Source organism: Spirosoma fluviale (genome assembly GCF_900230225.1).
In the GTDB taxonomy this organism is placed as follows: domain Bacteria; phylum Bacteroidota; class Bacteroidia; order Cytophagales; family Spirosomataceae; genus Spirosoma; species Spirosoma fluviale.
Genome location: NZ_OCNH01000001.1, coordinates 576715 through 807400, shown reverse-complemented (window position 1 = coordinate 807400; position 230686 = coordinate 576715). Strand labels below are relative to the sequence as shown.

192 protein-coding genes, 1 tRNA gene and 2 pseudogenes (2 of these 195 running past the window's edge) are annotated in these 230686 nt (G+C 49.5%); 97 read left to right on the top strand and 98 right to left on the bottom strand.

All coding sequences use genetic code 11. The annotated features are described in order from the left end of the window. Positions 1 to 89: the start of a DUF2157 domain-containing protein gene (locus CRO74_RS03410; protein ID WP_097124580.1), read on the bottom strand. Its footprint begins 913 nt before the window's first position; 89 of the gene's 1002 nt are visible here — the first part of the coding sequence; its start codon is at positions 87 to 89; its stop codon lies off the left edge, out of view. Positions 90 to 140: 51 nt separating this feature from the next. On the opposite strand from CRO74_RS03410, the gene CRO74_RS03405 reads away from it, so the two are divergent. Beyond that, on the top strand, positions 141 to 1829 hold the full coding sequence (locus tag CRO74_RS03405) for a VRR-NUC domain-containing protein (protein WP_097124579.1): 1689 nt from the start codon (positions 141 to 143) through the stop codon (positions 1827 to 1829). Here CRO74_RS03405 and CRO74_RS03400 read toward each other — a convergent pair. Further along, a complete protein-coding gene (locus CRO74_RS03400; protein ID WP_097124578.1) occupies positions 1824 to 2564 on the bottom strand; it encodes a class I SAM-dependent methyltransferase in 741 nt (246 codons plus the stop codon). The two genes, CRO74_RS03405 and CRO74_RS03400, sit on opposite strands and share 6 nt — an antisense overlap. A 174-nt stretch (positions 2565 to 2738) precedes the next feature. On the opposite strand from CRO74_RS03400, the gene CRO74_RS03395 reads away from it, so the two are divergent. After that, entirely contained in the window at positions 2739 to 3128 is a 390-nt protein-coding gene (locus CRO74_RS03395) for a c-type cytochrome (RefSeq protein WP_097124577.1), read from the top strand. 93 nt (positions 3129 to 3221) lie between these two features. Here CRO74_RS03395 and rlmB read toward each other — a convergent pair whose 3' ends face one another. Continuing rightward, on the bottom strand, positions 3222 to 4052 hold the full coding sequence (gene rlmB / locus CRO74_RS03390; RefSeq protein ID WP_179830112.1) for a 23S rRNA (guanosine(2251)-2'-O)-methyltransferase RlmB: 831 nt from the start codon (positions 4050 to 4052) through the stop codon (positions 3222 to 3224). After that, positions 4025 to 5476, bottom strand: coding sequence for a GWxTD domain-containing protein (locus CRO74_RS03385; RefSeq protein ID WP_097124575.1), 1452 nt, complete (start codon positions 5474 to 5476; stop codon positions 4025 to 4027). Before CRO74_RS03385 ends, rlmB begins: the two co-directional genes overlap by 28 nt. A 166-nt stretch (positions 5477 to 5642) precedes the next feature. Here CRO74_RS03385 and CRO74_RS03380 point away from each other — a divergent pair, with 166 nt between their 5' ends. After that, entirely contained in the window at positions 5643 to 6410 is a 768-nt protein-coding gene (locus tag CRO74_RS03380; RefSeq protein WP_097124574.1) for a class I SAM-dependent methyltransferase, read from the top strand. 369 nt (positions 6411 to 6779) lie between these two features. On the opposite strand, the gene CRO74_RS03375 is transcribed toward CRO74_RS03380, so the two are convergent. The 12 genes from CRO74_RS03375 to CRO74_RS03320 all read right to left on the bottom strand — a co-directional run bounded on the left by CRO74_RS03375 (position 6780) and on the right by CRO74_RS03320 (position 21368). Further along, a complete protein-coding gene (locus tag CRO74_RS03375; RefSeq protein WP_097124573.1) occupies positions 6780 to 7778 on the bottom strand; it encodes an NADP-dependent oxidoreductase in 999 nt (332 codons plus the stop codon). Next, positions 7775 to 8218 carry an organic hydroperoxide resistance protein gene (locus CRO74_RS03370; protein WP_218840200.1) on the bottom strand — a complete coding sequence of 148 codons (444 nt, stop codon included), beginning with the start codon at positions 8216 to 8218 and terminating at the stop codon, positions 7775 to 7777. The genes CRO74_RS03375 and CRO74_RS03370 overlap by 4 nt, the downstream gene beginning before the upstream one ends. A 10-nt stretch (positions 8219 to 8228) precedes the next feature. Further along, entirely contained in the window at positions 8229 to 8669 is a 441-nt protein-coding gene (locus CRO74_RS03365) for a MarR family winged helix-turn-helix transcriptional regulator (RefSeq protein WP_097124572.1), read from the bottom strand. A 175-nt stretch (positions 8670 to 8844) separates the two neighbouring features. Beyond that, complete coding sequence (locus tag CRO74_RS03360; protein ID WP_097124571.1) at positions 8845 to 11664, bottom strand: PAS domain S-box protein; 2820 nt, start codon at positions 11662 to 11664, stop codon at positions 8845 to 8847. Positions 11665 to 11695: 31 nt separating this feature from the next. Beyond that, on the bottom strand, positions 11696 to 13060 hold the full coding sequence (locus CRO74_RS03355; protein ID WP_097124570.1) for a sigma-54-dependent transcriptional regulator: 1365 nt from the start codon (positions 13058 to 13060) through the stop codon (positions 11696 to 11698). Between the two features lie 144 nt (positions 13061 to 13204). Then, positions 13205 to 14305, bottom strand: a complete 1101-nt coding sequence (locus CRO74_RS03350; RefSeq protein WP_097124569.1) for a glycosyltransferase family 4 protein — start codon at positions 14303 to 14305, stop codon at positions 13205 to 13207. A gap of 40 nt (positions 14306 to 14345) precedes the next feature. After that, a complete protein-coding gene (locus CRO74_RS03345) occupies positions 14346 to 15554 on the bottom strand; it encodes a DUF1972 domain-containing protein (protein WP_097124568.1) in 1209 nt (402 codons plus the stop codon). A gap of 89 nt (positions 15555 to 15643) precedes the next feature. Continuing rightward, positions 15644 to 16792, bottom strand: coding sequence for a glycosyltransferase family 4 protein (locus CRO74_RS03340; RefSeq protein WP_097124567.1), 1149 nt, complete (start codon positions 16790 to 16792; stop codon positions 15644 to 15646). 356 nt (positions 16793 to 17148) lie between these two features. Beyond that, positions 17149 to 18753 (bottom strand): hypothetical protein, encoded by a 1605-nt coding sequence (locus CRO74_RS03335; protein WP_097124566.1) that lies wholly within the window; start codon positions 18751 to 18753, stop codon positions 17149 to 17151. A gap of 98 nt (positions 18754 to 18851) precedes the next feature. After that, positions 18852 to 19304 carry a response regulator gene (locus CRO74_RS03330; protein ID WP_097124565.1) on the bottom strand — a complete coding sequence of 151 codons (453 nt, stop codon included), beginning with the start codon at positions 19302 to 19304 and terminating at the stop codon, positions 18852 to 18854. 355 nt (positions 19305 to 19659) lie between these two features. Then, positions 19660 to 20088, bottom strand: coding sequence for a response regulator (locus tag CRO74_RS03325; RefSeq protein ID WP_097124564.1), 429 nt, complete (start codon positions 20086 to 20088; stop codon positions 19660 to 19662). A gap of 320 nt (positions 20089 to 20408) precedes the next feature. Further along, positions 20409 to 21368, bottom strand: coding sequence for a 3-hydroxyacyl-CoA dehydrogenase family protein (locus CRO74_RS03320; protein ID WP_097124563.1), 960 nt, complete (start codon positions 21366 to 21368; stop codon positions 20409 to 20411). Positions 21369 to 21618: 250 nt separating this feature from the next. On the opposite strand from CRO74_RS03320, the gene CRO74_RS03315 reads away from it, so the two are divergent. Next, entirely contained in the window at positions 21619 to 22371 is a 753-nt protein-coding gene (locus CRO74_RS03315) for an SDR family NAD(P)-dependent oxidoreductase (RefSeq protein ID WP_097125996.1), read from the top strand. A 91-nt stretch (positions 22372 to 22462) separates the two neighbouring features. Here CRO74_RS03315 and CRO74_RS03310 read toward each other — a convergent pair whose 3' ends face one another. Then, positions 22463 to 24085, bottom strand: coding sequence for a hypothetical protein (locus CRO74_RS03310; protein WP_097124562.1), 1623 nt, complete (start codon positions 24083 to 24085; stop codon positions 22463 to 22465). 195 nt (positions 24086 to 24280) lie between these two features. Here CRO74_RS03310 and CRO74_RS03305 point away from each other — a divergent pair, with 195 nt between their 5' ends. Beyond that, positions 24281 to 24700, top strand: a complete 420-nt coding sequence (locus CRO74_RS03305; RefSeq protein WP_097124561.1) for a hypothetical protein — start codon at positions 24281 to 24283, stop codon at positions 24698 to 24700. Position 24701: 1 nt separating this feature from the next. On the opposite strand, the gene CRO74_RS03300 is transcribed toward CRO74_RS03305, so the two are convergent. Continuing rightward, positions 24702 to 25775, bottom strand: a complete 1074-nt coding sequence (locus CRO74_RS03300) for an App1 family protein phosphatidate phosphatase (RefSeq protein WP_097124560.1) — start codon at positions 25773 to 25775, stop codon at positions 24702 to 24704. Positions 25776 to 25824: 49 nt separating this feature from the next. On the opposite strand from CRO74_RS03300, the gene CRO74_RS03295 reads away from it, so the two are divergent. Continuing rightward, positions 25825 to 26697 carry a diacylglycerol/lipid kinase family protein gene (locus CRO74_RS03295; RefSeq protein WP_097124559.1) on the top strand — a complete coding sequence of 291 codons (873 nt, stop codon included), beginning with the start codon at positions 25825 to 25827 and terminating at the stop codon, positions 26695 to 26697. 29 nt (positions 26698 to 26726) lie between these two features. On the opposite strand, the gene fdhD is transcribed toward CRO74_RS03295, so the two are convergent. The 3 genes from fdhD to pyrR all read right to left on the bottom strand — a co-directional run bounded on the left by fdhD (position 26727) and on the right by pyrR (position 30955). Then, positions 26727 to 27572, bottom strand: a complete 846-nt coding sequence (gene fdhD, locus CRO74_RS03290; RefSeq protein ID WP_097124558.1) for a formate dehydrogenase accessory sulfurtransferase FdhD — start codon at positions 27570 to 27572, stop codon at positions 26727 to 26729. 61 nt (positions 27573 to 27633) lie between these two features. Then, positions 27634 to 30207: a DUF5686 and carboxypeptidase-like regulatory domain-containing protein gene (locus CRO74_RS03285; protein ID WP_097124557.1), complete on the bottom strand. Its 2574-nt coding sequence runs from the start codon at positions 30205 to 30207 to the stop codon at positions 27634 to 27636. 208 nt (positions 30208 to 30415) lie between these two features. After that, a complete protein-coding gene (gene pyrR / locus CRO74_RS03280; RefSeq protein ID WP_097124556.1) occupies positions 30416 to 30955 on the bottom strand; it encodes a bifunctional pyr operon transcriptional regulator/uracil phosphoribosyltransferase PyrR in 540 nt (179 codons plus the stop codon). Positions 30956 to 31073: 118 nt separating this feature from the next. Here pyrR and CRO74_RS03275 point away from each other — a divergent pair, with 118 nt between their 5' ends. The 6 genes from CRO74_RS03275 (at position 31074) to CRO74_RS03255 (ending at position 36925) form a co-directional block, all read left to right on the top strand. After that, entirely contained in the window at positions 31074 to 32933 is a 1860-nt protein-coding gene (locus tag CRO74_RS03275) for a T9SS type B sorting domain-containing protein (RefSeq protein WP_097124555.1), read from the top strand. Positions 32934 to 32939: 6 nt separating this feature from the next. Further along, the gene (gene pth / locus CRO74_RS03270; protein ID WP_097124554.1) at positions 32940 to 33500 is read left to right on the top strand and encodes an aminoacyl-tRNA hydrolase; all 561 of its coding nucleotides are present in this window, start codon (positions 32940 to 32942) and stop codon (positions 33498 to 33500) included. 240 nt (positions 33501 to 33740) lie between these two features. Then, positions 33741 to 34181: a hypothetical protein gene (locus tag CRO74_RS03265; RefSeq protein WP_097124553.1), complete on the top strand. Its 441-nt coding sequence runs from the start codon at positions 33741 to 33743 to the stop codon at positions 34179 to 34181. Between the two features lie 175 nt (positions 34182 to 34356). Next, the gene (locus CRO74_RS03260; protein WP_097124552.1) at positions 34357 to 35427 is read left to right on the top strand and encodes a nucleotidyltransferase domain-containing protein; all 1071 of its coding nucleotides are present in this window, start codon (positions 34357 to 34359) and stop codon (positions 35425 to 35427) included. A 163-nt stretch (positions 35428 to 35590) separates the two neighbouring features. Continuing rightward, positions 35591 to 35749 (top strand): chryseobasin-related MNIO class RiPP peptide, encoded by a 159-nt coding sequence (locus CRO74_RS31450; protein WP_179830111.1) that lies wholly within the window; start codon positions 35591 to 35593, stop codon positions 35747 to 35749. A 36-nt stretch (positions 35750 to 35785) separates the two neighbouring features. Then, entirely contained in the window at positions 35786 to 36925 is a 1140-nt protein-coding gene (locus CRO74_RS03255; RefSeq protein ID WP_097124551.1) for a multinuclear nonheme iron-dependent oxidase, read from the top strand. 34 nt (positions 36926 to 36959) lie between these two features. On the opposite strand, the gene CRO74_RS03250 is transcribed toward CRO74_RS03255, so the two are convergent. From CRO74_RS03250 to CRO74_RS03235, 4 genes are all read right to left on the bottom strand, one after another. After that, complete coding sequence (locus CRO74_RS03250; RefSeq protein ID WP_245877741.1) at positions 36960 to 38186, bottom strand: helix-turn-helix domain-containing protein; 1227 nt, start codon at positions 38184 to 38186, stop codon at positions 36960 to 36962. 35 nt (positions 38187 to 38221) lie between these two features. Continuing rightward, complete coding sequence (locus CRO74_RS03245) at positions 38222 to 38839, bottom strand: hypothetical protein (RefSeq protein ID WP_097124550.1); 618 nt, start codon at positions 38837 to 38839, stop codon at positions 38222 to 38224. A 220-nt stretch (positions 38840 to 39059) separates the two neighbouring features. Continuing rightward, positions 39060 to 41501, bottom strand: coding sequence for an outer membrane beta-barrel family protein (locus CRO74_RS03240; protein WP_097124549.1), 2442 nt, complete (start codon positions 41499 to 41501; stop codon positions 39060 to 39062). A gap of 281 nt (positions 41502 to 41782) precedes the next feature. Then, positions 41783 to 44266 carry an outer membrane beta-barrel family protein gene (locus tag CRO74_RS03235; RefSeq protein WP_097124548.1) on the bottom strand — a complete coding sequence of 828 codons (2484 nt, stop codon included), beginning with the start codon at positions 44264 to 44266 and terminating at the stop codon, positions 41783 to 41785. A gap of 242 nt (positions 44267 to 44508) precedes the next feature. Here CRO74_RS03235 and CRO74_RS03230 point away from each other — a divergent pair, with 242 nt between their 5' ends. After that, entirely contained in the window at positions 44509 to 45045 is a 537-nt protein-coding gene (locus CRO74_RS03230) for a hypothetical protein (RefSeq protein WP_097124547.1), read from the top strand. Positions 45046 to 45080: 35 nt separating this feature from the next. Here CRO74_RS03230 and CRO74_RS03225 read toward each other — a convergent pair whose 3' ends face one another. The 8 genes from CRO74_RS03225 to CRO74_RS03185 form a co-directional block, all read right to left on the bottom strand. Beyond that, positions 45081 to 45809, bottom strand: coding sequence for an outer membrane beta-barrel protein (locus CRO74_RS03225; protein ID WP_097124546.1), 729 nt, complete (start codon positions 45807 to 45809; stop codon positions 45081 to 45083). A 276-nt stretch (positions 45810 to 46085) separates the two neighbouring features. Further along, complete coding sequence (locus tag CRO74_RS03215) at positions 46086 to 47612, bottom strand: SusD/RagB family nutrient-binding outer membrane lipoprotein (protein ID WP_097124544.1); 1527 nt, start codon at positions 47610 to 47612, stop codon at positions 46086 to 46088. A gap of 22 nt (positions 47613 to 47634) precedes the next feature. Beyond that, positions 47635 to 50865, bottom strand: coding sequence for a SusC/RagA family TonB-linked outer membrane protein (locus tag CRO74_RS03210; RefSeq protein ID WP_097124543.1), 3231 nt, complete (start codon positions 50863 to 50865; stop codon positions 47635 to 47637). A gap of 244 nt (positions 50866 to 51109) precedes the next feature. After that, positions 51110 to 52345 carry an efflux RND transporter periplasmic adaptor subunit gene (locus CRO74_RS03205; protein ID WP_097124542.1) on the bottom strand — a complete coding sequence of 412 codons (1236 nt, stop codon included), beginning with the start codon at positions 52343 to 52345 and terminating at the stop codon, positions 51110 to 51112. Positions 52346 to 52370: 25 nt separating this feature from the next. Continuing rightward, entirely contained in the window at positions 52371 to 56774 is a 4404-nt protein-coding gene (locus tag CRO74_RS03200; RefSeq protein WP_097124541.1) for a CusA/CzcA family heavy metal efflux RND transporter, read from the bottom strand. Between the two features lie 179 nt (positions 56775 to 56953). Continuing rightward, the gene (locus CRO74_RS03195; RefSeq protein ID WP_097124540.1) at positions 56954 to 57340 is read right to left on the bottom strand and encodes a hypothetical protein; all 387 of its coding nucleotides are present in this window, start codon (positions 57338 to 57340) and stop codon (positions 56954 to 56956) included. Between the two features lie 175 nt (positions 57341 to 57515). Further along, positions 57516 to 57872 (bottom strand): VOC family protein, encoded by a 357-nt coding sequence (locus tag CRO74_RS03190; RefSeq protein ID WP_097124539.1) that lies wholly within the window; start codon positions 57870 to 57872, stop codon positions 57516 to 57518. Between the two features lie 73 nt (positions 57873 to 57945). After that, complete coding sequence (locus tag CRO74_RS03185; protein WP_097124538.1) at positions 57946 to 58983, bottom strand: aldo/keto reductase; 1038 nt, start codon at positions 58981 to 58983, stop codon at positions 57946 to 57948. A 300-nt stretch (positions 58984 to 59283) separates the two neighbouring features. On the opposite strand from CRO74_RS03185, the gene CRO74_RS03180 reads away from it, so the two are divergent. Beyond that, a complete protein-coding gene (locus CRO74_RS03180) occupies positions 59284 to 59598 on the top strand; it encodes a hypothetical protein (RefSeq protein ID WP_097124537.1) in 315 nt (104 codons plus the stop codon). A 126-nt stretch (positions 59599 to 59724) separates the two neighbouring features. On the opposite strand, the gene CRO74_RS03175 is transcribed toward CRO74_RS03180, so the two are convergent. The 3 genes from CRO74_RS03175 to CRO74_RS03165 all read right to left on the bottom strand — a co-directional run bounded on the left by CRO74_RS03175 (position 59725) and on the right by CRO74_RS03165 (position 63695). Beyond that, a complete protein-coding gene (locus tag CRO74_RS03175) occupies positions 59725 to 61245 on the bottom strand; it encodes a glycoside hydrolase family 32 protein (RefSeq protein ID WP_097124536.1) in 1521 nt (506 codons plus the stop codon). 219 nt (positions 61246 to 61464) lie between these two features. Beyond that, positions 61465 to 62358: a carbohydrate kinase family protein gene (locus CRO74_RS03170; protein ID WP_097124535.1), complete on the bottom strand. Its 894-nt coding sequence runs from the start codon at positions 62356 to 62358 to the stop codon at positions 61465 to 61467. An 11-nt stretch (positions 62359 to 62369) separates the two neighbouring features. Next, on the bottom strand, positions 62370 to 63695 hold the full coding sequence (locus CRO74_RS03165; RefSeq protein ID WP_097124534.1) for a sugar porter family MFS transporter: 1326 nt from the start codon (positions 63693 to 63695) through the stop codon (positions 62370 to 62372). A 363-nt stretch (positions 63696 to 64058) separates the two neighbouring features. Here CRO74_RS03165 and CRO74_RS03160 point away from each other — a divergent pair, with 363 nt between their 5' ends. The 8 genes from CRO74_RS03160 to CRO74_RS03125 are packed head-to-tail and all read left to right on the top strand — an operon-like array spanning position 64059 to position 70397. After that, complete coding sequence (locus CRO74_RS03160) at positions 64059 to 65201, top strand: NAD(P)/FAD-dependent oxidoreductase (RefSeq protein WP_245877740.1); 1143 nt, start codon at positions 64059 to 64061, stop codon at positions 65199 to 65201. Between the two features lie 50 nt (positions 65202 to 65251). After that, positions 65252 to 65965 carry a methyltransferase domain-containing protein gene (locus CRO74_RS03155; protein ID WP_179830110.1) on the top strand — a complete coding sequence of 238 codons (714 nt, stop codon included), beginning with the start codon at positions 65252 to 65254 and terminating at the stop codon, positions 65963 to 65965. Next, positions 65962 to 67014, top strand: coding sequence for a type III polyketide synthase (locus CRO74_RS03150; RefSeq protein ID WP_097124531.1), 1053 nt, complete (start codon positions 65962 to 65964; stop codon positions 67012 to 67014). Before CRO74_RS03155 ends, CRO74_RS03150 begins: the two co-directional genes overlap by 4 nt. Then, positions 67008 to 67805 carry an SDR family oxidoreductase gene (locus CRO74_RS03145; RefSeq protein ID WP_097124530.1) on the top strand — a complete coding sequence of 266 codons (798 nt, stop codon included), beginning with the start codon at positions 67008 to 67010 and terminating at the stop codon, positions 67803 to 67805. Before CRO74_RS03150 ends, CRO74_RS03145 begins: the two co-directional genes overlap by 7 nt. A gap of 10 nt (positions 67806 to 67815) precedes the next feature. Beyond that, positions 67816 to 68262 carry a 3-hydroxyacyl-ACP dehydratase FabZ family protein gene (locus CRO74_RS03140; protein WP_218840199.1) on the top strand — a complete coding sequence of 149 codons (447 nt, stop codon included), beginning with the start codon at positions 67816 to 67818 and terminating at the stop codon, positions 68260 to 68262. Beyond that, positions 68255 to 69526 carry a beta-ketoacyl-[acyl-carrier-protein] synthase family protein gene (locus CRO74_RS03135; RefSeq protein WP_097124528.1) on the top strand — a complete coding sequence of 424 codons (1272 nt, stop codon included), beginning with the start codon at positions 68255 to 68257 and terminating at the stop codon, positions 69524 to 69526. Before CRO74_RS03140 ends, CRO74_RS03135 begins: the two co-directional genes overlap by 8 nt. 8 nt (positions 69527 to 69534) lie before the next feature. After that, complete coding sequence (locus tag CRO74_RS03130) at positions 69535 to 69795, top strand: acyl carrier protein (RefSeq protein ID WP_097124527.1); 261 nt, start codon at positions 69535 to 69537, stop codon at positions 69793 to 69795. After that, complete coding sequence (locus CRO74_RS03125; RefSeq protein ID WP_097124526.1) at positions 69792 to 70397, top strand: 4'-phosphopantetheinyl transferase family protein; 606 nt, start codon at positions 69792 to 69794, stop codon at positions 70395 to 70397. The genes CRO74_RS03130 and CRO74_RS03125 overlap by 4 nt, the downstream gene beginning before the upstream one ends. On the opposite strand, the gene CRO74_RS03120 is transcribed toward CRO74_RS03125, so the two are convergent. The 3 genes from CRO74_RS03120 to CRO74_RS03110 all read right to left on the bottom strand — a co-directional run bounded on the left by CRO74_RS03120 (position 70343) and on the right by CRO74_RS03110 (position 71761). Further along, positions 70343 to 70684: an SDR family oxidoreductase gene (locus tag CRO74_RS03120; protein ID WP_218840198.1), complete on the bottom strand. Its 342-nt coding sequence runs from the start codon at positions 70682 to 70684 to the stop codon at positions 70343 to 70345. The genes CRO74_RS03125 and CRO74_RS03120 overlap by 55 nt on opposite strands. 169 nt (positions 70685 to 70853) lie before the next feature. After that, positions 70854 to 71069: a hypothetical protein gene (locus CRO74_RS03115; RefSeq protein WP_097124525.1), complete on the bottom strand. Its 216-nt coding sequence runs from the start codon at positions 71067 to 71069 to the stop codon at positions 70854 to 70856. A gap of 413 nt (positions 71070 to 71482) precedes the next feature. Next, positions 71483 to 71761: a hypothetical protein gene (locus CRO74_RS03110; protein ID WP_097124524.1), complete on the bottom strand. Its 279-nt coding sequence runs from the start codon at positions 71759 to 71761 to the stop codon at positions 71483 to 71485. A 535-nt stretch (positions 71762 to 72296) separates the two neighbouring features. On the opposite strand from CRO74_RS03110, the gene CRO74_RS03105 reads away from it, so the two are divergent. Next, entirely contained in the window at positions 72297 to 72734 is a 438-nt protein-coding gene (locus tag CRO74_RS03105) for a hypothetical protein (RefSeq protein WP_097124523.1), read from the top strand. Here the strand turns inward: CRO74_RS03105 and CRO74_RS31890 are convergent. Then, a complete protein-coding gene (locus CRO74_RS31890) occupies positions 72705 to 72896 on the bottom strand; it encodes a hypothetical protein (protein WP_245877818.1) in 192 nt (63 codons plus the stop codon). The genes CRO74_RS03105 and CRO74_RS31890 overlap by 30 nt on opposite strands. Between CRO74_RS31890 and CRO74_RS03100 the strand changes: the two genes are divergently transcribed. From CRO74_RS03100 to CRO74_RS32465, 4 genes and pseudogenes are all read left to right on the top strand, one after another. Next, entirely contained in the window at positions 72801 to 73247 is a 447-nt protein-coding gene (locus CRO74_RS03100; protein WP_245877811.1) for a hypothetical protein, read from the top strand. The genes CRO74_RS31890 and CRO74_RS03100 overlap by 96 nt on opposite strands. Before the next feature lie 7 nt (positions 73248 to 73254). Continuing rightward, a complete protein-coding gene (locus CRO74_RS03095) occupies positions 73255 to 73734 on the top strand; it encodes a hypothetical protein (RefSeq protein WP_097124521.1) in 480 nt (159 codons plus the stop codon). Beyond that, a complete protein-coding gene (locus CRO74_RS03090) occupies positions 73670 to 74080 on the top strand; it encodes an integrase core domain-containing protein (protein WP_097124520.1) in 411 nt (136 codons plus the stop codon). The genes CRO74_RS03095 and CRO74_RS03090 overlap by 65 nt, the downstream gene beginning before the upstream one ends. A 313-nt stretch (positions 74081 to 74393) precedes the next feature. After that, positions 74394 to 74531: pseudogene (locus tag CRO74_RS32465) on the top strand (transposase); the annotation flags it as partial. A 13-nt stretch (positions 74532 to 74544) separates the two neighbouring features. Here the strand turns inward: CRO74_RS32465 and CRO74_RS03080 are convergent. Further along, positions 74545 to 75243 carry an SGNH/GDSL hydrolase family protein gene (locus tag CRO74_RS03080; RefSeq protein ID WP_097124519.1) on the bottom strand — a complete coding sequence of 233 codons (699 nt, stop codon included), beginning with the start codon at positions 75241 to 75243 and terminating at the stop codon, positions 74545 to 74547. Positions 75244 to 75418: 175 nt separating this feature from the next. Between CRO74_RS03080 and CRO74_RS03075 the strand changes: the two genes are divergently transcribed. Both CRO74_RS03075 and CRO74_RS03070 read left to right on the top strand, forming a co-directional pair. Continuing rightward, complete coding sequence (locus CRO74_RS03075) at positions 75419 to 76021, top strand: RNA polymerase sigma factor (RefSeq protein WP_097124518.1); 603 nt, start codon at positions 75419 to 75421, stop codon at positions 76019 to 76021. Next, the gene (locus tag CRO74_RS03070) at positions 76011 to 77705 is read left to right on the top strand and encodes a hypothetical protein (protein ID WP_097124517.1); all 1695 of its coding nucleotides are present in this window, start codon (positions 76011 to 76013) and stop codon (positions 77703 to 77705) included. The genes CRO74_RS03075 and CRO74_RS03070 overlap by 11 nt, the downstream gene beginning before the upstream one ends. A gap of 68 nt (positions 77706 to 77773) precedes the next feature. Here the strand turns inward: CRO74_RS03070 and CRO74_RS03065 are convergent, their stop codons facing one another. Genes CRO74_RS03065 through CRO74_RS03050 form a run of 4 tightly spaced genes read right to left on the bottom strand, consistent with a single transcriptional unit; the run spans position 77774 to position 80914 of the window. Further along, complete coding sequence (locus CRO74_RS03065; protein WP_097124516.1) at positions 77774 to 79090, bottom strand: PQQ-dependent sugar dehydrogenase; 1317 nt, start codon at positions 79088 to 79090, stop codon at positions 77774 to 77776. A 56-nt stretch (positions 79091 to 79146) separates the two neighbouring features. Continuing rightward, the gene (locus tag CRO74_RS03060) at positions 79147 to 79509 is read right to left on the bottom strand and encodes a DUF3471 domain-containing protein (protein WP_097124515.1); all 363 of its coding nucleotides are present in this window, start codon (positions 79507 to 79509) and stop codon (positions 79147 to 79149) included. 48 nt (positions 79510 to 79557) lie between these two features. After that, complete coding sequence (locus CRO74_RS03055) at positions 79558 to 79965, bottom strand: GNAT family N-acetyltransferase (RefSeq protein ID WP_097124514.1); 408 nt, start codon at positions 79963 to 79965, stop codon at positions 79558 to 79560. A 1-nt stretch (position 79966) separates the two neighbouring features. Further along, positions 79967 to 80914: a threonine ammonia-lyase gene (locus tag CRO74_RS03050; protein ID WP_097124513.1), complete on the bottom strand. Its 948-nt coding sequence runs from the start codon at positions 80912 to 80914 to the stop codon at positions 79967 to 79969. 246 nt (positions 80915 to 81160) lie between these two features. On the opposite strand from CRO74_RS03050, the gene CRO74_RS03045 reads away from it, so the two are divergent. Both CRO74_RS03045 and CRO74_RS03040 read left to right on the top strand, forming a co-directional pair. Then, a complete protein-coding gene (locus CRO74_RS03045) occupies positions 81161 to 82087 on the top strand; it encodes a sugar phosphate isomerase/epimerase family protein (protein ID WP_097124512.1) in 927 nt (308 codons plus the stop codon). Positions 82088 to 82502: 415 nt separating this feature from the next. Further along, entirely contained in the window at positions 82503 to 84113 is a 1611-nt protein-coding gene (locus CRO74_RS03040; protein ID WP_097124511.1) for an aldehyde dehydrogenase (NADP(+)), read from the top strand. 71 nt (positions 84114 to 84184) lie between these two features. Here the strand turns inward: CRO74_RS03040 and CRO74_RS03035 are convergent, their stop codons facing one another. From CRO74_RS03035 to CRO74_RS03025, 3 genes are read right to left on the bottom strand one after another with little or no spacing between them, the layout of a single operon-like run. Continuing rightward, the gene (locus tag CRO74_RS03035) at positions 84185 to 84886 is read right to left on the bottom strand and encodes an SDR family NAD(P)-dependent oxidoreductase (RefSeq protein ID WP_097124510.1); all 702 of its coding nucleotides are present in this window, start codon (positions 84884 to 84886) and stop codon (positions 84185 to 84187) included. A 31-nt stretch (positions 84887 to 84917) separates the two neighbouring features. Further along, the gene (folE, locus tag CRO74_RS03030; RefSeq protein ID WP_097124509.1) at positions 84918 to 85691 is read right to left on the bottom strand and encodes a GTP cyclohydrolase I FolE; all 774 of its coding nucleotides are present in this window, start codon (positions 85689 to 85691) and stop codon (positions 84918 to 84920) included. Continuing rightward, on the bottom strand, positions 85654 to 86085 hold the full coding sequence (locus CRO74_RS03025; RefSeq protein WP_097124508.1) for a 6-pyruvoyl trahydropterin synthase family protein: 432 nt from the start codon (positions 86083 to 86085) through the stop codon (positions 85654 to 85656). The genes folE and CRO74_RS03025 overlap by 38 nt, the downstream gene beginning before the upstream one ends. 298 nt (positions 86086 to 86383) lie before the next feature. On the opposite strand from CRO74_RS03025, the gene CRO74_RS03020 reads away from it, so the two are divergent. The 4 genes from CRO74_RS03020 to CRO74_RS03005 all read left to right on the top strand — a co-directional run bounded on the left by CRO74_RS03020 (position 86384) and on the right by CRO74_RS03005 (position 91557). After that, positions 86384 to 87472 carry an MBL fold metallo-hydrolase gene (locus CRO74_RS03020; RefSeq protein WP_097124507.1) on the top strand — a complete coding sequence of 363 codons (1089 nt, stop codon included), beginning with the start codon at positions 86384 to 86386 and terminating at the stop codon, positions 87470 to 87472. Between the two features lie 128 nt (positions 87473 to 87600). Beyond that, complete coding sequence (locus tag CRO74_RS03015) at positions 87601 to 88977, top strand: Gfo/Idh/MocA family protein (protein ID WP_097124506.1); 1377 nt, start codon at positions 87601 to 87603, stop codon at positions 88975 to 88977. 175 nt (positions 88978 to 89152) lie between these two features. Next, positions 89153 to 90373 carry a sugar MFS transporter gene (locus tag CRO74_RS03010; RefSeq protein WP_097124505.1) on the top strand — a complete coding sequence of 407 codons (1221 nt, stop codon included), beginning with the start codon at positions 89153 to 89155 and terminating at the stop codon, positions 90371 to 90373. A 98-nt stretch (positions 90374 to 90471) separates the two neighbouring features. Further along, the gene (locus CRO74_RS03005) at positions 90472 to 91557 is read left to right on the top strand and encodes a mevalonate kinase family protein (protein ID WP_097124504.1); all 1086 of its coding nucleotides are present in this window, start codon (positions 90472 to 90474) and stop codon (positions 91555 to 91557) included. A gap of 31 nt (positions 91558 to 91588) precedes the next feature. Here the strand turns inward: CRO74_RS03005 and CRO74_RS03000 are convergent, their stop codons facing one another. Next, positions 91589 to 92797, bottom strand: a complete 1209-nt coding sequence (locus CRO74_RS03000; RefSeq protein ID WP_097124503.1) for an ABC transporter permease — start codon at positions 92795 to 92797, stop codon at positions 91589 to 91591. 106 nt (positions 92798 to 92903) lie between these two features. Further along, on the bottom strand, positions 92904 to 93287 hold the full coding sequence (gene rbfA, locus CRO74_RS02995) for a 30S ribosome-binding factor RbfA (protein ID WP_097124502.1): 384 nt from the start codon (positions 93285 to 93287) through the stop codon (positions 92904 to 92906). A gap of 217 nt (positions 93288 to 93504) precedes the next feature. Between rbfA and CRO74_RS02990 the strand changes: the two genes are divergently transcribed. Both CRO74_RS02990 and CRO74_RS02985 read left to right on the top strand, forming a co-directional pair. Beyond that, positions 93505 to 94914: a hypothetical protein gene (locus CRO74_RS02990; protein WP_097124501.1), complete on the top strand. Its 1410-nt coding sequence runs from the start codon at positions 93505 to 93507 to the stop codon at positions 94912 to 94914. A gap of 74 nt (positions 94915 to 94988) precedes the next feature. Further along, positions 94989 to 95777: a queuosine precursor transporter gene (locus CRO74_RS02985; protein ID WP_097124500.1), complete on the top strand. Its 789-nt coding sequence runs from the start codon at positions 94989 to 94991 to the stop codon at positions 95775 to 95777. 550 nt (positions 95778 to 96327) lie between these two features. On the opposite strand, the pseudogene CRO74_RS32340 reads toward CRO74_RS02985, so the two are convergent. Then, positions 96328 to 97437 (bottom strand): annotated as a pseudogene (locus CRO74_RS32340) (cytochrome-c peroxidase); the annotation flags it as partial. Between the two features lie 258 nt (positions 97438 to 97695). Then, positions 97696 to 98445, bottom strand: coding sequence for a TrmH family RNA methyltransferase (locus tag CRO74_RS02975; RefSeq protein WP_097124498.1), 750 nt, complete (start codon positions 98443 to 98445; stop codon positions 97696 to 97698). Between CRO74_RS02975 and tamL the strand changes: the two genes are divergently transcribed. The 6 genes from tamL (at position 98444) to secG (ending at position 106372) form a co-directional block, all read left to right on the top strand. Then, a complete protein-coding gene (gene tamL / locus CRO74_RS02970) occupies positions 98444 to 101098 on the top strand; it encodes a translocation and assembly module lipoprotein TamL (protein ID WP_097124497.1) in 2655 nt (884 codons plus the stop codon). The genes CRO74_RS02975 and tamL overlap by 2 nt on opposite strands. A gap of 235 nt (positions 101099 to 101333) precedes the next feature. Next, positions 101334 to 102848 (top strand): MiaB/RimO family radical SAM methylthiotransferase, encoded by a 1515-nt coding sequence (locus CRO74_RS02965; RefSeq protein WP_097124496.1) that lies wholly within the window; start codon positions 101334 to 101336, stop codon positions 102846 to 102848. A gap of 139 nt (positions 102849 to 102987) precedes the next feature. Next, the gene (locus tag CRO74_RS02960; RefSeq protein ID WP_097124495.1) at positions 102988 to 104370 is read left to right on the top strand and encodes a sigma-54 interaction domain-containing protein; all 1383 of its coding nucleotides are present in this window, start codon (positions 102988 to 102990) and stop codon (positions 104368 to 104370) included. A gap of 52 nt (positions 104371 to 104422) precedes the next feature. Then, positions 104423 to 104920, top strand: a complete 498-nt coding sequence (gene lptE, locus CRO74_RS02955) for an LPS assembly lipoprotein LptE (RefSeq protein ID WP_097124494.1) — start codon at positions 104423 to 104425, stop codon at positions 104918 to 104920. Between the two features lie 118 nt (positions 104921 to 105038). Next, positions 105039 to 105893, top strand: coding sequence for a DUF8458 domain-containing protein (locus CRO74_RS02950; RefSeq protein ID WP_097124493.1), 855 nt, complete (start codon positions 105039 to 105041; stop codon positions 105891 to 105893). 74 nt (positions 105894 to 105967) lie between these two features. Further along, positions 105968 to 106372, top strand: coding sequence for a preprotein translocase subunit SecG (gene secG / locus CRO74_RS02945; RefSeq protein WP_097124492.1), 405 nt, complete (start codon positions 105968 to 105970; stop codon positions 106370 to 106372). A 70-nt stretch (positions 106373 to 106442) separates the two neighbouring features. Here the strand turns inward: secG and CRO74_RS02940 are convergent, their stop codons facing one another. Beyond that, positions 106443 to 107150, bottom strand: a complete 708-nt coding sequence (locus tag CRO74_RS02940) for a hypothetical protein (RefSeq protein ID WP_097124491.1) — start codon at positions 107148 to 107150, stop codon at positions 106443 to 106445. 250 nt (positions 107151 to 107400) lie between these two features. Between CRO74_RS02940 and CRO74_RS02935 the strand changes: the two genes are divergently transcribed. From CRO74_RS02935 to CRO74_RS02925, 3 genes are all read left to right on the top strand, one after another. Next, positions 107401 to 107697, top strand: coding sequence for a co-chaperone GroES (locus CRO74_RS02935; RefSeq protein ID WP_097124490.1), 297 nt, complete (start codon positions 107401 to 107403; stop codon positions 107695 to 107697). A 76-nt stretch (positions 107698 to 107773) separates the two neighbouring features. Next, positions 107774 to 109411, top strand: a complete 1638-nt coding sequence (gene groL / locus CRO74_RS02930) for a chaperonin GroEL (protein WP_097124489.1) — start codon at positions 107774 to 107776, stop codon at positions 109409 to 109411. A gap of 210 nt (positions 109412 to 109621) precedes the next feature. Beyond that, on the top strand, positions 109622 to 110050 hold the full coding sequence (locus tag CRO74_RS02925; RefSeq protein WP_097125994.1) for a DoxX family protein: 429 nt from the start codon (positions 109622 to 109624) through the stop codon (positions 110048 to 110050). 291 nt (positions 110051 to 110341) lie between these two features. On the opposite strand, the gene CRO74_RS02920 is transcribed toward CRO74_RS02925, so the two are convergent. Further along, entirely contained in the window at positions 110342 to 111004 is a 663-nt protein-coding gene (locus CRO74_RS02920) for an ABC transporter ATP-binding protein (RefSeq protein WP_097124488.1), read from the bottom strand. 139 nt (positions 111005 to 111143) lie between these two features. Between CRO74_RS02920 and sucC the strand changes: the two genes are divergently transcribed. Continuing rightward, positions 111144 to 112361 (top strand): ADP-forming succinate--CoA ligase subunit beta, encoded by a 1218-nt coding sequence (gene sucC, locus CRO74_RS02915; RefSeq protein ID WP_097124487.1) that lies wholly within the window; start codon positions 111144 to 111146, stop codon positions 112359 to 112361. A gap of 121 nt (positions 112362 to 112482) precedes the next feature. On the opposite strand, the gene CRO74_RS02910 is transcribed toward sucC, so the two are convergent. Beyond that, positions 112483 to 113304 (bottom strand): M48 family metallopeptidase, encoded by an 822-nt coding sequence (locus tag CRO74_RS02910; protein ID WP_097124486.1) that lies wholly within the window; start codon positions 113302 to 113304, stop codon positions 112483 to 112485. A 231-nt stretch (positions 113305 to 113535) separates the two neighbouring features. Between CRO74_RS02910 and CRO74_RS02905 the strand changes: the two genes are divergently transcribed. The 10 genes from CRO74_RS02905 to CRO74_RS02860 all read left to right on the top strand — a co-directional run bounded on the left by CRO74_RS02905 (position 113536) and on the right by CRO74_RS02860 (position 122063). After that, positions 113536 to 114147: a fumarylacetoacetate hydrolase family protein gene (locus CRO74_RS02905; protein WP_097124485.1), complete on the top strand. Its 612-nt coding sequence runs from the start codon at positions 113536 to 113538 to the stop codon at positions 114145 to 114147. Positions 114148 to 114211: 64 nt separating this feature from the next. Continuing rightward, a complete protein-coding gene (locus CRO74_RS02900; RefSeq protein ID WP_097124484.1) occupies positions 114212 to 116272 on the top strand; it encodes a M23 family metallopeptidase in 2061 nt (686 codons plus the stop codon). Positions 116273 to 116342: 70 nt separating this feature from the next. Further along, positions 116343 to 116792, top strand: coding sequence for a thioredoxin-dependent thiol peroxidase (gene bcp, locus CRO74_RS02895; RefSeq protein WP_097124483.1), 450 nt, complete (start codon positions 116343 to 116345; stop codon positions 116790 to 116792). 58 nt (positions 116793 to 116850) lie between these two features. Then, entirely contained in the window at positions 116851 to 117708 is an 858-nt protein-coding gene (locus tag CRO74_RS02890) for a transketolase (protein ID WP_097124482.1), read from the top strand. 65 nt (positions 117709 to 117773) lie between these two features. Next, a complete protein-coding gene (locus CRO74_RS02885) occupies positions 117774 to 118847 on the top strand; it encodes an AAA family ATPase (protein ID WP_097124481.1) in 1074 nt (357 codons plus the stop codon). Then, positions 118841 to 119416, top strand: a complete 576-nt coding sequence (locus CRO74_RS02880) for a DUF4276 family protein (RefSeq protein WP_097124480.1) — start codon at positions 118841 to 118843, stop codon at positions 119414 to 119416. Before CRO74_RS02885 ends, CRO74_RS02880 begins: the two co-directional genes overlap by 7 nt. 34 nt (positions 119417 to 119450) lie before the next feature. Further along, positions 119451 to 120404, top strand: coding sequence for a transketolase family protein (locus CRO74_RS02875; protein ID WP_097124479.1), 954 nt, complete (start codon positions 119451 to 119453; stop codon positions 120402 to 120404). Between the two features lie 89 nt (positions 120405 to 120493). Continuing rightward, positions 120494 to 121066 carry an RNA polymerase sigma factor gene (locus CRO74_RS02870; protein ID WP_097124478.1) on the top strand — a complete coding sequence of 191 codons (573 nt, stop codon included), beginning with the start codon at positions 120494 to 120496 and terminating at the stop codon, positions 121064 to 121066. 69 nt (positions 121067 to 121135) lie between these two features. Beyond that, complete coding sequence (locus CRO74_RS02865; RefSeq protein ID WP_097124477.1) at positions 121136 to 121600, top strand: hypothetical protein; 465 nt, start codon at positions 121136 to 121138, stop codon at positions 121598 to 121600. Positions 121601 to 121610: 10 nt separating this feature from the next. Beyond that, the gene (locus CRO74_RS02860) at positions 121611 to 122063 is read left to right on the top strand and encodes a hypothetical protein (protein ID WP_097124476.1); all 453 of its coding nucleotides are present in this window, start codon (positions 121611 to 121613) and stop codon (positions 122061 to 122063) included. Between the two features lie 81 nt (positions 122064 to 122144). On the opposite strand, the gene CRO74_RS02855 is transcribed toward CRO74_RS02860, so the two are convergent. The 16 genes from CRO74_RS02855 to CRO74_RS02780 all read right to left on the bottom strand — a co-directional run bounded on the left by CRO74_RS02855 (position 122145) and on the right by CRO74_RS02780 (position 153932). Continuing rightward, complete coding sequence (locus tag CRO74_RS02855; protein ID WP_097124475.1) at positions 122145 to 124949, bottom strand: M14 family metallopeptidase; 2805 nt, start codon at positions 124947 to 124949, stop codon at positions 122145 to 122147. A gap of 236 nt (positions 124950 to 125185) precedes the next feature. Continuing rightward, positions 125186 to 126343 carry a Gfo/Idh/MocA family protein gene (locus CRO74_RS02850; RefSeq protein ID WP_097124474.1) on the bottom strand — a complete coding sequence of 386 codons (1158 nt, stop codon included), beginning with the start codon at positions 126341 to 126343 and terminating at the stop codon, positions 125186 to 125188. Between the two features lie 112 nt (positions 126344 to 126455). After that, positions 126456 to 127484: a sugar phosphate isomerase/epimerase family protein gene (locus tag CRO74_RS02845; protein WP_097124473.1), complete on the bottom strand. Its 1029-nt coding sequence runs from the start codon at positions 127482 to 127484 to the stop codon at positions 126456 to 126458. A gap of 104 nt (positions 127485 to 127588) precedes the next feature. Next, complete coding sequence (locus CRO74_RS02840) at positions 127589 to 128806, bottom strand: class I mannose-6-phosphate isomerase (protein ID WP_097124472.1); 1218 nt, start codon at positions 128804 to 128806, stop codon at positions 127589 to 127591. A 21-nt stretch (positions 128807 to 128827) separates the two neighbouring features. Beyond that, the gene (locus tag CRO74_RS02835; protein ID WP_097125993.1) at positions 128828 to 129889 is read right to left on the bottom strand and encodes an aldose 1-epimerase family protein; all 1062 of its coding nucleotides are present in this window, start codon (positions 129887 to 129889) and stop codon (positions 128828 to 128830) included. 93 nt (positions 129890 to 129982) lie between these two features. Continuing rightward, positions 129983 to 130708: a 3-keto-disaccharide hydrolase gene (locus CRO74_RS02830; RefSeq protein ID WP_394341884.1), complete on the bottom strand. Its 726-nt coding sequence runs from the start codon at positions 130706 to 130708 to the stop codon at positions 129983 to 129985. A gap of 120 nt (positions 130709 to 130828) precedes the next feature. After that, the gene (locus CRO74_RS02825) at positions 130829 to 133537 is read right to left on the bottom strand and encodes a c-type cytochrome (protein WP_097124470.1); all 2709 of its coding nucleotides are present in this window, start codon (positions 133535 to 133537) and stop codon (positions 130829 to 130831) included. A 262-nt stretch (positions 133538 to 133799) separates the two neighbouring features. Continuing rightward, positions 133800 to 135317 carry a RagB/SusD family nutrient uptake outer membrane protein gene (locus CRO74_RS02820; RefSeq protein WP_097124469.1) on the bottom strand — a complete coding sequence of 506 codons (1518 nt, stop codon included), beginning with the start codon at positions 135315 to 135317 and terminating at the stop codon, positions 133800 to 133802. A 99-nt stretch (positions 135318 to 135416) separates the two neighbouring features. Beyond that, the gene (locus CRO74_RS02815) at positions 135417 to 138620 is read right to left on the bottom strand and encodes a SusC/RagA family TonB-linked outer membrane protein (RefSeq protein ID WP_245877739.1); all 3204 of its coding nucleotides are present in this window, start codon (positions 138618 to 138620) and stop codon (positions 135417 to 135419) included. Positions 138621 to 138966: 346 nt separating this feature from the next. Next, positions 138967 to 141156: a c-type cytochrome domain-containing protein gene (locus CRO74_RS02810; RefSeq protein ID WP_097124467.1), complete on the bottom strand. Its 2190-nt coding sequence runs from the start codon at positions 141154 to 141156 to the stop codon at positions 138967 to 138969. A gap of 115 nt (positions 141157 to 141271) precedes the next feature. After that, the gene (locus CRO74_RS02805; RefSeq protein WP_097124466.1) at positions 141272 to 142726 is read right to left on the bottom strand and encodes a DUF1501 domain-containing protein; all 1455 of its coding nucleotides are present in this window, start codon (positions 142724 to 142726) and stop codon (positions 141272 to 141274) included. Between the two features lie 5 nt (positions 142727 to 142731). Next, complete coding sequence (locus tag CRO74_RS02800) at positions 142732 to 145062, bottom strand: PSD1 and planctomycete cytochrome C domain-containing protein (protein WP_097124465.1); 2331 nt, start codon at positions 145060 to 145062, stop codon at positions 142732 to 142734. Positions 145063 to 145243: 181 nt separating this feature from the next. After that, positions 145244 to 146680, bottom strand: a complete 1437-nt coding sequence (locus CRO74_RS02795) for a DUF1501 domain-containing protein (RefSeq protein ID WP_097124464.1) — start codon at positions 146678 to 146680, stop codon at positions 145244 to 145246. 171 nt (positions 146681 to 146851) lie between these two features. Beyond that, a complete protein-coding gene (locus tag CRO74_RS02790; protein WP_179830107.1) occupies positions 146852 to 149209 on the bottom strand; it encodes a DUF1549 domain-containing protein in 2358 nt (785 codons plus the stop codon). Between the two features lie 32 nt (positions 149210 to 149241). Further along, complete coding sequence (locus CRO74_RS02785; RefSeq protein WP_097124463.1) at positions 149242 to 150738, bottom strand: RagB/SusD family nutrient uptake outer membrane protein; 1497 nt, start codon at positions 150736 to 150738, stop codon at positions 149242 to 149244. Between the two features lie 11 nt (positions 150739 to 150749). After that, the gene (locus CRO74_RS02780) at positions 150750 to 153932 is read right to left on the bottom strand and encodes a SusC/RagA family TonB-linked outer membrane protein (RefSeq protein ID WP_097124462.1); all 3183 of its coding nucleotides are present in this window, start codon (positions 153930 to 153932) and stop codon (positions 150750 to 150752) included. Between the two features lie 430 nt (positions 153933 to 154362). Here CRO74_RS02780 and CRO74_RS02775 point away from each other — a divergent pair, with 430 nt between their 5' ends. Beyond that, positions 154363 to 155379, top strand: a complete 1017-nt coding sequence (locus CRO74_RS02775) for a GntR family transcriptional regulator (RefSeq protein WP_097124461.1) — start codon at positions 154363 to 154365, stop codon at positions 155377 to 155379. Between the two features lie 120 nt (positions 155380 to 155499). Here the strand turns inward: CRO74_RS02775 and CRO74_RS02770 are convergent, their stop codons facing one another. The 3 genes from CRO74_RS02770 to trpF all read right to left on the bottom strand — a co-directional run bounded on the left by CRO74_RS02770 (position 155500) and on the right by trpF (position 157987). Continuing rightward, positions 155500 to 156555, bottom strand: coding sequence for a toast rack family protein (locus tag CRO74_RS02770; RefSeq protein WP_097124460.1), 1056 nt, complete (start codon positions 156553 to 156555; stop codon positions 155500 to 155502). A 122-nt stretch (positions 156556 to 156677) separates the two neighbouring features. Continuing rightward, a complete protein-coding gene (locus tag CRO74_RS02765) occupies positions 156678 to 157205 on the bottom strand; it encodes a PspC domain-containing protein (protein ID WP_097124459.1) in 528 nt (175 codons plus the stop codon). A gap of 146 nt (positions 157206 to 157351) precedes the next feature. Continuing rightward, positions 157352 to 157987, bottom strand: coding sequence for a phosphoribosylanthranilate isomerase (trpF, locus tag CRO74_RS02760; protein ID WP_097124458.1), 636 nt, complete (start codon positions 157985 to 157987; stop codon positions 157352 to 157354). A gap of 225 nt (positions 157988 to 158212) precedes the next feature. Here trpF and CRO74_RS02755 point away from each other — a divergent pair, with 225 nt between their 5' ends. Together CRO74_RS02755 and CRO74_RS02750 are read left to right on the top strand one after the other, a co-directional pair. Then, positions 158213 to 158551, top strand: a complete 339-nt coding sequence (locus tag CRO74_RS02755) for a PadR family transcriptional regulator (RefSeq protein ID WP_097124457.1) — start codon at positions 158213 to 158215, stop codon at positions 158549 to 158551. Continuing rightward, positions 158548 to 161232, top strand: a complete 2685-nt coding sequence (locus tag CRO74_RS02750; protein WP_218840197.1) for an ABC transporter permease — start codon at positions 158548 to 158550, stop codon at positions 161230 to 161232. Before CRO74_RS02755 ends, CRO74_RS02750 begins: the two co-directional genes overlap by 4 nt. Positions 161233 to 161309: 77 nt before the next feature. On the opposite strand, the gene CRO74_RS02745 is transcribed toward CRO74_RS02750, so the two are convergent. Continuing rightward, on the bottom strand, positions 161310 to 162155 hold the full coding sequence (locus CRO74_RS02745) for a sugar phosphate isomerase/epimerase family protein (protein WP_097124456.1): 846 nt from the start codon (positions 162153 to 162155) through the stop codon (positions 161310 to 161312). Between the two features lie 218 nt (positions 162156 to 162373). On the opposite strand from CRO74_RS02745, the gene CRO74_RS02740 reads away from it, so the two are divergent. From CRO74_RS02740 to CRO74_RS02730, 3 genes are all read left to right on the top strand, one after another. Then, a complete protein-coding gene (locus CRO74_RS02740) occupies positions 162374 to 162712 on the top strand; it encodes a PadR family transcriptional regulator (RefSeq protein ID WP_097124455.1) in 339 nt (112 codons plus the stop codon). Continuing rightward, the gene (locus tag CRO74_RS02735) at positions 162709 to 165363 is read left to right on the top strand and encodes an ABC transporter permease (protein WP_218840196.1); all 2655 of its coding nucleotides are present in this window, start codon (positions 162709 to 162711) and stop codon (positions 165361 to 165363) included. Before CRO74_RS02740 ends, CRO74_RS02735 begins: the two co-directional genes overlap by 4 nt. A gap of 87 nt (positions 165364 to 165450) precedes the next feature. Next, on the top strand, positions 165451 to 168108 hold the full coding sequence (locus tag CRO74_RS02730) for an ABC transporter permease (protein WP_218840195.1): 2658 nt from the start codon (positions 165451 to 165453) through the stop codon (positions 168106 to 168108). A gap of 92 nt (positions 168109 to 168200) precedes the next feature. Here the strand turns inward: CRO74_RS02730 and CRO74_RS02725 are convergent, their stop codons facing one another. Continuing rightward, a complete protein-coding gene (locus CRO74_RS02725) occupies positions 168201 to 168560 on the bottom strand; it encodes a DoxX family protein (protein WP_097124454.1) in 360 nt (119 codons plus the stop codon). A 153-nt stretch (positions 168561 to 168713) separates the two neighbouring features. On the opposite strand from CRO74_RS02725, the gene CRO74_RS02720 reads away from it, so the two are divergent. The 5 genes from CRO74_RS02720 to CRO74_RS02700 all read left to right on the top strand — a co-directional run bounded on the left by CRO74_RS02720 (position 168714) and on the right by CRO74_RS02700 (position 177691). Beyond that, positions 168714 to 169115, top strand: a complete 402-nt coding sequence (locus CRO74_RS02720) for a winged helix-turn-helix transcriptional regulator (protein WP_097124453.1) — start codon at positions 168714 to 168716, stop codon at positions 169113 to 169115. A gap of 170 nt (positions 169116 to 169285) precedes the next feature. After that, positions 169286 to 171874, top strand: a complete 2589-nt coding sequence (locus CRO74_RS02715) for an ABC transporter permease (protein ID WP_097124452.1) — start codon at positions 169286 to 169288, stop codon at positions 171872 to 171874. A 138-nt stretch (positions 171875 to 172012) separates the two neighbouring features. Next, a complete protein-coding gene (locus CRO74_RS02710) occupies positions 172013 to 174385 on the top strand; it encodes an ABC transporter permease (RefSeq protein ID WP_097124451.1) in 2373 nt (790 codons plus the stop codon). 208 nt (positions 174386 to 174593) lie between these two features. Next, positions 174594 to 174932: a PadR family transcriptional regulator gene (locus tag CRO74_RS02705; RefSeq protein WP_097124450.1), complete on the top strand. Its 339-nt coding sequence runs from the start codon at positions 174594 to 174596 to the stop codon at positions 174930 to 174932. An 83-nt stretch (positions 174933 to 175015) separates the two neighbouring features. Further along, positions 175016 to 177691: an ABC transporter permease gene (locus tag CRO74_RS02700; protein WP_218840194.1), complete on the top strand. Its 2676-nt coding sequence runs from the start codon at positions 175016 to 175018 to the stop codon at positions 177689 to 177691. 56 nt (positions 177692 to 177747) lie between these two features. Here the strand turns inward: CRO74_RS02700 and CRO74_RS02695 are convergent, their stop codons facing one another. Further along, positions 177748 to 178146, bottom strand: a complete 399-nt coding sequence (locus CRO74_RS02695) for a VOC family protein (protein WP_097124449.1) — start codon at positions 178144 to 178146, stop codon at positions 177748 to 177750. 173 nt (positions 178147 to 178319) lie between these two features. Here CRO74_RS02695 and CRO74_RS02690 point away from each other — a divergent pair, with 173 nt between their 5' ends. Then, positions 178320 to 179576 (top strand): exo-beta-N-acetylmuramidase NamZ family protein, encoded by a 1257-nt coding sequence (locus tag CRO74_RS02690; protein WP_097124448.1) that lies wholly within the window; start codon positions 178320 to 178322, stop codon positions 179574 to 179576. A 394-nt stretch (positions 179577 to 179970) separates the two neighbouring features. On the opposite strand, the gene CRO74_RS02685 is transcribed toward CRO74_RS02690, so the two are convergent. After that, positions 179971 to 181155: an MFS transporter gene (locus tag CRO74_RS02685; RefSeq protein ID WP_097124447.1), complete on the bottom strand. Its 1185-nt coding sequence runs from the start codon at positions 181153 to 181155 to the stop codon at positions 179971 to 179973. Positions 181156 to 181480: 325 nt separating this feature from the next. Between CRO74_RS02685 and mnmA the strand changes: the two genes are divergently transcribed. The 10 genes from mnmA to CRO74_RS02635 all read left to right on the top strand — a co-directional run bounded on the left by mnmA (position 181481) and on the right by CRO74_RS02635 (position 192065). After that, complete coding sequence (gene mnmA / locus CRO74_RS02680; RefSeq protein ID WP_097124446.1) at positions 181481 to 182656, top strand: tRNA 2-thiouridine(34) synthase MnmA; 1176 nt, start codon at positions 181481 to 181483, stop codon at positions 182654 to 182656. A 143-nt stretch (positions 182657 to 182799) separates the two neighbouring features. Beyond that, on the top strand, positions 182800 to 183537 hold the full coding sequence (locus CRO74_RS02675; RefSeq protein WP_097124445.1) for a 3-keto-disaccharide hydrolase: 738 nt from the start codon (positions 182800 to 182802) through the stop codon (positions 183535 to 183537). A gap of 138 nt (positions 183538 to 183675) precedes the next feature. Next, on the top strand, positions 183676 to 183939 hold the full coding sequence (locus CRO74_RS02670) for a hypothetical protein (protein WP_097124444.1): 264 nt from the start codon (positions 183676 to 183678) through the stop codon (positions 183937 to 183939). Between the two features lie 107 nt (positions 183940 to 184046). Continuing rightward, positions 184047 to 184724, top strand: coding sequence for an HAD family hydrolase (locus CRO74_RS02665; protein WP_097124443.1), 678 nt, complete (start codon positions 184047 to 184049; stop codon positions 184722 to 184724). Between the two features lie 30 nt (positions 184725 to 184754). Then, positions 184755 to 185798 carry an agmatine deiminase family protein gene (locus CRO74_RS02660; protein ID WP_097124442.1) on the top strand — a complete coding sequence of 348 codons (1044 nt, stop codon included), beginning with the start codon at positions 184755 to 184757 and terminating at the stop codon, positions 185796 to 185798. Positions 185799 to 185922: 124 nt separating this feature from the next. Further along, entirely contained in the window at positions 185923 to 186261 is a 339-nt protein-coding gene (locus CRO74_RS02655) for an avidin-fold protein (protein WP_097124441.1), read from the top strand. A gap of 11 nt (positions 186262 to 186272) precedes the next feature. Further along, on the top strand, positions 186273 to 186977 hold the full coding sequence (locus CRO74_RS02650; RefSeq protein ID WP_097124440.1) for a hypothetical protein: 705 nt from the start codon (positions 186273 to 186275) through the stop codon (positions 186975 to 186977). Between the two features lie 92 nt (positions 186978 to 187069). Beyond that, the gene (locus CRO74_RS02645; RefSeq protein ID WP_097124439.1) at positions 187070 to 189466 is read left to right on the top strand and encodes a peptidylprolyl isomerase; all 2397 of its coding nucleotides are present in this window, start codon (positions 187070 to 187072) and stop codon (positions 189464 to 189466) included. A 140-nt stretch (positions 189467 to 189606) separates the two neighbouring features. Further along, entirely contained in the window at positions 189607 to 190986 is a 1380-nt protein-coding gene (locus CRO74_RS02640) for a peptidylprolyl isomerase (protein ID WP_097124438.1), read from the top strand. A gap of 116 nt (positions 190987 to 191102) precedes the next feature. After that, positions 191103 to 192065 carry an AAA family ATPase gene (locus CRO74_RS02635; protein WP_097124437.1) on the top strand — a complete coding sequence of 321 codons (963 nt, stop codon included), beginning with the start codon at positions 191103 to 191105 and terminating at the stop codon, positions 192063 to 192065. A gap of 84 nt (positions 192066 to 192149) precedes the next feature. Here the strand turns inward: CRO74_RS02635 and CRO74_RS02630 are convergent, their stop codons facing one another. The 3 genes from CRO74_RS02630 to CRO74_RS02620 form a co-directional block, all read right to left on the bottom strand. Then, positions 192150 to 192329, bottom strand: coding sequence for a hypothetical protein (locus CRO74_RS02630; protein ID WP_097124436.1), 180 nt, complete (start codon positions 192327 to 192329; stop codon positions 192150 to 192152). Positions 192330 to 192388: 59 nt separating this feature from the next. Continuing rightward, entirely contained in the window at positions 192389 to 193402 is a 1014-nt protein-coding gene (locus tag CRO74_RS02625; RefSeq protein WP_097124435.1) for an ABC transporter ATP-binding protein, read from the bottom strand. Between the two features lie 89 nt (positions 193403 to 193491). Next, a complete protein-coding gene (locus CRO74_RS02620) occupies positions 193492 to 195114 on the bottom strand; it encodes an NADP-dependent glyceraldehyde-3-phosphate dehydrogenase (RefSeq protein ID WP_097124434.1) in 1623 nt (540 codons plus the stop codon). Between the two features lie 463 nt (positions 195115 to 195577). Here CRO74_RS02620 and CRO74_RS31230 point away from each other — a divergent pair, with 463 nt between their 5' ends. Continuing rightward, the gene (locus CRO74_RS31230) at positions 195578 to 195745 is read left to right on the top strand and encodes a lmo0937 family membrane protein (RefSeq protein WP_012925412.1); all 168 of its coding nucleotides are present in this window, start codon (positions 195578 to 195580) and stop codon (positions 195743 to 195745) included. Positions 195746 to 195944: 199 nt separating this feature from the next. Here CRO74_RS31230 and CRO74_RS02610 read toward each other — a convergent pair whose 3' ends face one another. Continuing rightward, positions 195945 to 196373: a response regulator gene (locus CRO74_RS02610; RefSeq protein WP_097124432.1), complete on the bottom strand. Its 429-nt coding sequence runs from the start codon at positions 196371 to 196373 to the stop codon at positions 195945 to 195947. A 540-nt stretch (positions 196374 to 196913) separates the two neighbouring features. On the opposite strand from CRO74_RS02610, the gene CRO74_RS02605 reads away from it, so the two are divergent. The 6 genes from CRO74_RS02605 to CRO74_RS02580 all read left to right on the top strand — a co-directional run bounded on the left by CRO74_RS02605 (position 196914) and on the right by CRO74_RS02580 (position 201407). Then, complete coding sequence (locus CRO74_RS02605; RefSeq protein ID WP_097124431.1) at positions 196914 to 198149, top strand: site-specific integrase; 1236 nt, start codon at positions 196914 to 196916, stop codon at positions 198147 to 198149. 68 nt (positions 198150 to 198217) lie between these two features. Further along, positions 198218 to 199087: a hypothetical protein gene (locus CRO74_RS02600; RefSeq protein WP_097124430.1), complete on the top strand. Its 870-nt coding sequence runs from the start codon at positions 198218 to 198220 to the stop codon at positions 199085 to 199087. A gap of 118 nt (positions 199088 to 199205) precedes the next feature. After that, positions 199206 to 199511 (top strand): helix-turn-helix domain-containing protein, encoded by a 306-nt coding sequence (locus tag CRO74_RS02595; RefSeq protein WP_097124429.1) that lies wholly within the window; start codon positions 199206 to 199208, stop codon positions 199509 to 199511. A 14-nt stretch (positions 199512 to 199525) separates the two neighbouring features. Then, on the top strand, positions 199526 to 200035 hold the full coding sequence (locus tag CRO74_RS02590) for a hypothetical protein (RefSeq protein ID WP_097124428.1): 510 nt from the start codon (positions 199526 to 199528) through the stop codon (positions 200033 to 200035). 76 nt (positions 200036 to 200111) lie between these two features. Beyond that, positions 200112 to 201083, top strand: a complete 972-nt coding sequence (locus tag CRO74_RS02585) for a hypothetical protein (RefSeq protein WP_097124427.1) — start codon at positions 200112 to 200114, stop codon at positions 201081 to 201083. A 12-nt stretch (positions 201084 to 201095) separates the two neighbouring features. Further along, complete coding sequence (locus CRO74_RS02580; RefSeq protein WP_097124426.1) at positions 201096 to 201407, top strand: HNH endonuclease; 312 nt, start codon at positions 201096 to 201098, stop codon at positions 201405 to 201407. Between the two features lie 607 nt (positions 201408 to 202014). On the opposite strand, the gene CRO74_RS02575 is transcribed toward CRO74_RS02580, so the two are convergent. Then, positions 202015 to 202098 (bottom strand) — tRNA-Leu (locus tag CRO74_RS02575). Between the two features lie 151 nt (positions 202099 to 202249). Here CRO74_RS02575 and CRO74_RS02570 point away from each other — a divergent pair. Beyond that, a complete protein-coding gene (locus CRO74_RS02570; protein ID WP_097124425.1) occupies positions 202250 to 204988 on the top strand; it encodes a PAS domain-containing protein in 2739 nt (912 codons plus the stop codon). Positions 204989 to 205022: 34 nt separating this feature from the next. Here the strand turns inward: CRO74_RS02570 and CRO74_RS02565 are convergent, their stop codons facing one another. Then, positions 205023 to 206261: an ABC transporter permease gene (locus CRO74_RS02565; RefSeq protein WP_097124424.1), complete on the bottom strand. Its 1239-nt coding sequence runs from the start codon at positions 206259 to 206261 to the stop codon at positions 205023 to 205025. 165 nt (positions 206262 to 206426) lie between these two features. On the opposite strand from CRO74_RS02565, the gene CRO74_RS02560 reads away from it, so the two are divergent. Further along, positions 206427 to 207689, top strand: coding sequence for an asparagine synthetase B (locus CRO74_RS02560; RefSeq protein WP_097124423.1), 1263 nt, complete (start codon positions 206427 to 206429; stop codon positions 207687 to 207689). 77 nt (positions 207690 to 207766) lie between these two features. Here the strand turns inward: CRO74_RS02560 and CRO74_RS02555 are convergent, their stop codons facing one another. Next, positions 207767 to 208837: a DNA/RNA non-specific endonuclease gene (locus CRO74_RS02555; RefSeq protein WP_097124422.1), complete on the bottom strand. Its 1071-nt coding sequence runs from the start codon at positions 208835 to 208837 to the stop codon at positions 207767 to 207769. A gap of 75 nt (positions 208838 to 208912) precedes the next feature. On the opposite strand from CRO74_RS02555, the gene CRO74_RS02550 reads away from it, so the two are divergent. Further along, a complete protein-coding gene (locus tag CRO74_RS02550; protein ID WP_097124421.1) occupies positions 208913 to 210148 on the top strand; it encodes a BaiN/RdsA family NAD(P)/FAD-dependent oxidoreductase in 1236 nt (411 codons plus the stop codon). On the opposite strand, the gene CRO74_RS02545 is transcribed toward CRO74_RS02550, so the two are convergent. The 9 genes from CRO74_RS02545 to CRO74_RS02505 form a co-directional block, all read right to left on the bottom strand. Then, entirely contained in the window at positions 210145 to 211074 is a 930-nt protein-coding gene (locus tag CRO74_RS02545; RefSeq protein WP_097124420.1) for a bifunctional riboflavin kinase/FAD synthetase, read from the bottom strand. The genes CRO74_RS02550 and CRO74_RS02545 overlap by 4 nt on opposite strands. After that, positions 211071 to 211796: a tRNA pseudouridine(55) synthase TruB gene (gene truB / locus CRO74_RS02540; protein ID WP_097124419.1), complete on the bottom strand. Its 726-nt coding sequence runs from the start codon at positions 211794 to 211796 to the stop codon at positions 211071 to 211073. The genes CRO74_RS02545 and truB overlap by 4 nt, the downstream gene beginning before the upstream one ends. A gap of 98 nt (positions 211797 to 211894) precedes the next feature. Next, positions 211895 to 212740, bottom strand: coding sequence for an undecaprenyl-diphosphate phosphatase (locus tag CRO74_RS02535; RefSeq protein WP_097124418.1), 846 nt, complete (start codon positions 212738 to 212740; stop codon positions 211895 to 211897). A 110-nt stretch (positions 212741 to 212850) separates the two neighbouring features. Continuing rightward, on the bottom strand, positions 212851 to 213189 hold the full coding sequence (locus tag CRO74_RS02530; RefSeq protein WP_097124417.1) for a DUF3098 domain-containing protein: 339 nt from the start codon (positions 213187 to 213189) through the stop codon (positions 212851 to 212853). A gap of 85 nt (positions 213190 to 213274) precedes the next feature. Next, positions 213275 to 214156 (bottom strand): cell division protein FtsX, encoded by an 882-nt coding sequence (locus tag CRO74_RS02525; protein ID WP_097124416.1) that lies wholly within the window; start codon positions 214154 to 214156, stop codon positions 213275 to 213277. Positions 214157 to 214359: 203 nt separating this feature from the next. Beyond that, entirely contained in the window at positions 214360 to 215118 is a 759-nt protein-coding gene (truA, locus tag CRO74_RS02520; protein WP_097124415.1) for a tRNA pseudouridine(38-40) synthase TruA, read from the bottom strand. A 126-nt stretch (positions 215119 to 215244) separates the two neighbouring features. Further along, positions 215245 to 216639, bottom strand: a complete 1395-nt coding sequence (locus tag CRO74_RS02515; protein ID WP_097124414.1) for a DUF6600 domain-containing protein — start codon at positions 216637 to 216639, stop codon at positions 215245 to 215247. A 115-nt stretch (positions 216640 to 216754) separates the two neighbouring features. Next, positions 216755 to 217705, bottom strand: coding sequence for a magnesium/cobalt transporter CorA (gene corA, locus CRO74_RS02510; RefSeq protein ID WP_097125987.1), 951 nt, complete (start codon positions 217703 to 217705; stop codon positions 216755 to 216757). A gap of 103 nt (positions 217706 to 217808) precedes the next feature. Next, positions 217809 to 218498, bottom strand: a complete 690-nt coding sequence (locus tag CRO74_RS02505; RefSeq protein WP_097124413.1) for an N-acetylmuramoyl-L-alanine amidase — start codon at positions 218496 to 218498, stop codon at positions 217809 to 217811. Between the two features lie 244 nt (positions 218499 to 218742). Between CRO74_RS02505 and CRO74_RS02500 the strand changes: the two genes are divergently transcribed. Further along, positions 218743 to 220053 carry a chorismate-binding protein gene (locus tag CRO74_RS02500; RefSeq protein WP_097124412.1) on the top strand — a complete coding sequence of 437 codons (1311 nt, stop codon included), beginning with the start codon at positions 218743 to 218745 and terminating at the stop codon, positions 220051 to 220053. A 57-nt stretch (positions 220054 to 220110) separates the two neighbouring features. On the opposite strand, the gene CRO74_RS02495 is transcribed toward CRO74_RS02500, so the two are convergent. Continuing rightward, positions 220111 to 220290, bottom strand: coding sequence for a hypothetical protein (locus CRO74_RS02495; protein WP_097124411.1), 180 nt, complete (start codon positions 220288 to 220290; stop codon positions 220111 to 220113). An 87-nt stretch (positions 220291 to 220377) separates the two neighbouring features. After that, positions 220378 to 220638, bottom strand: a complete 261-nt coding sequence (locus tag CRO74_RS02490) for an adhesin (protein WP_097124410.1) — start codon at positions 220636 to 220638, stop codon at positions 220378 to 220380. Positions 220639 to 220800: 162 nt separating this feature from the next. On the opposite strand from CRO74_RS02490, the gene CRO74_RS02485 reads away from it, so the two are divergent. Further along, positions 220801 to 221874 carry a glycoside hydrolase family 130 protein gene (locus tag CRO74_RS02485; protein ID WP_097124409.1) on the top strand — a complete coding sequence of 358 codons (1074 nt, stop codon included), beginning with the start codon at positions 220801 to 220803 and terminating at the stop codon, positions 221872 to 221874. A 60-nt stretch (positions 221875 to 221934) separates the two neighbouring features. Here the strand turns inward: CRO74_RS02485 and CRO74_RS02480 are convergent, their stop codons facing one another. Continuing rightward, positions 221935 to 222612 carry a DUF6624 domain-containing protein gene (locus tag CRO74_RS02480; RefSeq protein WP_144035869.1) on the bottom strand — a complete coding sequence of 226 codons (678 nt, stop codon included), beginning with the start codon at positions 222610 to 222612 and terminating at the stop codon, positions 221935 to 221937. A gap of 83 nt (positions 222613 to 222695) precedes the next feature. Here CRO74_RS02480 and CRO74_RS02475 point away from each other — a divergent pair, with 83 nt between their 5' ends. Further along, positions 222696 to 225653: an alpha/beta hydrolase family protein gene (locus CRO74_RS02475; RefSeq protein ID WP_097124407.1), complete on the top strand. Its 2958-nt coding sequence runs from the start codon at positions 222696 to 222698 to the stop codon at positions 225651 to 225653. Positions 225654 to 225831: 178 nt separating this feature from the next. Continuing rightward, on the top strand, positions 225832 to 226968 hold the full coding sequence (locus CRO74_RS02470) for a hypothetical protein (protein WP_097124406.1): 1137 nt from the start codon (positions 225832 to 225834) through the stop codon (positions 226966 to 226968). Here the strand turns inward: CRO74_RS02470 and CRO74_RS02465 are convergent. Next, a complete protein-coding gene (locus CRO74_RS02465) occupies positions 226931 to 228130 on the bottom strand; it encodes an alpha/beta hydrolase family protein (protein WP_245877738.1) in 1200 nt (399 codons plus the stop codon). The two genes, CRO74_RS02470 and CRO74_RS02465, sit on opposite strands and share 38 nt — an antisense overlap. A gap of 440 nt (positions 228131 to 228570) precedes the next feature. Here CRO74_RS02465 and CRO74_RS02460 point away from each other — a divergent pair, with 440 nt between their 5' ends. From CRO74_RS02460 to glgX, 4 genes are all read left to right on the top strand, one after another. Further along, the gene (locus CRO74_RS02460) at positions 228571 to 229281 is read left to right on the top strand and encodes a YiaD family glycine zipper/OmpA-like lipoprotein (protein WP_097124405.1); all 711 of its coding nucleotides are present in this window, start codon (positions 228571 to 228573) and stop codon (positions 229279 to 229281) included. Positions 229282 to 229292: 11 nt separating this feature from the next. Then, positions 229293 to 229511 (top strand): hypervirulence associated TUDOR domain-containing protein, encoded by a 219-nt coding sequence (locus tag CRO74_RS02455; protein ID WP_097124404.1) that lies wholly within the window; start codon positions 229293 to 229295, stop codon positions 229509 to 229511. Positions 229512 to 229638: 127 nt separating this feature from the next. Beyond that, complete coding sequence (locus CRO74_RS02450) at positions 229639 to 230094, top strand: ferritin-like domain-containing protein (RefSeq protein WP_097124403.1); 456 nt, start codon at positions 229639 to 229641, stop codon at positions 230092 to 230094. A gap of 136 nt (positions 230095 to 230230) precedes the next feature. After that, positions 230231 to 230686: the start of a glycogen debranching protein GlgX gene (gene glgX / locus CRO74_RS02445; RefSeq protein WP_097124402.1), read on the top strand. It continues 1671 nt past the right edge of the window; the window shows 456 of its 2127 coding nt (coding positions 1-456); it begins with the start codon at positions 230231 to 230233; the stop codon falls past the right edge of the window.

The following is a 230686-nucleotide window of genomic DNA, read 5'->3' as shown; positions in this document are numbered from 1 at the left end:
TTACGCTCAATTTCAGCAATTTTCGTCTGCTGTTCAGGTGGCAAAATACCCTGCTTACCTAGTTTGTTCAGAACATCGTCCGGGGACATAAACGCGTGTTTTTTTGTTATGTAAATGTGGTTTCCCTCCCACTTTACAGCATGGTTGGACGACAAAAGACTATCCTTACCCCTCATTACTATCTCGACAATTTCCGCTATGTGCTGGACTTTGTTAAGCGACTGTACGGCAATCTGTTAAATGATGCCGAGTGGGATTTCATTCATCGATTCGAGGCTTTACCGCTCGATGCCCAATGTCTGTATGTACGGTTTAGTAACCGTAAAGGACTCTTTTTTCGAACTACCAAACTACAGTATAACGAAATTACTGACCTTCCGGCCGCTGTTGACGCGTTAATTTCTTCAGGATTTGTGGAACGACTATCCGCCCATCATGAGCTTATGGGCGAAGCTGCCCTGGGTGTTTTCACGAAACCAGAACTCCTGAACCTCCTCCCGCTCGAACCGGAAGAGAGTCGGCCGTTAGCGAAAGAGAAAAAGGAAGGTGTTGTGCGCTACGCGCTTCATGAGCTTGATTTCGCCGAAATAGTGACTAGCCTGACTACGCACGAAACGGTGGTGAAGATGAATTTCGAAGCCGAAGAGATGATGGTCAAGTACCTGTTTTTTGGTAACCGGGGCAGCAACATGACCGAATTTGTGGTGCGTGACCTTGGCATGGTCAACTTCGAACGGTACGACGAAAGCAAGCTAACGGCCCGCTTCCGCACCCGAAAAGAGGTGGAAGATAAGCTGTTGATTTCGCTCACGAACGAGGAGTTCTACGAACTTAAAGAAGCCGAAACGCCCGCCGATGATATTTACAACTGGTTCCTGAACTGGAACGAAACCCGCCCCGAACTGACTGAAATCGCCATTCCGGGCTATCAGAAACTCGTGTGCCGCGTTGGCGCTTTTCTGGAACGACAGAAACTTCCCGATCAGGCGCTGGCCGTCTATGAACTCTCCGACCGCGTTCCGGCACGGGAACGGCGCGTTCGTTTACTCTTCAAAAACGGCTCCATTGATGAAGCCCTGGCCCTGTGTGATGAAATTTCGGTTAATCCGCTGAATGCCGAAGAACGGTATTTTGCTACCGATTTTCGGGAGAAAATCTTAGGTTTGAGCGAAAAAAAACGCACCCGAAAAGCGACCACGCGCTTTTTGTCCGATGCCGACAGCGTCAATATTCCAGCCGCTTACCGCCACCATGTCGAAGCCGGGGTGATGAATTATTACCTGGAACAGGATTTCGATGCTGCGTTTACCGAGAATTACCCCTGGCGCGGCCTGTTCGGGCTGGTTTTCTGGGATATTATTTACGACGCCAATGTTTCGGCCATTCACCATCCGCTGCAACGCGCTCCGTCGGACTTTTACCTGCCCGATTTTTACCTGAAACGGGAGGAGTTATTGAAAAAGCGTCTTACTGAACTCGACACGAAAGACGCCTGGCGACGGCATGTTGGTCGGATGTTCAACGCCAAATATGGTATCACCAACGTACTGGTCGACTGGTCGGATGAGCTTTTGAGACTTGTTCAGCAGATGATCGACTTGCTGGACATCGAGCAACTACGCCTGATCCTGCTCGAAATGGCTCGCAATGTCCGCGAACATACGCGTGGTTTCCCGGATTTACTCGTCTGGAATGAACGGGGAGACTATGACTTTGTGGAAGTCAAATCCCCTACCGATCACCTCGGCCCGCAGCAACTCCACTGGCTGGAGTTTTTCCAGACCATTGGTGTGCGCGGCAAAGTGGTGCGGGTGATTTGGGAGTTATGAAACCACACCCAGCCTCAGAAAGACGGGAAACGTTACTTCGCGCTCCCCATCGCCCCAAACTGGTTTTAGCTCCTCCCCCAAGCCAATGACGGGGTCTTCTTCATTTTCGTGAATATACTGCCGCACCGCCGACCAGGTACGCAGGTAATTTAGAAATCGCTCCAGGGACCAGGTTCTCCGGGCCGTAAACGTGGCGTATTGAACGTTCGCAAAAGGGAACGCTAAGCCAGCATACCGATTGTCAATATGCGTGCGTTGTGGGTCCCAATAAGGTCCGATTCGGTTCCGATAAAAATCAAGCATAATCTCATCCAGACCGGTCCCAAGCTTTACCAATCCGTAACCCCATTCGGCGATGACAGCATTGGGCTTAGCCACTCGCCGGACTTCCTCATGAAAAGCATTTACATCGAACCAGTGAATGGCCTGCCCTACGGTAATCAGATCGAAGGAGTTGTCGGTAAAGGGCGTTTGTTCAGCGAGGCTGGTCTGATAGCGAATGTTGGGCTTTTTAACGGCCAGGATAAGTTGTGTTTCGCTGATATCGGTGGCGTCGACCTGATCAAATAGCTCGGCCAATGCTCCGGCAACCTGACCATTTCCGGTGGCACAGTCCCAGGCGTGTTGGCGATCGGGGCAGTATTTAAGAATGAACTCATACAAGTCGGCAGGGTAATCGATACGGTATTGAGCGTAGAGATCGGCATGGCCTGAGAAGCGGTCGAGGGGTTGCATAAACTTTCTTTTTAGCAATTTTAAACGTTTTTTAAGAACAACTGTCTAAACATTGGTTTAATAGGAAAAACCGTTGGCAAAATTGGGTTATGACCCCAAACCATCTATTTTTGCGCGGTTGACTTGTTGCTCTCACTCAATCTGTTTTGTTTATTTATCGTTTACCCGATTCTCATGAAAAAATTACTTGGTATTCTCATCGCTTCGGCTTCGCTGGCCGTAGCCTCTATCGACGCTAAGGCTCAGGCGCCATCCGATATTCCAGAAGAAATGAATACCCTGATGACGAAATACACCTGTATAGCCTGCCACCGTCCAAACCAGCGGTTAGTAGGTCCAGCCTATGCCGATGTGGCCAAAAAGAAATACTCGAATGAGGAGATTGTTAACCTCATCTATAATCCAATTCCATCGCACTGGCCGGGCTACCCGCCAATGGCCGCTATGAAGCAAGTGCCAAAAGCAGATGCAATGAAGCTGGCAGTATGGATTAACTCGCTTGATGAAAGCCCTGCCAAGAAAGGCGGTGCTACCAAAGCGAAACCCAAAAGCAAAAAAGCCTAAAACAAAAACACCGGATTCCAATCCGGTGTTTTTGCTTTACATCTATTCTCATTCAACGGCATCGGGCAATAAACTACCTGATGACTGTTCGATTTACTGAGCCACGTTGACAGGTAAACTCCGTTGCCGTACGGCTTCGTAAAGGATTACGCCAGTAGCTACCGATACATTCAATGAGCCAACGGCTCCTAAAAGCGGAATTTTAACGTGAGTATCTACCATGCGGAGTAGTTCGGGCGAGATCCCATCTTCTTCCGAACCCATAATAATGGCCATCGGTCCCGTCAAATCAGTGGTACGTTCGTAGAGGTCACGAGCCGATTTTTCGGTACAGGCCACCACGGTAATCCCCGATTCCTTTAAATATTTTACGGTTTCGGTTAGATCGGGCTCCCGGCAAACCGATATGTGGTTAAGTGCCCCGGATGATGTTTTCATGGCGTCGGAGTTAATAGCGGCTGCTCCCCTGCCTGGAATAACAATACACTGAATACCCGTACACTCGGCAGTACGGGCAATAGCACCGAAGTTACGAACATCGGTAATCCGGTCCAGCAACAGAAAAAACGGCGTTTCACCCCGCTCAAACACATCGGCAATAACGTTCGACAGTTTAACGTACTGCACCTGGGCAATCAGGCAAACAACCCCCTGGTGGTTCTTCCGGGTAAACCGGTCGAGCCGCTCAGAAGGAACGCGCTGGATGGTAACCCGTTTTTGAAAAGCCAGATTCTGAATATCGGGGTTGCTCAGCTCCTTTTCCATATAGAGCTTATCAATCTGCTGATCGGACTTCAACGTCTCGATAACCGATTGAATACCAAACACCATCTCGTCGGGTTGGGGACGATACGGTGGCTTTGCCCCTGCGGGACGTGGTTTATAACTGGGGCGATTTACTCGCGGATTGCGCCGGTTCTCCATGCTTCGACAATCGGGTACCAAACCGGCTGATACTCAATGAAGCGCACCAGTTCGTAATGATCCTCGACAAATTGATTCGGTTTTTTTGTAAAGGTAAAATTAACCTCCGAGACATTAGCCCGGCGATTATAAACCCACACTTCGCGCTCGCGGTTCCTTTGCACCCGATCCGGAGCACCCAGTACGATGTAAATCATACCTTTATCGGTCTTCCAGCCTTCCTTGTAGGTTGTAAATAAGCGGTTCGCTTCTTCAACCCGGTTAAAGTAAGCTTTTAACGTTTTGCGGGCAACCTCTTCATTTCCCGACATTAAGCTTAGCCAGTAACGATCGAATGCTTTTTTGGTATTCTGCGCCTGGTTCAGTTCACTGATTTCGGAACTGGTGCTCATGTACAGCACTGGCTTTATCAGTTTTTCGGGGCGGGTTAACTTCGGGAACCGCTTATCAGCCGCTACCAGCCCAATACCGGCCACATCGGCGGTATCTTCCAAAAAATAATACAGTCCTTCGCGCGGAATGATGAACGGTTTATTCGTCGTGATCGTCAGAGTCGAATCTTCAGACAGCGATTTAGCTGCGGGCCGGGCCGACGTATTCATGGGCGACGAGGCTGCTTCGAAATCATGCCGGTACCGATAGCCAAATAGTTTCTTAGTCGATCCGGTTACGTCACCAATAACAACGGTATCACCAATATTCACATAATTACGCAGTTGAGGCTGTTTGCCGGTCTTATCAAACAAGGTGTAGCGATCGCTCATCTTTGTACCCCTGAACCGTAAAGTCAGGTCATTACGAGCTTTGGTTCCCGAACTGCTTTCGGTGAATTCAGACAAAAGAACAGCGCTGGCTGCGTCTTTGGGGCGTTTTACATCGAACATCAACGTCAAATGGTCACCCTCCTGCCCTACGTTGTCGGTGGTGAGGGGTACGGTTCCATATCCCAACCGTTCCCGGTTATTGTAATCCGGATACATGACGTAGGCCATTAGAAAATGGGCAGCAAAATCGGCGGGTTTAACTACAACCTCACCCGTTGGGGATTTGGCTGTAATGTCCATGTACACCCGAACGCTGCTGCTGTCGATGGACAGAAACTTCCCTTTGATGGACGTGACTATCCACTCGCCGGTTATTTTACCGGATACCGATGGCGTGGTGCCCAGAGCAGGGCCATCCGTCATAACTTTAACGGGAGCGGGAGCCTGGGCGGTTGACGAGCGGGAGTCGGTACGTGGTGCATCCGGCCGCTGGGTATCGGCACGGGGCGCTTCGGCAGGGCGGGCGGCTGGCCGGTTCTGGTTCCGCTGTGCTTCCGTACGGGCATCATAGGCCGCATTGGCCCGGTCCTGCTGTGTTTTTTTATTGGTCGAACAGGCCGTCAGTAAACAGATGAAGAGGAAAGCAGATAGAATGCGCATAAATAACGGTGCTGGCTAATGCCCTATAACGTTAAAAAGCCGTATAGGTTGGGTTGTTTGGTACTGTTCATTAATAACGAAAAAAAGACATCTTTTGGGTTACCGGGGGCATCCATTTTTCTTTAGTTATGCAAAAGAGTAATTTTGCCAATTGAATTGCAAACGCATGTATAAGACGACCGAAATTACTTCCGCCGAAATCGCATCGGATAACCCTGTTCACCAACGACTATTGTTCCCTTATGTCGAAGCGGCTGCTATAGTAAGCGGACAGGTACTCGAAATTGGTTGCGGCTGGGGACGCGGATTGGAACTGCTCACGAAAGCCGCCGATCATTACACAGGAATTGATAAGAATGAGGAGTTGATTTCGTCGCTGAGTGCCGGGTATCCCAAGTCGACATTCATTGCTGCCAATATTCCACCTCTTAGCGGTTTACCGGATAATACGTTCGATTTTATCGTCACCTTTCAGGTGATTGAGCATATCCAGAACGACGACCTGTTTATTAAAGAAGCGCATCGTGTACTGAAACCCGGTGGTAAATTACTCCTGACAACGGTTAATAAAACGTTTTCACTGACACGCAATCCCTGGCACGTTCGAGAATATTATGCCGATGGCCTGAAATCGCTGATGGGAAAGTATTTTCCTGCCGTAGAAACACGAGGCATTCACGGTAACGAGAAGGTAATGACCTATTACGAGCAGAATAAAGAATCGGTCAAAAAACTGACCCGCTTCGATATCTTCAATCTGCAATACCGGCTCCCCCGCCGACTGCTTCAGGTGCCCTACGATCTGATGAACCGGCTAAACCGCAACCGGCTCCTGCAAGCCGACGGTATCGCTGCCGAAATAAATTATACCGACTACCTCGTCAGCAACGATCCGGCCGGTAGTCTGGATTTCTTTTATGTAGCGACGAAATAAATACAGCTAATTTAGGATTATGCCAGTTGGTGATCATGCTATTCAATACCTGTTCGGCCGCTAGTGCCAGCCCGAAGCGAGTATATACATCGTTGCCAAAGTCCAATTAGCCATCAAGGCGGCCTGTTGCTAGTTGGTATCGCTTCTGTTTTGTCTAGAGCGCCTTAGGTGCGACCCACTCTTGTTCGTGTAGGGTCGCACCTAAGGCGCTTTAAACAGAACTCACACTCCCTTTTCTATTGACAGGTCGCCCCTGACAGGGATTTTGTACAAGAAAAAATTGTATGCATTCTGGGGTTAAGCAGCCTACACCATACCTAACCCGATTATCCACGTTGAATTAGCTACTTTTTGAAGCCGGTTGACGGATTAGACTTCAACAATCATTTTGCCCGTATTCTGTCCGGAAAACAGGCCCAGCATGGCTTCGGGCAGCTTATCAAATCCTTTAATCGTCGTTTCGGTGTACTTGAGTTTGCCTTCGTTTACCCAGGCCGCCAGTTGCTTAACTCCTTCGCCAAAACGTGCCTGGTAGTTACCAACAATAAAGCCTTTCATCAATACACTCCGGGTTAGCAACATGGGCTGGATACGCGGCCCCATGGGCACTTCGGTTGTGTTGTAGAAGGCGATCTGACCGCAAAGGGGAATGCGGGCGTGGAAATTGATATTCTTGATAACCGCGTCTGAAACGTCTCCGCCAACATTATCGAAATAAACGTCTACGCCTTTGGGACAGGCTTCAGCAATGGCGTCGGTCAGGTTAGTGGCTGTTTTGTAATTGACCACTTCGTCGAATCCGAACTGCTCTTTCAGCAACGTCACTTTATCGTCCGACCCGGCGATGCCAACAACCCGGCACCCCTTAATTTTAGCAATCTGCCCGACAATGATGCCAACGGCACCAGCCGCTCCGGATACCACCACCGTTTCGCCGGGTTGGGGGTTGCCAATGTCCAGCAGACCAAAATAAGCCGTTAGACCCGGCATTCCCAAAATACCCAGGTAATAACTGGCGGGAGCCAGACTGGCATCTATTTTTTTGAGCCCCTTGGCCGGAACAACCGCCTGCGTAGCCCAGGTCAGATTACCCGTTACCAGATCACCAGCCGAAATACCATCGGCCTTACTTTCCAGCACGTTGGCCACAGCGCCACCCATTAATGGCTCCCCGACCTGAAACGGGGGCACGTACGACTTGGCATCGTTCATCCGGCCCCGCATGTACGGATCGACCGAAAAATAAGCAGGCTCAACCAATACGTCTCCGGCCTGCAACGCAGGTAAGGTAGCCTCGTCAAACCGGAACGTTTCGGCATTGGGCATCCCCTTGGGACGCGCTGCCAATACTATTTGTCGTACACTCATGCCTGAACCCCCGTTTCGTGGTTGGTTACCGTTAAGGTCACATCAATGTTACCCCGGGTTGCATTCGAGTACGGACACACCTGATGTGCCTTCCCGACGAGTTCTTCGGCAACAGCCTGATCTACGCCCGGTACATTGACGTCGAGTGTAACGGCCAGACCAAAACCACCCGCTTCCAGCTTGCCAATGCTTACATCGGCGGTTACGGTTGTTGTACCTGTTTTTACTTTACCCATCCGAATAACCAGATTCAGGGCACTATCGAAACAGGCGGCATAGCCAGCCGCAAAAAGCTGCTCGGGATTAGTGTAGGCCCCCCCGGCACCCCCCATTTCGCGGGGAACCCGCACGTCGAGGTTTAAAACATTATCGGATGAAGTCACGTGGCCGTCACGTCCGCCGGTGGCGGTGGCGTGGGCTGTATATAATGGCTGAATCATAATTGGTTAACTAAATAATGGTTTCTGTTTTTGTCAATTGATTTAATAACGTCATGAGCTGAACTCTCAAATTAACTGTCTGCTGATCGTCCAGGCTCATACTTTCCTGTAACTGAGCGGGAATATCAACGGCCTGATTCTTAAGGGTCTGACCGGCTTCGGTTAGTTGAATGGTAACCTGGCGTTCATCGGCCGGGTTGCGTGTTCGGGTAATTAGCTGTTTTTGTTCAAGTCGTTTTAACAGGGGCGTAAGCGTACCGGAATCCAGCAACAAATGCTCGCCTATTTCGCCTACGAATCGATTATCGGTCTCCCAGAGCAGGAGCATAACCAGATATTGAGGATACGTCAGTTCCAGTTTTTCGAGTAAGGGCCGGTATAGCGCCGTTACCTGACGCGAAAGTGCATACAATGGAAAGCAGAGTTGATTATCGAGAAGCAGTTTGTTCATTATGGACAATTAAATTGTGCACAATATATTAACCAGAATAATACCTATAAAGTTTAAAGGCAGCTAACTTTTTAATGATTGGTTATTGGTCAGTGGTTATTGGTTATTAGTCACTGACCAAGAGTAGACCTATAACTATCAGCAGTTTAACTCAATAACCAATAACCAATAACCACTACTTATCTTCGGTACCGTAGGTTGTTTGCATGTGTTCTGTTACCAGATGGATTGTCTTCTCGAAATCATTGACAAGTAACTCCAGCTCATTGGATGCTACTCCATTACTTGCCAGACTCTCTATCTGGCGAATAGATTCAATCTGCGATGTAATATCCATTGTCTCAACGGTGGGTTTTATCCGGTGCGCCAGGTATTTCACTTTGCTAAAATCGCCGGCTTCATAGGCTGCTTTTATCTGAGTCGCCACATCGGGTGCTTCAGTACAAAATAGCTGGATCATTTTTTGGATAAACTCCTGACTTCCCCGGCTGATCGTCTCTAATCTAGACAAGTTGTAGAGCGATTCATGTTCTTCTTTCGCTTCCGGCTCAACGACCTCAACAACACCGTGAAGCCACTTCATGAGCATACCAACCAGTTCTTTACCTTCGAATGGCTTTGCCAGAAAGTCATTCATACCAACATTAAAACACTCTTCTTTCTCGGTCCGTATGACACTGGCCGTCAATGCCACTATTGGCAGCGACTTACTGATTTCCTGCCGCGTAATACGGGTAGCTTCCAATCCATCCATAACCGGCATCTGGACATCCATCAGCACAATATCGAAGGTCTCTTTCCGGAGTCTTTCTACTGCGTTAAAGCCATTTGTTTCTTCGACAATCGTTACCCCATACGGTTTGAGTATGGTGGTAACCACCAGCCGGTTCATTGCATTATCCTCTACCAGCAAAATACGTTTCGACAGCAGGACATCTTCATTCGGAGTTGTTTGTTTCTGATTCACTTCGTTATCGTTCTTACCAATGGGCAGTGATAGCTTTACAGTTACTGTAGTTCCTTTATTTTTCTCGCTTTGAACATCAATGGTCCCCCCCATCAGTTCAACTAATTGCTTGGTAATGCTCATGCCAAGCCCCGACCCACCGTACCGACGCCCAATACTGCCATCTTCCTGCGTGAATTTTGCAAATAAATTGCGCAGAAATTCAGGAGCGATGCCAATGCCCGTATCCATTACAGACAGGGTAACCAGTTGATTTCTGGCCGCTTTTTTACAGTCGCACTGGATATGAACGCTTCCCGAGTTTGTAAACTTAACCGAATTCCCAATCAGGTTTAATAAAATCTGATTTATTCGAAAAGGATCGCCCATGAGCGCAGGAGCCAGACTGGGGTCAATTTTTTGGGTAATTACCAGTCCTTTCTTTTCAGCATCCTGTGTCATTACCTGCACAGCCTGCTCAATGAGAGCAGCCATGCTGAAATTGATATGTTCCAGCGAGAGCTCCCCGGCTTCAATTTTTGAAAAATCCAGTATATCATTAATAATGACCAACAGGTTGCTGGCAGCCGTGTTGATCATGCCGATAAAGAACTGCTGATGTTCGGTGAGACTCGTGTTTTTAATTTGTTGCCCAAGGTTTAGAATGGCATTCATGGGCGTACGAATTTCATGACTCATATTGGCCAGAAATAGCTCTTTTGCCCGCGCCGAATGTTCCGCTTCCTGTTTGGCTACCCGAAGCTCTGACTCAAGCTGCTTTTGCTTGGTAATGTCCAGATGTATGCCGGTAGAGCCAATAATCTGCCCCGACTCAGCGTACAGGGGTGCCCCACTCACCAGCCACCACATGGCCTCACCACGCTTGTTTTTAATGGATACTTCGTACGCATCGACGTCTCCTTTCAATCGACTTTCGTTCTTCTCCTTCATGAACTGAATATTCTGACCTTTCAGCAGAATATCGGTTGCGACCTGCCCGATCAACTCATCCGGCTCATAGCCACTCATGGCACAAAAACTCTGGTTCGTATACACGATACGCTCCTCCAGATCGACCTCAATGAGACCCAGGTTCATGTTCTCAATAATACGCTGGTATTTTTCATTGAGGTGAAAAGCGGCATCCTCAGCGTGCTTACGCTTTGTAATATCCGTGTATTTCCACAGATGCCCAGCATACGTACCGTCTATAAAGATGGGGATATAGTCTCGTTCAAAGGTACGCCCATCGGCCAGGGCGATCTCCTCGCCAATGACCAGCTTCTGATCTTTTAATAACTGATCAACCCGCGTAACAAACGCTTCCTGCTCCTTAAAATGACCTTTACTTTGCTCGGCCATACCCGAGCAATCGACGCCTTTCAAGGCGTCGGGCGTCAACGGTACGGAGAACATGTTGCAAAACTGCTGATTGACCAGTACAATAGCCCGATTTTCGTCTTCCAGCAAAATACCTTCCTGAAAATCAGCAATAAGATTTGATAATCGATGTGCGCTGGTTCGTAAGGCTTCCTCTATATTTTTTTGATGAGTAATATCGGTGCTGGTGCCAATCATGAGCAGGGGCCTGCCATCTTCCGAATAACTAAATATACGTCCCCGATCCAAAAAATGCCTGTAGGTACCATCTTTAGCCAGAAGGCGATATTCGGTTACGTGACTCTTCCGAACGCCGGTTTGATACAAGCTCATGTCCGGATCCGTTAACTGTTGCCGATCCTGAGGGTGCAATTTATCCATCCATATCGCCACAACATCCGGAAACTCCTCCCGTGTATAGCCCAGAATTTCACGATACCTGGCAGATCGTATGATTTCCTTCGTTTGCAGATTCAGTTCCCAGACAGCATCTCCAAAGCCTTCCAGAGCAAATTCCCACCGTTGTTCAATACGGGTTAACTCGGTCTGTTGCTGGCGTATCATATCCCTCAATTGTTCCACTTCAGCCCGGAGCTGCTCGTTTTCCAGATGCAGCAGATCGGTTGATAACGGCTCATTTGAGGGTATACTAGTTGTCTCTCTTTTCATATTGGGTCTTCTGGTTCACACAAGCGATTGCTCAGGATAAAGAAAGTTCGTCGTTCTGGATCATCTTGTAAATGGTTGATTTCCCTATATCCAGCTTATCGGCTACCAGGAGTACATTGTTGTCGTATTTTTTCAAATAAGACTTGATAATTTGAATAGTGTAACCGCGAAGTGTCATCTCTTCGGTCATTCCTCCGTTACTTCCCGAAATAGAGGCAAACAAAAGGTCGTCGGGTCTGATTTCGACACCATCACTCATGACCGCTGCCAGTTGAATGATCGACTTTAATTCACGCACATTTCCGGGAAAATTGTAACGCATCAACTTTTCGGTAGTAGCGGGCAAGATAGTCATTGTGCCCAGGCGATTATCTTTACAAAATTCATCCAGAAAGTGCCTCGCCAGGAGCATTATATCTGTTGAGCGTTCACGAAGTGGGGGTAATTCAATAGGTAGCCCCATGATCCGGTAATATAGATCCTCGCGAAAGCGGCCTTGCCTAACCTCATCGAGCAGATTTTTGTGTGAGGCAATCACCAACCGAATATCGAGCATAATTTTTTCACTACCCCCTACCCGGCTAAGCTCGCGTTCCTGCAAAACCCGCAGCAGTTTACTCTGCAACGTTAAATCCAGCTCGGCAATCTCATCCAGAAATAAGGTGCCTTTGTTGGCTTCCTCGAATCGCCCTATTTTTTTGTTCAGTGCTCCGGTAAACGCTCCTTTTTCGTGTCCAAATAATTCACTCTCAGCCAGCTCTTTAGGAATAGCGGCCATATTGACGGCAACAAAAGGCTTTTTCCGGCGGTCAGAATGGTAGTGGATGGCCTTGGCAACCAATTCTTTTCCGGTACCGGTTTCGCCGGTGATCGACACGTTGATGTTTGTTCGAACTGCCTTTTCTACGAGTGCAAATACCTTGCCTATTGCCTGACTGCTCCCTTTTATGATTGAGTTGAAGTCATATTTCTGGCCTAACTCTTCACGTAGCTGGTCAACCTCCTGTTTAAGGCTTTGATTTTCCCGGAGTTTAAGAATCGCATTCCACAGGAGATCTTTTGTTCGATCATCCTTCACAAAATAGCTGTAAACCCCCGCCTGAAGCAGCCCAACGGCGGTTTCAACGTCTTTTTGCCCGCTGATCACAATAACCGGTGTATCGGGCAATCGCTCCTGAAGACGACGAAACAACTCGGCCCCATTGGTATCGGGTAAGGAATAATCAAGTGTAATCAGGTGGGGCTGACAAACACTAAGGTACTTCATACAAGCTTCACCGGTGGTAAACCGGTGAAGTTCGTAATTCGGATTCATTGACAGGTGGTACTTTAGTACTTCACCATACCATGGATCATCTTCGACAATAAAAATACGGTAGATGCTGGACTCATTCATAGTACAAGTTGTCACGCCGTATTTGGCATGATTAAAACAATTAATTCACTAATTTATTCAAAAGTTAAATTAGCAAACAAAAGCTTCCCTTGATTAATGAATTTGATTACGCGATTTTTCTGTCGCAGACCTAAAAAAATTGAGTTATGGGACAAACTTTGTTTCAAGTGCCTTTACTAATCTAACATTTTTGAGGAATGCATGACTGAACTGAATTATCCAGGTGTAGAGAATAACGGCGAAAATCTGGAGGAAAATTATTGTGGTAACACTGAAAACAAAGGAAGCCAGGATGGACAAAACGGTCAGGGCAGCATGTGTTTTAACGATACGCAGCGTTATCTCCGAGTGAACGAAGCGATGCTTCAGGAACCAGTGGTGCATGTGGTTTTTGTCGGCAGCAAATGGAGACTTTCCCTTCCGCATCCGGTTTATAGCCACGCGGAGTGCGTCAATTAACGGGATCATGCAACTGGCGGTCGTTAAAATAATGGCATACGGCCCGTAAGCAACGGCTTGTAAGTACGATCCTTCAATAAATATAATTCCCAGAGCCGCCATAAGAAAGCCAAGCACAACAGAGCCACCGTCGCCCATGAATAATTTGGCGGGGCGCCAGTTGTACCTCAGGAAAGCAAGCAATGCACCGGCAACAGGCAACAGCAGCGCCAGCCATTCCTGCTGGCCCACAACAATGGCCAATACACTGAACACGAAACTGTTGCTAAACGCTAAGCTACCGGCAAGCCCATCAACGCCATCAATCAAGTTGAAGGCATTGGCCATAACGGTCAGGACGAACATGGTAATGGCATACTGAAAAAATACGGACAGTTCCATGATGCCAAATACGCCATGAAGCGAAGTCAGGCGAATACCGGAACTGGCGATCAGGTAGGCGCAACCCAACTGAATACCCAGGCGAAGTATGGCCGGCAGGTTCAGTCGATCATCAAGCACACCCGTTATTGTGAGGGTTGCCAGGGCAATAGTCAACGGAAGATTCTGGGTTAACAAATTACGTAAAGGCGCATACACCAGGGCTGTAAACGTTACGGCCAGGGCAATAGTCAACCCGCCAATGGCAGGAATCAGCTTTTGATGCACCTTCCGGAAGTTAGGCTTATCAACCAGCCCGATTACGGGGCTTAACTTAATGAGGAAGGGTAAAAGCACCCAGCAGCTTACCAGCGCAATCAGGAAGCCAAGAATCAGGCTGTTTGTCGTAAGAAGATCTTGTATCATGTTTTTTTAATATATACTGACGGGTATCTGTACGTATAGTTTATTCGTAAAAGTAAGAAGGCCTTTGTAAGTGAGCCAGTTCCGACTCCAGCAGCCAATCGGACGACAGGCGTGTACCTGCCAGCGAGTTAAGTTCTTTTTTGGTAGACACCTGCTGTACAAGACGAATGAGGTAGGCGTATTTCTGCGCAATGACCGTCCAGGTATACCGGCGATAGGCAATGGTCTTCATAATTTCGGCCCGCTCCTTAAGTTCACTGATCGACGTGTTCTCAATACGTTTGACCAATTCGGCCGATGTTCTGAAAAACAGCGCTTTATTTTCCGTTGTCGACCGGTTATAGGCCACATCGAACGCAATAACCGGTAAGCCAAGGTACATAGCTTCTACCAGCGATGGGTTCGTTCCGCCCGCGCTGTGACCATGCACATAAATCAGACAATTGCTGCGCAGCAGATCAAGTTGCCGCTGGTCATAAATCGGATCGAGCAGGTGAATATTCGTATTCGTCTTATGCTGTTCACGCAGGCTAGCCCCATACTCACTGTTTGTCCAGTTTCCTACCATAACCAGCGTATGCCTGGGCAATTGAGCAAAAGCCTCCAGCACGAGGTGGATGTTGTTTTCCGGTTCGATCCGGCAAACAGTAAACGCATAGGGCGCTGCCAGAAAAGGATACTTTTCCCGATCGGCTGGCGTTGGACTGACGGCAATGGTGTGGTCGGCACCGTACTCAATAATGTGGCTTAGCGTTTTGTACCGGATTGCCGTGTAGTTCTGGATCGACTCATTATCCGAAATATCCGCGTGTGAGTAGCGCACGGCCACCCATTCGGCCGCCCACAGATACCATCTGGCGGCTTTGCTCCACTTGTTCCGTTTCCACTCAATACCATCAATAGAGATGATGATTTTTTTCTTGGTGAACCACCGGACAAAAGGCAGCATAAATCCGCCACTCACGCCCAGAATGAGCATTACGTCGGCATAAAATAAGGCATGTAAAATACTGAAGCAGTCATAGATGATACTTTGAATACCGTTGGCATCGAAGGGCAGATACACCAACCTCGCCCCTTTATACGTTGCCGGTCGCTCAGACTGTCCGTACTTTTTGGTCGTACAGTAGACCGTTATATTTGTTTCGGTACCCAGGTGATCAACCAGGTGCTCGGCCAGGGTTTCGAAACCGCCGTATTTGGCCGGGATACCTACAGTTCCAATAATTGCTACGTTGGTCTTAGTCATGCTATTCTTAATTAATAATTTTCTATTATCCTATGTCGTGCCAAAGTGCTAACAATCTGGCAATGAGTTTATTTAAATGATATTATTAGTTAGTCATTCCCAATTCTGGACAATTTTTCCACCGAATACACAGACTGATCTTTACGCTGTTCCGGCACAAAAACATCGGTTATCTGCTGCCGAAACCGGCGTGCTGAGAAAAACTTAGCGCGCTGACGAGCAGCCTGAGCCATTTTCAGATAAAGGTTCATGTCTGATGACAATAGCTGGAGTCGCTCAACAACCAATGCTGGCTTGCGGGCATCGACGGTGAAGCCTTCTTTCGAATCTTCGATTAACTCACAGATCCCTCCAACCGGCGGGACAATAATTGGACGGCCGCAGGCCATAGCTTCAAGGGCCGTCATGCCGAAGGTTTCAACCCAGGCGTCGGGATTTGATAGATTCAGGACCACGTGAGCCTGTTCGTAAAAAGGAATAGTATCGGCCTGTGCGGGGTAGATCGAACAGTTGTCTGGTGGGCTTACCTGATTCCTGAACACCTCAACCTCTTCACCCTTTGCATTCAGTACGAGCATAAACCGGATATGCGGTAACTGCCGGGCGCAAGCCACAAACTCATGAATACCCTTGTAGGCTTTGTTGGAGCACAGCATGAGGGCCGTGAATGGGAAAGCGGTATTGGCTTCGGTGAGCTGACTGGCCTGTTCCGTAAATGAATCTCGCAACGCATTGTAAACTTGCCGACAAACGGGACGCGTGAGTCCGGTCTGCTGCTGGGTATATTTTGAGACGAACAATACCTCCTGAGCCGTAATATTTGCAATGGACCGCAACCATGCTTTCAGCAGCCAGGGTTTTAGGCTTACTTCATGTACATGATACACAACCCGACAACCGCGCAGCCCACCGGCCAGTGCTGCACCGAAAGGCAACAGGGTGTTGATATACACCTCATCGGTCGATCGTAGAAAAAACAGCAGTCTGAAGAACAACCGGAGCTGAATATTCAGGTAATACCAAAGAGTGACCAGCTTGGCCGGATGCCATTTATAGGCGATGGGTTGCATGGTCACGCCCGGCAGGTTACTCAAAAAACCACTCCCACTAGGCGTAGCTGTAAATAAAACAAGATCAAGGTTTGCCTCTTCAAGGGCTTCCAGTGCCTGCCGAAAAACAAGAGGGCTACCACTAAAGTCATTGAGTAAATGAACGGCAATTATTCGCTTCGATTTCATAGTTTTGTGGGTTACCCCTACACGGCCTCTTTACCTGTTTGGTAGTCTAATTCGTTGATTTGTTCCTCCAACACCAGGTCGTTGCCGGGCGAGTTGATGTCGCGCCAATTAACATTCGGCAAGCAAACCAACTCGTAAGCGACAGAAGGAATGATACGGTATTTATGGTTGGCAGAGTTAATACATCAGTAGCGGCCTGATTCATGCAATGCACATACACCGCTTACCTTTTGCTGAGTTGTAGAAACGAATGCCCCATACCGGAGCCTGCTTTCATTCCTACACAGGCACTCTGTTTAATAGCCGCAATAAATTATCAGTAAAAAGTCAATGATACCTAAACCGGCTCCAGTGCTTCAGGCGATAAAATAGGTGAACGTACGTTTGACCGATTTAGACGTTAAATATTTTAAGCCCACGAGTGTGGTGCCCAGCCTGCTTCCCGACAAGCTCCATACACTCAGTTTGCCGGGTTTAACTTGCCAGTTCAAATTGATGCGCAGGGTTGAATTATCCAGACAACGGATATAAAGCTGATTCATACCCTCCCCCGGTTTGCTGACCAGTTCGTGCGTAAGTGAATGATGCTGGAGGTAATATGCCAGCTGAAGGGCAGTTGACTGAGGTACACATAAGTCTACTGCATCGGGGACCAGGCCGGTGTAGCTTGTCGCAGTCAAGGTTCCATTAGGTTGTTGATGCAGCCAGAATGCCACATCCTGGAACAACAACTGGTGATCAGAACTAACCTCCTGCCGATTCAACCAATGTGTCAGGGCGTCGCTCCAGGTCGTTAATTGCCCGCTAACCTGCTCGGACCAATCCATCTGCTGGCTATAGTCCTGTAAGGTAGCCGTAACGGTGTAAGCCAGATATAAGATTTCGGCCAGACCCGTATCCAACTGATAGGTTTCCCGAAACAGTTTCCATTCCGGACGGTTCAGCGTAGCATCGATCAGGTGCCGGGTAGTGCTATAGTCCTGATTGTTGATGCGTGTTGCCGACTGATACAGGAAATGAAACAAATCATAAAGCCCCGGCAACTCTTCGGCGTAGCGTTCCCAATCTACAACGCTCACCTGTCTGCCACTCAACAGTATCGTCCAGGGCGTAAAGTTACCATGTGCCGCAGCTATCGGTACCGTCATCTGATCATTCAGGGACTGCATCAGCAGGTCTAGTTTGTCGAGTAGACCGGCTGGTATACGCGGATCGTTAGCCGTCCTTAGTGCTGACAGATTTTGGTGAGCCTGCCGCCAAAATCTGGTTTGATACAACGGTTGCGTATGCCAGTTTCGACTAAAAATCTCCTGTAAAATATGTTCAGGCAATTGGGCCAGCTGATTCGTTTGCGGCATACAGGTTACGCCTATGTCCTCCTGAATCAGGAAGCCGGTCGTAACAAATCGCAACGAATATGCGGTTAGCGCAGGGGTATTGACCTGTAGAAATGGTGTTTGCTGTAGCTGTCGCAGTGCCCGCGCTTCCTGTCGTAAGCCAGACAGCGCAGCGGAGCCGACGGCAATTTTCGTTAGATAGCGTTTCCCCGAACGCATACAATGCCAAATTACCAGTTTCCGATTGGGTCCGGCAACACCGGTAAACAAGGCCCATCGCTTTATTTGACTTTGCCGTACGAGTTGATTACCGCTTTCGGATGTATAGAGCGTTAGCCGATCGTGGGCTACCCAGCGACCTAATCCCAGCCGAAATAACAGTCTGACCACCCACACAAACACTTGTGCGCGTTGGCTGTCGACCTGATAAAACCGAAGAAAATCCGGTTCCTTGGCAGCTACGGGCCAGAGCCAGCGGATACTACCGTCAGGATTCCGGTATAGATAACTGTTTATAGGATAAGTGAAGTCCGCTGAGGATTCTACGGCCACAGGAATACCAATCGTATGCAGGCCCCTGCGTAATTGGTCAATATCGGTTGTATAAGTTGCGGACTTAGTCATATAAACAAGCGCGTTACAAGTACTACACCAGTCTCAGATCAACTCAATAGTATTTAGGCTAATCATTTACGCTATAAATCAAAGCACAAAGGGCTTGCTTATCGCTTTGGCTCCATGCCGAACAGGTTCCGCAATTTTTTCCATTTACCCTGCGGATGCTGCTTCAACAGCTCCATCACTTCCTGAACTTTTCTGAGAACAGTGCCAATACGCTCGAATTCATTCCTTCCTTTAATAATGTAATCGAACGCTCCGTACTTCAAGGAGTTGACCGCAACCTGTACATCTTCCTGACTGGAGACGACGACCAGATAAATATTGGGATTAAAGCGCTTTATTTTCCGCAGCACATCAAGGCCATTAAGAGGCTCCATGTGGTAATCCAGAAAAATAACGTCGGGCTGTTCGGTCAGGCTGTTCAGGCATTCCTGGCCATCCATGAAAAATTTTACGTTCGTATGGCCCAGATTGCGCACATGCTGCTCGTAAAGACTACCACAGAATGGATCGTCATCAAGAATAAAAATGGATAAGGAGTTGTTATTTTCCATGTGTATTTATTTATAATAACTAATTAATCTAATACTATGCCAACCCGTAAACTGACTAACAATCAGCTAGTTAACCTAAATAATCTACCGAATAAATCTATTATTTGGACTAGTTTTCCACATTAGGGAAAACCTCTCCTTATTGTCAATCTACAGGATATGTGCAAATATAGTTTATAATAATTGATAAAAGTAACTAATGAATAGGGGCATTTTTCATTTTTTTAAACATACAAGCGAAATATATTATCAATTTCCTACAAAAACTATATTACAAGTATACTAATAGTGTAATTTAAACAGTTATCTTCTTCACTTTTTTCTGCCGTGAAACTGTTTTAGGTATAAGTCGTCTCTATGACTTAGAAGAAGTTGAACTAGTTGGCGGCCGTAGCTCCAGAAGTGCCATAACCTGCTGAATTTTTTTCAATACATCATCAATTTTCTGTAGATCATCATTCCCTTTGACAATACAATCGAAAGCTCCGTACTTCCGCGATTGCCTGACAGTCTCTATGTTTTCCTGATCAGCCAGAACGACCAGATAGATATGGGGGTTAATACGCCCAATTTTGCGAACGGTGTCTATACAATCACAGGCTCTTACCTGGCAATCCAGGAAGATGATATCCGGTTTCTTTGTGAGTTGGCTAAGACAGACTTCTGCCTCTGTAAACAAGGTGACATTAGTATAGCCAAGGGTACGAACATACTGCTCAGTAATAGTTCCACAAAAAGGATTATCATCCAGAATAAAAATCGACAGAGACCGATTACTTTCCATAGAAAATTTGTAAGAACACACGAAACCCAAAACTATGCCAACAAATATCTAGGCTGATTATCAGGCATAAACTCACCATTTTAGCTCATTTGGTTTCCATATTACGGAACATTATTCCATTATCTGGAAACCAAGCCTCGTCATTGCTCTGTTTTTTGTAAGCGGATCCCCTACCAGCAAATACTTAATCTATCGAAATAATCAAATTTTAGAAATAAAACAACGATGTTGAGCTATTGGAGGTTAAAAGGGGGGTATTCATACACCTGATCGAACTCAATATGCAGGTCTTGACTACGGTGCCAAACTACATAGCCTTCTTATAAATCCGTCTTTTCCGGCAATTCGCCCAGCCTGCGCAACAGATGCAGAATGGTGAGGTCGCGTTGCCGAATCACGTCGGCGGCATCCCGAACGGTCCAGTCATAAAAACCCTGACCAGCTTCCATTCCTGTTTGACCCGCAGCCAGCCGATCTCGTAATGAATGGGCGGGTATGGTATTGACAGCCAGATCGGGCAATAGGTAACTCTGCACCCGATTCACTAGATCGAGGCCAACCAGATCCATGTTTTCCATCGGTCCCAGGGCTGGTAGTCGCAGGGCGAAGGTATATTTAATCATGGTATCAATATCGGCCGGAGAGCAGGCTCCGGAATCTACCAGAGCGAGGGCTTCCCGCCAAAGTGCGTGCATGAGCCGATTGCCGATAAAGCCGGGGATATCCGGGCAACGAATGGGTCGTTTGCCCAACATAGTGAGCCAGTTACAGGCTTGTTCCACTTTTTGCGGGGGCGTTTGTTCCCCGGCTATGACCTCTACAAGGGGGATCAGGTAGGGAGGATTCCAGAAGTGAGCGCCAACCAGAACCTGTTCCAATCCGCTCCGCCGGGCCATTTCTGTAATGGATAACCCGCTCGTTGCCGAAAGCACCAGTTTATTCTTTTCCCGACAAAGCGTCAGGCGACTCAATAAGTCTACCTTTTCATCCATGTCTTCAATAATGCATTCCAACAAAACATCGCTTTGGGCCTCCAACAAGTTCAGATCAGTAATAATCTGTATGAGTCCAACGGGCTGTGTGGGCTTACTCATGTGCTCCTCACAAAAAGTTGATAACTTCGTCAGTTGAGCCCGGATAGCGCTTTCTTTACGCGCAGAGCGTGTCCAGAGCAGTACCGGATGACCCGCTCTGGCCGCCAGTACGGCCGAGGCCGTTCCAATTTGTCCACTGCCCAGAATCCCGGTTGTGGGTAGCTGTACAGGTTCAGAATTTATCATAACCAGTGGAGTTTACCCAGTCGCTGTTCAAAGTCTCCTGGTAGCGACCTAAAGTATATCGTTCAGATACTTGCCAAAGTAGTCGTTACTGGTTGATTTACTGATTTCAATCAACCCCGTAGTTATTTGTAGTCATGATGCGCCCGTTTCATTTTCGCTTATTTCGAGCCGTCAACCGACCCGGCAATTTCAACAGTCCGCACATTTAGTCGGAGTGATGGGTACATTTAGTTTTCGCAATCGATCAGTTATGGATAAAGACTTACTCGGAAAAACGGCTCTGGTAACGGGAGCCGCTTCAGGTATCGGCAAGGCAGTGGCAGAACTTTATGGTCTGCGCGGGGCAAATGTGATGATCTCTGACATTGACGACGTACAGGGCCAGCAAGTAGTGGATCAACTAACTGCCGCCGGTGTACATATCCGCTTTTACAAAAGCGATGTTAGTGACCCGCTTCAGTGCCAGAAACTGGTGCAGGAAACCGTTGCAGCCTTTGGCTCGCTCGATATTGCCTGCAACAATGCCGGGATTGGGGGCGAACTGAACATGACAGCCGATTATAGCCTCGACGGATGGCACCATATCATCAACGTGAACCTCAACAGTGTTTTCTTTTGCATGAAGTACGAGCTGGAGCAAATGCTGAAACAGGGCAAAGGCACCATTGTGAACATGGCCTCTATTCTGGGACAGGTTGGCACTGCCGGATCACCGGGCTACGTAACGGCGAAGCACGGTATGGTGGGCCTCACCAAAACGGCGGCTCTCGAATACGCGTCCCAGGGCATTCGTATCAATGCCGTTGGGCCGGGCTATATTGACACGCCCCTATTATCGGCATTATCGGATGAGATCAAACAGCAGTTGATCGGGCTGCACCCCATCGGTCGTTTGGGAAAATCGGAGGAAGTGGCCGAGCTGGTTGTCTGGCTCAGTTCCGAAAAAGCATCGTTCATTACGGGTTCATATTATCCGGTCGATGGCGGTTATCTGGCTCGGTAAATAACAATAACCCTCCGCATAGCCAAAAACGGCGGGAATGCGGAGGGTTATGACTTTTAGTCAGGTGAGGGAAAGGGCTAGCAAAAGCGGCTTAACGAATGGTGCTAAACTTACGGAGATCCGTATTTAGTTCTTTCAAGCCTACCTCAACGCCACGCTTGGCTCCTTCCTGAAATACCGCCATAATCTCTTTGGCCTCAATCCGGTTGGGGTCGTCCAGGTTGGCACTTACGAACTTATCCCGCAGAGTCACCAGTCCACCACCCAGCGCCATAGCCAGCAGGGGATTAAAGTCAAACCACGGAATGGGCGGGTTGGCCTCCTGCTTTCGATTGTTCAGCCATGGGTCAATCAGTTGGACAAATTCGGGCAAAATGGGCCGAACAATGTCAATGAGCAATTGCAACCGTCTACACTGACTCGCCTTTTTCCCCAGCACATCGGTCGCATGCGTGCCAATGCTGTATAGCAGAGACGGCGTAATTCGCTCGAACCGCAGCGCCGGATTGTCCATGGTGGCTTCCAGAATTCGGTGTTCAAACACTAACTGCCAGAGTAAGCGCGACCGGAAACAGGCGTGATTGGTTGTTCGGGAAAGCCATACCGCCGTATTGATGTAGTAGTGTTTGATCTGGGCCAGATGTTGTTGCCCGGTGGGAGATGCCATAAAGCCAAGCCCCTTCACGTTCGTATCGGGTTCGGAGGCATCACCAATCAGGTTGATATTCACAAAGTGATGCCAGGTCGAATCGGTCACCACCCGCCCTACATTGGCTTTATGGCCGTCATAGGCACAGATGGCCCCGAAGGTTTGCGCTTGTGTTGCCAGCTTGGTACCGGCTGTACTCCCAGCCAATACCGTTGAATAGGCAATAATTTCGGGCGCTATCCCCATCGGAAACTCGGGGGTTCCATCTTTTTCGTAATTGCCGCCAAGGTCTGTCGGTTCTACACATTGTCCTTCGTGCGGGTGATCGGGCAACACCTTGATACGTCCCAGCGGGCTGCATAAAATGGGGTGCGGGTAGGTTTCGCGCAGAAAGCCGCCCAGCGAGCTGGAGTACAGACGGGGCTGTATCTCCTGAGGGACATCGTCGGACTGGTCGTCAAACTGCGAACCTGGGTCGTGACCAATCCGGTTCGTATCGTTACGGTTGGGGTCCTGCATGCCTACATTACCACTGGCGTTGGTCCAGAGCCGCATCTTGCGTACCCGCGAGACAGAACCGCCCAGGGCTCGTCCCAGTTCTCCGTGATCGCCGGTGGCAAATACGCCCCCGCCGTTATTCATAAACGTGCTCAGAAGCACCAGTTCGGCGTCGGAGAGGCCTACCGGCGATGCATCGAAGCCGAACAGCCAAACCTGATCGTACATCGTATCGGAGAAATGCGTGCCGTCCGTAAAGCGAAAATTTGGAATACTTCGAGAAACCGGCACGCCCGGGTTACCAACAGAAAAGCCCCGGTGGGCGATCGTGATTTCAAAGTCGACGTAGTAACGCCCGTCATTGGACAGAATAGAAACAAAAGTGGACAGGCCAAAATCGCCCAGGCCAAAGTTGAGTGTTCCATCGGTGAGCAACAGAAGTTTCACCTTACAGGGTCGACGCCACCAGGGGTAGAGTTTTTCGGGCGACAGCCTAAGAAGGTCGGTCCGTTCTTTGATCGCCTTAACTAAATGCGCATTCTCAGAAAAGAAAATTTGTGCAGACATGGGTTCTCGGTAGTTTAAATGAGGTATGCCGGTTAGTCGCAGATCAGGACGAACTCGCAAACAAACCCTATTCCATTATCCGCAGCACCACATGTACAGCTATCTCTGGGCTGAGCCCACTTCTTCAGAACTACTAACTTTTCTGCTCCATTTAAGTAGTAAGAGTATGTTCAACTACATCTCAACGTCATTGTCATGAAAACCATCGTAGCCTTCAGCCTGCTTTTCGTGAGCAGTTGTACACTTCAGGATGATACAAGCCCCTGCCGGTCTCCTCAAAAAATAAGTGTGGATCAACGTTGTTACACAGGCAATGGTCTGGCTCTGACGGCCAGTGAGTACGGCACGTCTCCCTTAAGTTTCGAATGGAGTGTCTACGTCCTGAAGGATACGGCGCAAAGCCTTGGATTCACCCCCCAGGATTTAAAAATAAAGATCAACACCGCTGATGAGCTGATCATACCCGATAGTCTGGTAACGAATAACCAGCGACTGGTTGTAACTGTCGCAGCCAACTGCCAGGGTGAGTTAAAACGGTCTATTTATTACGCATTCGTAAAAACGCAATCAACAACGGACAGCTGCACCATCTGGCAACCGCAGCGGGGGTTATAACTTACTCCGGGATAAGCCCGATGGCTATCGAATGGAGCCGGGCATCGGCACTGTGCGCGAAGTAACAACTGGCTACCCCGTTGGCTTCTATACTGGCCATCAACTGCTCCGTCCGAGCTTTATGTTCGGCATGAATTTGCCGAATGTACACGCACCGAATCTGGCGGGAATACTGCCGAACGACAGACTCGTAGATGATCGGGTCCTGTTGCGAATCGTCGCCCAATAAGATAAACTGCTGGTTTGGGTACATGTTGATGATCTGCTCAATCCGGTCAAATTTTGTATGGTGCTTGCCCTTACCGGTTTTCAACACCTGCGACAGGCGCTTGAGCTGGCTCAGACGATACACACCATCAGGCAGTTCATTTTTTGTCGAAAACTCCAGAATATAATCGTACAGATTCCATTCGCTGCTCGACACGTAGAAAAACGGATTTGTGGCATTCAGTCCGCTATTGGCTTCGGCAAGTAGTTTGTAATGGGCAACAACGCCCTCAAATGGCATCCGGCTATGCGCGTTCTCGGTCAACAAGACCAGCAATCGTTTGGCAATGGTAGCCGAGTGCGAAACCAGAAACGTATCGTCAATATCCGAAATACAAATGAACTGGGTCGGGTGCGGAATTAATACCTTTCCTTCGCCTTCCGCCAGTATCTGCTCCGGAATCATGGTTTGGGAAATAAGCTGCGCCCGAACCGGGTGCCAGCCCGGCGTCAAGGCTTTCGTTAGGGGTAATTCGACCTGAAAACAGCCATCGTCGTCCGTATTGACATTAACCACCTGTTCGTTGAACCGGATTCGCACCGTCGTTCGCGGATACGGCTTTACCAGAAATAACCGAATGACGGCCAGCAGATTAACGAAGTCAATATCGCGGTATTTCTTTCGGGGCAACGGGCTTCTTCTGAACACGTGCCCGTAAATGGTCAGTTGTTTATCATTGCCAAAACCACGGTAGATCTTCACCGTGGGCTGGTCCGTCAGCCGCAGCAGTGTTAAGAAATAGCGTTTTATCTTACCCTTCAGGGTTATTTTTTGTTTATCAGGTTGAGTGGATTGCACAGCTTCCATAACGTTCAGTCAGTACTAGCCATCTTATAACACATAATCGACACAGAAGTTGACCTTTTTATTCGCCATTAACCCCGTTTCGGGCGGGGAAGAGAAAACAGCCTGGGAAGAAGGTATCCATACTTTCTTTGCCGATAAGCCCCATACCGTTCACCTGTTTCACTTGAATGGGAAAACCGATGATGAAACAATTCGCCAGCAAATCGACCAGCACAAACCCAACCGTGTCGTTGCCGTTGGGGGCGATGGAACCATTAAGATTGTGGCCACACGTCTGCTCGGTAGCGGTATTCCCCTGGGTGTTTTGCCCGCCGGTTCGGCCAACGGAATGGCGCGCGAACTAGGCATTCCGCCCGATGTTCAGGGCAGTCTTGATGTGCTGATCAATGGAATTGAGAAAGCTACTGACATTATAGCTGTTAACGACAACGACATTTGTTTGCATTTGAGTGATATTGGCCTAAACGCCCAGTTGGTGCAACATTACGAAAAAAACAACCTGCGTGGTAAGCTTGGCTATCTTCGAAGCGTGGTCAATGTGCTTCAGAAACGGCGATTACTCCGGGTAGCCGTTACAATTGGTGATGAGTGTGTGCAGCGGGCCGCCGTCATGATTGTACTGGCCAATGCCCGCATGTACGGCACAGGAGCCGTTATCAACCCCGATGGTACGCCTTTCGATGGTAAGTTTGAAGTCGTCATCTTCCGTCGATTGTCGTTCTGGGAAATCATTAAGCTCTTCTGGCGCTATCAGCCTTTTAATCCTAAGAATATAGAAATTTACCCGGCCACATCTGTCACCATTGAAACCCACCGGAAGGCGTATTTTCAGATCGACGGTGAATATAGGGGGCGCATTACAAGTCTCAAAGCCGCCATAAAACCGGGTGCATTGACCATGTTGGTTCCGGCTCCGGCCTGATCAGGTTTATGAGCTGACCTGCAGAACCCTTAAACCAATTGGTTTATCCCTACTCGTTTCGGTTCGCTGTACAGATTGAAGCGGTTGTTGCGGACAAACCCGGCCATTGTCATTTGGGCTTCTTTCGCCATCTGAACCGCCAGGCTCGACGGGGCACCTACGGCAGCCAGCATGGGAACGCCAGCCAGCCAGCTTTTCTGTACCAGTTCAACGCCGATCCGGCCGCTCAGAAAAATACCGAATTGGTCTAGCGGAAGCCAGTTTTGCCAGAAAGCCGCCCCAATAAGTTTGTCCAGCGCATTATGACGGCCAATGTCCTCCCGAACGAGCAGGAGCTTACCATCTGCATCGAACAAGGCAGCAGCATGGATACCGCCTGTGTAAGCAAACGCCTGTTGTATCTGGCGAACCCGATCCGGTAACGCATGGAGAACGGCTGCTTCAACCGAGAAGTTGCTCGATAGCGGGCCCGGCGTAAGTGCCATAACCGCTTCGATGGTGGCTTTTCCGCAGAGGCCGCAACTGGAGGAGGTAAACGTATTTCGTTCCAGCCGCGCCCAGTCGACAACGACATCGGGGTGCAGCTCTACCCGGAGCACATTACCTTCTTTGTCGGCATCCTGAACACAATGTCGGCAAGAAACTACATCGGTCCGGCGCTGGATGATGCCTTCGGTGAACAAAAAGCCCATGGCCAGTTCTTCATCATGGCCGGGCGTCCGCATCGTAACCGACACAGAACGCTGCTCCCGACTGGTAGCCGGTCCGAATCCCAGACGGATCTCCAGCGGTTCTTCTACGGCAAGCAAATCGGGAGCTTCCGAAAGGGTTTCACCCAAAATTTTATGGACGGTAACCGGCGCAACAAGGGACATTTTCAGCCAATTTAGTTTGCTTATAGTAACCCGCTACGGCCGTAATTGATTGCGCAGCTGGTTAAAAACTAAACGAAGCGGACGCTTTTAACGCGAAGGAACCGATCGGCAGCCCATTCGGGCTATCGTTCAGGTAATTGAGCCGGTGGATAGCCTGAATGCGAACGATCTTAAAAATATTATCGATTCCATATCCCAGCTCCATATAGGGTTTATTTCCATCGAGGCTTCCGAAGTAAATAGGCCGTGTTCCTCCAGGCAACAGTTTGAACGACTCAACATCCCGATTCGCCTTCCGTTGCCCTCCCCAAAGTGCATCGATATTGGCAATTAAGCGCCAGTTTAATTTTCTGATACCGGGAATCCGATTAAAGAGTAATCCCTCGAAGCGGTGCTGGATATGCACCGCAACAAAGCGGTCACTCACAAACTCGTAAAACTGCATCCGGTTAAAGGTGTTGGTAGTCAGCAGGGGCGTTGGATTACCAATGTGCGGAAACAACAACGGAGCCGGCAGCGTTGAGGGCGTAAAACCTGCAGACAGCAGGTAGGTTGTCCGACCAAGGGGGCCTAACCGAAACGTTTGCTGCGCCCGCAGGTTAAACCGATCATAGTTGTATTGACCGCCCAGTGCCTGAGAGCCATGCGTATACCGAATAGTAAGTATAGGAGCGCGTTTTGTGCCCAGCGTGATCCGGTCATTGCCATCCATCAGGTATTTCTCTTTCCGGGCCAGCCGCGCTTCAATCGACCAGTAGGCGTCGAATATATCCGACTGCAAGGCCGACTGATCGCCCAGCTCGGGTTGAACGCGGTAGTGGAATGGGAATACGGGGTCGAAGGTCCGGGTTCCCAGCGTAGCCGTTAGCAGAATCCCTTTAACGGGCTCTGTTTTAACGTAAGCCTCTTTCTGGTAACTGTGGTAACCTCCCCGGTAGCGGCCAAATCGGCTCATGGCATAAAAAATCCGGTTACCACCAATTAATTCGGGCGTCAGTCCAAGCCGCTCCAGATCATCCGCAATCCGAACGCCCGCTATAGTCCAGTGCTGCCGGGAGAACAGGTAACTTATTTCGCCACTGTATTTAAATCGATTGTCCAGCGTTCCATAGGCCAGATACCCCCTCAAAATCCAGTTTCGGCTAAATTGATCATTAGTCCGAAACCCGATTCGTGTGCGTAGGCCTTCTACACTGTTAACGGCAAATAGATACGGGTAAGGGCCAAGATCGAAACCACCCACTTTATAGAATCCGGTAACGGCAACCTGCCCGACAGCTTCGGCCATTTTCACGGCTGGAACAGCCCGCAGTTTTTCAATTACCTGCCGGGTTTTCTGGTCTTCCTTGTTCAGTGAATCGGCACCGGCGAGCGTACTCTGAACCGTATGCCAATAGGCTTCGTTGCTTGTGGCTACGGTATCACTGGGCTCAATTGGCTGCTCATAGAACGACGTTGGATGGGGCCTGTTTACACTGATATTGCTATTTCGGAGGGTAACTTTCGCCCGTAAGCCAAGGGATTGTTTACCCACACCCGTCAGATCAGCGTTAAGGTGAATACTCACCGGCAACCAACCGGCGGTAGTTGATCCGCCAGCCGATGAATCGACTGTACTCTCCAGTTCCTGCTCAATGGTCAGGTCACGCACATAGTTCAGGTTAGCCCCTTTCCCAATTCGGGTTTCAATCTGGCACAGGGCAAATGAGGTGGTATCGATCCAGGCTTTACCCGTAAAGGCGAGATCTTCGGGCCGTTTGGGGTCGAATTGAATTTCGTAACAGATATGATCGCCAATCTGGGTGGTATCAGCCAGGAAAAACTCGTACCAGTTTTTCCAGTTATCGCCAATGGGCGAGGCAAAATCTTTTCCCAGAATAGGAATGTAGTTTTCGTAAAAGTTCTGGCTGACCAGATTCGTCCCGCCCAGCAACTGCGAGCTGAGCCCGGCATCGTCGACGGCTACCCCTTTGATGCGGGTTTTACGAATGTCTTCGCGTTTGCGCTCTGGGCTCGCTCTATAATAATAACGGGATACGGACTCCGACGCCAGCAGCGGTAACACCCGGTGGCCTTCGCTATCGACAATGGAGTCGTGCTTGCTCATCGCTTCATTGATCCGTTTGATAAGCGGATTCTTCCGCATACGATCCGTAACGTGGCTCAGCGCAATCTCGGTTTTTACATAACTATCGTATTCGTAGGCCGCCAGCCGTTTGCGGTCGTTCATGGAGCGATTTTTCCGAAGCTGGCGCAACACGCGCCAAGCCGGATTTTCGCCCGCTCGCACGGTCACTTCCTGAAGGGCATTGCCGCCCGATTCGAGCTTGAAATCAACCGCCTGCGAAACCCGTTCCGGATCAATAGCCCGGCGCAGGGGTTTGTACCCCATCGAACTCACGGCCAGCGAATCCGACAAAATTTTGACAACCAGGGAGAAGCGGCCTTTTTCGTCGGTAAGGGTTCCACTCCGGCGTCCTACCAAGGCTACACTGGCAAAAGGGATTGGGTCGCCCGTGTGGGCATCGGTAACCAAACCGGTAACTGTATATACTGTCTGGGCCTGTATTTCCGTGACAAACCCGATGAGTAATAATAACAGAAAAAATAGTAGTGGATGTAACGGTGTCTTCAAGCGTTCCGGTGTCTTTATTGTCCTATTTTTTCAGGCGAAGATAACATAAATACAAAGGTTCATAGGTATTGATGCCGACTCAACCGTTACAAAAAGGCACTAAGTTGTTGAATATCCTGTATTAACCGTTACAAAAGGCTAATTAATTTATTACTCCTTGTTTATAAGTAATTATACCTCCTAAGTAGTTGTCTACATAAAAAATAGGTTAACCTACTAACCAGATTAGGTCGGCCTCGGCACCCTGCTCCGTCCATTCGACCAAAACCTGCTGCGACTCCAGCGTATTTACGCGCTTGCCGGTGTAATCTGGCTTGATGGGCAAATCCCGGTTATAGCGACGATCGATCAGTACCAGAAGTTCGACTTTACGGGGCCGACCAAAAGCGGTCATCGCGTCCAAAGCAGCCCGCACCATCCGACCGGTTGCCAGTACATCGTCAATAAGAATAACACGTTTGTTCTCAATAATAAACGGAACGTTGGTAGTATTAGCCCGAAGGGGCGTATCGCGCCGTCGGAAATCATCCCGGTAAAACGTTGCGTCCAGATAACCCAGCGGCACGGTGTAACCCACTATACGATTCAGTTCACGGGCTACGCGCTCGGCAAAGTAAATTCCCCTCGGCTGCATACCCAGAATAACGGTATCTCCAAAATCCTGGTAGTTTTCGATGAGTTGCTGGGCCAGTCGGCTCACAACAATTTCGAGCAGTGGACTGGACAGAATTAGACGTTGTTGATTCATGGGGTAAAAATAGTAGTAAGTCGGTCATTTACCGGTCTGTACCGCTCACAAAAGTAGTATACTGTCCCTTTTTCGTTTCTTTGTACCGTTGACGTACCTTCTGTAAAACTCCCGGCGCATGGGCCTTCGGACGTTTATTGGTCTACTAGTAGTAGCTGGACTAGGGCTTTCTGTGAGCAACGCCCAGAACATGAGCGGTTTTTGGCTGGGCGTTACCTACCCGGCCAATCCCAACCAGGCTGTCTATAACTACACCATGACGCTTACCCAGATGGGCACTACGCTGAGCGGAACTGCCCAAACAGCTGACCCTCAATTGCCTTTTGGCGGATTGGCCTACATTGCGGGACAGGTTACAGGCTCATCGGTGAAGTTTAGTGAATCGGACCAGCAGGGCAATACCGCCGTTAAAAATATCTGCTTCTGGCGTGGCACGATGACTTACAACCCAACTGAGGAAAGTTTAACCGGCACCTACGAGAACATCGTGAATGGAACAACCTGCCTGGATGCCTCGAATGGGAAGGTGGAACTGTACCGGATTGTGCTAAAATCGGGTACTACCTATTGTAAAGGCAAACCCGTTAATCTGGTCATTACGGGTAAAAATATCCGCTGGTACAGCTCGGCCGCCAAAACCAGTGTCCTGGCGACGGGTAACTCATTCAGTCCTCAGATTACCCAGACAACTACGTTCTACGTCACCCAGACGTTATATAACAATGAGAGTCCGCCGGTTCCTGTGACCGTAACCCTGAGCGAACCGGCCTTCAAGACAACCATTGTCAACACAGGCTGCGACAAAACCAGCGGGTCCATTGAGGTAATTGGGGCGGGCACAACAGGCTGGCAGTACAAACTTAACCAGGGTGCCTTCCAGACCATTCCCCTTTTTACAGGCTTATCACCTGGCTCTTATACCGTAGTTGCCAAAGATACCGGCGGTTGTCAAACGGAACAATCGGTTACCGTCACCGCCGATTCGGCACCCACCGTCAGCAGTGTGCAGAGTACGCCACCACGCTGCGAAACAGCCAACGGCACCGTTATGATGGTCGCTACGGGTGGAAAGCCTCCCCTCACCTATTCCATCAATTACGGCGTTAGTTATCAGGCCAGCCCAACATTCACAAACCTGCCTGGCGGCACGTACACCGTTCGGGTACGCGACGCCAACGGCTGTGAGGTGAACAAAGCCCTTAGCCTGCCTGGCTTTACCCCGATAACGATCCTGAACACGACTATTATTCCCACCACCTGCGGACAGGCCAACGGGCAGGTGGGCGTGACAGTAACGGGCGGGCGAAACCCGGTTCAGTATTCTCTGGATGGCCGACCGTTTCAGGCCAGATCCTTTTTTATAGACCTGCCGCTAGGTTCGTATACACTTGTTGTCAAAGACAGCAGCGGCTGTACGCTTAGTCAGCCAGTGAGAATTGATGGCAGCAGCGGTCCCAGGATCGACGCTATCCAAACGACTCCCTCGGCTTGTGGCGAACAAACAGGTACTGTCCGGATTTCGACCGGCAGCACGACCTCCGCACTCAGCTATGCCATCGACGGCAAGACCTTTCAAAGCGGCCCTGATTTTTCCGGCCTCAAAGATGGCTCCTATACGCTCACGGTCCGGGATGATACCAATTGTGAACTTACCCGGACAATTTCAATCGTATCTGACTGCGCCAACCGAATCTACCTGCCAACGGCTTTCTCCCCCAACCACGACGGTTTGAATGACGCCTTAACCGTTTACTTCGCGATTAGGTCTGTGCAGGTGACCAACTTTATTGTTTATGACCGCTGGGGTGCAGTCCTGTATAATCGTGCTAATTTTGCCCTCGCAAGTGGCGAATCGCTCTGGGACGGTCAGTTGAACGATCAGCCAGTAGCCGCAGGTATGTATTCATACCGGCTCGACTGTCAGTTTCTGGATGGCACCCAGATGACCTATCGCCAATCAATTGCCCTTTTACATTGATTGTTTATGAAATTCCTACTCGTTGGTCTGGGCAATATTGGCCCGGAGTATGCACTTACCCGCCACAATGCTGGCTTTATGGTTCTCGACCGGCTGGCGGCTCAGAACGACTTCAGCTTTTCCATGACGCGCCTTGCCTATACGGCCAAATGGCAGCACAAAGGCAAACAGCTGTTTTTTGTAAAACCAACCACCTACATGAACCTGAGTGGCAAGGCGGTGTCCTATTACATGAAGCAGGAGAATATTCCCATTGAAAACATACTAATTATCACCGACGATAAAGATTTACCTTTTGGAAAGCTGCGGTTGAAGCCCAAAGGTTCGCCCGGTGGCCATAATGGGCTGAAACACATCGACGAAGTTTTAGGCACTCAGGAGTACGCCCGACTACGGGTAGGAATTGGCAATAATTTCTCGAAAGGACGTCAGGTTGATTTCGTGTTGGGGCAGTTTCCGGAAGACGAATTGATTCAATTACCGGACTATTTGGACCGAGCAGGCAATGCAGCGCTGAGTTTTTGTACTATGGGCATACAGATGGCCATGAATAATTACAACCAATGATATAACTTTTTAAAGAAAATTGCACTTTTCCGGAAAAATATAAACTCATAGGAACTAACCATAATATTAAAATAATATTTCGTCTAATTCGACTTAATTCCTTAATTTAATCTAAAGTCCATTAATTACGGCATTATATTCGGAATAAAATTTTGACATGGACATAATGTGCGCTTGGCATTTCAAACTTTCTATAGACATTTGTGTGTTATCTGATTGAAAACAAAATAGAACAAAACAATGAAATCGCGTGTTATCTTTGCATCACTCATTCTTGGATTAGGGTTAGTGACTACTCAGGCAAACGCGGCTACCACCATCAACATTGATGATAGCCCGGCAGCCTCCAAGCCGGCAAGTGCTATGCTTGTCAACGGTTCGCAAAAGCAGTTCGCTGCTTACATCGGACAAAACGTTGCCAAGTTTGCGCAGACTACCAATTGGCAAAACTTTATGAGCGTTGTCTCGTTGTACAACCAAAGCCCTTCTGCTGTGCTGAATCTCAGTCCCGCCGAACGTGCCAAGTTCAACGAATCAGCTGCTCAAGTACAGAATACGCTGGCCAAGCATAAAAATGCAAACGCCGGCCACTGGATGAATCAGGTTGACCATACTACCCGGATGATTAATTTCCTCTGGAACGTTAATCAGCCCGTTGCAGAAGCAGCTGACATTCAGTAAGCTATTACAAATCCTGAATTAATGGAGGATTTGGAACAGAAAAGAGTAAAAGTTAGTTTTTCATGTAGAAAAGGTTAAGGGTTTAGGAATAGTCAGTATAAGGTTCTCCGCTACAGATCGGGGAACCTTATCTTTTTTCAGGGCTTTCTTAAACAGAAACTTACCCCAATTCCACATGACCATTCAGGAACTGCGCAACCGTAAACTAATTTTGTTCGAGTGTATTAGTGGCAGCCGTGCGTACGGTACAGACTTACCTTCTTCCGATACCGACATCCGGGGTGTTTTTATCCTGCCGCAGGCCGACCTATATGGACTCCGCTATGTGGAGCAGGTGAACGATGCCAAAAACGATGTTATCTTTTACGAACTGCGTCGGTTCATTGAGTTACTCGCCAAAAACAACCCGAATATTCTGGAGCTTCTCTGCGCACCCGCCGACTGCATTCTTCACAAGCATCCATTATTTGATCAATTGCGGGTAAGTGACTTCCTGTCGAAACTCTGCCGGGATACTTTTGCCGGTTACGCAGCCAGCCAGATCAAAAAAGCGCGGGGACTGAACAAAAAGATTGTTAATCCGCTACCGCCGGAACGAAAATCATTACTTCACTTCTGCTACGCTGTAGTCGGGCAAAAGTCCATTCCGGTTCTGGACTGGCTGTCGGCCCACAACCGGCAAGCCGCCCAATGTGGCCTGGTCAGTATTCCGCACGCCCGCGACATGTACGCGCTGTTTTACGACGAAACGGCTTCCCTGGGCCTTCAGGGGCTGATTTTCAGCGAAGACTCAACCGCCGTTTCACTTAGCAGTGTACCTGTATATCTGGAGCCCGTCGCCCTTTTGTACGTCAATCAGGATGTGTATTCGAGTTACTGTAAAGACTACCGGGAATACTGGGATTGGGTCGAAAAACGCAATACAGCCCGTTACGAGAATACGGTTGAACACGGCAAGAATTACGACGCCAAAAACATGATGCATACGTTTCGGCTGCTCGACATGGCACTCGAAATCCTGCAAACGGGTCAGGTGATTGTCCGTCGGCCAAACCGGGAGGAGTTACTGGCCATCCGTTCCGGTGCTTTTGACTATGACGAACTACTGGCGCTGGCTGAAGAGAAATTGCACCAGATTGATGCCGCTGCCCAAACCAGCCCGCTGCCCGTTCGCCCGGACCTCCATCATATCGAGCAGATTCTGGTGAGTATGCGAACGACCTTGTATGCAACAAAGGCGTACTAATATTCGGTATAATCCGCACATTCTTTTGCGACGGATTTAGGCACCACAATGAGAATCAGGCGGGAGAGACGCGTGGGCATAAAAAAATAGTACCCGGGTTCCAACCTTCTGACTGTGGTACAGGTCTAGTCAGTCAACAAATGAATCCTATTAAAACAGCGCCATGAAACTCTCCAAATCCCTTCTTCAGGCTATTGCCGTTGCCGTAACAGTTACCACGATCAGTTCCTGCGGCAAAGGCACCGTCGTTGACCCCAAAGCACCAAATGGTGAGCAACAAAAAAAAGTACCGTATAACTGCCCCGGCTGCGGCCTGGGTTAATGCGCTGAACCAACCTCCTGTGTAACCGACCTCCGTATGTCCAGGCTGTACTCCTCCATTGCCTGTAACCTGGATACCAACAGCTTACAGGCAGCGCTTCCCCTTTTTGAATCCGAAAAGGTTCAGGCAATCGAATGGTCGTTCGATACGTTATTTGCGCTCGGCGAGATGCCCGATTGGTTTGCTGAACTGCTCCGTGCCTACAGTCAGGAAGGTCGATTAATTGGGCACGGCGTTTTCTTTTCCCTTTTTTCCGGTAAATGGACCTCGGATCAGCAGCAGTGGCTGAACCAGCTTAAAATAACGTCGGCCGATTTTACCTTCGACCATCTGACCGAACATTTCGGGTTTATGACGGGCGAAGACTTTCATAAAGGAGCACCGGTCAGTATTCCGTTTACGGCCTCAACCCTGGCAATAGGCCGCGACCGGCTGCAACGGCTACAGGATGCGGGTAGCTGCCCGGTTGGCCTGGAAAATCTGGCGGTCGCCTACTCGCTCGACGACGTAAAACGACAGGGCGATTTTCTGGCTCAGCTGCTCGAACCAATCAATGGGTTCATCATTTTAGATTTACACAACCTGTATTGCCAAAGCTATAATTTCGCCATCGAGATCACTGATTTACAGGCGCTCTACCCGCTCGACCGCGTCCGCGAAATTCACATATCGGGAGGAAGCTGGGTGCCGTCGGCCGTAAATCCGACGAAACAGATCCGACGGGACACGCACGACGATTCGGTACCGGCAGCGGTTTTCCACGCGCTGGAACGGGTCATGGGCCAATGCCCAAATCTGAAATACGTAGTGCTTGAGCAACTCGGCACCGGTCTCACTACCGAAGCGAGTCGGCGGCATTTTCAGGAAGATTTCCTACGAATGGACGCCCTCGTTCAGGCAGCCCACCGAGCGGATAGCCCGCCGATGCTAAATTCTTTTCTGCCTTTGAACCCACCAAGCATTCCCGAGATTGCGCCGGAGAATCCACTACTTTACAAACAACAGACCCAACTATCGGCCATTCTGGAAACCGCCACCGATTGCGCTCAGGCTCAACTGTTTTTGAAGGCATCGAGTTTGGCTAATTCTGATTGGGAAATTGAGAACTGGCACCCGGAAATGCTTGAAACAGCCATTGCCATTGCCCGGAAATGGAAAGATGGATTTGTGCAATAGCCCTACTGATGGTTTGGGACGAATAAACCGTCAACTACCGTTCCATCGACTCGACAAATTCCCTCGGCGATTGGCCGCTGAGCTTTTTGAAGGCCCGGTTGAACGTGGCTTTGGAATTGAACCCACAATCGAAGGCAATCCCCAATAAACTCAGATGACTATTGGCCGGATCGAGAGCCTGTCGTTTAAAGGCATCCACGCGGTACTGATTCACAAAATCATTGAAGTTCTTGCCCGTGCCCGCGTTAATGACCGGCGACAGTATCGACGCATTGGTCTTGAGTCGGCGGGCCAGGTCGATCAATGATAAGTCGGGGTCCAGATACGGGCGTTCATTCTCCATGTAAGCCAGTAGGGCATCCCGCCAGGTCACTAAATCGGCGGACAGGGCCACGGGTGCTTTAACCAGATGGTGTCCATTATCGCTCTTAGCCGACACTAACGCAGGCGCGTCAGTAAATACCATTTCTGAACCAGGCAGGTCGACATCTTCCGTTTGTACCCCTATTGGCTCTTCTGTGAACGTTAATCGCCGACCGGGTTGCGCCTGTGCATAGCCGTGAATGCTCACGTAATAAATCAGGACGACACCCGCCAGTTTATCCCACCAGTTCTCCCAAAAATTAAGGGTAAACGTCACGCTGATCAACGTCATGAACAGGCTGAGCAACATGGTGGCCGTGAGGGCGACCAGAAAATTTCGGAACCACCTGAAAGAGATGGTTTCAGTTTCTGAAAACTGCGTTTTGATCCAGGCCCGGTAGTGTCGATAGAGCTTTAGCGACAAAATAAGGTAATACATGTCCAAACCAACCCCCACATAAAACTCAATATCTTCCAGGTGATACGGGTACTGGACCGTTGTTTTCCAGCGTTCGACGAACTCATGTCCCATCGAAAAGATACTCAGGTGGTAGGTTACTTGAATTAAAAACGGAACCGCATGCCAGAGGTCTTGGCGGGAAAAGCGGAAGTCGGCGTTGACCTGGCTTTTGAGGTAGAAGTAGCACAACGCCGGAAAGAGATAGCCCAGTGTTCGGGGAAAAAACTCCAGCTCACGCCAGAGGATTTCGATCCCGCCAAAACCCAGCATGTATTCCCAAATATTGAAGCTCATTCCCACCAGCACCCAACCGAGCAATCCGTCGGACAGACGTTCTTCGCGCCGACCCCTCACCCAAAGCAAGACAGCATAAATCCAGCCCTGCACGAAGCCAAACAACAGGGGCGACGAATACGTATTGAAGTCGAACGTCATCATTAAAACCATTTACGGGAAAGATACAGCCTGTTTTATTACCGAAAAATATTGACCGTTTTTCCGTTATCTTCTTTCCGAACGGTTAAAAAGGGCTTGCCCTCGTCAATTCGTTTGCCGCTCATGACGATGTCGACCTGCTCACTATCCGCAAAATAGACTTTCGTACCAACCGGCAATGTTTGGGTCGTGTTGCTGTAGGGCAAAAGCATGATCCCCTGCGTCCCGTTACCGGCCTCATCGGGTTTATAGGTAATCAACATCACTTTGTGAGGAAGCAGGCTATTGTTCCGGAAACGAACCGTCACGGTAGCACCAGTGGCATGGGGGGTAGCTTTGGGTGAGGTCAGAAGTGTTTTACCGGCATCGTCTACCGTTACCGTAAAGATCAACCCGTCCGTCGTCTCGCCATCTTTGCTGAAATAGAGTTTGCCGCCAACAGGCCAGTTCTTGGGTGTCGATTCGTTGCGATTCATCGTAAATCCATACGCCAGACCCGGCCCCTCAGCCCGGAACATACGGTGATAGCCAAGGTTGTTTTTCAGTGTGAAGGCCACACGGGCAACGGCCTCCTTTGGTGCAGTGTCCTGGGCAAAAGTGGTCGAAATAACGCTCGAAAGGAGCAAAATAGCCATTAGAAATACGGTCGCTTTCATTGATTTGTTTGTGTAGGAAATATGAATGGGGAAATTATTGAATCAGGTTAAACGCCTTCCATAAATCGTTGAAAACCAGAATTTTATTAAAATATAATAGGAACACGGATGGAACGGATCGAACGGATTTTTACGGATAAAATGACCGATCTTGGGTTTTATCGGTACAAATCCGTTCGATCCGTTCCATCCGTGTTCCTATTTTAGCCCCTGTTTTAGTTTATAAATTCCCCTTTACTTTTATTCGACCGGCATCACTATTGGTTTCGCGTTCCCTGGCGTTTTTTATGTCTTTACTGCCAAATTGATAGCTGAACCGAATGGTGATCCGTCGGCTTTCCCATTTACGGTCAATGGTGAACTGCTGCGTCTGAAAATCAGCCGACTGTCTCCAGCGCATGGTATTAAGCACATCATCCATACCGAGCGTCAGTTTACCGCGATCCTGCATTACTTTCTTCTGCACACTGAGGTTCAACGCCCCCAGACCGCCAATTCGGTAGATGGTTTGCCGAGTGGGCGCACTCCAAAACCCCGATGCCTGTGCCGACCAGATTTTCGAGAGTGTGAATGAATGCTGCATGTAGCCTTCGAAGGCAAACGTCCGCTGGTCGAACGGCTCGGAAGGTGACAGACTCCCCCGAAACCGGTTCCAGGTGGCCCCGGCATAGGCATACGTACTCCACCATTTTGTGAACTGATAGGGAGTACTGACCGATAGGTTGAGTGCATCGACCTGCCCCACATTGGCGACCGTCTGGTAGGCCGTCAGACCCTCCTGCCGGATCACATCCGTAGCGAAATCGCTGGTTTGGCTGTAGGCTAGTTTTACCGTCGACGCCCATTTATAGATGTAGCTGGCTTCGAGGGTGTGGGTATAGGTGGGCCGCAGGTATGGATTACCCCGCTGACTGGTATACGGGTCGATCTGGTAAATGAACGGGTTCATGTCCTGGTAGCTGGGTCGCCCTATGCGCCGACCATAATTGATTCCGAACTGGCTGTTATCGGTAGCCCGGTACTGCACAAACGCCGTTGGAAACAGATTCAAATAGGCGGTGTCGGGCCGCAGAATTGTTTGTTGACGCAAGTCGGTCGATTGACCGTTCACCCGCGCGTGTTCGACCCGAAGCCCACCCTGCATCGACCATTTACCGGCTGTCCGGCTCAGCGATGCGTAGGCCGCATTGACAATTTCCCGGTAGGTGAAGCGGTTCGTCCGGCTTTCATCAGGCTGTTCGGGTTCGGCTCCAACAAACGCCAGTAAATCGTTATCGGTAGAAACATTCGTGTGCTTCAGGCCCGTTTCAAGTTTTAGATGACGCTCTTTCCATTCCTTTACAAAATCGCCTTTCAACGTGCCAATGGTAATGTTGGTGCTGGCGTCGAACCGGCGCTGCCGCCGAAAAAGAGATTGCCCGTCGGCGTTGTAGTAATCGCTTGTGATCAGGTTGGGCGATGTATTATGAAAGTACGTCAGATCGGCATCGAGGTTCAGTTCACGCCCCAGCGTATCGGCATAGCGATAGTTCAAAGCCGCATTAGTTCGGTTGTTACGGGCGGGCTGATGGCGGGTTCCGTTGGTTGCCTGGTTCACGACACTCGAATCCAATGTATTTTGTCGATTGACCAATTGGGTAGTGGTAAAAGTACCAAACCGATTCCCCGACGCATTCCCCGACACAACCAGCCCAATCGTTTGCCGGGGCACCGCCCGGTGACTGTCAATGATAAAGTCTGCTCCCGCTTTATACACAATGGCTCTCGTCCCATCGGAGTCGTAGCCCCGCTGGAGAAACTGCGAACCGTTGGTTTGTCGGTCGAGCCGTACGTTTGTCAGTTGAAAATTATCACTCACGGCGACGTTACCGAACAGACTCAGCCGCTTGGCGCGGTAGTTCAGGTCGACAGCCGCATTGGCCCGGTGGTGATCGCTCTGGCCGTAACCGGCGGAGGCATTTCCATTCAGTCCGAGGCTTTTGTCGCGCCGGAACCGGATGTTAATGATACCGGCTCCCCCCTGTGCATCGAAACGTGCCGAAGGGTTGGTAATCAGTTCTACTTGGTCAATGCCTGACGCTGGCGTGGCCCGGAGCAGATTGGCCAGGTCGGTAGCTGACAGGTTCGTGGGTTTGCCATCGATAAACACAATGACGCCCTGCTTACCGGCCATCCGTATGTTATCGTTCGGGTCGATAACAACACCCGGTGCCTGTTGCAGCAGTTCGTAAGCCGTTTTCCCCTGCGCCGTCGCATCGGCCGCTACATTGAGCACGGTCTTGTCAACCTGTTGCTCAACAAGTGCGCGTTTAGCCCGAACGACAACGCTGGTCAGCACCTGATCAACCGTTTCGAGTCGTAGTGACGACACTTTAACTGGCGGCCCTACTCTAACGGCCACTACCGAACTCAAGGTGCTTGCCACTCCCACCCCAGACGCCTGTACATAATAATATCCATCGGCTATATCCGTAAATGAATATTGCCCGATTTCGCTCGTAACCGTTCCCTTCACGAGGGTGGAATCGGTCGCCTTCAGCAATTTAACAACCGCAAAGGCGGCTGGCTGACGGGTAGCGTCAACTACCAGACCAGATAGAGATTGACCGACGAGTGTTCGGCCAGCGAGAAGTAGAAAAAGGATTGTAAAGAAGCGTGGCATTGGGTTGAGTCGTTAAGTGGTTAACGATTCAAAGGTGGCAGATTGACGACCCCACCTTCGCCCCAAAAAAGATTTGAGACGGCCCAAATGATGAATTGAGTCTTTTCGGCCTGTGAACAAGTCAAAAAGGTCAGAACACAAAAAACCCGCTCCTCAAACACGAGAGCGGGTTTCCCATTTTCTTAACCTAAACTAAGTCCGTTACTATCTATGATGTAGGATGTAGGATGTAACTGGCGCACGAACAATACATCATATATCCTACATCATATATCTCTTTTCTAGTTTCCTGCTTTGACCCGGTTTTGCTCGGCCGAGGTGGCGGAGTTTCGGTCGCGGGCACCTTTTACGTTCTGATTACCAAAGCGGTAGGTGAATGTGAGCCGGATCTGGCGACTTTCCCAGCGCGAGCCAACCCGGAAGTCGATATCCTGTACCGCAGCTCGGCCCCGGAATTGATTCAGCCAGAAAGGGTCATTTACGTTCAGCTTGATGTTGCCTTTGCCCTCCATCACTTTTTTCTGCACCCCGATGCTAAACCCGCCCATGGGTTGAGCCCGGTAGAAGCCATACTGCGACGCTGAATTAAACCAGCCCGATACTTCGCCCGATAAAGTTTTACTGAAGGTAAAGTTGTTCGATGTGTACACATTGAAGGCCACCAATTTTACCTGATACGGTGTTTCGGAATAAAAGGTCTGGTAGTTCTGATAGTACGTGTTCACGTTATTCTGCATCCGCCACCACTTTGCCACTGCTACCGGGAAGCTGATATTCAGGTTCAGATTATCCAGATGACCCAGGTTTTCGGGCGTTACATACGTGATGTTCTGGGCGGCAATCTGGCGGGGTGTTTCCTGGTTGATAAAGTCCGTGGTGCGACTGAAACCGAGTGTCGTTGAAATAGCGCCTTTATAAACGTGCGTCAGCTCAACCGAATTGGTATACTGTGGCCGCAGAAACGGATTACCCTGCTGGTAGGTGTACGGGTCCAGATAGAATACGAACGGATTCAGGTTCTGGTAGTCGGGGCGGTCAATCCGGCGGCTGTACGACATATTCAGTACGTTGTTCGTATCGAGCTGCCGAGACAGAAATACCGTTGGGAACAGGTTCAGGTAGTTGCGGTCCACCGTCTGGTTGAGCGTGACCGACGTGCCCGTCGAGTGCGTATGCTCCGCCCGAAGCCCCGTCTGCACCTTCAGTTTCCCGAACTTACCGGCGTAATTGATATAAGCCGCATTGATATTTTCATCGTACTTGAACTGATTCGAGCGGCTGGCATCGAACAGCCATTGACGGTTTTCCTGCTGCAGCGTGTCGTAAATGGTGTTGTTATCGGCATTCACAAAGCTGCTTTTCAACCCGGCCTCTACTTTGCTACCATTTTTCAGCGGATGTACGTAATCCGTCTTGAACGCCATGATGTTGATCTCGGAGGGCATGTTGTTGCGTACATCCTGATTGGGGCGGCTTACGGTATTGTCCGGGTTGTAATAAACCGTGCTCAGGTTGTTATTATTTTTTCCACCGTAATGAACGTAATCGGCATCGACGGTCCACTCGCGGCCTTTTCCGTCAAAATCGTATTTGTAATTGACGTTGCCGGTTAGATTCGACATAAACTGACGGGCGTCGGTTTTGGTCGTGGGGCGGCTGGTTAACCGGCGATTTTCGTCGCTGATGAGCGTGTTGTTCTGTCCGCCCGACCGCCAGTCGTTCGAGAAACCGTTGACCAGCACCCCAATTGTACTTTTCTGGTTGATAAAGTAATCCAGACCACCTTTGTACGAATGACCCGTAAACTGATTGGGACGAAACGAGTTCTGGTCAAAATACGTGACCTTCCCATTGTACGGTATAGCCCGGTTGATTTCGTTGGTCTGGGCACTTTCGCGGTTTACGTAGCTATAGTTGCCAAACACGTTGAGCTTACCCTCGCGGTGGTTGAGGTTCAAGGAGGTGTTGAATTTCGGCAGGTCGTCGCGGGCACCCCGCAGGTTATTCACCCAGCCGTAGCCCGAACCCACGATGAACGTACCGTTGGTACCGAAATTCTTGTTCTTCTTCATTTTGATGTTGATGATCCCCGAGTTACCCGCTGCATCGTATTTAGACCCCGGATTGGTGATAATCTCAATCGACGCAATGTTGTCGCTGGGTGTATTTTTCAGCAAATTCGATACTTCCTGTTGCGAGAGGTAGGTCTGCTTCCCATCGATATAAACGATCACACCGGCTTTCCCTTTCAACTGAATCTGATCATTCTGCCGGTCGATGGTGACACCGGGCGCTTTTTCCAGGACTTCCAGCGCCGTGTTGCCGCTGGCCACAATGCTGTTCTCGACATTCATAACCGTCCGGTCAACCTGCTGTTCAATGAATGGTTTCTGGGCAACGACGTTTACTTCGGTCAGGCTTTTGGTTTCGTCGGTCAGCGACAGTGCGGGCAGTTCGGCTGCCGGATTGGCTTCATTTATCGAAAAGGGTGCGCTGTACGTTTTTCTGTAGCCGATCTGCTGTGCGGCTACCCGGTAGTTTCCGGCACCTACATTGTCAAACGCGTATTTTCCATCGGCATCGCTGATGGCTCCTTTTACCAGCGTAGAATCTTTTGCTTTCAGGAGCATCATGGTAGTAAACTCTAATGGTTTACCCGCTACAGTACCTACTTGCCCGGTTACTGTTCCTCTGGTCAAAACCTGACCGAATGATGTAGATAGAGCAAGTAGAATTAAGACAGATAAAGATAAAATCAGTTTCATGATATTGGACTTTTATCGGGAGGTTGCTTTACGTCTCTCAGGAGTACATGGCAAAGGTAGGTAGTGGGCATCACAAAGTACCTGTTCTTACACAAGCGGTCTGAACGGCAGGATAAGCGGATTTTACCGGGGGAGTTGTGTTTTTAGAGGGGAGTCCGACGGAAAGACACGATCAAAATCGGATTGTTGCATCTGTAGTCAACTTTTTTATCTACTTTTAAATGCATCCAACCCATCCTTTCATGGCGGCTTTCACAATTGGCTGGGGGTTACTGAACCTAGGTCTGGCAATCACGATCTTTGTCATTTCCTGGCGTAACTTCCGTATCTATTCAAAACGCTACGGGAGTCTGGCAACGGGGATTCTTCTTTTATTGACGGCAAGCATGTGTCAGTCTCCGGGAAAGAAACAGCCTGCCGGAGCAAATCCGGCTGCTTTCCAAACGACCATATCCAGTTCTCTTATTCAGGAAAATGGACCGCGTTCTTACTACATTCAACTGACCGACTTTGGCTTCTCTAAACTGACCCAGAGTGTCATTCTGAACCAGACCTCTGATTCAACTACGGCTCAACTAAGCAGCTTTGTCAATCTGACCGGCTTTATGTCGGGTATTCACTGGACATCGATCTACACATCCGTAACTCTGGATGCTGACCGGCATCTTCGGTACAATTCGTCCGGCACGCTGCAATGGTCACTGCTTGGAATACCGGTTTATACACAAGTAAAGTACTTCACCGGTAACGTATCTACTGATAGCTTAAAGGCGCAGTAAGTCAGTTGTAGCCTGACTTACTGCGTTTCAGCGATTTACAATTTCAGACCTACGGCCCACACGCTGGCATCGGGTCCCTGTCCTGCCTTGAAGGGACTATTGGGTTCGTAGCGGAAGAACAGCTTGGCACTTCCCCGGAAACCCAGTTCCGAGGTGAGGCCCCAGCGAACGGTGTTCAGGTTATAGGATCCATGATCCCGAACGGTTGAGCCGCCAACGGGCTTCACTTTCGTGTAACTGTCTAACCGAATACCGGCGTAGGCCCCCAGCCCCAGCGTCAGCCCCGACCGGAACGACACATTAAACATAACAGGAAGGTTAAGTTGAGCCATCACCAGTTTGGATTTGTGCAGGTCGACATCCGACTGCTCGATGCTCAATTGGTTATTTCGCTCCACGAGTATATTTCTACCCGCATCGGCCGACCGCTCAAACATGAAGTTGTTCCAGGCTACTTCGGGACCCGTTACGAGCCGAAGTTTGGTAGCGCCTTTTACGGAAAGCGGAATCCGTTTTTGCCAGGCCAGTGCCACAAACCGCGAGCCAAGAGGCCGGAAATCATAACCTGCCGGCATCGCCCCGCCGAAGTTATTAAGCCCGATGTACATGCTGAAATCGGACGTAACGCGGTTAGTCGATTTATGGTAACGAGTCGTCGAAACGCTGGAGTCAGTCTTGATGATGACAGTCGTATTTTGCGCAAACACAGCGGTCGATGCAGCGATCAGAGTAGTTGTGAGGAGGAGGTGTTTGAACGTTTTCATGGTTGTAGTCAAGATTAAAGGTTTAGGAAAATTGAGGTATCTTTTTTTCAGGTTGTATTCTTTTTGGTATTTGACAGGTAGATGTAAAAACCCTGGATGCAGGTTGCATGAACGCGTAAAAAAATACAATCAAATTTTGACTAAGTCTATCACCCCTATTTTTTATCCTGATTTACAGCTAGTTAACGAACAAGAATTAGTTTACAGGCCTGTTAAAAATAAAAAAGGAGGTCACCTTGTGGTGACCTCCTTACAACAAAAGATACCTAAACAGGCTTAATCGACGTCCCAGAACAACCGGGTACCAAATGCATCGATCGTTCCCTGAGCACTTACGTTGGCTGCGTTTGAGCCAGCCTCTGTGTTTGGATAGAAGAAACGAACAGGTCGTTTGCTATCCGGCACCTGCATACTTTGTGGAATGGCAGGCAGATTTGTCCGACGGTACTCCGTCCAGGCTTCCAGCCCGCTAAAGTTCGTCAGGGCAATCCACTTTTGGGTAGCAATAGCGGCCAGTTTATCGGTCGATGCTTCCCAATCATAGTTATTGACCTTGCTGCCTTTAAAAGCGGTTGCACCGGCTGTACTCGCGCCCAATACGCGGAATGACTGGGTGATACCCGCTTCAAAATAAGCTTGTGCCGTGTTTGGAAGCGTTACATCGGAGTACCGCTGTTTCGCTTCTGCCAGCAGGAATTGAACTTCGGCGGCTGTCATCAGGATAAACGGCCGACTGAAGTCACCTTTTACCAGCAGGCTGGGTCCCAGCGAGCTGGTATTGGCTGGCAGGTAACCCGAGCTGGCTCCGAATGGCGTACCGTTGTAGTTAGCAACAATCTCTTTCTGAGTACTGACACCGGCTGTACCTGTGCTCTCACCACCATTGGCGTAAGCAATCCGCTTCAGCCGCAGGGTATCGCCTGAGGCTTTGAGACCGTCAAAGAGGAACTTGGTCAGGCGTGGGTAGTTGTTCAGCGCCTGCTTGGCACCGTTGGCCGAATAGCCCCAACGCTCATAAATAGGGTTCAATTTTCCGGCAGTAGCCAAATAGAAAGAAGGACCACCTACACCCACTTCTTCACCCGCGATGAAACCCGAGCCTTCGGTCACAATCTTGTTGATTTCCGTTTTGATATACGAATCACGTCCTGATATTCTAGACTGACGCATCAAAAGCCGCATCTTGAGCGAGTTGGCAAACTGAGCCCATTTGGTTGTGTTGCCTTTGAAAACAATATCCGAACCGGTGAACGCACTGGCAAATGGATTGGCTTTCAGATCAACAATAGCTTCATCCAGCAGGGTAATCAACGACTCATAAATTGCTTTCTGATCATCGAATTTAGGAGCCAGAACAGCACCACCTTTCAACGCATCCGAGTAAGGCACGTTTCCATACATATCAACCATTTGATGAAACAACATGGCCTTCATGACTTTAGCGGGTCCTTTCAGGTACTTCTGGCTATACGCATCTGCGTTATTGATCACAAACTGATAATCCTGCAGATTGTCGTAATACCCATCCCAATAGTTAAAATCACCATTGGTAAAGTTGTAGGCAAAAATGGTCGTGCTGATAATGTACCCATTACCCTGGGTCCACTGGCCCGACCAGTACGAACCCGTTTCGTTTGCATTAATAACGTTAGCCGTGGTTGTGTTTAACGCATTGGTAAAAACAAAACTCGGCGATGCCGTCGGCAACGTATTTGGGTTAGTATTGATATCCAGATAGGACTTGTTACAAGCACTACCAACCAGGGTGAGAAAAGCAACTAGTATTAATGATTTAAATTTCATGGTAAGTCAATTTCAGTGTTTACTAAAATGTAAGATTGATGTTTACACCGTACTGACGTACTGGCGGGGTTTGGCCAGTGGTATTGATACCGATACCAATTGCCGAGTTCGTTGTTGGCGTACCTGTGCTACCTGGAGCCTGGTTGCCCTGATAACTGAACTCAGGATCGGTATAGTAATTAAGCTTGTCGACGATAGTGAATAAATTACGTCCATACAGCGAAATACTGGCAGCAGACAGGAACTTCGTTTTAGCCAGTACACTTTGTGGCAGGCGATACGCCAGATTCACGTCTCTGAGTTTGATGAACCAGGCTGGTGTAACGAAATTCTCCGAGATCAGACGATAGTTATCGACCCACAGGCCATATTCTGCCTCACGAACGTTGACCGACGTGTTGGGAACAATCGTTGTTCCATCGGGAGCCAGGTAAGCCGAGTTCGGGTAGATGTGCGGAGCGCGATCTTCGGTCCATTTGCCAGTACCAGTGAAGGTCATCTGGCGACCAAGGTCACTGAACATGACGTTGCCACCACGGTATTCGAAGTTAAACGTAAAGCCAAAGTTGCCATATTCGATTTTCGAACCCAGACCGGCAATGTGCCGGGGCAATACACCACCCCGTGGCGATAAGGTCGTCTGACGCAGTGGGTAACCTGTTGTTGCATTGACCAGAACACGGCCTGAACCGTCTGCTGCATACTGATAGCCGTCCGTTTTCAGGATTGGGAAACGTTGATCCTTGATAACGTTGGTGTTAGCGTACGAGAAACCACCATACTGGAATTCGTTAATGCCCGGATACAGGTCAATAACTTTGTTATCGTTATACGAGTACCGAACGCTGGCATCCCATGAGAATTTGCCTCCCCGGGCGATCAAATACTTGAATTCTGCCTCGTAGCCCCAGTTTTTGGTTTCACCCACGTTGATCAGCAAATTGCTGAAACCCGTTGAGTTGGGTACCTTAACCGTAATTACCTGCCCTTTCGAGCTTTGCGTATAGGCCGATACATCAATATTGATACGGTTGTTCAACAACTGAAATTCACCACCAATTTCTGTCGAATAAACCGTTTCAGGCTTCAGGTTCGGATCAGGTAGTACGTTACCAACCGTCAGACCAACGGTGTTTCCATATGGGAAGTTAGCACCGTTGTTGTAGGCCAGATCCAACCCGTATAATGGGATGTTATCGTTAGCGTTTTTGTTCGCATTCACCCGAATTTTGGCGTAGTTCAGGAATTGACTACGGATATTTGGGAAAGCATCGGTAGCAATAAACGAAACAGCTGCGCCATAGTATGGATACATATACGTATTCGTTGCACGATCCTGCTTATAGAAACGGGAGGTAGCATCGTAACGGAATGTTCCGTTAAAGATCAGGAAGTTCTTGTAGTTCGAGGTAAAGTCAGCATAGTAACCAAACCGGCGCTCCTGCGTAGTCGCTTCACCACCTACTAATTCACCCTGACGGTTCGATACGTTATATACGTCAGGAACGACAATTGAGCTTGAGCCAATCGCGATGTTCTTGGTCGTACGTTGGTAAATGCTGTTGCCCAAAATCAATTTGTTCGAGAACGGACCAAAGTCTTTGGTCAAATGAACCTGAAATTCGTTGTTAACAACGTTCTCTGTGCTTGAGTAATCCAATACAGCGCCCAGGTTGTCGGTGATAGCGCGGTAGATACCCGTACCATCATCTTCGCGGAAGAAAGGGGCGGGAATAAACGATTTGCTTTTCGCCCAGTCAGAATACAGGAACTTACCGGTGGTATTTTTACCGGTCCGTGAGTTGTTCATGATACCCGCACGCTCCGTAATCATCAACCAGGACGTAGGCTTGAAATTCAAGTTTACGTTGCCGTTTAAGTTGGCATCCTTGTATTTCATCCGGTTGTTGTCGGCATTGAAATACGGGTTGTTGTAATAGTCGTTATAGAAACCGTTCGGGTTGGCAAATTTGTTGTTTTGCCAATCACGCAGGTCGCTCAACGGCAGGTTAGCGGGCTGGTTGAGTATGTCGTTGTAGAAGTCAGCCGATGTACGATCATAAGCAGCCTGAGTGTAGCCAGCGTTGAAAGCAGCTGTCAGTTTGCCATAATCACGGGTAGCCGACAAACGTGTACCGGTCCGCTCGCTCTTGTCATTCGGAACAATACCAGCAATTTTCTGATTTTCAATCGACATGTAGAACGTGCCGGTTTCATCGCCACCCTGAAAACTAGCCTGGTTGTTCATCGACACACCCGTGTCAAATGCTTTCCGGCGGGCATTAGGGATAGCCGAATATGGCAACAGATACTGACCGCCATCTTCCGTGGTACGGCCCTGCATACGAATAGATCCATCGAACTGATCGCCATACTGCTGGTTTTCATACGAGCGCCAGTTGGCCGCCATACGGGTCAGATAGTCGTTGCTGTAACCAGCCGTACCAAATGACTGGTAGTAATGCGAACCTGAACCAAACTTATCCTGCAACTGAGGCATGAAGCTAATCTGTTCAAAGTTCGTGCTGTTCGAGTAGGATACTTTCAGCTTGCCCTGCTTACCTTTCTTGGTGGTGATGATCAGCGCGCCGTTGATACCGGCCGAACCGTACAAAGTAGCCGCCTGACCACCTTTCAGGATGGACACACTTTCAATGTCGTTGGGATTGATAATAGCCAAAACGCTGGAAGTCGTTTGCATACCGTCCAGAACAACCAGTGCTTCGTTGTTACCGGTCAGTGAACGATAACCGCGCAGTACCACCTTTACGGCAGGGTCAACACTGTTGTTGACGTTATAAACGGCCAGACCCGTTACTTTACCGGATAACGCCTGCGCCAGTTGGGGCGACCGGCCAACGGTAACATCTTCGGTTTCGACCTTAGAGATGGCGTAACCAATTTCCCGCTGGCTTTTCCGAATACCCTGCGCCGTTACAACGATTTCCTGAAGTTGCGAGGCATCGGGCTTCATTGTAAGATTTACAGTCGTTTGATTCTCCAGTTTCACGCTTTGTGTAGCAAAGCCAATAAAACTAGCCTGAAGTGTAGCACCCTTGTCGGCAGTAATCTGGAAAGAGCCGTCTGCATTTGTCGTTGTCCCCTGGGTGGTTCCTTTAATTAAAATGGTAACCCCCGGTAGTACAGAGCCATCCTCTGCCGAAGTAACCTTTCCACTGATTGTCCTATTCTGGGCAAGCAATGGAATAGCGAATAAACACAATACGAGTTGCGTTAGTATACATTTGAGCATATTTAGTGATTTAAGTTAAGAAATGTTACTCCCGTTAAATAGGATTAATGCAAAAATAACATTCAAATTGGTAAAACAATATTTGTACATACTACACATATTAATACTAATCAGAATGACTACTCTCCCATATGTAAAATATTATTCCGATCAAAGCCCCTAGTAACTAAAAAAAGCTTATTTGCTAGTTTATAAACTAGCAAATAAGCTTATGGCAAAATTTGTATATCTGTACGTTATTGCACTATTCCTCTTCACTGTTGTTCAACTTTGCCAACAGGCCATATCCTCCATTGATGACGATTGGCGTTTGTTGCGGGTTGATGTCACCCGGCAGGGTAACTGCAACATAGCCATTTTCCCGTACGCCCGTTTTAATCTCCACTTGTCTGAAATGATACATAGCCGCTTTTGTGTCTTTTCGGTCAAGCACATACACGTACGACTTGCCCCCAAAACCAATGACAGCCGTTTCGGGCAAAGCCGGTAAAGGCTGGGTTTTCACGTCGACCTGCGCCGTAATGTATCCGCCCGGTATGTAGTGGCTGGCGTCGCCTTCCGGATGAGCCAGTACCGAAATGGTACGATCGGCGGCAATCGACTTACCGATCAAAAAAATCGTCCCCCGATGTTCCAGCGTAGCGTCGCCACCCATGCCAAAGCGCACCATCTGACCCGTATGAATGCGGCTGATGTCTTTTTCAAAGATGCTTAGCCGAACGTGCAGGTGATCTAAATTGGTGATCTGCACCAGTACATCGGACGGGTTTACGAACCGGCCATTGTTCGTCGGTACATCCGTAACATAACCCGACACGGGAGACGGTACGGTGATCGTTCGGGTCATTCGTTCGGGACTTAACGTAGCGGGATTTATCCGGAGGATGGTTAACCGCTGCGCCAGGCCGGCCAGTTGCGCCTGTAAACTTTGCCGATTGGCCCGCACCTGCTGGAAAATTTTCAGCGCATTCACATTATCCCGGCTTAATTCCTGCTGACGCGTGAACTCCAGATCAGCATAGTCCAGCTTGGCTTTGGTATCGAGGTAATCCTGCTGCAGCTGAACGTATTCCGGGTTTTCGAGTACCACGAGCGTCTGTCCTTTCCGGATACGCATACCCGGTTCAAGCTGAATCTGGCGAATGTAGCCCCCTACCGGCACAGATACCGAAACGAGATTTTGGGCGGGCACATCGAGCGATCCATTTACCTTCAGGGTAGTACTCAGTGGTCGAAGGGCAGGTTGTCCCAACTGGATAGCCGCCATGTCGTACTGAGCCTGGCTCAATGACACCACCACCGGTCCACCGGGCGCTTCTTTTTCGCTTGAGTCTTTTGCGGACGCCTGTGCGTTAAGGTTAGGCGTAGATTTATTTTCTTCCGACGAACCACCGGACTGGCAGGCAGCAGTCGCAATCAGAATACTGGCTGCCAAAACGGCCCCGTGGAGGAAGTAACGTATGTTTATGAACGAATGCATAGAAGTCTTGAGAAATACGGTGGGGTTATGGATTGCCCAGTATATAATTGATGTAAAGAACCGATTGATTATAATCATTGAGCAGATCGACGTAACTGGAGCGAATGGTTAGCGCCTGCTGAAGGGCCAACGAGAACTCAACATAACCAATATCGCCACTGCTAAAGGCCCGTCGGGCATTGGTCTGAATGAGTGTTGCCTGGGCCAGTCCATTTTGTTCATAATAGGCCAGCGCATCGCGATACTGCTCAAATTGCTGCACAGCCTGCGTCAGTTGCTGACTCAGGGCAAACTGCTGTTGTTGCAACTCCGTTTGTGCCAGTTGCTCACCAAGGCGGGCAGCATTGATCCGGGCTTTCTGCGCCTGCCCCAGCAACGGCACCGAGATACCGAGCTGCCCGCCATTGAAGCGGTAGCCCGGACCGAAATACAATTCCTGCCCATCAATCAACTGATTCCCGATCAGTGTCTGCGAGAACAGCCCCACCATAAAATCGGGTTTGAGCCGGGCCTGCTCCACGAGCCGGGTTTGCTGGGCCACGCGAATCTGCTGGCTCAACTGCCGAAGCAGCGGATTTCGATTCACACTGACGGTATCGGTGGGAATGAGCAGGGTAAGTTTGGTCAACGCCTGGTCGGGCGTATCGACAGGTGCCGGACTATAAAGCAGTGTTTGCAGACGCGTTCTTGCCCCTACCCGACTGGCTTCATTCCGGGCGAGCCGTACGCGCTGGTCGGCCAGTTGGCTTTCAGCGGTTGCTTTCTCCAAACTCCCTGTCTCGCCTGTTTTGAACCGAAGGTTAGCGGCCTGGACAAATTCAGTTAACAGCGTATCCTGCTGCCGGAACAGCCGACTTTTCTGCTGTAAATACACCAGGTCATAATACGCCGACTTCACCTGATACTGAACATCATTCCGGGTTACCAGCACGCCAACTTCCCGACTGGCAACGGTCTCATCGTTCAGCGCAACCAGTCGACGCATGAGCGCTGGGTTGGGGATTGTCTGCGTAATGGTCAGGTTATTGTCGAACCGGCGGCTGTTGTACTGGCCCAGCATCGCCGTTGCCGACAGCCGCCCGGCATCATACGCCGTTCGCCGGAGAGCCTGCTGCTGGCTAACGCCCAGTCCGGCAATCTGCACCTGTGCATTACGGCTACCGGCTTGCTGAAGCGCCTGTTCCAGCGTAATAACCTGCATCTGCGTACCCTGCGCCTGTGTTTTACCACCCATTGCCAGGAGTACCAGCAGGATTATGGTTGCCACCGTGGCCGACTTTCGGGCCGTATTCGCTTCTTTTTCGACCGCTTTCTTTTCCATGAGCGAATAAAGAATAGGTAAGACAATTAATGTTAACAGCGTTGCGGTGAGAAGGCCACCAATCACAACGGTAGCCAGTGGTTTCTGCACCTCCGCCCCGGCCGAATTGGAAATAGCCATCGGGATAAACCCGAACGAAGCTACCAGAGCCGTCATGATCACCGGGCGCAACCGCACTTCGGTACCCTGCCGTATTATTTCGATCATGTCCGTCAGACCCTCTTCGTGCCGGAGTCGGTTAAACTCCGCAATCAGCACGATCCCGTTCAGCACCGATACCCCGAACAAGGCAATGAAACCCACTCCGGCCGAAATACTAAAGGGCATATCGCGCAGCAGCAACGCAAAAACTCCACCAATGGCGGCCATGGGAATCGCCATAAAGATTAATAAGCTTTGCCGAACAGAATTGAACGTAAAAAAGAGCAGGGCAAAAATTAGTCCCAGCGCAATGGGAACGGCGATTGCTAATCGTTCCTTGGCCTCAACCAGGTTCTGAAACTGCCCGCCGTAGGTTATGTAATAGCCCGGCGGAAATTTGATTTTTTGCCCGATTTTTTGCTGTAATTCGGCGACAATACTTTCTACATCGCGTCCCCGTACGTTGAAACCCAGCGTAATACGCCGGTGAGTGTTATCGCGTTGAATCTGGTTGGGTGCCTGCTCCATCGTGACCGAAGCCACCTGACCGAGCGGAATCTGCCCCCCGGAACCCGATGGCCCTGCGGGTACGGAAATGTACATATTTTGAATATCCTCGATACTCTGCCGTTTCTCGGCGGCCAGTCGAACAACCAGATCGAATCGTTTTTCTCCTTCAAACACCAGCCCCGCCGACTGACCGGCAAACGCGGTATTAATGACCCGGTTCACATCCGACACGTTCAGACCAAATTTGGCAATCTGCGCCCGGTCGAGCTTAATAAGAATCTGGGAAAGCCCGCCCACCTGCTCCACATACAAATCCTCCGCTCCGTCGATGGTACGAATGATCCGGCCTACGTTATCGGCCTGTTTGGCGAGTTGAGCGAGGTCGTCGCCGTAAATTTTCAGGGCTACATCCTGCCGGGCACCGGTCATCAATTCATTGAATCGCATCTGTACCGGCTGCTGGAACCCAAACGTTACGCCGGGAATAACGGACAACGCTTCCGACATTTTGGTGGCGAGTTCATCACGCGTGGTGGCCGAAGTCCATTCGTCTTTTGGCTTTAGAATGACCATCTGATCAGCGGCTTCAATGGCCATCGGGTCGGTTGGAATTTCGCCGGACCCGATCTTGGCCACAACCTGCTCTACTTCGGGAAACTGGTTGAGCAGAATTCGTTCGGCTTTCAGGGTGGCGTCTACTGTTTCGGAGAGTGAGCTGCCCGTTAGTGTGCGCGTATCGACGGCAAAATCGCCCTCGTCCAGTTGCGGGATAAACTCCCCGCCCATTCGACCGAACAGGAACACGGTAACCACCAGCAGCGACACAGCACCGGTTAAAACAAGCAGCCGATTTTTCAGAGCCCGCAGAAGCAGCGGTTCATAGAATCGGTAAATCCGTTTCATGATCCTGTCCGACAGCGTCTCCTTGTGCACGATTTTCTTATTCAGCATTAACGCCGAAATCATGGGCACGTAGGTGATCGACAGAATAAATGCGCCCAGAATGGCGAAGGCCACCGTAAGGGCCATGGGACGGAACATCTTTCCCTCGATGCCCGACAGAGCCAGAATGGGGAGGTAAACGATCAGGATGATGATCTCGCCAAAAGCCGCCGATGAACGAATCCGGGCCGCCGACAGAAACACTTCCTCATCCATTTCATCCTGCGTCAGCGTTTTGTTCTTATTGCGTAAGGTAATATGATGAAGCGTAGCCTCAACGATAATGACGGCTCCATCTACGATGAGTCCGAAGTCAATAGCGCCCAGGCTCATCAGGTTGCCCGACACGCCAAACAAATTCATCATGGAAATGGCGAACAGCAACGCCAGTGGGATAACCGATGCCACAACAAAACCCGCCCGGAAATTACCCAGCAGCAACACCAGCACAAAAATGACAATAATGGCTCCTTCCAGCAGGTTTCGCTCAACGGTACCAATGGCGCTGTTCACCATTTTTGTACGATCCAGAAACGGCACAATCTGAACACCCTCGGGAAGTGTTTTCTCAATCTCGGCAATTTTCGCTTTTACCCGCTTAATGACCGCCGATGAGTTCTCGCCTTTGATCATCATCACAATAGCGCCCACGGCTTCGCCCTCACCATTGCGGGTTACGGCTCCGTAACGCACCGCCGAACCCATGTTCACCTGTGCCACATCGCGCACCCGTACGGGTAACCCCTGGTCATTCAGGTGAATAACAATGTCGGCAATATCATCCGTCGAGCTAATCAGGCCATCGGAGCGAATGAAGAAGGCGTTTGGTTTTTTGTCGATGTACGCCCCCCCGGTGTTTTGATTGTTCTGTTGAAGGGCGGTAAAAATTTCAGTAATGGTGATGCCCATACTGCGAAGCCGGTCGGGGTCGACGGCAATTTCGTACTGCTTCAATAGCCCCCCGAACCCACTGACATCGGCCACGCCGGGTGTTCCCAGTAACCCACGCCGGATAGTCCAGTCCTGAATAGTTCGTAAATCGGTTAGCGAATACTTCGACTCGTAACCTTTCTTCGGAACGACCGTGTACTGGAATATTTCGCCCAGTCCCGTCGTTACAGGCGCCATTACGGGCGTACCCACTCCCGGTGGAATCTGGCCAATTACGTTTTGAAGTCGCTCGGCAATTTGTTGTCTGGCCCAGTATACGTCGGTCGCATCGGTAAAGACAACCGTAACGACAGAGAGTCCAAACCGCGAAAACGAGCGAATTTCAACCAGATCAGGAATATTCGACAGGCTTACTTCAACGGGGAACGTCACTAATCGTTCGATGTCTTCGGCCGCCAGCGATGGGCTGCTGGTAATGACCTGCACCTGATTATTGGTAATATCGGGAACGGCATCAATCGGCAGCTGCGTGGCCGACCAGCCGCCCCAGAGCACTAAGGCGAAGGTGAACAAGCCAATGATCAGCTTGTTGCGGATGGAAAATTGGATGATTGCGTTTAACATGAGAGTGCGGCAGAATCAACGGGTAAGCGTACCTGTCTGCCGGACAGGTACAAATAGGCGACATACTAGCCACCAACGCCAACTGACGTTAGCTATAAGTAAAAATTATACAGAAAAGAGACTCTGACAGAAGATGTGTGCACCCAAAAGGGCACAAAGAGGCTTACAAAGACTTGAAACTACGCTCGGGGCGGATTGATCAGCGAGAAAACGGCCAGAAAGGAATAGAGATCGGCCTTGCGAAAGAAGTCAGCTTTATTGGACAGGATGGCCCCAACAACCGAAGAAAAATGCAGCCGAACGGCGTTCGAGGAAAAAGCAGGAACGGAATGCCCTACTGTGGGCAGGTTTTGATGGCTGTGGTTGGGATGTTTCTGATGTTCGGAATTGGCCCCGTAGTGCATCGCCAGAAAGTCCATAAATCCCAGGTGGGCATCCGTTTGCCGGTGCTGCTCGTAATGCTGCACCAGCTCGACCCACTTGGCCGACTGGTCAATGCTGAAGCCGGGCAGCAAACTGCTTCCCAACATCAGACCGGCCAATAGTAGCGCAACAATTGATTTCATAAGACCCTATAGCAAGCTCTTAACGCCAATTAAACACGAAAACGCTTAAAGTTAAACAAAGTGCTCTAATTTAGAACCAATCCAACGGGTATTGTAGTACCGACCGGGACGGTCGAGGGTGATGCCATATGTTTTATGCCCGACCGGGACGGTCGGTACTACAATCGTTACGTTACTACGCTGAAAACTGAAGCAGCTCGATCCGATTGTCGAACGGGTCGCGGAAGAAAAACCGCTGGCGACCGTCTATCTCGGATGAATACTCGATCCCTACACCCTGAGCGGCCAGGGCTTCCCGGGCTTCGTCCAGATTGGCTACTTCAAAGGCCGGGTGCCGTTTCGAATAACTGCTCCCGGCTTCTTCCCGAAGGTGCAACTGAATATCAGCTATCTCAAACCAGATGGCTCCGGCGGGATGGTTACCCGGTATTTCACTAAGGCCCAGAACGTTACTATAAAACTCCCGGGCGCTGGCCGTTGCTCCTTCCGGAATGCAGAGTAAAATATGATCCAGACGGTTGAAGTGTATCATGTGCAGAAGGGTGGCAGGTAAATTGTGTGTTTTATAGCCGGAGCTTTATTCCGGCTACAAAAAAACACAATTCTCAATAAAACCTGGGCAAGGGGTTCAGCGTCAGGTTTTGCCGTTGATGCCAATACGGGTAAATAGTGGGCACATCGCTGGCTTTATCCAGGCGTTTTATCTGATCCGTAGTGAGGTTCCAGCCAACAGCACCGAGATTCTGTTTTAATTGTTCTTCATTCCGTGCGCCAATAACCAGCGTCGACACGGTTGGGCGCTGCAATATCCAGTTGAGGGAAATCTGAGCTACAGTTTTACCGGTTTCTTCGGCCAGTTCGTCCAGCACATCAATGATCGAATAGAAAACCTCATCCGAGATGGCAAAAGCGGGTACGGGACTGCCTCCCTGGGCCACGCGGCTATCGGGCGGAATGGGCTGATTCCGGCGGTATTTGCCACCCAGCCGACCAGCCGCCAGCGGACTCCAAATGATGGCGCCAACGTTCTGGTCGATACCCAGCGGCATCAGTTCCCATTCGTACTCGCGGTTCACCAGCGAGTAATAGACCTGATGACCAACGTAGCGATTCCACCCATATTTTTCGGAAATAGCCAGCGACTTCATCAAATGCCATCCCGAAAAGTTGGAGCAGGCAATGTAACGTACTTTACCGCTCTGGATCAGGTCGTCGAGGGTGCGCAGAGTTTCTTCGACGGGCGTTACCCCGTCGAAACCATGCATGTGATAAATGTCGATATAATCGGTTTTCAGCCGTTTGAGGCTGCTTTCGCACTGCCGCATCAGATGAAAACGCGACGAACCCTGGTTGTTGGGACCTTCGCCAAAGGTAAAGGTGGCTTTGGTCGAAATCAGCACTTTATCCCGCAACCCCTGCAAGGCTTTACCCAGAATCTCTTCCGATAGCCCGTCCGAATAGACATCGGCGGTATCGAACAGATTGACCCCGGCATCCAGACAAAGATTAACCAGACGGGCCGCTTCGTCGGTTTGTGTACTTCCCCAGGCTTTAAAAAAATCATTTCCACCACCGAAAGTGGCCGTGCCAAAACTCAGCACCGGAACATGTAATCCCGATGCGCCTAATTGCCGATAATCCATGTTTTACGTATCTACTTTTTCCTTGAACACAAACCACAATCAGAAGTTTGCCGGTAAGCATCCTATGAAGCCACATTTATAAACCATATATAAAAATCGACTAAAGCTACAGAACTTAAAGAACGCCCAAAAAACGCCTATAAGTTTATCAATAAATTTTAATATAAATTTTATGTTTACATTAAATGAAAAACATATATTTGTTTAACTTTAAACCAGATCGACTTACTTCTACTTACCCGTTGGTAGAAGACAGGCTTTTGCGATAAAAGTACCCTCCGTAACTTAACTATAAAACGTATGAATCGGTATTCTGTAGTTTATCTGCTAAGAAAGCAGTACTACCACATTTGTTGTCGAACAAATTCAGAAGCAATCTCTGTTCTTGAGCATTTATTTTCGCTGGAAGAACATACACCCATTGGCATCTATGATGCAAAAACAGAGCTTTTTTATTGGGAGCCGCAACGACAGTACGACTACAATCGGGCTCAGATAGAAGAGCAGGGCAAACTCGCTGACCAAATCATCCGAATAGCGCAGGCGCTACGTCTGGCTAATCAAACGATAACTTACCAGATAAAAACGGATATGCATTCCAGACTTTTGGCTTAGTTTCACTAAACCAAAAATGGTATCGGGAAATCTCTCGATACCATTTTTTTAATACAATCAGCTTGTCTTTATCGACTAAAAACAGGGCTGTCAGCACACATTAATTACCATAGGTTTTGGTTTTATCTATAGACCTTTCGAACCGGCAGATGCCATCTTAGTATAGGTCAAACTGGAAATCGAAATACCGGTGGCCGACTTGATCGATAGTTTGTTCATCGGCGTATTCGGGAAAAATATATCGGTCATTACGGTAAGTCCATTATCGGCAAACAGCTCGACAGAGGCCACATCGACGAGCAAGTTGAGCGAAATCTTACCATCTACCGCCAATCGGGGAGCCGTGTGCCGCTTGCCGAACCCCTTCTCGAAGTCCACCTTACCCGAACGACTACGGTCGATGTAATACGTGTTAGCCGCTTTATCGTACCCGATCACCAACTCGTTGCCCTGCTCATTGGCCAACACGATGGAAAAATCAGTGGTGTTTTGGGTAGCTAAGTCAAGTTTAAATAGGCCTGTCTCGTTTTTCGTTTTGGCCGTCAGGTCATATTCGCCTTTTACGTTCAGGTTTTTCATCGGAACAGTTTCGCCCTTCAGCACATCCAGCTCTTTTACAGGAGCCGAGGTCAGGAATAGCTCGTTGTTTACTTCTTTCAGCCCCAGTGTACGGGGAACGGTGTTGGCGCTGCGCCAGGGATCGGTAGGTACGACGTTGGCATACTGCCAGTTGCTCATCCAGCCCATCAGGATCGTTCGTTCGCCGGTGTTGGCGAACGTCACCCCGGCGTAGTTATCGGTGCCGAAGTCCATCCACTTAGTAGCTTTGGAATTGGGTGTGAAGGTTTTTCCGTTGAAATCGCCCAGGAAATACTGCGTGGCCGATCCGCCGTTAGGACCGCCGGGATTGATACTCACCAGCAAGACCCATACTTTTTTCCCATTGTGCGTTAGCGGAAACAGATCCGGACACTCCCAAACGCCCCCGTGCGCGCCCAGATCGCGGCCAAACTCACTCTCTTTCGTCCAGTTTTTAAGATTAGGCGAGGAGTAGAAGGTGATCCGGTCTTTGGTGGCCAGCGTCATGATCCATTTTTTGTATTGATCATTCCAGCGAACTTTGGGGTCGCGAAAATCAATAATTCCGGGATTAGGCAGCACCGGATTTCCGACATACTTGGTCCAGGTTTTACCTTCATCGAGGCTATACGCCAGACTTTGGTACTGGAATTTATCCGATTTCTGCTTCTCCATTTTCGAATTATGGTGCGTAAAAATCGCAACTAAAGGCGTCTGCCCATTCTTGCCGAAACCACTGGTGTTATTCACATCGACGACCGCACTCCCCGAGAAAATCCAGCCCAGGCTATCGGGGTACAGAGCAATGGGTTGCTCCTGCCAGCGAACCATGTCTTTGCTGGTGGCGTGCCCCCAGTGCATAGGTCCCCAGGTGGTGCCATCCGGATAATACTGAAAAAACAAGTGGTACGTACCCTTCAGATAAACCATTCCATTGGGGTCGTTCATCCAGTGTGCTTTGGGCGAAAAATGGTATTGAGGGCGGTGAATCTCGGGTTTGGTTACCTGACTAAAGGCATTATAGGTCAATAAAACCAGTAAGGTAGTGTTCAGGAGTAGTTTGTACATCGGGATTGGATCAGATGAGTGAAGGTAAGAAAGATATAGAGGGGAGTCTACTCGGATAAGAGCCGCTCCCCTCAATAAACTGCATTACCAACCTAATATAATGGCTCAATAACAGCCTTTATGGATAAGATTTACTTAAAAATATCGCTCAAGCCTTTACCGAAACAGGTAGCTTCTGACACGCCGGGCAAAGTTTGGGAGCCGACGGCATACAGCCAGTCAAACGGTTGTCGAGATCAAGTACTGATTTACAATGATTTCCTCCGTAAACGAAGGCGTCGCTCCGCGCTGTCCAGCCACATAGGCACCGGTAGCGCAGGCAAACTCAAGGGTTTTTCGGGGCGTCTCGCCCTGTAACGTTTTGTGCAGGAAAGCAGCCAGAAACGCATCTCCGCTACCAATTGTATCGGCCACCTCGACCGGAAACCCGACCTGACTGTGCAGCCCGGCTCTGTCCAGCAGGACAGCCCCATGCTCGCCCAGGGTTACGATGAGTTTTTCAAGCCTGTACTGACTACGAATCTGGTACATAGCCCGGTGCAGGTCGTTTTCTTCACCGTACCAGCTCGACAGTTCGACCAGTTCGTGTTCGTTCAGTTTAACAATGTCTGCTTTGGCGAGCAGTTCTTCCACAATGGCACGGGTGTAATGAGGAGCCCGCAGATTAACGTCGAACGCTTTCCGGGGGGCCACCTCCAGCAAGGCCAGCAATGTTTGGTACGTTTGCGGACTGCGGGCGGCCAGACTACCATACACGAACAAATCACTATTCCGCACCGCGTCAACCAGATTAGGTTCCAGTTGAATATAATCCCAGGCCACCGGCTGGACAATCTTATAGGTCACCTCGTTCAGGTCCGAGATATTGGCTTTGGCTACACCCGTCAGGTGTGTTTGGCCCACCTGAACCAAATCCAGCGGAAGTCCTTTCTGGCTCAGGAAATCGAGCAGTTCACGGCCTAGCTCATCGCTTCCAACCCGACTGATCAGTTGAGAATTCACACCAAAATTTCGCAGATCAGCGGCCACATTCATGGGCGCTCCGCCGGGTTGCTTACTGGTGGGTAATACATCCCAAAGAATTTCGCCGAAACAGGTTATTGTTGGATTCATGATGAGTAGGATTAATGGACAACGAATGTTTTTTCAATTTTTTCAAGACTGGTACCCTTTGTTTCGGGCATGAGCCGCACCACGAACAGGAGCTGCAACACCATCATGATGGTAAAGAACAGAAAAGTGTTTCCACCGCCGAAATGTTCAGCCAGATACGGAAATGAGAACGTAATAATGGCGGCCATGAACCAGTGGGTGAAACTACCCAGCGCCTGTCCACCCGACCGCACTTCATTCGGGAATATCTCCGAAATGAATACCCAGATAACGGCCCCCTGCGAGAAACCAAAGAAAGCGATGTACCCGAACAGCAGCAGCGGCACGGTCATACCACTGAAATCCTCCACGTAAAAAGCGCGCGCCACCAACGCCAGCGTGACAATGAGCCCCACAGAGCCAATTTTCATGAGCGTACGTCGGCCAAAGCGGTCGATCAGGTTCATGGAGATCATGGTAAAAACGAGGTTCACCAGACCGATGCCCGCTGATGACAACAGCGCCGAACTCTTACCCAGGCCCGTCATTTCAAAGATCCGGGGGGCGTAGTAGATGATGGCGTTGATACCCGATACCTGATTGAATACGGCAAACAGCACAGCCAGCATAACGGGGGTGTTATACTGACCGGAGAATAACCGGGCATTTTTGTTCTGATGCTCAGCATTATCCTGCAGAGCCAGTAAGGTTTCGTCGGCCGTTTCGGGGTCGATCATGTTCAGCACATCGCGGGCTTCAGCTACCCGACCTTTGGCCAGTAACAGCCAGCGGGGGCTTTCCGGAATGTTAAGCACGGCAATCAGAAAGATCAGAGAAGGCAGCGCCTGTACACCCAGCATCCAGCGCCACGCATCGTTGCCGAGGTCCTGCAACAGAAAGTTGGAGAGGTAGGCGATCAGTATGCCTAACACAACATTGAACTGGAACATGCCAACCAGCTTACCACGCGATTTGGCGGGCGAAATCTCCGTGATGTACATGGGTGCCGCTACCGACGATGCACCAACGCCCAGACCGCCCAAAAATCGGAAGACGAGAAAAACAGGCCAGTTGGTAGCAAGGGCCGTACCAACGGAAGCTAATAAATACAAAACGGCAATCCAGAACAGCGTCTTTTTTCGGCCTAGTTGCTGCGTTGGAATACCTCCCAGCATGGAGCCGACAACGGTACCGATCAGGGCAATGGATACCGTAAGTCCATGCTCCCATACGTTAAGATGCCATAACGTTTGCAGTGACTGTTCAACACCAGAAATAACGGCCGTATCGAAGCCGAACAGAAAACCACCCAGGGCGGCTGTGATCGACCAGAAAAAGATGCGTTGCTTTTGACTCATACCGGATACGAAGCAGGCGATTTAGGAATTGCTTCATATCAAACTTACGGCAATACTCCCGCGCAGGCTTTCGGTAATTGTTCAAATACTTATAAATAAACAACCAACCAAGTAAAGTTTGTAAATCAGCACATTAGCTTAAAATCAAGAGAAGATAATGTTAATTTTGATACACTGAATTATGGTTTTGTTTCATGTACTTTTGACAAAAAAGTAAGTACCAACCTGTTTAAGATTATCAAGCCGTAGCCTGGACGGCCACGTCCGGATGGTATATTTCCTCTTTTCACCCGGACGTGGCCGTCCAGGCTACGGCTTGCCCTGACCTAAAACCTAATTTACAAATCACTCGTTTTATCACCCATGAAGCCAACCCGAATGACAGTTGATGCCGATGTACTTATCATTGGGGGCGGTCTGGCCGGGTTGACCGCCGGTATTCATCTGGCCCGCGCAGGAGTACACGTCTTATTGCTGGAGAAACAGGCGTATCCCCAGCATAAAGTCTGCGGAGAATATATCTCCAACGAAGTGCTCCCCTACCTGCAACACCTTGGCGTTGGCATCGACGAGTTGAACCCCTCCCGCATTAGCCGCTTTCTTCTCAGCACAGCCGCCGGAAAAACCGTCGAAAGTACGTTACCGCTGGGCGGCTTTGGCGTGAGTCGGTATACCCTCGACCAGTTTCTGGCCGATAAAGCAAAATTGGCAGGCGTCGACCTTCGGCAGGCGGACGTAACGGATATTCAGTTTGCGAACGATGGCTTTACCGTAACTACGGCGACGAAACAAACGTACATGGCGAAGATCGTTCTGGGCGCGTATGGCAAGCGATCTCAACTGGACAAGCGGCTCAATCGACCGTTTGCCAGCCGGGAGTCGGGCTGGCTGGGCGTCAAAGCGCACTATAAGGCCAACTTCCCGAACGACCTGGTGGCCCTGCATAATTTTGATGGTGGTTACTGTGGACTTTCCCAGGTCGAAAACGGGATTGTGAACGCTTGCTATCTGGTTAATTACCGGAGTTTCAAAGCGTTCAGGAACATCGATTCCTTTCAGCAGCACGTGCTGAGAAAAAACCCTTTTCTGGATGATTTTTTCGCCAAGGCCACCCCTCTTTTTACCAGGCCGCTAACGATTAGTCAGATTTCGTTCGACAAAAAAAGCCCGGTCGAAAACCATATACTGATGTGCGGAGACACGGCCGGTCTTATTCACCCCCTTTGCGGAAACGGCATGGCGATGGCTATTCACAGTGCCAAACTGGTATCGGAATTGGTCATTCAGTTTTTTAATGGTAAACTAGCGAACCGGTCTGCTTTGGAAAAACAATACACCAATGGCTGGTCGGCCGAGTTCAGAACCCGACTGCTGACCGGCCGCATTGCCCAAACGGTATTGTCTTATCCGGGTATTACGGATGTTTTATTGAAAAGCCTGCAACGTACACCCGGCGTATTGCCTATACTTATTAAGCAAACGCACGGCAAACCCTTGCTTGTCTAATTCGTTTACAGTATGTCGTACCGACAATCAATCACCCTAAAGCGAACCTGATGTTTTTAAGTACTACGCAGCGTACCACCAAAGAAGAATATCTGGATGATTTTTCGTTAGAAGGCGACGAACTGCGTGATGCCCTGGACAAAATTGCCATTATCAACCAATGGCTGGGCGGCAACCGGGTCACCATCGATGGTATCAGGGAACTACTTAAAAATCAACCGAAAGACCGGGTTTTCTCCATAATCGATATTGGTTGCGGTAACGGCGATATGTGCCGGGAAGTCGTTGACTTTGCCAAACAGGAAGGCATTCGGGTGGATGTGCTTGGCATCGACGCCAACGCCTATACCGTCAATCATGCCAAAGCCAGTTCAACGGCTTACCCAACAATCCGGTACGATACTCAAAACATATTCGACGAACCTTTTGCATCGGTCGAGTACGACATTGCGTTATGTACGCTGACGCTGCACCACTTCAGCGACCAGGAAATCTTGTATTTAATGGGTTTACTGGCGCAAAAAGCGAAGCTTGGGGTCGTTATCAACGACTTACAACGCTCGGCGCTGGCGTACCGGCTTTTCCAGCTCATTTGCTTTGTCTTCCGGCTCAACAAACTGTCGCGCGAGGATGGCCTGACGTCCATTTTACGCGGGTTTAAGAAACAGGAATTAGTCGCATTTTCGAAACAATTACGGTTAACAGCCTATCGTATCAACTGGCGTTGGGCTTTTCGCTACCAATGGATTATTGAAACCCTATGAGTGTAAAAATTGCGGCAGTTGCAAAATCCTTACCCGAAAACTGGCGGGATACGAATGACATTTTACCATTTCTGGATACCTGGCTGGAGGGTCAGGAAAGCCGTTTCCAACGAAAAGTAAAGAAGATTTTTGAGAATGCTGCCGTCGATCGGCGCTACTCCGTCATGAGTCCGGCGGAGGTGTTTTCAAGTACCTCGTTTGAAGATAAGAACGCCATTTATAGCCGGGAATGCATCAAACTGGGCGAAGATGTTCTTACCAAAGCGCTGGCAAAAGTCAACTGGCAGACAACGGATATCGACTACCTCATTACGGTAAGCTGTACCGGCATCATGATTCCATCGCTGGATGCTTACCTGATCAACAGCATGCAGATGAAGCAGGATGTGGTGCGGTTGCCGGTAACGGAAATGGGCTGCGTAGCGGGGGTTTCGGGCATTATCTACGCCAAGAATTTCCTGAAAGCGAATCCCGGCAAACGGGCGGCACTGCTGGCGGTCGAATCGCCAACGGCCACGTTTCAGTTGAACGATTTCTCGATGGCCAACATCGTGAGCGCGGCCATTTTCGGCGATGGGGCCGCCTGCGTCCTGCTCTCGTCACACGAAGACGATAAAGGTCCGGAGGTAGTGTCGGAAGAGATGTACCATTTTTACGATGCCACCCACATGATGGGCTTCAACCTGACAAACAGTGGCCTGCAAATGGTGCTCGATAAAGCCGTAACGGACAATATTGCCGAACATTTTCCGGCCATTATTCACCCATTCCTGAAAAAGAACGGGCTGGTCATCGAGGACATTTCGCACCTTATTTTTCATCCCGGCGGACGCAAGATCGTGGAAGTCGTGCAGGAATTGTTCGGGAAGCTGGGAAAGAATATTGACGACACCAAAGAAGTGCTGCGGCTGTATGGCAATATGTCGAGCGCCACGGTACTTTACGTACTGGAACGATTTATGGACAAGCCGCTCAACGAAGGTGAATATGGCCTCATGTTAAGTTTTGGTCCCGGTTTTACGGCGCAACGCGTTTTATTACAGTGGTAAACGAGTTTTCAGGCAAGCAGTATTGGGCGGTTATTCTGGGCGGGAGTTCAGGACTGGGGTTGGCCACGGCCAAAAAATTGGCGAAACACGGGTTGAACCTGTGCCTTATTCACCGCACCCGAAAAATTGACTTGCCGGACGTTGAAGCCGCATTTAATCAGATCGAGGGCGAAGGCGTTTTACTGAAACACTACAATGTCGACGCAACCAATCCCGAAAAGCGGGCCGAAGTTATTGCGACCTTAACCAACGTTTTGGGCGCTATGGGCAAAGTCCGGGCGCTCATCCACAGTATTGCCAAAGGGAATTTAAAACCGATGGTTGCCGACGGCCAGCGCCCCCTTCAGCACGACGATTTTCAGCTAACCATCGACGCCATGGCCATTAGTTTGTACGACTGGACCAGAGATCTGTTTGACGCGGGTTTATTTGCTGCTGATACCCGCGTCATTAGTTTTACCAGCGAAGGCAGTCAAAAAGCCTGGCGAAACTATGCCGCTGTTTCGGCTGCCAAAGCCGCTCTGGAAGCCATTTCCCGAAGTATTGCGCTGGAAATGGCACCGTATGGCATTCGGGCCAACTGCATTATGGCGGGGGTTACGGACACTGCCTCGTTTCGTATGATTCCGGGGGCCGACTCCCTTCGATCACACACCCTCGAACGGAACCCATTCTCGCGGCTGACAACGCCCGAGGACGTAGCCAACGTGGTCTATTTACTTTGTAAAGACGAAGCGGCCTGGATCAACGGCACCGTCATTCCGGTCAATGGTGGCGAACATCTTCAATAAACTGATACACTTGCAGAATTTTACATCCATACTCGAAAAACTTCCCTACAGCCCGCCGTTTCTGTTTGTCGATACATTGCAGCATGTCGATGAAAATGGTACTGAAGGCAGTTATACCTTTCCCGACGATTCCTTTTTTTACCTCGGCCATTTTAAACAGGCACCCGTAACGCCGGGGGTCATTCTAACGGAAGTGATGGCCCAGATTGGCGTGGTCTGCCTGGGCATTTTCCTGTTGTCCGACACCCTGACCTCCAACATTGCCATTGCCATGACCGGCACGCAGGTTGATTTTTACAAGCCCGTTTTTCCCGGCGAAACGGTAACCGTGCGGTCAACAAAAGAGTATTTTCGATTTAACAAGTTATCCTGTAAAGTCGAAATGCTGAACAGCCGGGGCGAACTCGTTTGCCGGGGCACCATTTCGGGAATGATGAAACCGACTACTCATGCGTAACCGAGTTGTTATTACGGGGCTGGGCGTTGCCGCTCCCAATGCGGTGGGCGTCCCGTCGTTTCTGGACGCTATCCGGGCGGGACAAAGCGGCATTGCCTTTCAGCCTGATCTGGCCGAATTGAAGTTCTCGTGCCAGATTGGTGGTATCCCACCCGTTACCGAAGCCATCAAGCAACAGTATTTCAGTGAGTTACAGCTCCGGCAGCTCAACAGCAGCGGCATCGTCTACGGCGTGATCGCGGGTATGGAAGCCTGGCAAAACGCCGGATTGCCTATTGCCACTAACGAACCGGATTGGGACAGCGGCATCGTTTTCGGGACGGGTATGCTGGGCGTCGATAAATTCCGAGAGTCCATTTATAAAGTTGACGAGGGGCAGGTCAGGCGGTTGGGCAGCACGGTTGTTATCCAGACGATGACCAGTGGCGTCAGTGCCTTTCTCGGCGGCATGATTGGCTGTGGTAACCAGCTTTCGGCCAATTCATCGGCCTGTGCCACGGGTACCGAAGCCCTGTTACTAGGGTACGAACGCATTGCCAACGGACAGGCGAAACGGGTGCTGGCGGGTAGTTGCAGCGACCACGGCCCGTACATCTGGGGAGGTTTCGACGCTATGCGCGTGATGCCGTACCAGTTCAACAACGACCCCGAACGGGCCTCACGGCCGCTGAGTGCCACGGCAAGCGGATTTGTGCCGGGCAGCGGGGCCGGTGCGCTGGTGCTGGAATCGCTGGAGTCGGCGCTTGAGCGAAAGGCCACCATTTACGCCGAAGTGCTGGGCGGGCATCAGAACTCGGGCGGGCAGCGGGGCGGTGGCTCCATGACAGCCCCCAACGCCCAGGCCGTAAAACGATGCATCCAGCAAGCCATTCAACAGGCCGGTATTCAGCCCGACGAAATCGACCTTATCGACGGGCATTTGACGGCCACCATCAAAGACTCGGCCGAGGTGACGGCCTGGTGCGAGGCCCTGGGTCGGCGGGGGGCCGATTTTCCGTACATTAATTCCCTGAAGTCGATGGTAGGGCATTGTCTGAGTGCGGCCGGGAGCATCGAGTGTGTGGCGGCTGTGCTGGAACTGCACCACGGGTTTATTTACCCATCCATCAATAGCGAAGACCTTCATCCGGAAATTTCGGCACTGATCGCCCCGGATCGAATACCACAGCAGGTAATTACGCAAAATAGTACCGTACTTGCGAAGGCCAACTTCGGGTTCGGCGATGTGAATGCCTGTGTTATCTTAAAGACGTTTTACCCGTAAACAACCGTATGCAAACCAAAGACGAGTTAATCACCACGCTTAAAAAAATAGTAAAGCCGTACGTTCAGGATGAACAGGCATTCGAGCACGTTACCGAGCAAACCGATTTCATCAATGACCTGAAAATCAACTCCGCCAATCTGGTCGACATTGCGCTGGATGTTGAAGAGGAATTCGACATTGTGATCGACAATGAAGCCATGGAACAAATGCTGACCGTGGGTTCATCGATGGATGTGATCAACAAAAAACTGGCCGAAAAAGCATGATCGGGAACGATATTGTCGATTTAGCCCTGGCAAAGCGCGAAAGCAACTGGCGCCGAAGGGGCTACCTCGACAAAATCTTTACCCCCCACGAACAACAACTGATTCACAGTGCCAACGACCCAGACCAACTGGTTTGGCTGTTGTGGAGTATGAAAGAAAGCGCCTACAAACTGGCCGTCCGGCGCACTGGAAACCGCATTTTCGCTCCCTCGAAAATCGGATGTCACCTCAGCGAGCCAGCGTCTGAAACCGTAACCGGCGACGTCTTCTATCACGAAGCCTACCGGACAAAATCGGTCATGACTCCGCAGTACATCAGCACCGTGGCATTTGCCGCCAATGCGATGCCCAGATACACACAGGTCATCGTTCCGTTCGGGACGACCGATTACGGGACTCATCAATACCAGATTCGGGAGCAGATCAGACAGCACGTTTCCGGGCTATTCGATACCCCAGAACAGGAGATTCTTATTTCCAAAGACAGCATTGGGGTACCCCTATTGACCGTTGGCAATTCAGTCTCGATACCGCTGTCAATAAGCCATCATGGGTTGTATGGGGCGTTTGCAATTGGGCCATCTCTTCTTTCGAAGAACTGAGTGGCCTGAACAATGGTGTAGGGAATGCCTGAGGCTTTGATCAAGTCTTCCTGCGCTTTTTTGGCCCGAAAGTACCCACTTTTCTGGAGCTGGTCGGTACCCACTACGGAGAGTATAACCAGGTGTTTACTACCTGCTTTTTTACTGGCTGCCACTATGTTTTGGGTGGACGACGTAAAGAAAGTCATCACATCCTGATCGGCAAACGAGGGTGAATTAGAGACATCGACAACCACGTCTGCGTTTGTCAGAGCTTCCTCAACCCCTTGGTTGGTAACTGTGTTCACGCCAGTTTGCGGTGAGGCAACCAGCACGTCAACGCTGTCTGACAGGTTTTTACCAGCTGACTACCAATGAGGCCGGTACCGCCAATAATCACGATTTTCATGTTGTATTATCCGTTTAACTGGATAGCACAAAGGTGAAAACGCTCATTGGAGCGAAACTTAATCTAGTTTAAGAAACACTCTTCCTGTGGATTTCGCTTAGGTATTCGGGCGTAATATTGAGGTACGAAGCGATGAGGTATTGGGGAACGCGCTGTAAAAACTCAGGCTGGCTCTTACGAAAATAATGATAGAGGTCTTCCCGGGAGAAGTCATACAAGAACTTCACCCGCATCTGGGCCGCTGAGTAGGCTTTCTGGTACACGCATCGGAAATAATTCTCCATGCCGGGATGGTGGGCTAACAGTTTTCCTGAGCAAATTCGTCTTCACTCATTAGTATGAACTTGCTTATATGGGCTTGAAATTGTTCATTCATCGTTGATGGGTTTGTCGTGAAGTTTACTTTAATGCTAGCACAGTAGCCACTAGAATTGACGTTAAGGTATAGCACGACTACTTATTGTCGTCGAAAAAACGGATGCCTGGTTTCGTATCGAAATTACTCGTTTTTTAGGATCATTGACCGAAGGCTAAGGATAGTAGTTGACCGTTCTTTTTCCAGCAGCTCGATTAGACGCCCATTTAGAGAAGCAGATAAATGAAGTTCTATCGTATCAAGCTGGGGAGGTTAATGGTAGAAAAATAAAGGATTGACTAGTCTCGCTCGACGGGGTTCAGACGCTGAAGAGTAGCGTTTTTATTTGCCTCCCGGCTTTTGCAGCTCCTCAAAATCGCCAACTACCCATTTGGGTTTGGTGGTGCCAAATGGATCGAGAATGAATCGTCCCGTTTTGGTGTCCAGAATAATCGTTTGTCGATCGCTAGCCACAACCTGAAACCGGCGTGTATCCACAACCGTCGGGTCGGGCTGGCCGTCGTGGGCGGGCTTGAAGTTGGTTAGCGTCAGTAGGCCGCCTAGAGCAAACGCACCTAGCAAAAACGAGCGGAGGTCAATAGCAACGGTAAGGGTTTTCATACTTGCTGAGCGTTGAGATTTCCTAAGAAAGTGACTGATTAGCCCCAATATACGAATTGTACCAACCGGGTTGCTAACAGGTTCACCCTATCCTGCTGGAGAGGGTCAACGGAAAGAACGTTTACGCTTGACACCCTGAGTTTTGTTCGGTTGACCGGCTTTCAATGAGCTTCAGGTCCTACTGGCCAAAACGACCATGCAGGGTGAGAACATCAACTATCCTTATCAAAAATATGAAAGTCTCTTCGTCTCACTTAGGAGCGTTTTACGAGACAGTGATTTTTTTATATCTGTCAAATCTTATCAGTCGCGTGCGCTGCCCGCCATACGGGTCTAGGTAATCAAGGAGCCTCGCTCGTTCCCTCGTTGCGGAATGAACCAGCCGTAGTGACCGAGTCAGTCGTGTTGACAATGCCACGCCAGGTAGACTCGTAAAGACTCTTATAGGTATAGACTTTCGACTAACTTCATTACTATTTTTGCGGTTGACAATAAAGCGGGAGCGGCCGGCTACTGCTCAGGCTAACCGAAATCTATGCAATCGTATTCAACCCCCAAAGACATTATTCGCCTGGAGCGAATGAATAAAACCTTTACTAAATATCACCTAGGCGATGGCCGGGTGCTACATCATTTTACGGCGGCCAATGACGAGCTGTTTCATGATCACCCATGGTCTTTTCGCACGACCATTTTGTCGGGGGGCTACATTGAGGTAGTAGCAAAGCCCAAAGACGATGGGACCTTAGCCCTGACCAGTCACAAGCGCCTACCGGGGACAACCCACCATGTGCAGGCGGGAACGATCCACAAGCTGAGTGGTCTGCTGAAAGGGGACTGCTGGACGATTATTGAACCGGGGCAGCCGGAGCGCCAGTCGGGCTTCTATAAGGCGGATGAGGCAGGCGTCTGGCACCGGTTCTGGAACCAGCGGAAATGGCGGTTACTGGTGGCTGCACCAAAGCCAGCCTAAAACACCCGCGACCTGCTCACCCGCTTTCAGTACAGTGAGCAATTGAAAGAAACAGCCGTCTTTCGTATCCTCTTTGGCGGAGAAGCACCAAGCCAGGTAATGGAAGGCCTCGACATCCACGACAGCTATACCCTGCGCAATTGGGTCAATTTGTATCAACAAAAAATACAGACCGGCTTGATAACTTTACCTGCTATGAACAAGACCCAAAAGCAGGATGTATTGGCCTTAAAGCAGCGTAATGAGGAGTTAGAGAAAGCGCTTCAACAGGCAAACTTGTTGATCCTAGCGCTTAACACGATGATTGAAGTGGCCGAAAATGACGGGGCCGCCCGTGCGGCTAAAGCTACCAATCCGAAAAAAGTCTGCGGGGCCGCCCGTGCGGTAACAAACGGTCTTAAAGCTTCGCGAAAGCGAGATAGCAAAGGTAAGTGTCGGAAGCCTTTGCCGACTGTTTGGGGTGAGCCGACAAGCCTTTTGTCGGCGGGACGAGTATGCCCAACGATCTGTTAGCCAGTCTATGTTGGTTTTAGACATGGTCATGGCCATTAGACGCGATATTCCGGGGCTGGGTACTCGCAAACTCCATCTCTTGTTAAATGAACCCTTTATCAAGAGTGGGATTAAGGTAGGGCGGGATAAATTACATACTATCCTGCAGGCTCATAATCTGATTCTGCGTCGTAAACGGCAGATTCCCAAGACTACTGATTCCAATCACAGCTTAAAAAAATACCCTAATTTGCTCATTGACAGAGTCATTGATGCACCCAGTCAAGCGTGGGTGTGTGATATCACGTATCTCTGTATTGGGCTTGGATTTGGTTATTTGTCCATCATCACCGATGCGTACTCGAAGGTAATTGTGGGTTATTGCCTGCATCCTTTTTTAACGGCTGAAGGTAGCCTTCGAGCGCTGGAGATGGCCTTAAAAAATAACTGGGAAAAGGGGAAAGAACTCATCCACCACCGCGCGGGCGGCCCCGTCAGATCGAGGTAGTCAGTATTGTAGTTTTGAGTACGTTCGAAAGTTAAAAAGTGCCGGCATATCCATCAGTATGACCCAGCATGGTGATCCTTATGAGAATTCGATAGCTGAGCGAGTCAATGGCATTTTAAAGACGGATTTTCGCTTAAACCGGGTCTTTACTAGTTTTGATGAAGCACTTAAGGCAGTTGGCAGAAGTATTCATAACTACAACCACTTGCAACCTCATATGAGTTGTGATTTCTTAACCCCGGCAGTTGCTCATCTGACCAATCAACCGCTCAAAAAGCATTGGAAACCTAAAAATTACAAGCGACATAACCGATTGCAAGACCATAGCCAACCTAGTGAAACTTGAACAAACTGTTGAACTGACAACCCCTAACAGGATTAATTTTAACCAATTATTAGTAATTCCAAAACTGACAACTTTTTTTCAGGATCAGACACCAGCCAATGTAGCCGATAGCAAAGCAGGTGTTTTGCTTTGAAAACAGGCTGAACACCTTAATCCTATGTTGGATGATTTGGTGTTGATGTATGCTGACACTACGTTTAGTGGCCATTTTAGAGAGCAATTGGAAACTATATAGGCTATGCGGGTGGTAATTCCAAAGTCTCCTATTGCGAATCAACCCACTGATAGTAAACTAGTTATTCATCACTGGCTATGGATAGTGGAGCGAACTATTTCTTGGTTGGGAAACCATCGAGGGCTGGCTAAAGACTACGAGCGCACCATCTTATCGGCCCAAATGTTTATTTGGATCGCTCCCATCAGGCGTACCATAGAACAAGTTTGGCATTAACTCAAACAGCTTCTTAGTAGTCCTTGCGAATGGACTGAATAGTAACAATGGTTGGTGCCGATTGATAGAAATCATATAACGAACGCCCCAGCAACTCGTGACTGATGTCGTTCAAGTGTACATGGTCATTTGGCAGAAAATACTCTTCTCTTGGCCGGATTATTGAATCGGTGTCAAAAACGCTTACCAAACGCTTATCTGCTTCCTTCAATACCACAGCACGACTACGTCGCTGTAGCCAACGACTGACTGTGTTCTGATTGGCAAGCGGAGTTAACAACAAAACATTATGTCGGTACGGTCTTAGCTGATTCAGCAACACCGAAATGGCCATACGCTCCCGATTAGGCCATATAAACGAACGTAACGTTATTCCTATTGATTTCAAACTAGATTTAACGGTTCTTTCACTGGCAATCATCTGTTCCGGATGCATAGCAGGCAGGTGAACAACCGTTGAGGAAGCTAATTGAGAAGCGGGAACCTGAACCAGCGTATGGTCCAGTTGAAGTATAATAAGATCATACCGGTTTAATGGCAACTGGGCCAGGGTGGCTATCGTTTGTGACATCGTAAGGTGAGCATAAACATCCACCGATACTGGCCGCCCGGTACGGCCCATCTGCCGGATAAAATGACCTATGTAACTAAGCTTTCCGACGGACAATCCATAACCATAGGTATGTTCGTCGCCAATCACTAACACGTTCATTAGCAAACACTAAATGGGGCGAGTAAACCCATTCGTTACCCATACGTTCACCTGAACACAAGCGTTGCTTTTTCTAAAAAAAAAGTTGATAACCAACCGTCTACATGCAACGTTAACGTATAACGTTGCGTAGTCTTTGTGTAGTCAGGAATGTTTACATAAATCCGACCGAATTTTGTTTTTCCGAAAATCGTCCTCGTTCGCCGATAATGACCTTCTGAGTGTCATACGGGCCTGCCGCGCCAACGACCCGCGCGCGCAACGAACGCTATTCAAACAATTCTTTGGGTATGCCAAGAGCATTTGTCTGCGCTACAGTTCGAGTGTTGAAGAAGCGGAAGACGTGCTGAACGAAGGATTTTTAAAAGCATTCCAACATTTAGACAGTTATGACGAAACGTTACCTTTTAAAGCGTGGCTGCGGACAATTTTAGTCAACACAGCCATCAGCCATTACCGAAAAAATCATCGATTTGAGCAACACGCGTCCCTGGAAACAGGCGAGCAAGTGGCCTTTGATGTAGATGTAGTCGATCAGATTGCCGCTGAGGACATTTTGGCCCTGGTGCAACAGTTGTCCCCAACGTATCGCACGGTATTCATGATGCACGTTGTAGACGGCTATAGTCTTCACGAAATAGCGGGCATACTTAGCCATAATGAAGCAACAGTACGCTCTAATTTTGCCCGTGCCCGGCAGAAACTACAAGTACTGCTCAAAGAAGCCCAGTATTTTAAATCAGGCTCTACAGCCTCAATTCCGTATCATGAAAACTGACCGATTTTCCGATATTATCCGGCGAAAACTGGAAAGTATTCGGCCGGAATTTTCCGAAAAAGACTGGACCCGGATGCAGGCTTCCCTGCAAACCGGAATGCCTCAACCGGCTGCGCCAACCCCTGTCCAGCCCTTTGGCAGTAGTATATGGACTGCCAAACCCTGGTTAATGGCGGCTGCCACTGTAAGTGCTGTAGTCATGATAAGCTTTGGCTTCTGGCAACAACGTGAGATCAATCAACTACGGGAGACGATAAGCCAGTTAAGAAAACCAGTGCCCGGCCAATCAGCAAAAAGCCAACCCGGCACCACAACTCCGGAAGCAGATAAGGTAACGCAAAGGCAACCCACCGAAAACGGGGTAAGACCAGACCTTAAAACAACCTCCCCGGCGTCGGGTGGTAACTCGAACATGGTCAATCAACCGCCACGTGATACGGTCTATATAACCCGTTACATTACTGTCCCGTCAAAATCCCATGTAGTCCCGCCCAATGAAGAACGGTACGTCGATCGTCCGGAAATACCTTCAGAACAGCGGGAACAGCGGTACGCAGCAACCAACCGGAGTCAAAAGTCAGTAGATCAACCAAAACAATCGGATAATTTAACCAATAACCCGAACACAGACGCGTATGGGGAATCGTCTACTTCTTCTATAACCAGTGAAAACCTCAATAGTACAGCGGTAAAATCGCCCCAAACAGCCGATCGTCTCACCCGTGTACGGAAACAGCGTGGCCGGTATACCAACAATCGGGAATCAGGTTTGTCTGGTGAGTTTACGGTTAGTTCAACTTATCGAAAAGGGAATAAAGTTACTGGTTTGGGTAAGGAATCGACTCCAAACCAGACAGATTATACCCAGGCACCAATGGAATCAACTCCGTCTAAGCCAGGAAACCCATTCACTTCAGCCAACATTGAGTCTATCAGCAGCTTACCTCTATCTATACCAAGTACTAACTGGACGAAGATAATGGCGCTGCGTGCAAAGCGTATGCGCCCGGCGCGAACAACGGTTGTAGATGGTGCTGAACCCACCCAGACACCCGAAACCCAGCGTGTAGCCCGCTTGCATTTCAGGGCTGGCATTGGTGGCGAAGTTGCATCCAAACTAACAAGTGCTGGTGTATTTACAGAAGTACTGCTGGGTAAACACTGGGTAGTAGGTGCCGGAGTAAGTCAGGCAACCTACTCAGGAGATAAGTTTGGTAGTGATTTTGATTTCGATATTCGTATGCGCCGGAATTTCCGGAAGGAATTCGCCCATGGAATTGATCCTCGTCGGGATATTTTTAACATAGATACCCGCACAACCCGCATGTTACTTCCAATTTCTGTAGGCTATCGGGTTGCGCTCAGCAAGACGGTGTCATTTGTACCAACAGCGGGTACCTACTTAACGATGTCAAGTACCGAAAATGCAACTTATCTCTGCCCCGTACCCATTCCTCAACGAGGCTTTGAGCAACTCAGTGTCAGCGATAAACGGACTGTGCCCTTATTCAATAACGTTGCGTTGAGTGCAGGTATCGAATGGCAAAACGGGCATTGGGTACTACAAGGGAGCCCGGTATTGACTATACCTACACAAGCGGCTTCACAACCTTTTCAGCCCGGTCAAAACTGGCAATCCTCTACCTTGATGGGCCTACGGGCACGACTACTCTATCAATTCTAACAATCTGCGTTACCAAAAGAAAAGGGCCGATGTGTGCATCGGCCCTTTTCTTTTGGTAACTTCTCAACTTATTGAGTTGCCGTTACACGCCAGATCCGGCCACTAGCATCATCCGCTACCAGCATAGACCCATCGGGCAATACGGCAACACCCACCGGTCGGCCATAGGCGTCTTTGTCCTGACCCGTCAAAAATCCAGTCAGAAAATCCTCTGGTTTACCGGGTTTACCATCCTTAAACGGCACAAAGACCACTTTATAGCCCGAAAACGACGAGCGATTCCAGGAACCGTGCTGACCGACAAAAGCCCCATTTCGGTACTTCTCCGGGAAAGCGGCTTTATCATAAAAAGCCAACCCAAGTGAAGCGGTGTGTGCACCAAGTGGCACATCGGGAACGACTGACTTTTTAACCAGATCGGGGCGTTCGCCTTTCCGGCGGGGGTCTTCATTTTGGCCGAAATAAGCGTACGGCCAGCCATAGAAGGCACCTTCTTTTACGCTGGTCAGGTAATCGGGTACGAGTTCGTCGCCCAGTTCATCGCGTTCGTTAACGGCAGTGTACAGCGTTTTAGTGGTAGGTTGCCAGCCCATGCCCACCGGATTTCGCAGGCCGCTGGCGAAAACGCGTTCGCCACTGCCATCGGGATTAATTTCGAGAATATTGGCCCGACGCACTTCGTTTTCGATGCCATGTTCGGCGACATTGCTGCCCGAACCTACCGAAACGAATATTTTCTTTCCGTCAGGCCCGGCCAGCAAGTTACGCGTCCAGTGGTTGTTATAGCCGCCCGCTGGTAAGCTCAAAATCTTTTTACCGGGGGCGGTTATCTTGGTCTGGCCGGGTTTGTAGTCATACATCATAATCCCATCGGTGTTGGCCGCATAGAAATTATCGCCAAGCACCAGCATGCCAAAAGGCTGATTCAGACCAGTCAGGAACGATTCTTTCACCTCTGGTTTGCCATCCTTATTGGTATCGCGCAGGAGGGTGATTCGGTTCGCACTGGCTTCGGTTCGCTCTGAATTGCTCTTTCCCGTTACGGCATTTACCACTTTCGTTTTGATACCCTTCCGTTCGGTATTGGATTCGGCTACAAAGACATCACCATTTGGGGCGACATAAATCCAGCGGGGACTGGCCAGATCACGAGCATATTCTGTAACGGTAAAACCGGCGGGTGCTTTAGGCGTCTTTCCTTCCGGCCAGCCAACGACATTACTGAACTTTTTGCTTGATTCGGTAGCGTAGGGGGCCGGTAACGCAATCGTTGTATCGGCAGTGGCTACCGTCTCTCCGGCTTGACTGGATTCTTTTTTCTGGTTACACGCCAGCATAGCAACGGACAGCGCAGCAGCCGACAGTAGTATTCTTGTTGTTTTCATCGTTGAGTTGAGTCAATTATAGCATTAATTACTCAACTCCCTGAGTAATCGTTTGGTTATGGATTATCCTTCTTAGCGGTTAACTCGGTGCCTTGAACAGCCATCGTCAGACTTGCCACGGCTTTGGTAGCAGTATCCCAGGCGAAGGTGATGATAGAGCCGTAGGAACTAGTCGATTGATAGGTATCGGCTTTAGCCTGCTTCACCAGTTTATTTTTTCCGAAGGTATCTGCTTCACCATACAACTCGCCTTTTTCGGCAGTAACCGTAAATTTCTGAATGGGGCTACCACTGGCAAACGTGTAAGAACCCACATAGGCTCTTAGAATAGTCGTGTCCTTTGGGGCAGTCTGCGCATTTACGTTCACAGAAATAAGTAATAGAGAAACAGCCAGCATAACATTCAGTACGTACTTCATGAGGGTATGATTTAGGGTTAGTAAACTCCGGTATGTCTGCCGGATTGCTCACAAGGTACGCGAAAATTTGGCGTAGGGAATGGGTCCTTTGTAAAATACCTCGCTAACGGCTTCCATGCCAAATCGACGGTAAAAGTCAGCCGTTTCCAGGCGGGCATCGCACCAAAGAACGGTAGCACCCAGCCGTTTCGCTTCGGCCATCACATGATTCAGCAATAACGTTCCTACGCCTTGCCGCTGACAGTCAGGCCGGGCTGCAAACTTTCGAAAGCGGCTTTCTGATCCGTTCACAAACAACGAAATAACGGCAATCAGCTCACCCTCCCGAAAGGCCCCGAAGTGGAAACCCTCGTCGTCATTATCGACTTTCACATAATCGAGGGGTTTATCAGGCCACAAAACTGAATGCCGAAGCAGGTAGGTTTTCTCAGGGGTAATGGGTTGAATACGAACCATATCAAAACGGCAGCTTTCCTAAATCGACATTTCCGCCGGTTAGAATAATACCAATTTTTTGCTCGGCAAACTGATCCTTATGTTTCAGCACAACCGCCAGTGGAACGGCGCAGGATGGCTCGATAATGATTTTCATCCGTTCCCAGACAAGCCGCATGGCCGCGATAATTTCGGGGTCAGAGACCGTAAGAATATCCGTAACGTGCGCCCGAATGATGGCTAATGTTCGTTCGCTGAGGCTGGTCATGAGCCCGTCGGCAATGGTGTTGATGTAAGGCGCTTTCTCAACATGTCCGCTCTTGAAAGACAGGATCGCATCGGCGGCCCCTTCCGGTTCGCCAGCGATAACGCGGGTTGACGGAGACAGGTAATGCGTCGCCAGAGCGGTTCCGCTCAACAGCCCTCCCCCACCCACCGGTGCCAGAATGACATCGAATGGCTGATCGCTTCCAAAGTCTTCGATAAGCTCTTTGGCGGCTGTAGCCTGTCCGGCAATAACCCGATCATCATCAAAGGGGTGAACAAGCACCGCACCGGTTTTCGCCATCACCTCCCGAACGCCAGCCTCACGAGCATCCAGCGTTGGCTTGCATTCGATCACTTCCGCACCGTAGCCCAATACTGCATCTTTCTTGACTTGAGGAGCCGTGCGGGGCATCACAATGTAAGCGGGCATACCAACCTGCCGGGCGGCAAAGGCTACAGCCTGCGCGTGGTTGCCTGACGAGTGCGTGGTAATGGCTGACCCCTCTTTATTTTGAGCGACCTGCAACACCGCGTTCAGTCCACCCCGCGCTTTAAAGGCACCGATTTTCTGAAAGTTTTCACATTTGAAAAATAACTCGGCTCCCGATCGCTCGTTGATGGTTTGATTGGTAAGCACTGCGGTCCGGTGAATAAATGGCCGGATGCGGTCGTGCGCTTCCTGAATGGTTTCGAGTGTAATCATGAAGGATGAAAGGGCTCAAACAGGCTCCGGCTGTTTGTTAATCGAAGAGTTGTACAAAATCAAACAGCCGGAGCCTGTTTGAGCCGTCTACAGTAGTAGGGCAAATTACGGAAGAAAACAATTCCGTAATCGCTAAACCTAAGCTCCACCAGTCAATCAAATGAGTAATTTAGCCTTGTTTGCTTTCTTTGTCCGGTAAGCAGTCGTTTGCTTACTCAAACCTATGTCTTGTAAACCCGTTTCGTTATGACCACCGACCGTCGTTCGTTTTTGAAACAAGCTGCTGGCTCATTAGCGGCCATGGCCATTGTGCCGACTGCTTTTGCCGAAGCCCCCGCGAAGAAGATGTTCTTCGATATTTCGCTGGCCGAGTGGTCATTGCATAAAGCACTGTTTGCCAAAAAAATCACCAATCTGGACTTCCCCGGCATTGCCCGTAAAGAGTTCGATATCAGCATTGTTGAGTATGTAAACCAATTCTTTAAAGACAAAGCACAAGACAAAACCTATCTCAACGATCTGCTGGCCCGCTGCAAGGATAACGGTATCACCAACAACCTTATCATGATCGACGGCGAAGGAAATCTGGGGGCTTCGGACGCTGCCGAACGGATGAAAGCAATCGAAAATCACCACAAATGGGTTGAATGTGCGAAATACCTGGGTTGTAAGACCATTCGGGTCAATGCCGCCGGACAGGGTACGGCCGAAGAAGTCGCCAAAGCAGCCGTTGAAGGACTGAGCAAGCTGGGTGAGTTTGCCAAAACGATGAATATCAACGTGATCGTTGAAAACCACGGTGGCTATTCGTCAAACGGCCAGTGGCTTTCGGGTGTGATGAAGCAGGTGGGCATGAAGAACGTGGGTACCCTCCCCGACTTCGGTAACTTCTGCATCAAGCGTGGCGACAACCACACCTGCGCCGAAGAATACGACCGTTACAAAGGCACCGCCGAACTGATGCCCTTTGCCAAAGGAGCGTCGGCTAAATTCTATGATTTCGATGCCAGCGGCAATTGCGTTGAAACCGATTACAATCGAATTCTCAAGATTGTGAAAGACAGTAAGTTTAAAGGCATTATTGGCATCGAATACGAAGGCGATAAACTGGACGAATACGCCGGCATTCGGCAGTCGAAAGCTGTCCTGGAACGTGTTGGGCCAATAGCTTAAAAGTCCGTAACGTCAACTTTATGGCCTGTCTATGCACGAACATGCGTACTCAGGCCACTTTTTTACCCTTCTTAGTGTTCAGCCATTGCCTGGACATGACTGAACTCACTTGTTTTAGTGTCATGCACTTATAGTTCTAATCTGTTAACAACCACACATTAGAATTCACTTGAACATGAAATTACCAAAAGAAACATTATTTGTGCTATTTCTTTGTTTGATAACCATGGTATGGTCAACTCAGCTGTCTTCTTTGATTAAAGGCGGTTTTGAGCATGCCTATATTGGTTTAGTCGCATGGATTACTGGTAGCAGCGTTGTTTCTTTTTTCATTATCAGGTCTGTTTACGGGCGATCAAAAAACAGGTGATCCTTAATACGAAAACTTAAGTCAGGTTTCGATTCATTCAAACGTATGTCAACGACGCAACAATCTGTCACCCTCAGCTTTATTGGCAATGAGCCGGTTACCGGCGACGGTAATTTTTTTAAGGCTTTCGCGCCCTCCCTTCACGAGAATCTTGCCGATGAGTTCGCGAACGTATCCGCAGAGCAGGCTAATCAGGCCATCGACAAAGCGGCCGAAGCCTTTCCGATTTATTCTAAGCTTAGTGGGTCGCAACGGGCCGATTTTCTGGATGCCATTGCGGCCGAAATAGAAGCCATTGGTGATGAACTCATTGAGCGGGCTGTTCTGGAAAGCGGACTGCCCACGGGCCGTATTTCGGGCGAGCGAGGCCGCACAACGGGTCAGCTACGCCTGTTTGCCAATGTGCTCCGTGAAGGCTCCTGGGTGGATGCCCGCGTCAACCCGGCTCTCCCCGACCGTCAGCCCCTACCCCGCCCCGATTTGCGCCGGATGCTGGTGCCGCTGGGACCAGTCGTGGTTTTTGGCGCTAGCAATTTTCCGCTGGCCTTCTCAGTAGCTGGTGGTGATACAGCATCAGCACTGGCGTCCGGTTGTCCGGTTGTGGTTAAAGCGCACCCATCGCATCCGGGCACATCCTCTCTGGTAGGGCAGGCCATTGTATTGGCTGCCCAGAAAACAGGGATGCCTGACGGTGTTTTTTCGCTATTGCATGCCGACATTGAGGTAGCTCAACAATTGGTTGCACACCCGGCCGTGAAAGCGGTTGGCTTTACCGGTTCGCGGGCCGGTGGCTTAGCGCTGCTGCGCGTAGCTCAGAGTCGCCCGGAGCCGATTCCTGTTTATGCCGAAATGAGCGCGGTCAATCCGTTTGTTGTGTTGCCGGGTGCCATTAGTCAGGAGACGGGTTCAAATTCTGCCGCTATGGTAGCCGCCGGACTAGCGGGTTCGATCACCCTGGGCGTGGGCCAGTTCTGCACTAATCCGGGTCTGGTTTTCTTACTCGATTCGCCGAAAACGCAGGTTTTTCTGGATACCGTAGCCGAGAAGATTCGAGCGTCGGCACCGGCTACGATGCTGAATGCGGGTATTTGTCAGGCATATCAGAAGGGTGTTCAGCAAAACCGGATCATTCCGGGTGTTCACGTCCTGGCCGAAGCCGATGTTGATGCCGAAAGCACCCAAACGCAGGGACGCCCAGCCGTATTGAGCACGACAGCGCCTATTTTCCTGAGCAGTCCGGCGTTGAGCGAAGAAGTTTTCGGACCAACATCGTTGATCGTCGTTTGCGAAACCGAAGCGGAGCTGGAAGAATGCCTAACAACGCTGGAAGGTCAACTCACGGCCACTATTTACGCAACACCAGCCGAACTGACCTTCTCCTCGGTGGATTGGGTTTCTCTGCTTCAGGCGAAAGCGGGCCGGGTGTTATTTGGCGGCTACCCTACGGGTGTCGAAGTATCGGAAGCGATGACGCACGGTGGGCCATTCCCCGCCACCAGCGATAGCCGTTCTACGTCGGTGGGTACAGCCGCTATTCTGCGGTTCGTCCGGCCGGTAACGTACCAGAGCTTTCCTGACGAGTTATTACCACCCGCCTTGCAGAACGCTAACCCGCTCGGTATCTGGCGGAACGTGGATGGAAAGCTAACAAAGTAAACTGTGCAAAAAACGAAGAAGCGGTGCCACGATTATTAACCGTAGCACCGCTTCTTGCTTATATTTCTCCTCTATTTCAAGCTTCCCATTCCACCATCAATGCCGATGATCTGCCCGGTTATCCAACTCGCCTGATCGGTGAGTAAGTAGGCGGCCATACCGGCAATGTCTTCAGGTGTACCGTACCGGTTGAGCGGATGCCGTTTGTTGGCGGCCTCCCGTTTGGTATCATCACCCAGCAGAAAGCCCGCCAACGGCGTGTCTGTCAGGGAAGGAGCCAACACATTTACGCGAACATTGAACGGAGCCAACTCAGCCGCCAGCGACTTACCGAGCCCCTCAACTGCCGATTTGGCTACCGATACGGACGAATGCATGCCCATTCCCAACTTGGCCGCAACCGTACTGAATAGGAGGATACTAGCCGATTTCGACTTTTTAATGACCGCGTAACTGGCGTGGATAGCACTCACCGCGCCCAGCACGTTCAACTCAAAGTCACGACGATAATCGTCGAGGGTGAGCCGTTGGAACGGTTTGAGGTTAATGGTGCCGGGGCAATAAACCAACCCATGAAGCGTGTCGGGTAGTTGGTTCAGTGCGTCAACTGCCGGGGTTTGGGTGATGTCCCATACCATGTGAGTAGACTGAATACCCTCAGGCTGCGTTCGACCGGCAGTAAAAAGCGTAGCACCCAGATCTTGCAGTTGTAACGCCAGCGCATGGCCAATTCCCGAACTCGCTCCAATAATGAGAATATTTTTGCCCTGCATAAGTTAAGTTGATGAAGTGTAATTGGGTACTTTAAATGCTTACGCTCGGCTGGGTGACGTACCGAAGCAACTCCTGTTTAGTGGCATCTTCGGAGAACTTGCCACTGTATGATGCAGTAATTGTCGAGCTATTGACATCGTGGATACCACGCGTTGAGACACATAAATGCTTGGCATCAATGATCACCGCCACATCCTCCGTTTCAAGAACGCGTTTCAACTCTTCAGCAATTTGAATCGTCAGGCGTTCCTGCACCTGCGGCCGCTTGCTGAAATATTCGACAATCCGGTTCAGTTTCGACAAGCCAATTACTTTACCGCTGGAAATGTAGGCCACGTGCGCTTTACCCATAATGGGTACAAAGTGGTGCTCGCAGTAGGTCTGGACAGTAATGTCTTTCTCGACCAGCATTTCATTGTACCGAAACTTGTTGTCGAACAAAGTCGCTTTCGGCTTATTAGCTGGATTCAATCCGCTAAACACCTCATTTATATACATTTTAGCGACCCGACGTGGCGATCCTTTCAGACTGTCATCCGTCAGGTCCAGGCCTAAAATGCTCATTATTTCCCGGAAATGTTCTTCAATAAGGTCAATTTTCAATTCATCGTCCAGCGCGAAGGCATCAGGACGCATGGGGGTATCAATAGACGACGCACCATGCGCATCACCGATTTCGTCCACCAATTCGTCAGCATAGGCACCGTCCAGCGAATACCCATTTTTATGGCTACCATGTACTGGTTGACCATTCGACGAGGTGCTATTAGACGGGGTATTCGACGAAGTTCCGTTCAGTTTCATAAAGTCTAATTTTAAGGTCTAAACCCTCGTTTAGTTGATTACGTAAGATGTTATAAATGACGATGGCAATGTTTTCGGCCGATGGGTTTAAATCCGCAAACTCTTCTGTATCGAGATTTAGATTTTTATGATCAAACCGATCCGTAACATGTTCTTTAATAAGATCACCGAGTAGTTTCATGTCGATCACATAGCCCGTTTCATCATCAACGGGGCCAATAACCTGCACGATCAACTCATAATTGTGTCCGTGGTAGTTGGGATTGTTGCATTTGCCATATACCCGCGTATTTTTCTCGTCCGACCAGTTAGGGTTATTCAGACGATGAGCCGCATTGAAGTGTTCCTTCCGAAACACCGCAACCCGTGGGGCACTGGCCCGAAAATTATCCATAAAAACGAATCGAATTAGAGTTCGATCAACCTGTCGTTACAAAGTTTGTGTACAACACAGGCAGACAGCCGAGCGGGTAGCCAGAACGCTCTTTAGTATGCGATTGATACTTTACAAACCGATGATCTTTTGATTTTGTTCAACGTTTCCTAATAAAGATTAAACAAAATTTTTCATCGGTTCAGGCTGATAACATCCGCTCATCAGGTAATGTTCCCTCTCATGTACTCAGACATTGAGTGCGGAACCAGACAGGATAAGCACCCGTTCTGAGCCCATGAAACGCTTACGAAAACCAATGATCCTAACACTATTTATCATTACCGGATTGATTGCCAGCACCTTTCTGTTCATGCAGCAAAGCACATTTGGGAGCGATCCGGCTGCTTCCCGCATGGAACGAATCAGACGCTCATCCAATTATCGCGACGGCTCTTTTCAAAATCTGGAAAAAACTGAAGTAATGCGCGAGAATGCCTCTTACGTGGGGATGATGAGTGATTTCTTTAATAAAGCACCCGATAATACTCCTCCCAAACCGTTACCCTCCGTCCGTACTGACCTTAAAGCACTTTCGGATTCCGTTCCCACCATTGTCTGGTTCGGTCACTCGTCTTATCTCATAAAATCAAAAGGTGTTACCATTCTCGTTGATCCGGTTTTTAGCGGAAATGCGTCGCCGGTTTCGTTTTTCGGGAAGGCGTTTCCGGGATCCGATGTATACAAAGTGGACGATATGCCGGAGAAAATTGACATGCTTGTACTTTCCCACGACCACTACGACCACCTTGACTATCTGACCATCAAGCAGCTCATTCCCAGAGTCAAAAAGTTCTATACAGCTCTTGGCGTAGGCGCTCACCTTGAGCGTTGGGGGGCCTCGCCCGACCAGATTGTTGAATTTGACTGGTGGGAAAGCCATCACGTCGACACCGATATTGACATGACGGCGGTACCGGCCCGCCATTTTTCGGGACGAAGCCTGGCACGGGGTAGAACCCTATGGACTGCTTTCGCGCTAAAACTACACGGCTATTCGCTGTATCTAGGTGGCGATTCGGGCTACGGCAAGCACTTCAAAGAAATCGGTGATAAATACGGTCCGTTCGATCTGGCCATTCTCGAATGTGGCCAGTACGGTAAAGACTGGCCCAATATTCACATGTTTCCCGAGGAGGTAGCCACGGTAGCACAGGAACTCCACGCCAAAACCGTGTTGCCCGTACACTGGGCTAAATTTTCACTGTCTGTTCATGGCTGGACCGAATCCGTTGATCGGTTTACCAAACGGGCCACCGAACAAAAGTTGAATGTTACGACGCCAATGATTGGTGAACCTATAGCTGTTGGGGTAAAGTATCCTAAATCGACTTGGTGGAAGTATTAAGTTTGATGGCACGAGGCAGAGCCTTGCGCCATCAAACCCACCCCGATGGGTAAAATCTGCGCGACATATGTTTTTTGATACGAAACCTCGTTATTTGGTTCGTAAAAATCTCCTACGCTCCTATCGCTATGCAGACACCCACCCGGCGCCAGTTTATTCGTACGGCTGCTCTTACCGGCGCAGCCACTTCCGTTGCCACGACCTCCGTTTTCCCCGCCATTTTAACGGGTGCCAAACCCGCCGACCCCAAAGTAAGGCTGGCATTTATTGGCGTTGGCTCACGTGGACGCAGCCATGTTGAACAGGCACTTTATCGGGATGATGTCGAAATAACCGCCATTTGTGACCCCGCCCCGGAAGCCATCAGCCGCACAACGGCCATGATCGAGAAAGCTGGCCGGAAGGCACCGGTAGCCTACAGCAAAGGCGATGAAGCGTTTAAGGATATGCTCAAACGCGACGACATCGACGGTGTAGTGATTGCAACTCCCTGGGAGTGGCACGTTCCTATGGCCGTAGCGACCATGAATGCGGGTAAGTATGCCGGTGTGGAAGTATCGGCAACCGTCACGCTCAAAGAGTCCTGGGATCTGGTCAATGCGTTTGAGAAAACAGGCTCCCCCTGCATGATTCTGGAAAACGTGTGTTACCGTCGCGATGTATTGGCGGTACTGAACATGATTCGTAAGGGCATGTTTGGTGAAATGACCTACGCGCACTGCGGCTATCAACACGACTTACGCAATATTAAATTCAATGATGGCAAATCCATCGGTGGCGTTGGTGCTGAGTTTGGCGAAAAGGGCTACTCAGAGGCCCACTGGCGCACCCAGCATTCGGTCGACAGAAACGGCGATCTGTACCCAACCCACGGCCTCGGCCCGGTAGCCCACTGGCTCGACATTAACCGGGGCAACCGCTTTACACACCTGACCAGTACCGCCACCAAAAGCCGGGGACTGCACAAGTACGTTGTTGATAAAGGGGGTGCTAATCACCCAAACGCTAAAGTCAATTTTAAGCTCGGCGATGTGGTCACCACCGTTATTCAGTGCGCTAATGGCGAAAACATCGTGATCATTCACGATACGAACTCTCCCCGCCCCTACTCGCTTGGGTTCAGAGCGCAGGGTACCAATGGCATCTGGATGGACGATAACGACATGATCTATCTGGAAGGTGTTTCGCCAAAACCCCACAGTTGGGAGCCTTTTGCAGCCTATCAGGAAAAATACGATCACCCGCTCTGGAAACGCCATGCACAAACGGCCGAAAATGCCGGTCACGGTGGCATTGATTTCTTTGTCCTTCGCGCCTTCATCGAATCGATAAAAGCGAAAGGGCCGGTCCCCATCGACGTGTACGACGCAGCCGTTTGGAGTGCTATTAGTCCACTGTCCGAGCAGAGTATTGCCGGAGGGAGCAAACCCATCGAAATACCTGATTTTACAAAAGGTAAGTGGAAAACGAATAAGCCAATTTTTGGGCTAAATGACCTTTACTAGATATTGGTAATTAGTTATGGAGTTAATGGGATTAGTTTAGTTACCAAGTTAGCTGTTAACTAATAACTCTATAACTAATAACTAAGGATTGTTGAAAATTCAATTTCTATTTTTAATTTGTAAAAAAATTTAAAATCTATTTTCCTTAACTTGCTCTTACCCTACAAATAAGCCAATGACACCCACTGCTTCGCCTAAAACCCAAAATTACACCGGCCCATTACTTATTATTGGTGCCCTTTTCTTTGTTTTTGGCTTCGTTACGTGGGTCAATAGCGTGTTGATTGCTTTTTTTAAGCAGGCATTTGATTTGAGCACAGTAGGCTCCAACCTGGTTGCTTTTGCCTTCTTCATTTCCTACACGCTGATGGCCATCCCATCGTCGGCATTGTTGAAGCGAACAGGTTTTAAGAATGGCATGTCGATGGGCTTGCTCATCATGGCTGTTGGCACCATTATTTTCGTACCGGCTGCTAAAGCCGTTTCGTATCCGCTGTTTCTGGTCGGTTTATTTCTGATCGGTATTGGTCTGACAGTATTACAGACAGCCTCGAACCCATACGCAACGATATTAGGCCCCCGCGAAAGTGCCGCCCAGCGCATCAGTTTCATGGGTGTTGCCAACAAGCTGGCGGGCATACTCAGCCAGTTTATTTTTGGCGGACTACTGCTAACGGGTGCCAACGCTGTTTCGGGTGCGTCTACGTTGGAGAAAGTAGTAACACCTTACATGATTCTCACCGGTGTACTAATCGTGCTGGCGATTCTAATCCGTTACTCGAATTTGCCCGAAGTATCGGAAGAGCAGGACGACGCTCCTGCCGAATTAACAGCGCGGACCAGCGTTGGGCAATTTCCGAACCTGGTGTTGGGCGTGGCAGCTATCTTTTGCTACGTAGGTGCGGAAGTTATTGCCGGTGATACGATCATTAACTACGGTAAGGCTATGGGCTTCACCAATGACGAAGCCAAATACTTTACCACCTATACGCTTTACGGTTTGCTGGCCGGTTATATTCTCGGCATCGTGGCGATTCCTAAATACATTTCGCAGCAAATGGCGCTGCGGGTTGGCTCTATTCTGGCTCTGATTTTAACCACGGGCGCTATCCTGACCGATGGATTCACGTCTATTTTGTGTGTAGCCCTATTGGGTTTCGCCATTTCGCCAATGTGGCCTGCCATATGGCCGCTAGCCCTGAACCGCTTGGGTAAGTTTACCAAAATTGGTTCGGCCTTGCTGATTATGGGTATTTCGGGGGGCGCTTTGTTGCCATTGCTACACGGGTATTTAACCGATACCGTTAGTGCGAAAATGGCCTACGCGTTGCTTTTACCCTTATTTGGCTATATTCTGTATTACGCTGTAATCGGCCACAAGAAGGCGAACTGGTAATTTATTTTTAAACGCAGGGAGCGCTAAGGTTTCGCAAGGAACGCCATGTACATCACTTAGCGCTCTTTGCAAAACCTTAGCGCTCTTTGCGTTTACCCATGACAGTATCTACTCCCGGCCGTATTTGCCTTTTTGGCGAACATCAGGATTATTTGGGCCTACCCGTCATTGCTGCGGCTATTTCCCGCCGTATTCAGGTGGCCGCTCGGGCAGCCGAACAGCGCGGTTTCCGGCTCAATTTGCCGGATATCAATGATACCGTCAATATACCGTTCGACGGGCAGGAACTACCTTATCCGCAGATTCGGGATTACTTCCGATCGGCAGTTAATGTGCTGCTACGAGAGGGATTCACCTTTCAGAAAGGGATTGAGGGCGAGGTACACGGCAATATTCCCATTAACTCCGGCACCTCAAGTTCATCGGCTTTACTGGTTTCCTGGCTTAATATACTAACCCAGCTAGCTGACCACCCACGACTGCTCTCGCCCGAACAAATTGCTGAACTGGCGTACGTAGCCGAAGTCCTGGAGTTTGGCGAGCCCGGCGGCATGATGGACCATTACTCGACAGCGGTCGGCAATGTTATTTATCTGGAGTCTCAACCCAGAATTCGACTGGAAAAGCTTAGCCCACCCCTGGGCACCTTTGTCCTTGGCGATTCGCAGGAGCCAAAAGACACCATCGGTATTTTGAAGCGGGTTAAGGTGGGGATGCTGGACATTATCAAGAACTTAAAAACCATCAATCCTCAATTTGCCCTCGACACATCAGACATTACCGAGGTATCAGAATTCAAGGATTTCCTGACGAAAGACGAGTATGTCCTCCTAAAAGGCAATCTCTCGAATCGGGATATTCTGCGTGATGCCCTGGCAATGTTGAGAGCGTCGGCCGATGCACAAACCCACTTCGACCATGTCCGTTTTGGTCAATTGTTAAACGACCACCAGGCCAATTTGCGGGATGCACAACGCATTTCAACACCCAAAATAAACCGTATGATCGACGCTGCCCTTGTGGCCGGTGCCCTGGGGGGCAAAATCAACGGTTCGGGCGGTGGTGGCTGCATGTTTGTGTATGCACCCGAAAAGCCGGAAGAAGTGGCCGAGGCTATTGAACGGGAAGGGGGAAAAGCCTTCATCATCAACGTTGCCGAAGGGACGACGATCCTGGCTGACTAATAGTCTGGTCTACCGCCCGAACAGTATTTACTTATCGAATAGTAGCGGCTCGCTGGGCCGGAAACCAGGATGTAAGAATCGTCATCACAATGGTTAACACGCCCGTTAGCAGAATATCGCCGGCGTCAAGGCGTACGGGATAGGAATCGATAATTGAGCTTTCGGTACCCATACGGATGAATCCATACCGCTCTTGTGCAAGGCAAATTCCAATACCCAGTATCAATCCCGCACAGGCCCCGGTCAGGGCAATGATGGCCCCTTCTGTCAGAAAAATCCGACGTACCATGGGCCTCGTAGCGCCAAGCGCATACAAAATCTGAATATCCCCTTTTTTCTCGATGACCAGCATGGAAAGCGAGAAGAATATATTGATGGATGCGACCAGAATAATAAACGAAAGCGTCAGGGCGGTGAACAACTTTTCGACGCGTATAGCTCTGTACAGGTCAACATTTAAGTCGTCCCGACTTTGTACGGTCAGCTTATCTCCAACCACGTCCTGAAGCGCTTGTTTTACCTGCACTTCGTCGGTTCCGGGTCGGAGCTGGATTTCAATGCTCGTTACTTCGTTGGGTTGATAGCCAAACAGGGTTTGTGCCGATGAAATAGGAGCCAATACGAAGTTGTCGTACTTCGACTCAATAAAAAATACGCCCGAAACCGTAAAAGCTTCGCGATTAAACGCATCGGGATTGAGTACACTAAATGTCTGTCCGCTTTGTGGATACAGAATTTCGAGGGGTGTTAGAATATCAATCGGCGAGACCGAAAGGTCACTACGAACGCCATCCGCCACAATGGCGTAGTTAACCCCCTGCCGACGAAGTAGCAATTTCCCTTCGAGCAATGCCGAATCGAGTTGCTGGCGTTGCAGATAGTTGTCATCAACGCCCTTTAACCGAACTACCGTCTGCGCGCTACCGTAGCGGGCCAATGCGTTATCCTGCGCAACGGTCGTCAGCAGATTTACCCCCGGTATCTGTTGCAGTCGATTTTTCAGGGCGGGTGTCGCCAAGAACCGCTTTCCCTGCTTGGGCGCAATGGTCATATCGGCCTCAAACGTCCTGAAGATCTGCTGATTAAGCTCCTCCATGCCGTTAAAAACGGACAATACAACCACCAGCGCCATCGTACCGACGCCCACACCGAGCATCGACAGAATAGACAGCCAGCTAATGAAACTGCGTTTTTTTCGGGAGAAGAAGTAACGACGGGCAATCCAGACGGGGAGGTTCATCTACTAATGTTGACTGAGCAAATGAGTGAATGGGTGAATAGTTGAATAGCTAACTCATGTAAAGTTTCTATTCACTCATTCGCTCACTCACTCATTCAAAATTCGTTTATTCCTCGTCTTCATCCTCCTCTGCCGGAGCGGGAGGAATGTCGAGGCCGGAGAAGAGTTTATCCATCTTATCGGCATAATCCGCCGTATCGTCCAGAAAGAAATGTAATTCGGGGACAATGCGTAACTGATGGCGAACCCGGTCGCCAAGGTGTTGCCGGAGCACTTTGCCTTTCTCCTGAATCGTCTCCAGCAGCAATTGCTTATTCTTGGTAGCCAGAAAACTAAGGTACACCCGTGCAACGCTCAAATCGGGCGATATACGCACACTGGTGACCGTAATGAAGGCCCCATTAAACAAATGCGGCACGTCGCGCTGAAAGATTTCACTCAAATCTTTCTGGAGCTGCCGGGATACTTTCTGCTGTCGTTTCGATTCCATACTATCGGTACTTGGGTACTAAACTGAACGGTCCAATGTGCTGAATGGTTTACAGTCGGCTGGACCTATATCCTGCAAATATCCGCCCATTTTTCCGTTCTGCCGAAATTGCCTGTAATTTTACCGTCGACTATTGGTAGAGCAAGCTTCTGGAAAGTTACTTTCTCTGCGACTTAGCCCCTGTATTTCCGAAAATTATTAACGGCTTCACTGCACTTTGCTACGCTTCTTCAAATCATATTTCCCGTATCAGTACGTCAGTCTGCTGGGTTTATTGTTGCTCATTCGGCTGCCTTTGCTATTACATCCCTTTCCGCTGCTGATTCCTGAACTCAACTGGATGCTCGTTGGCGAGCAAATGAGTCAGGGAAATTTATTATATCGGGACATCTGGGATAGCATAAGTCCATTATCGGCGCTAGTCTACTGGGGTATCAACAGCGTCGTTGGCCGGTCGTCGCTGGTGCTTCATGCAGCCGCAACGCTGGTATCCGTATTCCAAATTGTTTACTTTAACTACCTGACTAACAACCGGGACGTGTATCCGGACCGATCTTTTTGGCCGGGTCTGATCTACATGTTGTTCATGCATCTGTCCTTCGATTGCCTCACGCTTTCGCCGGTCCTGATGTCCACGAGTTTTTTGCTACTGGCCTTTGGTACACTCATCCGGCAAATGGAACGACGGGGTGCCACCGATGAAGTGTTCGAAGTAGGGTTCTATATTGGCATTGCGGCCCTGTTCTACCTGCCTTCGGCGCTGTTCATTTTATGGGCCATTCTCTCACTACTATTCTACACGGGTGCCACTTTTCGGCAATACTCTTTATCGTTGTTCGGCTTTCTGTTTCCTTTTGCGGCCACGGTCCTGTTTTATTACCTGAGCGATAGCCTCGATGATTTCAACCGAAATTTGCTGTCGTCCGTGTTTCGGGTCCGGCAGTATTCACTGTCTGATTTCAAGTCGCTGATCGCTTCTCTGTTCATACCGCTCGGGTTAGGAGTACTGGGTTTTCTGAGCCTCTTCAACCGGTCAGGGCGCTACGTAAATTTCCAGCAGCGGGTACAGCAAATCATGGCGATCTGGTTTCTTTTTGCTTTTCTAACCATTGGTTTGATGCCTTTTTTAGCTCCGATGGTCTTTCTAAGCTTTGTGCCGCCAATGGCCTATTTTGCCTTTTTCTACTTTGAAAATATCCGGAAAGTCTGGCTAGCCGAAATCACCTTTCTGATTGCTTTTTCGCTAATGTTGCTGCTGTTCTATCAGGGTTCGCTGGGGCTCATCCCCGGTTCTGACCTGGGTCGGCTGAGCAGTTTACAGGTCCAACCCTCCCCCTTACCCAACAATATCACCAATAAACGCGTGCTGATCATTGGTGAAGACCTGAGCGCTTATCGCCAAAACAGGCTGGCTACGCCTTATTTAAACTGGGATTTAGCGAAGTATGACCTTAAAAATCTGGACAACTATGAATCCGTCATCAACGTATTTGATCATTTCCGGCAAGACCCGCCCGATTACATTATAGATCGCGAAGATGTGGTAGAAAAGTTATTTCAGCGTGCCCCGGCCTTGTCTCTCCAGTACGAAAAAACGGCTACGCCCGGGATATACAAGCGTAAATAAGACCTGAATTACGAAGTGCGGTTGCCGACGCTCGAAAAAAATCGTAAATCGTACTTCCTAACTCGTACATATCTATGGCTGCGTCTTTTACCAATAAGCGTACAAATCTATATATCTTTTTAAGTGCGGTATTTCTGACGAATGCATTAATCGCCGAAATCATCGGCGTTAAAATTTTTTCGGCCGAGACCTTAGTTGGCACCAGGCCTGCCCAGATTCACCTCTTCGGTGATTTCATCCTGGACTTTAACCTTACCGCCGGGGCGGTCATTTGGCCGTTTGTGTTCATCACCTCCGATATTATCAACGAATATTATGGGAAAGCGGGCGTTCGACGAATTTCATTTCTGACGGCCGGTTTCGTTGCCTATAGTTTTTTGATCATCTACGCCGTTACAACGCTGCCACCAGCCCAGTTCTGGCTCGACGTGAATGCGAAAGACAGCGCCGGAAATGCAATCAACATCAACAATGCCTTCCAGATGATTTTCCGGCAGGGACTCGGGATCATTATTGGGTCGCTTACGGCTTTCCTGATCGGGCAGATTCTGGATGTGTACGTATTCCATTCGCTCCGCAAGATTACGGGCAGTCGCCAAATCTGGCTCCGCGCTACCGGTTCAACGCTCGTTTCGCAACTGGTCGACTCGTTTGTGGTGCTTGGAATCGCGTTTTACGTGTTCGGAAACTGGTCCCTCACGCAGGTTCTGGCGGTGGGCATTATCAATTACATCTACAAAGCCACAACGGCCGTTCTGCTAACACCTTTACTGTATGTAGCCCATTATTTCATTGACAAATACCTGGGTAAAGAACACGCGGAGGAACTGGCCAACGAATCGGCCATGAGTTCGTTTATGTAAGCCGTCAGTATCGACCACCGGGCTTTCGCCAGTTCAGCTTTGTTTGTTGATCCATCAGCGGCAACTCATGCGGACGTTGCGTTAGGCCCGTTGTATCGGTTAAGGCGTTCAAAAAAGCGACAACGGCTTTTTGCTCTACCGAGGTCAGGTTAAGCGGTGCGTCGGGCAATGTCTGTCCGTCGAGCGGGATACCAATGCCCCGGCCACCACCCCGGTTGTAAAAATCAACGACCTGCTCCAGTGTCTTATAAACGCCATTATGCATGTACGGTGCCGTTAAGGCTACGTTACGAACGGTGGGCGTTTTGAAGGCAAAGCGGTGAAGGTTTTTCTGATACGTACCGAACTTCCCGATATCCGCATCGAGCCGGGCGTTGCGGGTTTTAGGCGAACGGGGAACGCCAATAATTTCGCTTTCTGTTTTTTCGTAATGTGGGGGTACGAAGCCGTTAAAAATGGGAAAGAAGTGACAGGTTGCGCAGCGCGCTTTTCCCAGAAAAAGATTGAACCCCAGCATTTCCTCCGCCGACAGCGCCACCGAATCTCCCCGCAGGTAACGGTCCGGACGTGCGTTTAGTCCGGTAAGGCTGCGTATGTAAGCGGCCAGTGCATTCCGGACGGCCGGGGCGGTTAGCCCATTCGGGAAAGCTTCAGCAAACATCTTCCGATACGTTGCACTTGACGACAGCTTGGCAACTACCTCGTGGGGCGATGTTCGCATTTCATGGGCATTGCTCAGCACATCGTGCGCCTGATCTTCCAGGTAGAGCGCACGGGAATCGTAAAATTGTGCGTTTTGCAGACCGGCATTGATGAGTGTTGGGGCATTCCGGAGCACCTGTTTTCGGCCTTTGAACGAACGGCTTCGGACTCGTCCGTCCGTAAATGCCCGCTCAGGCTGGTGGCATGAGGCACAACTGCGGGCGTTGTTCCCGGATAAAATTGGGTCGAAAAACAAGAGTCTGCCCAACGCGACTTTTTGAGGAGTGCTAACAAACTCGCCAAAATTGATCAGGTAATCCGGCCGGAATACCCCGGTATCGGAAAGCGTAGCTACGGTTGATGACAAAAAGTGATTACGCCCCCCCGCAGGAATATTCAGGATTTGACGCGCCTGTTTCAACGCCCGGCAGAGCGGATACAATTGTTGCCGAATGAACGACACCCTATCGAACGTTTCAAAGTTTTTTGACCTTTCCAACACCCCAATGGCCTCCCGCCAGCGGTTGGCTAGTTGAACCGCTATTTCTGGCGGCAGTTGTGCGGCATAGGGGCGAAAGGCGTTTTGCACTGCCTGCAAGCTTGCAGCGGCTTCTGCTAAACCCGTTTTTGCTTCCGGAGCATCGTAACCACTGATACCCAGGGCAATAATTCGGAACAGTTGCTGTTGAATAGACGTCAGTATATCAGCATCACCTAGCTTGCCTTCGGGAATACCTTGTTCGAGACGGGTTGAATAGGTCAGTAAAACGGTCAATTCCCGGGTGAGTTCAGCTTTCCGGGTGGGGTTGTAATCCGGGAACAAGAACGTTTCGACAACTTGTAGTCCCGATGGCAGGATTGGCACCTGCCCCGGCTCATTTCCCTCTACTTCTACCACCGGCGGGCCGTTGATATGACTTGCCAGAAACGGCTGGTAATAGTCCAGCAACCACTCCATCTGCTTGTACGCTAACCGACTTCGCCTGAAAGCAGCCCTGAGCGAATCGTCCGGCGCATTTGTCGAAACATAGACGGTCAGCTGTTCTACCTGCTGACGGAATCGGCTATTATCGATCAAAAACTGCTGATAAACGGCTACCCCGTCGCTGTTGGGTGTGTTCTGTTTAGGCAGAAAAGCCAGCAGAATCACCACACCAATAAACAAACGAAGTAGTCGATACATAGTAACGAATTGTAGTAGAGAAATTGGAACGCGCTATGGCTTCAGCACTCTGCGCCAATTATCCAGCAGCACGGCCGTAGCAATACCAACATTAAGTGATTCGGCATCGCCAAAGCGCGGGATTGTTACACGCTGGCTAACAAACGTACCTACTTCCGGCCGAATCCCATTCGACTCATTCCCCATTACCAGATAGCCCGAAACGCTAAACCCAAGCGAATGCACGTCATCGCCGTCCAGAAAAGCCCCGTATACCGCACTAGTGGCCTGTGCGAGCACCTGAGTAATGTCGCCGTACCACCAGTTGACTCGGGTAAAGGAGCCTTTGCTGGCCGAAATAACTTTGGGGTTATAGACATCGGCCGTAGTTTCGGAACACAAAATCTTACGCACGCCGTACCAGTCGGCAATACGCAGAATGGTACCGAGGTTGCCGGGGTCACGAACATCATCTAAAATCAGGGCAATCTCGTTGGGACCAGCCAATAACGGACGGTTTTCTTTCGTTCTGACCACTGCGAGCGCGGCATTGTTACTTTCGAGAGTTCCGGCTCGTTCCAGTTCGGCCACTGACGCAATTTCGATCGGCGTTCGTTGGTGGTCTGTCAGGTGTGCGTTTTCTTTGTAGAATCCTTCGGTCGCTACAACCAGTTCCGTTTGGAAATCGGATTGCAGAACTTCCTGAACGCTTTTGGCTCCTTCAACCAGAAATGCGCCATGCTGCTGCCGGTACTTTTTCTGGTGCAGTGACTGAATATACTTAAGTTGATTTTTAGAAAGCATGAGAAAAATGTATGATGTAGGCTATAAGGTATATGACTGGTTGGCGGGCAATGCATCCTATACCTTACATCATACATCGCGGATAAGCTTACTTTTGCTGGTTATTTCTTTGTCGGGCTGCCTGAGTTCCAGCCAGCTGCGCAAAAATGGGTACATACTTACATCGCATAGTGTGCGGGGCAATAAAGCGATTCCGGATGAGGACCTGATCAGTCTGGTTCCCCAAAAACCGAATCGGCGCTTACTTGGACTACCCATCACAACCCAGTTATGGTTTTACCAACTGGGTGCCCGCCGGTATAACCGCGAAGAGGCCATCCGTGAATTGCAAGCCAAAACTAATGAATTTGAACAGCAAAGCCAGCTAATAGCCGATCAGCCGAGGGAGCTCAAAAAACTCAACCGACGGTATGGCCGTCAATTGAAGCGCCTTCGTCAGAATGCAGAAGAAGGCAACTGGGTCATGCGTAACCTTGGGGAGCCACCCTCCTATTTTACCGAAAAAGACGCGCAGGCAAACGCCGTTAAGATGCGAAAATACCTTTCTGATAAGGGTTTTTTCAATGCAAAAACGGGCTATGAACTCGATACGCTGCGCCGTAGCCAAATCAGAGTAAACTACCTCATTGATGAGAATGCGGCCTTTTACCTTCGTAACATCGTTTACGAAATTGCCGATCCGCGCGTCGATTCCATTGTTCGGCAATCGTTCGATAAATCCCGGCTCCACACCGGCGACCGGTTCGACTTCGACAACATGTCGGGGGAGAAAGTACGCATCGAGACACTGCTCCGCGATCAGGGCTATTACGCTTTTTCCCGGCAATATATCCGGGCTACGGATGTCGACACCGTCCGACGGGGCAATGACCGACGGTTCTTCAACGGCCTCGAACCCGGCGATTCCCTACGGCGTAATGTTGACGTGGTCCTCCAGATTGTGAACCCGCCGGGACAAGCGGCCCACCCTATTTACCACATTGGGGACGTTGAAGTGCGGATCAGCCCGGATGAAACACAACCAGCCGTTGCCAGCAGTGCTCTGGATACTACCAGACGGGACGGCATTACGTATTTATTAGGTGGCCGTGATATTTCGACCCGATTATTAAGCTCGAAGGTTCTCCTGCGGCCGGGTCAGCTGTATAATCAAACCAATTACCGGGATACCCAGCGGCAGTTATTTCTGCTGAATCAGTTCAAGTTTGTCAACCTCAACTTTACCGATACCACCAATCGACGGCTGCGAACGCTTATTACGGCCACTCCGCTGGACAAATACGAAGCGACGGCGGAAGGAGGTGTTACGGTTCTTTATCAGGGTCAGGGCGGCTATCCGGGTGGATTTGGCAGTCTGATTTTCCGAGTTCGAAATCTGTTTGGCGGACTGGAAACTTTTGAAACAACCGTTCGCTTTGGCATTGAAGCACAAACGGGTTTTCTGACCAGTGCCACCACTAACCAGATTGTCTATAACTCACAGGAGCTGGGTGTTATCAGCTCCGTCACCTTCCCACAGGTCCTCTTTCCGGGACGGGCGCGATTTTTTTTCAGTCGTGCCACCCCCCGTACGCAGGTCAGCTTAAGCTATAATAACACCTTACGACCAGATTTCCGGCGGTCACTGCTACGCGCCACCATGGCTTATAACTGGCAACCCAGTCCGGTTAAGCAGTTTAGTTTTTTTATTGCGGATGTTAACCTCATCAATGCCAATTTCGACACAAAGCTGGGACCTCTTTTTGAACAGCAACTAGACTCACTGGGCAAACTGGGGAATACAATCGGTCTGAGTTTCAGACGATCTTTCGCATCAGGAATCAGCTTTGCCTATACTTACAACACCAATACCGTTGGCCAGAACAAGCGGGCCAATTTCCTCCGTACAGTAGTGGAGTCAGGTGGAACGACGCTTAACTTGTTTAGAAATTACCAGTTACGCGAGTTCTTCAAAACGACGGACACCAGCGGTTTGCAGTATTATAAGTACATCCGGGTCAGCGCCGATTTCAGACACTACGTCCCACTTAATGCGCATACCACACTGGCTTTCCGGCTGAACTCTGGTCTGGTATACAGTTATGGATCTAACCGGACGGCTCCTTACGAGAAGCTATTTTTTGCGGGTGGCAGCAACAGTCTTCGCGCCTGGTTACCACGTCGCCTGGGTCCCGGTGCCGATTACCCGCAACCGTCGGCATCAGACCCCACTCAACCGGCCATCAAGTCCGGAACCGATCAATTTTTATACACCTTCGAGAAACCCGGCGATATGCTGATCGAAGGATCGGCGGAGTTACGGGGACGCCTGTTCCGGCTCGGTTTTGCGGATATAAACGGGGCGGCTTTTATTGATTTCGGCAATGTATGGCGTTTGCCGTATAGCAATGCAAATAGTAGGGGCGTCTTCAGGTTCGATTCGTTCATCCCCCAAATTGCCGTTGGTACAGGCGTGGGACTGCGTTTTGATTTCTCGTTTTTCATCATCCGCTTCGATGGGGGTATCAAAGTCTGGGACCCGGCCCGCCAATACATAGACGGCGACAAAGGCCCGGTTGACAAGCGGTTTCTGCTTCGCGAATTTTCTCTCGGCAAGCTCTCCAGCGGTCCTAACCCTCTGATTATAAATTTCGGCATCGGTTACCCCTTTTGATTGGCTATTGGTTATCCGTTATCCGTAAAAGGTGCATTTATTAATAAATAACTCAATAACCATCAACGAATAACCAATAACCAACCTTAAGGTATTTTAACGGGCAAATCCTGCCAAAATGACAGCGTTATCGGGGCTTTCTTCGTAATTTTGCAAAAAAAGTCGTCAGTCGATAGTCAATAGCCGCAATCCAGGGCTTTTTGCTAATCGACCAGCGCCTATCGATTATCTAATTATGACGCTCATACCCGAACTAACCATACTGCAACCTGACGATAAGGAGCACATCGACTTACCACGCACCCTGGAAGACGAGTTAGCGGTTGGCAAAAAACGACTGTATATTGAAAGCTACGGTTGTCAGATGAACTTTGCCGACAGCGAAATCGTCGCAGCCGTAATGCGGAATGCTGGTTATGCCACAACCTCGTCGGCCGCCGATGCGGATGTGATTTTTCTGAACACCTGTGCCATCCGCGACAATGCTGAACAGAAAGTCCGGCACCGGCTCAAGCACCTCACCGGGCTGAAACGGCAGAAGCCGGAGCTTCTGGTCGGGATGCTTGGTTGCATGGCCGAGCGGCTGAAAACAAAGCTACTGGAAGAAGAAAAAGTGGTCGACATTGTGGCAGGTCCCGATGCTTACCGCGATATCCCGAAGCTGGTTGAAGAAGCCGAATCGGGGCAGAAAGCGGTAAACGTTTTTCTGTCTCGTGAAGAAACCTACGCCGACATTTCGCCAATACGCCTGAACTCCAACGGCGTAACGGCTTTCGTATCCATCATGCGGGGCTGCGACAACATGTGTAGTTTCTGCGTGGTGCCGTTCACACGCGGTCGCGAACGCAGCCGGGACCCCTTCAGTATTGTCCGCGAAGCGCAGGATCTTTTTGACCGAGGCTACCGCGAAGTGACGCTACTGGGGCAGAATGTGGATAGTTATAAGTGGAGTTCCGAAGTACTAGGAGCGAGGAGCGAGGAGTTAGGAGAAGAGCATGCGTCAGCAACTCCTCACTCCTCACTCCCGGAACGCCGGCCGCTCGCTCCTAATACTAACATTACCACCTTCGCTCTCCTGCTCGAAATGGTGGCTCAAATCCACCCCGACCTTCGGGTTCGCTTTTCGACCTCGCACCCAAAGGACATTACCGACGATGTGCTACATACCATGGCCCGGTACGCCAACATCTGTAACTACATCCACTTGCCCGCGCAGAGCGGAAATAGCCGGGTGCTGAAGTTGATGAACCGGACTTACGACCGCCCCTGGTACATCGGCAAAATTGACCGTATTCGGGAAATTCTGGGAGAAGACTGCGGTATCTCCACCGATATGATTTCGGGGTTCTGTACCGAAACCGAAGAAGAACACCAGGATTCATTGTCGCTCATGGATTATGTGCATTACGACTATGCGTACATGTTCGCTTATTCGGAACGGCCGGGTACACTGGCGGCAAAAAAGTACGCCGACGATATTCCGGAAGATGTAAAAAAGCGTCGTCTGAACGAGATCATCGCCCGGCAACTGAGCCATTCGGCAGAACGTAACCAACGGCATATCGGCCAGGTGCAGCGGGTATTGGTTGAAGGGACATCCAAACGCTCCGACGACTTCCTTTGTGGCCGGAATGACCAGAATAAGATGGTCGTTTTTCCCAAAGGAAACCACCAAAAAGGCCAGTATGTCAACGTATTGGTTACTGAGTGTACCTCAGCAACATTACGGGGTGAGGTCGTCAATGAATAATGGATAACTGATAATGAATAATGTACAAGGGATAATGAGTAACGAGTAGTACACCCTACTGTCGTACTACCTACCCTATTACCTGGTTTACACGCTTCATTATTCTTTATTCATTGTACATTATTCATTAGAGGTAGTTATGAATCAACAGGAAATTCAAAGCGTTAAACAACGCTTCGGTATAATTGGTAGCGCATCCGGACTCAACTACGCCATCAACGTAGCAATGCAGGTGTCGGCAACTGATCTGACCGTGCTCATCACGGGCGAAAGTGGTAGTGGTAAAGAATCGTTTTCAAAGATTATTCACAGCCTAAGCGCTCGTAAGCATGGTCAGTTCATTGCCATCAACTGCGGAGCCATTCCCGAAGGCACCATCGACTCAGAGCTGTTTGGCCATGAAAAAGGCTCCTTTACGGGCGCGGTAGATTCCCGAAAAGGCTATTTCGAAACGACCAATGGGGGTACTATTTTTCTTGACGAAATCGGTGAAATGCCCCTCGGCACCCAGGCCCGGCTCCTGCGCGTACTCGAAAATGGGGAGTTTATTCGGGTCGGTTCATCCAAAACCCAGAAAACGGACGTGCGGGTTGTGGCGGCTACAAACGTCAATTTGATGGAAGCCGTTGAGAAGGGTAAATTCCGGGAAGATCTGTATTATCGGCTCAACACAGTCCCCATTTTTGTGCCGCCCCTCCGCGAACGCGGCAACGACATCGAACTGCTGTTTCGAAAGTTTACGACCGATTTTGCCGAGCGTTACCGAATCAAGCCGCTTCAGCTTACGGAAGGTGCCAAGCAGGTGCTGATCAATTACCCATTTCCGGGAAACATCCGTCAGTTAAAGAATATTGCCGAACAGGTGTCTATCCTTGAGTCGGAGCAGAACAAGCCCATTGAAGCCGAAACTCTGTCGAGATACCTGCCTCAACCGCAGCAGAGCAACCGTACCTTAGCCCTGTTTCCGCAGGCAAATGGAAGCAGTGGAGCAGATAACTTCTCGGAGAGGGACCTTCTCTATAAAGTATTGTTCGATATGCGCCGGGATGTGAACGACCTCAAAAAACTCGTTCGGGATGTCCTGATGGGCAATGAACAGGATAGCGACCACATCCTGCACACGCACAAAGACCTGTTCGATTCTATTGCCCCCGATGGTGACAATCGCCCGCTGACCGACACCAACATCACGCGTCTGCTCCCGGCCGTCAATGGCACAACGCGAACGGATAACCCACCGCCCCGCAACGTGGTACCACCCTCAGAAACCTATGGCAACCACCCGCCCGTACAGATTTTTGACGATGTTGACGGCGACATTAACGACTTGACCGAGGTTGAAGATGTAACGCATGAAACAGAGGAAGACGATTCACTCTCGCTCGAACGCCAGGAGAAAGAAATGATTTTGAAAGCCCTTCGGCGCAATAACAATAAACGAAAATATGCCGCTCAGGCACTCGGTATCTCAGAACGCACGTTATACCGAAAAATCAAACAATATGAAATTGATGAGGAATAAGTCGAGAGGGAGGATTGATAAGTTAAGAGGGAAGAATAAAGTCATCGTACCGATGTTTTTTTTATTCTTCGTTCTCAACTCTTCACTCTTTATTTCCTCGTGTGGCGTCTATTCGTTCACGGGAACAACACTTTCACCCGATATAAAGACGGTTACGGTGAATAATTTTGTACTGGCTACGGCGGGTGGCCCAGCCAACTTGCCTCTAACGTTTAATGAAAAACTGAAAGAATATTACCAGCGCTACACTAGCCTAAAGGTTGTCCCAAACAACGGCGATATGGTACTGGAGGGCAACATTACGGGGTACGACCTGCTGGCGGTTGCGCCAACAGCCCAGGACCAGGCGGGTGTTAACCGACTACAGATCACAGTTTTGGCCCGTTTTTACAATAATAAAGACGAAAGCAAGAATTTTGAACAATCCTTTTCTTTCTATCAGGATTTCCCGCAGGGGCAAACATTGAGCCAAAACGAAAGCCGTTTGGTACCGAAAATTCTGGACCAGATTGTACTGGATATTTTCAATAAGACAGCAGCCGACTGGTAAAAAGTTACCAGTCACACGAACGATTTACGTGGTAAAGAAGTACTTTCGCATGGTTGTTCTCCGGCAAAGCCTGCGAAAGCAATTCATCCAATACAAATTGTAAATCGTAACTTAATTCGTGCTGCCACTCGACAAAGAAACATTTTCGTACTGGGTCACTCATCCCGATGACCTTGCTCCTACCGACTTCACTCAACTTCAGGAAAGTCTGGCCGTATACCCTTATTGCCAAACTTTACATACGTTGACCGCTAAAGCCGCGTCGATTCATCAGCGGGGACAGGCGGTTTCTTATGTGCGATTAGCGGCCGCCCACGCCTTGAGTCGCAATGCCCTCAGAAAGTTAATCGATAACGAATTTCAGTGGTCTGAAAACCTGCTGACCAAGTTGAATGAACTATCGGCCAAGCATGTTCCAATCCCCGACGATTACCAGCAGGAAAGTTATGCGCTCTTCAAATCGAGAGCGGGCTTAAGCAATGCCTTTCCCAGGTTGGCCCTCTTACGATTGCCTGGTCAGTATGATGGATCAGCGGCTAATGAACACAATGAACTTCCTCTCATAGTACCAACACCTGAAGACCCTACACTGGTCGAAACAAATTTGAAAAATGACCTTGAACAGATTGCAGAAGCGACACCCGGTCAACCCGCTCTCTCTGCAGCTGATATTGAACGCCAACGTCAACTTGATCTGATTGACAGCTTTATTAAGAAAGAACCTCGTATATCGCCGGTACGCGGCAAACCGGGGGAAGTACTTGAACAGGAAGATTTAACGAAGCGAAACAAACCCGTTTCGGGCAGCCTGGTTACCGAAAGTTTCGCCAAAATCCTTGAAAAACAAGGCAAAATCGACAAGGCTATCGAAATCTATAAGAAGCTGATAGTGAAAAACCCAGAAAAAACCGCGTACTTTGCGGCAAAAATCAGTGAATTAAAAAAGTCAGCAGAAGGCTCAACTGAGTCATAAATTAACTGCTGTCACCTAGTTTGTATTTACTCTTAACTGTTTAACGCACCGGCGACCCGGTGACAACCGAATTCATGGTAACGGCAACTATTGTCATCATTTGTATCCTCACCGTTCTTTTGATTCTTATTGTACTTATTCAGAACTCAAAAGGCGGAGGACTGGCCGGCGAATTTGGAGGCTTAGGCTCTAACCAACTCATGGGCGTGAAGAAAACCACCGATCTGCTTGAGCAGATTACGTGGGGTCTTGGCATCGGCGTTATGGTGCTGTCAATGGCATCGTACATCATGATTGACCGCAATCAGGCAACCGGCATCAACAGTGCGAACGTAGATCGGGCACAAACGCAGACCTTACCGGGTGCCGCTGCGCCAACCCCAGCACCCAGCGCAGCCAACGGGGCAGCTCCAAGTCAGGCGGCTCCAGGCGCTGCTACGCCAGGTGCATCCACTTCGGCCTTGACACCACAGAAGTAACGTTTGCCCAAAATTACTAAAACAAAAAGAGCCATACCCTTTCGGATATGGCTCTTTTTGTTTGGCGGCACTAGGCCACAGCCTGGGCCAATAGCTGCCGGGCAATGGGCAGTAAGGTTTCCTGTACAGGGTACGTTTTTTTGCTCTCCAGCCTAAACGTTGCCGGATTTGGCATATGCCGGTGACGACGAATCAAATCGAGCTTGATGTTCTCGAAGGTATTGACCAGACTTTTCCGGACAGCCTCCACAAAGCGCAGCTGAATCAACCGTCCACCGGGCTCCTGGTCCGAGTATAACGTCATACAGAAGTAGTAGACCTGCATCTCAGTCTGGTTACTGGCATGGAGAAAGAGATAACCTTCTTCCGGCCGCAGAGGGAGTAGCCCTACCGGCGCTAATGTCAGCGATTGGGCAATATCAGTCCATCGTTGCTGTCCCTCGGTCAGCATAGCCTGAAAACGGGGCAGCGCAAAATCCATAATTGCATCCATCTCTGCCATCAACGCAGAATCCGTTACCTCAGATTTGTATTCGATTCGGGGTGGTGGGCCAGTAACTCGGCTGACACGTTTGGGGAACGCGGCATTTAGCGTACCTTTGCCCCTCGAAAAACGAATGCCAGCGTCGTAGTGGCTGCGTAATTCGGGTAGGTCCGGCCAAAGTTTGTGTTCCACGAAGTTTTGCTGAACAGCCTGTAAGTATGCCAAGACGACATACCTCTGATATTCGGCATCGAGCCAATTTTGCGTAAACCAGTCGGGTTGTAATTTTTTCATAAACTGTAAAAATTCATTCTCAGGTGTATGCTTTCGTTAAACTAGCAATCAGGCGGCAAATTGCCAAATTCTATATGTTCAAATTCCGGAGGCAACCGAAGGAAATTTAGCTAAAGATAAGAATGGCAGTATGTCAGGCATAAACCTGAAAATTTGGCAGTTTACGGCATTGGCACAGTAATTGGCGGTCGAGAATCGTCGTGTAAGTTAAAAGACACAAACAGTTTAAAACCTTAATCAACTCATTATCATGGTAGCAGAAACGGAAAGCGTTAAAGTAAACGTGAAACCGCTGGCCGACCGGGTGCTGGTAGAAGCCGCACCGGCCGAAGAAAAAACTTCGTTTGGTATTATTATTCCAGACACGGCAAAAGAGAAACCCCAGCGTGGTACGGTCGTCGCCGTTGGTGCAGGCAAGAAAGATGAGCCGCTGACGGTTCAAGTGGGCGACACAGTTCTGTATGGCAAATACGCCGGTACAGAAATCACCGTTGAGGGCAAAGAGTACCTCATCATGCGTGAATCAGACATTTTCGCAATTCTGTAAGTAGAAGGACGGGCGCAGGTAACTGCACTAACCTATTTCTATTAATCCATCACTAATAATCCATTATTAACCAATCATGGCTAAGAAAATATTCTTTGATGTCGAAGCGCGTGAGCGTATCAAAAAGGGTGTCGATACCCTTGCCGACGCAGTTAAAGTTACCCTCGGACCAAAAGGCCGGAACGTTATCCTGGACAAAAAATTCGGCTCCCCCGTTATCACCAAAGATGGTGTGACGGTAGCTAAAGAAATTGAACTGAAGGACGCCATGGAAAACATGGGTGCTCAGTTGGTAAAAGAAGTTGCATCGAAAACCGCTGATTCGGCTGGTGACGGTACGACGACAGCTACCGTATTAGCCCAGGCGATCTACTCGATTGGCGCGAAAAACGTAGCGGCTGGTGCTAACCCAATGGATTTGAAGCGTGGTATCGAGAAAGCGGTTGTAGCCGTTGTCAAAAACCTTGCTGAGCAGGCTCAGACGATTGGTGACGATTTCGGTAAAATCGAGCAGGTAGCTACTATTTCGGCTAACCACGATGAAGAAATCGGTAAGATGATTGCCGAAGCCATGAAGAAAGTTGGCAAAGAAGGCGTTATCACGGTTGAAGAAGCGCGCGGTACCGAAACGGAAGTTAAGACCGTAGAAGGTATGCAGTTTGACCGCGGTTACCTGTCTCCTTACTTCGTGACCAACACCGAGAAAATGGAAGTTGAACTGGAGCGTCCGTTCATCCTGATTTCGGAAAAGAAAGTATCGTCGATGAAAGAGTTGCTGCCCGTTCTGGAGCAGGTTGCTCAAACCGGCCGTCCTTTGTTGATCATTGCTGAAGATGTTGACGGCGAAGCGTTAGCTACGCTGGTTGTTAACAAAATCCGTGGTGCCCTGAAAGTAGCTGCCGTTAAAGCTCCTGGCTTTGGCGACCGTCGGAAAGCTATGCTGGAAGACATCGCTATCCTAACGGGTGGTCAGGTTATCAGCGAAGAGCGTGGTTTCAAACTGGAGAACGCATCGATCGAATACCTGGGTCAGGCTGAAAAAATCCTGATCGACAAAGACAATACAACTATTGTCAATGGTGTTGGTGAGAAAGAAAATATCACGGGTCGGGTAAACCAGATCAAAGCTCAGATCGAGAACACGACATCGGACTACGACCGCGAGAAATTGCAGGAGCGTCTGGCCAAACTGTCGGGTGGTGTGGCTATCCTCTACATCGGTGCTGCTACCGAAGTAGAAATGAAAGAAAAGAAAGATCGCGTTGACGACGCCCTGCACGCAACCCGTGCCGCCGTTGAAGAAGGTATCGTAACTGGTGGCGGTATTGCGCTGATCCGCGCTATCTCCGCGCTGGACGGTATCACCACGATCAACGAAGACGAGAAAACCGGTGTTAACATCATCCGGGTAGCCCTCGAATCACCCCTGCGTACAATCGTTGCCAACGCCGGTGGCGAAGGTTCGGTTATCGTAAACAAAGTGAAAGATGGCCAAGGTGGCTTCGGTTACAACGCCAAGAACGATACATTCGAAGATCTGTTCGCAGCTGGTGTGATCGATCCGAAGAAAGTAACCCGTCTGGCTCTGGAAAACGCAGCGTCTATCGCCGGTCTGTTACTGACAACCGAGTGTGTGATTGCCGACGAGCCAGAAGAAGCTCCAGCTGGCGGTGGCCATGGTCATCCAGGCGGTGGCATGGGCGGCATGATGTAATCGTCTGAACCGCGATTTTCTTGATTTAAAAGATTTTCCTGATTATTACAGAAAAGGCCCCTGATCGAGAGATTGGGGGCTTTTTTGTATAATGGTACTGCACCGTAGAAATGTCATTACCCTTGTTCAGGCAGTTTAACATTCTGCTTATTGTAGCTTTGTTAATTGAAAATAGTACTATTGAATTTTACAGACAATAGCCCAGCATTCATGAAAAAACTCTTTTCAACAGAAGCTATTTTACAAGACGCAGGTCTGGCGTTTGTTCGGATCATCGTAGGGCTATTCCTACTATATCATGGGTGGGAAGTATTTGATGCTGCCAAGATGAAAGAGTATGCAGCTTGGGATGTTTTTAAGCAAGACTTATCTCCCTTGTTTATGGTCTATCTTGGAAAAGGGTCTGAGTTTGTGGCGGGGGTACTTCTGACAATCGGCCTGCTTACAAGGCTGGGATGCCTGATTGTTATTGGCACGATGCTTTACATCTCCCTTTTCGTAGGTCATGGAAGAATCTGGTATGAAGATCAGCATCCTTTTTTATTCGTGTTGCTGGCCTTGGTTTTCTTTTTTACAGGATCGGGTAAATGGAGTGTAGATGCTCTTGTTAATCGATTACATCAGCAGCGGAAGGCATGAGTGCTGTGTAAGATAAGGCCTAAAATCAGAGAAATTTTTTGGAACTATAGGCAAACAAAAAAGCCAAGCGAGACACTCTCTTGGCTTTCTGATTTACTCAACGTTATGAAAAACTTTTCTTTTCGACACAATAATAAAACAAAATTATCGAAAATTGATTCTTTTCCTTAAATATTTTTTAAGCAAAAATTAAACATGTTGAAAGTCAGACGATTACAAACGGATAAATACTTAATTATCCTAGACGAGATAAGTACATATACTCAAATCGCACTTTCTTCCTTCCACTAATTAAGTGAATAAAAGTCCATCACGAATCGTCACGGTTCGGTCGGCGAGGGCCGCCAGTGTTTCATTATGTGTTACAATTATGAATGTTTGGCCGAGCTCATCCCGTAGCCGGAAAAACAGCTGATGCAACTCTTCGGCATTGCGCGAGTCGAGATTACCACTCGGTTCGTCGGCAAATACAATGGCGGGTTCGTTTATCAAGGCGCGCGCTACGGCAGCCCGTTGCTGCTCCCCGCCCGATAGTTGTGATGGTAGATTTGTCAGACGACGTTCTAACCCGAGCGTTGTCAGCAGGGCTGTGGCTCGCTGCCGAACAGCCTGTTCGTCTTTACCGGCAATAAACCCTGGCAGGCATACATTTTCCAGCGCCGTAAATTCGGGCAGCAGGTTATTGAATTGAAAGACGAAGCCAATGCGCTCGTTTCTGAATTGAGCCAGCTGCCGGTCGTTCAGGGTGAATACATTTTGTCCGGCAATGTGCAATGTACCGGAATCGGGTCGATCGAGCGTACCAAGAATTTGCAGTAAAGTCGTTTTACCGGCCCCGGATGCCCCCACAATGGAAACCACCTCGCCCGGCTCGATGGTTAAATTAATCCCTTTGAGAACAGGAAGATCGCCGTAGTTTCGGCGTATATCGGTCGTTTGAAGAAGTGATTGCATTAAGAACGAAGAATGTAAATGAAGCCTACAGAATGACTGGTGAAAGGTAATTATTCTTCACTATTCACTCTTCATTCTTCATTTCATGTTAACTTGCCGCACAAAAATACGATTTCCAATCCTCCTTGTTGCAGTTGTCATGAATATACACGAGTATCAGGGCAAAGAAATTCTCAAAAAGTACGGTGTCCGCATTCAAGAGGGTATCGTTGCTGAGTCGCCCGAGAAAGCCGTTGAAGCCGCTAAACTCCTGATTGCCCAGTCTGGTCAGAAGTTTGTTGTGGTCAAATCTCAAATTCACGCTGGTGGGCGCGGAAAAGGCCAAATCGTTGGTTCAGAACAGCGTGGCGTGGCGTTAGCCAAATCGGTCGATGCCGTTCGCGACATAACGAAAAACCTCATTGGCAACATACTGGTTACCCACCAGACGGGTCCGGAAGGCAAGCGGGTCAATAAAGTTCTGATCGCCGAGGATGTCTATTATCCAGGTCCTTCGGAGCCGAAGGAAATGTATATCGGTATCCTCCTCGACCGTACAAAAGCCTGCAACGTCATTATGGCCAGCACCGAAGGTGGTATGGACATCGAAGAAGTAGCCGAACATTCACCCGAGAAAATTGTCAAAGAGTGGATTGATCCGGCCGTTGGTCTACAACCTTTCCAGGCACGTAAAGTAGCGTTTGGACTTGGTCTGGAAGGCGAAGCGTTTAAAGAGATGGTAAAATTTGTCACCGCTCTTTATAAAGCGTATGTCGATACAGATGCGTCGATGTTTGAGATTAACCCCGTGCTGAAAACGTCAGACAACAAAATTCTGGCCGTTGACGCAAAAGTGAACCTTGACGATAACGCCCTTTACCGTCACCTCGACCTGAAAGCCATGCGCGATCTGGCCGAAGAAGACCCTCTCGAAGTCGAAGCCTCAGCAAACGACCTGAACTATGTAAAACTCGACGGTAACGTGGGTTGCATGGTAAACGGTGCCGGTCTGGCCATGGCTACGATGGATATCATCAAACTGTCGGGTGGTGAACCCGCCAACTTCCTCGACGTTGGGGGTGGAGCAAATGCTAAAACGGTTGAAGCCGGTTTCCGGATCATTCTGAAAGACCCCAATGTGAAGGCCATCCTGATCAATATCTTTGGCGGTATTGTTCGTTGCGACCGCGTAGCTACGGGTGTTGTAGAAGCCTACAAAGCCATTGGTGATATTCCGGTCCCGATCATCGTTCGTCTGCAAGGTACAAACGCAGAAGAAGGTGCCAGAATCATTGATGAATCAGGTCTGAAAGTACAGTCGGCTGTGTTGCTGAAAGAAGCGGCTGAGAAAGTACGTCAGGTAATAGCTGCGTTGTAATTAATGTCTGGGCCAAGCTCCAGCTTGGCCTATTCCTGTCATCTTGAAGGCCAAGCCGGCTAATTGCCCAGACATAAAAAAAGCCGAAACTCACGTTTCGGCTTTTTTTATGTCTGGGCAATTAGCCCTTCTTATAGTACTTCATAGCCTCGGGCAACAATTTCTGTAGATCGGCAATACGACGCTCATCGGAGGGGTGCGTTGAGAGAAACTCGGGTGGTTTATTACCGCCACCTGCTTTTGCCATACGCCCCCAGAAATTGATGGCCTCCTGAGGGTTATAACCGGCCATAGCCATAAATATCAGACCTAATTGGTCAGCTTCTGACTCTTGCTTACGGCTATGTGGTAGTTCGCGCAAGACCTGATAGCCTGCAGGCAGGGCTGCGCCAACGGCCTGAAGCAAAATAGAATTAATCTGATTGCTGCTACCCTGAGCAGCAGTACCGGTTACAAGTTGACCTCCCTGAATTAGTCCACTAGCCAGCAACCCTTCACTCATGCGTTCGTTACCATGCTCGGCAATAGCGTGCGAAATCTCATGCCCCATAACAGCGGCAGCACCGGCTTCGTTTTGCGTATAGGGAAGGATACCTGTATAAAAAGCGACCTTGCCCCCGGGCATACACCAGGCGTTGACCTGTGGACTTTGAATGAGGTTGAACTCCCACTGGAACCCTTGCAGTCGATTTCCGTAATTGTTGGCGTTTAAATATTGCTCCATAGCCTGGCGCAACCGATTGCCAACCCGCTTGATCATCTCTGCATCGTTTGTCCCCTGAACAACCCGACTAGTATCTAAAACGCCCTTGTAGTTTGTAAAACTAAGTGGCAGCAACTGATCATTTGGCACTAATTTCAACTGGCTCCGGCCTGTTATCGGTACTTTCTGACAGCCAGCGACCAGCGCGATTGATAACAGGGCAATTACTACTTTCTTCATCTGTGTGTGTTTTTAATTGGTAGGGTATTCTGACGTAATATGACGATCAAAGTACCAGAAATGTTCAAAATTTTCAGCACCCGTGCGATTACGCTCTCTTTAGTCCTTAGATTTGTAGCATTTGTATAAGTTTAATAGAGGTATATCAATCCACCGCTATACCATAGACTGTCTGTACCCTGGATAGTCATAAGTTGATCACAAATTCGGGTTGCCGCCCGCCCTACTTCTATGAAAATTATTTGCGTTGGCCGTAATTACGCTGAACACATCAAGGAACTCAACAACGAACAGCCCGAAGATCCCGTCATTTTCATGAAGCCCGAAACGGCTATTCCCTTAAAACACGAGCCCTTCTTTTATCCGGACTTTTCCAGCGATGTTCATTACGAAGTTGAAATTCTGGTAAAAATCAATCGGGTAGGTAAGAACATCGATCAGAAGTTCGCCCATAAATATTACGATGAAATTGGTATTGGGGTGGACTTTACCGCTCGTGACCTACAGAGTAAGCTGAAAGCGAAAGGCCTGCCCTGGGAACTGGCAAAGGGTTTTAACGGCTCCGCTCCCATTTCAGGCTTTATCCCCAAATCTGACTTCCCGGATTTACAGAACCTAAATTTTCGTCTGGATGTCAACGGAGAGACCCGGCAGCAGGGCAATACCAGCCTGATGCTGTTCAACATCGATTACCTGATCTCCTTTGTATCCCGGTACTTCCTGTTACAACAGGGCGATATATTATTTACGGGAACCCCCAAAGGCGTTGGCCCCGTAAACGTTGGCGACCAATTGACCGCCTTCATCGAAGACAAGCCAATGCTGACATTTGACGTAAAATGAGTGTTATAAAGAGGTCGCCTTAGGTGTAGACCCAATAACGCTTACGTTTTCAATTACCTAGCTTTTGAGAAAATTACTAATCTATCCGTTGGCCCTAGCCAGCTTGTTGTGTTCCGGTATAACTCTTGGACAGACAAGCCCAAAACCAACGCCAGTAAATCAGACAGGCTACATCCAACCCGGTACGATTGAGGCTGGTTATTTTCTTTTCCCTATTCAGCCAGGTGGAGCTAATTCGCTGTCGGGTGGTATGGGCGATTTGCGGCCTAACCACTTTCATGCCGGTCTGGATATACGTACCGGCGGGCGGGAGGGCCTGGATGTCCATGCAGCAGCAGACGGGTACGTATCCCGCATCGCCGTTTTTACGGGTGGTTATGGAAACGTTGTTTTTATCAAACACCCCAACGGCTTAACCACTGTTTACGGGCATCTAAAAACCCTGAAAGATACGTTGGGCACGTACCTTCGGGAACAGCAATACCAGAAAAAAACTTTTGAGATCGACCTTCGGTTTCAACCGAGCCAGTTTCCGGTTAAAAAAGGAGATGTCATTGCCGCATCGGGTAATACAGGAGGTTCGGGCGGGCCGCACCTCCACTTTGAGATTCGCGACGCCAAAGACAATCTCATCAATCCGCTTCTTTACGATTTTTCTGAGATTCAGGACAACGTACCACCGTATTTTGAACGGGTAGCGCTGAAAACCATGACGGCTAGCTCTCGTATAAACGGCGAATATCAACGAGTTAGTTATGCCCCTACCCGCCTGTCTGATGGCTCCTACACCATTACCAAGCCGATAACAGCCTCCGGATTGATTGGCATGGAAGTTCTGGCCTACGATAAAACCAGTGGTTCACCGTATCGGAATGGCATCAGCTGCCTGGAAATTCGGCTCGATGGGCGGGAGGTATTTGCGTATAACATGAACAGTTTCCCGAATGAGCAAACAAGGTTCATGAATATACATGAAAACTACGAGGTAGAACAAACGACCGGGCAACGGTATCACCGGGCGTATGTTGCGGATGGCAACAGTCTGAATCTATACAAACTGCAAAGCAACGCAGCTTACCGTGGGCGATTGCCTTTACTGGATGGGCAGCCTCATGAAGTAACCCTGATTCTTTACGACGCCTACGACCACTCGGCAAAACTAACGTTTACCCTGTTACCCGAAGTAGCGTCAACCCCTACCCGACTGGACTCTATTGCTCTTCAACCGGCGAGCTACTCGTCAGAATCAACGGATGAAGAAACGGCCGCTACCGTTACAACCGATGAAAACGTACTTAAAATAACGGTTAAGAATACTCCCCTCAGCAATGCGCCGATAGCTAAACTTATTACGGGTCGTACTGTAACGGAGCAACCAGTTAGTTACGTGCGTAACAACCAAGCCGTTTATCTTATAGATTTGCGCTACAATCTACCTGATTCCGTTCAGTTTGGCAGGGGTGTAATTCGAACAAACTTCAAAAAACGCGTTATACCCGGCCGTTCGGAGGTGGTTACAGATGGGAACACCCGACTTGAATTTAAGCCAGCCACGTTATTCGATACCTTACACTTGGCCATACGTCAATTGCCGTGGGGGGGTATCGAAATCAACCAGTCGACTATTCCACTTAATGAGTACCTGACGGTTCAGTATACACCCAATTACCCGATTGCCATCGACACCATGCGTACTAAAGCCTACTGGGTGAGTGGTGGCCGGGAAAGCTTCCTGGGCGGGAACTGGACAAAAGGGAAGATTGAATTTAAAACTCGTACACTGGGGCGGTTTCAGCTGATGACCGATGCGACTCCTCCAACGGTCGAGATTCTGTCGGCAACACCGAAGGGCATTACGGCCAAAATCAGAGATGACCTGTCGGGTGTTGCGGAGTTTAGAGCGTTGGTTAATGGAGAATGGGTGTTGATGCAGTACGATTACAAACGCGCGCTGCTATGGTCGGACAAGCTGGACCCTAATGAACCGTTTGAGGACGGTGCCGAAGTATTGGTACAGGTTAAAGATCGCTCCGGCAACATTGGCTCCGATAGCACAACGATTGAGGTTCCTCGGCCCGTAGTTCGCAAAAAAGCGATTCCGAAAAAAGGGCGTAAGAAACGATAAACTCTAAACCTGTAAGCCAGGTCACCAAAGCGGCTTCTAAAACCTTATAGATTTGCAATCGAAAACCACCATGAGCTTAACCATTGGCGACCCTGCCCCCGATTTTACGAGTACAGATCAGAACGGACAGCCCGTGAACCTCTCTGATTATCGGGGTAAGAAGGTAATTCTGTACTTTTATCCGAAAGACAATACACCGGGCTGTACGGCTCAGGCATGTAGCCTCCGCGACAACTATGCCGATTTACGGGCTGCTGGCTACGAGATACTGGGGGTAAGTGTTGATGACCAGAAATCGCATCAGAAATTTATCAATAAATTCGAGTTGCCTTTTACGCTCATTGCCGATACAGACACGAAAGTGGCTGAAGCCTACGACGTTTGGAAAGAAAAATCTATGTACGGCCGAACCTACATGGGAATAGTCCGAACGACATTTTTAATTGACGAGAAGGGTATTATCACGAATATTCTTCATAAGATAGATACCAAAAACCACGCAGATCAAATTTTAAAGTAACGCGGACAAAAGTCCGTCATTGTTGATTAAAAAAGCGGGAACCCACCCGCATTATTCCATGGAAATCGAACAACTCAAAAGCACGGCGGTAGCCGTCCGACGCGACATCCTCCGCATGGTTGCGGCTGTAAACTCTGGCCACCCCGGCGGCTCATTAGGCTGCACTGATTTTTTGGTTGCCTTATATTTTGATGTAATGAACCTGAAGCGTGATGCCGATGGTACCCCTGTTTTCGATATGGATGGTCGGGATGAAGATCTTTTCTTCCTTTCTAACGGTCACATTTCGCCGGTTTTTTACTCAGTTCTGGCGCGGGCGGGTTATTTCCCGGTTAGCGAACTGGCTACGTTCCGTAAGCTCGACAGCCGGTTGCAGGGTCACCCTACCACAGCTGAGCATCTACCCGGCATTCGTATTGCCTCAGGTTCGTTAGGACAAGGTTTATCGGTAGCCAGTGGGGCCGCTTATTCCAAGAAGCTCAACGGCGACAAAAGCCAAGTTTATGTTCTGATGGGCGATGGCGAGCAGCAGGAAGGCCAAATTTGGGAAGCGGCTCAGTTTGCACCCAACAAAAAACTGGGCAACCTGACGGCCATCATCGACCTTAACCATGCTCAAATTGACGGTACTACCGACAATGTGAACAGCAACCGCGATCTGGCCGCCAAATACCGTGCTTTCGGCTGGTTTGTCGACGAGATGGAAGGCAACGATATCGAAGATGTTATCCGGACGCTGAAAAAAGCACAGGAAAATCCTGAAGTCCCAACCATGATCCTGATGCACACCGAAATGGGCTTTGGCGTAGAGTACATGGTAGGTAACTACAAATGGCACGGCACCGCCCCCAATTCAGAACAATTAACCCAAGCCCTGAACGGACTACCGCTGTCAATTGGTGTAACGGATTATTAAAAGGCGAAAACAGGCTCCGGCTGTTTTACTAAAATAAACAGCCGGAGCCTGTTTTCGCCCTCGCTATGAAAATCAAACGCCTGATCATCGAAAATTTCAAGTCCATTGAACAGATCGAGCTCATTGAGCCGAATCCGTTCACGGTCTTTGTTGGCCCTAACGGGTCGGGCAAATCGAATATTTTCGAGGCTTTGGAGTTTATAAATTATTCCAGAACAGTAGATGATGGTTTACTGCTTAATGACATATTCGGGGGAATAGATAATTTCATTAATAGAAAAGCTACCACTGATAGGTTGTATTTTTCCTTCGAATGCAAGTTCGAAACATTTGATAGCAGCTACAAAAGGTTTTTCAATGCAGAAACAAACCGCAATCCGGATGTAGGAGGACAAGGTTTCGGTGCTAAAATTTATAATGATGGCCAACTTGTTGGAGAAAAGCACGCAGATTCTTCCTCACATAACTATCATTCTTTTTCGTCTGATAATCCTTTAGCGCTTGCAGATTTTAATTTATTCTTTAAAAAATTCTCCAGACTATTCGTCGGGAAGAATCAGTACCAAAAAATAAACGGCACCAGTGATGCCCGCCTTTCACTGTCGGCCTTAAATCTTGAAAAGGTACTGGGTAGACTGTTAAACGATTCGGCTATAACCAGTGAATTCAATGAATGGCTTAGCTTATTTATTCCAAGCTTTGACAAAGTAGAAATTGTAAGGAATAAATTAACGGGTGAAGATACTTTGTTGTACTATGACCAATTTTACGACCGTCCTTTTTCCCGTGAGCTAATCTCCGATGGCACGTTCAACATTCTCGCTCTTTTGACCGCAGTTTATCAAAGTGAGGAGCCCCAATTCTTATGCATTGAGGAGCCTGAGAACGGTTTGCATCCCCAAGTATTAATGACCTTAGTTGACTTTTTCCGTAAACAGTGTGAAGAAAAGGGGCATTATATTTGGCTTAATACGCATTCGGAATCACTGGTTCGTTGTCTGACAACCGAAGAAATCGTTTTGGTGAATAAGCGAGAAGGAGCCACTCAAATCAGGCAAATTAAGGATCGAAACCTGTACGACATGCCAACCGATGAAGCTTGGCTTACCGGAGCTTTAGGAGGTGGCTTACCGTGGTAAAGGTTGGGTTTATTGTGGAAGGTGCCTGTGAAAAGATTATTCTGAAAGCAACTGAGTTCAAAGCGTATCTACAGTCGAAAGGAATTGAACAAGTAGGCGATGTCATTGATATGGATGGCAAAGGCAATTTGAAATCCAGCAGCCAACGTATGATTACGCAGGTGCAATTATTGCGTGACTCAGGTGCAGTCTATGTTGTTATTTTACGTGATATGGACAATGCCAAATCGTTTTCGGCCGTAAAAAACGAAGTTTATCAGGCTGAGGATACAGAAGTTTGTATCGCTGTTCAAGAATTGGAAGCCTGGTTTCTAGCCGATTCTAATACGCTGTCAACTTTATTTCAAACAAGTTTTACCTGTGATTTACCAGAGACAATTATTAACCCATTTGAACTATTAGTTGCCCTGCGCAAACAGTATACAGGCAGGGGAATAGGTGATAAAAAGGTATTTGCCAGAACAATGCTAGTCAATGGCTTCACTATCGAAAATGCCGCCAAGCACCCAAATTGCCCCAGTGCCAGTTATTTTTTAACCAAATTGCAAACTCTCGCTTCGGCGAACTAACACAGACGCAAAGTATTGCGTCTCTACATAGACCATGAAAAAATACGAATACACAGAGAAAAAAGATACGCGTTCGGGATTCGGCGCGGGTATTGCTGAGTTGGGCCGCTCAAACCCCAACGTTATTGCGCTAACAGCCGACCTGGCCGGTTCACTGAAACTAGATACGTTCATTAAAGAAAACCCCGAACGCTTCGTTCAGTGCGGTATTGCCGAAGCCAACATGATTGGTGTATCGGCAGGCCTTACCATTGGTGGCCACATCCCCTTCGCTACTACCTTCGCCAATTTCGCTACCGGTCGGGTGTATGACCAGATCCGGCAGTCTGTGGCGTATTCGAACAAGAACGTTAAAATATGCGCATCCCACGCAGGCTTGACTCTGGGCGAAGACGGAGCGACACACCAGATTCTGGAGGATTTGGGCATGATGAAGATGCTTCCCAACATGACCGTTATCAATCCCTGCGATTATAACCAGACTAAAGCGGCTACCCTTGCCATTGCTGAATACGTTGGCCCGGTTTATCTGCGCTTCGGGCGGCCAGTGATTCCGGTCTTTACCCCAGCCGATCAAAAGTTCGAAATTGGCAAAGCCTGGACTGTAAATGAAGGCAAAGATGTCTCTATCTTCTGCACGGGTCACCTCGTTTGGGAAGCCATCAAAGCTGGTGAAATCCTGGCCGAAGAAGGGATTGAAGCTGACATTATCAACATTCACACGATTAAACCGTTAGATGAAGAGGCTATTTTGGCTTCGGTCAAGAAAACGGGTTGTGCGGTATCAGCCGAAGAGCACATGATAAATGGTGGATTAGGAGACAGTGTAGCGCAGGTTCTGGCCCGCTACTACCCCGCTCCACTGGAGTACGTTGGCGTCCACGACACCTTCGGCGAAAGCGCAACACCCGACCAATTGATGCAAAAATATGGACTCACCGCCGACAAAATTGTTGAGCAGGTGAAGAAAGTAATAGCAAGAAAATAGTAGAGACGCAATACCTTGCGTCTTCTTCGCGTCAGCAAAGACCATCCGGTCAGCAGAGACGCAAGGTATTGCGTCTCTACATAGAACGAATGACTGACGAAGAGATCCTCGTTAAATACCGCGACCCGTCGAGCCGGAACTACGCCTTTAATCTGCTGGTACGCAAGTATCAGCAGAAAATCTATTGGCACATCCGCAAAATGGTTATCGACCACGACGATGCCGATGATTTGGTGCAGGAAACGTTTATAAAAGTCTGGAACAGCCTGGAACAGTTTCGGGGTGATAGTCAGTTATATACCTGGGTATACCGTATTGCGACCAACGAATGCCTTAACTTCCTCAACAAAAAACGCCGACGGTTTTTCCTACCCATTGGTGACGTAGAGGGCGAGTTGATGGAAAAACTGGAAAGCAACTCCGCCTATGTTACATCGGGCAGCGAGCCAAGCGGTGAGGAGGTCCAAATGAAGCTTCAGAAGGCCCTACTAAAACTTCCCGATAAACAGCGGCTCGTATTTAACATGAAGTACTTTGATGACATGAAGTACGAGGAGATTGCGGAAATCACGGGAACATCCGTTGGAGCGCTAAAAGCATCGTACCACCTGGCCGTTAAAAAAATTGAGGATTTTATAACGAAAACGGATACCGTTGATTAAACCACCGCCGTTGGGCAGTGTCCAATACCTGAACTGAGAAAGAATTGTGTAATACACACACCACTTACCATGAACGAGGATAGAAACTTTAGGCTCGACGAACTACCACCTGAACACCCGATGCGGCAACTTCCGTTTGCGGCACCGGATGGTTATTTCGATACGCTGCCCGCTCGGGTACAGGCGCGTGTCCAACATAAAGCTAAACCAGCCTTCAGCATTAGCTGGTCCTGGCAACGCACAACAGCATCGCTGGTGGGTGCCAGTCTGATTGCGCTGCTCGTTTGGCAAACAATACCACAGCGGCAGGAGTCTTTACCTAATGAAGCACTGGCCGGCGTGAGTGATGAAGTCATTAGTGCTTACCTTGATGAGCAGGGCATCAATGCAGATGAACTGGCCGATAGCCAGCAACTTCACTCATCGCTCGGAACCGACACCACGGCGATTCAGTATCTGAACGTACTACCCACCGACATTCAGCAGCATATTAAGGACGAGTATTTGTCAGACAATCCGACTATTGGCTCCTGATTTATTTAGCATGGTTAACTTTACCGCGATGAAACACGCATGGATTGGCTGGATGATTGCCCTGACGCTAACGACTCAACTTGTCTACGCGCAAAACGATCTCAACGGACGCCAGAAAATTGAATCGGCAAAGATTGGATTAATTACCAATCGCCTTAACCTGACTACTGATCAGGCTCCCCAGTTTTGGGCTGTTTATAATGAATACAACGCTAAAAAGCAGGAATTAAACCGGCGAATTCGGCAGTTAAACAACGAACCGTCGCGCAGTAACGTGAATGATAACCAATTGGTCGACGGGCTGCGGGAAGTTAACGCTACTAAACAAAAACTGGCCGACCTTGATCAGGAATACATGAGTCGTTTTCTGAAAGTAATTAGCCCGGCTCAGCTAAAAGAATTATATAATACAGAACAAATGTTCAATAAAATGCTTTTGAACAAGCTTAATAACTCAAATTAAGCTTTAACACCAGCCGCCCAAAAGGAAAGCCTGACCGATACTTGGTCAGGCTTTCCTTTTATGTCACAAATTCAAACATATTTAAGGCATCTTCACTGCATAAAGCTGATTGAAGAGCAACTTAAACGTTCCCTGCGCCTGTGCGCGGAAGGTAATTTCCGGCCCGAAGGCAAGCAGTTTCCCAGAACCGACAGGTGCCATAAACGCGGCAACGCCATCCTGTAAATACGATTGCCCCCACGCCCAGCCGCTACGTAAAGGCTTTGCAGTCGAGAACCAGGCCAGTGGTTTTACTTCGCCTTTAGCGATGGCATCGGGCGCTATTTTAAATACCGGACTGGCATCGAAATAAACATCCGTTTTTGAGGGCATACCCCACGTAGCCTGCTGCGTAGAATCCAGATCGATTTGCAGAATGCTGCCTGGAATATAGTATTTCTCAGCCGCAAGGGGTCGCTCCTGTCCGCTGGTGGTCATCTCGACCAGCGCATTTTTCACGGGTAACCCAAGGTGATAAGCCAGGTTCGTACTGGAGCCAATAGTGATCACGTTGCCGCCTGCTTCCATAAACTTCTTTAGCTGCGGGATCGACTTATCGGGGGTGATTTTTCCTAACCAGGGGCGGTATTCACTTGGCAGCTCTTCCGCTTTGGGCTCTCTGCCACCGCCATACTCGCCTTCGCCCCGACCACCTGCGGCATTTCCCATTGCAGGAATGGCGCGAGTAACGAAGACAATCACATCATATTTTTTCTTCAGATCACCGGCATCGATGTCCTGGGCATAAATCAACTGCATCGGGAAGTGATACTGTTCCATCAACCAGCGTACCCAACCAGAGGGCATTGACCCACCGTAGGTATCCCACAAAGCAATACGCATCGGCGCAACCTTAATCATCGACGCCGTTGGTTTTTTGGCCAGGCCCATTACGTCAAGTCCCAGATCATTGACTGACTTATCCAGAAGCGACTTCGCTTTGGCAGAGGCTGGCACAAAGAACGACCCGGCTTCAACACCCGATTTATCACCGGTTCCATTTGGTAGCCGGTAGACCTCAACACCCGATTTAAGCAGGTCATTGACAGCGATAAACGAATTATTGGCCCGCGCTCCCAGCACGTAGCCTGCCACGGCAGAACCATCGACATGACCTTTGGGCGATTGAAGTTCGCCATAGGGTAGTTTTTTGAATGGTCCATCAAAGCCATTCAGCACCCGGTCAAACTGAACACCCATCTGGAAAGCCAGTGTCCAGCCAGCCGCATCGTAAGGACGCACCGGCGGACCGCCCGGATACTGAAAATCGTTGGGGTGATCCTGTGGTTCAAACATATCAATTACGTGCGGCCGGAACGCCTGATCGGTCTTAACGATGTAGGAGCCCGCCGGATACTTTTTGCCTGCCACCGAAAAATCAGCCGTAGCTACCTGGATTTGAATGCCCGTTTTAATCAGAGCATTCACAAATTTCACCGCCGTTGGAAAATCAGGCTGGTTGGCCGTGATAATAAATCCACGCGGGTCACGCAGCACCGGAGCTTTCATGATTGTATCGTAGTATTTAATAGGCATACCGGAAGCGCCACGGGGTAACAAACCATATTGATCCGTTGCGGCAGCACCGCTACCAGGAGCTTTCTTCTGATCGGCCTGATAAGCCTGTGTGATGGCATCAATCCGCTTGGGCGACAAGGTCCAGTAATCTTTACTGCCCCGCTCGATGGAGTTCATGCCCATACGGTAGATGTTATACAGCAACTCGTCGGCATGGCGGGCAGCATAGTTCAGCGTCGCGTAGTTCAGCGATACGGAATAATCAATCGACTGCTTGAAGTGCCATTTCTGCGGAGTAACCGGGAACGGCGTATTCCCATTCGGAATCAGGCGACTAGGTACGAGTGGAACATCTTCGGGGGTTGGGTTACCAATAATTTCGGTTAGCAAGCCAATCATATTGTGAAAGTGCGTGGTTGTACGCAGGCCACCATTGTACCAGGTCGAGAAAACAGAACCGCCAAGACGGGTAAAACCTGGCTTGTTCTCAGCATTCAGCCGGTTAATCATGGCCGCACCCAACGCATCGATACCGGTGATCATTAATGGATCGAACACGTAGTTGAACGGATCACGATAAGGAGGTCCGGCCAAAACCGAACCAGCCGGGCCGCGCTGGTGGTGGTTGTACATGATCTGCGGCATCCATTCCACGAATAACTGACGACCGATATTCTGGGATTCCTTCATGTTCATGATGAAGAAATCGCGGTTGTTATCGTGCCCCACGTATTTCTGATATAGGCGGGGTAAATTGTCCAGCGTCCGCTTTTCGGGCGTTGGGTTGCGCATGTACCAGTTCGATACGATCTCCTGGCCGTCCGGATTGGCGTGGGTCATCAGAATCACGACATTATCAAGAATTTTGAGCGTTTCAGGATCTTTACGACTCACCAGTTGATAAGCCGTTTCGATCAGTTGGTGCGTACCTACCGTCTCAGTAGCGTGCAACCCGCCGTCAATCCAGACGATAGCTTTCCCTTCGGCAGAAAGCGCACGAGCCTGTTCTTCGCTAATACCCTCGGCGCGGGCAAGCCTTTGCGAAATGCTCTTGTAGGTATCAAGTTTCTTCAGGTTTTCGGGCGAAGAAACAATCATCATAAACTGATGGCGTCCTTCTTCCGTCAGGCCGATGTCTGTCAGTTTGGTTCGATCCGATGCTGCCAGCTTTTTAAAATAGGCTTCGGTTTGCGTGTAAGTGGCCAGATGATAGTCATCACCAATGTTAAAGCCAAAATGTTCTTTGGGAGTTGGAATTGTCTGCGCCTGAACCGCTAAAACGCCCAGCGACAGGACAAGCATAAACGAAAGAAGAATTTTTTGAATCATAGGGATAACGAGTCAGGTTGTCAATGGAACAAGCTACAAATTAGGGACTTTTCAGCACAGGTAATCATCTCCGCTGCCAAATCATTGATAATTTTTTCATATATGCACCTTCATTTATATTGACTTTCCAGAGAGATGCAAAAGTTAATTGGGAGAAAGACAGTAACTTCATTACTGGCCGGACACAAAAAAGTGGACACCTGAGGCATCCACTTTTTATTCGAGGTCAACAAACACTAAATGTTTTTAGCCCCCGTTTCTTTCCAGCTTCTCGACGTTGCCGATTCAATAACGGCTTCGCATACTTTCTGTGTCTCCAGCGCATCCTGAAACGTTGGTGCACAGGACTCCCCCGTTTCGAGACTCAGGAAGAAATCAGCCGCCTGATGCACAAAGGTATGTTCGTAGCCGATAATCGTTCCGGGAATCCACCATCGTTTCATATACGGCTGATCGCTGTCCGTTACCAGAATGGAACGCCAGCCCCGAACAATCGAATCATCCGCATGATCGAAGTATTCCAGGCGGTTCATATCGTGTAAGTCCCAGCGGATAGATGCGTGCTCACCATTGATTTCCAGCGTATACAACGCTTTATGACCACGGGCATAACGAGTCGCTTCAAATAGGCCCAGCGAGCCGTTTTCGAAGTGGCAATGGAAAATACAGGCATCGTCGATGCCCACTTTTTGCACTTGCCCGGTCAATTGATGAACGCGCTCTTTAATAAATGTCTCCGTTACGGCCGATACATCGGTAATGGCTCCGTTGATCCACATAGCGGTATCGATGCAGTGAGCCAGCAAGTCACCCGTTACGCCAGACCCGGCCGCATCCGAATCCAGCCGCCATAGCGCCGTACCACCCTGCGGAAGGTCGGCGCTGATGGTCCAGTCCTGCAGGAAGTTAGCCCGATAATGGAAAATCTTGCCCAACTTACCCGAATCAACGATCTGCTTGGCCAGCGTGACGGCCGGAACTCGGCGGTAGTTGTACCAAACGGTATTCTGTACACCAGCTTTTTCGACAGCATCCACCATTTTCTGAGCTTCGGCAACGGTTCGGGCGAGAGGTTTTTCACACAGAATCATTTTACCGGCTTCGGCAGCGGCAATGGCAATTTCAGCGTGTGAATCATTGGGCGTACAAATGTCGATGGCGTCGACATCATCCCGGGCAATTACGGCACGCCAATCGGTTTCTACCGATTCATAACCCCACTGATCCGCAAACTTCTGTACGTTTTCAGCATTACGCGAACAAACTACCTTCAGCACCGGACGGTATTCCAGTTCGGGAAAGAAATCGCCAATGCGTTTATATCCATTTGAGTGGGTACGGCCCATTAAGCCGGTACCAATTAATCCAATTCGTATCTCTTTCTTGGGTGTCATGTTTTAGGTGGTTATTTATGTAGAGACGCAATACTTTGCGTCCCCTGTGCGTCAGCAATCATTTGCGTCAGCCTATTACCATCCGGTTCAGGAGACGCAAAGTGTTGCGTCTCTACTCGTACCAGCCGTGTTCTTTACGTACCTTGATCATGGTGGCCAGAATGTCGTTCCAGGTTTGCTGATTGGTCATGACCGCATTGGGGAACATGCAACCATCCCAGCAAATGTGTTTAAATGCTTTGGTGAGCACTCCATTTTCATCGCGCAGCCAATAGCCCGCGTCATGAACGACGTCCAGCTTTCCATTGGGGTCCAGCGCCTGGCAGTGCCGACCGGTTTTGTCATGCGAACCTGACCCGAATACAGTTCCGTCGTTTTGGGCAACGTGGAAGTCGATCGTCCAGGGACGTAAGGCTTTGGTCAATGTTTTAAGCGCTTCATCTAGGGCAGCCCGGTCGCTCCAGTCGAAGTCGGGAGGTAGGATACGGTCCTGTTCGCGGTTGTAGCCCATCGTGTACAGAAGCGTGTGTGCCATATCTGCCTGGAAACCCATGTTTGGCCGATCGACGGCTTCCAGCGTTTCGAGCATGGTTTTCCAGCTGTGCATACCGCCCCAGCAGATTTCACCCTCAGCCGCCAGTTTTTCACCGTATTCAGCGGCTACATCGCAGGCTTCGCGGAAGGTCTGGGCAATTAGTTTAGAGTTTCCGGCGGGGTCGGCATCCCAGTCATGCGGAGAGCTGGCCGAGTCGATCCGAACTACTCCGCTTGGCCGAATACCGAGTTCGGTTAGTTTCTGACCGATGTGGCAGGATTTGCGCACCATCTCCACAAAGTTGGCCCGATCTTCCTTACTACCCATTGCCGGGCCACCCCATATGGGCGCGACCAGAGAGCCAATTTTCAGATTATATGCTCCTACTTTGTCAGCCAGCTTTTTAATCTCGTCATCCGAAATATTCACATCGATGTGTTCGAAAAGTGCCAGATCGACGCCATCGAATTTCACACCATCGACTTCAGCCGCAGCTGTTAGTTCCAGCATGGTATCGAAGCCAATAACGGGTTCGGAGTCGGGGCCTTTTCCAACAACACCGGGCCACATGGCGTTGTGGAGTTTGGGATAGTTATTTTCGTTCATTGGGGTTGGTTATATGGTTTATGAAAGGTTATGACACAGAGATAAATCTATATAAACTACAGAGGTTCAAACAATAAGCTTAAAAAACCTCTGTGTCATAATTTTTAAATTACTAAATCAGGATTAGCCGGGCCGAAGTGCTTCAGCATCACAATAGGATCTGTAGACGATGCATTGACGATGGTCACGCCTTCGAGCGCAGCTTTCTCGCTTACAAAGAATTCATCATTCGTCAGTTGTCCATACCGGATCATTGTTGGTGTTTCAATGTCCCAATCGTTCAGTTTGCCATGACCCTGCATCATGATCAGGCCATAGGCTGCGCTGTCTTTGATGGTTACGGTCTGGCCGGGCAATACGGTAAGTTCCTTGGCACTGAAGGCATCGGATTTGTAGCAAACCCAGGTTTCAACGTAGCCTTCCATTTCTTCGAGGGGCCGAACCGGTTTGGGCTTCATAAACCGATTGGCCATCATTTGTGGATCGACGTTCAGATCCCAGTCGATGGCTTCCATCAATTGGTCATAATCGCCCATGCGGTCTTTTGGCGTACCATTCCACAACAACTCCTCCGGAATGATCGCTTCGTTCACCAGCGACTGGTACATGGCGAACACGTCCGACGCTTTCTGCGGCTCATAAGTACACATACTGCCGGGGGCATGAAGCAGTCCCGGTGGCACATCCCAACCCGTTCCCGGCTCCAGCCGGTAGGCCGACGAGTAGTTGGTAATTTTGTTATCGCCTTTGGTAAAGTTCTGAAGGCACTCTTTTATCTGTTCTTTGGACGTGCCCGGCGCGATACCAAAGAAGGTATAGGGGAAATCGCCACCGTGGTTATTGACCTGCGGGGGAAAATAATAGGCTTCGGGTTTGCCCAATTGACCAATCAACGCTGCCTGCTCATCGTTATGGTGCAGGTGATGCGGCAACGGACCCATATTGTCGAAAAACTTGGAATACATCGGCCAGGCACCGTATTCATTCCACAAACGATCACCAATGAGTTCTCCTTTCAGTTCACTAACGGCATCTTTCAGCAAAAACTGAACTTCCTGCCCGTTATCGTTGAAAACGACATGGCTTAAGCCTTCGTTTTCGCCGGTTAGCGGGCCATTTTTGGCGGGTGTGGTTGACGAGAACCAACGCTCATCGATACCGCCCCGCTCACCACCCAGTACATAATAGTCGTCCGGGTGCAATTTGATTCGACGGCCCGGAACGCAAAATGATCGAGGTACCCAGGTTGGGGTCAGCCGCAAAACCCCTTTCCCTTGTTCTAATGCTTTTTCAATGACACTGAGTGTTGACGTTGTTTCCATACAGGGTTTATTGGTTGTCAGCTATTGCTGTTTTGTGAGAAAGTCATTGAGTGTAGCTTTCTCATGTAAAATTTCAAGTTCAAGGTCGTAATACCGGGTTTCTCCCGGTGCCAGGAATAGGAGTTCGTTCATTTCGCGGGCTTTTGCCTGACCCACAAGGGGATTCGTTGTGGGTTCCAGACCCGTGACATACTCACCTTTTCCCCAGTGTTGCCAGTTGATGAGCCAGGGCAGTTGATCCTTCCGGAATCGTAAGGCTACAGCCATACCCAGTTGTGCGTTATGCAAACCAGCCGTACACTGGCCGGAACTGTCGGGATCAGCATCAATGGACGCTACGGCTTCGCCAGTGCCGCTATGAGAATCCAGCGGGGCCGGACACTTACGGAAATCATTGCCTTCGTGGAAAATATCCGAGTTGATACCTCCTTCCCTCGCCTGCCAGTCTCCCTTCCAGATAATATCTGTTCCTTCGTCGACTAATGGCCAACCGAAATTAAAGTGGTAAAGCAACATGTGCGGAGCCGGTGTATTGGCTCGGTTGATGACTTCGTCGTGAATCCGAATAAAAGGCTGTCCGAGTGTCCCGGAAATAGTCCGGCGCAACTCCAGGCTGGGGCCAAAGATTTTTGTTTCCTTTATTCGGCCGGTAATGCTCATCTCCAGTTGACCCCTAAGCGGGTCGGGCTGGATAATGGATTCAATTTCGGCGGGGCTGTTGCTTATTTGTCCGTGAAGGCCACGCTCACCGAAAGCATCCTGCTCGGGCCCACCCACGTGCGAAAGACCGCAGGTTGTAAGCAAACCACCACCAAACGTGCGGAGCCAATCGGCTCCTTTATCGGAGAATGGCTGGGGTGGCGTAATGCCGGTATGGCTGAGCCAGGCCAGGCTGTGTTGGTTGAAAAAGGCGTCGGCAATATCCATTGCCCGATCAATTACGACTTTATAGCGTAAACCAGTGCCGGTGTTTATCCACGCAATACGGGTTCCCCGGCCGGTTCCGTTGTCGAGAATGGATGTTTCAATTCCGCCGATTTGGGCCGGGTTGGATACTTTGTCTAGCCAGGATTGTTGAGCCAAGGTAGTAAGTAAATGAATAATGTAAAATGGATAATGAAATGGCGGATATTCCGTAAGGCACGTTATCCATTTTACATTATCCATTAAATAATTTTACAACTGCTTCAGCATCAAATTCCGATACTGGACTTTCATGGGCGGGCCAACGTGTACCTGAACGCCCAGCAGACCTTTTGCTTTGCCGTTGACGGTATCTTCATCCGTGACATCACTCATCAAAATGTCATTGATATAATGTTGCAGCCGATTGCCTTTTATAACGAGCCGAAAGGTATTCCAATCCTCGCTTTTAATGAATGTCTTCAGCGAATCGGAACTACCCAACGAACCAGTCACGGTCAATCCACCCCAGGCATTGTTTTTTACATTTGCCCGAACGGCTTCGGGCGTAGCAGCACCGGTATAGGCCGGTATGGTGGTTTTTTGGCCCCTATAGGCCAGCGTTGTCCGCTTCCGCTCTTCGTAATTCTGGCCGGTATACCGATTTCTGCCGTCAATATCGGCCTGGTAACCGCGTAAGGCAAAGGGCACATCGGTCAATTGTTCGCTACGGTAGTTGATCCCGGAGTTTCCTGCTTCGGTAATGTTGAACTCGCCAGTGAACTCAAAATCGCCGGGTTCGCCCCCGCGCCAGATGATAAAGTTATTCGTTTTGAGGAGGGTTGACGGGGTGATCTCCCCAACCAGATTTCCATTTTCTACACGCCAATAGGTAGGATCACCTTCCCACCCTTTCAGCGATTTACCATCAAATATTTTAACAAAACCATTTTTCTTTTTCTGCGCCACACAGGACACATTAATACTGGCAATCGCCATAACGGCAAGCACCAACCCAAGCTGGATAAAGTTGAGCCCTACTTTTTTAAGCATATGAGTTTATTTTTTTAAGTGTAGCGCGGGCTTCTACGCCAACAGCCGACCGCCCGCGCTACACGTTTATTTACCTTTTGTTCCGACGGCTGCTGCTTTGTACACTTCGTTGTTCTGATTGCCACCTGATTTCAGATAAGCAACCAAATCTTTAAGTTCACTTGAGTTCAGGCTGTTAATAAGCCCCGGTAGCATGATGGAAACGGTCGAGTATTTCTTCGATACCACATCTTTCTTCGCCACCTTCCGGAGTTCGTCGGGCGCGAAAGGATTTTGTGAAATCGAGTAGCTTGTCTTGTCTTCATTGACCAGACGCCCCAGTACAGACTGCCCGTTTTTCAGCGTGAAAATGGTGGACACATACTGATCGGAAATGGCTTTGTCCGGGTGAATGATGGACTCCAGAATATCCTTGTTTGAGAAACGGGTACCAAGCTGGGTCAGGTCAGGTCCAATGTCGCCACCTTGCCCGCCCATTGAATGGCAGCGGCTGCATAGAATGGCAGAATATATTTTCTTGCCCGTATCAAAGCTACGCCCGGCCAATCCACTATCAATAACCGCTACCGCCTTGTCTAAATCCCACCGCCGACCTGGGCCTTTTGGCGCATAGTCAGTGACAAAGTCATTGCCATTTGCCGTTAACAGATCGGCACCCGACAGCTTGTTGAATTTCTCAAACTCCTCTTTCGGCACGTGATTCAAAGCCAGTTTGCGAGCCCTGTCAATAAACCCTACATAGCTGCGGCCACCCTGATATTTGAATGCATTTCCAAACCAGGTGAAATATTTATTCCGCAGTTCCGGTGTCCAGCCCGCATCGGCCCGACTTAACATGACAGCATAAAACGTTTGCTGTAAGGGCGGTACTTTTTCCAGCATCTTGGCAATATCAAGACCATACTGTGGATTGCGAAGAATAAGATCAGACGAAGCGGTGGCCGTTTCGAGACCCAGATCTTTGCTACCTGGCTCGTCTTTCACATCCATTAGTGCCAGGGTTTTATTAACCACGCCCGGTGCTTCGAGGGAAATCAGCACGCGACTGAGTCCACGGTTCATCAAGGCGGTTTTGGCCGGATAGTGCGGGTTAAGGTAGGCAATCACTTTATCACGGTCGGCTCCTTCCGGCATACCCATCCGTAACATAATCAGTTCGAAAGCACGGCTCAAATCAAATTGCTGTGACTCCGGCAATTGGTTGTAATTGATTTTAACCAATGCATTGTACAATTTACTCTTTTGCGTAGCATCGCCCTGCCGGGCCAGGGCTATAGCCGCCTGCGTTAAACGTTGCGGATCGGTTTCGGTAAACACACGCTCCTGCCATTGGGCAACGGGCTGATGCTCAACGGCAATCCGGGCAGCGTAACGCACAAATCGATCGGGGTGGCTCAGGTTAGGCCAGGCAGCCGCAATAGCTGCCGGATTCGCTCCCTTATGATACTGTTCCAACTGCGTTCTGAGCTGGTGTTCTTTGGTAAGAACAGGTGCTTTGGCAACCGGCGTTACCGACTCCGTGCCGGTATACGTAACCCGGTATAAATCCGACTCCAGCCGACGACCTCCCGTCAGAAAATACATAGCTCCATCGGGGCCAAACATACCATCGGTCAATGGCAGTGGTGAGCCCGATATAAATTCTTCCCGTTCCCCTTCGTAGGTTGAACCTTTAGGCTTCAGGCGAATGGAGTAGATAATACCAAAGCTCCAGTCAAAAGCAAATAACGACTGGCGATAGCGCTCCGGGAAACGTGCCTTATCACCATACATCAGGTTTGTTGGCGATCCCTGTCCGATATTCAGGAGAGGTGGCAAATTATCCGGGTTACCGGGCAACCACTTGCTATTACCCGTGCGCCAGCCAAACTCAGACCCGCTGGTAATATGGCAAATCCGGGTTGGGCGGTACCAGGGCAGACCAAAGTCCCATTCCATGTCGGAGTCGTAGCCAAACATATCGCCGGCTTCGTTGAAGGCAATATCAAATGTATTCCGGAAACCGGCTCCTATTAGTTCCCACCGCTTTCCTTCGGGGTCAATATTGGCCACCCAGCCGCCAGGGGCCATACGGTCGTTAGCGTGACCACGCGGGTCTTTTATCAGCGGGAACAGGTTATCTTCTTTCCAGTTCGATGGCAAGCGATAGGCATCCATTTGCGGCACATCGACGTGGTTTCCGGCTACGAGGTAAATGGACTTCCCATCGGGCGAAAGCTTCATACTGTGCGGGCCGTGTTCTCCCTCCTGCCCTTTCAGCTCTTTCAGCAAGGTGATCGTCTCAAATTGATCGTCGCCGTTGGTATCCTGAAGGCGGTATAATCCGGTTGGTTTGTTAAAATTTTTGTTCACCCGGTTATTCACCATTACGTAGAGGCTATTGAAGGCATATAATAAGCCTTGTGCATAACCCATGCCTACCGTTGTGTCGCCGGGCTGAACAATGCCCACTTTCAGCTTCTCAACTTTAGGTTGCTGGTTGCCTGAACCAACGGGTGGGATTTCCAATCGGTAGAGGAACCCATATTGATCGGAGGTGATCATCCGGCCTTTATCGTCGAAGGTCATAGCCACCCACGAACCTTGCTTGTTGTCGGAGGGGCTATACAAATGCTCCGCTTTAAAACCGGGCAGTAGCTTCAGCTTGTCGAGTTTAGGGTTGTCTGCTTTGGTTGTTTCGGAGGTTACTCCGCTCATGTTGACCCAGGATGTTCCAACCAGCGCAATGGCCGAAACAAATAGCAGCAACCTGGATGATTTGTACGTGAAAAACATATTTCTAATTGAGTAAGTTGACATCGATGCCTTTGCAGGCTTACTATTCAGCTTTGGTCCGGTGTTGATAACCAACCTGATTATTGTTTATAAAGCATGGGTTTGTGGTGATTTACCGCCTTTGCCAGACAGAGAGAAAGAAAAGAAGCAGAGCCGAAATCGATTCTGCTTCTAGGTAATCAGAATCACCAACCTAGGTATTCAATGCACAAAGACATGTAATCAACTGGCATTTATAAACGCCAGTTGATTACATAGACTATTAGAAATTTGGGGTTAAGGCCGCTTCTACAGCAGGCAGGCCATAATAATCATCCAGGACAGTGAACGCGTTAGGTGGAGGAACCGCTCCAGCCGGGAAATAATACGCGGCAGGATTGGCTTTCACCTTTGCGCCATAGGCACCGATAATCTCTTTTACACGGCCGGTTCTGGTTAAGTCAAACCAACGTTTGTTTTCAAAGGCCAGCTCAACGCGCCGTTCTCTAAAGATAGCTTCCCGCATATCGGTCTGAGACGATGCCGTGGTAGCTGCCAAACCCGCACGGGCGCGTACCTGATTGATGTAGGGAGCAGCCTCACCTGTTTTGCCCTGCTCATTTAACGATTCCGCTAAAAATAGCAGCACTTCGGCATAGCGATACACAGGCCAGTTCTGACCGGTATTGTTATGCTGCGAATGGGGGCGAGCATATTTCTTGATATACGGATACGTTTTATCGGCGCGCAGACTTCCGCTTAACGTAACATATCCAATGGATATATCCTTCCGTTTATCGCCAGTCTCATAGGCCGCGATAAGATCCGGCGTTGGGATGTTGTTACTCTCCTGAGACGTAGGCTGAGCATTCGCTGTGCCCGTAAGGGGGAGAATTTCGGCGGCTGTTATGGGCGAAGGTATAAAGCGATAAATCTGGTTACCGTTATACCCGGCCGAACCTTCCATATACTGAATCTCAAACACAGACTCCTTATTGTTCTTATTCGCGGTGGTAAACGAAAACGCATCGTTGTAATCAGGCATCAATACATAGCCATCATTGGCTACTACTGCTTTCAACAGTGTTTCAGCCTGCGCCCATTTCTTCTGGGTAATGTATAGGTTTGCCAACAGGACTTTAGCCGCTCCTGATGTAGCCCGACCCTCAGTCTGGGTGGCTTTATTGGGCAAAGCTGTACTGGCCGCTAACGCATCTTTTTCGATCTGAGCATAAATGGCATCTGTTGTTGACAGCGGTAATGCTGCGTCTTCGCGACCGGCAACCGGTACCAAGTGCAACGGAACCTTACCAAACAAACGAACCAGATCAAAGTAGGCGAAAGCTCTCAGAAACAAGGCCTGCCCTTTCAGATTGTTTTTTAATGCCTCTGAACTGAACGTTACACTATTACCGTCGATAAGTGACAGAATCTGATTAGCGCGGGCAATGATCACATAATTTAACCGATACTGTACCAGTACGTTATCGTTAGCCGTAACCCCATTGGCCGTTGGAACGGCAAAATCAGCCACGTTTTCAGTTGGATCAACCGCGCCATAGAGCGTGTTACGGGCATAATACGTATTGTCGGAGTGCATTTCCTCCAAAACCCAGGCCCGCTCGTTGAACATCTGCCGAAGGGGTACATAAGCCCCATTGACAGCCTGCTGAAAGTCAGCTTCGGTCTTGAAAAATGTTGCCGAACTCAGCGCCGTTTCGGGCGTTACCGTTAGAAAATCTTTTGTGCAACCGGTCAGAGCAATGCCCAAAAGCCAGGTCGCTATGTATTTACGTGTCATATAGTTCGAAATGAGTTTATAGGTTATCGAATGGTTGCGGAGGTGCCATCCACATTCATAAAGATTGACTGACACAACTAACGATTCAATGACGATGGATTAAAAGTTCAGGTTAACGCCGAGTGTATAGGTACGAGGAACCGGGTAGTTCGAAAAATCGACTCCCTGGCTCAGGTTACCGCCGTCACCGTCACCAGCTCCGTTTCCACTGGTTTCCGGATTTGGACCACCCCAGTATTTCGTGAATATATAGACCTGTTGGGCCGACGCATAGACTCGCGCCGACTTGAAGAGCTTATTGACCGCCCCTATGTTGTAGCCCAGCGTGATGTTTTTGATGGTAAAAAACGACGCATCGGCCAGGAATTGCGTACTGTTCCAGTCGCGTTCAATACCGGTAAAGTTCCCACCATTGTTGGTTGCGCCAAACTGACCGGCTCCGGGTGTGATAACCTTAGTAGCCACACCAACACCATTCGTCAGGACATTCTGAACGCGGAAACGGTCTTTTACGCCTTCAACCATGTTGAATACAGCATCCAGGTTGGCCGTGCTATACAAGTGGCGAACCCATAACTGATTGCCATACGAGCCGGAACCTGTAATCGAGAAATCAAAATTACCGTACTTCAGATCGTTCGTAATCCCGTAGGTGAATTTCGGAAATGGGTTGCCAATAATGGTACGGTCATCGGCATCACCACCGTAGGTAATCACACCATCTCCGTTGACGTCTTTCATCTTGATGGTTCCAACCGCCGAACGGCCCGGAATAATGGGTGATGTTCGGAGTTCTTCGGCGCTTTGATAGTAGCCTTCTTTAATCAGGCCATAGAACTGCCCGAAGGGCTTACCAACCTGCGTAATGTGGAACGAACCATACACCCGGTCGATACCCGGAGCCAGTGCAACAACCTGATTGCGGTTAAACGAGATGTTCGCATTGGTCGTCCATCTGAGTCGGCCCGTCGTATTTTTGGAAGTCAGCGAGAACTCATGGCCCCAGAACTTGATTTCACCAATGTTGTCATTAAAATTGGCGAAGCCCGACTCCTGTGGAATTTGTACGGCGTAAAGCAGATTCGTCGTCCGTTTCGTATAAAAATCGTAAATGAACTGGATACGGTCGTTAAGCAAACCCAGGTCAAGCCCTATATCAAACTGCTTGGTCGTTTCCCAGCCTAAATTAGGATTAGCCAGCGACGTTACGACAGCACCCGTAGCGACTGTGCTACCAAATACGGCATTTGTTGTATTGTTAACTAAGGCGTACGACGTGTAGTTACCAATGTTATTATTACCGATTACGCCGTAACTAGCTCGTACTTTGGCAAACGAAACGGGCATGACCGTTTTCATGAAGTTTTCATCCGACAGTACCCAGCCTACCGAAGCCGATGGGAACGTACCAAACTGATTGTTCGCACCAAATCGGGATGAACCATCTGTCCGGACAGCTGCGGTAAACAGGTATTTTCCCTTGTAGTTATAGGTCAAACGAGACAGATAAGACGTTAATGCCCATTGGTTTACACCATTTTGTGTACCACCCCGGTTTATATTGAGTGCCCCCTGAATCGTAGGAAGCCGATCATCGGCATAGGTATCGGCCTGGATACGGCTGAATTCCTGTCGATACCACTGGTTAGTAAAACCAGCCAGCAACTCAAAGTTGTGGTCATTGAAGCTGCGGGTATAGGTAGCCAGGTTTTCGTTCAGCCAGGATGTGTTCTCCAGTCCCTGCCGAATCGAAACAGCCGTAGTGGGTATGGGCACGTTGATAGCACTCGTTGCCGTTGACGGGTTAAAGAAGAAGAACTTAGCGTTTTGGTACTCGATGTTCATCGTCGACCGGAGGGTTAACCCGGTGATCGGCCGGTATTGCACATACGCATTCGCCAGCAGGTTGGTATTCTTGGTTTCATTGACCAGTTCATTAGCAGCCCGCACCCAGTTGGGATACTGGAAAATGTTACCCGTACTGCCGGGGAAGGTATTGAACTTGGTCAGTTCACCATTTGCTGCATAAATGGGCATAACCGGCCAGGTGTGCAGGGCGTTGAATAAAATCCCGGTTCCCCGGTCGCCATCTGTTCGGGGCGTATTATCGAACACGTATGAAGGAGCTACGTTAAAGCCAATCGTTACCCGATCCGACAAATTGTAGTTTGAGTTAAGGCGCAGCGAATACCGTTTGTATTTGTTATTCAGTACTACCCCATCCTGATTGAAGATACCGGCAACCAACGACGTGTTAGCCTTGCCTGTATTATTAGAAATACTCAGGTTATAGCTCTGCAACGGTGCCTGCCGTATTAAAGCGTCATACCAGTCGTTGTTTTTACCTTCGTACTGAGACGGGTTTTGAAATTCAACCGGCACGGGCTGCAACTGGTCTTCGTAATATTCTTTTTTGAATTGCGCAAACTGAACCGCATCCAGCATTTTTACACGACCGCGCATGGGTACCTGTTGGATACCCGCAAACGTGCTGAAACTAACGTTTGTTTGACCTGGCTTGCCTTTTTTAGTGGTAATCAGCACAACCCCGTTGGCGGCCCGCGACCCGTACAGCGAGGTCGAAGCGGCATCTTTCAACACCGAAAGATCTTCAATCTCATCGGGGTTAAGCTGGGCAATGTTGCCCGTTATCGGGAAGCCATCAACTACATAAAGCGGGTCACTACCCGCCGAAACCGATACCTGACCGCGAATACGGATACTGATACCCTGACCCGGTTTACCGGTAGCCTGGTTAATTTGCACACCCGCCAGTCGGCCCTGCAATTTCTGGCCAATCTGAGACACGGGTAAATCTTTGATTTCTGCGGCACTTACAGTCTGCACAGCACCCGTTATTTCCTTTTTCAACTGACTACCGTAGCCAACGACCACAACCTCATTTAATGTTTGGTCATCCGGCGATAATGTTACGGTAAGTGTCGTTTGGCCACCCACAACGGCTTCTTTTCGTGCATACCCAACAAAGCTGAAAACCAGCGTCGAATTGGCGTTAGGGACGGAGATTTTAAAACTACCCGTTCCATCGGTGGTTGTCCCTTGTGTTGATCCTTTTACCACAACACTTACGCCGGGTAATGCATCTCCCTTCTCATCTCTTACTTTACCTGACACGGTAATATCCGTCGCGGCTTCTGCCAGGCGATCCGGAGCGTTAAGGGCTACCAGGGCATTAACGGACGTCCGGTTTTTAGACAGGCCGCCGTTAAGCTGTTTTGCAGAACTTGCAAAGGACTCTGCAACCACCATGGCCATTGCCATAGATAAATAGAATCTCTTCATGGTTTTTGGAGTAAGGAATAGGATTTTTAAGGTGACTCTGTTTCGAAAAAAGTCAATCGAATAGTCAAATATTGATATTTAACTCTCTCATACTTTCCTATACCTACCCATAGAGGAGCGGAATCTTAATAAATTATAGTTTTGTAAACGAATGGATCGAATGTATCTAACTGATAATCAACAACACGCTATAAAGTTAATTTTCATATATATCAATAAATTCTTATATAGTTTATTCGGCATTAAGGTAACCACCGGCAAACCCATCTGAAACTTCACTAACCTATTGGTTATAAATGAAGATTCAGTGCGTTCGCCGAATAACTAAAAGGCATTCAAAAAGAAATCAGTTGATGAAGACTTCATCTACCAGCAACAGGGCGGTGTTTCCCTTATTCGGATGCCAGGCAGGGATTTGCTTGAGCGGATACGCTACAATTTTGAGGTACGAAATGGTTTGTGGAGGAAATGTACAGGTAATGGCTTTCAGCTCGTGGGGGCTTTTTTGAGCAGGAAGCTCAGGTCTGAGCGTTCCTAGTCGTTTCATCTGTGTTCGGCTGGGGCCACCCCACACTTCAACCAGGCCGGGCGGAAAAATACTGGTTTCCTCCTCGATCATAATCCGCAGGGCAACCGAACTCACACTGACCGGCTTCTTAAATTCGGATACCAGTGCCATTTCATTCTTTCTGAACCCTGCCCAGTTGTTGGCCCAGGCCGGACTGTTCGCGTTGAACGTACCCAGCTTGCTATCGAAAAAGGTATGTGCCCCCTCGGCCTGATGAACCGGGTTGAGCGGTAGCAATAAGTTCACGCTATCCGGTAAGTAGGAGCCCTTGTAAAAACTAAACGTAGCCACATCGCTGCTAAACCAACCCTGCTTATAAGCTTTTGCCTTGATAATGGCCGGTTTATCCAAAACCGTCTTACCAGTAAACAGGGGTGAATGAATGCTATCGGGCTCGCTGCCGTCGGTAGTAAACCGGAGTTGAACGTCCCGAATCGGGTGTTTCAGTTGCAGGGCCAGCGTCTTGTTAAAGATGGTGGAGTTATTTTTGATCTGTGGCGGATTAAGTTTGATTGGCTCACTGGCGGCACCGTCGAACCCGCCGATAAACTGGATGTTTTTATGCTCTTTCTGCAATTGTGTGATCTGAGCGGTTGTGAGTGTCGTATTCCAGACAGCCAGGGATTTAAGGGATTTAAACGAACCGATCTGCTTTTGCAGGTCAGCAAACGTAACCTTCGTTCCGGCTAGTGACAGTGTCTTTAAGTGGTTCAGTGACGCTAGCTCAGCCAGTCCTTTTCCCGTGATGTCCGTAAAATTCAAGTCCAGTTTCTGAAGGTTTTCAAACTGCCGAATTTGCTTTAGGGTCGCATCAGTAACGGGCATTTTATTCAGGTTCAGGTAAACGATCTGCTCTTTTACCGCACTCAGTTCGTCGATTTTTTCCGGTTTGTAAGCGGCCCGATTGTATAGATTAACAGCCAGCGCGGGCGACTCTTTTGCCAGCGGGGCAACGGTTCGGTAATCGTCGTTCAGCTTCTTGACGGTCTCGGCATCGGCAGCGTCAAACTCAAACGTTTCAACCGCCTGAACCGGTTTGAACAACGCCGATGCGATGAAGCGCAGCGAGTCGGTGGGGGGCAAATCGACAACCCTCTTCTGAAAGTCGGCGCGGCCTTTTACCCACAACGCCAGCAGGGTCATTTCCTGGGGTGTAAGCTGGCTCTTTCCCAGCGGGGGCATATGTTTCTTTTCGTCGGAGGGCAAATGAATTCGCTGTAACAGCAAACTAACGGCTGGCTGACCGGCTACCAATAACTTACCGCTTTTTCCACCCTTCTGAATCGTCTCTATGCTAGTCAGGTTCAGTTCCCCTTTTAATTTGTCGGGGTTATGGCAGCTAACGCATTTTTGCTCGAAAATGGGTTGTATCACATCATTGAACACCAGGGCCTGATCGAGCGAAACGGGGGTTGGTTTCAGTTCGTTACTTATGGGTGCAAAGAGGAAATTATCACCATGGGTTAACGTAGCCCCATAATGCCCCGCCCCAATTAAACATACAATTGTGGTCAGTGCCCCAACTCTGGCGATTCGGGCAGTATACCAGGCTTTATTTCGAATCGTATAAACAAGTGCCGATGCGAAGAAAATCCCCACGCCCGACCATTTATGCCAGAACAACACCTGACCGGAATACCCATCTTCCTGCGCTAAAAACAAGCCCATGATAACCGTAAGGCCAGCCAGCAAGGTGCCAACGAGCAGTAAATTAGCCAGAAAGTCTCGGTAAAAGGCTGAAGCGTCAGCTTGATTTTCAGCGGATTTAGTTCGAAAACGAAACGCTTCCATGAGCATCGCCAGCAACAGAATGACGATGGGAAAATGAAGAAACAGCGGGTGCATACGCCCAACGGGCTGCAACCAGAGAGGCACAACAATACGATCGCTAAAAAGCAGGATGAACAGAATGAAGATGGCCAGAACAAATACCCCTTGTTCTGCGAACTTGACCAGCCGTTTATTCATATTTAATAGGATTGTATACCAGACAGCTTCTGGCTGTTTGGTATAAAAATTCAAGTGAATGGTGTAAGTCTATTAGCGGTCAATAAACAGCTGGAAGCTGTTTGGTACAACAAGCTTACGCGAGAATATCGTGGATCACTTTCCCGGATACATCCGTTAGCCGGTACCGCCGACCCTGGTGTTTGAAGATCAGTTTCTCGTGATTGAGTCCCAGTTGATTTAGTATCGTGGCCTGAAAATCATGCACGTGAACGGGGTCTTTGATGATGTTGTAGCCCACATCATCCGTTTCACCATACACCATTCCCGGCTTAATGCCTCCACCCGCCATCCAGATGGTGAAGCAGCGCGGATGGTGGTCGCGACCGTAGTTTTCCTTGGTAAGTTTACCCTGGGTGTAACTCGTCCGCCCAAATTCACCGCCCCAGATCACCAGCGTTTCATCCAGCAAACCCCGCTGTTTGAGGTCGGTGACCAGAGCCGCCGACGCCTGATCGACATCCTTTGCCTGTTTGGCTATTTCGAACGGTAAGTTGCCATGCTGATCCCACCCCTGGTGGTACAACTGAACGAAGCGCACACCATTTTCGGATAGTTTTCGCGCTAGCAGGCAGTTGGCGGCAAACGTACCAGGCACCAGACAGTCAGGGCCGTAGAGCTTGATGATATCATCCGGCTCTTTCGACAAATCCATAACCTCCGGCACGGCGGTCTGCATCCGATACGCCATTTCATACTGTTTTACTTTGGCGGCTATCTCCGGATCGCCAAACTCCTGGTACGACAGGTCGTTGAGTTGGGCGAGATTATCGAGCATGTCACGCCGGTCCTGTCGGCTCATGCCTTCGGGATCGCGCAGGTACAGCACCGGGTCTTCGCCCTTGCTGAACTGAACCCCCTGATGCACGGAATCCAGAAATCCGTTCGACCATAATTTCGAGTAAACGCCCTGCCCGTTGCCTATACCACGCGAGAGCAGCACCGTGAAATTGGGCAGGTTTTTATTTTCATTTCCCAGGCCGTAGCTCAGCCAGGAGCCCATACTTGGCCGGTTGCCCTGCTGCGACCCCGTCTGCAAAAACGTCAGGGCCGGGTCGTGGTTGATGGCCTCCGTGAACATCGACTTCACGATACACAGGTCGTCCACAATTTTGGCGGTGTACGGAAACAGGTCACTAACCCAGGCCCGCGACTGACCATATTGCTTGAAATCGACGAATGAACCCACCATCGGGAACTCCTTCTGGTTGGCCGTCATGCCCGTCAGCCGTTGCGTACCCCGAACGGAAGGCGGCAACTCCTGCCCCATCATTTCCCGCAGCTTTGGTTTGTAGTCAAACAATTCCTGCTGGGAAGGCGCTCCGTTCTGAAACAGATAGATGACCCGTTTGGCTTTTGGGGCGAAATGCGGGATGCCCACCGTCAGGCCGTCTTCATCCATACCATTTCCACTGAAGAGGTCAGGAATCAACAACGAACCCAACGCAGCACTGCCCAGCCCTAAGCTAAGTCTGGACAGAAAGCGACGCCGGTTAAAATGCAGGCCGTGTTCGAGAATTTCTTTTTCCATGACGATCAGGACTTTGTGATGGTTTCTTCGAGATTATAAATGGTTGTGACGACCCGCATCAGGGCGGCAAGTTTTAGCTTGTCGATCGTGGCCGGAATGGGGTACTCGCCCACGGCCAGCGACTTCTCAGCGCTTGCTCTGGTCGACTTTTTCAGTTCTTTATCGTAGTAGGCACTCAGGATAGATACTTCCTTTTCGCTCGGTTTCCGGCCAACGATCAAGCGAAACGCTTTTTCGATCCGGGCATTCATATCGGCACGCTCCTGCAACAACCGGGCGGCCAGCACCCGCGACGCTTCCAGCACGGTTGGGTCGTTCATCATGACCAGCGCCTGGAGGGGCGTGTTGGTTTTCAATCGTTTTACCTCGCAGAGGTCGCGGTTGCTGGCGTCGAAAATAGCCATCGACGGGGGCGGAACCGTGCGCTTGATCAGCGTATACATACCCCGTCGGTACAGGTTTGGCCCATGGTCCTGGGTGTACATCGACAGCAGACCCCGCCCCGATGTTGCTCCTTCCCACAAACCGGCAGGTTGATAGGGTTTCACGCTGGGCCCACCAATGGTGGGATTCAATAACCCGCTGCTGCTCAGCACCAGGTCTTTTACAAATTCAGCCTGAATACGGTAACGCGGCCCTCTGGCCATTAACCGATTGTCCGGGTCGGCAGCCAGTTTTTCGGGCGTAATCACCGCAGATTGGCGATAGGTAGCCGAGGTCACCATCTGTTTCACCAGTCGTTTAATGTCCCAGTTATGCTCCATAAAATCGACCGCCAGCCAGTCGAGTAGTTCGGGATGGGAAGGCAGTTCGCCCTGCATCCCGAAATCACCGGATGTGCGGACGATACCTTTTCCGAAGAACTCCTGCCACAGCAGGTTGACATACACGCGGGCCGTCAGAGGGTTTTTCTTATCGAAGAGCCATTTGGCCAGCCCGAGCCGGTTTTTTGGATAGCTGGGATTAAAAGGCAGAATAGCGTTGGGCGTTCCGGGCTGTACTTCGTCGCCGGGGGCGTCGTACACGCCCCGCTTGAGAATGAATGTTTTCCGGGTCGTGTCCAGATCGCCCATCACCGACACGATCAGGCGGTTGGTATCCCGTTTATTGACGAAGGATAGGATACTTTTTACGTCCTCATTACTGATTTCCATCAGTGGTTTCTTGGCGTAGGTATCCGGGCCGCCAATAACGGATTCGATACCAACCTCTTTTACGTTATTGAAAAACGCGAAAAGCTGGTAGTATTCTTTGTGCGAGAATGGGTCGTATTTATGGTCGTGGCAATGGGCGCATTCGATGGTTACGCCCAGTAAACCCTTGCCAAACAAATCATTCCGGTCAGTGACGTACATGGTTCGATACTCTTCAGGAATAACGCCCCCTTCCTCAGTAATTTTGTGATTTCGGTTGAAGGCCGTTGCCAGAAGCTGCTCTTTGGTCGAGTTGGGCATCAGATCGCCCGCCAGTTGCCAGCTCACGAAATCGTTGTAATGCATGTTTTTGTTAAAGGCGTGGATGACCCAGTCCCGCCAGGGCCACTGCGTCCGGTAACCGTCGTCCTGGTACCCATGCGAATCGGCATAACGGGCCAGATCGAGCCAGTGCAGCGCCATTTTCTCCCCGTAAGCGGGGTTCTTCAATAGCTGGTCGACGGCCTTTTCGTACGCATTGGCGCTCTTGTCGGCCAGGAAACTATCCATCAACGCGAGTGTAGGCGGTAAGCCCACTAAATCCAGGCTCAGCCGTTTAAGCAGCCGCTCTTTGTCGGCTTCTTCGTTTGGCGTTACACCCTGCTGTTCCTGTTTTTGCAGAATGAAGTAATCAATCTCATTCTTCGGCCAGTCGGCCAGTTTCACGGTGGGCACTACCGGTTTTTTCGGCGAAACGAACGACCAGTGTTTTTCATAAGCCGCCCCCTGCTGAATCCATTTCTCGATCAGCTTTATTTCGCGGGCCGTCAGCTTCAGGTTCGACGAAGGTGGGGGCATCATGATCGACGTGTCGGCCGAGGTAATTCGCCGAACCACTTCCGACACCTCCGGCTTCCCCGGCACCAACGCATGCGCCGACGGATGCTCTTTCAAGGCAGCATACGCACTTTCGGCCATATCGAGCCGCAGACCAGCCTCCCGCTTGTTGGCATCCGGCCCGTGGCAGGCCAGACACTTATCGGAAAGGATAGGCCTGATATCGAAGTTATAGCTGATCGTTTCCGGCAAATTATCCGACCTGCCCTGGTCGATTACCCGACTGGAGGAGCTGGTCGAACAGGATTGCAGATACACCACAATGCCGGCAATCAGACCAATGATATAGAAAGCACTTTTATGCATACCGCACCTTTGTTTAATTCAGGATAGTCCAGGATAGCGCGAACGTCAACGTTCGTGCTGATTATTCTCCGGCCTCTAGCCGAAATAAAATACTCGCTAACCGGCCAGAGGCCGGGGAATAGTAAGCACGAACGTTAACGTTCGCACTATCCGTGACATTCATGCTGTCAGGCGAAAATCGTCATGCTAGCAAGTCCATAACGGCCTTGCCCTTCCCATCGGGCGTTGAGTAAAAAGGTCGTTTTTCCACTTCATAATGCGTATCCGGAGCAATACCCAGCGCATGGTAAATGGTCTGGTGAATGCCTTCGATATGGATCGGATTCTCAATGGTTTTGCACGGGCGTTCGTCGGCGGTTTTGCCGTACACGAACCCTTTTTTGATCCCTCCGCCAAACATCAGAATGGAACAACCATCGGTAAAGTGACGGTGCATACCGTAGAACTTAAGGTCGGACAGGATTTCCGGCTGTCGAACCTGTTCCTGTACTTTAGCATCCGGCCGCCCTTCTACCATCATATCCCGGCTGAACTCGCTGGCCAGAATAATCATCGTGCGGTCGAGTTGACCGGTTTTGTCCAAATCTTTGATAAGCTGTGCAATCGGCCCGTCGATCTGCTTTTTCATATCTTCCAGGCGGGTATGTCCATTTTCGTGGGTATCCCATCCCTTAAACGGCTCGTACTCGGTCGTGACGCTGATAAAGCGGGCACCTTGCTCGGTAAGCCGACGGGCCAGCAAACAACCCAGCCCGAACTTGCCGGTATTGTAAATGTCGTAACTCGCTTTGGGTTCTTTGCTCAGATCGAACGCTTTGGCTTCGGGTGAGTTCAGCAGCATATACGCCTGTTCCATCGAGCGTTTGAGGGACTCTTTCTGGTAATCACTCCCAAACTCGCCCATCGGCCCGCCACTAATCAGATCGTTATACAATTGGTTCCGGCGTTCAAATCGTTTGGCGTCCATGCCCACCGGCGGCCGAACACTCTCCAGCCCCTGACTTGGGTCCGGAATAAAGAACGGGCCGAATTCATTTCCCAGAAAACCAGCGGTATGAAACGCCTTAAGCTCTTCGGCCTCACCCACAGTGAACCGCTGACCAATATCGACAAAGGCAGGAATGACCGGGTTTTTCGGGCCCAGTTCCTTGGCAATCCAGGAGCCAAGATGCGGAGCCGCAACGGTTTGGGGCGGCTCGTAAGAGGTATGCCAATGGTACTGGTGGCGGGAATGCAGGATATGCCCCATATCCGCAGCCACGTACGACCGAATCAAGGTTCCCTTGTCCATCACCTTCCCAATGGACTGTAGCCCATCGGAAAAATGGATGCCATCCAGCACAGTTGGTACTGATTTGAACGTACTCAACACCCGGTTGCCTTCCATCCCTTTCTCGAAAGGGGTGTACCGCTTGGGATCGAACGTTTCTGTATGCGCCATGCCGCCCGCCATCCAGAGCAGGATGACCGTATCGGCGGTGCCGGTTGTTTCACCCGGCTTGCGCGTCCGACTGCAACCCGATAACAGGCTCGACATGGGCGCTCCCGCTGCCAGAGCGGCCATGGTTGCGGCACTGGTTTTTTGTAGAAATTCCCGTCTATTCCAGCTAGTATTCATGTCCTTGTATTCGTCAAAGAACCTGATGTGCTAGTTGTACATCAGATAGTTATAAGACACTTTACGTTATTTTTTACTATAACATCGGTGGTTTTCAGACGCTCATTGGTGGTGCCAGGTCCTTACACTTGACACCACCAATGAGAGTCTGAAAACCCTGTAAAAAACTCGTCAATAAATCAACTGAAATTCAGGATGCAGGCTGATGGCCCATACCAAATCCTGAATCCCTTCTGTGCTGGGGCTTTTGCCCACGATCTTTTGCGCAACCGCCATTTCATTGGGTTTGGGCTCCCGACCCAGCGCTTTCCAGTACAGGTTTCGCACTAGTACATCAGACGTTGGGTACGTGGCTTTCCATTGCTGGGCTCCCCGCTTCAGGGCATCGTTAAACTTCTCCCCGTTCGTCAGCTCCAGGGCCTGCAACAGATTCGCCTGCGACGACCGGCTGGTGCTGACCGTTTCGCGATTGGGCCGTCCAAGGGCCGTCAGGAAGGGGTCATTTTTAACCAGAGACGCCCTCGGAAACGGCATTTCTTTCTTGAGTTGCTGCGGAAACTGCTTCTCCACAATAGACGTATCGGCATAAACCGGGCTAAACGCCAGGCTGACGGCATCGGCAAACTGTTCGGCGGTTAGTCGACGGCGTACCATACCCTGGAAAACAAAAGTCGGCGCGGTAATCATGTCCGCTTCTTTAAGCCCAACCGAAGGGAGCTGGTACGTTTTCGAGGTCAGAATGGTGTACATCAGTTTCTTGATGTCATAGCCATTCGTAACAAAATCCGACGCCAGCCAGTCCAGCAAATCCTGGCTCCAGGGGTCGTTGTCCATCACATCGACCGGCTCGATAATTCCCCGGCCCATCACCTGCGCCCAAATCCGGTTGACCACCGTACGATATAGTCGCCCATCTTTAGGCTGCACCAGAAAATCGGCCAGTTCCTTAAGCCGTTGGTCGGTGGTGGCTCTGCCATTGATGGTACCTAATTTTTCGAAGATGATGCGCGTATCGGCTTTTTTGCCCGTCGGCTTGTCACAGCGGTTGATCTCCAGCGTTGTATCGGCAAACACGTTGGCGAAGGCGTAGGCATCGGCCAGTTTCCAGTCGCTGATGAAGCTGTCGTGACACGACGCACACTTGAGATTAAGCCCAAGCAGCACCTGCGACACGTTTTGGGCGGCCTGCATTTCGGTGCGCTGGCTCGAATTGATGGTCCCTCGCCACTTGATGCCCTTGATAAACCCGGCCGATTCTTTGGTGGGACTTACCAACTCCCGCACAAACTGGTTGTACGGCTTATTGGTCTTCAGGGAGTTATAAAGCCAGCTGGTAATATCAAATCGACCGCCGGTAATATAACCCGTACCGGTATAGTCGTTTCGAAGGGCATCGTTCCAGAAGGTTAGCCAATGCTGCGCGTAGTCGGTATTTCGGTTCAGCAGTTCTTTGACGAGAAGATCCCGTTTATCGGGTCGTTGATCCGTAACGAACGTCTTGATCTGTTCGGGCGAAGGCAGCAAACCTACCACATCCAGGTAAACCCGGCGAATGTAAGTTCGGTCGTCCACGCTGTTCTTCCAGGTCAGTTTGTGCTGCTGAAAATAGACGTTCACAAACTTGTCGATGGGGTTGGTAATACCGGCTGGCGCATCGGGCAGTTCGGGTAGGCGAGGTTCCAGAGCCGCCACCCGGTAAATGCTTTTCTCGGGGCCGCTAGGCCAGGGCGCACCTTGCTTAATCCAGTATTCGAGAAGTGCAACGTCGTGTTCAGACAGTCGCTTGCCCTTGGTTGGCATAGCCTCCTTATGCCCGGCGGGAAGTTTGATGCGCCGGATAATTTCGCTATCCTCAGGATGGCCAGCCACCAGAATTACGCCATCCTCGCCCCCCTTCATGACCAGATCTTTCTTATCCAGCCGCAGACCGCCTTTGGTTTTGGTAGCACTGTGACAACTATAGCAGTTGTGGGCCAGAATAGAGCGAACCTCCAGATTTAACTCGCCAATCTGCTTGTCGTTCAGGGGTTGATTGACCGTAGCGAAGGCAAACTGCGTTTGACTTTCCGCGGGTGAACTTCCTCCTTTATCGAACGGCAACACACTACTCAGGTAGTCATCACCGTGGGTCACCATGGCCCCGTAATGGCCTGCCAGACTGACGCCCAGCACGGTGGTAGCCAACAACCCCCGGTACAGACTGGTCCGGCCCGAGCGCAGAGCGAACACAGTCAACAGGGCGAGGGTCATCGTTGCCAGACCCGACCATTGGTGAATGGTTACCGTGTCACCGCCGTAGTCGTCCTGATTGACCAAAAGCAGTCCCAGCCCGGCGGCAACCACCGAGCTGATCGTGCCGATCCAGACCATTGCGCGAATACCCGCCTGCAACTCGGTCGATTTTCGAAACCAGCCAACGGCTTCGAGTACGAGCGCAATGCACAATAAACTCACTGGAAAATGGACCATCAGCGGGTGCAGACGGCCCAAAAACTGCCAAAGCCAAAATGTTTCAGTTAATACAGACATTACGTTGCAGTAATGGGTTAAGAAAAAATAGTTTACTGATAACCCGCATTTTGGGTCAGCTTACTGTTAATCAGAATTTGAGGTGCGGGAACGGGGAAGAAATATTCAAAGTCACTATAGACATAGTCCAATGCATTAAACGCAATACCGGCCCGATCTACTGTTGGCTTTGCTTTCTCTCTGGCCCCGTGGGCATTCATAAAGCTGGCCAGCTCGGCGGGTGTCATGGTCCGTTTCAGATCAAACCAGCGGTGGTTCTCAAAAGCCAGCTCCACGCGTCTTTCTTTCAGCACGGCCGCTTTAAAGGCCGCTTTATCGAGACCTTCCAACGGCTTGAGGCCGGCCCGCGTACGAACCTGATTGACATATCCGAATGCTTCGGCCGTTGGTCCCGACTGCTCGTTGATCGCTTCGGCCAGCATGAGCAACACATCGGCGTACCGAAGTACCGGCCAGTTGTTATCCGTCCGCCCGGTGATGGTGTGCGGGTACGTGAATTTTGTTACATACGGGATAGGAACGACCGTACCGTTCAGCGTATAGCTGGTTTTCAGCGAAGCATCCTTCCGCAGATCGCCGGGTTCGTAGGCAGCTATCATATCGCTGGTCGGAATATTCCGTCCACCCGGCGTGGTATTGGCAAAGCCGGTCACAGCCCCTGCCGACAGCCGGGGAGCGAACACGTAAGCAAACGTACTCCATTCGCCAAGGTCATTCCCCCCCTGATACTGAATTTCGAACAACGATTCGGGACCGTTTTTTCTGGCCGGGTTGAAATTATCCGAGTACACGGCATTCAGCGTATAACCTGTTACCTGTTTCAGCGTCGTTACCGCATCGCCGTATTTCTTTTGCGTCAGATACACTTTACCCAGCAAGCCCAAAGCAGCCCCTTTGGTAACCCGACCCAGTTGAGATGCGGGAAAGGTGGCTGGCAGTAAAGGAACAGCCTCTTTCAGGTCCTTCTCGATCTGCGCCCACACATCGGCCTGTGGCGATCGAACCAGTTCAAAGGCTTTGTCGGGCTTATCCAGCGTCGACGTAACCAGTACGACATCTCCGAAATACTGGACCAGATGAAAGTAGAAATAGGCTCTCAGGAATTTCAACTGCCCTTCAATGGGCGCTTTGACGGCGGCATCGAGCGAGCTGGCAGCTAGCTTTTCCAGAGTATAATTGGTGTTATACAGCGCGGAGTAATACAAGTTCCAGACGTTGGCGATTTCGCCATTCCCCTGGTTAACGGTCGAGAATTCAAAAGCTTCCCAGCCAGCTGCTCCTCCACGATCAAGCGGGTTAAAATCGAGGGTAGTATTGTCGGACGGAAATTCCTGAAAGATGTAGGCCGCATTGGTAATACCCTGTAACTGGCCATATACGCCGTTTAGGGCCTGTAAAAACTGCGTTTCATTTTTATAGAATAAGTCGGTACCAATACGGGTCGGGTCGGTAGTGACCAGCAAATCATCACTGCACGAAAACTGGCCCAGGCAAAGAAGAAGGGTTCCGATAAGAAGTTTATTTTTCATGTTCGTGGCGATTAGAAGTTCAGTTTGATACCAGCAGCATAAGTTCTGGGAACCGGATAAGACTCGTCGTCATTATTCGGCTCGGTCGTGCTTCGTACACCTGCATCCGGGTTATTGCCAGGGTATTTTGTGAAGATCAACAAGTTGTTACCCGTCACGAAAACCCGCGCATTGCTCAGGATTGATTTGAACTTGGGAAAGTTGTAGCCAATGGTAACGGTTTTGAGCCAAACGTAGCTGCCGTCATATACATACCGGTCGCTGCTCTCGCGTGACCATTTAAAGTAGCTGGTGCCACCCTGCGCGTGTACATCCGTTGGATTGGTGCCAGGGTTGGTTGCCGACCGCCAGCGATCTTTGGCCTTGTCGAGTACGTTGAACACGCCGTCCATGTTCATGGTCGAAGCCTCAATGTTGCGGTAGATATCGAAGTCCTGCGCACCAAGGAACATGAGGTTGATATCGAACTTCTTATAGTCGGCGGCAAATGTCCAGGCCCAGGTAAAAGCCGGATTTGGGTTGCCAATTTCAACCATATCCTGGGTATCGTACGAAATAACGCCATCGCCGTTGGTATCCGCGAACTTCATCCCGCCCGGAATAACGCCGTCCTGCTTGGGTGCAGCATCTATTTCGGCCTGTGTGTTGAAAATACCCAGCTTTTTATAGCCGTAGATCATGCCCACTGGGCGACCCACTTTCTGAACGTTGTAGCCCCCATAGAAACTGCCGTAATACAGCGCGTCATTGGCCCCTTTAATGGCCAGAATCTTGTTGCGGTTGAAGCTGATGTTGGCGTTGGTGCGGAAGTTGACCTGACCAATGTTGGTTCGAAATTCGGCCCCCAGCTCAAACCCGTGGTTCTCCACTTTACCGATGTTATCCAGACTGGTTGTAAAGCCTGATACCGATGGAATGGAAACCGGCAGCAGCATGTCGTTGGTGATTTTCCGATAGTATTCAGCGTTCAGAATCAGCTTGCTGTTGAACAGGGCCAGATCCATACCGATATCCAGTTGATCGGATTTTTCCCATTTCAACTCCGAGTTGGCAAATGCGCTGACGACTTTACCGGCGGCAAATGAATTACCCAAAATGTAGTTATTGGCCCCTACAAACGCCAGACTCGGGTAGTTACCAATTTCGTTGTTACCTGTTACGCCCCAACTGGCCCGCAGTTTAAGGTCGCTAAGCCAGGCTGTCTTTGGCATAAACGATTCTTCCGTGATACGCCAGCCAACGGAAGCGGCCGGAAAATCGCCGTACTTGTTCTTCGCCCCGAATCTCGAACTCCCCTCCCGCCGGAAAGACGCGGAGAATAAGTATTTGTCTTTGTACGAATAGTTGACGCGGCTTAAATAAGCCAGCATACTCCATCCAAACTCCGTAGAACTAGCCGACCGGATGGATGCCGCTCCCAGAAACGGAACCAGGTCATCAGGAAACGTATTGCCGGTACCGGTAAAGCCGCGTACTTTTTCCTGCTGAGCGGTGTAGCCCACTAGCACATCCAGACTATGATTGGCCGAGAGTTGCGGCTTGTACGTAAGTAATTGATCCAGCGAGTAGTTGGTCAACTCTTCCGTATTATCCGTTTGGGTAGCGATTCGTGGGGGCGCACCCGCCGTACCGGACGCTACAGACAAGCCAATGGTCGATGGCACATATTCCTTGTAGGTGTTATTGGTCAGTTTTACGTTGGCAGAAGTTCTGAACTTGAAATTCCGCAGAAAGGAAATCTCAACAAATCCGTTGGTCAGGAGATCAGCGATGTTCCGCTTCCGGTACACGTTTTCCAGCACGAACAGCGGGTTTGGGAAACCAAATACGCCATCTACCCCGTTGATGTACGGAATCAGCGACCCATCCGGATTATAGGGAGTAGCCCGTGGGTCCATCAGTAAGGAACCACCTACCAGCGCACTTCGCCCGTCGGTATTAGCCAGATTTTGCCGGGTATAGGTGCCGTTGATATTCAGCCCAACATTGATAAATTTATTGACTTGTCCCCCCAGATTGGAGCGAACGGAAATACGGTCATAATTCGTCTTTTTAATAGTCCCCTCCTCTTTATAATACCCCACCGAAATCAACGATTTTATGGGGCCGGAGCCGGACGAAACGGTCATATTCAGATCCGAATACGGGGCATTGTCGTTCATGATGAGGTCAAACCAGTTGGTCGAGTACTTGGTCTGCTCCGGGAACCGGTAACCAATAGGTACTTCGCTTTCGGCGGGTTCCCGATTCTGGAGAATGCGAATCTGGTCCATGAAAACGTCCTTCTTGAACTGAGCAAATTCAGGACCGGTCAGCATCGTTACCCGTCTGGATCTTGGCACCGCCTGAATCCCGTAATCGAGCGACAGATTCACGTTGACCTTCCCTTCTTTAGCCTGTTTGGTCGTAATGAGTACTACCCCGTTAGATCCTCTGGCGCCATAAATGGCTGTGGACGCTGCATCTTTCAGGACAGTGACGCTCTCAATATCATTTGGATTCAGGTTTTGCCCAACCGTCGTACCAACTGCAAAACCGTCGATCACGTATAGCGGGTTACTACCGGCCCCCAGCGAGCCAATACCCCGAACCCGAACTTCAAAGACACCGCCGGGTGTACCGCTTTTTTGTTTAACAACAACGCCCGGTGCACGTCCCTGTAGAATTTGGTTGGGGTTGTTGGCGGGTTGTTCGCCAATGTCCCGCATGTTAATAACCGAAACGGCCGAGGTTAAATCCTGCCGACGCTGCGAACCGTAACCCACGACAACTACTTCGCTGAGCGTTTGATCGTCCGGAATCAGGGAAACGGTTATTGATGTTTGATTCCCAATTTGAACCTCTTTTTTCTGGTAGCCCACAAAACTAAAAACGAGCGTTGCGGCCGAGTTGGGTGCCGAAATCCGATAGGCCCCCGATCCATCCGTTGTGGCTCCCTGTGTTGAGCCTTTCAGAACGACGCTTACCCCCGGCAGTCCACTTCCTTTCTCATCAATTACCCTCCCCGTAACAATAACATCGACCAGTTTCGTATCGCTGCTCACTGTTTGTCGTACAGAATTAGCCAGCGCCACCTGCTCTCGAACATTGGGCGGTGGACTACCTTTCTCTACACGTACTCCCTGTCCATGCGCATGGCTTATACAACAGCCAGCTACTATACTAAAGGCAACTAATTGATAGAGCTTTTTCATAGTGTTACTGTTTAAGGGTTTGATTAGACTTGCCTACTTGGAAATAGACAACTATCTGGCCAAATATTACAATAAGACTACGCCTAACTTTCCTATACCTACCTATTTTTTAATAGATTTTTAACAGTTTTTATTCTTAAAGTTTAAAAACACACCTTGTGAACTCAAGTATTAACTTAACCCGGGTGTGTAATGATTTTACTTATCGACCAGCTTGTTCAACCTCTTGGCTGTTAAGGTGGCGACAAACTACTCTCTTTAAGATTGCATGGCTTTCTTCGGTGGCAATAGGTCGCCAGAAGACCAGAGATTGCCCTATCCCTGGCTTAATTTATTGTTTTTGTATCGTCTAATTAATAGTAGCTAAACCTACTCTCTTCACTTTCTTATAGGTGCCCTGTAGCTATTACGTATACGCAATAAAGAGACTATGCTGTATCACATTAAAATCAATGATTACTCAAATACGCCGAAGTATCAGCAGATTTACAACTCGATTGTTGAAGGCATTGAGAATCAAGACATTTTACCCGGCGATAAGCTACCGTCTATTCATGAGGTATGTGCCGAGTTTGATGTGGCGAAAGGAACGGTAGAACGAGCGTACGAACTGCTGAAAGAAAAGGAGATAATTGGTGCCGTAAAGGGCAAGGGATTCTACATCAACTACACCAAAACAGGTAAAAACTTAAAGATATTTCTATTATTTAATAAGTTGAGTGCCCACAAGAAAATCATTTACGACTCCTTTGTTGAGTTGCTTGGACCGGGCGTGGCCATTGATTTCTTTATCTACAACAATGACTTCCGGTTGTTTCGGGATTTAATTCAGCGGCAGGCCCGTAACCACACGCATTACGTGATTATCGGCCATTTTTTCGAGGGGGGTGACAAAGCCGATGAGTTGATCAACAGCTTGCCCAAGCACAAACTGGTTATTTTGGATAAGCTAATGGAGGGGGTTTCGGGGCAGTATGCCGCTGTATTCCAAAACTTTGAGAAAGATGTTTATCAGGCACTTACCGAAGCACTTCCGCTACTGAGGAAATACACGACCCTTAACATTCTCTTTCCGCATTATACTTACCATCCAAAAGCCATCCTGAACGGCTTTTATAAATTCTGCTTCGAACACGGTTTCGAAACACGCGTGATCAACGACATCAACCACGAAGTGATTCGTCCGCAGAATGCCTATATTAATCTAATGGAAGAGGACCTGGTCGAGCTGATCAAGCGAATAAAAACTACGCCTTATATTGTTGGTCAGGAAGTCGGTATACTGTCTTACAATGACACGCCCCTGAAAGAATTTTTGCTGGATGGTATCACGGTTATCTCAACAGACTTCGCCCAAATGGGCCGAACGGCCGCTCAACTGGTACTGAATGCCAGTGTAGAACACGTGGAGAATCCATTTCATCTGGTCATTAGGAAATCCCTGTAATCCGAACCGCACGGGCGGCCTCTCGGGATTTAGTTAATTTTTCTGACAGACTATGATTTTACGATTCAGAGTCATCAGAAAAATCAACTAAATCCCGCAGGGCCGCCCGTGCGGTTCGGATTAGTAGCGCACCACTTTGAACTTTGAGATACCGCCATCGAAGCGAATGAGCATTTTCTTTTTGGCGGCATCGTAGCCGGGGCTTACAAACTCCCCGCCACCCACGCTGGTAAAATCGTCTAGTTGCTCAATGTTTAACGCACCGTCTTTCTTGATCCGGCAGCCTACTTCTTTTGGAACCCGAACCGTAACCGAAGCCGCACCAACGTCGAGCTTTACATCGGTCTGATCGGCTTTGGCTCCTAGCTTCAAGTCGAGTTCGGCAGCGCCAACAGCCAACTTCAGACTTCTAACGACATATGCACTCAAATCGAGATCGCCCTGGCCAGCGCCCAGTGCCACGTCCATAGTCCAGACGGGTGTCGTATTCAGGTGTACATCCACCCGGTTTTCGTAGTCACCGTCTTTCAGGTCGATGTTTTGTTTTTCTTCCGTGGGTTTCAACTCAATGGTTGGAATATGCGTCGTTTCATCGCGATCTACCGACATGGAGTAGCTGCCAACCGTTTGTTTTGTATCGGCTTTAATGAGTTCGGTGGTTGGGTCGCTGATGATAAACCGACCGGCACCACCCGATAGCTTCAATACAGCCTCCCGGGTGTCGGCACTCATCGGCTCGGCGAACGTGTTCGAGTGGGTTTCAGTCCGGCCAGCATCCCGACGATCGCGCTCCGAACGATAGTCGTCTTCGTTGTCGCTATCGTCATTTCCGTTATCCTCATCCGAATTATCGTCATCGCCATCCGAATAACTACGGTCGTTGTCATCATCGTCATGGTTCCAGCGCATATGGAAACCATCGCGGTCACGGTCATGGGAGAAAAAGCCAAACAGCGTTGTGGGTACGGCTACGGCCAGCATGACCGTCGTGATGAAGGCGGCCGGGTTGCCCCGCCGTTCCAGAATCAGGTTGACCCCGGCGAGAATCAATAGAACAGGCCACAAATTCACCAGTGAATGCCAGTCAACATCGAGCCAGCCTGCCCGCCGGGCCAGAAAAAGCACACCCAGTGTGAGCAGGAAAATGCCCCAGAATAATCCGTTAGTACGTTTCATAAGAGTAGTTTTGATGTATGATGTAGGATCGGGGCCGCCCGTGCGGTAGGATGGATGTATACGCTTAGCAGTTTAAGTACATCCTACCGCACGGGCGGCCCCGATCCTACATCATACATCATTTATAGGGTTCCGTTATTGGGGTCGTTTGGGGTTGGGTCACTCTTGTAAGGATCACTTTTATAGGGATCACTCTTGTAAGGATCGTTTTGATTCTGATCGAACGGGGTTTTGATCCGGTCCCGGAAAATCAGCCACAAGCCGATAGCGATCAGAATGAACGGCCACAAATCGCCGAAACTGATGTCGAAATAGCGATCAATCAGGAACAGAATACCGAGTAAAATCAGGACAGCTCCACCAACCAGACTACGGTCGGGCGATGCGGGTTTATTGGGATTGTAAGGATTCATGGAGAAAACAGGGTTTGCGTAAATAGTTGATTGAGCTGCAGAACCCGCAAAACGGCGTTCGGGTAATGCGATCCACAAGATAACATAAATGATGAAGGCCGGGAAATGGGGCAGAAAAATCCCAACCACAAAAAGTACCCGCACCAAGGTGCGATCAATTCCGAAATAATCAGCAAGGCCAGCACATACGCCCCCAATCTGGGCCTGGTCTGCTATACGTTCTAATCGTTTGTTCATGGCTTCTAGTGCCGGATCGCCGGACCGTTAAAACTGATGTAAACCTAGCCGATGAACGTGTTCTGTGGAAGGGGAATAGGAAGAATGGACGCGCCTATGGATGGATGTATGTTTTCAATGATAGTAGGTTATACATAGTACTAAAGTCACTCCTCCTCTATCGCTTCCAGAATATCCATTAACTCGCCAAACTCCTTATTGCCGGGTTGCTCTTCGGCACCTCCGCTTAGAGCAATGCCTGTTACGGATAGATCAGCGAGTAATTCATGCACGTTGTCGACGGAGACGCCCGTACCTAACAGGATTGGGTAGCGAGACGCCTGCCGCTTTAAGAGTTCTTTTACATCGTCATCCAGATGCATAGGGCCGTTGCTTTCGAGCAGGACATAATCGGCATTGGACGCCCCTGTTTGCAGGATTGTATCGAGCTGGTCGAAGGTGACTTGCGCGACATCCACCCGTAAGATGAACCGGAGGTCGTTCTCCGTTTTAGTTAATGTGCTCAAGTACGGAAGCAGAGCAGCCTCATCGACCTGTAATAAATCGGGCTGGTAGGTTTCCAGCAGTTGCTCTATAACCTCCAGGTCTGTCGATCTGGTTTCACCGACAATCTGAACACCCGCTACCCAGCCCCGTATCTCGCCAAATTTTTTCGGTTCAACATAATCCAGCGAATCAGCGTCCATTGAAAAGCCAAGCATATCGACCCCCATACCCGCACAATAGCGGGCATCGCTCAGGTTCGTAACGTTCGAGATTTTGACCAGCGTTTTAAGGGCCATAGTAGTAGGTAGTCGTGAAATTTTGATTGATTATTCGTAATCGCAAAGGTACAGACAGACCCGCATTGTATTACCTGAACACTGTCTGTATTGTTCATCACCGGACAGCGGTGTACGAAATCGGACAAACCCTATTTCACTAAATCCACGTCTGTAAGCTGAATAGGCCGTTTTTCGAACTTGGCAAAGCATTTGTTCTACAAAAGTTGATCTTATGTTTTCGGCATGAAACGAACGTACCTGGGTGAGTTTGAAGAACTGGTTTTATTAACGGTTGCCGTCCTGCATGAAGGGGCTTACGGGGTCGCCATTACCGATGAGCTGGACCGGCAAACGGGGCGATCCGTGAGCATCAGTGCCGTTCATGCCGCCCTCCACCGGCTGGAAGAGAAAGGCATGCTTAAGTCGCAGATGGGCGAAGCCACCGCCGAACGGGGCGGCCGGCGGAAACGACTGTTTTCGGTTACAGCCTTGGGTAGCCGTGCGCTACACGACATACGGGCCATGCGCGACCAGTTGTGGGATTCGATTTCGCCAAGTGCCTTACCAGTCATCAGCTTATGAACACCCGGCCTCCCTCCCAACCCGTCGAACCACCCCGTTGGGGCGACCGGCTGCTCGAATGGTTCTGTAACGCCCACCTGCTGGAAGAGATACAGGGCGACTTGTACGAACGATTCACCCACGATGTGCAACAAGTTGGCCTACCGAAAGCGAACCGGCGCTACTGGCTCAATGTAGTCCAATTCATACGCCCCTTTACCCTGAAACGGCAACCTGAACATTATTCTTCCCCCGGTTTATTCTCGTCAATTATGCTACGCAACTACCTCAAAACCTCGCTCCGAAACCTGACCCGGCATAAGGTCAGTACGCTGATTAACCTGTTCGGACTTACGCTGGGGATAACGGCCTGTCTGGTTATTTACCTCATCACCAATTACGAACTCAGCTACGACACCTTCCATCCCGACAGCGAACGGATCTATCGGCTGATAGGCGAATCCCAATATGGCAAGTCGGGCGAAAAACACCCGGTGGGTTTTGTCCCCAATGCAGTTCCGAAAGCCATTCGGGAGGAGATTACGGGACTGGAAACGGTGGCGGCTTTTCATAATATCTCGTCAGATGTACTCATCCCAACGGGGCAGGAAAAACCGAAGCGATTTGAGAGTAGCCGACACGATGAACTGGTCGTCGTAGACCCGCAGTTTTTCGACATTTTCAGGTATGAATGGCTGGCGGGCAATCCCCAAACAGCGCTGAATGAGCCGTTCAAAGTTGTCTTGTCCGAACAAAAAGCGCGCACGTATTTCGGCAGCATTCCCCTCGATCACATACTGGGTAAAGAGGTCATCTATGAAGATTCGGTGCGGGTGAGTGTGGCTGGTATTGTAAAAGAATGGGTGCAGCCATCCGATTTCAACTTCACTGACTTTATCTCATTCGCCACCATCCGGGCCAGTAAGCTCAAACAGAGCATCAACCTCGACCAGTGGACAGACATCTGGTCTGCCTCGCAGGCGTTTGTTAAACTACCTCAGGGTGCCACACCCGAGCAGTTCACTGCTCAACTTCAGCGGTTCGGCAAAACGCACTTTACCAAGAACATGGAGCTGCAATTTACTCCTGCTCTGCAACCCCTGTCCGACCTTCACTTCAACGATGAGTATGACGACAATTATTCCCGGAAAGCGCATTTGCCCACGCTCTACGGCCTCATGGCCATTGCCGCGTTTATTCTGCTCATTGCCGCTATCAACTTTATCAATCTGGCCACAGCCCAATCGGTGCAACGGGCCAAAGAAACCGGCATTCGGAAAGTGATGGGGAGTAGCCGGGCCAATTTAATTTTTCAGTTTCTGAGCGAAACGGCTTTACTAACGCTCATTGCCGTACTCATTTCGCTACTGCTTGTTCACCCAATTCTCAGCCTATTCCAAACGCTAACGCCCGAAGGACTTACGGTCGATTTGTTCAGTTGGCAAACGTTGATCTTTCTATTTCTCGTCACGATAACCACCTCGCTGCTATCCGGCTTCTATCCATCCTGGATGCTGTCGTCGTTTGTGCCCGCCTTAACATTGAAAGGGCAGACGACCAGCAAAGGCGGTGAGAACGGGAATCTCAGAAAAGGGCTGATCGTCTTTCAGTTCACGGTGTCGCTGGTGTTTATCATTGGCACGCTTATGGTGAGCCGACAGCTTAACTTCATGCGAAACAAAGACCTTGGTTTTTCTACGAATGCCATTGTGTCGATCCGCCCCGGTTGGGGTGATAAGGGACCTGTACTGGCGCAAAAGATAAAGCAGTTAGCGGGTGTTGAGCGGGTTACAATGGAGTGGTTCCCACCCATGGGGCAGGCCTTTATGGTGACCAAACTGACATACAGGGATAAGAAAAAAGACGTCGAAATGGACGTTTCAGCCAAGATAGGCGACGAGAATTTTATTCCGCTTTATCAACTTCGACTTCTGGCTGGCCGGAATTACCTCAAAAGCGACTCCCTCCGCGAACTGGTCATCAACGAAACCTATGCGAAGGCGTTAGGCTTCAAAAAACCAGCCGATGTCCTTAACAAGCTCATCCGATTTCAGGACAAAGCCTTTCCGGTTGTGGGTGTGGTAGCCGATTTTCATGAGCAGTCGTTTCACGAAAAAATTGGCCCGGTGTTTATCGCCAACATGCCACAGGCCCGCAATATTAGCGTTAAACTCGCTACCCAGGGCAAACAGGTTGGTGATTTGAAAACGACCCTGGCCAGTCTTGAACAAGCCTGGAAATCCGTCTATCCCGACAAAAAATTCGAGTACACCTTTCTGGACGATTCCATTGCCAAACTCTATGAGAAAGAGCAAAAAACCGGACAGCTTGTCAATATGGCAACGGCCATCGCCATTCTGATTTCGTGCATGGGCTTATTCGGTCTGGCGACGTTCACGGCGCAGCAGCGAACAAAAGAGATTGGTGTCCGAAAGGTATTAGGCGCATCGGTCGCCAGTATAGTAGCCCTGCTCACCAAAGACTTCCTGAAGCTGGTCTTTATTGCCCTGATCCTTGCCTCCCCTATTGCCTGGTGGGCCATGCACCAGTGGCTCAAGGATTTCGTCTACAAAGTCGACCTCAACTGGTGGGTATTTGCCCTGGCGGGTGTTCTGGCAATCAGCATTGCATTAGTGACTGTCAGTTTCCAGAGTATAAAAGCTGCCTTGACGAACCCGGTGAAATCGTTGCGGTCCGAATAATGTAGAGACGCAATACGTTGCGTCTCCTATGCGTCAGCCAAAACCATCCGGTCAGGGAGACGCAACGTATTGCGTCTCTACATTTTATTATACATCTTCCGAAAATTCTTAACGCTTTCGGCGATTTCGGGGCCGTTGTTTTCCCAGTGGTACTCATATTCTACAGAGATCGGGCCTTTGAAGCGCTGGCGTTTCATTTCGGTAATGACCTGCTCTACTTTGCTATCGCCCGTTCCCCAAACCACATCGTGGTACTTCCCATCTGGCGTGTCACTTTTTACATCTTTGAAGTGCATACCCAGCACATGGCCGTTCAGTTTTTTCAGGCACTCGACCGGATCAAGGCCCGAGCGTACCCAGTGGCCAATATCGGAGCAGGAGCCCACGTATTTACTGCCACCAATTGCTGCCAACACGGTATCCGGGTGCCAGTAGCGTGATGGCTTCGGGTGGTTGTGCAAGGCAACGTTGATCTTATACTGCCCGGCCAGTTTCCGGACTAACGGCATCTGTTCGGGCGTCGGCTCTGAGTTGATGTTCAGGATACCCATGTCTTTGGCAAAGTCAAAAAGCGTTTGCCAGTCGGCATCTGTTTTGGGATTGACAACGCCATACGCAACCACGGTTAAGCCTTTGTCTTTGATCAGTTTTTTGACCACCTGCCGGGTTGCCGCATCCATCGTAAAGTCCATCTTCCCATCTATCCCACCGCCAATCGTTTGACCGGGGAAAGCCTCCACGTATTTCAGACCGCAGCTGTCTATTTTGCGGAGCGCATCGGTAAACGAAAACAGCCGGAACGAATAGGCTTGCGCCCCCAGTTTCCAGCCCGCCTTATCTTCGGGTCCCTTTTGGGCAAATACCGTCGTCATGCTCATGGCGAGTACCGTCACACAGAGTATGAGTTTTTTCAAATTATTCATAAAAACGTCAGGGGTTTGTTTTCAAACAAAAGAATGTGGGCTTGTCGCTTTACCCGCTGTGCATCGGTCGTCGATCTGTCCCATACCGTACAAACTTTGTCCGAATCTGGACAGCACACTCTCAGTTGCTTTCCAAAAACTGCCTTTGTAATCTTGAAACCGCCTTTTTCTCTTCTGGCAAGGCATTTGCTCAGCAAAAATAGAACTAATACTCAGCTATGAAACGGACCTATTTAGGCGAGTTTGAAGAGATTGTACTACTCACCGTGGCCGTGCTGGAAGGGCAGGCATACGGAGTGGCACTTACCCACGAAATTATCGAGCAGACGGGCCGTTCGGTGCGTTTGAACCAGATTCATGCCGCCCTGCAACGGCTGGAAGATAAAGGCATGGTGAAATCTGAAATGGGTGAACCGACCGCCGAACGCGGTGGCCGTCGGAAACGACTCTTTACCGTTACGGCCTACGGTCGGCGGACGTTACAGGAAATTCAGGAAGTGCGTGTCAGCCTGTGGAGCCGCCTGGTCAATCCGTTTAAACCCGTAACCAGCTTATGAAAACGCCCGCAAGTCCGAAGCCACCCCGTTGGGCCGACCAACTTCTAACGTTCTTCTGTGCGCCCCACCGGCTGGAAGAAACCCTGGGCGACCTGCACGAGGAGTTTACCTATCAGGTCAGACGCGTTGGCGAACGGCGGGCGCGATGGCGCTATTGGTGGGATGTACTGGGATTTGTTAAACCATTTGCCATTAAACGAAGACCCGCAGCTTACCCGGTTCATCCTGCTAAGCGCAATCACTATTCACCAAATCACCAGACCATTTCTTTCCTCAACCCTGCTATGATCCGCAACTATTTCAGAACCGCCTGGCGCAATCTGGTTAAGAACAAGTTTTACTCCTTCATCAACATTTCGGGACTAACCGTCGGTCTGGCCGTTGGCATTTTGATCTTGTTGTGGGTGCAGGATGAGTTAAGTTTCGACCGGTTCCATACCCAATCGTCCTCTATTTATCGACTCGAAAACTGGGCGGGTACCGGCAGTAGTCGGCAAATCTGGACAACTACCGTAGCGCCCATCGCTGGCTTCGCCAAACGAGAAACACCCGAGGTAAAAGATGCCGTTCGGCTAACGGAGAATTACGCCTACACCCTGTTCAGGTATAAGGATAAAACCATTAACGAGCAGAAGACTTTCTTTACCGACCCAAGCCTGTTTTCGGTATTTGACTTTAACCTGATCCAGGGCAATCCGGCCAAACCCTTTCCGGATAACAACTCGGTCGTCCTTACCGAGACGACCGCCAAACGGTATTTCGGCAATGAAAATCCCATTGGCAAAGTACTGGCAGCTACTGATAATACCGCGTTTACGGTCAGTGGCATTATCCGGGACTTCCCAAAAAACTCGTCGATCAAGGGCGATATGTTTCTGCCAATCTCCCTGTTCTTCAAGAATATCTACGAAGGAAACAAAGAGGGGAAAAACATGGACAATGATTTCTCGCAGTTTCAGTACAATACCTATTTGTTGCTCCAGCCAAACACATCGGTTGCCAGCCTGGCGACTAAACTACGAACTATTCACCTGCGCAATAAACCCAATGATACCGACCTTACCTACCTGTTGCAACCGCTTCCCAGTATGCACCTGTACAAAGCCGACGGCACCGAGGGGGGTATAGAAACCGTCAGGATGTTTTCCATTATTGCCCTGCTGATCTTAGCGATTGCCTGTATCAACTACGTGAACCTCTCTACGGCCCGCTCGCTGCTGCGCTCTAAAGAAGTGAGCATGCGGAAAATTGTGGGGGCCGCCCGGAGTCAATTGTTCATGCAGTTTCTGGTCGAAACTACACTGCTTTTTTCGCTGGCAGCCGCGCTGGCTCTTGGTCTGCTATTTGGCTTACTTCCCTTTTATAATGAACTATCGGGCAAAGAACTCGTGCTTAATTTCAGCGATTACCATATTTGGCAGATTATCGGGCTAACCATTGCCGGTACGCTGGTTGCATCGAGTATCTACCCGGCCGTGTTGCTATCCTCGTTTGAGCCGCTCAAAGCGCTGAAGGGGAAAGTATCGGCCCGTTTGAGTGAAGCCTCCTTTCGCAAGTTACTGGTCGTCATCCAGTTTTCCGTTTCGGTTATCCTGATTGCCGGTACGTTTATCATCAATAATCAACTGCAATACATCCGCTCGAAGGAGTTGGGTTACGACAAAACGCATGTGTTCGCTTTCTTTATGCGGGATATGCGCAAACACTACGACGCGGTGAAAGCCGACTTGCTGAACCAGCCTGGTGTAGCGGCCGTTACCCGCGCCAACGCCAATATTATTGTGCTGGGCGGGCAGACCGGCGATAATGAATGGGATGGAAAAGAACAGGGCGAAACCATGATGATGCACCCTGTCGCCATCGATAAGGATTTCATTCCCTTCTTCAACATGAAGCTGCAACAGGGGGCTAATTTTACGGGGGCCGTAGCCGATTCGCTGCATTTTATCCTGAACGAAACGGCAGTTAAAGCCGCTCGCCTTAAAGATCCCATCGGGAAGCGGTTTAGACTCTGGAAACACAATGGCACCATTATCGGCGTTGTGAAGGACTTCCATTTTGCGTCGATGAAGCAGACGATTGAGCCCTCTATTTTTTACTACGAACCCCAGGACATGGGCGCTATTTATATCAAAACAACCGGCAAGGATGCTGAACATGCCATAGCTTCGGCTCAGCAGTCCTGGAAGCAATACAATGCTGATTTTCCATTTGCCTATTCTTTCCTGGACGACGTATTCAATAATCTCTACAAATCCGAACAGCAAACCGGGCTTCTATTCACAATATTCTCGTCAATTGCCATCCTGATTTCGTGCCTTGGTTTGTTCGGCCTGGCGGCATATACGGCACAGGTTCGCACCCGCGAAATTGGCGTTCGTAAAGTGTTGGGGGCTAGTGTTGCCAGCGTCATTCAACTTCTGGCGAAAGACTTTATTCAACTGGTTATTATAGCCATTGCCATTGCCGTACCCATCGCCTGGTGGGCCATGAATCAATGGCTTCATGACTTTGCGTACCGAATCGACATTGAATGGTGGATGTTTGCCCTGGCCGGTTTCCTGGCACTGGCCATTGCCCTGCTGACGGTCATCTTCCAAAGTATCAAAGCGGCCCTGATGAATCCGGTGAAAAGCCTACGGAGCGAATAAATGGCAAAAGGGTAAGGGCATGGGGCAACGAGTAAACTGTTCGTAGTCATCACCCTTCCCTGTGCCCTTACCCCTTTGCCCAACGCCATGAAAACGCCACCCCCTTTAGCCAACCGCCTACTCCGCTTCTTCTGCTCTCCTCACCGACTGGAAGAGGTTCAGGGCGACCTGCACGAAGAATTTGACTATCAAGTCAGACGCATTGGCGAACGGCGGGCGCAATGGCGCTATTGGTGGGATGTACTGGGATTCGTTAAACTCTCGCTTGCCGACTGGTTATTTAACCGAAATCGCAAACCTTCCGATTATTCGTCAACCCCTTTTCTAAACGCAGCTATGTTCCGCAACTATTTCACCATCGCCTTTAGAAACCTCGTCAAGCATAAGACGTACTCGTTCATCAACATCATCGGTCTGGCACTGGGCATTGCCGTAAGTCTGCTTATCCTGCTGTTTGTGATTCACGAACGAACCTACGATCAGTTCCATACCAACGCCGACCGGATTTTCCGGGTTTATACCCGAATGAAGTTTGGGGAGCAGGAAATCCAGTCCGACCGGATGTCTGCACGATTTGGCCCGGCTGTTCAGGAAGCGAATGCCGGTGTGCTGGGGTTTGTCCGTATCGCAACGACACCGGGGCGCGTGGTGATTAAAACCAGCCCGGAACGTAAGTTCTTTGAAGGTAAATTCATTCTGGCCGATCCGTCATTTCTGAGCGTTTTCTCCTTTCCCTTTAGCGAAGGGTCAGCCCAAACGGCTCTCGTTCGGCCCATGACCGTTCTCTTGACCGAACGCACCGCCGAACGCTATTTTGGTCGCGAAGACCCAATCGGAAAAACGATTACGTACAATAATAAACTCCGGTTTGAAGTAACGGGCGTGCTGAAAAATCCGCCATCCAACTCAACCGTCCAATTCGACTTTGTCGCTTCGCTGAACAGTCATCCGGCCATTGAACGTATCCAGAATGGGTTCCTTAAGGACGACGAGGTAGCGTTGAACAGTCAGTACGTACAGGGAGGCCATTTTCAAACATTCTTCCTGCTACGGTCTGCAGCCGATACGGCGACGATCCTTCGCAATCTGCCTTCAATCATAAAAGCGTCCGGAGCCAACCCGAAAGGGTGCCGGTATATTATTGATCCACTGACAAGTGTTCATTTAGGAATGAATTTCGGCGATACAGCTAATTCTCGCTACCTGACCATTTTCCTGGGTATTGCCGCCCTGACGTTGTTGCTGGCGTTAATCAACTACATGAGTCTGACCACGGCACGGGCTACCCAACGGGCTCGGGAAGTGGGCGTCAGAAAAGTAATGGGAGCCGCCCGCAGCGAACTGGCCGGGCAATTTTATGGTGAATCCATATTCATTACGCTGCTCGCTTTCCTGTTGGCGCTGGTGCTGGTAAAGGCGCTTCGGCCACCATTCTACCAGCTCCTGAAACTTGATATTGATCCGTCGTTTATATACAGCCCCACATTTGGACTGGCCGCACTTCTCTTACTGATAACCTGTGTACTGCTTTCAGGCAGCTATCCCGCCCTCCTTCTATCGTCGTTTAATCCGGTCAAGGTATTGAAAGGGCAGCTAACAACCGGACAGGGTGGCCCTACCGTTCGACGGATTTTCACGGTTGTTCAACTTACGGTGTCGATTGGTCTGATTGGGTGCAGTATTCTTATCTACCAGCAAGTGCAGCACTTGCAAAACCGAAAACTAGGCTTGTACAAAAACCGGGTTCTGGTTGTGCCGGTCGATGCTTCGCTCACCAATCAATACGGTAGATTCAAACATGACCTGCGGCAGATACCCGGTGTCGAACGGGTATCTGCTGCATCGTCGGTACTCTACAAGGAAGGGGGAAGTATTTATTTTACGCAATCGCCGGTAACCAAAAAAGATATCAGCATCCATGTGTTGTCCGTAGACGATCAATTCGCCGAAACACTCCAGATTCCCTGGAAAAGCAAACCCGACTCAACACAGTTGGCTGCACCCAACACCGTTGTACTCAACGAAATAGCGGTACGAAAAATGGGGTTTGGCAATCAACCGTTGGGCCAGCGCCTATCCTTGGGTTCAGAAAAGAGCGAAGTCGTGGGTGTGATGCGTAATTTTTACTTTACGGACATCAACGACTCCAACGAACCCCTGGCTCTCTTCGTTGCCAAAGACACGGCCAGCGCAATGGCCCAATATGGCGGTAGTTTATACGTCCGTATTCAACCCGGTGCTGACCTGCAACAAACGGTCGGGCGCATCGAGACAACGTATCGACAGTTACAGGTTGAGAAACCGTTTGAATATTATTTTCTGGACGAGACCTTCAATAACATTTACAAATCTGAAGCCCGGCTAGCCAACCTGTTTAGTGCTTTCACGGGATTTGCCTTATTCATTGCCTGCCTGGGCCTATTCGGCTTGGCCGCCTTCACGGCTGAACAGCGAACTAAAGAAATTGGCGTTCGAAAAGTGCTCGGTGCATCGGTAACCAGCATCATTACTTTACTCTCAAAAGATTTTCTAAAACTGGTACTGGTTTCTATCCTGATTGCCTCGCCCATAGCCTGGTGGGCGATGAACAAATGGCTCCAGGATTTCGCTTACAAGATTGACATTGCCTGGTGGGTGTTTGCGCTGGCAGGTGGCCTGACCACTACGATTGCTCTGCTAACAGTTAGTTTTCAAAGCATCAAAGCCGCTTTGATTAACCCAGTGAAATCGTTGCGGTCCGAATAATGTAGAGACGCAATACGTTGCGTCTCCTATGCGTCAGCCAAAACCATCCGGTCAGGGAGACGCAAGGTATTGCCGGTCCGCCGGTGCGGTCTCTACGATACCACTGGCAAAAAGATCGTTTTATCCCGCAGGAAAGCGCCAATCCAGATCAGTACAAGTGGCAGAAACGCGTTTAACGGAGCCCCATGCGAGATCTCGGTAGCGAGTGCTCCGGCAAAATAGCAAGACAATAAAATGAAGCCCAGCTTCATTGTTTTGGGATAGATGAACAGGGTCGCAAAGCCGATTTCCATTAAACCAAGGACAATAGCTTTATCCCCCACCCCTGCTTTCGTGAGCGTATCGATGACTTCTTTCGATTGAGTCAATTTCATAACACCACTGAGAATCGGCATTCCAGCGGCCAGAACGGTGAAAATGATGGTTACAATTCGCATTACTTTTGGATTCATGATTAGTACAATTTAAACAGCCATTCCGGCCTTTGTTTGGTAACAGCAAACGTAGTTAAACCAGCTATCAATTTGTAAGTACTATACTAAAGGATACCAGTTTCCTCCAGGATACCAGCTGGCCGACTCGATATAGCTCACTATCTTTAATCTATGAACACAATCGTTGAGGCCGCTCCTCCCAGACTTGGTACCGGAAAAATCCATTCTGGGGCCGAATGCACCCAAAGCTTACAGGCCGTTCAGGATGCGCTCTATGTTTTAAGTGGTAAATGGAAATTACCGATCATCATTGCCATGAGCGGTGGCCCCAAGCGCTTTGGCGAATTGCAGCGTCTGGTTTCGGGTATTACGGCTAAAGTTCTCAGCAAAGAGCTAAAGGAACTGGAGATGAACGAGTTTGCTGTGCGGCATGTCTACGCGACCATGCCCGTTACCGTCGAATATGAACTAACGGAATACAGCCAGTCGCTGAACAGCATCATCGAAGCATTACGAACCTGGGGCATCCAGCACCGCGCCCGAATCCTCGGAAAAGACAAGGTAGTTACCTAAGACTTATCTGTCCAGATGCGTACAGAATTTGTCCGTTTCTGGACATTATCCTCGTGACTTAAATCATTAAAAGTGCCATTCCTAACCGGGATGGCACTTTTTTTAGTTTGGTCGGGCATTTGTTATACATATACATAACTAATGAACGGCCATGAAGGGAACCTACTTAGGTGAGTTTGAAGAAGTGGCGGGAAGATGATTTAAACGAACTGTTCTCCGAACGACTTAAGTCGGTGGGTCTGCGCCAGGCTCGATGGCGGTATACAAAAGACGTGTTAAGTCTAATGCGGCCTTCGCTGATCAAACGACAACCCAGAGATAACCCTCGACTATCCTTATTCAGCACGGATATGCTTTCCAATTATATCAAAATAGCCTGGCGGAATCTGATTCGCAACAAAGGCTATTCGTTTATCAATATTGGTGGATTAGCAGTCGGTATGACCATAGCGATCCTGATTGGTTTATGGATCTATGACGAGTTATCGTTCAACAAGTCCTTCCAGCATTACGACCGCATTGCGCAGGTCATGCGCAACCGAACGGTAAATGGCGAAACAGACACCAGAATGGGTCTGCCAATACCGTTGGCTCAAAGTCTGAAAACTAGCTACGGCGATAGCCGCAACGGTGGGCCGTTTAAGCGTGTTGTCCTGTCATGGTGGACAAGCCTGCACACCATCAGCGTATCGGACCAGGTGTTTTCGAAGAGCGGCAAATTCATGACGCCCGAAGCCCCCGAAATGCTTTCGCTAACCATGCGCCGGGGCAGTCGGGCGGGCCTTACCGAACCAGCCTCTATACTGCTGTCGGCATCGCTGGCGAAGACCCTGTTTGGCGAGGAAAACCCGTTGCACAAGACCCTGACAATTGACAATACCATGACGGTCAACGTTACGGGTGTCTACGACGATCTACCAGCGGGGAGCAGCTTTGCCGATGTACAGTTCATAGCTCCCTGGGACCTATATGCCGCGTCGACTGATTGGGTAAACGAAGCCAAAGACGACTGGACGAATACCTCGTTTGAAGTTTTTATTGAGTTGGCTCCCTCGGTCAGTTTCGCCGACGTATCGGCAACGATCAGGAACCTGCTTGTTGGCAAAACCAGTGCTGATGTTGCCCGGAAGCCCGAAGTACTCCTGTATCCTATGTCGCGCTGGCATTTGTATTCAGACTGGAAAAACGGCGTCAACGAAGGTGGCCGAATTCAGTTTGTCTGGTTATTTGGTCTGATTGGCCTGTTTGTGTTGCTACTGGCCTGCATCAACTTCATGAACCTCAGTACGGCCCGCTCGGTTAATCGGGCCAAAGAAGTGGGTATTCGAAAAGCCATTGGCTCCCGGCGACAGGAGTTGGTTGCTCAGTTCTTTGGTGAATCGCTACTGGTAGTTACGCTCGCGTTTGGGGTGGCTATCGGGCTGGTTTTTCTATCAATGCCGTTTTTCAATCAGATCGCCGACAAACAGATGGTGACTCCCTTTACAAATCCCCTGTTCTGGGTGTTGGGGGCCGGATTTGCTTTGCTGACAGGACTCATAGCTGGTAGCTATCCCGCCCTTTACCTGTCATCATTTCGGCCCGTTGCAGTCCTGAAAGGTGCGATACAAACCAGCAAGAGCATTGCTACACCCCGACGGTTGCTGGTCGTTTTGCAATTTACCGTCTCAATTACTCTCATTATCGGTACTCTGATCGTTTACCGGCAAATTCAGTTTGCCAGGAACCGCCCCATTGGCTACAACCGGAACGGGCTGATTTCGATGGTTCTGAATGTGCCCCACTACGAAAAACACCGGGAAACGGTTCGGAACGAGTTGATCAGATCGGGAGCGGTACTCGAGGTAGCCGAATCGGCCAGTCCGCTAACCGAAGTTCAGTCGACCAACGGTGGCTTCGACTGGGCGGGTAAAGACCCGACGTTGCAAATCAATTTCGGGACAATTGGCATATCGCATGAGTTTGGCAAAACGGTTGGCTGGACGTTCAAACAAGGACGCGATTTCTCCAGACAACTGGCTTCTGACTCGCTGGGAATCGTCCTGAACGAATCGGCCGTAGCGTTTATGGGTATGAAAGACGTTCTTGGCAAAACTATTTCCTGGAATGGCAATGGTTTCAATGTTAGCTTTCACGTTATCGGTGTAATACGGGATATGGTCATGGATTCGCCCTATGAGCCAGCCCAACCGTCGGTCTTTTTCATCAGCCCGAAACACGGCCAGTTCCTGACCATGCGACTCAACCCAACCCAAAGCCCGCAGGACGCCCTGGCAACAATTGGCGACGTATTGAAAGAGCATCTGCCCGCTGCCCCGTTCAACTACACCTTTGTCGATGACGAGTACGATCAGAAGTTCCGTACCGAAGAGCGCATTGGCACATTGGCTTTCATTTTTGCCACGCTGGCCATTTTCATTTCGTGCCTTGGCATTTTTGGACTGGCTTCGTTTATGGCCGAGCAACGTACCCGAGAAATTGGCGTCCGCAAAGTGCTGGGCGCATCGGTGCTGAATCTATGGGGATTGCTCTCTAAAGACTTTGTGTTTTTAGCTCTGATTGGCTTCGGCATGGCAACGCCTATTGCCTGGTATTTCCTGCACAACTGGCTCCAGGAGTATACGTACCGCACCGATATTTCGTGGTGGGTCTTTGCCGTATCTGGTGCCGGTGCCTTGTTAGTTACCTTGCTAACAGTAAGCTTCCAAAGTATCAAAGCCGCGTTGATGAATCCGGTAAAAAGTTTACGGTCTGAATGATGTAGAGACGCAATACGTTGCGTCTCCCGACCGGATGGTTTTGGCTGACGCGAGGTGGGACGCAAGGTGAGACACAAAAGCAACGAAACAGAATTTCCTGCGTCTTTGGATCAACTGTGTCCTCAACCGCTGGTAATTATGTTCCGAAACTATCTCAAAATCGCCTGGCGCAACATTGCCCGGAGCAAAACCTTCTCCTTTATCAATGTGCTGGGCCTTGCTCTCGGCATGACCAGCAGCCTGCTCATTTTACTCTGGGTGCAGGACGAACGCAGCATCGACCAGTTCCACGCCAACGGGCCAAACATTTATGAAGTATTGGAGAACCAGCAATGGACAGGCAACGACATCAGTACCACCCCCTCAACACCCGGACCGCTGGCTTTTGCCCTGAAAGCTGAAGTGCCCGAAGTTGAACGGACAGTTAAAGTTACCTGGCAGGAAGAGCACCTGCTTTCGGTGGGCGACAAAGGGTACAAAGAAAAAGGGCGGTATTCGAGCCCAGATTTATTCCAGATATTCTCCTTCCCCCTTGCGTATGGCGACCCAAAAACGGCCATTGCGGAGCCAACGTCTATCGTTATCTCCGAAAAAGCAGCGCAAAAGCTTTTTGGTCGAACGGATGTACTGGGGCGGATGGTTCGGGTCGATAATAAGGAGGATCACAAAGTAACGGGGGTGGTGAAGGACATACCCGAAACATCCTCTCTTAAATTTGATTTTGTGTTGCCCGAAGCGCCGTACGAGAAGGAGAACAAGTGGCTGGAAGGCTGGGACAATAACGGCATCCGAACCTACGCGCTCCTGCACCCAAATGCGGATATCGACGCTCTGAATGACAAAATCCTAAACTTTATTAAGAAGCATGACAAGAACGTGACGACCATCACGACGTTCCTATTTCCCTACGAGAAAGCCTACCTGCAATCGAAATTCACCAATGGCAAGCCCGATGGCGGGCGGATTGAGTACGTCCGGATTTTCACCATTGTCGCTATCTTCCTGCTCATTATTGCCTGCATCAACTTCATGAATCTGGCTACGGCCCGCTCGGCCAAACGGGCGAAGGAAGTAGGCATTCGGAAGGTTGTAGGGGCCGAACGTTCGTATCTGGTCGGTCAGTTTGTTGGCGAAGCAGTATTGACGGCCCTCTTCTCATTGCTGATTGCGATAGTTCTGGTGCAGGTGCTGCTTTCAAGCTTCAATACCTTAACGGAGAAACATATAGAAATCCAGTACGCCAACCCGCTGTACTGGCTCACCCTGTTTGGATTAGCCCTGATAACCGGACTCATTTCTGGTAGTTACCCGGCCTTATTTCTATCGTCGCTTCAACCGGTAAAGGTGTTGAAAGGTACGCTACGATTTACGGCGGGTGCCGTATTCTTCCGACAAGGGTTAGTAGTTTTCCAGTTTGCTCTCTCATTATTGTTAATTATTGGAACCTTGATTGCTGGTCGGCAGGTGGATTATATCCGCACCAAAAACCTGGGCCTTGACCGTGAAAATGTCGTTTATATGGACCTCGAAGGCGATTTACCCAAACGGTTCGACGCGTTCCGGGAAGAACTTCTACAAGCACCAGGTATTCAATCCGTATCATCGGCAGGCAACGACCCGATGCAAATTGGCAGTTCGACCACCGGCGTTGAGTGGAAAGGCAAACCCGAAGGCGATAAAACCCTGTTCAATCAGCTTCCGATCAGCTACGACTTCATCTCAACCATGAAGATTAAGCTGCTCGATGGCCGCGACTTTTCAAAGGGCACCATAACCGACAGCACCAATTACATCGTCAACGAAGAAGCCGCCCGTCGAATGGGCGCATCCACGCCGGGCATGAAGAGCGCCGTTGGTCAGGATTTGAAATTCTGGGGTAAGTCGGGGAAGATTGTTGGGCTGATCAAAAATTTTCACATCAATTCCCTGCGCGTAGCCATCGAGCCCCTCATTTTACGATTGGATTCGACCAATACGGTCCTGCTTGTTCGCACGCAACCCGGTCAGACCGAAAAGGCGCTCAAGAGCATGGAGCGGCTGGCCAAACAGTTTAATCCAGCCTACCCATTCGATTATACATTCGCCGACGAGAGTTTCCGGGAGCAGTATAAAAGCGAAACCCTGATTGGCACCCTGGCAAACGCCTTTGCGATTATCGCCATTTTCATTGCCTGTCTCGGTTTGTTTGGCCTGGCCATGTTTACCGCTGAGCAACGCACCAAAGAAATCGGCGTGCGTAAAGTGCTTGGAGCGTCGGTGCCCAACATCGTCGTGCTGCTGTCGAAAGACTTTTTGAAACTGGTGCTGATTGCCATCTTGATTGCCTCACCCCTGGCCTGGTGGGCCATGCACCAATGGCTCAAAGACTTCGCTTACCGAATCGACATTGAATGGTGGGTCTTTGCGCTGGCGGGCCTGATCGCCATTGGCATTGCTCAATTAACGGTCAGCTTCCAGAGCATCAAAGCCGCTTTGATGAACCCGGTGAAAAGTTTGCGAAGTGCGGAGTAAGCGACAATCAGGCTGGTTTAGACTGTTATCTTTTGACAAGGCAACCCGATGTTCGGGTTGCCTTGTCCGTTTTAGGCACAACACCTGTCCAGAAACGGACAGTTGACTTATCCTGCATACAATAATTAGTTCGATTCTGAGCAATCAAGGCACTTTTGGGTAGTTGGCACCGCATTTGTTCGGCATTATCGTATAATATCAACCGGGTATGAAACGAACCTTTCTGGGAGAGTTTGAAGAAGTGGTTTTGCTGACTGTAGCGGTTCTGGGCGAGGAGGCTTATGGCGTCACGGTCACACAGGAGATCGAGCAGCGAACCGGGCGGGGCGTTGGCTTTAGCACCGTACATACAACCCTGCAACGGTTGGAAGAAAAAGGCTTTCTATCGTCGGAGATGGGTGGTGCCACGGCTGAGCGAGGTGGCCGAAGAAAGCGTTTTTTCACCGTAACAGCGCTGGGTCGGAAGGCATTGCAGGAAGTGAAGCAGATTCGCGAGGAGTTATGGGCAGCTATGCCTCCGCAAACGCTTCAGCTGATGGGCGGATAGCGCAGGGCTTGGCCGTCGAATTTACATCCTGTATACCAAATCGTTAAACACCATTTCACCCGACCGGGACAGTCGGCACTACGATGAAAAACACCCCCCGAGATGTTGGACCCCGAAACGTCGGACCGCCCCGCTGGGCAAACTGGCTCCTTGAGAACTTCGGCCATCCCGATACACAAGAGGAGGTGCAGGGCGACCTACTCGAACTTTACGACTACTGGCGGCAAATGGTAGGCGAACGACGCGCCAACTGGCGATATGGGCTGGCAGCCCTGAAACTGATACGACCGTTAGCCAAGTCGAAAACACAGACCTATTCAGCACTCTTTCCCTTACACCCCGACATGCTTCGTAATTACTTAAAAATCGCCACCCGGAACCTTATCAAGAACAGGGTGTATTCTGCCATCAACATCGGCGGACTGGCGTTGGGCATGGCCTGCTGCCTGCTCATTGCCCTCTACGTCTATGACGAACTGAGTTACGACCGCTTCAACGCGAATTTCGCGCACATTTATCGGATTACCGAACGGCAAACACAGCCCGAAGGCATTGTTGATGTAGCCGTTACGCCGGGTCCACTGGCCGCTGCGCTTCAGAAGGATTTCCCTGAAGTACAGCGCACAACCCGAGTTGGCCAGTGGCATGGCCTATTGACCAAAGGGCGTCAGGCCATTGAACCCGAGCAGTTTTTGATCGTCGACCCCAGCTTTTTCAGTCTGTTCAGCTATCCGCTCATCATGGGCGACACGAACACCATCTTTCGTGGCCCGAACGAACTGGTTTTCAGTGAAACTACCGCTGAGCGTTTTTTCGGTGCAGACTGGCGGCAGAAAAACCTGCTGGGCCAGTCGATCACCCTTAACAAAGACCAGACCTTCACGCTGGTGGGGGTGGCGAAAAATCCACCTACGCAATCGCATATTCAGTTTGATGTCCTGATGCCGTTCAAATGGCTTGAGCGCAATGACGAATGGAGCATGAAATGGAACAGCAACAGCTACCATACCTACCTTCAGTTGCGGCCGGATGGATTGGGCAAAGCCGCTAACCCAACTGCTTTTGCCGATAAACTGCGGGGGCAACTCAAGCAGTACCAATCGGGCAACGAGACGCCCTTGCTGCTGCAACCCCTGTCCGATATTTATCTGTATTCCAAATTCGCCTTTGGAACCGATTACGGCAAACGCAGCGACATTACCTACATCCGGATTTTCGTAACGGTTGGCCTGATCGTGCTGCTCATTGCGGTCATTAACTTCATCAATCTGGCCACGGCGCGGGCGTCGCAGCGGGCCAAAGAAGTGGGCGTTCGGAAAAGCGTGGGGGCGCAGCGGTCGAGTCTGGTCACGCAGTTTCTGAGCGAAGCACTGTTAATGACAACCTTAGCCATGCTGGTTGCTTTGTTGCTGGCCGAACTGCTTCTGCCGGTGTTCAACAATCTGGCCGAAAAAAGCATGTCGATTCCCTATCAGATGCCCACTTTCTGGCTGGTCATTATTGGCCTGACCGGCGTAGTTAGCTTGCTAACCGGACTTTACCCGGCCTTTTTCCTCTCGTCTTTCCGGCCCGTCACGGTACTAAAAACCGGTGTTTCAGGCTACTTTTCCAGTGGCCAGACGGGACGGAGCTTCCGGCAATCGCTGGTGGTGGGCCAGTTTGTGCTGTCTATTGCACTAGCCATCAGCACAGTAGTGATCTATCGGCAACTGGCGTATTTGCAGAGTACCAAACTGGGATTCGACAAATCACAATTACTTCATGTGCGACTCAAAGGTGATCTGAAACAGAACGCGTTGCGATTCAAGAGCGATGTATCGCAATTACCGGGGGTGGCGCAGGCTTCTGTGACCACGAGCAATCTGGTCGACATGAAGAATAGTTCGACAATTGAATGGGAAGGGCAGACGCCGAAAGATGAATTCCTGATTACGCAGATGAATGTGGACGCTGATTTTATAAGGACAACGGGCATGTCGATGGCTTCGGGCCGAAATTTCTCGGCTCAGATCACGAGCGATACCTTATCTCAATTGGGGACGTATCTGATCAACGAAACAGCGGCCAAACGCATGGGTTGGACACCCGCCAGCGCCTTAGGAAAGAAGGTGAAGTTCTGGGGTACCGATGGCACGATCATTGGCGTGGTAAAAGACTTCCACTTCCGGCCATTGCACGTTAGTATCGAACCCTTCATTTTCCGTTTCCGGCCGAAAGAGTTCTACTTTGACTTGTTGGTAAAAACAAAGCCCGGTATGGTCGCCAGCACCCTGCCCGCTATAACGGCCGTTTACAAGAAACTGGACCCGAACTATCCAATCTCGTATGGTTTCGTTGATCAGGATTTAGACAGACAATACCGGTCCGAACAGCGTATCGGTCAGATCATACTCTATTTTGCTATCCTGACGATTCTTGTTTCCTGCCTGGGCCTGTTTGGGCTGACAGCATTCACGGCCGAACAGCGCACCAAAGAAATCGGCATCCGAAAAGTATTGGGGGCCTCCGTGGCCAGCATCGTAACCCTGCTCTCTAAAGACTTCCTGAAACTGGTGCTGATTGCGCTCGTCATTGCCTCGCCTTTAGCCTGGTATGCCATGAACCGCTGGCTGCAAAGCTTTGCATACAAAACCAGTTTTGAATGGTGGATGCCCGCCCTGGCCGGTTTGATAGCCATTTGCATTGCCCTGCTCACGATCAGTTTCCAAAGCATCAAAGCCGCCATCTCGAACCCGGTGAAGAGTTTGCGGAATGAATAGTGTAGCGACGGCCTGAGTAGTGCCGACCGTCCCGGTCGGCACTACTCAGGCCGTCGCTACACTATTACACGTTCACCAAAACTATAACACAGTTCATCGGGCGCGACTACGAATAGGACCTTCCACGCTACATTACCGTAGGTCTGCTGTTTAAAATCGGGTCTCACCTTTTCGAAGCCAGTTGCCTTTACTTCTGCAAATAGCTTTTCGACATCATCGACCTCAAAGAAGCAGCCATCCTGCTGGGGATCGCCCCCGTTTTCGGCGAGGCCAATCTGGATACCATCGCGGGTAAGAACGGCCGATGGCTGAGGTGCTTCGCTACGTGAAACCACCCGAAAACCGAGTATGGTCTCGTAGAAAGGTAACGCCATTTCCAGACTGGCAACGGGTAAATTCAGTTTATCCTGCTGGTAGGGCCAGGCGTTTTTCAAGATGGCTTTGTCAGGATGCATGCGCGGGGTTGGGTTTTAGTTAAGTTTTCGATCCGACACAAGAATACAACTTGCAGAACGTAATCTTCTTACGCTCTTGCACAGCTCCACAAACTCTTTACAGGATTTTGTTAAGTTTACCGTCGACTAACGCCTTAACGGGTCATCATTCTTCTTGTCGCTTTCCTGAATTTATGAAAATAAACTCATTCATAGTATTACCACTCGTCATCGGTCTGTCGTGTGCCGTCAACCCGGCGGTTCGCTCGTTACCATCCTCCGTTTCCGAAACGCCCGCTACCCAATCGGTACAGGCAAAGAAAGTGATCACCGGGGCCGATCAGGTGTCGGCGTATCTACCTTATCTGAAAGGAAAACGCATTGGTATGGTCGTTAATCAGACGTCTATCATCGGCAGCAAACCCAGCGTCGACAGTTTGGTGAGTCTGGGCGTGAACATCGTCTCGATCTTTGGGCCGGAACATGGCTTTCGGGGGAATGCCAGCAACGGCGCGAAGGTGGATGATGCGGTTGATGCCAAAACCGGCATTCCAGTGGTTTCGCTATACGGCAAAAACAAGAAGCCATCGAAAGAGCAACTGGCTAATATCGACCTAATGATCTTCGACATTCAGGACGTGGGCTGCCGATTTTACACCTACATCAACACGCTCAACCACGTGATGGAAGCCTGCGCCGAGAACAACAAAGAGCTGATGATTCTGGACCGTCCCAATCCGAACGGCTATATTGTCGACGGGCCTATTCTGGAGCCTCATCTGTACTCGGGGATTGGTATGCACCCAATTCCGATTACGCACGGCTGTACCATCGCCGAATTTGCCCAAATGATCAACGGCGAAGGCTGGGGGGGCGTTGCCAAAACAAAGCCGTGTAAGCTGAAAATTATTAAAATCGCCAATTACAACCACGATTTAGCTTATACGTTGCCCGTACTTCCGTCGCCCAATCTGAACACGCAGCAGTCCATTTTACTATACCCCAGCCTTTGCTGGTTCGAAGGAACAATCATTAGCCAAGGACGGGGCACCTACATGCCATTTACCGTACTAGGCGCTCCTGCGCTGAAAGGTCAATATTCGTTCTCCTTCAAACCTGTCAGTCTTAAAGGCATGAGCGAAACACCCTTGCATCAGGATGAAGATTGCTATGGGCTTGATCTTCGAACCTATGACACCAAACTACTGCGCAAAACAAAACAGCTCAATCTGAAATGGCTGATGGAGTTATACAAAGCCTATCCCGAAAAAGCCCGTTTCTTCGATACGAGTTATAGTAAGCAAATGGGCAACTTCAATTACCGAAGCGGCAACGAAGCGCTTAAAAAACAAATTATTGCGGGCGTTTCCGAAAAGGAAATCCGCCAAAGCTGGGAGCCGGGATTATCGGCCTATAAGCAAACGCGGAAGAAGTATTTGATTTATCCGTAGTCCGTCCGTTGCAGCTTAGTAAACATATACAGTAAAATAGTTTACTAATCTTCTCTTTTACCTTGTAAATCCAACACAGCATGTCAGATTTACAAGGATGATCAAGTAAGCAGTACAAACGAAAATAGGTAGCCTTCTGAAAGAATTTCTGGCAATGGGCTTAACGTGAATAATGAGTTTAAGTGACGTAATGTGTCCTTCAACCTACGGTATATACACCTGTTTTCCCTGAGCCCTGGCGGGGCGACCTGTTTATAGAAAATAGAGGATGAGTTCCCCTATAAGCCTTATGCCAGTAATCGGCATACATATACGATAGACAGGTTCTCTAATTGCGCATTCTAGGTCGGACAAGTAATTAATACACTGACCATCAACGGGCTTTCTATGTTAATTACTTTCCTTTCACACCGTAACTCAGGGCAACTACTACCAACAGCACGGCCAATGCGCCAAAAGCAGCTGACAGTGAAACCTGTTGAGCAATAAACCCCAGAGCGGCAGGGCCAGCCAGCATACCGGTGTACCCAATCGTCGTAATTGCTGGCAGGCTAACACTCGGGGCTATACCCGGTAACCTTCCGGCTTCGCTGAAAAATATGGGAACAATATTAGCTGCCCCCAACCCTAAGAGAACAAAGCCAGCCAATACACCGACTACCCAGGGACTCAAAATAGCCATACATAATCCGAGGGCACCGAGCAAACTGCCAATTACCACAACCGTTTTGCCATTTAAGCGTGCCACAAGCTTATCTCCTACCAAACGCATGATCGCCATAGCGATAGAAAAGGCCGCATAGCCCGCTCCTGCAAACTCGGAGTCGACCCCTTTAGTATCGCGCAAAAAGATAGCACTCCAGTCGAGAACAGCCCCTTCTGCCAGAAATACGGCAAAACACATAAAGCCCAGAAATAAGACCCGGCCGTTCAACCAGCCAAATTTCCGGTTACCCTCAACACCCTTTTCAGGAGCAGAGAAGGCAGCAATCGCCTGTTGTTCCGTATCTAACGAAAATAAATGGTTGTATTGAGTGAGCGTAATACCGATTATGAGAATGGCAATACCAACAATGGCATAAACCGGGTTCAGCCCCAGCTTGATCAGAAAGCCTAATCCGAGCGAACCAAACAGGCCACCCACACTGAACAGTCCATGTAAAGATGACATGATGGGCTTACCATACAAATTTTGTACTTGTACGCCATGCGCATTCATGGCTACGTCAATTGTGCCAATGCTTGAACCAAAAACAAACAAGGTGACTGACATGCCCGCAACTGAAGGCAGAATAAGCAGCAGTGGGAGTGTAAGTGCCATAACCAGTGCCGCAGAGGCCATCACTACCCGGCTCCCAAAACGGCTCACCAGCCAACCCGAGGCAGGCATCATGAGCATGGCCCCACCACCCAGCAAAAGCAGCAACAAGCCCAGATTGGCGTCATTCAACGCTAATCGGTCTTTGGCAAAGGGAACCATCGGTGCCCAACTGGCCATACCCAGACCGCAAACCAGAAAAATCAACTGAGTGGCCACGCGTGCCTTCAACACATGGCCCGAAGGTATTGCAACATCCATAACGCAACCAGACTAAACGGTTCAATAGTACCTATCCAGTTTTAACCATAGTTGCCCAAACTGGTAGACTTTCGGCAAACGTACTCGATTTTCGATTCAGTCACCACATGCAAGCCCATTATCCAATGAAATAGCGTTGGAGTATCGCTGCAATTTTATGGATGTATTAGTAAGAGGGTGTTCAGACAACTTGCATTCCGGAACAATTCTATCCCTCCGAAACTAAGACCCCTCTCATTTGCGTTCGTATCTTTGTGTGTCGTTTCAAAAAGGAATTGATAGCACTAAAAACACTAAAATCGCGGGGCTTTGAACCCCGGCGGATATGAGCAAACACGGACGAATTCTGGTCGCCATGAGTGGCGGCATTGACTCTTCGCTGGCAGCGGTCATGCTCCACGAAGAAGGCTACGAGGTCATTGGGATGACCATGAAAACCTGGGATTACGCATCCTCGGGCGGGACAAAAAAGGAAACGGGCTGCTGTAGCCTGGATAGTATCAACGACGCCCGCAATATTGCCGTTAGCCTCGGCTTTCCTCATTATATTCTGGACATTCGGGAAGAGTTCGGCGATGCCGTTATCGACCACTTTACCGGCGAATACCTCGAAGGACGTACCCCAAACCCCTGCGTGATGTGTAACACGCACATCAAATGGGACGCCCTCCTGCGCCGGGCCGACCGGCTCGATTGTGAGTCCATTGCCACCGGTCACTATGCGCATATTCGGGAAGAGGGCGGCAGGTTTGTACTCTCTAAAGGCGTTGATACGCTGAAAGATCAATCCTACGTATTGTGGGGTGTATCGCAGGAGAGTTTGAGCCGGACGAAGCTACCGCTGGGACATCTGCGGAAATCCGAAATCCGCGACATGGCCACCGAGCGGGGATTCCTGGAACTGGTTACCAAATCAGAATCCTACGAAATCTGTTTCGTACCCGACAACGATTACCGGGGGTTTCTGAAACGGCGTATGCCGGGTCTGGAAGCCGAAGTAGCCGGGGGTAACTTCGTGATGGAAGGCACCGGAAAAGTGATGGGCAAACATCAGGGCTATCCATTCTACACCATCGGCCAGCGGAAAGGGCTGGGCATGGCCTTCGGTCAGCCGATGTTCGTTACGGAAATCCGGAAAGACACGAATGAAGTGGTGCTTGGCGTCGATAAAGACCTGTACCGCGATGGCATGATCGTTAGCAAACTGAATCTGCAAAAGTACCCTACCCTCAACGGCCCGATGGAAACGGTCACGAAAGTACGGTACAAAGACCCCGGCACAGCGGCTACCATTTCGCAGTCGGGCGACAAAATTGAGGTGTTCTTTAAAGAAGGTGTATCGGCCATTGCGCCCGGTCAGGCGGCCGTTTTCTACGAAGGCGACGACGTGATTGGTGGCGGCTGGATCATGAAAAGCTTTCGCCAGGGCGACGAGTTCACCCGTTTGGATAGCCATAAAGAGGCAGCGGCTCACCCACAACTTGCCGCAAGTAGCTTATAATACTCTTTAGTTGAACGCGTTAGTAGAGCGTGTACAGAATAACTTCCGGGAAGTTCTGTACACGCTCTACTGGTTTAAACAGGATTCACCATTAAAAATAAAAGTGTTTCTTTGTGAATAGTCTCTATCAACAAAGCCCCTCCATGAAAAAACTCGCTCTACTTACCGGCTTATTGCTAACCTGTACGCTTCACCTTTTTGCCCAAACCTCAGTGTCCACTGGGCCAGCATCCACAACAACAGCCCCGGTTGCCCCGCCCAAAGGACACCCAAACTCAAGTGGTGCAGGCTGGAAACCGCTCTTTGCCAGTGATCTGTCTGATGCGGGCTTCCCCAAGGGCGTCTGGAGTTTCGATGACGGGGGCGTGTTGACGGCTACAGCCGATGTAGCCATCTGGACGGCCGTTCCTTACGATGATTTTGTACTGGACTTACTCTTCAAGACCGCTGACGGTACCAACAGTGGCGTGGTCGTTCATGCCAGCGACACAACGAACTGGATTCCTAACTCGGTCGAAATTCAGATTGCCGACGATTACGCAAAAAAATGGGCAGACTCACCAACCAACTGGCAGTGTGGTGCCTTCTTCGGCCATCAGGCAGCTACAAAACAACAGATAGTAAAAAAACCCGACGAGTGGAACCGCTACACCATTACCTGTCAGGGCAAGATGATTTATGTAGTACTGAACAATCAGTTGGTAAACACCATCGACCTGTCGAAATTCACCTCGGCAAAAACAAATCCAGACGGTTCTGAAGTGCCCTCCTGGCTCAACAAAGCCCCCGCCGAATTACCGCTTCATGGGTACATCGGACTTCAGGGCAAACATGCCGGGGCACCCATTTATTTTAGAAATTTAAAGATAAAGGCGTTGTAGCTGGACGTAGCATGGGCTTCAGCCCGTGTAGCCATCAGGCTAAAGAGGTAGCTCAGTAATTAGCCTGATAGCTACACGGGCTGAAGCCCATGCTACAATTTACAGAACTGAACAGCCCTTGCCGGTTGTTCTAGCTTCATGCAAACAGAACCTGTAACTCGTCATAGCCCTGCCCTTCCTGAATTGCGTTTTTCGCTCAATCTGCTGTATGTAGGCCGGTTGTTGCTGGGTATGAAATCATCCTCGATGGCGGTTGACGAAAGTCTTGAGGCTTTCGATGAACGTATCGAAGACGTGACAGATGAGTTAGTCGCTACAGAATTACTGCACGAAGCCGCTGTTTTGGCGGGCGATATTCTGGACGAAAACCCGTCAATTGAATCGTCGGACGATACATTGTAAGCCGTCATCTATTTTCTTTGTACGGCTTTGCCGGTTCCAGCCTTCCGATACTAAATCAGACGCAAGGTATTGCGAATAAACAGACGCAAGGTATTGCGTCTCTACATATGCCCGAAACAACTCCTCCGGTTTTAGCCGCTCTGTTTGACATGGACGGCGTTTTGATTAATAACACCGATTTTCATATCAACGCCTGGCTGCAATTTGCTCAGAAGCATGATCGTCCCCTGACAAGAGACCAATATGTCGAAAATATCAACGGACGGGTATCGGCGGATGCCATGGCGTATGTGTTCCAACGACCGATTACACCCGGCGAGCTGATTGTCCTTACCGAAGAAAAAGAGTCGATCTACCGCGAGTTGTACCGACCTCACCTTCAACCCGCTCTAGGATTACTGGACTTTATGAACGCGTTGCAAGCGGAGGGAATCAGGTTGGCAGTGGGCACATCGGCTCCGGAAAGCAATGTGCTGTTCACCCTGGATGGGCTCCCGCTACGGCCTTATTTCGACGCCGTCGTCGATGCCAGTATGATTAAGCGCGGCAAGCCCGACCCCGAAATATACCTGACCGCTGCCGACCGGGTTGGTGCTACGCCAGCTCATAGCATTGTCTTTGAAGATGCCTTTTCGGGTATCGAATCGGGACTTCGGGCGGGCATGAAAGTGATTGCGATCGCCACCACCCATAGCCGCGACGAATTAGCAGACACGGGAGCCTTATTGATTGTCGATGACTTTACGGAACTGACAGCAGACGCTATTCGCGCCTTAATCGCCTAACACGTTTTACCTTTATCCATCATTTTTTCCATGTCTCGTATTCCCGCCCGTGAGGGCTTTTTCTTTCCTGCCGAATGGCACCCCCACGTAGCCACCTGGCTTAGCTGGCCCCATACCGAAGCGTCCTGGACCAAAGAGCGGCAGGAATTGATGTTCCCGGCTTACATTGACTTCATCAAAGCCATTGCCGAAAGCGAACAAGTGTGCATCAACGCCCATAACGATATCGTAATACAGGCGGCTAAGCTGCGCCTGTTAGGAGCCGGAGCCGATATGAGTCGCATTACCCTCCTGCCCCACCCTACCAACGACTCCTGGTGCCGCGATCACGGCCCCGCTTTTCTGATCAATCCGGAGAAGAAAGAACGGATGATCGTGAACTGGGGCTATAACGCCTGGGGTAACAAATACCCTCCTTACGACCGCGACGACCTGATTCCGGTTCAAATTGCCCATTACCGGGGCCTGGAGTATGTAACCCCAGGTATTATCATGGAAGGCGGATCAGTGGAGTTCAACGGAGCGGGAACAGTACTGACCAGCCGGGCCTGCCTCCTCAACCAGAACCGTAATTCTCATTTGACACAAGCCAACATAGAGCAGTACCTCTGCGATTATTACGGCGTTCAGCAGGTACTTTGGGTAGAAGAAGGCATCGTGGGCGACGATACCGACGGCCACATTGACGACACCGTCCGGTTTGTGAATGAAGACACCGTCATTGCCGCCTATGAGCCGAACAAAAACGACGCGAACTATCCATTCCTTCAGGAAATCCATCACGAACTGAAACAGATGCGGTTGCTCAACGGCAAGCAGCTGAATATCGTCGAGCTACCCATGCCCGACCCGGTTGAGAGTGATGGCCTACGGCTTCCAGCCTCCTACGCCAATTTCCTGATCACGAACGGAGCCGTCATCGTACCCACATTCCGCTGCGCCAGGGATCAGCAGGCACTCGACATCATCGGCAGCTGTTTCCCCGATCGTAAAATTATCGGAATTGATTCTACCGATATTGTGTGGGGCCTCGGCAGCTTCCATTGCCTGAGCCAGCAGGAACCAACTGTCTGAACCGGGATTTATTTGATTTTTATGATTTCATTGATTTTGCAACTCCCAGATTCATTTACGTGTAGTAACGGCAGTTGATTTTAAAATCATGTCAATCATAAAAATCAAATAAATCCCGGTTCAGATGTATAGCAACAAAACTTTCCGCTCCGTAACCAACACCGACAATGGTGAAGTAAGCAGCGAAACGCTCTTTCATTACCACCAGGAGAACAGTATTGTATGGGCCGAGTATGCAGGCGGAAGCATTGTAAAAGGCTTTTTGATTGCGGTTGTTCAACCCGATAATAGCCTCGATATGCGATATGAACACGTTAATAAAGAGGGTGAATTAATGACGGGCAAATGCCTGTCGACACCAGAATTTCTGACTGATGGCCGGATTCGTCTGCATGAGCAATGGCAATGGACCAGTGGCGATGGCTCATCAGGCACATCAATCATTGAAGAAGTTTTAGTCTGATCTACAACATCATGCGCATCAGTTTAATCAGTTTAATCGCGGTTCTGACAATGGTTAGCTGCGTACGCCAGCCGGTACTCACGGCGGAGTTGAGACCCCGTTCGCTGAAAGCCATCAATTTAGAAGAAACGATTAGCAGGCGGGATGAACTCATGATGGCATATTCTCTGACCAGCTACGACGCGCAGAACAAAGCGGTAGCCGTTGTGAATGGTGGCTGGGGCATAGAAACCATGCAGAAAGATCAGCAACTGGATTTGCAGGCGGCACCTTCGGACGAGCATAGCCCGGCAAAACCGATTAGTCTGACCCTCCCCAAAAACGGCCGGATAGTAGCTTCACTGGTGCTGATCGAAGTGGATGATTATAGCCAGGCACGGCAAACGATGGCAAAAATTCAAAAGATCCATAACCTGATTGCGGTTCCGGCAGGCCTGCTACTGACGGCAACCGAAATGCTTACCCCATTAAAATACGTTTCGGCGGGGCTGGTAGCCACGGGCGTTGGGCTTCAACTGCTGGATAAACTGGATCAGGACGACCTCCTCGGCCAAAGCAGTGTAGAACTGCGCGATGCGGATGTACGAAAGAAAAAACAGCAATTTATCCGGGTACCCGCCATCTTTACGGGACAGAACCTGAAGGATTCGTTCGATTATCGGCTTGAGTACGACATTATGCTTAAGTCGGTGAAAATCCAGCCCGTACTCCAATAAGGTGATATGGACAACGTTGGATATACGTACCGAATGTTTTTTCTAGCGTAACTGTTTTATCAATACGTTTAAAATCACCTATTAGAGACGCTATGCGCCATTTCACAGGCGGTATCTTATTGGCTCTTCTTGTAACAGCCTGTAAAACAACCGCTCCGGTTGTTCAGCAAACACCACCGGAACCCGTTATTCTGACGCTGGGCAATAAGGCCTTCACGACCGACGATTTCTTTCAGTCGTTTACCAAAAACCAGCTTTCGTCAGACTCAGCCCAACGCACCGACGTCAAAAACTACTTTGACCTTTACACAAGCCTAAAGCTGAAAGTACTGGCGGCTGAGTCCGAAGGTCGCGATACCACCGAAGCGTTTCGGGAGGAAATGAACACCTACCGCAAACAACTGGCGCAATCGTACCTGACCGACAAAGTACTGGTAGAATCGCTGGCGGCCGAAGCCTACCAGCGCATGCAGGAAGAAGTCAATGCATCTCACATTTTCATTCCCATTTCGGAGTACGCTCAGCCCAGCGATACACTGACAGCCTATCAGACAATTATGTCGCTCCGTAAACAGGCGTTGGAGGGAACGGAGTTCGCCAAACTGGCGCAGGAGAATTCGAAGGATGTAAAGACGGCTCAAAATGGAGGCAGTTTAGGATACATAGCGGCTTTTGAGAATGTTTATCCGCTGGAAACAGCCGCTTACACAACGTCCGCTGGAGGCATTTCCATGCCTGTTCGTACGCGATTCGGTTATCATATCCTCAAAGTAAACAGCCGCCGGCCGAGCCGGGGACGCGTACGTGTGGCGCATATTCTGGTACGTATGAGTCCCGCAGCCGATGAAGTCGGCCAGAAAGCCGCTCAGGAACGAATCGACAAAGCGTACGCCCAATTGCAGCGTGGCGAGTCATTCGAGCAGGTTTGTCGGCTGATATCCGACGACGCGACGTCCAAAGCGAATGGCGGTGTTTTGCCCCCATTTGAACCGGGCCGTTGGGTACCCGCTTTTGAAGATGCAGCCTTTGCTCTCAGCAAACCCGGCGATTATTCAAAACCGGTTCACACCAACTACGGCTGGCATATCATCAAGCTCATCGAGCGTAAAGGATTGGACTCGTTCACAACGCTCGCACCCTCACTGCGGCAACGCGTCACGACCGACAGCCGCGCCGATGTGCTGCGGCAGGTTACCGTACAGCGGTTACAAAAAGAATATCCCGTTCAGACTGATCAGACACTTTTAGCGAGTGCCATTGCCAAAGCCGACAGCAGTCTCCTGCGCGGCCAGTGGCGCTATACCGAGCCACTTGATGCAACGCTGCAAAATAAACCGCTGGTTACCATTGCCCAACAGCCCTATACGGTAAATCAGTTCTTTGCCTACGTTCGGCAGCGGCAGCAGCCACCTCGGAACCCGGCCTTAACGGCTTCTTCGGCAGCAGTGGATAAACCCGTTGGCGGTTCGGCAGCGATTGCGATGGGTCGATTGTTCGATCGTTTCGTTGGAGACCAGTTAATTGCTACCGAAGAGATGAATCTGGATAAAAAATCACCTGAGTTTCGGTCTTTGCTAACCGAAATCCGGGACGGTGTTCTCTTGTCTCAGGTTATGGAACAGAATATATGGGAGCGGTCGATGGTCGATTCGACGGGGCAGCGTCAATATTATGAACAGAACAAAGACAAGTATCGCTTTCCCGAACGAGCCAGAGCTACCCTGGTTGTTGCCCAGAATGACAGCCTGCTCAAACAGGCCGTCAGTATGCTGAGCAGTCGGCCACCTTATCAGCTCCGACGTTCGGCGGCTCCGTTGACCTTCACTAAAAACCAGACAGCGCTCAGTGACAATCTGCGTGAATCGCTCTACGATGTGCTGGTGGTCATGAGCACCAACCAAGATTATGTAGTGGAAGTAAGCGGCTCCCATGATGCTACCGAAGCCGACTCGATATCGGCGGGGCGGATTCGTTCGGTGGTTAGTTATTTACAGAAAAATGGTATTCCACTGAGCCGCATCATGGAAAAGGACTTTCAGGGTGTACGGCCGGGAGCCGTTAAAGACGCCCAGCGAAATGTGTCGTTTCAATACTTCAGCAATGCGAAAGATGACATCGCCAAAGTCCTGAACAGCAAGTACACGACAACAGCGGGGCCGGTTCGGGCAGAAAACCCGGCGAGCGCATCACGATTATCCGACGCTCCGGCGGTCAGCATTATTACCGGCCTGTTTGCTCAGGGAGACAACCCATTTCTGGACGCAATCGGTCAGTGGAAAACCGGCACGACCACGCTTCACCGCGATAATAAGGCAATTTCTGTCCTGGTTGAGCGTATTGAACCTGCCCGCGCCAAAACCTTCGACGAAGCGCGGGGAGCCGTCATCAACGAATACCAGGCCACGCTCGAAAAGCAATGGCTGGCCCAGCTTCGGCAAACCTACCCGGTAAAGGTTAATGAAGATCAGCTTCGAAAGCTGGTTAAATAGTCGGTTCATTCACCGTTCGGAAAAGGCCGGTTCGGGTTTCCGGACCGACCAACTTTATCCAGGCAGGAAACACAATAGATTTCAGTCTTAAAAATGCTTAAAACGCAGAGTAGCAACCATTCTCTGCTTATCTTTAAAACATGAAAAAAGTAATAAGCAGTGTGCTCATTGTTTTGGTAGGCTGGTTCCTGACCGCGCCTACGTTTGGGCAGGGCCAGGGCATTAGCCTGAACAAGATCATCGCTAAAGTCGATAACTACTACGTGCTTCGGTCTGATCTGGAAGAAGCCTATCAGTCATACGTTGGCCAGAACCAGACACCCCCACAAAAATGCCAGTTGCTGGAGAGCCTTGTCATTAACAAAATGATGCTGGCCAAAGCCGAAATCGACTCCGTTGTTGTTGACGACAAAATCGTAGACAGCGAACTCGACTCCCGGATGCAGTACATGGTTCAGCAGTTTGGCTCGGACAAAAACATTGTGGAAGCCTACGGTAAAAGTCTGGAGATGCTGAAAAGCGAACTACGGTCGCAGGTGAAAGACCAGAAAGTAGTCCAGAAAATGCAGCAGAAAATCACGACCGACGTCAAGGTAACCCCCCGCGACGTGCGCCGATTCTACGATGGTATACCCAAAGATAGTCTGCCGTACATTCCTGCCGAAGTTGAAGTGGGCCAGATCGTTCGCTTTGCCAAGCCAACCAAAGAACAAAAGGAGGTATTGCGTCAACGGTTGCTGGACATAAAGAAGCAGGTAGAAGGCGGAGCAGATTTTGCAAAACTGGCGAAAGACAACTCCGAAGACGTTGGTTCAGCCCAGAACGGTGGCGATTTAGGATTTGCCAAACGGGGTATGATGGTGGCACCCTTCGAAGGAGCTGCGCTGAAACTGAAGCCGAACCAATTATCGGATGTAGTTGAATCGGATTTCGGCCTTCACCTGATCCAGCTGATCGAAACCCGTGGTGCCGAATACCACGCCCGTCATATTCTGCTTCGCCCTGACTATAACCGTCTGGATGTATCGGGACCAACGCATTACCTGGACAGCCTGCGCACCCTGATTCAACTTGATTCGCTCAAGTTTGAAAAAGGGGCTAAAGAATATTCTGAGGATAAAGGTACCGCTGATGCCGGTGGATTACTGCGCGACGCACAGTCGGGTAGCAGCCGTTTGGCAATGGATGGCTCTATGGAGTATGCGCTGTTCCAAATGCTGGATACCATGAAAGTGGGCGCTATTTCGGCTCCGCTGCCTTACCGTACCGAAGATGGTAAGAGTGCGGTACGAATATTGTACTATAAAAGCAAGATTGATCCTCATACGGCCGATTACACCAAGGATTTCGAAAAATTACAGGCTATTGTCCTGAGTAATAAGAAAAACCGGGCTATTGACGATTGGTTCAAGAAATCAGTTGCCGACGTGTACATTACTGTCGACCCTGAATTTCAGGGTTGCCGTATCTTTGGCACCACTCAGAATAGTGCCGCTACACTAAGTGGAGGAGGAAATTAATTGATAATGGTTAATGACCAATGGATAATGAGCGCTGTCAAGTAGAGCACTATAATTCATTAGCACATTACCCACTTTAACCATTATACATTTTTCATTAATCATTTTTTACTACAATGCCTTACTCCTCGGATGTTGCGGCTGCCGAAGCCCTTACTACCTCTTATCAGAAGTTAAAAAACGAAATCTCGAAAGTCGTAATTGGTCAGGATGATACGGTTCGCTTGCTGCTGACGGCCATCTTTTGCCAGGGTCACTGCCTGTTGGTGGGCGTACCCGGTTTAGCCAAGACGCTATTGATTCAAACCATTGCGGGTGCGCTTGACCTCGATTTCAACCGTATCCAGTTTACGCCTGACCTGATGCCGTCTGATATTCTGGGCTCTGAGACATTGGATCAGGAACGCAATTTCAAGTTTATCAAAGGCCCCGTATTTGCCAATATTATTCTGGCCGATGAAATTAACCGGACTCCGCCCAAAACGCAGTCAGCGCTACTGGAAGCCATGCAGGAGTATTCGGTTACTATTGCCGGTCAGAAATATGCACTGGGACGGCCATTTTTCGTTTTAGCCACCCAAAACCCGATTGAGCAGGAAGGTACCTATCCCCTACCCGAAGCCCAGCTCGACCGGTTTATGTTCAATATCTATCTGGATTACCCGTCTTATCAATCCGAACTGGATATTGTTAAAAGCACAACTTCCGACAAAAAATACGATGTTCAGCGCGTGATCACGGGCGAAGAAATTCGGGAATTCCAGCAACTGGTTCGCCGGGTGCCGGTAGTCGACAATGTGGTGGAATATGCCGTAAAACTCGTGCACAAAACCCGCCCGAATACCGAAATGGCGGCTTCCGATGCCAACCAGTATCTGGAGTGGGGTGCAGGGCCACGGGCCTCTCAGGCACTCATCCTGGCCGCAAAATGCAACGCCCTGCTAACCGGGAAATACTCGCCCGATATCGAAGATGTTAAGGCGGTAGCATTGCCTATTCTACGCCACCGGGTAGTACGAAACTTCAAAGCTGAGGCCGAAGGCATTTCGGTAGAGCAGCTGATCAAACGGTTGTTGTAGGGTTGAATCATAAATAAAGCCAGAAGGCCCACCGCTGAAGCGGTGGGCCTTCTTTTGTGGTAACAGCTTACCAAAACGACAACATTACTCATCGTCCTTATCCTTCAGGTTGGTCTTACCCAGAAAATCTTTATCGCCTTCGCCCATGCCCGTCGAGCGGTCATCAACGCCCGAGGCATCTACATTTTCCGTTTCTTCACTGACCAGAAAGCCATCCTGTCCGGCAGGTTGAGGTACTCCGGGGGGTTGTTCTTTGTTTTCCATAACGTGTTGTTGGTTTGTTTCTCATACAACCCAAAACAAGCCATCAGGGTTAACAGCAACTAGGGCTTTACTGTCCAAACGGACTCATTGGCAACACGAATACCTACCTCCTGCCCAACGTGCAAATCGGTGCGGGTCGTCAGTAGACGCAGCAATACATAGCGCGACAGGGCAACCTCCAGTTCGTAATGACTACCCTTGAAAAACACCGCCCGAATGGTGCCAATGGCTCCACCTTCCGTTAGCTGAATCTGCTCGGGCCGTAAACAAATCAACTCATTGGGACTAGTCGGTTCGGGTAAGCCGAGTAAAGGCAGGTGTCTGGCTTTCAGAATATTGACAGGGCCTGTCATACGAGCGGCATAGGCTGTTTGCGGCTGGTGATAAACAGCGGTCGGCGAACCGAGCTGTATCAGTTTACCATCACGCATAATCCCCAGCGAATCGGCAATGGAAAGTGCATCTGTAGCATCGTGGGTAACAATCAGACAGGACGTTGCGCGTGAATCCGTTGCAACGTCAGCCTCCTCACGAACCATGTCGAACAATAAATCGCGGACGATTAGCCGGTTAGGTAAGTCAAGATGGCTGAAAGGTTCGTCAAGCAACAAGACGGCCGGTTTATCGGCAATGGCGCGGGCAATGGCGGTGCGTTGCTTCTCCCCCCCCGATATTTGCCGGGGCACACGATCCTGCACCTCTGTTAGCCGACACAGTCGCAGTAATTCATCCACCCGGAAGTCGCGGTAGCTCTTCTCAAAAAAACGAAGCGCATACCGAATATTTTCCCGGACGGATACATTAGGCATTAACTGGTATTCCTGATGCACCAGCCGAATGTTTTTATGACCCGGCACTAGTACATCCGATGGACCCGCTACCCGTTCGCCATCGAGACTGACCGTGCCGGTATCCGCATCGGCCATACCCGCCAACAGGTTTAGCAGCGTACTTTTCCCGGAGCCGCTGGCCCCCACAAGCGCCATGATTTGTCCCGGCTCAAGCGATAGCGACACATTACGAACCGCCGTAACGTCAGAATAGACTTTAGAAAGTTTAGTGGCAGTGAGCATGTAATGCCAACCGGAACGGTCGACCGTTTAATTGTATAACACCGACCGACCGGGACGGCTCGACGCATCAACGGCCGATCGGTGCTCCCTTAAAAAATAAAATTCGTACTCAGGAATGTAGACTTATGGTGCTCCACAATGTCGTTCAGAATCGCTTTGTTAGTAGCGGTGTCTTTCGTAGCTACTGCCGATCGGATTGAGAATGACCGCAGGGCATCTTCGACCGACAGCGTACCTTCTGCGGAGTCTTTACGTCCGGTAAACGGGAACGTATCCGGCCCGCGCTGGCACTGGGCATTGATGTTCACCCGGCTTACCAGGTTCACCAATGGATCAATTAACCGCGATATTTCTTCGGTATCGGTACCAAAAATACTCGCCTGCATGCCGTGATCGTCGGTAATGAGGTAGTCGATAAACTCCTCGGTATCGTCGAACACAACTACCGGAATAACGGGACCGAACTGTTCTTCCCGGTATAAGCGCATCCCTTCTTTAACTGGTGAGACAACCGCTGGTACAAACAGCGATGCCACCGTTTCGCCCCCGCCTTCATTGACGATAGACGCGCCCCCCGCTTTGGCATCGGCAATAATGTCTGTCAGGTACTGCGTCTTGTTGGGTTCGGGCAGCGGGGTAATTTGTACACCGGCATCCCACGGCATTCCGGGTTTAAGATTACTCACTTCCGGCCCAAAGCGTTTCAGGAAGTCATCGGCAACGGAGCGATGAACCCAAATGATCTTGATGGCGGTACACCGCTGCCCATTGAACGAAAGTGTACCCAAAAGGCACTCTTTAACGGCTACATCCAGATCGGCATCGGGTAAAATAACGGCGGCATTTTTGGCATCCAGGCTCATAATGGACCGTAGTCGGTTAAGTTTTGGGTGTTGCCGCTGGAGTTCATCGGCAACCCGACTGGAGCCAATAAGCGTTAGTACATTTACCTTGCCGGACTGCATAACGGGTGGAATTACATTAGCCCCCCGGCCATACAAGGAGTTGACAACCCCTTTCGGAAAACTGATACGGAATGCTTCCAGCAAGGGGTAATGCAAGAGAGAGCCATGCTTCGGGGTTTTGAACAGAATGGTGTTCCCCATCAGAATAGCCGGAATGAGTGTTGTGTAGGTTTCGTTGAGCGGGTAGTTGAACGGCCCCATAGCCAGCACCACGCCCAGGGGCGACCGTCGGATCTGGCCAATGATTCCTTCTTCAATCCGGAACCTCGACGAATTCCGGTCCATCGTTTTCAGGGTATCGATGGTATCGTAGATATAGGTTACCGTCCGGTCAAACTCTTTAGTGGCATCGGCGAGGTTTTTGCCGATTTCCCACATGATCAGGTTCACGACCAGTTTTTTCTGTTCGAGCATCTTCCCGACAAATGTTTCCATGCAGGCAATACGCCCCGCCACCGACATCTGGGGCCACTCGCCCCGTCCGTTATCATAGGCAGCCACGGCCGATTCGAGGGCTTCGAGTGCTTCCTCAGGACCAGTAACGGGAAAACTACCCACCAGTTGTCGTTGCAGTACACCATTCTGGTCGGGGATACACACGGGCGAATAAACTTCAGATACCGGACCGTCCCACTGGCGCATTTCGCCGTTAAGGAGGTATTCACGCTGGTGAATGGGTTCGATACGGTAGTCGGCAGGAATCTGGTCTTCCGACGGGAAAAGTTGAAAAAGAGCTGAATTAGTCATTATTGAGGAGAGATGGAAAAGAAACGGAAGCAAACGTCGCCATTCGTTCACCGAATTCCAATCCTGCCAAAAACAAAGTTGGGCAATTTGCAACAGGAATCGATCAGGCTAAAGCACCGGTTAAACCATTCGGCAAAAAATACAGCTGGATACGAAACATTTTCCTTACACATGCAAAAAAAACCATATTCGGTAAACATTTACAGTACACAATCTTCCTTACCGATCTCATAACCAATGCGCTAACTATAATCCAACTCAATTGGCCTTTCTGTAGGCAAACTCCCTATTCAGGCAAGTCTGATCCATAATGTAGCCACCCCACACACTTCAAATAGTATTATATAATATTTATTTTATTATATATATCGACACATGTTTGTTTGGCCGTTCACTCGATTTTCTAAACGTTTAGAAAATGTACTAGTTAGACCATCGAACATCTACTAATTAAATAAATACCATGGGCAACTTATTATACACCATTGCGGTGATTCTGATTATCATCTGGCTACTCGGATTTTTAGGCGTTTTAGGAACAGGCATTGCCTCCAGTGGTCTGATTCACGTCTTGTTAGTGATTGCCGTTATTGCAATCATCCTGCGTCTTATACAAGGACGGGGGGTGTGAGTTATCGGTTGACAATTCAGTCTAACGTAAAAAAGCCGGGGACGACTTAACAGTCGTCCCCGGCTTTTTTGATGTTAAATAGGTACGTGAACCCTCTTTAGGGACAATCATACAGGGCTAGCATTATTTAGGCGAGCCACTCCTTCTGATGATTTTTTTACCAATCGCCTACCCATTTTTAAAACCTGAAAGATTGGGGTTAAGATGGGGCTAGAGTAACTACAGTTAACCAGTAAGAAAGTAAAATCTGAAAATGACCCTCCCAATCCAGTAAGTTTAACGGCTTAGCAATAAACGAATTGGCACCTACATCATACGCTCGCTGAATATCGGCCTGATCCTGATGATGGCTTAATACCACAATAGGCAAACGAGGATACGACTTCCTGATCTCTCGGATTAATTGCAGTCCTGCTTCAGGTTGAGGCAACAGAAGATCCAGCAAAACTAGTTGAGGAAATAACTGTCTGTCATTAGCGTAGACGTCCAGATAATCCAATGCCTCCTCAACGTTTGTGGCAAAAATAGGCTTTACCTGGAACTTGTTTACTTGACAACTATAGCCAATAAGTAAATGATGATCGGTATTGGCCTCTACGACCAGGATGGATAAAGAACGATTTACCAATGGATTGATTTGTAGCTAGAACAGATTGAACGTCAAAAAAATAACCCATTAACGAGTAACAGGCTATTGAACTGATGAGATTAGTGTAGCAATACAATGGTTTAACTGGACATCAAAACTATTTGATGATTCTGAAGGAATTCTGAAGAATACGGATGCGTCAAACTATCATTTTCTATAACGCTTTGTAAGACCTGTCTGCGCAAATTGGAATTTGGCCAACTTAAAAACCGTGATACATGCGCAATCCAGTAAAATATACCCGACAATAAAAACAGGTGGCTAAACGAAAAAGGCTTTAAACGCCTGTAAAACAAGCATCTAAAGCCTTTAGATGTACCGGGAGCCGGACTCGAACAACTACTTTCATACATATATGCTATTATCCTAAATCATTGTTTAACAGGCATTTAAAAGGATGAATGAATGTAGATGAAAGCGTTTAAATATATAATAAAGTAAGAATTGTTTCGGTAATGTTTCGGTAAACTGTTTCGGTAAACTATCTTCGGGCAGGATAAAAAACGAAACATACTTAACATGACACCCGATTCAAGCAAAAGCCGGAATCTAGTAAACTCGTTTACGTTCACGGCAGAACTAAACCACAAACCAAAGTTAAACGGAGACCATGCCTTATTTCTACGTATAACGGCTGACCGTAAGATTAAGCGAATCTATACAGGCTTTGACATACCGAAGAAAGACTGGAACCCGATTAAGAAAACAGTACGCCGTACCTACCCCCTTTACAAACAGCTAAACGAAAGGCTAATCGAACTCAAAGGGGAAGCTACCACAATCAAAGCAGAGGTAAAGGGAGCCACAGCGGTAGTAGTGATTGACCACATGAAAGGCAAGTATCAGACTTCCTTCTTTGCCTTTGCTGATAACTTCATTGAGAAACAGGCATACAATACAAGCCGCAACGTTCGTACTGAAGTCAACAAGTTCAAAGAGTATATAAAGAACGATAGCCTAGTATTTACTGACATTACTACCCCTACCCTATACACCTATCACGAATGGTTAATCAAGACGAAAGGTAATAGCCTGAATACAGCGAATAAGGGGCTTTCTAAGCTACGTACGGTAATAGGCAGGGCAATAGAAGAGGGGCTGTTAAAAAGGCAGGATAACCCGTTTTTAGGCTTCAAAATGAAGGAAGCCAAACCCGAAAGAATCAGACTTACAGAAGAGGAATTACAAGCCTTTATTGGTGTTGACCTACCCGAAGACTCTCTTATTTGGCATACCCGTAATTACTGGTTATTTGCTTACTATACCGCTGGCGTACGGTTTAGTGATGTGTCTTGTTTGAAGTGGGAGAACATTGTTAACGGTAGATTATCCTACGTGATGCGTAAGACCCAACACGTAATACAGCAAGAACATACTATACAAATACCTAAGCAAGCGGAAGCCATTCTTTGCCATTACCGGAAGCCAGACACCAAGCCCAAAGACTACTTGTTTCCAATCCTCAGCGGTAAGCGGGACTACACCACAGAAGCAGAACTGTTAAAGGAAATTTCCCGGAAGAACGCACTAATCAATAAGTACCTGAAGACGATCTGTTTAAAGGCTGGCATACCTAAAGACCTTTCGTTCCATTCAGCCCGTCACACGTTCGCAGACTTAGGACGTAGGAAGATAAAAGACGTGTACGCTATCTCCAAGCTACTACGGCACTCTAAAATCAACATTACCGAAAACTACCTGAAGGACTTTGATACCGAAGTCACAGACCAAGCATTAGACACCCTTTTTGGGTAGGTCTTTATTAGGTTCTTTTTAGGTAAGAATTCTTACCCCTATTCTACTATGCTTAATATTTTACGTAGATGAAACATCAAAGACCTACCCCTATTGAACGAAAAACCTACTTAACTTCTATTTCTCAACTTTCACAGTTTTTTGATTTAACTAGAGTTGAAGAGTTAATAAAACGTGGAAAATTTCCTATTCGTGGTCTAAGTCCCAAAGGAAAGGCAATAGTTGATGAGCTAATAACAAGGCATAACATTCCAATCGGATTGAGGGATGACATCTACTTTGCTTTTAAGTATATACTAACCCAATACGATCCGCCAGTATTTGCAGAGGATGAAAATAAATGGAAGGCGGAAAGAAATAAAGCCCGTAACCCCTCAACAGCAGAAGGGATTGGTTTATACCACTACTTAGGACATGGTAGTTTAAATTCAGATACTGTCGAAAAAATCACTATTACATTAAAAGGAAGTCCCAAGCGAACCTTTACAATCGCTTACCCTGAGTTAATTTATTTCATACTCCAATCTGTAATGGATAAATACGGAGAAAAAGCAGATGAGGACGAAACAGGCATTAAGGATATTATTCAAGAAGATGAATGGTATGTAGAAAAATATACAGAGTACGACAAATGGAAAACAGATGATTATACGACTTTCAGAAAGAAAGAAACAATCAATGATTTATATTCTTACCTCTCTTATAAAGTACCACACTTAGGTACTGACAATATTTGCAGGTTTGGAGCTGAATTAATGTTTATAGCTGGCGCGCCATTTAAGCACGGCAGAGGTAAGAAAGCCCCTTTACATGACACCTTTGTAGAAGATATAAAGGATCAATTCTTGAGACTGGCAGAAATTACACCCAAAAACAGGAACGAAAGTAGTAAGGCAAATACACGAGCAAAAAAGCCAAAAACGAATGTAAACCCTTGATAATAAGAAGCTACCAAGAGACACAAAAAATTCTTAAATGTAGTATCTCTCTACCTATCCTCATATACTGACCTTTGACCTGTTCAATGATTCTTCAAAATCAAACACAGGTTAAAACATGGAAACAAAGCTGATAACAGCAGAGGACTACAAAGCATTACTATGCACCTTAACACGCTTAGAAAGTAAGCTGGATAGGATAACACCTCAACTACTTGATGAGGTAACTTTTAGACCCGAAGAGGTGTGTAAAATGCTTGATATTAGCCCGAAGACACTACAAAACTACCGGGATAAAAAACAGATTAGCTTCAGCCAGGTTGGCCCCAAAATCTGGTTTACTGCACTAGACGTGCAGACGTTTCTGACTCATAATAAGATTCAGGCAAAAGGATTGATTCTGCAAAACGAGCCTAACGCCTAAACCTTATCAGAGCCATGAATAAACAACTTATCAAAGCTATAGAAAAAAGGCTAGTATATCGGCGTAATGCGGAAACAAAGGCCAGTTTTTACCGTCAGTCAGGAAGTTCAGAAGTTCTTCCGCTTCGGATTAACTTTTCAATTGACCCCGTAGGTTTTCAACGTATAGCCCAAACAGGAAGAGCCGCAATTTATAGGAAGGTTGCAGACTGTAAAGCCCGTTTTACTCGAAAAGACACACCAAGCCCTTATTGGATTGCTAATAGCAGAACGGAAGAACGTGTAAGCTTCTCTCTATGGGATTGTCCTGATTTTCCGCTACTACTAGGCTTTGCTGATGTGGGTAGAACGAATGAACACGGCAGAATAGAGAACACCCCGGATTTAGTGGTTATCGTACGCACCTTGGACAATTGCCGGGATACGTTAGATGTACGCATTTATCCCGGCTTATACAGGCAGCGGGAAGCGGTGCTGACAATACTTAATGAAGAGGTCAGGAAACAAGGCCCAACTATTTTTTAAGCCTTAAAACACAAAAAAGGGGCTTCCCATGTGGGTAGTCCCTTTCTACATTTTAGGATAAAAAACGAAACCCGCCATGTTTGACCATATTGGAGTTTCCCTCTTCACGGGCAAAGATACACCCAATCTATCGTACCTCACTGACACGGGTAATATCTGGCAGGGTTGGCAACAATACCGTTTAGAAGGTGTCTGCCCGTTGAAGGTGCAATACAAAGCCCAACTTCGGGAATTGAAGATTAGCGGTAGCCTACCCTATCTAAGTAGAGGACATAATTACCCCGCTGAAGCTACTGACCTACGGGAAGCGATGGACTATATAAGCCAGTTAATAGGACTTAATGTTTTTTCTGGTTCAATAGATGTTTTTGAGTTCGGGCAATTTGTAACAGTTCCTCTTCGGGTAGATATTATGCTGGCGAATCATACCCATTTAAAGGGGTTTGTTGCGCGTGGTTATCTCAATCAAAAGAGTAAGTTTTTTGATTCCTCAGCCCTACGGGTAAAGTTGTATGATGCCAATGAGAACTTTAAACAGAAGGTCAAAGGAGAAGCAAAAAGAGCCTTACGGGATGACTTCGGATTTAAACCGGGCAAACACTGTCTGAAGGTAGAGAACCACTACAAAAAGCCTGAAATCTACTTTAAACAAAGGGTGTTGGTTGCTGATCTGTTTAACCCTTCTTTCGTCAACCTCTGCAAAGTTGACCTTTTGGAAACTTACCAAAGAATCCGAAAAACCCCCGCTGGAGCTATGCCTACAAACAAAAAGGATCTTCCCGCTTCGATGCTTCCGCTATTGGTATTGAAAGACCTAGAAGCTATTCACGGGTTTAGTATGGAAGAGCTACTGACCCAAAAATTAAAGACTATACCGGAAGAGGTGCTGACCTCTGAAGACCGTAAAGCCCGTAAACGTCAACTAAAAAAGATGTTGGGCTTAGTAGCTTCGGCAAATGCCGATAGTCCGTTTGATGTTTCACACCTATTAGAAGAGGTGCTGACCATACATGAGGAAAGTAGTAAATTAGAAGAGTATCAACCGTAACTATTTGACACTATGCCAACCGTAAATAAACCAGAATGGCCATGGATTAAGGCTAATCCAAAACCAACGTACCAAGCCCCTAAAGGGAATATACCCGCCAATTTTTACCGTATGGCTCCATGGCGCAAACTTCGTGCAAGGGTTTTAGAAAATTCCCCCCTTTGCGTTCATTGCTTGGAGAAAAACCGTCTTACCCCGGCGCAAATGGTTGACCACATTAAACCTATTCGCTTAGGTGGTGAACCTCTTGATGAAACAAACCTGATGCCTTTGTGTAATCATTGCCATCAAGTTAAACGGGGAAAAGAACGGCATCAAGGGTAGGGTATATCAATTTTGTAGAAGAGGTTAAAGCATTACTCGCAGACCTCAAACAGCCAACTCCATGCAATTAAACTGATAGGGGGTTACCCTCTTCATACAAAACAGCCTTTACATTATGTAGGGGCTGTTTTTGCTTTATAGATGAGGTAAACGAATAAGCGGGAATAAGGCTTGAATGACAACGAACAACACAGTAAGGGGGGTATTCTGACTTTCTGACCAACACCTTCCCGCTACCCGCTTGCTAAGCAAAAAAAATCGGTGTCAAAATTCAAACGGTTTTTTTCACTTTGTACTTTATTACTCATCTTAATCTATCCCTATAGCTTACAAAGGAGCTTTTTTATAAAACAGACCAAATAATTAATTGAGAGAAATACCTTTATGACATATGAAAGTATACCCTACCCCCCCCCTTGCATTTTGGCATCACATCTTTTTGAGTAGGTAGCGGTTAGCGGCAAAGAGCATTAATAGAAATATGATATACCCCTACCCTTTACAGAAGCAAAATAGAGTATTTAAAGATTTGTTTCGGTAGGGTTTCGGTAAGCAAAGAGAAACCCCTATAAGATTCTGATAAACAGTCACTTATAGGGGGTTGTTGTACCGGGAGCCGGACTCGAACCGGCATGTCCTTGCAGACAATGGTGTTTGAGACCATCGCGTCTACCGATTCCGCCATCCCGGCGACAGAATCGTCACGCCGAAGCGTGATGCGTTTGTCAAACGTGGGTGCAAAAGTAAGTCGTTAATATCGCTTTTGCAAATAAAAATTTGAGATAAAATGAGGTGGTGCGTTTATCCAGTTTTCTTAAATTTACTGTACTCCAACGTTCCTCATGACCACCTCAAGACTAGTCCCCTCCTCCTCGTCCTCTCCGCTCCTTTTCGCCAGTTTAGTGGACCACTCACCCAACGGTGTTATCGTCTATGAACCAGTACACAACGAAATGGGTGCGATTATCGATTACCAAACGGTGTATTATAATCAGAAGGCATTGGCCCTCACTGGTCATACCCACGAGGAGATGATGTCCCTGTGGCTATTTCAACGGGCACCTTACGCACAGGCACAGGAAGAAAACCTTCGGCAGGTCGTGGAAAAACAAATTCCGTTTGACATTGAGCATATCATCCCCGGAACAAACAGATGGTTCTCTTTTGAAAATCGCCCCGTTGGTAATGGTTATTTTGTCACGCTACGGGATATTGACGACCTCAAACAGGTCGAAATTCAACTGGAAAAACAGAACACTTTCCTTCAGGAGACTATACAGCACACTACAGAACAGCAAATATTGCTCAAGAGCGTACTGGATACTTCGCCAAACAGTATCACCGTCGAACGGGCCATTCGGAACGCAAATGGGGAAATCATTGACTTTAAGATAGAATTAATCAATCCGGCGGCCCTGAGGCTGGGTCAATATTCAGAAATCGAGGTTCTTGGGAAATCCATCAGTGAGTTTAATCCTGAGTTTATAACGTCGGGCCTGATGGCGGCCTACATCGACGTGTTACAAACCGGGAAACCCTTACAAACTGCTTTTTTCGCTAAACCTATAAATAAACATCTGGAGTTGTCAGTAACACGGATGGATGCTGACAACATTATTGTTCTGTTCAATGATATTACCCAAACGCGGCTGGATGCCGAAGCCCTGCGTAAAAAGAATGAACTACTGGATGGTGTGCTCAGTACTTCGCTGAGTTCTATAATGGTTTACGAAGCCGTTCTTGATGATGCCGGACACCTTGCCGATTTACGGGTAGTCCTAACCAATGAGGCTTCGTTACGGGCATCCTATCGTACTAATGAAAATATTGTTGGCCGTTTGTTAACATCTCTCAACCCCGATACGAAAAACACCGGACTTTGGGATCAATACGTATCTGTTTACGAATCGGGACAATTGTTCCGGGGGAAGCACTATTTTCCCACATTAGGGAAGTGGTTCGACGCCACCGTTAGCAAGCTTGGCGACGGGCTTGTGGCAACCTTCAATGACATCAGCCATATTTATTCGGCCACGCAGCAAATTGAGGAACAGGCTCAGCTTTTTGAAGGAGTTTTGAAAACGATGACCAACGGCCTTTCGGTCCTGGAAGCGGTGCGGGATGATGCCGGTAACCCTGTTGATTTCCGGTACGTTTGCGTTAGTGCGACAGTTTTGCGAGACACAGGAATGAGCAGTGAGCAACTAATTGGACAATCGGTGCTCTCCCTTTTTCCGGGCACCAAACAAACGCCCCATTGGGATGCGTTGTGTACAGCTTTACAAAGTAGCCAGCCGCAGCATTTTGAGTCGCACTACGCATTCGACGGACTCAATAACTACACAGATAACTGGATTAACCGACTTGATGCCAACAGACTCATTTCTGTCTACGTAATCACCAATGAGCGTAAAGAGGCCGAATCGCTGGCCAAACAGCGAGCCGCTATTTTACAGAGTGTTCTGGATGGATGCCAAACCCCCATTATCCTGTTTGAAGCAATCAGAGATCAGGAAAATCAGATTACCGACTTCCGTTATCTGGTTCAAAACGACGCAAATGCCCGCCTGGTTAGCCATCCTATTGAAGAAACCCAGCATAAAACCATGCTGGAGGTACTCCCAAGTTTAAAGTCGTCCGGCATTTTTGACCGATACACTGAGGTAGTCGAAACTGGCCAGCCCCAACGATTTGAACAGTACTACAGAGATGGCTCTGTTGAAGGCTGGTTCGACATTTCAGTCGTTAAACAGGACGACGGAATAGTAGTCGTAGCGCACGATAATACACTCCTCCGCAAAACCCTGCAGTACGCAGAGCATTTGGTACTCGACTTACGCCATTCCAATCATAACCTGGAGCAGTTTGCTTACATAGCCAGCCATGATTTACAGGAGCCGCTGCGCAAAATTCAGTCGTTCGGCAATTTGATCATCGACCAATACGGCAATCTGTTGCCGGAAGATGGCCGAATGATGCTCAAACGAATGCAGTCGGCAGCCGACAGAATGAGTCAGCTGATTCGGGATTTGCTTACTTATTCACGACTAACCGCTGAACAGGAAGCATTTGAGCCAATTGGTTTCCAGCGGATACTGGCCGAGATCCTGAGCGACCTTGAGTTGGTTATTGACGAAAAAAAGGCACGTATACAGCTCCCGGATGCGTCTGTTCACCCCTCCATTTACTTTAATGGCAACCGGAGTCAGTTGCGGCAGTTGTTTCAGAATCTGCTGAGTAACGCCCTCAAATTTATCCCCTTAAACAGAACTCCTGAAATAATTTTCCGGGTAGGGGCTGTTTCGTCAGACGAGGTGCCTGCGTTCGTACCAAACCGAACAATGCGCTCGTGGGTCGCCATCGATGTTTCGGATAATGGCATTGGTTTCGATGAAAAATACCGGGAGCAGATTTTTCATCTGTTCGAACGCCTGCACGGTCGGAATGAATACTCGGGAACGGGAATCGGTCTGGCCATATGCCGTAAGGTAGCCGAAAATCACGGAGGGACTATTACAGCCCGAAGTCAGCCCGGACTAGGCTCTACATTTACCGTATTCTTACCAACGATTGACTCATAACCGACTCGCCCGGACCGGTCTCCATAGAGTTGCTTTACTCGTACCGTAAGGCTTCGATGGGATCGAGTTTAGATGCACGTACGGCGGGATAGATACCGGCAAAAAGACCCACGGTTACACAAACGACAATTCCTAACCCCATCCATACCCAGGGCACTACAAAGCCACCTTTACCCTGGCTGACAAGCGTGGCGATCAGGTTACCAATGCCAAGTCCGAGGGCAATGCCCCCCAAACCACCCAGAATACAGATGACGATAGCCTCGATCAAAAACTGCTCCCGGATGCGTTTGGGCGTAGCACCAAGTGATTTCCGAATGCCAATTTCGCGGGTTCGTTCGGTAACCGACACCAGCATGATGTTGAGCAGCGCAATAGCGGCTCCCAGGAGGGTAATAAAGCCAATCCCAAAGCCACCGATACGGAGGTAACCGGTAATATTTTCGGTTTCTTTCGCCAGTTCATCGGCTCGCTCAATGTCGAACGAATCGGGCTGTCCCAGCGGGTCCTGCCGTACTAACCGCATAACTCCGCGTGCTTCGCCAACGGCTTCGTCCTGGTCCGCAACGCTGGGTACCGAGGCCGTAATATCAAACGACAGCTTCCGGGTTCCTGCCAGAGCGCGGGCATTATCGAGCGGTACAAGAATCAGTCGATCATCGCCCCCGCCCGAAAACCCACCTTTCTTTTCCAGCACACCCACAATTTTGTATTGTGACCCCGACACCCGAATTAATTGGTTGAGCGGATTTATCTTTTTCTCAAATAACGTGGCCGCTAATTCGCTCCCGACAATGGCCACGTTTCGGGCGTACTGCAACTCGTTTTGCGTCATGTTACGACCGCTCAGGAGGGTATAGCCCTTCACCGACAGGAAAACATCATCAATACCGATCAACTGCACGTTTGGATTCGTTTTCTTGGAGCCGAATTTTGCTTGTGCAGTTCCCGTTACCACACTCGAAACGGCAATAGTAGCCCCGTAAGGAAACCGGCGTTTGAAGTTGATAGCGTCGAAATAGTCAATGGGGGCATCCTGGCGTTGTATTCGCCCTCCCCGCCGAAAGGCATCCTGCCGGGCCACAATGCTAAATGTGTTGGCGCCAAGCCCGGCAAAACTACTGTTTACCGAGCTTTGAATGCCGTCGATAGCCGTCAGAATCCCCACCAGTGAGGTGATACCAATGGCGATAATGAGTGAGGTCAGGATGGTTCGTAAGCGGTTACCCGCAATCGAGCGCAAGCCTTCCCGTATATTTTCAAGTAAGTTCATCTATCGAATGGGTGAGTGAATGAGGAATGTGAGAATTAGAGAATGGGTAGTCTTGCTACATTCTCTAATTCTCACATTCACTCATCCACAATTAAATTCTCGCACAATATTTGTGTATCTTTCGTTATAACAAAACTAGCACAAGCATTTTTATCCGGGAAGCCAATGAAACGTCTGCTGTTACCGCTCATCCTTTTTCTCACGCTGACGGGTCATGTATGGGCCTCTAAGATTCTGATTCCCATGGATGATGCCCAGAAGAATCACCTGAAAGCCTACGGAATTGCCTATTGGGTTCTCAAAACGCATGATACAGAAATCGACTGGTTGCTTAATTACCGGGGTGGCTCGTTTATGATGCCGCAAAGTCAGGCATTCATCAATGAAATGGTCATACGTGGCGTGAGTTACGAAGTCATTTCGGATGCGCAATCCGCTCAGATTCTGTCTGAAGTTTCGGCGGCCGATGCGAATATGGACGCGGTAAAGCTTCAAAAGCCTCCTAAAGTAGCTGTTTATTCCCCCAAGACAAAGCAACCCTGGGACGATGCCGTAACCATGGTCATGACCTATGCCGAAATCCCCTACGATGTGGTTTTCGACGAAGAGGTCATGAACGGAAAACTCCCTGAATACGACTGGCTTCACTTGCACCACGAGGATTTTACGGGTCAGTACGGTAAGTTCTTCCATTTTAAAGACCAGCCCTGGTACATTGCCCAAAAGCAGGAAGCTGAAAATATTACCCGCAAATTTGGCTTATCCAAAGTACCCCAGTTAAAGCTAGCGGTAACCCAGAAAATTCGTGATTTCGTACTGGGCGGTGGCTATCTGTTTGCCATGTGCAATGCGACAGATACGTATGACATTGCCCTCTCGGCCCACAACACCGATATTGTCGACTCGTTTTACGACGGCGACGGTGCTGATCCCAATGCTAACAACAAGCTGGATTACAGCCAGACGATGGCGTTCCGAAACTTTCAGGTCTATACCAATCCGTTTCTGATCGAGTTTTCCAACATCGACAATCAGCCCGAAGAGCGGGGCCTGAGCGAGCATAACGATTACTTTACTCTGTTCCAGTTTTCGGCCAAATACGACCCTATCCCAACCATGCTGACGCAGAACCACGCCAATGTGATCAAAGGCTTTATGGGGCAGACAACGGCGTTCAAGAAAAACTACATCAAGCCCGAAGTGGTCATTTTAGCTGAAAACCGTGCGGCCGGTGAAGCTCGTTACATTCACTCACCCTATGGCCGGGGTTTCTTTACATTTTACGGTGGACACGACCCCGAAGACTACCGGCATGAAATCGGCGAAGAACCCACCGATCTGAACCTTCATCCTAACTCAGCCGGTTACCGGCTGATTCTCAACAACATTCTTTTCCCGGCAGCCAAGAAGAAGAAGCAGAAAACCTGAGAAGTAACAACTGCCGTGATCCATTTTTAGGTATCAGTCGGTAAATCTATTTCCTATAAGAAGCCTGCTGCCGGATATCAGTAAGAAAACCAGTCCGTTACCATTTCGTCCCGGCTTTTGCTTTCCAGCTTTCGTTCCAGTTCATCCGGAATCTTTGGGAAAAAGTCAATTCCGGTTAGCTGTTCAATCCGGTCAACCGGCACAACGAACTGTTTTAATGACTGGTTCGACGGCTCGTTGTTCAGCAAAAAACCAATCATCCGAATCTCTGGCTTGTTGCAATACAGGATCACCTTATAGAACTTCTCCGGCACACTAACTTCTGTCGTCTTGCCAATGGTTGGTAAACCAGGCTTCAGCACGGCACCCGTTACCACATAAATACCTTTGTCGCGAATAGCCCAGGTTCGAACCAACTCTTCCAGCTCTTTCCAGATACCCCGGTTGAAATCGGGAGCCTGGGGTGTGATGTTGCTCATGTAGAACGTTTCCCGCATCATCCGTTGCGAGAACTTAAAATCACCCGCCGGAGCCAGGTGCCCCCGGTCATAACCCGATCTGGTATAGTCGGATGGAAGAGCCGTTCCGTTTTCTACCCTTGGGTCTGGCTTAAACTGCTCATTTTTGCGATCGGCGTCGCCCGTTGTTTCGTAGGCTAGCAAAGGGTACGCCACCCAGTCGGCGTCTTTATACTGGTCGCGGTACCGGAGCGTGTACCCATCGTGCCGGATAATTTCGTCTTCGGGTTTTACAAAAGGCAGGATAAAATCGACTTCTTTTTCGAAATCGAATCGAGCGTTCCCAGACGAGGCCGTTGACGGCTTCCCGCTATGGTCACTGGCTTCACTCTCGTCTACTCTATCCGATTGGCGTGACTTACCGCGTCGGTTATCAGTAGCTTCGTCGCTCTGATTCGGTTCCGGTGCTTTGTAGGGATTGTCTTCTTTTGTTACATCGGAACGAGAGCGCCCGATACCGATCAACTGCCTAAAATCGTTCCAGAAAGCCACAACGGGTTTCGTTTGCCCGCCATAGTGCAGAAACAGGCCGATCAGGAAGAATATAAACAATAGAACAAGCGTGTTTCCACGCAGCCGAAAGCCACGGCGGGCGTATTTTTTTGTTGAAAAACGAGGCTTAAAAAACATAAAAGTAAAGTTACACGGATTTTATCAGGGTATTGAAGCGGTGAACCGTAAACGGTAAACCGCTGTTAAAAATGCATGTCTTCGTTGAATATTGTTGTCATTGGCGGTGGTGCCGCCGGTTTCTTTAGCGCCATTACAGCGGCCGAAACCTTTCCGGATGCAACCGTTACCATTTTAGAAAAAAACCGTACTGTTCTCAATAAAGTACGCATTTCGGGTGGCGGGCGCTGTAATGTTACGCACGCCTGCTTCGACAATCGTCAGTTGGTGAAGCATTACCCCAGGGGCGAAAAACCCTTACGCCCACTGCTGAATCTCTTCGACGCCACCGCCACCGTTCAATGGTTCGAAAAACGGGGTGTTCCTTTGAAGACAGAAGCCGACGGACGTATGTTTCCTAATACAAACACGTCTGATACCATTGTCGATTGCCTGTTAACCACGGCGCGTCGGCTGGGCATTACCGTTCGTACCAGTTGCGGGGTTAGTACGTTAACGCGCGATGGGCACGACCGCTGGCAACTTCACCTTTACACCGATGAAGTCCTCACTGCCGACCGTGTGCTGGTGGCTACCGGTGGTTACCCGAAAACAGACGGCTATAGCTGGCTACCCGAACCAAGTGAGTCACTGGTGTCGCCGGTGCCCTCTTTATTTACCTTCAATGTACCGGAAAACCCATTTCTGCCCCTCGCCGGAGTGTCGGTGCCGGATGCTAAAGTGTCCATTATGGGTACCAAACAAGAACAGCGGGGACCACTGTTAATAACCCATTGGGGCTTTAGCGGCCCCGCCATTCTACGCCTGTCGGCCTGGGCCGCCCGCGACCTGGCCGAGCTGGAGTATCAATTTACCCTGCGTATAAACTGGACGCCCGAGCTAAATGAAAATCAGCTGAGAGCGGCTTTGCAGGATTTTCGTCAGCAGAACGGTCGAAAGCTGGTGGTTTCTCAAAATCCGTTTGTGTTACCCTCCCGGCTTTGGCAAATGATGGCTACGGAAGCCGGTATTGCCGAAACACAGCGCTGGGCAGATTTACCCGCCAAACAACTGAATCGACTTACGGAGAAGCTGACGAACAGCCAGTTTAACGTGGCCGGAAAGAGTACCTTCAAAGATGAGTTTGTCACCTGCGGAGGAATCTCGTTCGGTAGTCTGAATCCACAAACGCTCGAAAGTAAATCCCAGCCCGGACTGTTCTTCGCCGGTGAAGTGCTGGATATTGACGGTATTACGGGTGGCTTCAACTTCCAGAGCGCCTGGACAACGGGCTATGTGGCCGGGTTGAACATTGGCAAACAAATGACCTAGCTCTCAAGCACTTTCCGGGCGGCTTCCTCGTCATGTTTGAGTTGAGCAACTAACGCTGGCAACCCGTCAAACTTTTGTTCGGGACGCAGAAACTCCCGGAATCGGAGGGTCATATGCTCGCCGTAAATGTCCTTGTCGAAATCGAAAATGTAGGTCTCTATGGTCTGGTGCGTTCCGGCTACCGTAGGCCGAAAACCAATATTGAGCATACCTCCTAACGTTTGACCGGCATATTCCACATCGACGGCATAAACTCCGTTGGCCGGAATCAGCTTGGATGGATCGTCGACCTGCATGTTTGCGGTTGGGAAACCAATGGTGCGGCCAAGTTGGCGTCCTTTTACGATCGTTCCGGTCAGGTTATAAGGTCGACCTAGAAACAGATTGGCCGTATGCACATTTCCTTCGTTCAGTGCGGCCCGGATTTTGGAGGAACTAACACCAACCGCTTCGACATCCTGCCGGGGAATCTCCTCTACTTCGAAACCGTATTCACTCTGGTGTGCCTGTATATAATCGAACCCGCCTTCCCGATCGCGACCAAAGCGATGGTCGTAGCCAATGACGAGTTTCTTCGTACCTATCTTATCGAGCAGAATCTGCCGGATGTACTCTTCTGATGTAAGTTCAGAGAAAGAGCGCGTAAACGGAATAACAACGAGGTGCTCAACACCCGCCTGATCGAGCAATTCGATTTTTTCGTCCAGGGTTGTGAGCAGCTTCAGATTCTGGCTGTCGTTCGATACGACGGTACGTGGATGCGGCCAATACGTAATCAAAACCGACTCGCCCCCGCTTGCCTGCGCTACTTCCGTCAGCCGGGACAAAATAATTTGGTGACCCCTATGAACCCCGTCAAATGTACCGCTCGTGACGACGGCATTTGGTAAAGGCTGAATATCATCGAGGCCTCTGTAAATAATCATTCGTTCGTTGGTAACAGTTCTGATTGTGCCGCCCGGTATGCTGCAATAAACGCGTCGATGGTCGCGGCATTCTCTACGGTAAACTCACCAATACGTGTTCGGCGCAGACTACTCATGTAAGCTCCGTTATTGAGCAGCAAGCCCAGATCGCGTACCAGACTACGAATATAAGTGCCTTTTGAACACACAATGCGAAAATCGACTTCCGGGAAGCGTTCCGTACCGACCTCAAAAGCCGTCACCGTTACCTGACGCGCTTTGATTCCCCCCTCAACGCGGTCGGCGGTTTCGCCCCGGCGGGCTTTTTCATAAAGTCGCTCGCCATTGACCCGAACGGCGGAGTAAATGGGGGGCACCTGTAGAATCTCGCCCGTTAGCTGCCGGGCGGCCTCCTGTATTTGTTCGGAAGTGATTGCCGTTGTATCGTATTCGGCGTCGAAAGCGGTTTCCAGATCCACCGATGGGGTTGTTTTACCCAGCACCAGGGTTCCGGTATATTCCTTTTCCTGAGCCTGATACTGATCGATCTGCTTGGTCATTTTGCCCGTACAGAGAATAAGCAAACCGGTAGCGAGTGGGTCCAGCGTACCGGCATGACCGATTTTCTTGAACTTACAGGCGTATTTGAGCTTATTGGCTACGTCGAACGACGTCCAGGTTATTGGCTTGTCAATTAAAATTACCTGACCGGGGTCGGGTGTTGGTTGATTTTGTTGTGACACAACTATGTACGGACAAGCACGGAAATACGTAGAGAGAAAGATAAGAAATACCTCCGTGTATCTTTGTGTTTCTCCGCGTATCTCTGTGGCAAAATGAATTATAAAACGTCCAGCTTCACGCCAGCCGCCATTAAGCCCAGAAGCAGTAAGCCAAGCGCAATCCGGTAATAACCAAACACTTTGAAACCGTACTTGTTGAGAAAACCGACAAATCCCCGGATAGCCAGCAAGCCAACTACAAAGGCAATAACATTACCAATCAATAGCGTCTGGTAGTCGGCCGGTTGTATTAGTTTGTACGTCTTCAGAAGTTTGTAGCCCGAAGCCGCTGCCATGGTTGGCACAGCCAGAAAAAAGGAGAATTCGGCCGCCTGCGTCCGGCTCAATCCCTGATACATACCCCCAATAATGGTTGCCGCCGACCGAGATACGCCCGGAATCATGGCGATACACTGAAAAAAGCCAATACGAATAGCATCCGGCACTGTTACCTCCCCATCCTTAGGCTGGCGATTGACAATCCTGTCGATAAAGACTAGTACAATACCACCGACTAACAGTGAGACGGCAACAGTGGTAATACTTTCGAGAAGTGAGTCGATGAAATCGTTCAGCAGCAAACCGATAACGGCAGCAGGCAAAAAAGCGATCAGTATCTTGCTGTAGAAATCCGCCATGGGCTGCAACCGGACGGGTAGCGATTTGAGGTAACCGGGCACAACGAATGTACCCGTGCGGGTATCGGTCATGAAACGACGGTGATACATGACAAGTACCGACAGTATACACCCAAACTGAACGTCGACCGTATATAACTTAGTGAACTCATTCCCGGCAATACCGGCTAATGACGAATAAATAATCATGTGGCCCGTTGAGGAAACCGGTAAAAACTCGGTCAATCCTTCAATAATGGCCAGCGCAATAGCGTGAATCAGTTCCATTAAAAACAGTTAATCGTTTGTCGTTTGCAGTTAATTAGTTGCCAAGAGCAGACAAACTTATGGCAAGCAGAATCAAACGGCAAATAACAAACGATTAACAACTAAACTTTTTACACCCTGGGCCGGGCGAGAATCGCGAAAAACTCCAGCACAAAGCCGCCCATAACGACTAAAGGACCGAGTGTAAGGCCCAGAAAACCAAAACCAAATTCTTCTTTATCGAGGCTCATAATGAAGAACCCGGCCAGAATAACGCCGATACCCGCCAGCATGAGCGTGTAGTTCTGCCGCCCGAAGGGAAGCGCTGCCGCCGAGTCCCGACGTACGGGTTCTGCCATCGCCGACCGCGTAGGTACCGTTTTGGGTGCTGCCGGTGTCGTGTCGACTATTTTCTTAACTGGTTCATCACGCAGTAGCGTGGGGATGCCAGCTTGTTTATCCTTTGCCATATTCGTTCGTCAGTTATGCTTTTTGTGTAACTGTAAAAATCAACCTCTGGTTTGGGCTTCATCCAGGAGAGAAACGCCAGCCAGACTAATACAACTCATCTAAAGTCAGGCCTAAATAACGATTTACGGCCTGAAACGTGCTTAGGAAGCCAATTAAAACGCCCAGCCCCACGATACCCGCCATCAGGAAAATCATCTTTTCGGGGTCCTGAAAAGCGCCCAGTTCGGGCAAGTTATGAATAGCGACCTGCAATCCGGCAATGAGCAAAATAACGGCAATAACACCCGCCAGAAAGCCCTGCCACATACCCCGTCCTAAAAACGGCCGGGTGATAAATCCGTTTGTGGCACCCACCAACTGCATACTCCGAATGAGTAACCGTTGCGAATGAAGCGCCAACCGGATCGTGTTGTTCATTAACACCACAATGATCAGCAACAAAATGAGCGCAAAGGCCGACATGACGGCGTAAATCTTTGTGATATTTCGATTGATGTTATCAACCAGATTCTCCTGATAAACAACCTCAAATACACCGTCAATTTCTTCCAGGTCCTTTTTTACTTCCTGTAGTTTAGCTTCCTCAAAGTAGCCTTCACTCAACTTTATCCGATAGCTGTCATGCAGTGGATTCTCACCTAAAAATTTCGAGAAGTCCTCTTTAGTTTCGGCAATGAACTCTTTGGCAGCGTCCTCCTTCGTGACCAGGTTAACCTGAGGCACGCCATTCGTTTTGAGGATGTAAGGCCGCTCGGAAATAGTGCGAAAGAGTGCGCTGCTCTTTTTTACGTCGAGGTCTTTATCCAGAAATGCCCGCACTTCGTAATTCTCGCGGATATAAGTCACCAGTTTTTTTGACTGGATAGCCAGCAATCCGCAAAAACCGATTAAAAATAATGCCAGTGTCAGACTGAATAAGATCATGCCACTGGGATACGCACCTACTTTCTTCTTGTTACGAGCCATTTATGGGGTTCGTGTTATGAGACAAAAATAACGGATTCCACGGGGGAACGCTCCAAATTAACAAAATTTAAGGGGAATGCAGGCATTGGGCATCGGGGTTTGGGCAAAGGGACAATGGCTATGTTTCCTACCCGGCCTCCAATTTATCAACAGCTACTCCTCTTAATCGCTGAGATTTTACCCGAAACCCTATACCCAAGCCCCTATGCCCTCTGCGCGAACACCTGCGCCGGATAGCCCACCTCCATCAGGTATAACCCATTTGCCGGTGCGGCTCGGCCAGCCACTGTACGGTCGCGGGCCAGAATGATTTCCTCAAACTGGCCAAGGCTCATACGGGCCTGCCCTATTTCGAGCATGGTACCTACAATTGTCCGTACCATACCCCACAAAAATCGATTCGCTTTTATATGAAACGTCAGGCAGTCGGCATTTGTATAGTCCCAGTAGGCAAAATCGAGCTGGCAATTGAAGTGAGTCACATTTGCTCTGGCCTTACTGAAGCTTTGAAAGTTAGTGTGTTGCAGAAGTAATTTGCAGGCTTCATTCATTCGGTCGATGTCCAGATGCGGCCGGAAATGATACGTAAGGGTACCTTGAAAGGCATCTTTCTGACGGGTAATGTGGTACTGGTAATACCGGGAAACCGCTGAAAAACGGGCATGTGTTTTGTCCGAAACCGGAAATATGGCGTGAATGGCAATATCTTCCGGCAACATGCAATTAATCGAATAAATAAGGCTTTCTGTTAGATTCAGGGGCTCCTCAACATCAAAATGAGCAAACTGCTGTTTGGCATGGACACCCGCATCGGTCCGGCCACTACCCATAATGTAAATGGGTTTACCTAATCGTTGGCTCAAGGCGGCTTCCAGCGTAATTTGAACGCTTACGCCGTTGGCCTGTGTTTGCCAGCCATGATATGCCGTTCCCCGATACGATAATTCAATAAAATAACGCATACCGGGCAAAAGTACCGCTTAATGAGCACTTAGCGACGCTGGAATTCGCACGAATAGATAAAGCGGCCACCCGAATGAAACATCGTTCACTGGGTGGCCGCTTTAAGTATGTGTTCCGATTCTGGTTTAACGGGGACCGCGCTGGCGTTCGCCCACACCATTTACCCGTTGCGACTGCTCTTGAATACGCTGCTGAGGTTGACCACCTCTATTCTCCTGCGACCGTTGGAAACCTCCACCGCTTTCGCTGCGTGCTCCGGGCACTGATGGGGCATTTACGGGGCCTTGACCAGGACGTTCCGTCCGCTGCTCGTAAGTTCGGTTAGGTTGGGTTTGCTGAAGACCGGCGGGCTGGTCGTCTCTTCGTGAAAAGCCCCCTCCCTGCTGTTGAGGTTGAGCGTTACCCGACGAATACGAACCACGACTGGGTTCAACCTGAACAGGTGGTGCTACCGGGTTATTTCCCGGCGTGGGCGCATTGTCAGGTCTGTTGTAGCCATTATAACCGCTTCGGTCAGGAGCCGGGTGACTGTTGTAGCTTCCACCTCTATTCGGGGTGCCGTTATACTCCCTCCCGGGAGTAGCGGCATTTCCTTCATAGGGCCGGTTAGACGTAGCATTACCATTGTAATTTCGGTCAGGAACATTGTTGCCCCCATTGTAGGAGCCACGACCGGGGTTATTATAGTTATTGTAATTCGGGCGGGACGAATTGTCGTATCGGTCGTTATACCGGTCGCGATCGTTATAACGATCACGGTCGTTACGCCCATAATTTTGTCCATAACCCGACGACTGACCGGGGCGATAAAAGCCTACGGAGCCATTGCCAACCACCGACCGGCCGGGCCGATCCAGCGGATCAATTCGGTAAACAGGAACGCGCTGGCGGGTTACCCGCTCAATTTCATTCCGGTTAGGACCATATACATAGGCACGGTTATTCGACCGGTATACATTATTGATAATAGTGGTATTCTGATAAATATTGATGACGTTTGGCCGCGCCACCCGGTAGCTGTAAAGCCTTGGGCTGGTGATGTAGATCTGCGGCACGAAAGTCCAGTAAGGAGCCGGAATGTTGATATTTACGTTGATGTCGATGCCAGGTCCCAGCGGTGCCCATCCGTAATAGCCGCCACCCGTGCGCCACGATACCCAGGCTGGCCCCCAGTCGTTACCGGGCACCCACGCCCATCCATATTGACTGTCGAAGAACCAGCGTCCGTAGTGAAAAGGTGCCCATCCCCAGGCGTAATCGGACACCCAGGTATTGCCGAACTCCGTCACGACCCAGTGCCCGTCGGTTGCGTACGGCTGAAAATCCGGGCCTACATTCGGTAGCCAGACCGAACCATATACCGGATTAGGCATCCACTGTCCGTACGGAGCCAGCTCATTATAGAATGTTTGTATAGGAACACTTATCCCCGGCTGTGCCGTAGCTTTTTGGGGAGCTATTGGATCAAGAGCAAGTACTGCCACCAGGCCGAGTACATGTATTGTTTTCAGGATAGTCATGACAGTAGGTCGTTATCTACCGCGTATCGAAACGCGTCGAAGGTTAGATATGTCTGCCCCCCAAACGTTTAACCGGCCATCCAATAAAGTTGTTCAGTAAAGGCCCTATGCCAGCCTACAGCCAGTTTTTGCGCCGGAAGATCCAGACGGTCAGGGCCGACGAGAATACCATCATGGCCAAAGCAAACACATAGCCATACTTCCAGTGAATTTCGGGCATTTCATCGAAATTCATCCCCCAGATACTGGCCAGCAAGGTAGGCGGCAGGAAAACGAGCGATACAACTGTAAAGATTTTCACGACCCGATTCTGTTCCAGATCAATAAGACCGAGGTACGTATTTTGCAGGAATTCCAGCCGCTCAAAAATGAAGTTCGTATGTTCAATGAGTGAATTAATGTCCTTTATAAGTGTTCGAAGGCGTTGCTGCTCAGCTTCGTTGAACCAGCCATCAGAACGAATCATGGACGTAATAACGCGCTGTTTATCAACCACATTTTCCCGTATCAGCATCGTCAGCTCCTGGTAATCGTTGATGTTAAGCAGCATTTCGCGGTCCAGATTGGCGTCGAGATCGAGTAGCCGGTTGATGGCCTTGATCTCACCGGAGACCAGTTCGATCAAGTCCGCATCGTAGTCGATCCGGGATTCAAAGATCGAAATCAGGATTTGCGCGCCATCGCTGAATAACGCCCGGCGCGATTTGATACGCTTCACTGTGTCGGCAAATGATTTCAGGTCGGCGTTGCGATACGTAAAGAGGGTGTCGTCTTTGAGCAGGAAGCTCACGGGTACGTTGATGTACCGTTGCTCCGAATCGGGTACCAGAAAATTGGAGTTGGCGATCAGAAAATCATCTTCTTCAATGTAGCGCGAGCTGCTTTCAATTTCCAACTGCTCCTGCTGGCTCAGAAAATCGACATCAAATTTCTCTTCAACGCTCTTGATCTCGGCGGGTGTGGGGTTTTGCAAATCCACCCAAAGCGTACGCTCGGTATTGGAGAAGGAGTCGATATCACGAATTTTCCGGACGGCGGTAGCGTCCTGCTGAAAGATACGGATCATAAAGTCGAGAGCAAAGTTACGGTCGCGAAGTTCGTAGAAAAGAAACCATTTATCCCGCTCCAAATTGAATTTATGTCACCTGACAGAAACAATCTCTCCGCGTCTACTCCGCCTGCAACGGACTTCCTTTGAGGTTAAGTTCTTTAACCCGCTGCCGTACATTCTTCATAAATTCTTTTCCGGGGTCGGTTTTACCGGTCAGGTAGGTCGAGTCGGTTTCTTTCCAGAGTGGGGTTCCAATAAAATCTTTGTATTCGTAATGGCCAATCAGGTACTCGATGGCGTACCGTTGTTTCAAGTAACGCACTAGTTGCACATTGGCTTCGAGCTGTGCATCGGTCAGGTCATTATCGCCAACATTTTCGATACCAATGGCGCAGTGATTCAGCCCAATGCAATGGCGGGTAAAGACCGTGTCGGGCAGAAATCGGTAGATAGTACCATCGCGATCGATCACAAAAGGAACGGATGTATTTAAGCGGCTGGCCACCTGAAGGTCAGGACGACCCGATAGCACACTCGGATTAAACAGATCGAAGGTCGCTTCGAGCGTTGGTACAGCCGTCCAGTGCAGCACAATCATCTTTGGTTTTATGTACGGTTCCGATTGTCGAATGCCATGCCGCCTGGCTAAGTAGTCAAGCGATAACTGTTTCCGTTCTTCATCGAAAACGATGGGTTTGTCGAGTATCCGAAGCATGGGCGGCTGGGCAGCACAGGGATAGAAAGTTACCAAACTCAAGATAAAAGGAACGAAATGAAGGGGTTTGGGAAGGCTGAAAAAGGCGTTCATGGTTGGAATGTTTGGAAGCGCAAAAAAAGAAAATCTCGTTTACGGCAGCGACTTTTCTTTTTTACCGTTACAAAATCGGGTAGTTTTTCTTAACTATACCTTTAAAAAATCGATTCATACGAAACAAACTACCTGAACATCTGTCTGTTAAAAGCGAAATAGAACAGTTTTAGATTGTTACGCACAAAATTCATGTACAAACTGTTATCTCTGCAACGGGGCCTAACCCGCCCGGTTATCGGCTATGCAACCTGATTATTTTAGTACGACTTCATCAACAACTGAATTTTATAATCGAACCGGTAAGCCCAGCGCCAGTCACCTTTGGGAAACGGCTCAGCTGCTTGGCTTTCCGGCTGCCCTCTGGCGCTTACCCAATAAGCAGGACAAACACCTCATCGTTTCGTTCGATGAGGTACTCCCCCGCGTATCGGCGGATTTGGACGAGCTACCGGCTGGCTTCCTGATTAGCCCTTTCGACAATTTGGCCAGCACTGCGCCTACTAATATGTCGTTCGGCTCGACTTTAGGTAACAGCATTAGTACCGAATCGCTTTTTCTGCGTGCCGACATTCAGGCTTCCTTCTCCGAACCAGCTGACAAACGGGAGGTGGCAATCAAAATCAACGCCCCAGCCGGTGAGTTTCAGCAAGTTTTGCGGGAGCAAATGGCTATCCAGACGCCAGAAAAAACAGCGCAGGCGGTAACACCCCTCTCCGACCCCGATGCTCAGGCTGCTTATGTACGTAATGTAGCCCATGCCGTTGAGGCCATGCAGCGGGGTGAGTTCCGAAAAGTGGTTTTATCCAGAACCAAGCAGGTGCATTTTACCGACGCGCCCGATGCCGTTGCCTTATTCGATAAGCTGTGTACGGCGTATCCAACGGCATTCATATCGGCTGTATCGATTCCGGAAAGAGGACAGATCTGGATCAGTGCCACGCCCGAACGGCTGGTGAGTGTTGACGCCGATGGTATTTTCAGAACAGCCTCACTCGCCGGTACGCAGTCGGCTTTTGACGCAGATGGAACGCTTAAGCGGCCCGCCGAAGCCATGTGGTCGCAAAAAGAGATTGAAGAGCAGGCGCTGGTAAGCCGGTATATTATTGAGTGTTTCAAAAAAATACGGTTGCGCGAATACCTGGAAGAGGGGCCCAAAACGGTCATTGCGGGTAACCTGATGCACCTAAGCACCTATTTCACCGTCGACACACAGGCCGTTCGATATCCGCAACTGGGTACGGTTATGCTGCGGCTGCTCCACCCGACCTCAGCGGTGTGCGGAATGCCCCGCGATGTAGCGTTTAACTTTATTGGTCGACATGAAACCCACGACCGGGAGTTTTACAGCGGCTTTCTGGGGCCGGTGAATGTCAATACAGATAACGAAGGGGCAGAAAGTGACCTCTTTGTTCACATCCGCTGTATGAAACTGGAAGGAAACATGGCAACTCTTTATGCTGGCGCGGGCCTTACGGAAGATTCGGTCCCTGAGCGGGAATGGGTCGAAACCGAAATGAAGTGCCAGACTTTACTACAGGTAATGATGAATTAAGAATGATCGATTGGCTGCGCAATACGCATCATTCTTAATTCATCAAGCTACATTTCTTTACGCGCCTTCAGCGGGGTCATTAGGAGCACGGGAGCCACTTTCGTCGGTACGACCACCGGCCTCACTAGCCGCAGACGATTGGGTGTCCGCATCGGGTGCGGTTCCTTCCGTAACGGCGTCCTCCGACGAAACGATTAGTTCTTCTTCAGGGTCTGGGATTGCTTCTGAATCTGCCATGTTAGTGATTGAGTAAAGAAATGTAGTGAACTGATTAATACGACTCACGATAACGGACGAATCGGTTGTTGATCGGCCCGATAAACATTACTCCATGCTATCGTCGTCCAGATCATCTTCAATGGAGTCGTCGTCCAGATCTTCATCCAGATCATCCTCATTGAAGTCCTCTTCTATGTCGTCTAAATCATCTGCTCCATAGCCGCTGGCGGCTCCGGAGCCCAGTTCATCGAAATCAGCACCCGCGTCATCGAAGTCATCGTCGTCGTCGTCGAAGGCGGCTGTTTCTGGATCTGGGTTAAGCATCAGAACATCTTCGTCCTGATCAAACGCTGGCTCGTAAATCATGGTCAACAGAGTATAAAAGTTAGTTCACCCCTCATAACGCGTCAATTTCCCGGAAGGTTTAGTCATTTTACAAACTTCTTAGACTTTTTACCGCCGAACACAGCCTTCTCTTTGTGAGTTACTGAGTATGTGCATGCTACGCCCAACGCTAATTCAGTATAAATGAGAGATTATCAACTCCGGCGACTTTTTGACCAGCCAATTATTCAAACCAGCGACGTAAAACCAACTTTTGCCGGTTTTGAGGTACTGGGCGCTTTCAATCCGGCTGCGTGTTATTACAAGGGCGAAATTTTACTGCTCCTGCGGGTTGCCGAAGCCCCACCCGCCGAAGAAGGGTTTATTCTTGTCCCGCTGATCGACGAGCAGGACGGCGAATTAACTCTAACGATCAAGCGGTTCCCGGAACCCGCCGAACCCTACGACCCTCGGGTAGTAACGCTCGATGGCAAGGTTTATCTAACCTCCATAAGCCACCTCCGTCTGGCCCGTAGCCAGGATGGTGTTCACTTCACCATCGACGAAAAACCGTTCCTGTTTCCGGCCCGGATGGACGAATCATTCGGGATTGAAGATGCCCGGATCACGTTTCTGGAAGGCAAATACTGGATTACTTATACCGCTGTTTCGGAGCACGGACCGGGCGTTGGTCTGGCCGTAACGACCGATTTCGAGACAGTCGAACGGGTAGGTATGATTTTGCCCCCACCCAACAAGGACGTGGCTCTGTTCCCGCAAAAGATTAACGGCAAGTACATGCTCCTTCATCGGCCAATGGTGTCTGAGATCGGGAAGCCTTCGGTCTGGCTGGCCGAATCGACCGATGGGATTCATTGGGGAAACCACAAATTCCTGTTTGGCGGACGGGGGCAGGCTACTTCAGCTCCATCAACGGAAGCGTTCGCCTGGGAAGGCGGCAAAATTGGGGCTGGTCCCGAACCAATATTAACCGATGAAGGCTGGCTGGTTTGCTACCATGGTGCCGACGCTACGCATGCTTACGCCCTGGCCCTGGCGTTACTCGATACCAACGACCCCTCCAACCTGCTGGACCGCTCCTCCATCCCCCTGCTTACGCCCGAACTACCGTGGGAACGGGAAGGATTCTTTCCCAATGTCGTTTTCTCAAATGGCTGGATTCAGTGGCCCGCCGACAGCGTAAACGCGGGCAAAATCTGGGTTTACTACGGCGCTGCCGATTCAGGAGTGGGGCTGGCGGAGCTGGTTCAGGCCTAAGTAAGGTCGGCAAACAACTTTGCCTAACCATCCCTGCGCAGGCTGAAGCTGTTTGCCTGATCAGAATACGTACATTTTCCGTATCTCCTCAACGGTACTGGCTGGTTCGTAGGCTGCATTCAATCGGTTGGCATTTTCTTCTACTGTCAAGTCAAAACCAGCCTGTTTTCGGCGTGTATTGACGTCTTTAGCATTGGTAATTGGCCAGACAAAACAACGCGACTGCCGGGTACTTTTCAACTGTCGGCAGGAGACTTGTGTACCATACAGTTGGGGTTTGCCCCCATACATCAGGGATCGGTCGAGCATCATGGCGTATTGATAAAAAGGCAGCTCTTCCTGATCGGCCGCTTTTTTTATTACAGGCAGGTACCTATCAATTTTATTGGAATGCTGAATGATGTAAAAAACAGCTTCATTGGTGGGCGTCCCGACTACGCTCTTTCCAGGATAACCCTGTTCTTTTAGAATAGCTTCGGCCCGGGCCAGATTGCTGGTGTCAATTTTCGTTTGTTCGGCCCACAACCTCCCCGCGAGGTTGGCCCGATCGACCTTGTATACGGTACTTAAGCTATCAGTTAATGGCTGATTATTCCCCAATTTAGTGAGCCACTCCCGGTTGCGCTGATCCAGCACATACATACTATCGAGTTCGTTCTTAAGTCGGCTATTCTGCTGGCAGTAGCTGTGTAAAGGAATACCGATCAATAAAAGCACAAAGAATGGTATGTATCTCATAACTAATAGGGTGATTGGGTGACACCAATGGACGAATGATAGGTTTTACGTATTTTCGTTAAAACACTAACTCTTATTGCTTCATGAAACACTTCTGTCAACTAGTGCTCTATTTTTTTCTTGCTTACCCTCTGCTAGCCCAAACTCAGAAACGAGCACTAAACTCAACGGACTATGACCGTTGGCAGACTGTACGGTCTGAAAAACTGTCGGACGACGGCCGCTGGATTGCCTACCAGATTGACCTACAGGAAGGCGACGGCCGATTGGAAGTGGTATCGTCTACTGCCAACACGAACCGCAAGCAGTATGTTTTCCCCCGTGGCTATATGGCGCAGTTTACCCCCGACAGCAAGTTTCTGGTTGTGCGGCTGAAAGCGCCCTACATGGCCACCCGAAACGCTAAACTCAAGAAAAAGAAAACGGACGAGCTGCCGAAAGACAGTTTACTCGTATTAAACCTTGAAACAGGAAAACCAACGAAATTACCTAATGCCAAATCGTTTGTCTTCGGCAAAGATGCCGGTTCATGGCTGGCGGTTGTACAGGAACGTAAAGAAGAACGGGCGGCTCCCGCGTCCCGAAGTGCCTCGCTGAAAGACACCCTGGCTCCCTCGGCACCTGTTTCAACGACCACCGTGGCAACGCGGAAAGGCCCCGTTAAAAAACCAAAAGGTGACGATCTGACGCTGCTGAACATGGCCGATGGTACGCGCAAAACGGTCCGGTATGTGTCGAACGTGGTGATGTCGGACAATGGTCAGGCAATCTTCTATAGCAAAGAATCAGCCAACGACTCCCTGAAAACGGGCGAATCGAGCGTTCCCGGCGTGTTTCTGTTCAACACCGCCAGCAGTCAGACCATGCTCGTTGATACCAGCTCGAAACGGAAGATTTACAAAGGCCTGGCTATTGACAAAATAGGCCAGCAACTTAGCTGGATGGCCTCCGCCGATAGTGCCGGCAGTGATGTAAAAGTTTTCACTCTATACTATAAGAGCCTGGCACCGGCCGTAGCTGCGAAAGGTAAAAAAGCAAAAACGACGGCCCCCGAAGCACCCTTCAAAGTCATTGCCGACACATTGACGGCGGCCCTACCTAAACGGTGGTCGGTGAATGAGTATCGTGAGCCAAAATTCTCGGACGATGGCAAACGGCTCTATTTCTCCACGTCGCCCATTGCGCCCAAGCCAACCAAAGACACGTTGACGCCTGATGACGAAAAAGTCAAAATGGACATCTGGACCTGGACCGACACCCGCTTGCAACCCATGCAGCAACGGCGGCTCAAGGAAGAAAAAGAGCGTGGTTTTCTAACGCTTTACGATCTGGCATCTGGTAAGGTTATTCCGTTAGCCAGTCGGGAAATGCCGACCGTAAGTTTTGACCCCAAAACAAACAGCCGGTATTTGCTGGGATTGAGTGACCTCCCGTATCAGGTTCAGGCGTCGTGGGACCCCGGCCATACGGACCTGTACCTGATCGATACCCAAACGGGCGAAAAGAAGCGTATCGCCAATGACATCATGGCCTCCCAGCCTAAACTGTCGCCCGAGGGCAAGTACGCTTACTGGTTCGATGAACGGGATTCGCTCTGGCGGGCGTGGTCGGTGGCCGATGGCAAGCGTCTGGACCTCACGCGTGGCCTGCCCAGTAAATTTTTCGACGAGGAACATGACACCCCCAATTTACCGGGTGCTTATGGCTCAGCAGGCTGGACAACCGGCGACCGGTACCTCTGGCTGTATGACCGGTACGACATCTGGCAGGTAGACCCCACTGGCAAGGAGAAACCAACCAATCTGACGGCTGGTTGGGGACGTAAAAATAAAATTCGCCTGCGCCGGGCTGAAGTCGACAGCGACGACGATACACCGGGCCGACGGTCGGCCGCCGTTGAAAAAGCCATCGACCCCAAAGCTGAACTGTTTTTAACGGGTATCTGGGAAAGTGATAAAGCAACCGGTATTTTGAAGAGCAAAAATGGGCTGGCGGTTGCTGAACCAACGGTGCTCACCCGAAGCAATCACCGCTATTTCGGATTAAACAAGGCAAAGAACGCCCCCGTTATCACGTTCTATCGCGGGAATTACAAAGAGTCGACCAACCTCTTTCAGACCGATACTACGCTGGCCTCCCCTATTCAGCTTACTCGTACCAACCCGCAGCAGGACAGCGTTCGGTGGGGCAGTGCCGAAATTGTGAGCTGGATCGGAACAAATGGGATTAAACTCGAAGGGTTACTTTTCAAACCGGAAGGCTTCGATCCCACCAAAAAGTACCCTATGCTCACGTACTTCTACGAGCGTAACGTCGAAACACTGAATGACTACCGGGCACCTTCGCCCAGCCGATCGACCATCAACATTCCCTATTGCGTCTCGAATGGCTATCTGGTTTTCGTACCGGATATTGTGTACACAACCGGGCAACCGGGGCCTAATGCCTACGATTGTATTGTGCCGGGTGTATTAAGTCTGCTCGACAAAGGGTTCGTAGACCGTGACCGTTTGGGTATTCAGGGCCAAAGCTGGGGTGGGTATCAAACCGCTTACATCATCACCCGCACCAACCTCTTCCGGGCGGCCGAAGCGGGCGCACCGGTGGCGAACATGACCTCTGCTTACGGCGGTATTCGGTGGGAAACGGGCATTAGCCGGGCATTCCAGTACGAGAAAACACAGAGCCGCATTGGCGGAACACTGTGGGATAAACCGATGAATTACATCGAGAACTCACCCCTTTTCTTTGCCAACCGGATCGAAACGCCCCTGATGATGACCCACAACGACGCCGACGGAGCCGTCCCCTGGTATCAGGGAATCGAGCTGTTCTCGGCGCTGCGTCGACTGAACAAGCCGGTCTGGATGCTGGTCTACAACGGCGAAGGCCACAACCTGACCCAGCGCCACAATGCCAAAGACCTGAGCATTCGGTTATACCAATACTTCGATTATTACCTGAAAGATGCTCCTATGCCCGTCTGGATGAAAGAAGGCCGGAGTGCGGTGGAAAAAGACCGGGGAGAGATGAAGTACTAGAATATCGATTCGTACAGTAAGGCCGGAAGGCCGTATCATGGTAAACAGAGTGTCGTAACTTTGTTTACCATGATACGGCCTTCCGGCCTAATTATATCTAGTGAGATGCAAAAACAGTGATTCGTTTTAAGCAATTATTCTGCGAGCTTTGCACTCTATTTATCCCCTGCTTACATCAATGAACAGTCGACTTTCTGCCCTTGCGTTAACATCGCTTCTATTGGTTTATGGGTGTAAAACAGCGAAAGCCCCATTAACCGCAACACCTGTTACCGCCACGATTACGGAAGAAGGATTTATCAATTGCTTTACCGCCGGTACAATCCTCAACAACCAGCCCGTCTGGTGTGAAGCCTCAGCCGTACTGCATGATGGCAAAAACCTGTTCCTGGCTAACGACAAAGACATGCCATCTGGCCAAAGTCCGGTCTTTACCAAAACCCTGACCGGTCTGGGCGATTCGACCCAAACGCCAACCTACTTAACTCAGCCAGCGTTTTCCGCAGCTCGCAAATACGAAGATTTCGCCCGTACACCCGATGGGAAGTTTATCTTCTTAACGACCGCTTTCGACCGGATAAAAGAGGGCAGTCACGACTGGGATGGCTATAATACGATCTTGTATTGGCGTTCGGGCGATGAACAACATCCCTATGTGCTTGCCCCTGACAACACCAGTACAACTTCAGTGTCGTACCGGCAGCAGATCGGTAAATTGCTGGCCAATCCTTCGTTTCCGGGAGGTATGCCTTATTTCAAAATTGAAGGACTGGCTGCTACCGACAATCAACTTCTCTTCGGTATACGGGAAGAGGGAAAATCATACGAAGACTTTGCTTATCGAGTCAAGGTTATCGCTGTTACTTACCGCATCGAGAAGCATAATAACGTGGACAGAATTCGTCTGACAAACGACTGGCGGATCATTAATAATTTCGACATAACAGCTGCCTATCCCGAACTGCCCAAGCCGCTTGCTTTGTCAAGCCTGGAGTTCGATCCGTTTCACAAACAATTCTGGATGTTGACCTCTATGGAATCGAATGGGAAATTAGACGCTTACCTATGGACGATCTCAACCGCTGATTTGTATGCGAATAAACCGTTTACGCTGGTTCGGGATGCAAAAGGACAACCCGTACATACCCCTGGCCATAAAGCCGAAGATCTGACACCTCTGGACGCCAATCGACTCTTGCTTATTCATGACGACGACCGGGTAAAAACAACGGTTGGCAATCGCATCAGACAGGCCAATCAGGCCGCCTACACGATCGTTACTGTATCGACCCAAAGAACTCGTACGTCCCGGTAATAAACGTCAGGATTCCGGTCGCGTGAGTTGCGCCATTAATGCGAATGAGTTGCACGTTCGTAGCACCCCGCTTCTGCATGGCATCATAGGCATTCTGTGAATTCAGGAACGAGACCGTTTCATCGGCATCACCGTGGTAAAGCCGGGTTGGCGTGCGCGGTTTCCAGTCGTGAACATCATTATCCTGTACAGCCGCCAAAAATGCCTTGTCACTACCATCGTTTATACCCAGTCTGAAACTGTCGTTGAACGCCTGGTTTAAACTGACATTGATCGTAGCCGACTGCCCCTGGGCTGCAATCTGTGTGGCATAAGGCTCTTTAAAATAAGCCGTTGCGGGTCGGTTAAGTCCGTATATACGGTCGTAGGTTTGCAATACCCAGAGGTACAAGCGATTTACGTAATCAATGCCGGATGTTTTTTCGTTGATAATCTGTTTCATGAAAGCGGGTTTATCGTAGGCACCCGCCCCGCAGCTCGACGCCACCAGATTGAACTCCGAACCCGTTTCTTCTTCCAGTTTTTTCTGTAAGGACATGGTAGCGTATCCCCCTTCCGAATACCCGGCAATGTACAACCGCTTATCCCAGTTCACCTTCTGATCGCTCAGGAAATCGCGGGTAGCCCGTAGCATATCGAGCGAAGCCGTAGCCAGACCATTTCGCTGTTCGTATGTGTGCGGTACGTCTTTAGAGGCCCCATACCCTATATAATCTGGAGCGGCAATGATGTATCCCTGCGAGGCAAATACAGACCCGAACGTGTAGGCTTCACTGGTTGAGCGAAAATACGACGGCGCATCCCCATCGCTGGTAATAGTACCATGCTGCATACTTAACAAGGGCGTAGCGGTGGTTACGTTGGGAACAATTAATGCACCCGATGCTTTGATAACCTTTCCATCGGTATTTGTCGTGTTATACTCCAGCCGGTATGCCTTGATTCCGTACCGAATAAAAACCTTAAATAAAGCTGTAGCGCCTGTAAAGCGACCTCGTAATTGGTCGGGTGTGTACTCACCAATCAGCGTACTACTCACCAGTGTTCGCGCTGGGGCGGGTGTAACGGACTCACTGCCGTTCGACTGATTGCAACTGGTTGGCACAACCAGCAGCATAGTTCCAACAAGGAAAAGAATAAGCGTTGATTTCAGTACTATCATTAGAGAAGTGTATCGTATTTATCTGCTCCTTTTTAACGAATTCAAGCATGTTTTCGTTTGGAAATAACGCATAAAAAAACAAGAGCCTATATCACGACAAAATCCTGATAATCAGAATCATATAACTAAAAACAGCAATAAAGATAAACTTCGATCGGCGGCTCAACTTTCTGCCATAGTTGGCCGTGTCATGATTCGTTGGGGAGCAATTTTCAGTTATGTGGAATACACTCTACAACAATAGGCATCATACTTCCCGATTACTCTACAGGACTACTTTAGATTAAGAAGTGTCTGTCTGTAAAAAATAATATACCATCTACCATAAAAGGCTTACAGTCAATCATATAGCTTCAAATTTCAAACTGCTCATTAAGCACTCGGCTCAAAGTGGTACAGCATTTGGGTAAGTTTAATCAGTACCAAATGTTCACAACACTATGAATAATCAGTTGAAATCGGCCGGAAAAAAATCCCTTGCGGTACTTATGGCTGCGGGTATTTTATCAGGTAATGTTTTGACAAGTTGCAAATCATCAAAAAGATTAAATCAAACTCAACAAGGTGGCGTAATTGGCGCCAGTAGTGGCGCTGTTATCGGCGGAATAATCGGCAATAAAACAGGCAACACCGCTTTGGGTGCTATTCTTGGTGCCACTGTTGGGGGCGCTGCCGGTGCCGTTATCGGTCGGCGAATGGACAAGCAGGCCGAAGAGATCAAACGTCAGATGCCTAACGCTCAGGTTGAACGGGTTGGTGAAGGCATAAAAGTTTCGCTTGGTTCGGATATCCTCTTCGATGTGAATTCATCCGCATTGAAGCCAGCAACTAAACAGCAGTTGATCGAATTTGCCAAATCGCTCAATAAATATGAGGATACGGACGTCCGCATCGAAGGTCATGCTGATGCAACGGGATCGGATGCTCACAATTTAGAACTTTCTAAACAAAGAGCTAAGGCCGTTGGTAGTTTCCTTGAATCACAGGGCGTAAAAACCTCTCGGGTTGACGAAATAGGTTATGGCGAAGCACAACCCGTGGCAGATAACACTACAGAAGCAGGTCGCCAGAAAAACCGTCGTGTAGATGTTGCGGTATTTGCCAATAAGCAATTACAGCGTGACGCGAAAGATGGTAAGATCGGTGAATAAATAAATAAATTATGGCAACGGTAAAAAAAGGTGATTCAGTAACCTGGAAGTACGGCAAAGGAACAGCGGAAGGCGTTGTTGCCGAAGTGCATACCGAAGATGTAGAAAAAAAGGTACAAGGCACTAAGGTAAAGCGCAAGGGTTCTGAAGAAGAACCAGCTCTTGTCTTGCAGCAAGGCGACAAAGAGATCATAAAGTCGGCCAGTGAAGTATCTAAAGGAAAGAAATAACCGATACCAGTTGCCTGCAATGCCGGGGCATGACCCCAAACAAAGTGATTGCCTACAAGCACTTTCTGATTTACTCAACCATAAGATTACCAGTCCTAATTAACAACTCGACAAAACATACAAAACCATGAACGTAAAAGAAACAAGAGGAGAAATCCTGGACCAGTTAAACCGCCTTTTAACGATCAGCCACGATGCTGAAAAAGGCTATCAGGAAGCCGCCGAAAACGCAAAAGATAACGACCTCAAAAGCTTGTTCCTGGATCAATCACGTCAGCGGGGCGAATTTGCTCTGTCGCTGGATCGTGAAATTCGGGCACTGGGTGGCGAACCAGATAACGGCACCAGCATTGCCGCCGATCTGCACCGTGCCTGGATAAACATAAAATCGACATTTGCCTCCGACGACGATAAAGCAACCGTTCAGGAGTGCCACCGGGGCGATCGGGAAGCCCTGGATACATATAATTCGGTGTTGCAGGAAACCGACCTGGTTGCCAGCACCCGTGAGTTACTGCTCCATCAAAAACAGAGCATCGATTCGGCCAATGCAACGATGGCTCGTTTGGCCTTGGTAGTGTAGTGAATGGTGGGATTGGAAAGCCTACCTCCGTTGGGGGTAGGCTTTTTTGTATCCGAACACCTAAAAACAATCCCAACTCACAAGCGGTTGCTTTACGAGAGCCTTTCGGCTTTTGAAACATTCATACAAACACGTTATGAGTAAACATTCCAAATCGGATTTCTCTCTCGAATCCATACATTCCAAACCGGGTAAGCCCTATCCACTAGGTGCCACGTATGATGGCGAAGGCGTAAACTTCACTCTTTTCAGTGAAAACGCGACCGCTGTTCATCTGTGCCTTTACGACCCGGCCGATGCCAGCCACGAAGTAGCTCGTATTCCACTGGAAGAGCGTACTGAACTCGTCTGGCACATTTATCTTGATGGTTTACAGCCTGGCCAATTGTATGGTTATCGGGTTGATGGTCCTTATGATCCGCCATCCGGGCACTTCTTCAACCCAAACAAAGTATTGCTCGACCCGTATGCCAAAGCTATAAATGCTCCGGTAAATCACAACGATGCCTGGCTGGGGTACGACTACAAAAAGATGGCGTCTGATCGGGAGGCCAATCTGCCCTTGTCAATGAGTACGGAAGATAGCGGTCCC

What these genes read in the sequence shown, in the direction of transcription:
- CRO74_RS03035 (WP_097124510.1), bottom strand. Translation starts at nt 84,886, where the DNA reads ATGCAGGGCAAAAATATTCTCATTATTGGAGCGAGTTCGGGAATTGGC.
- CRO74_RS02780 (WP_097124462.1), bottom strand. Translation starts at nt 153,932, where the DNA reads ATGAAAAAGCTCTATCAATTAGTTGCCTTTAGTATAGTAGCTGGCTGT.
- CRO74_RS03070 (WP_097124517.1), top strand. Translation starts at nt 76,011, where the DNA reads ATGAAAACTGACCGATTTTCCGATATTATCCGGCGAAAACTGGAAAGT.
- CRO74_RS02865 (WP_097124477.1), top strand. Translation starts at nt 121,136, where the DNA reads ATGAACGAGGATAGAAACTTTAGGCTCGACGAACTACCACCTGAACAC.
- CRO74_RS03310 (WP_097124562.1), bottom strand. Translation starts at nt 24,085, where the DNA reads ATGTCTGCACAAATTTTCTTTTCTGAGAATGCGCATTTAGTTAAGGCG.
- CRO74_RS02660 (WP_097124442.1), top strand. Translation starts at nt 184,755, where the DNA reads ATGTCTCGTATTCCCGCCCGTGAGGGCTTTTTCTTTCCTGCCGAATGG.
- CRO74_RS02745 (WP_097124456.1), bottom strand. Translation starts at nt 162,155, where the DNA reads ATGAATAATTTGAAAAAACTCATACTCTGTGTGACGGTACTCGCCATG.
- CRO74_RS03225 (WP_097124546.1), bottom strand. Translation starts at nt 45,809, where the DNA reads ATGAAAACGTTCAAACACCTCCTCCTCACAACTACTCTGATCGCTGCA.
- CRO74_RS02560 (WP_097124423.1), top strand. Translation starts at nt 206,427, where the DNA reads ATGAAACGTCTGCTGTTACCGCTCATCCTTTTTCTCACGCTGACGGGT.
- CRO74_RS02740 (WP_097124455.1), top strand. Translation starts at nt 162,374, where the DNA reads ATGAAACGGACCTATTTAGGCGAGTTTGAAGAGATTGTACTACTCACC.
- CRO74_RS02705 (WP_097124450.1), top strand. Translation starts at nt 174,594, where the DNA reads ATGAAACGAACCTTTCTGGGAGAGTTTGAAGAAGTGGTTTTGCTGACT.
- CRO74_RS02460 (WP_097124405.1), top strand. Translation starts at nt 228,571, where the DNA reads ATGAATAATCAGTTGAAATCGGCCGGAAAAAAATCCCTTGCGGTACTT.
- pth (WP_097124554.1), top strand. Translation starts at nt 32,940, where the DNA reads ATGAAATTCCTACTCGTTGGTCTGGGCAATATTGGCCCGGAGTATGCA.
- CRO74_RS03155 (WP_179830110.1), top strand. Translation starts at nt 65,252, where the DNA reads ATGTTTTTAAGTACTACGCAGCGTACCACCAAAGAAGAATATCTGGAT.
- CRO74_RS02455 (WP_097124404.1), top strand. Translation starts at nt 229,293, where the DNA reads ATGGCAACGGTAAAAAAAGGTGATTCAGTAACCTGGAAGTACGGCAAA.
- CRO74_RS02665 (WP_097124443.1), top strand. Translation starts at nt 184,047, where the DNA reads ATGCCCGAAACAACTCCTCCGGTTTTAGCCGCTCTGTTTGACATGGAC.
- CRO74_RS02635 (WP_097124437.1), top strand. Translation starts at nt 191,103, where the DNA reads ATGCCTTACTCCTCGGATGTTGCGGCTGCCGAAGCCCTTACTACCTCT.
- CRO74_RS03130 (WP_097124527.1), top strand. Translation starts at nt 69,535, where the DNA reads ATGCAAACCAAAGACGAGTTAATCACCACGCTTAAAAAAATAGTAAAG.
- CRO74_RS02770 (WP_097124460.1), bottom strand. Translation starts at nt 156,555, where the DNA reads ATGAAACGTACTAACGGATTATTCTGGGGCATTTTCCTGCTCACACTG.
- CRO74_RS02640 (WP_097124438.1), top strand. Translation starts at nt 189,607, where the DNA reads ATGAAAAAAGTAATAAGCAGTGTGCTCATTGTTTTGGTAGGCTGGTTC.
- CRO74_RS03375 (WP_097124573.1), bottom strand. Translation starts at nt 7,778, where the DNA reads ATGAGTGTACGACAAATAGTATTGGCAGCGCGTCCCAAGGGGATGCCC.
- CRO74_RS02590 (WP_097124428.1), top strand. Translation starts at nt 199,526, where the DNA reads ATGAATAAACAACTTATCAAAGCTATAGAAAAAAGGCTAGTATATCGG.
- CRO74_RS03405 (WP_097124579.1), top strand. Translation starts at nt 141, where the DNA reads ATGGTTGGACGACAAAAGACTATCCTTACCCCTCATTACTATCTCGAC.
- CRO74_RS03115 (WP_097124525.1), bottom strand. Translation starts at nt 71,069, where the DNA reads ATGGAGAATTATTTCCGATGCGTGTACCAGAAAGCCTACTCAGCGGCC.
- CRO74_RS02800 (WP_097124465.1), bottom strand. Translation starts at nt 145,062, where the DNA reads ATGCATAAAAGTGCTTTCTATATCATTGGTCTGATTGCCGGCATTGTG.
- CRO74_RS02480 (WP_144035869.1), bottom strand. Translation starts at nt 222,612, where the DNA reads ATGAGATACATACCATTCTTTGTGCTTTTATTGATCGGTATTCCTTTA.
- CRO74_RS02775 (WP_097124461.1), top strand. Translation starts at nt 154,363, where the DNA reads ATGCTGTATCACATTAAAATCAATGATTACTCAAATACGCCGAAGTAT.
- CRO74_RS03245 (WP_097124550.1), bottom strand. Translation starts at nt 38,839, where the DNA reads ATGAAAGCGACCGTATTTCTAATGGCTATTTTGCTCCTTTCGAGCGTT.
- CRO74_RS03175 (WP_097124536.1), bottom strand. Translation starts at nt 61,245, where the DNA reads ATGTACAAACTACTCCTGAACACTACCTTACTGGTTTTATTGACCTAT.
- CRO74_RS03125 (WP_097124526.1), top strand. Translation starts at nt 69,792, where the DNA reads ATGATCGGGAACGATATTGTCGATTTAGCCCTGGCAAAGCGCGAAAGC.
- secG (WP_097124492.1), top strand. Translation starts at nt 105,968, where the DNA reads ATGGTAACGGCAACTATTGTCATCATTTGTATCCTCACCGTTCTTTTG.
- CRO74_RS03250 (WP_245877741.1), bottom strand. Translation starts at nt 38,186, where the DNA reads ATGATGACGTTCGACTTCAATACGTATTCGTCGCCCCTGTTGTTTGGC.
- CRO74_RS03005 (WP_097124504.1), top strand. Translation starts at nt 90,472, where the DNA reads ATGACAGTATCTACTCCCGGCCGTATTTGCCTTTTTGGCGAACATCAG.
- CRO74_RS02735 (WP_218840196.1), top strand. Translation starts at nt 162,709, where the DNA reads ATGAAAACGCCCGCAAGTCCGAAGCCACCCCGTTGGGCCGACCAACTT.
- CRO74_RS03230 (WP_097124547.1), top strand. Translation starts at nt 44,509, where the DNA reads ATGGCGGCTTTCACAATTGGCTGGGGGTTACTGAACCTAGGTCTGGCA.
- CRO74_RS03240 (WP_097124549.1), bottom strand. Translation starts at nt 41,501, where the DNA reads ATGCCACGCTTCTTTACAATCCTTTTTCTACTTCTCGCTGGCCGAACA.
- mnmA (WP_097124446.1), top strand. Translation starts at nt 181,481, where the DNA reads ATGAGCAAACACGGACGAATTCTGGTCGCCATGAGTGGCGGCATTGAC.
- CRO74_RS02855 (WP_097124475.1), bottom strand. Translation starts at nt 124,949, where the DNA reads ATGATTCAAAAAATTCTTCTTTCGTTTATGCTTGTCCTGTCGCTGGGC.
- CRO74_RS03025 (WP_097124508.1), bottom strand. Translation starts at nt 86,085, where the DNA reads ATGGATAATTTTCGGGCCAGTGCCCCACGGGTTGCGGTGTTTCGGAAG.
- CRO74_RS02585 (WP_097124427.1), top strand. Translation starts at nt 200,112, where the DNA reads ATGTTTGACCATATTGGAGTTTCCCTCTTCACGGGCAAAGATACACCC.
- CRO74_RS03190 (WP_097124539.1), bottom strand. Translation starts at nt 57,872, where the DNA reads ATGATACACTTCAACCGTCTGGATCATATTTTACTCTGCATTCCGGAA.
- CRO74_RS03320 (WP_097124563.1), bottom strand. Translation starts at nt 21,368, where the DNA reads ATGATAAATTCTGAACCTGTACAGCTACCCACAACCGGGATTCTGGGC.
- CRO74_RS02695 (WP_097124449.1), bottom strand. Translation starts at nt 178,146, where the DNA reads ATGCATCCTGACAAAGCCATCTTGAAAAACGCCTGGCCCTACCAGCAG.
- CRO74_RS02750 (WP_218840197.1), top strand. Translation starts at nt 158,548, where the DNA reads ATGAACACCCGGCCTCCCTCCCAACCCGTCGAACCACCCCGTTGGGGC.
- CRO74_RS02975 (WP_097124498.1), bottom strand. Translation starts at nt 98,445, where the DNA reads ATGCTTTCTAAAAATCAACTTAAGTATATTCAGTCACTGCACCAGAAA.
- CRO74_RS03300 (WP_097124560.1), bottom strand. Translation starts at nt 25,775, where the DNA reads ATGGAAGCTGTGCAATCCACTCAACCTGATAAACAAAAAATAACCCTG.
- CRO74_RS03355 (WP_097124570.1), bottom strand. Translation starts at nt 13,060, where the DNA reads ATGAATGAGTCCAGCATCTACCGTATTTTTATTGTCGAAGATGATCCA.
- CRO74_RS02500 (WP_097124412.1), top strand. Translation starts at nt 218,743, where the DNA reads ATGCAACCTGATTATTTTAGTACGACTTCATCAACAACTGAATTTTAT.
- CRO74_RS03110 (WP_097124524.1), bottom strand. Translation starts at nt 71,761, where the DNA reads ATGAAAACCCTTACCGTTGCTATTGACCTCCGCTCGTTTTTGCTAGGT.
- CRO74_RS31230 (WP_012925412.1), top strand. Translation starts at nt 195,578, where the DNA reads ATGGGCAACTTATTATACACCATTGCGGTGATTCTGATTATCATCTGG.
- CRO74_RS02550 (WP_097124421.1), top strand. Translation starts at nt 208,913, where the DNA reads ATGTCTTCGTTGAATATTGTTGTCATTGGCGGTGGTGCCGCCGGTTTC.
- CRO74_RS03275 (WP_097124555.1), top strand. Translation starts at nt 31,074, where the DNA reads ATGGGCCTTCGGACGTTTATTGGTCTACTAGTAGTAGCTGGACTAGGG.
- CRO74_RS03160 (WP_245877740.1), top strand. Translation starts at nt 64,059, where the DNA reads ATGAAGCCAACCCGAATGACAGTTGATGCCGATGTACTTATCATTGGG.
- CRO74_RS02570 (WP_097124425.1), top strand. Translation starts at nt 202,250, where the DNA reads ATGACCACCTCAAGACTAGTCCCCTCCTCCTCGTCCTCTCCGCTCCTT.
- CRO74_RS02815 (WP_245877739.1), bottom strand. Translation starts at nt 138,620, where the DNA reads ATGAAGAGATTCTATTTATCTATGGCAATGGCCATGGTGGTTGCAGAG.
- CRO74_RS03195 (WP_097124540.1), bottom strand. Translation starts at nt 57,340, where the DNA reads ATGAAATCAATTGTTGCGCTACTATTGGCCGGTCTGATGTTGGGAAGC.
- fdhD (WP_097124558.1), bottom strand. Translation starts at nt 27,572, where the DNA reads ATGTCCCTTGTTGCGCCGGTTACCGTCCATAAAATTTTGGGTGAAACC.
- CRO74_RS03380 (WP_097124574.1), top strand. Translation starts at nt 5,643, where the DNA reads ATGTATAAGACGACCGAAATTACTTCCGCCGAAATCGCATCGGATAAC.
- truA (WP_097124415.1), bottom strand. Translation starts at nt 215,118, where the DNA reads ATGCGTTATTTTATTGAATTATCGTATCGGGGAACGGCATATCATGGC.
- CRO74_RS02605 (WP_097124431.1), top strand. Translation starts at nt 196,914, where the DNA reads ATGACACCCGATTCAAGCAAAAGCCGGAATCTAGTAAACTCGTTTACG.
- CRO74_RS02595 (WP_097124429.1), top strand. Translation starts at nt 199,206, where the DNA reads ATGGAAACAAAGCTGATAACAGCAGAGGACTACAAAGCATTACTATGC.
- CRO74_RS03040 (WP_097124511.1), top strand. Translation starts at nt 82,503, where the DNA reads ATGTCAACGACGCAACAATCTGTCACCCTCAGCTTTATTGGCAATGAG.
- rbfA (WP_097124502.1), bottom strand. Translation starts at nt 93,287, where the DNA reads ATGGAATCGAAACGACAGCAGAAAGTATCCCGGCAGCTCCAGAAAGAT.
- CRO74_RS02495 (WP_097124411.1), bottom strand. Translation starts at nt 220,290, where the DNA reads ATGGCAGATTCAGAAGCAATCCCAGACCCTGAAGAAGAACTAATCGTT.
- CRO74_RS02965 (WP_097124496.1), top strand. Translation starts at nt 101,334, where the DNA reads ATGACGCTCATACCCGAACTAACCATACTGCAACCTGACGATAAGGAG.
- CRO74_RS03150 (WP_097124531.1), top strand. Translation starts at nt 65,962, where the DNA reads ATGAGTGTAAAAATTGCGGCAGTTGCAAAATCCTTACCCGAAAACTGG.
- CRO74_RS02505 (WP_097124413.1), bottom strand. Translation starts at nt 218,498, where the DNA reads ATGAACGCCTTTTTCAGCCTTCCCAAACCCCTTCATTTCGTTCCTTTT.
- CRO74_RS02450 (WP_097124403.1), top strand. Translation starts at nt 229,639, where the DNA reads ATGAACGTAAAAGAAACAAGAGGAGAAATCCTGGACCAGTTAAACCGC.
- CRO74_RS02630 (WP_097124436.1), bottom strand. Translation starts at nt 192,329, where the DNA reads ATGGAAAACAAAGAACAACCCCCCGGAGTACCTCAACCTGCCGGACAG.
- CRO74_RS02890 (WP_097124482.1), top strand. Translation starts at nt 116,851, where the DNA reads ATGGAAATCGAACAACTCAAAAGCACGGCGGTAGCCGTCCGACGCGAC.
- CRO74_RS02535 (WP_097124418.1), bottom strand. Translation starts at nt 212,740, where the DNA reads ATGGAACTGATTCACGCTATTGCGCTGGCCATTATTGAAGGATTGACC.
- CRO74_RS02580 (WP_097124426.1), top strand. Translation starts at nt 201,096, where the DNA reads ATGCCAACCGTAAATAAACCAGAATGGCCATGGATTAAGGCTAATCCA.
- CRO74_RS02755 (WP_097124457.1), top strand. Translation starts at nt 158,213, where the DNA reads ATGAAACGAACGTACCTGGGTGAGTTTGAAGAACTGGTTTTATTAACG.
- CRO74_RS03045 (WP_097124512.1), top strand. Translation starts at nt 81,161, where the DNA reads ATGACCACCGACCGTCGTTCGTTTTTGAAACAAGCTGCTGGCTCATTA.
- CRO74_RS02940 (WP_097124491.1), bottom strand. Translation starts at nt 107,150, where the DNA reads ATGAAAAAATTACAACCCGACTGGTTTACGCAAAATTGGCTCGATGCC.
- CRO74_RS02795 (WP_097124464.1), bottom strand. Translation starts at nt 146,680, where the DNA reads ATGAATACTAGCTGGAATAGACGGGAATTTCTACAAAAAACCAGTGCC.
- CRO74_RS03360 (WP_097124571.1), bottom strand. Translation starts at nt 11,664, where the DNA reads ATGAAAAGAGAGACAACTAGTATACCCTCAAATGAGCCGTTATCAACC.
- CRO74_RS02470 (WP_097124406.1), top strand. Translation starts at nt 225,832, where the DNA reads ATGAACAGTCGACTTTCTGCCCTTGCGTTAACATCGCTTCTATTGGTT.
- CRO74_RS03385 (WP_097124575.1), bottom strand. Translation starts at nt 5,476, where the DNA reads ATGCGCATTCTATCTGCTTTCCTCTTCATCTGTTTACTGACGGCCTGT.
- CRO74_RS02600 (WP_097124430.1), top strand. Translation starts at nt 198,218, where the DNA reads ATGAAACATCAAAGACCTACCCCTATTGAACGAAAAACCTACTTAACT.
- CRO74_RS02830 (WP_394341884.1), bottom strand. Translation starts at nt 130,708, where the DNA reads ATGGCGATTGCCAGTATTAATGTGTCCTGTGTGGCGCAGAAAAAGAAA.
- CRO74_RS02670 (WP_097124444.1), top strand. Translation starts at nt 183,676, where the DNA reads ATGCAAACAGAACCTGTAACTCGTCATAGCCCTGCCCTTCCTGAATTG.
- CRO74_RS02820 (WP_097124469.1), bottom strand. Translation starts at nt 135,317, where the DNA reads ATGACACGTAAATACATAGCGACCTGGCTTTTGGGCATTGCTCTGACC.
- trpF (WP_097124458.1), bottom strand. Translation starts at nt 157,987, where the DNA reads ATGGCCCTTAAAACGCTGGTCAAAATCTCGAACGTTACGAACCTGAGC.
- CRO74_RS03050 (WP_097124513.1), bottom strand. Translation starts at nt 80,914, where the DNA reads ATGATTACACTCGAAACCATTCAGGAAGCGCACGACCGCATCCGGCCA.
- CRO74_RS03020 (WP_097124507.1), top strand. Translation starts at nt 86,384, where the DNA reads ATGATCCTAACACTATTTATCATTACCGGATTGATTGCCAGCACCTTT.
- CRO74_RS02850 (WP_097124474.1), bottom strand. Translation starts at nt 126,343, where the DNA reads ATGACACCCAAGAAAGAGATACGAATTGGATTAATTGGTACCGGCTTA.
- CRO74_RS02690 (WP_097124448.1), top strand. Translation starts at nt 178,320, where the DNA reads ATGAAAATAAACTCATTCATAGTATTACCACTCGTCATCGGTCTGTCG.
- CRO74_RS03330 (WP_097124565.1), bottom strand. Translation starts at nt 19,304, where the DNA reads ATGGAAAATAACAACTCCTTATCCATTTTTATTCTTGATGACGATCCA.
- CRO74_RS02845 (WP_097124473.1), bottom strand. Translation starts at nt 127,484, where the DNA reads ATGAACGAAAATAACTATCCCAAACTCCACAACGCCATGTGGCCCGGT.
- CRO74_RS02645 (WP_097124439.1), top strand. Translation starts at nt 187,070, where the DNA reads ATGCGCCATTTCACAGGCGGTATCTTATTGGCTCTTCTTGTAACAGCC.
- CRO74_RS02840 (WP_097124472.1), bottom strand. Translation starts at nt 128,806, where the DNA reads ATGGAAACAACGTCAACACTCAGTGTCATTGAAAAAGCATTAGAACAA.
- CRO74_RS02935 (WP_097124490.1), top strand. Translation starts at nt 107,401, where the DNA reads ATGGTAGCAGAAACGGAAAGCGTTAAAGTAAACGTGAAACCGCTGGCC.
- CRO74_RS03185 (WP_097124538.1), bottom strand. Translation starts at nt 58,983, where the DNA reads ATGGATTATCGGCAATTAGGCGCATCGGGATTACATGTTCCGGTGCTG.
- pyrR (WP_097124556.1), bottom strand. Translation starts at nt 30,955, where the DNA reads ATGAATCAACAACGTCTAATTCTGTCCAGTCCACTGCTCGAAATTGTT.
- CRO74_RS02785 (WP_097124463.1), bottom strand. Translation starts at nt 150,738, where the DNA reads ATGAAAAATAAACTTCTTATCGGAACCCTTCTTCTTTGCCTGGGCCAG.
- CRO74_RS02555 (WP_097124422.1), bottom strand. Translation starts at nt 208,837, where the DNA reads ATGTTTTTTAAGCCTCGTTTTTCAACAAAAAAATACGCCCGCCGTGGC.
- CRO74_RS03210 (WP_097124543.1), bottom strand. Translation starts at nt 50,865, where the DNA reads ATGCTCAAATGTATACTAACGCAACTCGTATTGTGTTTATTCGCTATT.
- CRO74_RS02655 (WP_097124441.1), top strand. Translation starts at nt 185,923, where the DNA reads ATGTATAGCAACAAAACTTTCCGCTCCGTAACCAACACCGACAATGGT.
- CRO74_RS03010 (WP_097124505.1), top strand. Translation starts at nt 89,153, where the DNA reads ATGACACCCACTGCTTCGCCTAAAACCCAAAATTACACCGGCCCATTA.
- CRO74_RS03065 (WP_097124516.1), bottom strand. Translation starts at nt 79,090, where the DNA reads ATGAAAACAACAAGAATACTACTGTCGGCTGCTGCGCTGTCCGTTGCT.
- CRO74_RS03015 (WP_097124506.1), top strand. Translation starts at nt 87,601, where the DNA reads ATGCAGACACCCACCCGGCGCCAGTTTATTCGTACGGCTGCTCTTACC.
- CRO74_RS03080 (WP_097124519.1), bottom strand. Translation starts at nt 75,243, where the DNA reads ATGAACGTGTTAGTGATTGGCGACGAACATACCTATGGTTATGGATTG.
- CRO74_RS02870 (WP_097124478.1), top strand. Translation starts at nt 120,494, where the DNA reads ATGACTGACGAAGAGATCCTCGTTAAATACCGCGACCCGTCGAGCCGG.
- CRO74_RS02475 (WP_097124407.1), top strand. Translation starts at nt 222,696, where the DNA reads ATGAAACACTTCTGTCAACTAGTGCTCTATTTTTTTCTTGCTTACCCT.
- CRO74_RS02960 (WP_097124495.1), top strand. Translation starts at nt 102,988, where the DNA reads ATGAATCAACAGGAAATTCAAAGCGTTAAACAACGCTTCGGTATAATT.
- CRO74_RS03260 (WP_097124552.1), top strand. Translation starts at nt 34,357, where the DNA reads ATGACCATTCAGGAACTGCGCAACCGTAAACTAATTTTGTTCGAGTGT.
- CRO74_RS03135 (WP_097124528.1), top strand. Translation starts at nt 68,255, where the DNA reads ATGCGTAACCGAGTTGTTATTACGGGGCTGGGCGTTGCCGCTCCCAAT.
- CRO74_RS02875 (WP_097124479.1), top strand. Translation starts at nt 119,451, where the DNA reads ATGAAAAAATACGAATACACAGAGAAAAAAGATACGCGTTCGGGATTC.
- CRO74_RS02515 (WP_097124414.1), bottom strand. Translation starts at nt 216,639, where the DNA reads ATGACTATCCTGAAAACAATACATGTACTCGGCCTGGTGGCAGTACTT.
- CRO74_RS02730 (WP_218840195.1), top strand. Translation starts at nt 165,451, where the DNA reads ATGAAAACGCCACCCCCTTTAGCCAACCGCCTACTCCGCTTCTTCTGC.
- CRO74_RS03235 (WP_097124548.1), bottom strand. Translation starts at nt 44,266, where the DNA reads ATGAAACTGATTTTATCTTTATCTGTCTTAATTCTACTTGCTCTATCT.
- CRO74_RS02925 (WP_097125994.1), top strand. Translation starts at nt 109,622, where the DNA reads ATGAAAAAACTCTTTTCAACAGAAGCTATTTTACAAGACGCAGGTCTG.
- CRO74_RS03060 (WP_097124515.1), bottom strand. Translation starts at nt 79,509, where the DNA reads ATGAAGTACGTACTGAATGTTATGCTGGCTGTTTCTCTATTACTTATT.
- CRO74_RS03095 (WP_097124521.1), top strand. Translation starts at nt 73,255, where the DNA reads ATGTTGGTTTTAGACATGGTCATGGCCATTAGACGCGATATTCCGGGG.
- CRO74_RS03340 (WP_097124567.1), bottom strand. Translation starts at nt 16,792, where the DNA reads ATGAAATCGAAGCGAATAATTGCCGTTCATTTACTCAATGACTTTAGT.
- CRO74_RS02485 (WP_097124409.1), top strand. Translation starts at nt 220,801, where the DNA reads ATGAGAGATTATCAACTCCGGCGACTTTTTGACCAGCCAATTATTCAA.
- CRO74_RS02530 (WP_097124417.1), bottom strand. Translation starts at nt 213,189, where the DNA reads ATGGCAAAGGATAAACAAGCTGGCATCCCCACGCTACTGCGTGATGAA.
- CRO74_RS02765 (WP_097124459.1), bottom strand. Translation starts at nt 157,205, where the DNA reads ATGAACAAACGATTAGAACGTATAGCAGACCAGGCCCAGATTGGGGGC.
- groL (WP_097124489.1), top strand. Translation starts at nt 107,774, where the DNA reads ATGGCTAAGAAAATATTCTTTGATGTCGAAGCGCGTGAGCGTATCAAA.
- CRO74_RS02910 (WP_097124486.1), bottom strand. Translation starts at nt 113,304, where the DNA reads ATGAAGAAAGTAGTAATTGCCCTGTTATCAATCGCGCTGGTCGCTGGC.
- bcp (WP_097124483.1), top strand. Translation starts at nt 116,343, where the DNA reads ATGAGCTTAACCATTGGCGACCCTGCCCCCGATTTTACGAGTACAGAT.
- CRO74_RS02685 (WP_097124447.1), bottom strand. Translation starts at nt 181,155, where the DNA reads ATGGATGTTGCAATACCTTCGGGCCATGTGTTGAAGGCACGCGTGGCC.
- CRO74_RS02985 (WP_097124500.1), top strand. Translation starts at nt 94,989, where the DNA reads ATGGCTGCGTCTTTTACCAATAAGCGTACAAATCTATATATCTTTTTA.
- corA (WP_097125987.1), bottom strand. Translation starts at nt 217,705, where the DNA reads ATGATCCGTATCTTTCAGCAGGACGCTACCGCCGTCCGGAAAATTCGT.
- CRO74_RS02525 (WP_097124416.1), bottom strand. Translation starts at nt 214,156, where the DNA reads ATGGCTCGTAACAAGAAGAAAGTAGGTGCGTATCCCAGTGGCATGATC.
- CRO74_RS03200 (WP_097124541.1), bottom strand. Translation starts at nt 56,774, where the DNA reads ATGTTAAACGCAATCATCCAATTTTCCATCCGCAACAAGCTGATCATT.
- CRO74_RS02675 (WP_097124445.1), top strand. Translation starts at nt 182,800, where the DNA reads ATGAAAAAACTCGCTCTACTTACCGGCTTATTGCTAACCTGTACGCTT.
- CRO74_RS02885 (WP_097124481.1), top strand. Translation starts at nt 117,774, where the DNA reads ATGAAAATCAAACGCCTGATCATCGAAAATTTCAAGTCCATTGAACAG.
- CRO74_RS03365 (WP_097124572.1), bottom strand. Translation starts at nt 8,669, where the DNA reads ATGAACAAACTGCTTCTCGATAATCAACTCTGCTTTCCATTGTATGCA.
- CRO74_RS02700 (WP_218840194.1), top strand. Translation starts at nt 175,016, where the DNA reads ATGAAAAACACCCCCCGAGATGTTGGACCCCGAAACGTCGGACCGCCC.
- CRO74_RS03305 (WP_097124561.1), top strand. Translation starts at nt 24,281, where the DNA reads ATGAAAACCATCGTAGCCTTCAGCCTGCTTTTCGTGAGCAGTTGTACA.
- CRO74_RS02710 (WP_097124451.1), top strand. Translation starts at nt 172,013, where the DNA reads ATGTTCCGAAACTATCTCAAAATCGCCTGGCGCAACATTGCCCGGAGC.
- CRO74_RS03395 (WP_097124577.1), top strand. Translation starts at nt 2,739, where the DNA reads ATGAAAAAATTACTTGGTATTCTCATCGCTTCGGCTTCGCTGGCCGTA.
- CRO74_RS02545 (WP_097124420.1), bottom strand. Translation starts at nt 211,074, where the DNA reads ATGATTATTTACAGAGGCCTCGATGATATTCAGCCTTTACCAAATGCC.
- folE (WP_097124509.1), bottom strand. Translation starts at nt 85,691, where the DNA reads ATGAAACTGAACGGAACTTCGTCGAATACCCCGTCTAATAGCACCTCG.
- CRO74_RS02565 (WP_097124424.1), bottom strand. Translation starts at nt 206,261, where the DNA reads ATGAACTTACTTGAAAATATACGGGAAGGCTTGCGCTCGATTGCGGGT.
- CRO74_RS02720 (WP_097124453.1), top strand. Translation starts at nt 168,714, where the DNA reads ATGAACACAATCGTTGAGGCCGCTCCTCCCAGACTTGGTACCGGAAAA.
- CRO74_RS03265 (WP_097124553.1), top strand. Translation starts at nt 33,741, where the DNA reads ATGAAATCGCGTGTTATCTTTGCATCACTCATTCTTGGATTAGGGTTA.
- CRO74_RS02625 (WP_097124435.1), bottom strand. Translation starts at nt 193,402, where the DNA reads ATGCTCACTGCCACTAAACTTTCTAAAGTCTATTCTGACGTTACGGCG.
- CRO74_RS02465 (WP_245877738.1), bottom strand. Translation starts at nt 228,130, where the DNA reads ATGATAGTACTGAAATCAACGCTTATTCTTTTCCTTGTTGGAACTATG.
- CRO74_RS03105 (WP_097124523.1), top strand. Translation starts at nt 72,297, where the DNA reads ATGCAATCGTATTCAACCCCCAAAGACATTATTCGCCTGGAGCGAATG.
- tamL (WP_097124497.1), top strand. Translation starts at nt 98,444, where the DNA reads ATGAGAAAAATGTATGATGTAGGCTATAAGGTATATGACTGGTTGGCG.
- CRO74_RS02920 (WP_097124488.1), bottom strand. Translation starts at nt 111,004, where the DNA reads ATGCAATCACTTCTTCAAACGACCGATATACGCCGAAACTACGGCGAT.
- sucC (WP_097124487.1), top strand. Translation starts at nt 111,144, where the DNA reads ATGAATATACACGAGTATCAGGGCAAAGAAATTCTCAAAAAGTACGGT.
- CRO74_RS03350 (WP_097124569.1), bottom strand. Translation starts at nt 14,305, where the DNA reads ATGATACAAGATCTTCTTACGACAAACAGCCTGATTCTTGGCTTCCTG.
- CRO74_RS03215 (WP_097124544.1), bottom strand. Translation starts at nt 47,612, where the DNA reads ATGAAATTTAAATCATTAATACTAGTTGCTTTTCTCACCCTGGTTGGT.
- CRO74_RS31450 (WP_179830111.1), top strand. Translation starts at nt 35,591, where the DNA reads ATGAAACTCTCCAAATCCCTTCTTCAGGCTATTGCCGTTGCCGTAACA.
- rlmB (WP_179830112.1), bottom strand. Translation starts at nt 4,052, where the DNA reads ATGGAGAACCGGCGCAATCCGCGAGTAAATCGCCCCAGTTATAAACCA.
- CRO74_RS03255 (WP_097124551.1), top strand. Translation starts at nt 35,786, where the DNA reads ATGTCCAGGCTGTACTCCTCCATTGCCTGTAACCTGGATACCAACAGC.
- CRO74_RS03370 (WP_218840200.1), bottom strand. Translation starts at nt 8,218, where the DNA reads ATGATTCAGCCATTATATACAGCCCACGCCACCGCCACCGGCGGACGT.
- CRO74_RS03325 (WP_097124564.1), bottom strand. Translation starts at nt 20,088, where the DNA reads ATGGAAAGTAATCGGTCTCTGTCGATTTTTATTCTGGATGATAATCCT.
- CRO74_RS03170 (WP_097124535.1), bottom strand. Translation starts at nt 62,358, where the DNA reads ATGAATCCAACAATAACCTGTTTCGGCGAAATTCTTTGGGATGTATTA.
- CRO74_RS03345 (WP_097124568.1), bottom strand. Translation starts at nt 15,554, where the DNA reads ATGACTAAGACCAACGTAGCAATTATTGGAACTGTAGGTATCCCGGCC.
- CRO74_RS02790 (WP_179830107.1), bottom strand. Translation starts at nt 149,209, where the DNA reads ATGTCTGTATTAACTGAAACATTTTGGCTTTGGCAGTTTTTGGGCCGT.
- CRO74_RS02825 (WP_097124470.1), bottom strand. Translation starts at nt 133,537, where the DNA reads ATGTTTTTCACGTACAAATCATCCAGGTTGCTGCTATTTGTTTCGGCC.
- CRO74_RS03165 (WP_097124534.1), bottom strand. Translation starts at nt 63,695, where the DNA reads ATGAGTCAAAAGCAACGCATCTTTTTCTGGTCGATCACAGCCGCCCTG.
- CRO74_RS02860 (WP_097124476.1), top strand. Translation starts at nt 121,611, where the DNA reads ATGGTTAACTTTACCGCGATGAAACACGCATGGATTGGCTGGATGATT.
- CRO74_RS03000 (WP_097124503.1), bottom strand. Translation starts at nt 92,797, where the DNA reads ATGAACCTCCCCGTCTGGATTGCCCGTCGTTACTTCTTCTCCCGAAAA.
- CRO74_RS02805 (WP_097124466.1), bottom strand. Translation starts at nt 142,726, where the DNA reads ATGGAAAAAGAAATTCTCGAACACGGCCTGCATTTTAACCGGCGTCGC.
- CRO74_RS02905 (WP_097124485.1), top strand. Translation starts at nt 113,536, where the DNA reads ATGAAAATTATTTGCGTTGGCCGTAATTACGCTGAACACATCAAGGAA.
- CRO74_RS02490 (WP_097124410.1), bottom strand. Translation starts at nt 220,638, where the DNA reads ATGATTTACGAGCCAGCGTTTGATCAGGACGAAGATGTTCTGATGCTT.
- CRO74_RS03400 (WP_097124578.1), bottom strand. Translation starts at nt 2,564, where the DNA reads ATGCAACCCCTCGACCGCTTCTCAGGCCATGCCGATCTCTACGCTCAA.
- CRO74_RS03315 (WP_097125996.1), top strand. Translation starts at nt 21,619, where the DNA reads ATGGATAAAGACTTACTCGGAAAAACGGCTCTGGTAACGGGAGCCGCT.
- CRO74_RS03205 (WP_097124542.1), bottom strand. Translation starts at nt 52,345, where the DNA reads ATGCATTCGTTCATAAACATACGTTACTTCCTCCACGGGGCCGTTTTG.
- CRO74_RS03335 (WP_097124566.1), bottom strand. Translation starts at nt 18,753, where the DNA reads ATGACTAAGTCCGCAACTTATACAACCGATATTGACCAATTACGCAGG.
- CRO74_RS02810 (WP_097124467.1), bottom strand. Translation starts at nt 141,156, where the DNA reads ATGAATAAACGGCTGGTCAAGTTCGCAGAACAAGGGGTATTTGTTCTG.
- CRO74_RS02650 (WP_097124440.1), top strand. Translation starts at nt 186,273, where the DNA reads ATGCGCATCAGTTTAATCAGTTTAATCGCGGTTCTGACAATGGTTAGC.
- lptE (WP_097124494.1), top strand. Translation starts at nt 104,423, where the DNA reads ATGTTTTTTTTATTCTTCGTTCTCAACTCTTCACTCTTTATTTCCTCG.
- CRO74_RS03180 (WP_097124537.1), top strand. Translation starts at nt 59,284, where the DNA reads ATGAATCGGTATTCTGTAGTTTATCTGCTAAGAAAGCAGTACTACCAC.
- CRO74_RS02620 (WP_097124434.1), bottom strand. Translation starts at nt 195,114, where the DNA reads ATGACTAATTCAGCTCTTTTTCAACTTTTCCCGTCGGAAGACCAGATT.
- CRO74_RS03055 (WP_097124514.1), bottom strand. Translation starts at nt 79,965, where the DNA reads ATGGTTCGTATTCAACCCATTACCCCTGAGAAAACCTACCTGCTTCGG.
- CRO74_RS02725 (WP_097124454.1), bottom strand. Translation starts at nt 168,560, where the DNA reads ATGAATCCAAAAGTAATGCGAATTGTAACCATCATTTTCACCGTTCTG.